Here is a 230,686-nt window from a genome sequence, read left to right on the forward strand (position 1 = left end):
GTAAAGCTGCCCTGCCAACGTTTTATTGTGGGCAATGACAAGAGTCGGTTTATTGATCTTTTGGATCACATTGGAAACGGTGAACGTTTTCCCTGTACCCGTCGCCCCCAATAGCGTCTGCATATCCTTGCCTTCCTTAATCCCTTCGACCAGCATTTCAATTGCTGCCGGCTGATCTCCTTGAGGAGAGTATTTTGAGACTAACTCAAACTTATCCTTCACCAAGCATGGCCTCCTATTGAAATATTTTTATATGAAAACGGGACATGCCTATATCCCTTCTATTTATTCCGGTTTAATAAAGCATATATACACATTCTACCACAATAGCCTTAAAACAAACCAGCAATAAGCGAACATCCATTCGATTTTTGTTTTAATGAACTTCATGATGTGTTGAGGGGAATGACAAGTTTGAGTACAAAAAAAGCACCTTTGATGTCAGGCGCTCTTGGATGTACGTTTCATCATTCTTTTTGATAACCAAAATCCCACTGTCAGGGATAAGGCATCGACGATGATCAATAAGTTTGTATGCGTATAACCTTTATATGCGGAAGCTGTAATCAAGGCAACAGTTAAAACAAGGCCTACGACATTGTTATAGGTGACTCTTGAAAATAGCATGACAAGTAGACAAGGAAGGAAAAGGGCAGAAAGAATTTTAATCATTTTTTCATCTCCTTTATAAGAGAAAAATAGAGTAGTTTCAGTTTAAATGATTATGAAGTTTTTTGCCAATCAATTTCCTGCTTGATTTTAAAAAGGCATCCTTGGAAGAGCATCCACACATCCATTAATTATGCCCATAAAAAAAAGAGGCAAACCCCTTAATAAGGAAGTTTGCTTCTTTTCAGTTCAATCAATATGGATCCGCTTCATGTCCTTTTCTAACGGCGTCCTCAGAGTTATCCGTCCCACCCAGTGGTTTTGAAGATTCCGTATGTTCAGAGGCCGCGGCCAGTCCCTCTTTCAACCTGCGGCCATACTCCTCATCGGCCTCTTCGGCAAGTGCTATCATTTTTTCCTGAATGCGCTTGTCGGCAGGAGCCAATGCCGCCACTAAATTGGAAATTAAATCGTCTTTTTCCCAATCCTCGAATTCCCGGTACGTTTCCCCGGCCTGTTTCGTATTGTTTTGGCGATCGATTGTCTCACGGACAAGTTTCCCTTCCACCATAGGTGTATACTCTTTGCCCGTTTGGTTGGCTTCCTTCAAGCCGCCGACAGTGGATGGTTCGTAGTTGATGTGGGGGCTTTGGCTGCCTCTGCCAACTTCATATTGCATCTGTCCGCCAGTCTGATTCGTGGCGGTTCGTTTCTTTGGAGCATTGATCGGCAGTTGCAAATAATTCGCGCCAACACGGTGACGCTGTGTATCGGAATAAGAGAATGTACGTCCCTGTAACATCTTATCATCAGAAAAATCCAGTCCATCCACTAGGACACCGGTACCGAATGCAGCCTGTTCGACTTCAGTGAAATAGTCTTCAGGGTTTTTATTCAATACCATCGTACCGACATGCAGCCATGGGAACTCATCTTTCGGCCAGATCTTCGTATCATCCAGCGGATCGAAATCCAACTCAGGATGATCATCATCACTCATGATCTGTACGTTGAGATCCCATTCCGGATAGTCCCCGCGTTCGATCGCTTCATATAGATCCTGTGTGGCATGATTGAAATTCGTAGCTTGAATTTCATTGGCCTCTTGCTGCGTCAGATTCTTGATCCCTTGTTTCGGTTCCCAATGATACTTGACGAGCACCGCTTTCCCTTCCTCATTCACCCATTTATAAGTATTGACCCCTGATCCTTGCATCATGCGGTAGTTAGCTGGGATGCCCCATGGGGAAAACACAAAGGTAACCATATGGAATGTTTCAGGCGAACTCGAGCAAAAATCGAAAATCCTCCTGCCGTCCTGAATATTCGTGACCGGATCCGGTTTGAATGCATGAATCAAATCCGGGAATTTCATGGCATCACGGATAAAGAAAATTTTCAAGTTATTGCCTACAAGATCCCAGTTTCCATCTTCCGTATAAAATTTAACGGCAAATCCCCTTGGGTCACGTAACGTTTCCGGGGACGTCCCTCCATGAATAACAGATGAAAATCTCACGAATACCGGGGTTTTTTTACCTTCTTCCTGAAAAACCTTCGCTCTCGTATATTTTGAAATCGGCTCGTCCCCCGCTTTACCTGTCGGAACGAAATAACCATGCGCACCTGCACCGCGGGCATGCACAACCCGTTCAGGGATGCGCTCCCTATCGAAGTGGCTGATCTTTTCCAGGAAATCATAGTTCTCAAGTGTACTAGGACCTCTGTTCCCTACAGTTCTTAGACTCTGGTTATTCGTTACCGGGTGCCCTTGCCTGTTCGTTAATGTTTCATTCGTTTCATCATTTGTTTTTTTGGATTTATCAGACAAAAAAATCCCTCCTTTGTTAATAAAGGCCACAATACTACTATACTTTCCCCCATTTCCTATATTTAACTCTTCGATCTTCAAAATTTAATTGAAATTAGGTAAATAAGTACTTTTCCCCTATATATCGATGAGCCTATATTCATGCCATTAACGATTTGAAGAGTTTAGTAGTTGGAGTGAGCATACCCATTTTTGTATAAGTCAACATCACACCACTATAATGAAATGAGGATAAAAAATTTAAAAAGCGGGGTGCCTTCATTGGACGAATCAATAATAGGAAGACTTGGCAGGGTGATGACAGGAAAAACCAGTCGTTGGGTTGTCATTGCCGCATGGATAATTGCAGCAATCTCATTAACCTTCACATTGCCTGCCGTTAATGATCGAACAGCAAATAATGCCTCAGACTTGCCTGAAGACTCGCCTTCTGTCGTGGCTGATGAACTTATTAAAGAAGAGTTTCCAAATTCCTCTGGAATACCTGCCCTGCTTACATGGCATCGCGAAGGTGGACTGACAGAGGCCGACTTGGCTGAAATCCAGTATCTTTCCAAGGAACTGACAGATAATCCATTAACACAGCAATCTTTCTTACCGCCGCTTCATGAAATTCCGTTGCCTGCTCTTAAAGGATCGGTTTCAGAAGATGGAACGACTTTCGTACAGCCGCTTTTCTTTAAAGAAAAGACCGAGACTGAAATTCTCGAAAAAAATCTTGAAAGCATTAATGAAGCAGTAACGGAGCGCATTGGAACGGACCCATTCAAGGTCCCGACCGATTCAGATGAATTATCCCTTCGAGTGACAGGCCCTGTAGGGATATCAGTCGATGCAACGGGTTTATTTTCAGGTGCTGATTTCAAATTGCTTTTAGCGACAGTAATACTTGTACTTGTCGTATTATTACTCATTTACCGCTCTCCGCTTTTAGCCATAATTCCTTTAATCGGAGTAGGCTTCGCCTATATTGTCACAAGCCCGATCCTTGGTTTCATGGCAGATCATGGTTGGATTACAGTCGATTCACAGGCCATTTCAATCATGACCGTATTATTATTCGGTGCCGGAACGGACTATTGCCTATTTTTAATTTCTCACTACAGAAGTGAATTAAGGAATCATGAAAGCAAACGGGAAGCCATGATCGCCGCATTTAAAGATTCATCAGGCGCCATTGCGATGAGCGGCCTAACGATCGTCATCTCCCTGCTAACATTGCTTGTAGCCAAATACGGAGCCTACCACCGTTTCGCTGTACCATTCAGCTTGTCGATTTTAATCATGATGCTGGCAGCTTTAACACTTGTACCTGCATTGCTTTCTGTATTCGGAAGGGCTTCCTTCTTCCCAATCGTCCCGCGTACACCTGAAATGGCAGAAGCACGGGCCAAGAAAAAGGGAAAAGCCGTCAAAAAGCATAAAGAAGGCCGCATCGGTAACTGGATTGGCCATATCGTCACAACCAAGCCATGGACCGTCATTCTTACATGCCTGATCATCTTCAGTGTTTTAGCTGGATATTCTTCACAAATAAAATATTCATATGATATTCTCTCTTCCTTCCCTGAAGATATGAACTCCCGTGAAGGCTATTCTGTCATTTCCGACTCGTATTCACCAGGCGAACTGGCACCGGCGACAGTGGTTGTCGATACGGATGGTGAAGATATTGATTTAGCACCGGCATTAAAAGGGATGGATATTGTGGAAACTGTTGCCGATCCAGTCTCAAGTAAATCGAATAAAGATCTGCAATCCTATGAGGTCACATTCAACATCAACCCATATGATATCGAGGCCATAGATTCCATTCCAAAAATTCGCACAATGGCGGAGAAAGAATTGAAAGCCGCCAATATATCTTCCGTAGAAGAAAAGGTTTGGGTTGGCGGGCAGACTGCGACTCAATTCGATAAAAGGGATACCGTCAAATCCGATGTATTCTTGATCATCCCGATCATCATCGTCCTGATTTCCCTGCTCCTTTTAGCCTACTTGCGATCTGTGACAGCCATGGTGTATTTAATGGGGACAGTCATTCTATCATTCTTTGCAGCTATGGGGGTAGGTTGGATTATCCTGCACTATTTCATGGGTGTTGATGCGATAGAGGGGACAATTCCACTTTATTCTTTCGTATTCCTGGTCGCACTTGGAGAAGATTATAATATTTTCATGGTTTCAAGCATTTGGCGTAAGAAAGAAACGATGCCAATCAAGCAGGCCATCAGAAAGGGCGTTGCCGAAACTAGCGGTGTCATCACCTCCGCCGGAATAATCCTGGCAGCCACTTTTTCCGTTCTAGCCACACTTCCGATTCAAGTATTGGTCCAATTCGGGCTCATTACCGCCCTTGGTGTGTTAATGGACACATTCATTGTGCGCCCGTTCCTTGTTCCTGCAATCACCTCCCTCCTTGGCCGCCGTGCTTTTTGGCCGGGTAAAGTGACCAATCAAGAAGAGAAAGAACAGGCCAATTAATAAAGATGTCCGCTTTACCCTTCTTCATTAAAAACCCTGTGCCCCATAAATGCACAGGGTTTGAGTTTGTAGACAAAAGGGTTCTTACCTGAAATTTCATAACAAAGTCGATTGTAACGGAGGGTGCGAGACTCCTGCGGGAAACGCGCGTCGAGGGGAGACCCCGCAGGCGCAAGGCGCCGAGGAGGCTTCCGGACCGCCCGCGGAAAGCGAGTGCCTGGAGTTGAAATCATCATTCGAGTTTTATAAACCTTCATAAAAACTGAGACAAACTTGATTTTCATCGAGTTTGTCTACAGTCTGAAAACCCTGTGCCCCATAAATGCACAGGGTTTTTCATGTTTTCAAAATTAAGGAAAACTTTCAGTTGACACTATTGCTTTCAGCTCTTATAATTACATTAAGTTAAGATATCTCAAATTAAAGATATATAAATTCAAGATTAATAATCAGGAGGAATAAATATGACAAATACAAAATGGATAGTCGACCCGACTCACAGCGCTATTGAATTTTCCGTAAAACATATGATGATCGCTAAAGTAAAAGGAAGTTTTAATAAGTTCGAGGCAAGCATTCTAGCAAACCCATCGGATCTAACGACTGCAGAGATTGACTTTACCGTTGATGTGGCCAGTATCGACACACGCAATGCAGACAGGGACAATCACTTACGTTCCGCTGACTTCTTTGATGTAGAAAAAAACCCTACATTAACATTCAAATCAACGAAAATCGTGAAAACGGATGAAGATGAATACGATGTAACTGGAAATGTGACTCTTAATGGAGTTACACAAGAAGAAACTTTCAGCATCACCTTCGAAGGCCAAGGGAAAGATCCATGGGGAAATGAAAAAGCAGGCTTCAGCGGAAAAGGGAAAGTCAAACGCAGTGATTATGGTCTAACCTATAACGCGGCATTAGAAACAGGCGGCGTACTGATCGGCGATCAAATCACGCTTACCATCGAAATCGAAGCAGCTAAAGAAGCTTAAAGAAATAAAGAAGCAGCCATCCCTAGGATGACTGCTTCTTTTTGCATTTACCGGAATTACGAATTCCTCGTTTTATATAGTAAATAAATGAAGTATGGTGCCCCGATGCTCGCTGTGAAGACACCAGCCGGTATTTCCAAAGGTGAGAATAAAGTCCGTCCAATCAAATCCGCCACCATAACCAGGATGCCGCCAAGCAAAGCCGAAGTCGGCAGTAACACTCCAAAACTAGAACCAACCAGCCTTCTGGCCATGTGCGGTGCCATTAATCCCACAAATCCTATTCCCCCAGCAAAAGCTGTGGAACCGCCAATCAAGGCCGTACTGATCATCAATAATGTAAACCGCTGTTTTTGGACATGCCCCCCAAGCCCCGTTGCCAGGTCATCGCCTAGCTCCTGTAAATTAATATTCCTGGCATACAGGAAGGCAATTAACAGGAATAGAATCGTCCATGGTGCCAGTACAGCGATATTATTCCAAGTGGAGGTGGACACTGACCCGGTGATCCAAAGGTTTGCCTGGCTCGCTTGATAGACGGGGCCAAGAATCATCATCATCGTAGTGAGCGCCTTCATTAAAGCCATCACCCCAATCCCGATCAACACAAGCCTGATCGGGGGAACCCCATTTTTCCAGGCTAATGAATAAACGAGGAAGGCCACGACTGTCGCCCCAATGAATGCAGCTAACGGCAGCCAATTGATGCTCACCGTTAATGAATGGTTCTTATCGCTAAAAATGGCCAAGAATCCAACGACCGCTACAGTCGCTCCTCCCGTAATCCCCAAGATATCAGGCGAAGCAAGTGGGTTTCGAATCATCCCTTGAAGGATACCCCCAGCTACAGCAAGGCCCATCCCTACCAACAGGGCAACAATTATTCTAGGCAGGCGGAAAGATTGGATAATAAGCCGGTCGCTCTCCGTCCCCCCTCCGATAAAGACCTGGAGAACGCTTAGCGGATTTATATTCATTTCACCCACTCCAGTACTGATCACAAACACTAGTGAAGTGACTAAAAATAATATGAAAATCACGATCATGGCTTTTTTATCCATCAAGAATGATATTTTTTCATTAAACAAACGAAAGCTCTTATATGACTTCATCGACCGCTGAACCCCTTTCTAGCTATATAAATAAAGAATGGGGTCCCGATTATGGCTGTCATGACTCCAACCGGAACTTCGCGAGGCATCAGGATATACCTGGATATGACATCGGCTGCAATCAAAAGCACCGCCCCGAAAAGTCCAGAGAAGGGAATCAACCAGCGATGATCGATGCCAACTATAGAACGGGTAAGATGCGGAACGACGATTCCTATAAAGCCAATCGGACCCGCAACCGCTACTGATCCGCCAGAGAGCAGGATGATTGCCAGCCCCAGGACCAGTTTAAGGAATGCTATATTCAGTCCAAGACCCTTTGCAACATCTTCACCCATGGATAACACATTCATTTTACCGGACATGATCAAGGCAAGGACCCAGCCTGCGGCAAGATAAGGCAGGACGGCAACTAAATTGTCCAGGCTTCTGCCGGAAACGGATCCGGCAAGCCAGAATAGGACTTGCTCCAAAAGAGCCTCATTAGAAACAAGAAGACCTTGTGTAAGTGAGGCTACCATCGCCGTCATGGCTGCACCTGCCAATGTCAGCTTCATCGGTGTCAAGCCGCCGCGTCCCATGCTTCCTATCATAAATATGCTTATCGCGGCTATGGCGGCCCCAAGGAATGAAAGCCATGTGAATACTTGAAGATTGCTTATCCCAAAAACGGTGACACCGGTGACCACCGCCAATCCCGCCCCGGCGTTGACCCCGAATATATCTGGGGAGGCGAGGGGGTTTTTAGTTAGCGTTTGCATCAAAACCCCCGAAATGGCTAAGCTTGCACCGATGGCCGAAGCGATCAGGGCACGCGGAAGTCTGACTGATTGAATGACAATGTGTTCATTCGTCCCATTGAAATCGGTAAAAGCATCGATGGCCATTTTCCATGTTGTATCCGTATAACCGTATACAATGCTTGAGCATAGTAAAAACAGCAGCAAAAGAATGGTAATGAACAACCCCATCCATTTCTGCCATGAATTTTTTAATAACATATCCAGTTACCTTTCCAGTCTCGTTTGTATATCAGTATTTAATTCAATTGTACTGGCGTTTACAGGATTATGTCAACGAATTTGAGAATCATTTTCAATTATATATTGACAGAAAAGTATATTCATTTTATGATGATGCTGTTAAGTGCGAATGATTATCATTTGCTGACAAATTGGGAGGGATACATAGATGTTTAGATTTAAGTCTTTATTAACGATTTTTACAATATTTGCAGTCTTCCTTCTAGCAGCTTGCGGTAATTCGGATGAAAAGGCCGATGAAAATAAAGCTGAAGACAAGAAAGCGGAGAAAAGCTACACAATTAAGCATGCCATGGGCACTGCCGAGTTGAAAGAAACGCCTAAAAGAGTCGTCGTTTTAACAAATGAAGGTACTGAAGCGTTGATCGCTTTAGGAATTAAACCTGTTGGTGCCGTACAATCATGGCTTGGTGACCCTTGGTACGACCATATTAAAGATGATATGGATGGGGTCGAAGTTGTTGGTGTTGAACATGAAGTTAACTTAGAGAAAATCGCATCACTGAAGCCTGACTTGATTATCGGAAGCAAGATACGCCAAGAAGCTGTTTATGATAAATTAAATGCAATCGCCCCTACGGTTTTCTCGGAAACGCTAAGAGGAGATTGGAAAGAAAACTTCAAACTATATGCAAAAGCCTTGAACCTTGAAGAAAAAGGTAACGATGTAATTGCAGAATTCGATAAAAACACTGAAGATCTTAAAGCTAAATTGGGTGATAAAGTAAATCAAGAAGTTTCCATTGTTCGTTTCATGGCTGGAACTACTCGTATTTATTACACAGATTCATTCTCTGGAGTGATTTTCGATCAATTAGGATTTAAACGTGCAGAACAACAGAAGGAACTTTTCACTGCAGATAATAAATTAGGCAACCTTGCCATTGAGGTTGGAAAAGAAGTCATCCCTAAAATGGATGGAGATATTCTTTTCTACTTCACCTACGCTCCTGAAGGCGACAAACAAGCCCTAAGCACAGCAAAAGAATGGACGAATGATCCACTTTGGAAAAACCTTGATGCAGTCAAAAACGGAAATGCCCATGAGGTCAGCGACGCAACATGGAATACAGCTGGCGGAGTAATTGCAGCTAATAAAATGCTGGAAGATATAGAAAAAATCATGCTTGAAAAGTAATAACACGTTTCCATTGAAAAATGCCTTTCTCGATATAATTCGAGAAAGGCCTTTTATTTTATATCATTAACCCACTTGTCCGCTTTCCTTCAATTGATCGTCAACGAACAAGAGGCCCAGTTCGTAATGCTCCCCGTCAAATAGAGCTCTTTGCACAAAACGAATCTGTTCATTATTATCGATGACCTCGAGCTTGCAATGTGCCCGGTTTATTTGTAGCGCCCTGTATAGCTCTTCTTCTTCCCTGACGACGACCCCATTTATTTTCGAAATGACCTCGCCTTTTTGCAACCCCATTTTATCTGCCGGAGATTGAGGGATAACGCCTAAGATCTGGACACCCAGCTTACTTTTCGAAAAATAAAAAGGAAGCTTTTGATCCATTGCCTTTTGGGAATGATGCAGGAATTCACGGCAAAGGATTGCCAAAACAACCGTTATGATTGCCAATGGAGGGTACCAGTAACCAGCTGCAGCCAATACCGTAATCACAATTCCCAATGCCCCTACCTTTTTGCCTTGCGCCTTAATTGCCAGTTCCGGGAGCGTCCCATGAACTTGTTGCTTAAAGCCGATTAAAATGGGAAGTACGATCGGCGACAGGGACATGTCCCCGATTGTAAAAACCGGATACCATTCGAAAGGCGCTGGAAGTTGTCCTCCAGGAATCATAACGAACATGGGAATTAGCCAGACCCGCTGTGAAACATACACACCTATCGGCTGCCCCCTTTTGGATACCTCCAAGTGAGGAGAGACCTTTTTACTTCCATTAGCAACAATCAAAAACCCTTCAGCAATCAGTAATAACCCCATTAAAATAACAAGTGTCGGATATACGGACCGATCTAGCTGATTAAGGGAATCCTGAAATAACGTCAGCTCGATATCTCTATCATATAGAAAGAACAGGATAAAGAAAGTGAGCCCCATTGTATAAACGGGGGAAACAAACCTCTTTTTCATGGATAGCATCGCCAAAACCGTAACCACTGCCATGATGGACATTGCCGCCAAAGGAATGGCGAGTCCGGTGGCCAGCGTGAGGAAGGAAAGGATCAATCCCCCTATCAATCCTAGAGGCAGCATGGAACGCAGCTCCATGGAAAAACTGTAGATCTTCGTATTAAAATCATGGCGTTCCCGTTTAACGCGAAGATAGCCGATGAATAAGCAATAGGCAATCGAAACATAAAGCAAAGGGTGAAGGAAAAGTTTTCCTAATCCCATTAAGCATGCAATCAGCCAATCCGTTGTCAATTTCTTTCCACCATCCTCAAAAGTAATCAAAATTTTGTCAAACTTCGTTCTGGTCAGTTACCTCCTATTCTATCAAAAATGTAGCCTCCATGCCTATTAAGATGCAGAAAAATTAGGTTTATCTCAAGTTGGCAGGCAAGGAACGATTAAATGCAAAAAAGGCACCGCTCCAAGGGGAACGATGCCATCAAGTTACTTCACTAAATAATTCAAAGCCGTGCGTAACTGGATATCATTATCTTCATCCTGGATCTTTTCCAGAATGGCGGATTCCAGATGCGCTGCGGTTTTAGCATCCAGCTTACCGGTCACTTCCAGGCCGAATTGTTTTTGGAATGCCTTTACTGCGATTTCTGTACTCCAATCATAATATCCATCCTCACGACCCGGTTCAAATCCGAGTCCTTTCAGAATGCTTTGGGCATACTGGATTTGTTCATCATTCATATCCCGCTCCAACACCTTCTCAATCGCCAGCTGATGGGCATTAAAGTACTCCGGTTGTTTGACTTTGATCGTCGGTTCGATCCCTTTTTTATGGATCCAGTTCCCTGAAGGAGTCAGCCACTTATATAACGTAAGTTTAATCTTACTGCCATCACCCATTGGTACAGCTTGCTGTACTGTGCCTTTACCGAAAGTCTTCTCGCCAACCAATGGATAGCCTCCCGCCTCTTGCATGGCGCCAGCCAGGATTTCCGAGGCAGATGCGCTCCCTTTATCCGTCAAGACAGCAATGGGATAACTTTTCGCTTTCTTAAGGCTTGTGAAAAACGATTGTGTTTCCCCCGTTCTTTCGGCAATTTGCAAATAGGGCTTGTCTTTTGTGATGAACTCGCCAAGAATCGTTTCCACACTGGAAAGAAGGCCGCCTGGATTGCCGCGTACATCTATGACCAAGCCCTTGATTCCCGTCTTTTCCAGCTTCTTAATCTGCTTTTTGAAATCACTTGCAGTATTTTCCGAGAATGTGGTCAACTCGATATAACCGATTTGTTCTCCGCCGACTTCCTTAATTGATGAAAATACGGTATCCAATGGAATTTCGGCGCGCACCATGCTGAATTCAAGTGGATTATCAATCCCTGCCCGCTTTATTTCCATTTTGACGGGTGACCCTTTTTCGCCGCGGATTTTCAGGCGTGTTTCATACAGATCCAGCCCTTCAACACTTTCACCATTCACCTTGAGGATTTGATCTTTCGGCTTTAATCCAGCTTTTTCTGCAGGCGAGTCTTTGTAAGGAGAAACAATGATGACCTTACCATCTTCCATTCCGATTTCAGTCCCGATCCCTTCAAAAGAGGAATCCAGGGTTTCATTGAATTGCTTAGCGGTCTCCTTGTCCATATATACGGAATAAGGATCTTTCAGCGCTGACAGCATGCCTTGGATGGCACCCTCAACCAGGTTGGAGCCATCCACCTGCTCTACATATTGACTTACGATCAAACCGTAAGCTTGTTCCACTTTTGCCCATTCCTTATCCTTCGATATTTCTTGGCTTTCATCCTTTGCTTCATTCTTGGCCGGAAGGCTTGTCCAATATATGCCCCCCACTGCTCCAATGGCTAGTGACATGATGATAGCTAGAGGAAGTACCCATTTTTTCACCATATTTATCCCCATTTCTGACCTGATATGTATTTCACTATATGAGGGGAATGAAAAGAATATGCTTATAGAAAATGATGACACCACATAAAAAAACAGACAAGGAATTTATCCTTGTCTGTTTTTCCATTGATATATTGGGTATTAGATATTTACATAGTTTAATGGATTAACAGCATTTGACTTGCTATAATTCCATGGGCCTTTATGTAGCTCAAAGTGTAAATGCTGACCGAAGGAATGTCCTGTGTTACCCATGATGCCAACTTGTTGACCTTTGGCAACTACAGCACCTTCGCCTACTTGTCTAGAACTTAAGTGTGCATACACAGTAGTCCATTGCTGACCGCTGATCGAGTGGGTAACGAAGACGACGTTACCGTATGTACTTGAGAAGTAAGAACGGCTTACGACCCCGTCGGCTGCCGCTACAACTGGAACCGTTCCGCTAGCAGCTATATCGATGCCGGCATGCTGTTTATTCCAGCGTTCACCCATTGTTGAAGATACATATCCTGCACTAGGTCTAGTGAAAGTACCCGATGATACGGCTGGCGCTTGACTTACATTAGACGAAGCGGGTGAAGATGATGATGAACTGTTGCTTTTTGCACTATATCCTGAAGAAGTGGATTGTTTTTTTGTTTCGGTTGCCTGTGATGCTTGTGATGCTGCTTGTGCAGCCGCTTGTGCAGCTTCTTGCTCTGCACGTTTTTTCGCTTCAGCTGCCGCTTTTTTACGAGCTGCTTCCAATTCGGCAAGACGTTGATGTTCCAAGCTGATTGCTGATTTGATGGCTTTTTCTTGAGCAGCAAGATTCGCTTTTTCTTCCTCTAGACCCATCTTCTCATGTTCATGCTTTTCAGTTTGTTGCTTTAATTTTTTAACCAATGCATCCTTTTCTTGCTTCTGCTGTTTTTGTTGCTTTTGAATTTCCAATAGTTCAGCTTTTGCCACTTCTAAACTGGCAAGCTTCGTTTCAACGGCTTTTTGCTTTTCTTCGAGATCCTTTTTATCCAGCTCATGCTGCTTTAAAATATCGCGGTCGGCTTCAGCGATTGTCGCTACAGCTCCGACACGGTCAACTAAATCCCCAAAACTGGATGATCCGAATAATACTTCAAGGTAGTTCACGTCCCCGCCAGTCTCCTGGAAAGAAAGTGCCCTTTCCTTCAATACTTCATTACGTTTCGCGATCCGCTCTTTTAATACTTTAATCTCTTCTTTCAATGCCTCGATTTCTTTTTTCGTTTGTGTAATTTCAGCATTTTTAGCATCGATTTTTTTTGCGGACTCTGCGATTTTCGCTTCAATGGCAGCGATTTGGTCTTCTGCTGTCATTTGCTTATCCTGCAGGCTATCGATTTTCTTTTCCGTGTCGGAAATATTCGATTCAACACCTGAACGTTTTTCCTGGATGGATTCTTTCTGTTTCTCTAAATCCGATATAGACTCAGCATAAACCGAAGGTGCCGCCAGAATGCTTCCCAACCCGATCATGATGGAGGCATTCATGGCAATGATATTTTTTTTCACGTTTCATTTCCCCTTTCAACCCGTTACATCCTTGCCTTGTAACGTCTCTCTATTTATGTCTGGCTACTTTTGGCTTTCGAGTAAAGATACAATTTAAACTTTCAAGAACTTCCTGACGGACATCAAGCTGCCCCATATTCCGATAACCGCACCAATTACGATGAGGATGGCCGATACTTGATAAATAAACGGATTTGCAGGCAGGAAATCTATGAATTTGAACGTAATCTGCGGTGCTGCATATTTATAAAGATTATAGTAGAGTACTGCAATCAGTCCTATCGGAATGATGGAACCGAGGACTCCCAACCAAAGTCCTTCCAAGAAGAAAGGCCAACGGATGAATGTATTCGTCGCTCCTACCAATCTCATGATCTCAATTTCTTTTCTTCTGGCTACAATGGTAATTTTAATCGTATTCGAAATCAGGAACATTGCAGTAAATAGTAAGCCTACAATAAGAACGATCCCTATGTTTCTAGCAATATTAACAAAGCTGAATAGTTTCTCGACGTAGCCTTGTCCATATTTAACACTTTGGATATATTCCATACCTTCGATTTTCTTTGCCACCTTGATGACATCTTGCGGAGATTTCGTTTTGATAACATAAACGTCCCTTAATGGGTTATCCTGTTCAAATGGTTTAAAAGCCTCACCATTATCTCCTAAATCATCTATTAAATTAGTAAGCTCTTCATCTTTTGGAGAGAAAATCACTGATTCGATACCGTTTATCTCCGTAATTTGCTTACCGATAGCTTTTATATCGTCATCATTCGCCGCATTATCAATATGTGCACGAACTTCGACATCTTTCTCCACATTTCCCGCGATATGATTTAAATTCATCATGAGCACTAAAAAGACGCCAACCAAAGTTAGAGTGACCGTTACTGCACTGACTGAAGCAAACGTCATCCATCCATTACGGCCAATATTTTTAAAACTTTCACGGAAGTGACGGAGCAATGTTCTAAATTTCATATCCGTAATCACCTCGATGTTCATCGCGAACTATTTTTCCACTTTCAATGGCAATGACACGTCGTTTAATATTGTTGACGATGTCCCTATTATGTGTGGCCATGACCAGTGTAGTTCCGCGTTTATTAATTTCTTCGAATATGTTCATGATTTCCCATGATGTTTCGGGATCAAGGTTACCTGTAGGCTCGTCGGCTATGACTACCTTGGGATCATTGACGATCGAACGGGCTATTGCAACCCTTTGCTGTTCCCCACCAGATAACTCGGAAGGAAGCATTCTCGCTTTATGTTTAATGCCAACCAGATCAAGAACTTCCATGACTCTCTTTTTGATTTCTTCTGGTTCCTTTTCAATAACTTCCATGGCAAAAGCAACATTTTCATATGCAGTGAATGTTTGAAGGAGTTTAAAATCTTGGAATACCATACCGATATTACGGCGGAATAGAGGAACTTTCGAATTGCGGATACTTGGCAGGCTTACGCCATTGACCAAAATATTACCGCTTGTAGGCTTTTCTTCCCTATACATCATTTTGATGAAGGTCGATTTTCCGGCACCGCTCGGACCCACTACATAAACGAATTCGCCTGGCTTTATTTTCACATTGATTCCATTAATGGCAATTACGCCATTTGGGTATGTCTTTTTCACATCTATCATTTCTATCATTCTAAAACCACCTAATTTGCTTGGATTATCACTATGTATATACAGCTTTTCGACAATTTTCACTGAAATCTGACAGGAATCTCCCTTACTTGAGCACAGAAACATTATAACATCATATTTTGTCAAATTAAGCATAAAAAATATTACAGTTTCATTTCAGTTAGACATATATCAACATCTATGTAATAATTCCAGGATTTGATTGCTTGATAAGTGGTTGATCGCGAGTTGTTTCGAGGGTTTAATGGAGGCTAAATGAAACGTCCCGCTAAGCAGAACGTTTCATTAATCATTATTTATGTTCAGCAAGCCATTCAGCGACCATGCTCGCTTCCTTGCCCTTGATTATACCTTTTGGCATTCCGCCGCTTTGACCATTCGCAATGACTTTTTCAATGTCTTCTTTTGATAGCTTGGAACCTACCTTCGTCAAGTTCGGTCCCACGCCGCCTTCAAGATTCACTGCATGGCAGCTTGAACATTTGTTTTCATAAATTTTTGCGGCATCACCGGCACCTGCCGTAGTCGTTTCGTTATTTTCACTTGCAGGCTCTTTATCTGCAGCATCATCGTTCCCACCGCATGCAGCCAAGGCCAAAGAAGTACCCAGAACTAAGGCTAACCACTTCATTTTCATTGAACTTACCCCCTCTGATTTATACCAGCACAAGAACATTATACCAATTTCAATCCAGTTTAAAACCCTCCCCAAGTACCTCCGATGCGTCCATTACAATTACAAACGCTTTAGGGTCAACGAGTTTCACCAATTGTTTCAATTTGGTGAATTCCGACTGGTCTATTACACACATCAAAATTGGACGAGTATCATCCGTATAGCCGCCATACCCGGATATGCCTGTTACACCCCGGTCCAGCTCATGTATGATAGCATCCCTTACTTCCATTTCTTTATTCGTGATGATCAGTGACATCTTCGAACGGTTCAATCCAATCTGGACAAGGTCGATCGTCTTGCTTGTCACATATAGTCCAATCAATGCATAAAGGCCTTTTTCAATATCAAAAACGATGGCAGCACTTAAAACGATGATTCCATCAATGACAGCCACACAGGTCCCCAATGACAGATGGGAATATTTATGGAAAATCTGTGCCGCCAAATCGGTCCCCCCAGTGGAACCCTTGCCGCGAAAGACGATCCCCAGCCCAAGCCCGACCATCATCCCCCCGCAAATCGAACCAAGCAATGCATCATTCGTCCATGCCTCCCAATCCTTTGTCAGAAATACCACTAAAGGCAGAAACAAGGTTCCAATCAGGCTTTTGGCTCCGAAATGCCTACCGAGGATAATAAGCCCCGCAATGAACAAAGGGATATTAAAACCCCAAAGAACATAAGCCGGCTCCCAACCGAGAGTTGACCTGAGAATCGTGCTAATCCCGCTGACCCCTCCGGATGCGACCTGGTTAGGCAGTAAAAACACATTAAAACCAATGGCAATTATGGACGAACCGACAATCACCAATCCATACTCCGTTAACTTTTGAATGAAAGGGTGCCTCTGCTCCCTGTATCTTCTCTTCATTTTGCATAAGTCTCCTCGAACCATCATTATTATCTAGTATTGGCCGAACGAGGTAGAGCATCCCTTTTCAATCCTGTAAATGTCAGCCAGAAGATTCATTAAAAAGGGAAATCATAAAAAAAGCCGGACCGGGGAAACCGGTCCGACTGGCTGATCTTATAATTTTGAACGCAAGTACGCATCAATGAACATATCGATATCCCCATCCATGACAGCTCCCAAGTTTCCGGTCTCCGCACTAGTACGGTGATCTTTAACCATGGAATACGGATGGAAAACATATGAACGAATTTGGCTTCCCCAGCCAATTTCCTTTTGCTCCCCGCGGATTTCATCCAATTCCGCTTGTTGCTGTTCAATTTCACGTTGATACAATTTGGCTTTCAGCATATTCATGGCCTGGGCCTTGTTTTTGATTTGAGATCTCTCGTTTTGGCACGTTACCACGGTGTTCGTAGGTAAATGGGTGATCCGGACCGCCGAGTCCGTTGTATTGATATGCTGACCACCTGCACCACTTGCCCGGTACGTATCGATTTTCAAATCTTCCGTGCGTACTTCTATATTGATCGTCTCATCGAATTCCGGCATGACTTCACATGAAACGAATGAAGTGTGGCGTCGTCCTGAGGAATCGAAAGGAGAAATACGGACAAGACGGTGTACCCCTTTTTCCGCTTTCAAATAACCATAGGCGTTATGGCCTTTGAAAATTAAAGTGACACTCTTGATCCCAGCTTCATCACCTGGAAGGTAATCAAGGGTTTCCACTTTAAAGCCTCTTTTTTCACCCCATCTTGTATACATGCGCAACAGCATGGAACCCCAATCCTGGGACTCCGTACCGCCTGCACCAGGATGCAGTTCAAGAATGGCATTTTTCGAGTCATATTCTTCACTTAATAAAAGTTGAAGTTCAAAGTCATTCATCTTTTGTGCAAGAACCGTGATTTCTTCTTCCAGCTCAGCTAAAAGTTCTTGATCATTCTCCTCTTTCACTAATTCATATGTCAAATCCAGATTTTCATATGATTCATTCAGGTCGGACAATTGATTGACCTGTTCTTTCAAAGCATTCGTTTCATTGATGACAGTTTGTGCTTTTTGCTGATCATTCCAAAAATCGGGATGTGTCATCTCATTTTCTAGCTGTGCGATTCGTGCCTCTTTTTCATCTAAGTCAAAGAGACCCCCTAAAGTCCGTTAATCGCTGCGCTGTCCGTTCAAGTTCATTTCTTATTTCTGCTAATTCCATTTCTCTTCACCTCATTAAGTATGTTAAAAAAAATCCCTGAAGAGGGATTCCCTTCATTACAATAAACCTCTTCATTATATGCAAACTAAACATGAAAAGAGGCGGCTAGCCTTGGACTTAACCGTCTCATCTTCATTATACACCTAACTTTAGCCTAAATTGCCATGGCAATTCTTATATTTTTTACCGCTGCCGCATGGGCATAATGCGTTTCTTCCAACGTCTTCCTTTTTACGGGCAGGGGCTTTTTTCACTTTTCCCCCGTCTTCTTCCTTCGGATTGACCGCTTGTCCTTTTATGACTTCCTTACGTTCCAAATTGTTGCGGATTTCAGCCTTCATGATGTATTTCGCGACTTCATCTTCCATTGAAGCAATCATCGCTTCAAACATCGCAAAACCTTCAGATTGATATTCACGAAGCGGATCGATTTGGCCATAAGCACGAAGGTGGATCCCTTGGCGCAGCTGCTCCATTGCATCAATATGGTCCATCCACTTACTATCGACTGCACGAAGAACGATTACTTTTTCAAATTCACGCATTTGTTCTTCAGATAGCTCTTCTTCTTTTTGGTCATAGCCTTCTTTCACTTTTGCTAAAATGAACTCAACCAATTCCGATTCGTTTTTCCCTTCCAAATCAGCCACAGTGATTGAACCTTCATTGAATAGGTTACCATTCAGATAGTCGACAAGGCCTTGTAAATTCCAGCCTTCCTCATCGCCCATTGGTGCAAACGCGACAACATTTCGCTGGATGGATGCCGTGATCATCGTTTCGACGATTTCACGTAAGTTTTCACTTTCCATGACATCGAAACGCTGTTTATAGATAATTTCCCGTTGTTGACGGAGAACATCATCATACTGCAGTAATTGCTTACGTGAATCGAAGTTATTGCCTTCGACCCGTTTCTGTGCGGATTCAACGGCCCTTGTCACCATTTTACTTTGAATTGGCTGGGAATCATCCATACCTAGGCGTGCCATCATGTTTTTCATGTTATCCGAACCGAAGCGGCGCATCAATTCATCTTCCATTGATAAATAGAATTGAGTGACCCCTGGATCACCCTGACGGCCGGACCGGCCACGCAGCTGGTTATCTATACGCCTGCTTTCATGACGTTCCGTGCCGATGACAGCAAGGCCCCCAAGCTCCTTGACACCTTCACCAAGCTTGATATCCGTACCGCGACCTGCCATGTTAGTAGCGATCGTAACTGAGCCTTGATTACCCGCATTCGCAATGATTTCCGCTTCACGCTCATGGTTCTTGGCATTCAAAACATCGTGAGGGATGCCTTTTTTGGATAAATAGGCAGATATGACCTCAGATGTTTCGATGGCAACCGTACCGACAAGCACAGGCTGACCCTTTGTATAACGTTCGGCGATGTCTTCCACAACAGCCTTGAATTTCCCATCAGTTGTCGCATATATAAGATCTGCCCTGTCATCCCTGATGATATTCCTGTTTGTCGGGATCGCGATGACATTCATATTATAAATATTGCGGAATTCCTCTTCTTCCGTTTTGGCTGTACCGGTCATACCTGAAAGTTTTTCATACATCCTGAAATAGTTCTGGAATGTAATCGTCGCAAGAGTCATGCTTTCATTTTGAATTTCAAGTCCTTCTTTCGCTTCGATCGCCTGGTGGAGACCTTCACTGTAACGGCGGCCTTTCATCAAACGGCCAGTGAATTGGTCAACGATGACTATCTCGCCTTCCTGGACGACATAATCCACATCCAAATGCATGGAAACATGAGCCTTTAATGCCTGATTGATATGATGATTCAAAGTAACGTGACTAATATCGAATAAATTATCGATATTAAACGCTTTTTCAGCTCGATTCATCCCATCTTCCGTCAGCTGAACACCTTTTGTCTTTTCATCATATGTGTAGTCCGTATCTTTCTTTAAGGTTCTTACAAACGCATTGGCCTGGATATAAAGCTGAGCCGATTTCTGTGCCGAACCGGAAATGATCAATGGCGTTCTCGCCTCATCAATCAAAATCGAATCGACCTCATCGATGACAGCGAAGTGCAGCGGACGCTGTACCATTTGTTCTTTATATAACACCATATTGTCACGAAGATAATCAAAACCTAACTCATTATTCGTACTGTACGTAATGTCAGCATTATACGCTGCCTGCTTTTCTTCTTTAGAATGACTGTTCAAATTCAACCCGACGGTCAAACCGAGGAAATCATACAATACACCCATTTCGGTGGCATCACGGTGTGCCAAGTATTCATTGACGGTAACGACATGTACACCTTTACCGGTAAGCGCGTTTAAATAAACTGGCATCGTGGATGTTAAGGTTTTACCTTCCCCTGTTTTCATCTCGGAGATATTTCCATCATGAAGGGATGCCCCACCCATGATTTGAACACGGTAAGGATATAAGCCCAGAGCACGCTTTGCCCCTTCACGCGCAACCGCAAAAGCCTCGACAAGCAAATCATCAACGGTTTCCCCATTTTGATAACGCTCTTTAAACTCTTCCGTTTTGGCACGCAACTGTTCATCCGATAACGCAGCAGTCTCATCAGCCAGCGCTTCGACCTGATCGGCGATTTTTTCTAAACGTTTGATTTCTCGCTTATTCGGATCAAAAACTTTATTTAATATATTAAGCATTCAATAACGCTCCTCTATTATGGTAATGATCGTTCAATGATAAAAAAATTCATATAAGTAAGAAGAAACACACCTTCTATTATTACTAATGCACGCTTAATTTTACCACTTCTATCATAGAGGTACAACTTCATGTCACTTCGCTGGTATAGACCTGAATGCAATTCTTGCGAAAAACAATGGATAAATGAGGAGTAAAACTGTTAAAATAGGAGAAAGTATAAAAAATATGTTGCAAACTCCCCACTATTCCATATGCAAATGTGAATTATCCATAACCTTCCATCACTAGATGCTGTGTCCTCTCTAGAGATAGCATGTCAAGGTAATCCAACCTTACAGGCGTCATGTTTTGAATGATAAGGTGGGCTGCCGAAACTTATTAGCGGAAAATAAATAGAACATGTTTCGAGGTGGTATTGATGATTGGTGAACGTGTAAAAAAACTGCGAGAAGAAAAGAAAATGTCGATGACTGAACTTGCCGATAAAGCAGGTGTTGCAAAGTCTTATTTAAGTTCGCTCGAGCGGAACTTACAAACGAATCCTTCTATTCAATTTCTTGAAAAAATCTCCTCCGTACTTAACATCCCTGTTGATGCCCTGCTTTACGATGCACCAAATAAGGAAACCTTGGACAATGACTGGATGAGAATCGTTGAGGAAGCCATGAATTCGGGTGTCTCAAAACAACAATTCAGGGAATTCATCGAATTTAATAAATGGAGAAAAGATAAAGAAGAGTAGAGTGGTAGTGCACTAGTTTACTTACATAATCCTGAAGAATACAGTGAATAAGCTAGACTCACAAGAATCCCAAGGAAGAATAAACCCTATAAACAGCTATGAATCGAACCACTGTTTATAGGGATGTTCTCGAATTTGTTCGGAACCTATTTTCCATCGTTCTCCTCAAAAATTGCCTCAGGGCTTTCCCGTTTAAAAAAAGCAATGATTTCCTCTTTTTTGAAACCCAAGCTTCTTGCTTCAGAAATCAATTTCACCCATTCTTGATCCATTTCCACATTAGCCACCTCTTCTACCTCCTAAAATACTCTTGTATTTCAGGCAGACCAGCCATCATAGTCACAAGGACCTTAGACCTGTGCCTTTGCGCCCTCATTTTTCAAGGAGTTTGCCTTTGTCGTGGTATTTATTACCAAATACATTACCTATAATCATATTATAACGGATACACACTCCATATATTGCTATTTTATGTCGGTAATCCACATAAATGCAAAAACTTTCATCCGACAAAATATTACAATATTAAGAAAATTTGAAGTTCAGGTGATTTTTCTTAGACTAATTCAATTTCGTTTTACTCTTCTTAAAATTTCTTTGGGTTGTATTGATTCTCTCGATTGTAAGTGCATCGTGGGCTTTTTGCGAAGATAAATCCTCACCGCAGGTCGGGCAAAGCCACTTTCCATATTCCGCACTGCTAAAAGAAGCCCTATGGCATGTATGGCAATTCTTTCGATACAAATAATCCAACCCTGGTAAAATTGTTAACCATTTATCTCAACGAAGAACAAATTTTGTTCTTTTAAGTGAATTTTGTGTTTTTTAGAGAACAAAAGAAGCAATCATTTTTACATTTCATACGGATTCTATCAACATGCAAAAAAGCACAACCCAGAGGCTGGGCTGTGCTTTTGATCTTAGAATAATAATTAACTAGGTTCAATCAATCCATAGCGTCCATCTTTTCGGCGGTACACTACGTTTGTTGTATTAGTATCCGCATTCGTGTAAACGAAGAAACTGTGACCAAGCATATTCATTTGTAAAATCGCTTCTTCACTGTCCATTGGCTTTAAATCAAAGCGTTTATTGCGGACCACTTCAATATCATTATCGTCTTCGAATTCATCCACCACTTCGTCAGCTTCCGTATTGAAGGCGAATGCATCGGGTGTAGTCGATAGATTGTTTCGGAACTTGCGATTGACCTTCGTTTTATGTTTACGAATTTGGCGTTCAAGCTTATCATTGATCAAGTCAATGGCAGCATACATATCCGCATTTTCCTCTTCAGCGCGAAGAACCAAATTCTGCATGGGAATCGTCACTTCGACCTTTGATGTATTATTGTTCACTTTTAAATTGACTAACACATTTGCATCTGGTGTATTGTTAAAATATCGTTCTAACTTGCCAATTTTCTTTTCGACGTATTCTCGAATTGCTGGAGTTACCTCAATGTTTTCACCGCGTACGTTGTAATTCATAAAGTGAGTCCTCCTTAAATTAAGACTATACAGTTAGATTCTACAATACCCCTCCGGTTCCTTTTAGAAACACATCATGAAATATGTCGAAATAATGAAACAATTATCGGAAGGTTTGGAAAGGGTTGATGTCTGCCCTAGCTTCATTATATCAAATGCTATGCTAGAAAGAAAAAATTAAGCCTATTTTATTTACAGAAAATTTAAAAATATTTAACATGGAAACCGTTTGGACTCCAAAAAGTAAGGAAATCAATTTCTTTTATCATAGAACACGCCATCCACTGATAGACTTTCATACGGATCCGTGTATTTATTGGAGGTTTTTTCTTCTTATTCATTTCCTGGATATCCCGCTGCCTCCTCCGCTCAAAAATGAAGGACGGAAACTTGCTCCGTCCACTTCATTCAAGCTTCTTTTTCATGGAAAATTCATTTCCGGTAAAAATCGATGAGACCCTTAGCCGTTGCTTGTGCATTCAATTTATAATTTCCTTTTTCAACCTGGATTTTCAGTTCATCCACTTTTGCTTGTCTTGCAGCAAGAATCGGAGATGATTGCTGCATTTCTTTTGCCGCTGAAGAAATTTCAACTTTATCCGAGGATTTGACCTTGGATTCCTTGATATTCCCCGTTTTATTGGCTTGAAGATTATAAGGGTTAACACCCGTCATACCGACGTTATTGATTTTCATATTCCAGATCCTCTCCTTCGGTCGATTTTATAAATCCCATTATGTTTCGATTCCTTAACACATGAAAATGGCTCTGGACTGTGTTATTCTCCCTATCTTTTTTATCGACAAGGAACTGATTTCTTTAATTGTTTGCTGTAATCTTTCCTTCGACACCCATTGTCGAATATTGTTCTCAATATCGAATATTCTAACAAAAACGGCATTATGTTTCCATGAATGAATTACCCTTTTTGCTAATCTTTCATGTAGTACGTATTTTTTTTATCATTTCCTTGAATTTCAGTCAGGCGCTTTTCTTCATTTTCAAATGCCTGCAAATCCTTAACGAGCGAATTGCCGCATTTGCCGCATAACCTTCCGCTCTTGATGTTGGCGCCGCACTTTTCACAAGGAATTCCGAGATTGGGAAACTGTGAAATTCTCAGCTTTCCGGTTCTCACAAATTTAATAATTAACCTTTCTTCAACGCCGGTTTCCATAACCACCTGCATCATGGACGCCGTTCTATTTGTTTTCTTGCGAATATATGCATACACTTTATCATATTGGGCTTCTTCTTCTTTATAACAGGCATCGCACACATCACGGAATTTCGTCATAACGAATAACGAATTACAGTTTGGACAGTTGAATACATCCATCGATGCCCCTCCTTCACCATCACGGCGATTATTCTTCAGTACTGTATATATCGAATAATCCCGGCGATACTTTAGGAAGTTTTATTAAAATAAGCTTTTTCACCTAGCCAGGGTGATCGAGGATACTTCTTTGGCCCCAGCCGTTATCAATGCCTTTGCTGCATGCCTGAGAGTTGTGCCAGTTGTGTAAATGTCATCGATGATCAAAATGGATTTATGCTCCAGCATATCAGATTGCATGACCTGAAAAACCTGCGGTAATGACATTCTCTCTTGACGAGATTTTTTTGATTGTTTTTCGGTATGGATTCTTGTCAAGGTCTCAACCGTATGAAGTCCAACTAGATCTGCCAAAGCCTTTCCCTGGTTGAACCCCCGCTCCTTAAGCCGTTCATCGCTAAGCGGGATGGCGGTTACCAGGTCAAACTCCACCTCCTTTAACCTTTCTTTCAGGAAAGGGACGAAAATCTCAGCTAACGCATAATCACCCCGGTACTTATATTTAGCAATCAGATCTTTTAAGTATTCATTATAATGAAATAGCGCTATGTTCTTCGACAAATAGCCTCCCCATTCCCTATTCCTTTCCCATCTTGAACAATCGGGACAGAGGTCACCGGTCATATGGTCCCCTCCCAGCTCCCTTGAGCACATTGTACATGTATCTCCGGTTATCCTATTAAGTTTCCCCTCACATCCTTCACAGATTGCCCTTGCCTCGGCCTGCTTAAGCAGGCTCCCCCATGTCAAAGCTTGCTTCATTCCTTCATCACAAACTAGACATCTATTCATCCAGCAGCCCCCTTTTCATGGCATTTTTATTCATCATCTGTATATGGCGGACCGCCTCGGCCATCGCTTCACTTTTACCGTAATGAAAAAAGGTGACCGTCCCGGAAGGGTTCGCAAAGCTTCTCCCTACCCTGCCGGCAATCTGAACGAGAGCACTTTCAGAAAACACTTCATGTTCAGCACCGATCACGGCTACTTCCAACCGCTCGATTGTCACGCCCCGTTCCAGGATGGTCGTGGTCAGTAATCCCGGAACGAGTCCATTCCTTAAGGCCATTACTTTTTCCTTTCGATCAGGGTGCCGGGAGTGGACAATTGATAATTCAGGGGACAGCCTTTGAAACAGCGGAAGGACTTGCTCCATCACTTTGATGCTTGGAAAAAACAATAGGAAGGGGATATTCTGGTTAAGGCGCTCACTTACCCATGCGTTGATTTTCGATGGAATCTTTTGTTGAAGGAATAGTTTTTGCCAATTGCCGCTCCACTTCATTTCAGGAACGGGGATTGGCTGGCGATGATAACGGGCCGGGATTATGAAGGCTTTCAATTTGCCGCTTCGGTATAGCCGCCGCATGCTCTTCGAAGGTGTGGCGGTCATGTAGATGGTTGCCGCGGATACCTTTTTCGACTTATTAACCGCATAATGCAGCGAATCATCCATTGAGTAGGGAAACGCATCGACTTCATCAACGATGATGACATCGAAAGCATCAATAAAACGGAAAAGCTGATGGGTCGTGGAAACGGTCAGTGGCGAAAAACCATGTCGATCTTCACTGCCGGCATGGAGGATAGTGACTTCAATGGCAGGAAAAGCTTTTTTTAACCTTGGGGAGAGTTCGAGAACGACATCGGTACGCGGTGTTGCCAAACAAATCCGTTTCCCGGCAAGCAAGGCTGCCTCAATCGCTGGAAATAACACCTCCGTCTTCCCTGCCCCGCATACAGCCCATACTAGGAATTCATCTTTTCCGTTTACGGCTTCAACGACACAGTCGGACGCATTCTGTTGACCTGCCGATAAAGTGCCCATCCACCTCATCACATTGTCAGGAATCGTATATTGAATGCCGGGACCGGTCCACCTATAAAGCTTTGCACATTCACTGACCCGTCCCATCATGATGCATGAGCGGCAGTAAGTGCAATCCTGATTGCAAATCTTGCAAGGGAAAGTATAAAACAAGGTTTGATCTTTGTTACCGCAGCGTACACAGCGATAACTGCCGTTCCCGGATTGCACGCCGCAAGTTTCCGAGACATACCCATTCTTGAGGTGCTCTGTGAGGATTTCTTGGGAGAAGGGGATTTCGAAGGCCAAAAGATGTTTTCCGGTGAGATGGTTCTGAAGTTCAGGGGAATAAGGCGGGGAATTGCTCGTTTTTTTCAAACTGTAACCTCCATTTCTTGATAAATTACACTCCCCCTTATCATTCGCTTTTAACTCCCGGATTCCTTTTTGTTCATAAAAAAACGCCTTTCACTTAGTAAAGGCGTCAAAGCTTAAATTTTATACCAGCCCATCCCCATCGAGCCTTCGCCCAGATGCGTTCCGATTACTGGGCCGAAGTAGCTGATGTCGAATTCGACATTCGGGAACCGGGCTTCAAGTTCCGCTTTCCAGTCTTTGGCTTCACTTTCCCGTTTTGCATGAATGATGACGGCCTTATATTTCTCGCCGCTCGCCGCCTCTTGTCCAAGTAAATCGGCAATCCGTTTCATCGCTTTTTTTCTTGTACGGATTTTTTCGGATGGGACGATGACTTTATCAACAAAATGGAGCACCGGCTTCACTTGAAGCAGACTGCCGATCAAAGCTTGGGCACTGCTTAAGCGGCCGCCGCGCTGGAGATGGGAGAGGTCATCTGCCATGAAGTATGCCTTGACCGATGGTTTCATTTCTTCAAGCCTGGCCATGATTTCTTCTGCACCTTTGCCATCAAGTGCCATCTTTGCCGCCTCGATCACGTAAAACCCCTGTACCATGCAGCTGATTTCCGAATCAAACGCATGAACCCTGATTCCCTCGACCATTTCACCTGCAGATACCGCTCCTTGATACGTGCCGCTGATGCCGCTCGATAAATGAATGGAAATAACATCATCATATTCTTTTTGCAGTTCCTCGAACTTCTCGACAAACTTCCCGATTGGAGGCTGTGAAGTGGTCGGCAATTTCTCCTGCCTCTTTACTTCCTCATAAAACTCATCCGCAGTAATATCAATTTCCTCCCGGTAAGCTTCATTGGAAAAAATGACATTAAGCGGCATCATATGTATATGTAAACGATCACGCATTTCCTTTGGTATATATGCAGTGCTATCTGTTACGACTGCGGTTTTCATATCAGTACCATCCTTATAAAAATTTAATTCGTATTATATTCAACATTCTATCTGAAAATGCCTTTATTTGCATTAAACAGATTTTTTAATTACCAAAAATTTGAATATGATCACATCAAACAAAAAAATCCAGCCCTTCAGCACGCATTGCGGAATCTGAAGAGCCGGACTTATCGAACGCTTTGATTACTTCACTTCTACCCAGCCGTTTTTAATAGCTAGGACAACCGCTTGTGTACGGTCATTCACATTCATCTTCTGAAGAATGTTACTCACATGGTTCTTGACTGTTTTTTCACTGATATATAGAGTTTCGCCGATGGCCCGGTTGCTTTTCCCGTCAGCTAAAAGCTGAAGCACTTCACATTCACGTCGAGTCAATAGGTGAAGCGGCCTCCTGATTTCTATCGTATGTACGGAATCACGATCAGCACCCTCTTCAGCTGCTAAACGGCGATATTCTTTAACTAAGTTATGGGTGACCTTCGGATGAAGGTATGAGCCGCCTTCAGCGACTACACGCACAGCATCGATCAACGCGTCTGCGTCCATCTCTTTCAACAGATAACCTTGTGCTCCTGTTTTCAATGCGTGCTGCACGTAGTTTTCATCATCATGAATGGAAAGGATGATGACTTTTGTTTCAGGGTAACGGCTCACAAGCATTTTTGTAGCTTCGACCCCATTCATGTTCGGCATGTTGATATCCATGATAACAACATCAGGTTTATGTGTTTCAACAAGATCCATAGCTTCGCTTCCGTCATCACCCTCGGCAACAACATCAAAGGATGATTCAAAATCTAATATGCGCTTTACGCCTTCACGGAAAAGCTGATGGTCATCGATTATGACGATACTAGTCTTCAACGGCTTCTTCCTCCTAGTTTCTATTTAATATGTCTATTCTCTATTATTTAAATGGTAGGGAATTTGGATAAATACCAAAGTGCCTGCTCCCGGTTGTGAATCGATAGTCATTTCACCTTCCAGCAGCTCGACTCTTTCTCTCATTCCAACCAAGCCAAATGAGCCTTCTTTTTGAATCGAAGAGTCAAACCCCTTTCCATCATCTTTGACGACGACGGTCACCATCTCCTTGGAAATGGACAGTTTAACTTGAATCTGTTTTGGGTCCGCGTGCTTCAATGAATTTTGTACAGCCTCTTGAACCAGCCTGAATAATGCGACCTCCATATCGGAAGGGAGCCTTTTGACCTGCCCAAGGTTGACGAAATTCAGATTCACGCCATTATTATAGTCTTCGGTCGTTTGCAGGTACTTTCTGAGGGTAGGAACAAGTCCTAAATCATCAAGCGCCATAGGCCGAAGGTCATAGATGATTCTTCGCACTTCATATAAAGCATTCCTTACCATGACCTTTAAACTGCGGATTTCCACTAACGCTTCATCAGGACCTCTCTCCCGCTGCACTCGTTCTATCAGGTCTGAGCGCATCATGACGTTTGCCAGCATTTGCGCCGGACCATCATGGATTTCACGTGAGAGCTTTTTACGTTCCTGCTCCTGGGCTTCGATTATTTTCAGGCCGAAGTCCTGCTTGCGTTTCGCTTCTTGAAGGGCTTCCCCCACAAATTTAAGATCTTGTGTCAAATAATTCTGCACCACCGATATTTGCGAGACGAGATGCACCGCTTTATCGATCGTCTGCTGCAAACCCCTTAACCTTAACTCAAGTTCATCCCGGCGATTACGGAGCTCTTTCTCCAATTGCCGGTTAATTTGTAAATCGACTTGCAGCTTATGTGCCCTTTCATAAGCATCGCGCACTTGTTCTTCAGAAAAATGGTTGAAGTGCATACTGACTTCTGAAAGCCTTTTTCGAGCAAACCTGGCTTTTGAATCCAGTGCATCGCTGTCGGTTATCACAATGGCAACCCTGATTTTCACATCATCAAGCTCTTTTGATAATGTCTCGAAGTCCTTTCGGCATTGTTCGCCGATATCAAAGACTTCATCCTTACTTTCACTAACAGTGCTCACCATTGTTTCTAAGATCTTGTCCAATGCTTTAGCATCAACCTTTTTTATGGACATTAAGATCCCTCCACTTAAATCAAAAGACTTAAACAATTTATTGTCTTAAAGACTATGTATATGGAAAAAAGTTCTTTCCCTTTTTCATGAATGGTTAAATTTCAGGAAACATTTGTATGAAGTAACCTTCATGAACATATTGTACCAAAAAAAGTTTAAAAATACGTTAATTCCCTTTTTGATTTCCATAAAATGTACATACTTACTATACATCTCATAATCCGGCCATTAAGTCTGCCTATTAAAGGCCGAAAGCCATATCAATTATCCTAATACAAAATATCCTTTTCAATCAAATGGGATATTCCGCTCCATTGATTATCATATGAAACAGATGCATTTATTAAATGGCAAAATCCTTGAAATGAGAGGACACGTTAAGGTAAAGCCAGGATAATGGCACAGAACTCATGTTTTTCCTATAATGTTATTCTTTTAAGCATATATGACCAGCTAATAACAATAACAGGCAATGAAATTAATTATAACACGTACATCTTTATCTTATATTAAAGTTTCTTTACACATGCAGTATGTAAATGAATCGTGATTGCCACTTTTTCCGCAAAGCCTTATAATAAATCAACTAATAGGAAGCACGAAGGTGGAATAATATGCTCACTCAATATTTAACGGTGGCAGGTCGCGGCGAACATGAAATCGTCATTGAAAAATCCCGTTTTATTTCCCACATCGCCCGGGTCGAAACCGAAGATGCCGCACAGGCCTTTATCCAGGAAATCAAGAAAAAGCACAAAGATGCTACACATAATTGTTCAGCTTATATGATCGGGGAACAAAATCAAATCCAAAAAGCCCTCGACGATGGGGAACCGAGCGGAACTGCAGGCGTCCCTATCCTAGAAGTGCTTAAGAAGAAAGAACTGAAAGACACAGCTGTTGTGGTCACTCGGTATTTTGGCGGCATCAAACTTGGTGCTGGCGGTCTCATTCGCGCTTACAGCAAAGCGACTTCAGAAGGGATAAATGCCACTGGTGTCGTCATTAGGAAACTGATGCGGGTCATTTCGACAACCGTCGACTATACCTGGCTTGGAAAATTGGAAAACGAATTGCGCTCTTCCATTTATCAAATAAAGGAAATTCAATACCTTGATCAGGTCAATATCCTTGTATATGTTGAGGAAACACAAAAAGAGACATATATCGCTTGGATTACAGAGCTGACAAATGGTCAGGGCCATATCACCGAGGAAGAAATGCTTTATTTGGAAGAGGAATTCTCCTGATATACTCCTGCATATTTTCCCTTTTTTTTGCTGTAATATAATTGAAAAGAAATATTTATTTTACGAAATTATTAAATCATTGTAAAATTAGGTGTAATATATGACGAAATATAAACTGCAGGATTCGAAAAATAGCGATATATGTCTGATGTTCGTTATTTAAAAGGAGAAGAAAAAGATGTCTACTACTAGGCGTGTTTATAAAATTAAAAAAACAAAGAAAAAAAGGCGAAAGAGGCTTTGGTTATTGCTTGTTCCCCTTCTGGTACTTGGTCTGGGGGCTTCTACGTATGCTGCAACCCTGTATATGAAAGCCCAGAATGTATTCAATGATTCCTATGACCCTGTGGAAGCTTCAGCAAAGCGGGATGCAGCGATCGACCCGCTCGAAGATAATTTCTCGATACTTTTCATAGGAATCGATGATAGCAAGGACCGTGACTTAAAAGGAAATTCCCGGTCGGATGCTTTAATGCTGGCCACATTCAATAAAGATCAAAAGTCTATAAAACTATTAAGCATTCCGCGTGATTCCTATGTGTACGTGCCAGCCAAAGGCGTAACCACGAAAATCAACGCGGCCCATGCAGCCGGCGGACCGAAAGCGACGATGGACACCGTAGAGGAGTTACTCGATGTCCCTGTCGATTATTATGTTCGCATGAACTTCAATGCTTTCATCGATGTCGTAGATTCATTGGATGGCATCGAAGTCGACGTCCCTTATGAAATAAATGAAATCGATTCACATGACAAAAAGAATGCCATCCACCTCGAAGAAGGATTACAGACCGTTGATGGTGAAGAAGCATTAGCATTTGCACGGACACGTAAAAAGGACAGTGATATCCAACGCGGCGAGCGTCAGCAGGAAGTGCTGAAAGCCATCATTGCCAAAGCAACCTCTGCTGGATCACTGACGAAATATACAGACGTAATGGAAGCTGTCGGCGACAATATGACAACGAACCTTAAATTCTCGCAAATGAGAGGTTTCATAAAATATGTGACTACCGATAAAGGCATCAATCTTGAAACCATCAAACTTGAAGGACAGGATTCTACCATTAACGGAACCTATTATTATCAACTGAACGATACATCATTAGCGAACACTAAGCTGTTGCTTCAATCCCACTTGAACTTGGGACCAGCTGAAGGCAATCAAACTGAAGCAGTTCAATCACAAATACAAGAATAAAGCGACCCCCCACTCGTCATGAGTGGGGGGTTTTTAATGCATTCCGTACCATGTCTTATTTGCAACCACATACTGCCGCAAGAATGGCCCTAATAAGATCAAGCACGCATTGCAAAAAAAGCCACCAACCGTTACTTCAAACGATTGGTGGCTTTCCAATAAAACTAGCGAATCTAGTAATCTATTCCTAAAAGATCATGGCTTGTTTTTAAAGTTGAGCATCTTGAGCAACGGCTGGTAGTTTGAATTGACCAAGCCAATTTTCTCCACGAAAATCTCTATGATCAGCAGGAGTCCCGTTACAAGGATCAAAGCCCCCCACATCGTGGCAAATGAAAAGATTATGGCCGCTAAACCAAAGCAAGCAGCTAAAGCATAAATGAGCAAGACAGTTTGCTTATGGGTGAATCCCAAGTTTATCAAACAGTGATGTAAATGTGATTTATCAGCAGCCGAGATCGGCTGTTTATTGACGACCCTGCGGATAATCGCGAAAAATGTATCCGAAATGGGAACACCCAAAATGATGATCGGTACGATCAAGGAAATCATCGTTACGTTTTTAAACCCTAGAAGGGAAAGAACGGCAATGATGTAACCTAAGAATAAGGCACCTGTATCCCCCATGAAAATCTTTGCCGGATGGAAGTTATATTTCAAGAAACCAAGGGTGCTTCCAATCACGATCAATGCGACCATGGCAACAAATAGATCCCCTTTAATAAGGGCCATAGTTGCGATTGTCACTAATGCGATCGTCGAGACACCGCCTGCAAGACCATCCAGTCCATCTATTAGGTTGATTGCATTAATGATGCTGACAATCCACAAAATGGTGATCGGTATACTGAAAACACCAAACTCAAGTGTATCGGTAAAGAACGGCAAGTTGATGAATTCCACTTCAAGACCGCCCCATAATACAATAATCAGGGCAGCCAAAACCTGGCCCAGGAATTTGGGTGCAGCTCTTAATTCAAAAATATCATCAGCCATCCCGATCAATATGATGACAAGGGCTCCCACCAGAAGGGGCAGCTGCTCCCCAAAATCATCCATGAAAAGCAAGAAGGTAATGAAAAAACTCAAAAATATAGCCAAACCGCCCATGCGCGGCATAATTTTACTATGCACTTTTCGCTCACTCGGTTTATCGGTAGCTCCTAATTTAAAGGCCAGCTTTCCGACAAAAGGAGTCAAAAAAATGGATAATAAAAAGGCTACCAACAAGGCCCCTATTAACATCAAGAACCACCTCAATTCAACTAAAAATCTAATACCCGTTACGATCTATAAGAAAACCTATATATAAATGCTTATTTTAATTTTTCATCCTCAAATAAACATTATATACGTTATTGGCTAAAATCTCTATAGAAAAGTTGTTTTTTGCAAATTTTTGTAAATCCAGCCCTATCTTTGTCAAGTCCCCGGATTTTTTTAATTCCAAAGCATTGCAAATGGCCAGTTTCAGCTGTTCGGCATTGCCGATATCCGTTATCCAGCCCTTGCTCCGATCGGGAATCAATTCCTGTACACCGCCGACATCACTAGTGATTGCCGGAAGACCGGATCTTGCTCCTTCAAGTAAAACGAGTGGAAAACTTTCGCTTAAGGAAGTCAATAATGTGATGTCCCCCAACGGGTAGATTCGATCTAAATCTTCACGATACCCTAAAAAGTACACATGATCGGATAACCCCTTTTCCGAGACCATCTCTTCCAGAGCGGATCTCCTGCTTCCGTCCCCTGCAAGTATCAGCTTCACATGGGGGAATTCCGATACCACTTCACTTAATGCCGCTAAAGCAAATTCATGACCTTTCACCGGTTCAAGCCTTGCAGGCATGATGATGATGAAGTCATCTTTCCCGAACCCGAAATCTTCTCTTTGAAACGGGAAAGGCAGTTCCTTTTCAAAGTCAATTCCGTTCAGGATCTTTGTTATTTTGGTCGAATGGATTCCTTGGTCAATCAAGTCCTGCTTAAAGCGGTCGGAAACCGCCAGTATATGATCAGCATATTGAAATGACCTTACATGAAGGCCCGTAAACAATTTCCCTTTTACACCCTGCCCTAAAAAATCATGATGAGGCGAACTGTGAACAGTAAGGAGCCATGGGCATTTAAAGAGGCGCTTTATAAAAGCACCATATATATTGGCCCGCGGACCATGTGTATGGATGATGTCTATATTATTTAGACGGATAAAGTCCCTTAAAGGTTTCAAAATTGAAAGGTCATATTTGGAATGTTGCTTGAAAAGTTCAGTTTGTATCCCAGAGGACATGGCCCGCCGGTATAGTTCACCCTTTTCAAATACACCTAGCAAACACTCCTCTTTATTCAATTGGTTCAATAAGGACATAATATGAAACATACCGCCGCCGGTTTCATTCCCAGCGTTCAAGTGCAAGATTCTCATCCAGTCCACTCCTTATGTTCAGGAACGCTGCACCGTTTTCCTTAACCGCCTAACCTTTAATACGAATCTTGGCAGCGCAAGCATCCGTTTCCACCGTGAAGGTTGCTGGATTAGTCGGTACAACCATTCAAGACGCATTTTTTGCCAGAAAACCGGGGCGCGGTTCACCTTTCCCGCAAGTACATCAAAGCTTCCCCCTACTCCCATGAATAACCCTTTATTGAATAACGCATAGTGTCTGGATACCCATTTCTCCTGCCTGGGGAACCCTAATGCAGTCAAGATGATGTCAGGTTCAAGTTCCGCTATCGACTTCGGCAGGGCATCATCCTTGATATCAATGTAACCATGGTTGTATCCCACCAACTCGAGACCCGGGTATAATTCTTTTACTTTCAGGGCCGCTGCTTCAATCACGTTTTCCTCCGCTCCAAGCAGATATACCTTCAACGCTTTTTCATCAGCGACCCGAAATAATTCATTCATCAAGTCGAATCCTGTAATCCGCTCTTGTAAAGGTTGATTTAGCCATTTAGAGGCCATAATAATACCAACGCCATCCGGAGTGATGTAATCAGCCGATATAATGATGTCTTTATAGTCCTTATGTTCATTTGCATACTCGACTATTTCGGGATTTGCCGTAACGACAAACGTTTTTTCCTGATTCATCAATCTCGGATAAATCATTCTATTCATGAACTCATCCATATTGCTATCAATGAATGGTATGGTTAGTATCTCAACAAACTTCTCTGTCATTTCACTTCAGCCTTTCATATGTACTATACATCTAAAGGGTGGGGTATTATTCAAGAAATTTTTTCATACACATCATAGAACATGATTTTTGATTCAAAGGTGGTTAATCAATTGAAGTTTATAGAAAAACAATCGTTACCCATTCTATTTCTGTGCCTGCTCATCCCATCGGCAGTGCCTCACCCTATCGCCGGTTACATGGCAACGGCGTTGATGCTCGTCTTTATCGGTATAAATAAAAAAAACCTGTTATTAATTCTATTCATTTATTTCCCTGCCCGTCCCCTATTGATGGAACTGAATAGCGGCTTAACTTATACAGGTGACCTGATCATCCTCACCTTATTCATTTCTTTGCTTATTGAAAAATTCAAAAAGAACGAATGGCCATTTTCGAAATATCATTTCACTGCGCCATTTTGGTTGTTTTGTTTAATTGGTGCCGGTGCTGCACTCATAAACGGGGTGGGAATCCTCCCCATCTTGTTTGAACTCCGTGCATTGCTTATTACATTCTTGCTTCTTTACATTATCGGTGAATTAAATCTAGAAAGAAAGGATATCTTTCGCTTTTTGAAGGTAATCCTAATATTTACTATCTTACTTTGCCTGCATGGCATAGTGGAGAAAATCTTTTCACGTACCATTCTGCTTCCCCACGCATGGGAACTATGGAATCTTTCTTCAACAAATCGGATGAGGATATATGGAGCACCAGCTAATCCTAATGTATTTGCCTTATTCTTAAGCATCCAGTTATTCCTTGGTTTCTTTCTATTTCAATCGCTGAAAAAATATAAATGGATCGTCTTCCTGGCAGCCATCCTGATTTCCGGAACGTTACTGCTTACCTATTCGCGGGGCACGATGATCGCATTCGGGTTCGCTGCGCTTGTCTTTATAATTTGGACTAGAAATAAACCATTTCTCAAATATGCTGTAGGAGCATTTTGTCTCGGCCTGCTTCTTATTTATTACCCAGTTTTATTTGCATCAAGCAAAGTGGAGGTATCCGCATCGATTCCCATGGAAAACGTGGTGATTGGCAGCACCCCCTCTTCCGAACACGAACATGCCCTCTCCAATCGATTTTCAGAAATGTTCTCTGATAAGACCCTGCACCAAAGTACGGAATGGGGCCGGTTATATGTCCTAATCAAGGGAATTGAAATTTTCAAAGATCACCCGATAATCGGCACCGGGCTAGCAACCTTCGGAGATTCTGCCACACTTTCCTTCTCCTCACCAATCTATCAGGAGTACCAAATTGGTGAAAGGATGTATACCGATAATCAATATATCCAGATTCTGGTCCAAACTGGTGTGCTGGGCTTCCTTGCGGTTCTTGCATTCATCTTTTTCACCTGCCGGCAAATCCTGAAATCGGGAAAAGGCGCATTCGCGGCGTTCAACATCTGCCTGATGTTGGCCGCATTACTAGCAGGACTTTTCTACAATATTCTCGAAGATAAAACGTTTACGCTGGTATTTTATAGTTGTTTGGGATTCTGTTTACAGAAGGACATCATTTTAAAGGATTGAAAATATGCCTACTCTTTCAAATGTCATTAAATCGGTCGGGCTCGTCACCATTATTGCAGCCATTGGAAAAGTCCTCGGATTCGGGCGGGAATCGATCATAGCCGCCTATTTCGGGGCATCATCCATGGCGGATGTTTTTTTCGTGGCAAGCCTCATACCAACCATTCTTTTTACGGCTCTCGGCAGCGGTCTTCAGGCCGGCGTTATTCCTATTTACTTGGAAAAGAAAGCGGATAACCCAAAGAAGGCGGACGAATTCATCAGTGTTTTAGGTTCTTTCTTCATGCTGGTTGCCGGAGTCCTGACCATTGCCTGCATGATTTTCATAAAGCCGCTCGTCATGATGACAGCCCCGGGTTTCTCCGATTCAGAGCTTGCCCTGACGGAGTCACTGACCCGGATCATGCTGCCCAGTTTACTATTTTTCACGCTTTCATACATGGCGACGGGGGTCCTGAATGCGAATAAGCGCTTTATTCTGCCGGCACTCACTTCAACTGCACAAAACACGGTCATTATAGCAGCCACCGTATTATTCGCTGCTCCCTTTGGGATTGAAGGACTGGCTTGGGGGTTTGTGTTCGGTGCAGCAAGCCAGTTCCTTATTCAATACCCATCATTGAAGAAATACGGAATCCGGCCCATCGTCTCTTTCCTGCCTCATAAAAGGCAGATCGCACAAACACTGTTCACCTTTTACCCAATCATTATCGCCGCCTTGGCGATCCAGTTGAATAGTGTCGTCGATCGGATCATTGCGACTTCGCTCGAAACTGGGAGCGTATCGGCCCTTAATTATGCGAATCGCCTGCTGTGGCTGCCATTGAGCATTGTCCTTACGCCGCTGATTACCGTATTGTACCCTTCAATCGTCGAGCGCGCACTCATAGGCTATCAATCTTTCCTTAATTTGACCTTAAAAGGGTTGAAATCGCTGTTATTTCTAGCGATTCCGTTCATGGTCGTCATGTTAATCAGCGGAAACAGCCTAATCACTCTGGCTTTCCAACGCGGGGCTTTCGATGCTTCAGCAACTGACATGACTTATAGGGCATTCCTCTTTTATTCAGCTTGCCTCCCGTTCTTTGCACTGAGGGATTATTTGATGAACGCCTTTTACGCCTTGAAGAAAACGAAAGTGGCCATGTATTCCTGCCTGATTGCCGTTTTGCTTAACGTGCTGCTCAGCTGGGTTCTATCACGTTATCTCGGCGTCGGTGGCATTGCTTTAGCATCGGGGATTTCCATGCTCCTGCAATCTCTCTACCTTTTCGGCTACCTATGGCTGAAGACAGGAAAAACGGACAAGGCCGCTTTCAGGGATGTTTTTCAGGAAAGCGGCAAGCTTACCATCATCGGAGCCATCCTTTACGGAATCGCTCTCTGGATCCATCCGCTTACCCTATCGTTGCCCATCATCATGGAATTGGTGATCATCACGCTGCTGGTATTCGGATTATATCTCGGATTATCCATGCTTTTTAAAGTACGCAGCCTGCAAGGGATGAAAAGGATCAGACCATCAAAGTAATCCATTAGAAGAAGGAGTGCCAATATGAACATTTTAATCACAACGATTTTCAACTACCCTCATGAAGGAGGGCTATCGAGCCATATCACTACGTTAAAAAAGGGGTTAATGTCACGGGGCCATAATGTGGACATATTATCTTTCTCTCAATTACCAGCTTTCAAGAGGAAGATGCTCGCCCAGGCTCCTGGATTTTTATTAAATAAAGTAAAACAGGGGAGCGGCCAGCTTTTCAATGATCGGCAACGCCAAAAATTATTGGCTTCATCTATTAACGCCTTGAAAAAGGACTATGATGTCATTAATGCCCAAGACATTTTCGCAACCCTCGCTTCCATCGAATCCGGGATACCAACGGTGCAAACCGTCCATGGATATTATTCATTCGAGGCAGTCAGCAGGGGCGCCCTTCTTCCGGACAGTGAAGAAGATTTGATCATTCGCGAGCTAGAAAGAAAAGCTTATCAGTCAGCTGCAAAAGTTGTGACGGTCGATCAAAGGATCAAAGACTATATAAATCATTTGGCACATATAGAGGCGGATACGATCAAGAACTTCATTGACGTGTCCGCTTTTAAACCGGAGATGGCAAAGCGGGAGCAAACTCGCCGGGACTTTCAAATACCGTTACATAAAAAGATGCTTTTCGTTCCGAGAAGAATGACGGAAAAGAACGGTGTCATCTACCCGCTCCTTGCTTTGCCGGAGGTGCTGGAAAAACATCCTGAAACCGTTTTGGTCTATGCAGGTACAGGGGAACAGCGAAGCCGACTTGAGGAAACCGCAGCCAGTCTCAATATATCCGCTTCCGTACTTTTCCTGGGTTCTGTGCCGTTCGAGAAAATGCATAACCTCTATGAAGCATCGGACATCGTACTCATCCCTAGCGTTCATTCCCACGGGGTGGAAGAAGCGACTTCCATTTCCGCTTTAGAAGCGATGAGTTGCCGCTCACCCGTCATTGCAAGCGCAATCGGAGGTTTAAAGGAGATTCTCATTGATGGCGAAGATGGCCTTTTAGTAGAGGAAAAAAATAAAGAAGCACTTGCACAAGCCATCTCCCTTCTGCTTAAAGACCCTGAATATGCAGCAAAGTTAGCTTCGAAAGCAAGGTATAAAATGGAAAGCGAATACTCCCACCTTACAGCAGCCGAGCGGTTTGAGAAAGCTTATGTTGAAGTGCTTAACTAAAAAAAGGCAGACCCGAAGCCCGGGTCTGCTTTTCACATTCATACCAGTGCGGAACTACGCCTTTTCATTTGCTCTTCACGGTATTTTTTCTGTTCTTGTTTAGACATGGCGTTATATTCTTTTAAGAATGCCTCATATTGCGGCATTACTTCCTTCATGTCACCGTATGCCTTTAACTCTCCATATTCAAGCCATAATGCCTTTTGGCAAAATTTCTTCATCTGACCGATTGAATGGCTGACAAAGAACATCGTTTTGCCCTTTGCCTTAAATTCGTTCATTTTCTCTAAACACTTCTCAGCAAAGTTTTTATCCCCGACAGATAAGGCTTCATCAATAATCAGGATATCTGGATCGATATGCACGGAAATGGAAAAACCAAGCCTGGACTTCATGCCGCTTGAGTAGGATTTCACCGGTTGGTCAATGAACTTACCAAGCTCCGAAAACTCAATGATCTCAGGCTCAAGTTCTTTGATGCGATTTTTATCGAATCCGAGCATCAGCATTTTCAGTTCGATGTTTTCCCTGCCCGTCAACTGATTATTCAGGCCCGATGAAACGGCAATCAAGGCCGTTTTCCCATTAGTTTGGACATTTCCGTCCGTAGGCGGGACAATGCCTGCAATAATATTGGACAATGTGGATTTACCTGATCCGTTGACCCCGACAAATCCTATTACATCGCCCTTTTCTGCTTCAAAACTAACATTCCTCAGAGCGAAGTACTCTTCCCCATAGCTTTTAGGCAAAAGGAGATCCAATAATTTTTCCGAGTTTTTATTATATAATTTATACTTTTTCGTTATATCTTTGACTACCACCGATTTTTCCAAATTTTCTCACTTCCAGTTTACTTAAAGTCAACAAAGCGATCTCTGAACCTGACATGCAGCGAGGAACCTATCATAAACAAGATGATAACGACTGCCCAGAAATAAAGCGTATACTCCCAATGCGCTATCAGATACCATGATTCCCCCAACAACGAAGCTCGATACCCTTCCACAATATAATATAGTGGATTCAGCTTCATGATGTTGACTATGGTAGGATGTTCCTTAGCATCCATTACCCAAAGGATTGGTGTTAAATAAAACATGACTTTCATTAAGGACACGATGATATTATGAACGTCACGAATGATGGTTGATAATGTTGAAGTGATTAAACCCAATGAAAATAACAGCAAGACCGTCGCTGCAACATAATACGGCAGTTGCAAGATGTAGAGTGTAGGGAGGTAACCTGTAAACCCTAATAGGATGATGATGACTACCAGCAGCATGAGATGCTGATACAACTTAGCAAAGATGACATACGATGGAATCACACTCATCGGAAAGCTCATCTTGGATACCATATTCATTCGGGAATAAACGGATTTGGACGTTTGGGTTATGGCCGGGTTCACAAAGAACCAGACAACGATCCCTGCCATCAGCCATGGAAGGAAATCATCCCCGCGATTCAAGATGATAAATCCAAATACAAACCAATAAATCGCAATCTGTATCATCGGATTGATGATTTCCCATAGGACTCCCAGGTAGTTACTGCTGTTGGCACTTTTCACCTCATAAACAGATAAACGCCTTACCAAATAAAAATGTTTGATTTGTTCTTTTAAAACGGTCAAAGCTGAACTCATAAATTACACAGACCTTCCTAAAAACACTTTTTCTACGACACGGCGTGAAGCCTGGCCATCCTCGAGTGCACAAAACCGCTCGTGAAAATGATTGATATCATTGGTATTTTCATATTTCATCGTCTTGATACTATCAATGACCGCATCAGATGTTTTGACTAACAAACCTGGTGCATTCTTTTCGAAATCAAAGTAAAATCCGCGAAGCTTATCCCTGTAATTTTCAATATCATATACATAGAAAAGCATCGGACGCTGTAAATTTGCGTAATCAAAGAATACGGATGAATAATCGGTTATTAATAAATCCGAAATAAGATACAAATGACTAATATCTTCGTAACTGGATAAATCATAGGCGAATCCTTCATACGCCGATAAATCCAAGTTCTCAGAAACCAAATAATGAAGACGGAGCAAAATGACATACTCCTCCCCCAATTCCCGTTTCATTCGATCCAAATCCAGTTTTATTTCGAACTTATATTTTCCCTTGCTATAAAACTCATCATCCCTCCAAGTCGGGGCATATAAAACGATCTTTTTCTCTATTGGTATACCCAACTTCTGTTTCAATGAGTCGATTGTATCACGATTATTCCCGTTGTAAAGGATATCATTACGTGGATAACCGGTTTCCAGAATTTTAGAGGCATCGACATTGAAGGCCCGGGCAAAGATTTCACTTGAATAAGCATTCGGTGAGATTAAATAATCCCATTTACTTGATTCGGCATGGAAATTTTCTTTATATTTATCCGTCGTCGTTCCAGGCATATGAACTTCATTCATATCCGCCGCAAGCTTCTTTAGTGGAGTACCATGCCACGTTTGCAAATAGATCGTGTGCTTCGGCTTCGGAATCCAAAGCGGAAGCCTGCTGTTCGTCACCCAATAACGGGCCCTTGTCATTTTGAGCAGCCAACTGAATGAAAAACGATCGAGATATGGAATGCCTGCCTCTTCGAAAAGAGCTGCATATCTTTTATCCACGCTCCAATACATTTTATATTCAGGATGGTTACTCTGCAAGTATTCATAAATCGCCCGGGGATTACAGCTATACTGCTTGCCCAAAAAGCTCTCAAAAATGACAAGCTTCTGGTCCACTGGCAACACTGTGCCCGCCAATGCAAAAGCCATTTTATATCCTCTTAAAATAATTGCTTTAGCCTTATTTTTAACTAACGATAGAAAGGAAGGTCTCTTTGGGGTTTGTACATTTTCATTTGACATATCCGATCTCCCTTTTTATTGATTAATGATCATTTCAAACTAAAAATAAGCTCACCCAATAAAAGGGAGAGCTTATTTTTGGCGTACTTCTAACAGCTACTCCAAAGACTTAATTGCCAGTCCCAAATTATTTGCCACTGTTGTATAAAACTCCACATTTTTCTTATTATACGTCATCTTATTTTTCAAGATCCTTTTAATATTCACCAGTTGATAATCATTGTAGCGAATGAACACTGTAAATAATGACATTTCCATTTTATCAATTTCTTCTAAAGAAACAGTAAACTGACCTCTATTACCTTCTATTTGAACTCCGCAATTGATTTCATTGTCCATTCTTTTTCGATCACGTATCAATACTGAATCTATGTTGTCTATATCATCACCATAAATCTCAAAACTTTGGTGGTAGACATTATCCATGATAAAGGAATCCATTGCACGGGCAAGCATCGGTATCCTGACAAAACGATATTCGTCCTCCAGAAATGGCAGTTCATAATATGGTAAACCGTCTTTAATGTGATACTTTTTATTGGAATCTCGCTTTAACCATTCAAATAACTTTACGAAATCCTCAATGCGATCCCCCATGAATAATTCAAGAGCCAATTTATAAATAGGCACCTTAAATTCATTCTTAAAATCATATGACAAGTTTTTCGCAGTTTCGACAGCTTCCCTTAATATTTCTATAAAATCTTCTTTATTCTTGGATTTCACAAAAGTTTGGCTGTCGAACGTTTTTACAATATCGTACTCATAAATCCGGTTAAGGGCCACCTTTTTCAATTCAATGGCAATGTCTTTGGATTGAATATACTTTATTATGTCGATATCCGCTTTTCTTTTTTCCAGCACATTCGTAACACGTGTTAAAGAAGAGGGATTTTCTGAAGTCCTATTGACATAATAAATAGGTTTTTTAGTAGTTGATACTGCTCTGACTTTAAAGAAAACATCATTAAAAAACCATTTATCTTCACCGAATTTCATATTCGGAAAACCAATTTCATGTTCTTTAACCATAGGCAGATTCATCATCCTGGCCGTTGGACCCATATGATAAAAAAAGTGCGGAACATCCATTGGGGTGATGCTTCTTCTTTCTTTAATGGAAGCAAACTCACCGATGACACTCTCTGCCTCAGATTCGACTTTTACCGTTTTGCCCACTACATAATCATCACCGGTTTCCTCCAGGATATTATAGAGGCTTTCCAGTCCATCATGGTCAAGCCAGTCATCCGCGTCTAAAAAAGTTATATATTTGGATGTTCCCAATTCAATTCCAATGTTTCTAGGGGTCCCAGGTGAACCATTATTTTCTTGAAGAGTAACTGAACAGATATTTTTATATTTAGCTGTATACTCCTGAATGATTTTATTGGTAGCATCAGTCGAACAATCATCAATAATGATATATTCAATCTGATCTATACCCATTGTCTGATTTATTACTGATTCAATCGTTTTTCTGATGAATTTTTCAGCATTATAAGCAGCCGTGACTACAGTGACCTTTTTTTCTTTTCCTAAAAATTTATTCCTTAAGCCTACAGGGTTATTTTTTATTGAAATTTTACCGCTCTTTAAAAGTTCCCTCGCCTTTTGACGTACCAAGAAATTCATACGATTCCCTCCTTTTATGTAGAGGTAACATAGATGTTTCTATCAGGCAGCCAGTTACCAGTTACTTAAAAGCAACAATACCCTTTATTTCAGGAATCAATCATTAAAAAATTTATCCACGATTCTTTGTGTAGCTTTACCATCCTCTATTCCACAATACTTCTCTCTAAATAAACCATATCTCTCTTTGTATTGCATGTTTATTTCATCAATATTGGTAATAGTATCGATAATCTCCTCAGTCGTTTTTAAAAATGGACCTGGTGCTTCCTTTTCAAAGTCCATATAGAATCCGCGGATGTTATCTCTGTAATCTTCCAAGTCATACGTGTAGTACAAAATCGGCCGGGCAGTATTAGCAAAATCGAACATTACGGAAGAATAATCCGTAATCAATATATCAGAAATCAGGTAAAGTTCCTGGATATCTGAATAATTGGATACATTTATCACGAAATCCTCGAATTCGCTCGGAATGCTGAGATTATTACTTATAACAACATGCATCCTTAACAACAGGATATATTCATCCCCTAGTTCTTCCTTCATTCTTTCCAAATCAAATTTCAGCTCGAAAATGAATTTATTGTTTTTCGAAGTTTGATTATCCCGGAATGTAGGAGCATATAAGATGACTTTTTTTCCTTTTGGTATCTTCAGTTTTTCCATCACTGAGTCGGCAACCATTGAAGCATCTTCCTTGTAAAACAAATCATTTCTCGGATATCCCGTTTCCAATATTTCCCCCTCATATTTAAAAGCACTTCTGAAGGCTTTGGATGCGTATGGACTTGGTGATATTAAATAATCCCACGTCCTCGTTGCACCATGCACCCGATTCAAGTACCCCTCGTCTCTTCCTTGAATATTATCGATATCAAACAGCATTTTTTTCAAAGGGGTTCCATGCCAAGTCTGAATATATGTCGTTTCCTTCCTTTTGCTTAAATAAGTAGGGAAGTTTTGATTATTTATCCAATAACCTGCTTTGGCCAAATAATAATAATATTCCGGGCTTAGGCGTTTGATCAGCTTCGTGTTCTTTCCTTTTATCGGTAAATTACCATTATACACCCAAACTTTTTTATATTTATTATCCCTTTTGACCAGTTCTTCATAAATATATTTGGGGCTATCGGAGAATTGCTTCCCTATCCCACTTTCAAAAAGAATAAGGTTCCGGTCAACCGGTATGATCCTGGACATGATTTTATAAACTTTTTTCATGACAGGGAAATACTGTTCACTTTTCCTAAATCGATTCATAATGAGTTTTGATATCGGGTGGTTATATAATTTAATAAGTGAATTCTGATCTTTTTCTGCATGTTTAATCACTTCGAATATCCTTGAATTAGAATGGACATCGCGATATTTAATAAAACGGTTGGCCTTATCGATATACTTTTTCTTCATGACAAAATCAGTGTTGGCGTATTCGGTTAATACACCCAACAATCCATCCAATTCATCAACGATTTCACCCGGAAGATCGTTATCCAAATCCAAATGTGACGGTCTTTTCCCTATGAAACGATCTCTATCAAATTGATAGTAAATAACCGGTTTATGCAGGAAACTAAAGTCGAAAGCAACACTTGAATAGTCCGTGATCATTATCGCGCTTTCCTTAATTAACCTTTGGACATCCACTTCACCCTGACTAATCACCCGAACAGGGGCATCTTTAAAATAAGACGTGAATTTCTGCATATTAGGGTGAAGGCAAAATATGATTTCAAACCCATTATTTTTAGATAACTCATGTAAAACCGGGTGATTCACCAAGTTCTGATACCTTTCGAAATACTCGCTTTCCAAAAATATTTCATCGGATGTAATCCAATCTCGCCATGTCGGAATGATGAGTAATTGCCGCTTTGTTAAAACATCATCCTTAAACAGTGAGTCGAACCTAGAAAGTCCGGTCGTGAATACTTCCTTTTCGTTGTACCCAAAATCCGTTACGATCATATCCTTTTCGAAGTCTGAACTAACTAGAAAAACATCCGTACTAAAACCGGAGGATGCATTTTTCCCGTAGTTTGCAACCATGTTCTTAGTGCCCATAACACCATGTTGAAGAAATACCTTAACTCCCTTAACACGATTTTTAAATTCAGATGTTCTTAAAGGATATAAATAATCCGGATGATGTGATGAAATGATACGTGTCGATTCCATTGTCTTTTTAATATGATCCTTTGACTTGAAATAAAGGATATTTCCAAAGGGCTCGACGTTCTTGGCTTCCACGGAATTTTCTTCTATTACATAATAGACTTCTTTTTCAGGGTGGTTTTCCCTCATATATTTAAAGAAGTGATATCCGGTATCTTGGGCTTTATAAGTTCTTTCGCCAATTAGCCAAACATCCTTTTTCTTTTTAAATAGGGCCAAAAAACGCCTCCATCCCATCATCTTTTTTAAATATCGATAACTTTCCGTAGAGAAGTTAAACACTTCCAAAGATAAATTGGATGCTTTAAAGGTATAATATGGATTGATGATGGCCACTCCATTATTCGAGCTCACATCGGTCTTTTTTGTAAATAATTTAGTTCTCGTGGTCGGTCTTCCGACGCGTACCATTTTCGGCTCTTCCTGATCATGTAAATGTAATTTCATGTAAATATCATATACATCATCTTCCAAATCCACACTGACTAATTGTTCTAAATCCAATTTCAAATCATATATATATCGATTCAGTCCAAATTTCTTAATATTCATTTCCTTATTATGAATAAAAGATAGATTGGCCTGATATTCTTTGCCACTTTGTCTTCCTCTAACTAGGCCCTCACCTTTTATGATCGCGGAATGTTTGGTGAAGATTTGACCATTAACATGCATGGTCTTCGAATTGTTTTTCATTTTTTCAATTTGAGACTTAATCTGTATTTTAGGGGTTTTATTGATGTAAAGAGATATATTTCCTTTATTCGTTATCGAGAATATACTTTGTTTATCTTCATAGGTGTAAATACTTAAATTGTTCGTGTACGTCTCCTGAAAACGCCCTAGACGAATTGGAAATTCAATATGAACCTGTTCGTTCTCTTCTACATATTCAGCTTTATGTTCGATATTAAGTACTGTTTTCTTGCTCAGCTTTTCAATCGGAACGGCTACCTTTATATAACAGTCATAAACAGTCGGTTCATCATCTGCTAATTTCCGCATTAAATCTTTCATATCTACTTTAAAATCAAATTTAGACGAGCTCACCGATTCAGCTATTTTTATTTTCTGATCTTCGTTTTCCCTAGAATATAGCCATAGTTCTTTTGCGCAATAATGTTCTATTGAAAATTCTCCTTTAATCAATAGCATATTTTCCTCTTGCGCAATGGTCAGAACTTGTTTTAGCTTAATTTTAGGCGCTTTTTTTGCTTTCCCTTTTCCAAGAAGCTTTTTAATCATTTTAGACCACCTATAACAAATTATTTATTTAAATAAAAATGAATCATTCATTGTACTTTAAAATCATAAACTTTTTTTGGTTTTTCCTCAATATCATTAATCAGACAGGTAGATTTCCCTTAATTCCCCTTCAATTCCATCTAAGAACAAAAAAGAAAATATCCAGGTGATTCATTGTCGTACCAAAACAAAAAACCGCAAAAATCAAATGCATGTCCTTCCATGTTGCCAGAATGGAAAGGGAATAGCAAAAACATGTCTTTCAATTACAAAGAAGTCTTCTTACTATCAAAGTGAACGCTTTCAAAACAGGTCAACCGTTTATATTTTCCCCTCATTAAATGGTTCCATAAAAGTTAAGCGATAGATTTATGGCCGATAGATACCCATCCTCTGTCCTTCACCTTCCACTTTTAGAAAACAGGATTTATGAAGCTCCTCTAGTTGTTCTCTCCTAAACGTGGTAAAATTGTGAATGGCTTTTCTGATTGCAGCAAGAATGATGAAATCTTTTTTCATTCATTAATGTGAGGGTAATTATTTTTAAATACCATTAAGTATAAATCCTTACATTAATTATGGACACTTTATTATGCCCTTCAGAGTCATACAAATTAGTCAACATTTAATTTTAACTTAAAAAATAATATTTACAAGAATCATCAATGTAAAAAATTGTGGTTTATTTGTAAAAAAATTGTGGTTTATTTGTAAAGCTATTAAGTTATAATTAGTTAGAGAATGTCATTGCCTAAAAAATATAGGAAAACAACAAGCAGAATTAAAGAGCTGGTTGCCTGTTTTATTGTTCCATTTCATATTCTAATAGACCAAATATATATTAATTTGATTGAATAACAGTTCAAGAGTTTTAAAGGAGGAATAAAAATGAAAAAAGTAATCACTTACGGAACCTTTGATTTGCTTCATTGGGGTCATATCAATCTATTAAAACGTGCTAAAGATTTAGGGGATTATCTGATCGTTGCCATTTCTACGGATGAATTCAATGCTTTAAAAGATAAAAAAGCTTATCACAGTTTTGAAAACAGAAAAATGATCCTAGAATCAATTCGTTATGTGGATGAAGTCATACCTGAAGACAATTGGGAACAAAAGAAGGAAGACATCGTTCGCGAAGGTGTGGATATCTTTGTAATGGGTGATGACTGGAAAGGCCAATTCGATGAATTATCCGAAGTTTGTGAAGTGGTCTACCTTCCAAGGACAATCGGCATTTCGACTTCCCAAATTAAAGATGACCTTCTACAAGTTACTAATGGCTAAAGAATTCGCGATAGGGATTTATCTTTTTTGTTTCAAAGTTTTATTCTCTATCTTTAAACTTTTCCCTTTATATGACAAAACGACCTTTGTCACATCATTCGGGGACAATTGCCAATATATCGCAGATGAAATGGACAAGCAGGACATTTCCGTTCAAAAGGTATTTTTAATGAAATCAAGCAGTTCTATACAAGTTAAGGACGATGGGGAAACCATCGTCCTTCCGTTTGAATCAAAAAATATCAGTGCCATGATCCGATCGATTTATCATCTGGCTACATCAAAATGGATTATCATCGATAATTATTTTGGCTTTCTTTCAGCCATTTCATTCAAAAAGCAAGTGACATGCGTGCAAGTGTGGCATGCGGCCGGTGCCGTAAAGCAATTCGGAGCAAAAGATCCTTCCATTAAAAACCGTTCAGCCGGTGCAAGGAAAAGATTTTTTGAGGTATATGATAAATTCGATTATGTTACGGCAGGTTCAGAGAGAATGGCCGATATTTATCAAGAAAGTTTCCAACTGCCGGCATCCCATATCCTAAGGACCGGGATCCCTCGGACCGATTTCTTTTTTAATGATGAATCAAAAAGGACTGCCCGTAATGCTTTGCTGGCCAAGTATCCAGAACTTGAGCATAAGAAAATCATGTTATATGCCCCTACATTTCGTAATGACGGCTTGAACAACGGAGAGATTGCTCTTGATTTGGAATTGCTCTACAAGGAACTTAAGGGCGAAAACTATGCGTTATTACTAAAGCTGCATCCAGCTGTAAAAGCAGAGCATGATTTACAAGATAAATTCCCGGGATTCATTTACCCTGTCAATAGTGACTTTCACGTTAATCAACTGCTGATCAGTACGGATCTTTTAATAACCGATTACTCATCGATTCCATTTGAATTCTCTTTTTTGGGAAGACCCATGATATTCTTTGCATATGACTTAGAAAAGTATGTGCAGGAACGGGGATTCTGGGAGGATTACTCTTCTTCCATGCCCGGACCCGTGGTATCCACCACAGAAGAGCTCTTGAGGAAAATCCGTACCGCCGATCATTCATTAATGAAGATCGCTTCCTTTAACCAAAAATGGAATGAATACTCCACGGGAAATTCAAGCAGGAACTTAGTTGATTTCCTTTATAAATAAAACCACCCACTTCGTAAAACGAAGTGGGTTTTCTATTTTTCCATAACCACTGAGCGGAATGCACGCCCTGCAAAAAGGTACATTTTTTTCATAAAGTGACAAAGGGAAACACCACGCTCCGAAATATGAAAAAAGACTCACAATATAGAAAATATTGTAGATTACAATACTCAAACGCCACCAATATAAACCAGTAAAATACTACTATTTTCCCCTTGTAACAAAAATGTAATATGTTTAAACCCATTTATTTTGTTAGAATAGGGAAAAAGACATATTCGAGGTGGAAAACCGTGAAAAAAAGTGTTGTCGCATTTTCGACATTAGCCATTTTATCTTCGACTTTTGTTTCTCCTGCCCTTGCCGGTACATATACAGTCAAAAGCGGTGATAACCTAAGTAAAATCGCCCAAAATCATAATACGACGGTAAAAGACTTAAAACAGCTTAATAACTTAAAATCAGACTTTTTGAGAATCAATCAAAAATTAATTACACCCAACTCCAAAACAACATCAAATGCTCCTTCAGTTTCCGTGAAAACAACAAAGAAAACCACATATACCATTGTTTCAGGTGATACCTTAACCAGGATAGCAAACAAGCATAACCTTACACTTGCTGAATTGAAGAAAATGAATAACTTAAAATCCGATAGAATTTATGCAGGCGCCAAACTTATCGTATCCAAATCAACCACCACCACTACCATTGATTTACCCGGCAGCTCCAAACCATCCAGTGGTACACAGACCCCAGCCAATTCGTCTACATACATTGTGGTAAAAGGTGATACTCTTTCCAAGATTTCCAGAAAAACAAACTTGACTGTAGCCCAGCTTAAATCAATCAACTCGTTAAAGTCCGATTTAATCAGAGTGGGGCAAAAACTGAAATTAAGTACATCGGCAAGCACTGCCCCTGCAGATAAAAACGATGGTGGAAAAGTGGAAGCCCCAAGTTCAGGAAACAAAGTGGCCAAGCTCGTTTCCGAAGCAAAGAAATTGATTGGCACACCTTATTCGTGGGCGGGTTCCTCCCCATCAGGATTCGATTGCAGCGGATTCATCTACTATACGTTCAAGAGGGCTGGGTATGATGTTCCAAGGCTTTCATCATCCACCTATTATGATATGGGCAAAAAAGTTACTTCACCGAAAAGCGGCGATCTTATCTTCTTTGCAACGGGTTCCAATAAATCAGTCATAAGCCATATGGGAATTTACTTGGGCGGCGGGGAATTCATTCATGCCTCATCAAGTAAGGGAGTAACGATCAGTACTACTTCAAACTCTTATTTCAAAAGTAAAATCATCGGTTATAGAAGTTTATAAGATTTACTTGCCAGACTTTCTCTTAAAGTCTGGCAAATTTATGAAAAGATTCATAACTTCTTTAACTCTGCTATACAATTTTGGAAAAAAATGAATGCTGTGTAAACGAAGGAATTCAGAATCCTTCGTTTTTTTGAATGAAAAAAGGTAAATATGCACTCTAACTACAAAAAGAAACTATTCTATTTTTGACAAAAAAAAGGTATAGTTAAAAATACCGACTAGGTACTTTTTCACACCTTCCATTTTGTGGGATGGTTAAGGGAGGAATATTAAATGAGATCCGAACATAAAAAAAAGAAAAAGAAACGCAAAACGTTTAAAATAATCGGCTTCACCCTTCTTATCCTTATCATTGGCGCAGGTGTTTATGGCGCTTCAGTATATCAATCATTAGCCGGTGCGATCAGCACTATGCAGGGCACAGCCCATAAAACGGATAAACGTGTAGAGGACATCAAGTTCAAAAGCCAAGATCCATTTTCATTACTAATTCTTGGTGTGGATGAAAGAAAAAATGACTCAGGTCGATCAGATACGATGATTGTCATGACCGTTAATCCTAAAAAAGAATCGATTGAATTATTGAGTTTACCGAGAGATACCCGTACAGAGATCGTCGGTAAAGGTATAAATGATAAAATGAACCATGCCTATGCATATGGCGGAGTCGCCATGTCGATAAATACAGTGGAATCCTATTTGGATATTCCGATTGACTATTACGTCAAAATGAATATGGAAGGCTTTCAGGATATTGTGAATGCCGTTGGTGGTGTCACGGTCGATAATGATATGGACCTTGCCTATAAAGGATATACCTTCAACAAAGGTACAATCGACTTAAATGGTAAAGAGGCCTTGATTTATTCCCGAATCCGTAAAGAAGATCCCCGCGGGGATTATGGACGGCAAATGCGGCAACGCCAAGTTATCCAAGCTGTCATGAAAAAAGGGGCAAGCCTATCAACACTTACCAATTATGACGATATATTCGAAGCTTTAGGTAAAAACGTGGAAACCAATTTAAGTTTCAATGAAATGTTGAGCATTCAAAATAACTACAAATCATCCCTCAAAAATATTGAACAATATACACTTGAAGGTGACAATCAACGGGTAGATGGCGTTTGGTACAACATCGTTCCAGAAGATACAAAGCTTGAAGCCCAAAATCGCGTTAAAACACATTTAGGATTATAATGGAAGGAGGATGACTTTTATCAGTCATCCTCTTTTTTTACCTCTTTCTCAATTTTTTTTAAGTAATCGGAACGTATCACCTGATCACTCAGATCAATCTCCTTTTGATCTTCTGGTGAAAATCCTTCGACCTTGCCTTCCCCATTTATTTTCATTTGAGAACCATAATCCCCTTTTAATATCAAGGCATCACCCTCTTCGCCATCCAGCATGCTCTCTCCAAAGTATGAAGAACTCTTTATATTGAACAAATCATATAGAGTGGGCAGAATATCGATTTGGCCCGCCACCTTATCAATCGTTCTCCCTTCCATATCCTCCTGATAAATGATCACGGGAATGGGCATATATTTTTCAATCCACTCTTCATCGCTAATTTTACTACCATAATACGCTTCAACCTCGTGTTTATCTTTTAAGAATAGCCCATCATGATCTCCGTAAATGACAATTACGCTGTCTTTCAATTTCCCGTCATCCTTCAACTTCTTCACGAAATCCCCGATAGCTGAATCTGTATAATGAATGGCTTCGAAATATTTAGTCAGGTAACTATTTTCTTTTCCAACTTCAGGCTTCATTGTTATCTGTTCCTTCGGCAGTGAAAAAGGTACATGGCTGGACAGAGTTACGAAAAATGCGTAATAGGGGTTTTGTTTATCTTTTAAGAAATCATAGCTTTGATTAAAGAAACTGCGGTCTCCCAAGCCCATCGAAATCATCTCGTCCTGCTTCATATCCTCTATGGAAAGATAGTCATCAAAACCTAGCGAGGGATATGCATGCTGCCTATTCCAAAAGTCTTCTTCATCTCCGTGGAAAGCAAAACTTTGATAATCCGACTTCTTTAATTCCTTGGCAAGACCAGGAAAATCATTATAAGGGAACCGAAAAAAGGTCGCACCTTGCTTTAATGGAAATAGTCCGGTATTCACGATAAGCTCTCCATCAGATGAATTTCCAAATACCGTCTGCGGATATACATGCGGGAAATACAATCCCCCTTTCGCCAGTCCATTCATGAATGGCGTGACCTCCTGCCCGGCACTGGTTTGAAAAAGCGGAAACGCCTGTAAAGATTCCACCTGGATGATAATGAGATTCTTCCCCTCTAAGGATCCTGAATGGGCATTTTCCTTTCTTTTCTTTTTATTGAAGTAATCAGAAACGGCCTTCTTTTCTTCCGAAGACATTTCATCCCTTCCCGAGTCAGTAAAATAAGCATACGCATCCAATGCGTGATGACCGATAGGACCCCAGTTTCGCAAGAAGGTATTTGCCTCATAACGACGGGTTATATCGACTTTGTCGATAAAGATATTCTTGACCGGTTTTAATCCTGCTATCATCAGGAATATTACGGCCGGCACAAGTGCCATATGCTTGAGGGGGTATTTTTTCTTCACAAAAGATTCAGCAATTGGAATGCCTGCCAGAAGAAAGATTGCATCCTTGATTTCCATCATACTGAATATACTTTCACCTAGCCCATTCAGATTGCTTTTTTGCATCCACATATAGGATGTTATAGGTGTCGAATAATAACGATAAAACCAGATGTCCCCAAGGAAAAAGACCATGATCGAAAGAAGGAAAACTGAAAAAATGATGCCCTTTATGATTCGATTCGATATCCATTCCTTCAGATAAACAACAAAACCGGCAGCACCGATGATTATCGTAATTATTCCAATAGAAAGATCGTTACCCATCCTATCATTCGTATAAATGAAAAGTATGGCCACGATTGAGAATGACAATAACTCAAATAGCCTCTCCTTCAAGCGTTGATTACGGTTATTCTTCATGATCCTGCCACTTTCCTCTTCATTATTTCCAAGCCTTGGCTAGGCTAGATTGCGGAAGATTACTTATAAATATTACTTAGCGTTACCATTTATGAGAAATTGCACACAGAAAATGGCATAAATATTTGGTGCTACTGACCTCCCTTATAAACAAAAAACCTTCATCACTAAAAGGATGAGGGCTTTGCTTTGGCGCTCCGGCAAAAAAGCTGCCGATTGCCGCTAGACTCATGCGGTTGTTTTTCTACTTTCTCTTCCATTCAAAAGCAATCTTCCAACCTTCATCAGGAATCGATTCCGCCAACATATCCCCTTCCTCGAACAAGAAACGCCATGGCATGCTTGAAAGTGCCGGTATCTCACCAAGCTCTGTGAGATCGAATGTCTTTTTCGCCAGGAATTTTCCATCTCCATCAACTAACAGTAAATCCACGATATCAAACCTGACGGCTTTATCTATTGAATTTCGCAGAAAAGCCACTATGGTGACATCATCTTCCACCCTAGTCAGCTTGATGCCGGATATTGAAATTTGGTTCGGTTTTAATGCAGGCAGCCTTTGATGGTGGAATTTATATACATATTCCTCTTGCTTGGAAATATCCCACCCCTTGTGAAACATCAGGACAGTATGAACGGTGTCATCATGATTTTCTAACTTATTTACATCTGAAGCTGCATTATCCCTTTTTCCAAATAAACTCATCGTTCCTCCCCCTCCAAAGAAGCTGCATCTTGCTGATTGCTTTTCATATATTCCATAAAACGGATGCTTATCTCCGCCTCAATTTTACTTAATAGAAGGTTGAATTGACTGAGAGCTGCTTTTTCAAACAACGCATATGGGTCCTGCTGACCATATTCGCTTAAACCAATGCCTTCCTTCAAACTGTTCATTTCATCTAAATGGTTCATCCAATTTATATTGATTTGTTGCAGCATGAAAGCGCGCAACTGGTTTCCCCATTCTGCATCGGCTTGAAAGATCACCAGTCTCGATTCCCATTCACCTAAAGCCTCCAACACCCTTCCTTCAATTTGGCCTTCTATATCCTTCAAATCACTTTCCTGCCAACCTAACGACAGCAAAACAAAGGTTAGCTCTTCAATTAAGGCAGAGGAGTCAGGCTCTGCTATATGTTCACGGTCATATTTCACTGTGAGCCGAGTAATGTATTTTACGATGTAGTCAAGTAAAATGGCCGACATCCGTTCAGGCTCCATATCAAGAATCCGATCTCTCATTGCATAGATGATTTTACTCTGCTCATTTAATGCATGTTCCAACTTCAATATGTGATATCGGCTTGATTGATGCATCTGCTCTACCGAATCCTGAACCATTTTAACGAATTTATCGGGTGCAGGGCCCAGCACCAACCCATTTTCATCCGTTTTGATTTTCTTGATATAACGTCCCAATTCTTCTTCATCATAGTAATGAAACAAATCATCTTCCAAAGAAATGATGAATTGTGTTGAACCAGGATCACCCTGCCGCCCGGAACGTCCTCTTAACTGCATATCGATCCGACGGCTTTCGTGTCGCTCCGTCCCGATAATATGAAGGCCGCCCAATTCCTTGACATCATTCCCAAGTAATATATCCGTTCCTCTCCCAGCCATGTTCGTAGCCAGCATCACTTGTTTTTTTTGCCCGGCATTCGCAATGATCTCCGCTTCATCATCTTCCGTCTTCGCATTAAGGATTTGATGTTTAATTTTCCGATTATCCAGTTGAACCGAAATTTTTTCAGATTGCTCAATGGAGGTCGTCCCGATCAGGATAGGTCTGCCTTCATCATGGATCCGTTTTACTTCCGTGACGATTTTGTTGATTTTGCTTGTTTCATCTTTATAAAGCAAATCAACCTCATCCACTCGAATAATAGGCTCATTAGTTGGAATTTCAATGACGGGGAGCTGATATATTTCCTGGAATTCAGACTTTGATGGTATGGCACTCCCTGTCATCCCAGACATTGAATGATATAATCGAAAATAATTTTGGACGGAAATCATAGCCTGTGTTTCATTCTCTTCGGAAATCTCCAATCCCTCTTTTGCCTCAATGGCTTGATGCAGCCCGTCACTGAAGCTTCGCCCTTCCATCACCCTGCCTGTGAATTTATCGATGATTGCAATCTTTCCATCGATGACAATGTAGTCCACATCCAATTTCATGATTGCCCGCGCTTTCAGCGCCTGTGTAACATTATGTAATAACTCTTGATGCTCCATTCCATACAGATTGTCGATGCCAAAGGCCTCTTCAATCTTGGAAGCACCTTGATCCGTGAAGAAGGCGGACCTTGACTCAACGGAAATCTCGTAATCATCCTTTTCTATAAATGTCTTCATGATTTGCGCCGTGATCTGGTGAAGCTCGGTTCCGTCGTTTGCCCTGCCCGCAATGATTAATGGTGTCCTCGCTTCATCAATCAAGATGCTGTCAACCTCATCGACAATGGCAAATCGGTGTCCTCTTTGAACCTTGTCTTCCCTTCGATAAACCAGATTATCACGCAAATAATCAAAACCGAACTCTGTTGCCGTCCCATACGTGATATCTGCCGCATATGCTTCACGTTTCGCGGAAGGTCCCATTTGGGAAATGTTCAAACCGACCGTCAATCCTAGAAATTCAAGAATTTGTCCCATTAACTCTTTATCACGTTTGGCCAAATATTCATTGGCCGTAATAATATGCACACCATTACCGAACAGTGCATGTAAATAGCTAGGCAATGTAGAGACAAGCGTCTTTCCCTCGCCCGTATTCATTTGGGCAATGCCCCCTTCACTCAGGACAAAACCGCCTGCAAGCTGAACATCATGGTGCCTAAGATTCAATACTCGCTTGGAAGCCTCCCTCACGACCGCAAAAGCTTCGGCTTGTATATCCAAAATATTATCACCAGCATCCAAAATGCTTTTAAATCTATCCTTCATTCCACTTAATTCCAGATCTGAATATTTTTCATATTTACCCTCTAGCCGATTCACTTCTTCTACCAACTTATAAATTCTCTTCAAGTCTTTAGAACCTTCTTTGAAGAACTTTTTCATACTGGATAGCATAGGGTTTTCTCTCCTATTAATTCAATTGACCTTTAGTGAAATTATATCAGTTATGTATTTACTGTTTATAAACTTTCGCCTTCATATTGTAATAATATAGAAATTCTTTATTTTTTTGAAAGACAAATTATACAAAAACCGACTTGATGCAGCTAACCATGCTAAAAAGATTAGCTCCATCCTCAATATCAGGGAGGGGTTTTTTTATCGATTTAAACAAATAATAGGAAGACTTTCACCCAATGGAGGATTTCAGATGAATAAGACATCCAGATATAAACTCGTACAGCCGCATCGCTTTGGATTATTCGTTCTTATAATTTTCATTATTAGCATGAGCTCCCCTATTCAAGCAGAAACAAGAAACACCCCCAAGAATGTCATATTGCTGATTGGCGACGGCATGGGGCTAGGGGCAATAGAAATTGCCCGGCAATTGGAATATGGAAAGACAGGTGTACTACATTTGGAAAAACTGGAGCATGTCGCCCTGATGCGCACCTATTCCGCCAATAATTACGTCACTGACTCTGCAGCAGGAGGGTCGGCGATTGCCACTGGTATAAAAACCAACAATGAATCAATCGGTGTCGATGCCAATGGTTCCGAGGTGGATAGTGTATTGGATGCCTTTCAGAACAATGGCAAAAAAGTCGGGATCATCTCAACCAATATGGTAGTCGATGCCACACCCGCTGCCTTTGGTGCAAGTGTGCCTAACCGCTGGACAGGTGGCGCAAATATCGCGAGGCAGCTCTTTGATAACCGGATCGATGTCATTCTTGGCGGTGGTGCCAGCTATTTCAATGCGGATAAGCAGAATGGCGAGGATTTAATCGCCAAATTTAAACAAGCTGGCTATGGGATTACGACGACTAAAGAAGAACTTAGTTCCATTAATAATCCGGCAAAACTTTTAGGATTATTTCACCCTACCTATATGAATTTCAAACTGGATAAAGAAGTATTACATTCCCAAGAGCCATCCCTCCCCGAAATGACATCCAAAGCGTTGGATATTTTATCCCAGGGTGATAAGGGATTCTTCTTGATGGCCGAAGGTGCGCGTATTGACCATATGGAGCATGCAGCCGACATCACTGGAATATGGAAAGAAACCATCGAATTTGACCAAACCGTGAAAGAGGTTTTAGATTGGGCAAAAAGTCGAAATGATACATTGATCGTTGTACTTGCAGACCACGAAACAATGGGGACCTCTGCTTCTGAAACAATGGATATCACGGCATTGAAAAAAATCAGGGTTTCATCCGAATATATGTCCAAACAGCTTACATTCGATAAAAATAATGAAATCAATCCAGAAAGTGTCGTTTCCACATTCAAGAAGTATGCACATATATCTCTTACGGATCAGGAAGTCGATCAATTCATTGATAACGTAAGAAAGAATAAAACGCTTGTCTATCCAAAGCATCAAATCGATTGGGAAATCGGTAGCACCATCGCCAGGCACCATAAGGCGGGCGTAGCTGATCGAAGCATACGGGCAGCCAGTTCCACAGGAGGACATACAGCCAATATGATTCCCGTTTTCGCCTCGGGTCCAGGCAGTGAAGCCTTTGATGGAGTCATTGAAAATACCGATATTTCAAAAATCATCACAAAAGCCGCCGGCGTTCCGTTCACACCCGGTCAGCATAAAACAAAAGAGGAATGAATGCATTCATTCCTCTTTTAAGATTCTCATTTTCATTTTGATTAAGGTCCGTTAACTCAAGTTATGGCGAAGTTTGCGGGCATTACTCACGAGTTTAATGCATTTACTCGTGAGTTTGGGGCATTTACTCGTGAGTTTGGGGCATTTACTCGTGAGTTTACGCCTTTTACTCGAGAGTTTGGGGCATTTACTCGTGAGTTTACGCCTTTTACTCGTGAATTTGGTGCGTATACTCGTGAGTATGATGAAGAGTCATGATGCCATAATAAAATAGAGCAAAAAAAGACGCCATGATTGGCGTCCTGCTCATTCATTTTTTTATATGTTTTTTTAATACATACCCAATTTGGCTTCCCTTTTTCACTTTGTACCACTCATCTTGTTGAGCCAGGATCGTTACAGATTGGTCCCTGTATAGATTTCCAACCGTTTCAGTAGATGCATTTCTATTTTCTTTAATATATAATTCGCTTGCTGTCACTATTCCCGTCGTCTTCCTAATCGAGATTTTCGTTGAAATGGTTTTCTGATTGTCACTCTTATCCTTAGCTGAGATTGTCACCGTAAATATGCCGCTGGACATATTTTTGAAATCCCATGTTGCTGATTGCCTGCCTTTACTAAACGGCCTTTCAGAAAGGATACCGACAACCTTACCTTTACTGTTCTTGATTTCCACTGTTACATTAACGTTTTCATTAATTATATATGTTATGTTCGCTTGCTCGGTACTATAGTCACCCGATGTTTTGACTTCGGTGATTTTCGGTGCCGACGTATCTTTACTGATCTTAATCGGCATTGTTGCCAAACCTTCATTCCCGTTGCGGTCCATTGCTGATATTTCTGCTTTATATGTACCGTTACTCACCGCTTTTGTGTTCCAGATTGCTGAATGGGTACCCTTTTTCATTGTTTGGTCACGGACTGGGGTAGCTATGGATTTCCCTTTACCATCTTTAATCGTAAGTGTAACCACAGTATCTTCTTTTAGGGAGTATGTGATTCCAACCTCATCATTGACATGATCCGTTTGCGCTTTCATGCTTACTGAATTCGGTTCTGACTTGACGACAAGATCCGTTTTAAATCCAGCGCCTGGTCCATATTCCCTTTCTATAGTTGTGTCAGGATAATAAAATCCCAAAATATCTAGATAGGATTGTCCTGCTTCCGCTCTGTTTTTCGCCCCAAACTGACTTAGCCCGACACCATGCCCATATCCTGATCCTTTAATAGAAATTTTGGAGTGATCGGAGGATGAATGGTCAACCAGATAGCTTTTCATCACCTCTTGCCCCACCATGCCCCTGATTTTGGAAGCTGATACATTAGTAAGCCTAACCGTTTGCGGCAGAAGCTTTCCCCGGTCATCAACGAGGTCCCTTACATAGAAATTCAATTGGATGGAGCCTTTCGTTACACGGCCTCCCGTTTTCTCATCTGAAAATGTTAACAAGGGAATCTCCGTTATTTTAATATCTTTCTGCGCATATCCATTATTCTTCAGCCAAGCCTTAAGCTTCGGCACTACCGTTTTATCTTTTTCCTCTACACTTGTCCACCATTCTTCCGGTTTAGATAAGTCCATTTTTGAAAGGTCGATTTGCTGCTTGTCCAGCGTTATCTTCCAACTGGTTTTCGGATCATAGAAATCTTCTTTTATAGATAAATATGCAAGGGGGTTGCCACTTGACCAAACATTTGAATTCGATTCGGTCATTCCTCCATTGCTTGAGGAAAAGAACGCTTCGATTATTTCGCCATCATGCTTGATTACCATGCCCTTCGTCTGCTCAATGGCTGAATTAGTTCGATAGTGACCGGCAGCCCCGCCATATACTTGGTAAGAAACCGTATCATCAATTATTGTGGATTGATGGCGAAGTGCATAGGTCCGGGCGGCAATCGCCTGTGCTTTTAAGGCTTCGGAGTGCCATAGTGCAGGCATCTCCAGCGGGACGACGCCCTTTAGGTAATCTTCCATATAAACAGTATTGATCGGACGGATGTAACCGTCCTCCGCTGTAAATGAAAATGAGCCTTGATACGGACGGCCGTTTATGGATAATGAAGAATCAGGTTTAACTGGTATTACCTTAAAAGAAGCATAAGATCCCTTTTTCTTAGATCCTTTGTATACGGCAAGTTTAGCCGACTCTACTTTCAAAGTCAGATTTTCCCCCGCCTTTATGAATATCTCTCCCCTTGATGTACGGTAGTCCCCGGTTGCCGTTATTTCGGCACTTGTTCTATTGCCCAAATAATTCTTCAGTTTCACTTCCATCGTTGAATTTTTTTCTGCTGCAGTCGCTTCATGAGAAGGAAATGCAAAAAAAGTGATAAAGAAAGCGATAAACAAATACTTTAATCTTTTCATTCCTTTTCATCCTCATTCCCATTCTATTCATCTTTCAAGGATTTTTGAATTAATCCTATTCAATCCATCGGCATGTGGTAACATAACGGCCTGGATGATGTCACTCTGTAAACATCATGATTTCAGGACGTCCCGAGTATACTAGCAAGTTATTGAACTCCCTTTTTACATTCTGTATGCACGACCCATTCTCCTTCAAATCCAGCTTCATTGCCGCCACAAATTAGAATCCACAACCAAAATAAAGCAGGACATGGAAGAAGCCAATGTCCTGCTTTTTAATGTTTAAATGCTTGCCCAGTTCAGATGGGTGACTTTTTTCTTTACTTTAAGTACTTCTTCAACACCGGTTTGATTTGGTCGACAACGACATGGCTGCCTCCTCGTCCTTTTACATCTTCCATCATCCATGCCATGAGAAGTTCCGGGTCTTCTGTGTCCATGGCAACAAACCAGCCGTTTTCTGTTCCGTCCGCGTTTTTGGATGCCTTGATTTCAGCAGTTCCCGTTTTGGCAGCGATTTTGATGCCAAGATCAGCTATTCCATGTCCGCTTCCCTTAGGATGCTCCACTACTTGTGTCAACATCTTGGTGACCTGATTCGCTTGGTCTGCTGATATCGCATTTTCTTTCCATATTTTCTTTTCTATTTTATCTCCTGTTATTAAGAAAGGTGCAGGAATGTTTCCTTCATTCAAGAAGGCTGAATAGGTCATGGCGAGGTGGAGCGTGCTCATTTGAACTTGCGCTTGACCATATCCGGCATCTGCCAATCTTCCCTCACTGTCGATCTTGCCGATGCTCGATGCTTTGATCGGATAATCATAATTCAAAGACTCATCAAATCCGAAAGCCTTGAGTCCATTCGTGAATTTTTCCTTTCCAAGCCCGAGAGCTTTTTGGGCAAAGTAAATGTTGTCTGAATAAATTAATGCCTTTTCCATATCGATTGGAACTCCAGGGTCCGAAACCCTTGTAATGGAATGATCTTTCCATGTCGATTTGGCCCACGTTTTCCCTTGGATATTGATCGACTCTTTCGGATCCACACCATTTTTCAAGGCGATCGCCGCAGTGAGGGCCTTGATGGTTGAACCAGGTGCAAACGTCGAACTGAAGCGGTTCAGAAGTGGTTTTTTCGGGTCTTCTTCAAGCGCTTTTTGTTCTGCTTTCGTTATTCCGAAAATATATTTATTAGGATCGAATGACGGACTTGAAACAAGTGCAAGCGTTTCGCCTGTCTTCGGATCAATTGCCGATGCCGATCCAGTTTCGTTCTTATATTGCTTGAAGATATCCTTTTGAAGCTCGGCGTCGATGGTCAATGTAATTGTTTCTCCCTCTTCAGCAGGCTTTTCAGCAATCACCTTTTCTTCGCCATCTTCGGTTTTAATGAAGATTTTACCGCCAGGTTTACCTTTAAGCCGCGCCTCCAACACTCCCTCAAGACCTCGCTTGCCAATAACATCACTTGCGGTATATCCTTTTCCTTTCAATTTCTCCAGGTCCTCGGCCGATGCCTCACCGACATATCCGATTAGATGGGCAGTGGCCTCTTTATACGGATATATGCGTTCTTCCGTATTATTGACAGATACCCCGGCAATGCTCAATAGCTTTTCCAAAGTTGCGCTATTATCATTTGACATTTTCTTGATGGGCACGAAATAGCTTGGCTTTACCCATGTTTGTTTTAATTTCTGATTCACTTCGTCAGTGGACATGTTGAGGATTCCAGCGACCTTTTTAACCGTTTCGGATTCGTTGGCCATTTTCTCTGGCACGATTCCCACTTCTGCCACCGTTCCATTCATGGCGAGGCCGCGTTCATTTCGATCGACAATTTCCCCGCGAATGGCTGGATACGATTCAACCGATACCTTCTCACCAGCTTCCAATTGAGGGAATATGTAGCTCTCATCCCACTCGATGTACCAATTTTCTTCCTCGCCTTCCCCTTCCTTGACAAGTGTCGCTTTATGGTCAGAGCTGACTGCGCCCGCCATAGTGGACATATCAACGGTATATGCAAGGCTTACCTTTTCTCCATCTTTATGATCTTTTTCTTCTTTTGGCTGTTTATAGTCCACCTTTAATTGGTCGGCTTCAATGCCCGTATAGATTTTTTCATAACGCTTCTCAAATTCATCCGCACTGATTTCTTTCCTTGTCTCAGGTGACAGATACTCGTACATCTTCGCAAAATCTTGTTTATTCCAAAGCTTCGTGTATGCCGCAAAGCGCTCTTCCGGACTTGGCTCATCCGAGCAACCGGCCAGGAACAATACGCTCATCAACAACAAGCTGGAAACTAAAGCTAGTTTCTTCATGATTTCCTCCTAATGAATAGTTAGAGTGATATACCTATAGTTTAGCAAAATATTAGGGGAATGGGGGATTTCGTATGCCGAATTTCTTCATTTTTCTAATTTAACCATGTTTTTTCTAAAACAAAAGTCCTGCACATCGTGTACAGGACTTTAAAGCATTCTTTTTTTTCGGCTTTTTTTCTCTTGCAGCCATTTTTTCAGGAAGAAAAAGCCCAGGATGGCTGAAATGATGAGTCCGCTTGTCGTTACAATGACAGCTACCCATTCGTATAAGGTGTAATCCATATACGCTTTCCATGGTAATTTCCCTTTCCAATCTTCAATGTATAGATTCATTCCGAATATACCGGAGACCACCGTATAAATCGTTAGTATTTGCAAAAGATAATTACTGCTTTTCCCAGACAGTTTATCCTGATTTTGATAAAGGTAGGAAAGTGTTTCCTTCACTTCTCTGTAGAGAGGGGCAATCCTGAAGGTTTCATCCGTTTTTTTGAAAAGCTCTTTACCGATTGCCGTACTATTCACTTCAGTGAATAAGTACTTTGCAGAAAACTGAGTGATCATGAAAATCAGCTGTTCTGTATCCGATTGATCTTTTTCCACATCAATCTGGGAATGTTCATGAGCCAATTTAAGCAGTACGATCTTATAATAGAAGAAAAGCAACAATGTATAAAAATGCTGGCCGTACATTTCGCTTGCCAGTTCTTGTTCCAGTTTACCTGTCGCTTTCGTGACACACGCGAAATGATACATGCTAGTTACATAATAGGTTTCCTTGCCCCACCTGTCATATACCCTTTCTTGATAATATTTTTCTATATAATCAGGGTTTAATGCGCCTATATATGGCTCACCATCATTGTCATACCCGTTCAGCTCACTGATCCGGAATAAATCATTTTTAGAAATATCACGATTCTCAGGGAATGCCGTATAACTGATCACATACATTCTTTCATCGATGAAAAAGGGCAAACTCCCAAAATAGGTCGGATCCGCTTGTTCTTCATCTATATATTCCTCAATAGGCGGCAACAGTTCATTGAAGATGAAATCCTTCACTTGTTCATACTGATTTTCCCGGCAGCCAACTTTCGTGTTTTCTTCATCATCAGCAATCGGTTCGAGGATTCTAAATGTATCGCCAAAATAGAGCACATCATTATGTGAAAGCCCTTCAGGTAAAGTAACACGAAGATTCATCATGCCAATATGAAATGGGCATATGAAGATATCTATAGAGTTAATAATAAATGGGGTATTTAGATAGGGTGATTCGAAGGTACAATCAATATCCAGTTTTTTCGTGAAACGCCGCAAGCCTTCCTTCTGTTTTGCATGACCCGGAAATAAAATCGGCTCGATGTATGGCATGAAATACTTTTCCAATTTACGGTGTGAAACTTTATGGCCGCCGTAAAATTGATTTTGTTGTTCCATATCTTTCAAGTTCAAAAAAACGAAATTGTCCTCAAGCAATTTTCCCACAAACTTTTCAATCATTTTTCCTTCAAGCGTAAATGGAAAAATGAACTGCTGGAAAGTTCGCTTCGTGGGATCATTCTTCACTTTCACATCCATAAAATATATTCCTCCGATTAAACTGCTATAACACAGGTTTAATTCATCTTGATTCTTATATATTTACCCATGTATATACAAACAAAACGAAACATAATATAGAAATAAAGTGGACAAATTATCCAAAAAGCAAAAAGATCCCCCAAGCAAGTGCTCGGGGGCCATCGAAAAGAGTTCTTCAACCCTCTTCACTTTAGGGTACTAGAAACTGATGTTTCTAATGAAAAATCCGATATTCGGACCATTTTAGCATTTTTTTAAAGTATGATAAAACTCGAAATTCTCCCATATTTAGGCTTTACCACTTATTATCATCTAATTAATCCTTATATGCAGGGATTGACAGATGAAAATATAACTCTAGGAATAATTTGTAATCTATTGGCTCATTATTCTTATCCCTTTATCAGGAAATCACGTTTTATTTTAAAAAAAATGGGTAAATAAAAAATACAAAGGAGAGACATCATGAAATCCGATAGATATAAACAACACTTTAAATTTTTTGAGAGAGCAAATAACGCTAAACCAAGTGAAAGGAAACAATTGAGCGATTTCATCAAAAAGAAAATGAATGCTCAAAACACTCATTTAAATGGTAAAAACTCATGACATATGGGATGTCATGAGTTTTTGTCGTTTAAAATGCGATTTCTTTTCCCTGAAGGTTGTGCTTCACACATTTTTTGATACCGATTACATTCAAAAAATGTTTAATTTTCTTCATTGAGGTTGCCTGATATTCATCCGCAATGGAAAACTCTTTAATATAGGCAATTTTTTCTTGTACATCTGTATCTATATGATCTTGGCTGTATTCTTTTTCATCTGATTTTTGGCATGTGTACACCACAGCTTCACCAATATTCCTTGTTGCCTTATCAAAATAAAAAGAAAACACAATGGCACATTCATCATCGTAAAAAGAGGGTTGAACTTTCATATTAATATCAATCATTAACCTTACACCTCTCTCCGTTTTGTTATTTACACTATAACAAAATCATTAAAAGGAAATAGGCGTTACAAACTACCCTCACGTTTCTTCCACGCCTACCAAATGGACCTTACTCTCCCCATTCATAGATAATTATAACTACAGGAATATGCGCAAAAGAATAATCATTCAAAAATGATAATAAAAAAACATCTTCAATTGAAGATGCTTGAATCAGTAATAGTAAGCTTCATTTATTTATTTATTTATATAAACCTGGAAGTTCTGCGTAAAGGCCTGGTAATTCGCTTGGGACAATAACAAAAGCAGCGATGATAAGAAAAGATACGACTAATGCTTTAGTACTTTTTTTCATAGGTCATTCCTCCTTTTCTTTTAAAAAAATATTGGTTAAAATAGAAATAAATTCTATAGTTATATTTAACCACATTTCTTAAAACTATATATTTCGACTAAAGAATCTATTTAAACCGTTCAGGACCTGTACATACCGCTTTCACCGATTTTTCATAACAAAATATAACTCTAGGCATATTTTAAGGAGAATCAAAATGGATTTTTTTGCAGTTGGACAAAAGATCAAAGAACTACGTAAACAAATCGGGCTTTCCCAGGAAGAGTTGGCAACCGGTATTTGTACACAAGCACAGATCAGTAAGATTGAAAAGGGCGATGTCTATCCATATGCATCCACTCTCTATTTAATTTCCCAACGTTTAGGCGTTGATGTAAACTATTTTTTCGATATTGGAATGACCCCTAGGCTGGATTACGTGGAAGAAGTGATTTATCAATTAAAAATAGCCAGAAGAACCCGAAATTATGAGGAAATGCAACAAATTGTAAAGGCTGAGGAAAACAGTCCCCTCTTTCTTCAGAATAAAAAGAATCATCAATTGATTCTTTGGCACAAGGGAATATACGAATATGAAAAAAATAAAGATTTAGATAAAGCCATCGATTTCATTAATCAGGCCATAGCCATTACTCATACGACAGACAAAATTTATTCGGAACGGGAGCTTGAAATCTTAAGCAGCCTTGGTGTAATGTATGTTGCCGAAGAACAGTACGAAAATGCATTCGCCTTGTTACGGAAAGCTTTAGATCACTTGAAAGCCCTGCCCTTTTTGACGGATAAAACGCTTAAGACACGTCTATCCTATAACTTCGGCAGAGTGTTAACACGCCTGGTCCGATACGAAGAGTCCATTGCCTGCTGCCAAGATGCCATAAAGTGGTGCCTCGAACATGATCAATTATATGCTTTAGCAGATTTACATTACCATTTAGGGTATAATTTTGAACTCGTAGGTAACTTTGAAGAGGCAAAAGAGTACTTGGAAAAGTCAGCGTTTCTATTCAATTTACAAAAAAATCATACCTTTGTTACATTCATCAACAAAAAGTTGGACAGTTGGAAGAATGAAATGAAAGTTAACTAATTTTATATTTTAGAGCCATTCCCGATGGAATGGCTCTTCCCATTAACCAAGAATATGTATAATCTCACACTCATCATTTTCAAAACCTCTATTCTACATTTTAAATTCCAAGCCAAAATGAAGTATAATAAAGAGATGCTTCAAAAAAAGCACATTAAAAAAGGGTTCCGGCCCCTCATCACTTAGTTTTGTGAAGCTAATGAGGATGAAGGATTCCAGGCATGTTCATCGTGAATGCCGGTTATTCCTGTTTATATCCGAACTGCTTATATTCAAGCGGATTTTTGACGATATTGACTTTTACAGGGTATTTATGAATATAACGGCAAGAAGCAGTGATTAAATCGAATAGAACGTAAAGAACGGTTCCGGCATTCGATCATATATACAAAAAGCCGGGATGGGAATTACGAAAAGTTAAGAACTGATGGTTCATGATCATACAAAAATATATAACTAGGGCTGGTCCCTGAAGGAGGAGAGTATGGAGCGGGAGTTGTTGTTAGTTGGGGAGCGGCTGGCGGAATTTTTGGAGGCCGGGGATCCGGAAGATTCGGATGTGGTGAATCAAGGGCTCCAGTTATACCGTCAGGGGCTCGTTGATATTAAAGAAGAAGCGGTAGATACGATTGCGGCTGAGGTACAGGAAGAGACACGATTTAAGGCCAGGCTGAATCTGCTCTCCCCACAAGATGGAAGCTGTACATGTGATTCAAGGTTCATTTGCCGGCATCAAATGGCCGTTTTCTTTTCTGCATATTCCGAACACGCTAGTGTTTCCGAATGGCTGGGCGATTGGAAAGCACCTAAAAACGCCTCAGCTGCCCAAGCACTGCAGCAGGTGAAACCGGCAAGTGAATTACTTAAACAGGCGGCGGGGAGATCCATCACCTTAGATAAAAGCTATCCATCATGGAAGCAATTCGTGAATGATGCCTTTGCGGAACATGTCGAGCCCCATATAGGCGAGGCTACTTACATGATTGAAAATCATATACAAACTTACTTTAAACGCCTTAGCTCAAAAGCTCCAATGGAAAGGGAATGGAAGTTGCTTTATCATTTCGTTACGCAATTTTGCACAATGCAGCAGACACTGAGAATGATTCAGCTGCATAAAAGTGAGACGCAAACGATCAGGGTCTTTTATGCACTTGCAGTCGACTTGGCAGAAGAGCTGCATGAAACGGTACAGCCGCTAAGCAGGCAAGCGCGGCCCTTCGCCTTTGACCCCTTCGTTTTCAGCATCAAGGAAGATGTAGCTAAACTGCTGGATGGAGGGGAAGGCCTCGAATATGAAAAGATCGACCTCTACCGGGAGATATGGAGCTACTTATTCTCCAACTCCTCATGGCGTAAAGAGGAACTTGAACGAATCAATAAAGAACTTCCCGAGAAGTATATGGGCACCACTGAGAGGACGTCCTATACCCTCGCAGCCATTCACCTATCCCTTTTGGAAAACCATGATAAACAAGCGATTGAGCTTCTACTTGAATTGAAGAAGGATGCCTGTCCATACATTTTTTATTGGCTGAATCTCCTGGCTGAATCTGAAAACCGGGCACGGGCCATTCCTTTCATTGAATTCATCAATAATAATGTTCAGGAATTCCTTGCCGGTCTATCCGATTATTATAAACGGGTAGATTTCGTCCGGACCTTTACGACTTTAATTAACAGTTGCTGTTATAAATTAAAACGAACTGATTTGCTTGAGAAATTTTACAGGGCCACCCTTCCGCACAGCTATTGGAACTATGCAAATTTCCTTTTTGAACAAGGACAATACAAAAAATGGGTGGAGATGCATATTTACTCGGAAATCAGCATTGACTTAATCAGCAGTGAATCCATCAAAGAAGTGGTATCAAAAGAACCGGAACTAATCCTTCCCCTTTATTATCATGCGGTCCAGGAAAAAGTTTCTTTGAAAAACAGGCCTGCTTATAAGCAAGCTGTCCGTTATTTGAAAAGGATGCGCACCATCTATAAAAAGAGCAAAAAGGAAGACGTATTCGAACGGTATATACTTTATGTAGCAGATTCGACCAAACGGCTTCGCGCTTTCCAAGAAGAATTAAAAAGGGGTAAGCTTATCGATGTTTAATCCAGGGAAATTAAAAATCAAAATAGCCGCTCTCGAAAACGGAACTTACGCCCTTGGTGTCGTCAATGAAGAGAATACCTTCCTCACCACGAATCATATACGCAGGCTGTTATTCAACTGGGATGACGCAAGCTTTTATGGAACTAAAATGACTACGGATATAGTGGATGGAAATCAAGTATTCATTCTTGACGCTTGGGGACTTCTCAACTTTTTTGCGAGGGAAAGCTTTAACTCCTTCATAGAATGGGAATGGTCCGAAATATCCTCCCTTTGCCTGTCAGCAGCGCCCGTTCTTCATGAATCCATAGAAGCTGGAATCCCCGTACCGGATTTCACTAATCTTCAATTGGACTCCATCGGCTGGAAACTGCCGGAAGAAGTGGAAGAGGAATTCGTCCCGTCCTTTTGGGAAGAAGAAATATCTTTGGATCTTCCTTCACCTGAACCGGAAACCAACCGTACTTTTATCGAAAAGTGGTATAACGGTGCCGCTAACATGTATTTAAAAAACTATTCACCCATGCAGCATAAATGGAGTGAAGCCGTCGGGGCGTTAAAGGATACACGACTTTCCCCCGAAGAATTACAGTCCTTTTTTGACAAAGACAGCTGGCAGGAATGGCTCGGTACCCTGCCCGACCCAAAACCATTCACCATAGGTCTCCGTTTAACTGAGCCTCCTGAGGGTAATGGGCCTTGGATACTCGATGTTACCCTTCGTTCCAAAAGGGATGAGAATATCATTGAAACATATACAGGAAAAAAACTGCCGCGCGGCTGGAACAAGTATGCAAGTGATGTGGTTCGTGCCACGAAACGCTGGCAACTCGTCGTGCCATGGCTTGGGGAGAATGGCCGTCTGAAAAGGGAGATTTCGGAAACGGACGCATGGGAGTTCTTGACCGATGCAAGCGAAAAACTCCTGTTTCTTGGCGTCGAAATTCTCCTTCCATCGTGGTGGCTTGCCTTGAAGGAATCCTCATTGAAGGTCAAAGCGAAAGTGAAGAGCCAATCGAATCGCGGCCCGTCTTATGTAGGGTTAAAAGCTTTGATGGACTTTGATTGGCGATTCTCATTAAATGGCAAAGAGCTCACTGAGGCGGAGTTCGAGGAGCTCGTCAATGAAAAAAGGCGGCTTGTCTTCATCCGCGGCCAATGGGTCAAGCTTGACCCAGCTTTCATTAAACAAATTCAGGAGCTGATGGAAACAGCCAATGAAAAAGGCATCCAACTGACTGACTTGCTGCAGCAGGAACTGTTGAATGGCGTAAATGAAGATGGCGATGATGATTCTGAAAACGATGAAATGCTTCGGATTCAATTTGAATTGAACCAGGAGCTCCGTAAAATGGTGGGAAGGCTCAGGGAAACCAAGAACATATCCGTCCTGCCCGTCCCTAATGCACTTCAAGGAGATTTACGCCCCTATCAAAAACTGGGCATGAGCTGGCTTCTTTTTTTAAGGGAGCATGGTTTTGGTGCTTGTCTAGCCGACGATATGGGACTTGGAAAAACAGTCCAGATGATTGCCTACCTGCTTCATGTGAAAGGCAAAGAAGGAGCTGGTGAAGAGCTGCCCGCTGCGCACAGGGACGAACAAAAGAGTGAACCGATCATCGTCGAAGAGGATCGCGGCACAGAGAGCAGTGATGAGGCTGAGGTCATTGCCACTGCCCCTGAATCCGTCTCTGTTCAATCGGCGCTCATCGTCTGCCCGACATCGGTCCTTGGCAACTGGCAAAAGGAATTGGAAAAATTCGCACCTTCACTTAAAGTTCACCTTCACTATGGATCGAATCGTGCTAAAGGTGAAGCATTTACTAAACTGGCAGCCGATCATGATATTGTCTTAACATCATATGGACTGACCCACCAAGATGTGGCTGAACTGACCTCGATCCACTGGAGCAGCGTTATCCTTGATGAAGCACAAAACATCAAGAATGCCCAAACGAAGCAATCCAAGGCGGTCCGAAAGCTAAACGGCAGACATCATATCGCCTTATCGGGTACGCCGATGGAAAACCGTTTAAGTGAACTATGGGCGATTTTCGACTTCATCAACAAAGGTTATCTCGGAACGCTAGGTCAGTTTCAGGAAAAATATGTGGCGACCATTGAGCGTGATGAACAAAAGGATAAAATCAAGGAATTGCAGCGTTTGATACAGCCATTTTTGCTTCGCCGTACAAAACGCGATAAGGAAGTCGCTCTTAATCTTCCGGATAAGCAAGAACAAAAGGAATTCGTACCTCTTACCACCGAGCAAGCATCGTTGTATGAACAACTGATTAAAGATACTTTCACTGATATCGAACAACTGTCTGCCTTTGAAAGAAAAGGCATCATCCTCCAGATGCTGAATAAGCTAAAGCAACTATGCAACCATCCAGCTCTTTACTTAAAAGAGACGGAAAAGGAAAACATCATGAAGGCACCTAACCGATCAGGCAAACTCGAGAAGCTGACCGAGCTTATCGATGCGGTCCGCGAACAGGATGAAAGCTGTCTCATTTTCACACAATATATCGGGATGGGCAATATGATTAAAGAATTGCTGGAAAAACGATATGGCTTTGAAGTGCCATTCCTGAACGGGAGTGCGAACAAGAAGCAGCGTGATGAAATGATCACCCGATTCCAAGATGGGGAATTCCCCATTTTCATACTCTCGTTGAAAGCAGGCGGCACGGGTCTTAATCTTACAGAAGCAAACCACGTGATTCACTATGATCGCTGGTGGAACCCAGCTGTTGAAAATCAAGCCACCGACCGTGCTTACCGAATTGGTCAACAGCGTTTCGTACACGTTCATAAGCTAATCTGCACAGGGACCCTGGAAGAAAAAATCGACCAGATGCTTGATAAAAAGCAAGCCTTGAACGACGAAATCATCAGCAGTGACAACTGGATCACTGAACTTTCCACAGAGGAAATCAAGGACTTGGTCGCTCTTCAATAACCAGATTTCACGATTATGAGATGATTGAGGGCAAAAAAAGGGAGAATGCATATATGATATGCATTCCCCTTTTTTTATACATAGACGTCCTGTTATACATGGCATCGTTTGGTTCGAAAACGTTTATCTGATTCAAAAAAGCGACTTCACCATATAGAGGGCTGTGATCCAAATGATAATTGCAGAAATTTTATTTAATATTCCAAGGAATTTTCCAGATGTATCAACCTTTTTCAGCAATCTTCCCGCAAGACATAATCCGTGGAACCAGCACCATGACACAAAGATGCACGTCATGGTGAAAATCATTTTATCTTTTCCTGAATAAACAAGTGAGCTCGAACCGATTACACCTATCGTATCCAGGATTGCATGCGGATTCAGTATTGATACGGATAGAGCAAATACAATTTGTTTTTTTGTCGACATCTGCATGGATTGGACACCTGACTGTGAGTTTGATTTGGCAAACCAAATCTGAAAGCCCATATACAATAAAAATATAACGCCGATTATGATTAATGTAAGGCGCAACCAATCGTATTGCATGACAATCAACGATACACCTAAAATAGCTAACAGAATGAGCACCGTATCACAAATTGCAGCCGTGATCGTTGCTGGCAATGCTTTTTTTATTGTAGGTTGGATTGCTCCTTGATTAAAAATGAAAACATTTTGCACTCCCAATGGAAGTATCAGCCCTAATGCCAATAATAATCCATGAAAAAATGGTCCCATATGAATACCCCCTTCCTTCATATCCAGTATAATGAATTAAACAAAGGAATTGACCATCCAATTGGTTGGTCTTCAAACCAACCAATTTATAATGAATATAGAACATGAAAGGAGTGGTTTTCGCATGTTTATCGAATGGGGACCAAACCGGTCTTCCGCGCAATCACTTCACCAACAAATAGTAGATTGGATCAAACAACAAATTACACGGGGGGAATGGCCAGTTGGCACTAAGCTTCCATCACAACGCTCATTGGCCGACTCATTTGGCGTAAACCGAAGTACCATCATCACAGCCATAGATGAGTTGATTGCAGACGGATTATTGGAAACTAAGCTTGGTTCTGGCACATTCGTTTCCAATAATACATGGAATGTGCTCGTCTCCAGCAAACAGCCCGACTGGAAAAACTATGTCCGGAATGGCCTTCATGAACCTAATTTAAAAACGATTCAGGATATTAATCAGTATGAAACGGACACTGCCATCATCAGACTAGGCACTGGGGAATTATCTCCAGCTCTATTGCCTACAAAGCAAATCGAAAAGACGTTGCGATCCACTTCCTTTGATGCGCGCTCATTAGGATATTCCGAACCAAAGGGTGACAAGAGACTTCGCCAATGTATAAGTGTTTATTTAGAAACAAAAGGGATCAACGCAAGTCCCAGCTCCCTCATGGTCGTTTCTGGCGGGCTTCAGGCACTCCAGTTGATTTCAGTTGGTTTACTTCAAAAGGGATCGATGATTTTACATGAGTCCCCTTCCTATTTAAATTCCGTCCACCCTTTTCAATCTGCGGGCATGCATTTAGTAGGTTTATCAAAACAAGGACGTGAAAGTATCCCGACACAAATCAAGCGCATCAATGGACGGAAGAAAGCGTCACTGTTTTATACTGTCCCAACGTTTAACAATCCAACGAATACTACATGGTCAAAAGAAGAAAGACTTAACCTCCTATCACTATGCAAAAAAGAACAGATCCCGATTATTGAAGATGACGTATATAGTGATTTGTGGTTTGATGAGGAACCGCCGCCGCCATTAAAATCCCTTGATGTAGATGGCCTTGTATTGCACATTGGCAGCATGTCCAAAACATTAAGCCCAGGATTGCGCATCGGCTGGATTGCTGGCCCCATAACTGTGATTGAACGTTTAGCGGACATTAAAATGCAAATGGATTACGGTTCCAGTGCACTTTCCCAACACCTTGTGGCAGAATGGTTAGCAACTGGTCAATATTCAAAGCATTTAGAATGGCTAAGGCAAGAGCTGATGGAACGCAGGGATTTTACATTAACTCTTCTCAATCAATATTTTAAGGGACTGGCCGAATGGCAAATACCTCAAGGCGGATTTTATATATGGCTTAAATTGTGTAAACCCATCGTGAATCCAAACCTTTTCAAGCAAGCGATAAAGGAAAACATACTTCTTAATCCGGGATACATATACGAACCAAATAACCATACACATATACGGCTTTCATATTCATACGCCTCGGAGGAACAATTAGCTTATGGCATCCAAACCCTTTCAAAGATCGTTCGGCGCTTGGTTTGACATCTCCAAGGATAGGAAACGCTCATCATGACGAAACATTAATGGAGCTGCCGTGGCAGCTCCATCCATATCACTTATTGGCAGCTTTCATTTTTACGTTCCGCTCTTTTTGCTGGATGATGAAAAAAGAATGGTGATAGCCATGATTGATCATGATATGATCGAGGATTGCAGTAAGCGCCTCCCCCTTATTCAGCTGATAAGTCTCTGAACTTTCCTCAATGATGATTTTTCCTTGGTGGGGGTCATAATTAATAGATGTTTTAGCACCTCTTTCAAAAAAAGAAAGGGTTACCTCCTGACATAGAGGAAAATCCTGATAGGATGAATCTGAGCGGGGATCCTTTTCAAAGGAAGAATGGACGTGCTGAAGTGCATCAAAGAAACTCGTTTTTGTAAGATATGACCTGTCGCTTCCTCTCCTTTCGAATTTCACTGTAATTGCAATACTAGTTACTTTATTGCTAGATTTCTTCTTATAATTCATAGATACCCTCCTTTTAATAAACCCTTTATACCTAATTCTTTTATCCTATTCGATATACCTGCCGGATAATGAAAAAACTTCCTCACCAAGAGATTTCCATATTAGCACGGTGAAATTACAGTTAACTACTCCATCTTCACCCAAAAATTCAAAATCCGGAAATCTTATTACGCAAAAACGACCCTCTTGGGTAAGAGGGCTTAGACTATAGAACAATTCGATAATAATTGATTTTGCCTACAGTTTTTTGAGGGTTTGTACAATTGAAACGTTGATTTCCACTCCAGGCACTCGCTTTCCGCGGGCGGTCGGGGAGCCTCCTCGGCTTGCGCCTGCGGGGTCTCCCCTAGACACGCTTTTCCCGCAGGAGTCTCGTACCTTTCGTTTCAATCAACTGATATGTTTTTTTAAAGCATACTGTAGGCTTCGTACAAAAGGAGCTTCGGAATGGATTAACCCGAACCATGAAGAAACGAAGAATTGTTTATCCTCCATTAATTTTCACCTTTTCATATGAAATGAAATTGAAGAAATCTTCGACACTCCTGCCGAATAACTGGCTAGCCGAGACCCCGCTAGATGCTTGCCGCAGGAGGCTTGGCAGACAGTCGGCGGAATGGGAGCGGATTTCTGAAATCAACTGGAACTTATTCAAAGAAAAAACTGTGGCAAACTCGCTTTCTTCGAATTTGTCCAAAAAAACAACCCTCTTGGATAAGAGGGCTGCCTTACGTTTATTTTTTTGCTTTATTGATGTTAAAGGATTTTTTCGATTCATTTCCTGCAAGATCGGTCACCTTAAATTCAATCTTGTTGTTGCCAGTCTTAAGCGGCAGTTCCAAATCCTCTATCTTTTTCTTATAGGAACGCATTTTGTATGGTTCCTTGAATTCATGATAGAATATTTCACTTCCGTTCAGGTAAAGGCGGATTTCATCGAAATTATCTTCTACCGTCACGTCCACTTTTGGATTTTTGCCTTTGAATCCCACAGTTTCCGGTACGCCTTTAACTTTTAAACCCGGCTTTGTTGCATCGACCATTATCGTCCTTTTAAAGGAAACCGTGTTATCCCATTTATCGGTTGCTTTAACGGTGAAGCTTTGGACACCATCTTCGAATTTCTTTTCATAGGAGAATTCATATTTTTTATTCGTTTTGTTATACGTTGCAGGTACCGTTTTATTGTCGATTTTAAATTCCTTTATTTCCGACGCTTCTTCAATTTCTCCTGTTATTTTGATTTTATTTTTATTGTTCACGCTCAAGGCTTCAGGACTCTTGATCTTTACAGCTGGTGCATGATTATCGATTGGAGCCGAATCACCGGCCAATTCGGTTTCAGCCGTTTTCTCATTACCTGCATAGTCGATTGCCACAACCTGAACCTTTTCCCCTTTTACATCAGGTAGGGTGAATTGTTTAGCATTCGCCGGGAGCGGCTCTTCCATGATGGATGCTCCATCGACTTGTACATCGTAATAAGCAAGCCCTGAACCATTCAAATTATCCTTACCTTGGATGGTTAAAACATTGCCTTTTTTCGAAATCTTGACCGTCGGCTTTACCGTATCGATTTTGATTGGCATTTTAACCGTCTGCCATTTTGCACCCTCGTAATCTATCATCGCTTTGATTTCAAAATAATAGACCCCATCCTTAGCGAGTGCATTATTGATTTTACCGTCCCATTTACGGGCTGGATCCAGCGTGTATGCGGTCCCTAGTCCGCCATCATAATAGTCCTTGCGTACATTATTCTCTGTGCGAAGTTTCCGGACTGATTTGTTTTCACCATTCAATATATAGTATTCTACCTTTTTCGCATTCCTTAAGAATGATAGGACAGGCACGAAGTCATCCTGTGCACCATCGCCATTTGGGGAAATCGCGATATTTTTGCCATTGAATGTTTTCCCCGCAGGGTCATAGCCAAGATACGTGAAATCTTCACCTGCTGTTGATACTCCCCCTGCCATGCCATAGAAAGATTCTTTGTCATATTTGGTGCCATCCAGGATTGGGGCTTTGTCCCATTCCCCTTTAAATCCTACATACGGTACATTCAGTTCCGGATTCGAATCGGCTGGATCCTTCAATGAGATGAACCCTTCAACAAAATAGCCGTTTGGAAACACCTTGTCAATATCTACAAGAGTCTGAAGGTCATCACCAAGTACCTTTGCGTCGGATATGTCCACTTTCACTTCGAATGTAATCGATTTTTTTGCAGGAACGGTAATCTTATTTGCATTTTTATTATTGATTTTAATCGTAGCGTTCTTAATTTCCTGTGCTTCCAGCACGTTAGCGGAATAGCCAAGTTGTCCCTGGATTGCATAGTCTGTTTGGATATTTCCTTTTACATCATACTTGACTGCTTTGTTGCTGAAGTTTTCAACCTTTAAAGTAAAGGCGAACTTATTGCCGACCTCCTTCATGGCAACCTTCGCTTCTTTCGTGAATGCCTCGGTCACGACAGCAGGTGTTGACAATGCGGATTGCAGCTGCATGACCCCGGCTCCCTGCCTGCGAGGCGAGTAAGGATTTTTCCAGTCAAGTGCCTTATTGACGACCCCCTGATCCGTTAATGGTTTTGATGTATTCATCATCAGGTTCTTCGCTAAATTAGCCCGGGCCGAGCCTTCTAATTTAAAGTCTTTATCCACTCTTTCCAGAACCAGTGCCGAGCCGCCGGAAACATGCGGCGCCGCCATCGAAGTACCACTCATCATTCCATATTCATCATTGTTCAGCGTTGAATAAATTTGTCCGCCCGGAGCGGTGATTTCCGGTTTGAAATCCAAGTTCGGTGCGACTCCCCATGAACTGAATGAGCTCATTTTCCCTGCTTCTGGATTTACAGCTTTTGTTTTATCACCATTAAATGTAATCATCACCTTTTCGCCATCCGCTAAGGCCGCTTTCAGCTTTGCACCATCCGATTTCAACATGAACAGCTGGGGAATGGTGATGCTTGGATCTGTAGCCATGGAAATATATCCGTCAGCATTATTGTAAATTATGACTCCTGTCGCTCCTGCTGCCTGGGCATTTTGCGCCTTTTCTATAAAAGAAAGCGCGCCACGCTCGATGAGGGCGAACTTGCCTTTAACATCCACTTTGGAAATCTCCTCTGGCGTCCCAAGACCAGCGGCCACCAATTCATGTGATTTATCCTTCAAGGCATTGGGATGCACGCTTGAAGCCGACATGAATGGAGCTTTTCCTGCTTGACCGTTTATTTCATAAGTCGCTGCATCCAAATCCATATAATTATTCTCTACCGATGCCACTTGTACAGAATCGTAAGCAAGTCCAGGTGAACCTGAAACGCCAATGTCCGGGTTCGAGGCTGATGGGTTGGCAAATCCATTTCCAAAGTGTGCCGAGTTTCCTGCTGAAATCGACATGAGGATCCCATTATCAACAGCTCTGGATACCGCCTGCTGCTCCGGATCGTCTGCCGATACAAAGCCTGCAGTGGAGCCAAGGCTCATATTCAGCACATCCGCCCCAAGAATGATGGCATCGTCAATCGCCTTAATATATATATCGCCCCATGTTGTCTGCATGTCGGGATCATTTCCGAAGACCTTTAATGCAAGCAGCTGGGCTTCAGGAGCAACCCCTTTAATGCCGCCATTCTCTTCATCTCCATTGGCTCCGGCCGTACCTGCCACATGCATCCCATGCATGGAAGCCTCTTCACCAAGGTCAAGGATTTCTTCATTTTCATCCATGTAATTGTATCCATAAGGAACCTTGGCCGTATAGTAATTGCCTAATAGATGGCTGGATTCCTTCATCGCGCTGATTTCACTTTCAGTCAGTTCAGCCTTATTCTCGTCGTTCAGGACCATATCACGGTGAGATGGGTCGATTCCAGTATCAATAATCCCGACGACCATCCCTTCCCCTTTATATCCATATTCCCGCCATGCTTCCTGGGCTTGGACAAGCTCTTTGCTATATAGCATGTCGGGTTTCTCTGCAGGACGTTCATATTCATTCGCTATATGTACTTCAGCAACTTCAGGCATGGCTTCCACCTTTTTGATCTCACCATACTGAAGTTCACCGCTGAATCCATTGACGACTGTCGTAAAACTCTCAAGTTCCTTGAAAGCTATTTTTTTCTCTTTCACCTTTTTTTTCAATTTCTTCTGAGTAGCTAGCTTTTCAGACTTTAATTGTTGTTTCTTATTTTTTGATAATTGTTTAAAAAGCTTTCCTTCTTTCGAAGCGGTTTCTATTGCCGGGGCTTCCTTCATCTCTACGATGACCCTGACCTTCTCATTGCTTTTGTATTTCTTCCCCATGTCATTTTTCTTCAGCTTTATAATGCTTTCCTGATTCTTCTTACCTGCACCGCCCGAGCCTGTCGGGGGATCTGGGAGCTTGGCTGCGGAAACGCTTGCAGTAAATACTAATAGAAAGATTGCTAGAATGGACAAGCTACGTTTGATCAATGAACTTTCCTCCTCTAAAATAAACAATTTTTGGAATATTCTTACTGAGTATAAAAGTATCACAACTTTTGGGGTGATTTTAAGGGGTAATAGTCACTATTTTCCTATTTAGAACTAGGATTTTTTTATTATTTTTCATATTTTGTTAGATTTACAAGATAAACGGCAAAAAGATGGTGATGTTAAACTAACATCACCCTTTTACTTCTAGTTTTTCATTCTTGGATCCAAGGCATCACGCAGCCCATCCCCCATTAGGTTAAAGCCGAGTACCGTAAGCATGATCGCAAGTCCAGGGAAGAGAACCGTCCATGGCGCTTGAATGATGAACGCCCTGGAATCGGCGAGCATTTTCCCCCACTCTGGTGCTGGCGGCTGTGCACCGAGACCGAGAAAGCCGAGTGCTGCGCACTCAATGATGGCTGTTGCAATCGCCAAGGTACCTTGAACGATAATCGGTGCAAGGCTATTCGGAAGGACGTGGTGAAGGAGAATGCGGCCGTCCCCCATTCCAATTGCCTTTGCAGCCGTTACATATTCCTCTTCTTTCACCGTTAAGACCCGTGACCGTAAAAGCCGGCCGAATATCGGGACATTGACGATGGCGATGGCAATAAGTGCGTTGCGAAGGGAGGGCCCCAAAACGGCAACGACAGCAATGGCAAGCAAGATACTAGGAAAGGCCAGAATAATATCAAAAATCCTCGATATGATCGTATCTATCCACCTGCCGTAATAACCGGCAATGATCCCCAAAAAAGACCCAACCACAACAGATCCGGCAACAGATAAGAAGCCGACCCCTATTGAAATGCGCGAGCCATAAATGACCCTGCTCAAAATATCCCGGCCAAATTCATCCGTTCCGAACCAATGCTCCGCAGACGGGGCCAAATGTTTATCACTTAGCTTTTGCCCATCAAATGAATAAGGTGCTATAACGGGCGCGAAGATGGCGATTAAGATGAAAAATGAAACAATCCCCAGACCCACGATGGCTACCTTGTTTTTCCTAAAGCTTTTCCAGCCTTCCTTCCAGGGAGAGATGACTTTTTCCTCTGCCTCTTTTGGAGGAAGGATTGGCGGAGTATTCGTTGCTATTTCAGGCATGAGTTTCCCTCCCTATTTATACTTAATCCTAGGATCGATCGCTGCGTACAACAAGTCCACAACTAGATTAATCATGACAAACAAAAAGGCGATGACTAGAATTCCGGACTGTATCACCGGATAATCCCGAGATAGGATTGCATCATAAATATATGTACCGATACCTGGCCATCCAAAAATGTTTTCCGTTAAAATGGCGCCGCCTAAAAGTAATCCTGTCTGCAGACCGATAACCGTCACCACTGGAATCAAGGCATTCTTAAAGGAATGCTTGTAAACAACCCAAAACATTTTCATTCCTTTAGCACGAGCCGTACGAATGAAATCCGATCTCATGACTTCCAACATGGACGAACGTGTCATCCTTGCAATAATCGCCATCGGAATGGTAGCAAGCGCTATCCCCGGCAAAATGAGATGCTTGATCACCTCGAAAAACTGATCAACCCTGCCAGCCATGAGTGTATCTATTAAATACAGGCCGGTTATGGCCTCAACAGGATCCCTGATATTGTCCCGCCCTGTCGTCGGAAGTAAATCCCATTGAATTGAAATGATGTATTGCTCCATTAATCCCAGCCAGAAAATAGGCATGGACAAACCAATCAACGCAATCACCATGGCGACATAATCAAACCATGAGTTTTGAAACCAAGCTGATACTATCCCTGCATTCACGCCTATGACCACGGCGATGATCATCGCGATCAAGGCCAGTTCTATCGTGGCCATCAAGTATGGTCCAATTTCTTCCGAAACCGGACTATTCGTTTTTAACGAAACACCCAGGTCCCCCTTTAACAGGCCTGATAAGTAATCCCAAAATTGAATGAACCAAGGTTTATCCAGGCCAAGTTCCTTTGTCATCGCAGCGACTGCCTCTTCCGTTGCTTGCTGCCCTAAAATCACCTGTGCTGGATTTCCAGGAATTGCCCGTATCATCATGAACACAATAAACGCCATTCCGAGTAACACCGGAATGAGAGATCCTAAACGTCGTACGGTATAGGAAAACAAAACAATCACCCGCCTTTTAAATTAGGGTCCTTCGAAGCGCCCTGGATCATTTTGAAATGCATTCCATAACAAAACCGGGAAGCATGCAAGAATCCATACTACCCGGTTCGTACGGTTAATTTTCTAGAGAAACATTAACAAGGGATTGTGAACCAGTTGGATGTGGAACAAACCCTTTGACCGTCTTAGATCCGGCTAACTGAGGTAAAGAGTGTACAAGCGGAACCCATGGAGCTTCATCATGGATGATTTCCTGGGCTTTTCCATACAACTCATTACGCTTGGCTTCATCTGCCGTGGACTGGGCTTCGATCAGCAGTTCATGGACTTCATCGTTTGCGTAACGGGCATAGTTGTTGGAGCCGATATTATCTTTATCCAATAATGTATAAAGGAAGTTATCCGCATCTCCATTATCGCCTGTCCAGCCCATCATGAAGGATTGGGCTTCACCAGCCTGCACTTTCTCTAAATATGCAGCCCATTCGTACGAAACGATATTCGCTTCGATGCCGACTTGTTTTAGGCTTGCTTGAATGGCTTCAGCCACTTTTTGACCATCCGGCATATATGGGCGCGGTACCGGCATTGCCCATAGATCCATTTTAAATCCGTCTTCAAGTCCAGCCTTTTTCAGCAGTTCTTTCGCTTTTTCTACATCGTAATCATAGTCTTCGATTTTGTCATTGTAGCCAGAAACGGATGGAGGCATAGGATTCTTGGCAGGCTCTGCTGTGCCTTCATAAAAATTATCAATGATTTCCTTTTTGTTGATCAAATGCGAGATGGCTTGACGCACTTCTTTCTTGTCGAATGGCGCTTTCTCAACATTGAAAGCAAAGTACCCGACGTTCATGGATGCACGTTCGAATATTTGCAGTTTTTCATCTCCTGTAACCTTACTGATATCACTTGGGTTCAACCCGTCCATCAGGTCTATTTCACCTTTGATTGCAGCATTTAAACGTGCAGAGTTATCTTTAATGACCTTAAACGTGACTCCATCAAGTTTAGGCAGTCCATCTTGCCAATAGTCATCGTTTTTCACCACTTCAATCGTATCGCCAGGTTTCCATGATTTGAACTTGAAAGGACCTGTACCGGATGGATTTTTAGTGAAGTCGTCACCCTCTTTTTCAATTCCATTAGGACTGGCTATAGCAAATGTAGGCATGGCAAGGTTTTTCAGGAACGGTGCCTGCGGACGGTTCAAAGTGAATTCCACTGTGCTGGCATCGATCGCTTTTACTTCTTTGATAACATGACCTTCATCGCCTTCAAATCCTCCGAACATGGAGGCATAGTACGCAAATTTCCCTTCATCCTTACTTTTTGCCCATCGTTGAAAGTTTTTTACGACCGCATCTGCATTGAAATCCGTACCATCATGGAACTTGATTCCGGTTTCCAATTTGAATGTGTATGTTTTCGCGTCATCGGACACTTCCCATGACTTTGCAAGACCCGGTTTGATTTCCGTATCATCTTCCCCATATTTCACAAGCGTTTCAAAAATCTGCTGAGTGACGATGAATGATTCCCCATCGGTTACGATAGCTGGGTCAAGACCGACAGCATCTCCGCCTTTACCATATATCAATACGCCGCCCTTCGCTTCACTCGATCCCCCTTTACCATCATCTTTCTCTTTTGATGTAGACGAGGAGCATCCCGCAAGCGCCAGCGAAAGAGCCAGGATACCAGTCAGCAACAATGCCAATGTTTTCTTCATATTCTTCCCCCTTATTATTTGCGAATTTATGTATACGTCGTGTCAATTGTATAGATGACAAGCAACGTAGTGACCAGGTTTATGTTCAGTCAGGATTGGCTTGTCCGTATTGCATTCTGCCATCGCCTTCGGACATCTCGTATGGAATGGACAGCCGCTGGGCGGGTTTGATGGGCTTGGAACATCTCCCTGCAGGATTACCCTATCCCCCTTATATTCCACATCCGGAATGGGCACGGCCGATAATAAAGCCTGTGTATATGGGTGAAGCGGATTTTCATAAAGCCCTTCACTTTCCGTCAATTCAACAATATGTCCGAGATACATGACACCGACACGGTCGGAGATATGCCTTACCACTCCAAGATCATGAGCAATGAACAAGTAGGTCAAATCAAAATCTTCCTGCAAATCCTGCAACAGATTCAAGACCTGGGCCTGAATCGACACATCCAGTGCAGATACCGGCTCATCTGCAATGATCAGTTTGGGATTGACTGCAAGTGCCCTCGCGATGCCAATACGCTGCCTCTGGCCCCCACTGAATTGATGCGGATACCTTTTAGCATGGTAACTGCTTAGGCCAACGACCTTAAGAAGTTCCTGTACACGGGCCTTTCGCGCCTTTTTATCTTTAACCCCGTGGACGATGAGCGGTTCTTCCAAAATTTTTTCAATAGTATGCCTGGGATTGAGGGAGGCGAATGGGTCCTGGAAAACCATCTGCATCTCACGGCGCATCTTTCTCATTTCACTGGAAGATAAAGCTGTCAGGTCCTTTCCTTCGAAATAAACATTGCCCTCGCTCGGCTCAAGCAATCGAAGCAATAATCTTCCCGTCGTGGATTTTCCGCAACCGCTTTCACCGACAAGCCCCAAGGTTTCCCCTTTATAAATGGAAAAAGACAAACCATCAACTGCCTTGACCTCTCCAATGGTCTTTCCCAGAACCCCTCCTTTTATCGGAAAATGCTTCTTTAGGTTTTCTACCTTAACCAATGTTTGATTCATGCAAGGAAGCTCCTTTCCCATCTTCATAAAGCCAGCAGCGAACATGCTGACCCTCATCGAATTCCAGTAGAGACGGGGTCTCATTTATACATTGCTCCATGGCATGGGAGCAGCGGGGGGCAAACTGGCACCCGAGGTTGCTTGTCCCAGGTTTTGGCACATTACCCGGTATCGAGTAAAGGCGCTCTTTCTTTATTCGCATATCGGGAATCGACTGAAGTAAACCGACCGTGTAAGGATGCTTAGGGTTTTGGAAAATCGTTTGCACATTTCCTTCCTCTATCACCTTGCCGGCATACATGACAATGACACGTTCACACATTTGCGCCACTACCCCAAGATCATGGGTAATCATCATGATTGCCGTGTCCGTTTCTTTATTTAAATTCTTCATTAATTCCAGGATTTGTGCCTGGATCGTCACATCCAAAGCCGTTGTCGGTTCATCGGCTATAAGGAGTTTAGGCTCACAAATCATGGCCATTGCTATCATGACCCTTTGTCTCATTCCGCCAGAAAGCTGATGCGGATACTCTTTGAGCAATTCCTCGGCACGGCCAAGCCCAACCAGCTTCAACATTTCCACCGCTCTATTTCGTGCCTGCCTTTTATTCCATTTTTTATGTATCCGAAGCGTCTCTATCAACTGCTCGCCAATAGTGAACACCGGATTCAAGCTTGTCATCGGTTCCTGAAATATCATCGCTATATCATTTCCGCGAATTTTTCTCATTTTCGCTTCAGAGGCATTTGCGATGTTTTCTCCTTTAAAAAGGATTTCCCCCTCCACCTTACCAGCCGGTGAAGAAACAAGACCCATGATGGACAGAGAAGTTACGCTTTTTCCGCATCCCGATTCTCCTACAATCCCTAAAACCTCACCAGGATTGACATGAAAATCGATTGAATTCACGACAGGGATCACCCCATCGTCCGTACGAAAACTGGTTCGAAGCCCATTAACCTTAATAATTGGTTCGTCCATCAAATCACTTCCTATATATAACTTATTTTCCATTATATTATTGGGTTTATTATTGCATCAAAATTAAAATATTACAATATATTTTCTAAAAATTCTAATTTAACAGAATTATTTTTTATTTTTTTCTATTTACACACATTTTGGCACAAAAAAAAGACTGCTTATTTGCAGTCATTACAAGGGGGAAATCATATAACTCAATTTTTTTGAGGGTAAATCGGGGTTTACTGCGGAGAAAAAGCTATATTAGCTTTGGGGAATGAATGGATGAAAAAAAATTCTATATGCTACTGCCGAGTTTCATAAAAAATCCCTGTAATTCTATGCATTGGTTATTCATTATGGTCATATAAATACTTATTTGTGTATCGAATTTAGATCTTACATTTTCTTAAAAACAATTCTTTGTTAAGCAAGCTAGCATGCCCAACCTTCACGTAACACTATAAACCAATATGTTCAAAATCCTTGGGCTTTCCATCATTTTGTTTAGTTCCGATGAATTGAACCCTCTCGGAGACCACTTCAGTTACATATACATATTTACCCTCCTGATTTTCGTATCTCCTTGTTTGTATTCTGCCAGTTATGCCGATTATTGCTCCTTTTTTACAATATTGAGCAGTATTTTCAGCCGACTTTTTCCATATGATACACTGTACAAAGTCTGCCTCATAGTTACCGACAGTATTACGGAAGTTCCGGTTGACTGCTAATGTGATATTGGAAACAGCCTTGCCATCAGGTGTATATCTTAATTCTGGATCCTTCGTAAGCCTGCCGACGAGGGTAACTTGGTTAATCATTGTTTCACTCCTTCCTCTTTAATTATTTTAATCATACGCTTTCTTCCATCGATTAAAAAATGGAGGAAATGATTTTATTACACCGTTTTTCTTCATAAAAAGTCGTTTGGATTGGTGCAAAAACATTTTTTAGTGATTAAAATCAGGTAAAAAACGAATAGTTAACAAAATTAAATATTTTGCAAATTTTTATTCCTTCCTTCATAATTTAGACAAATGTTGGGTTTTCATTTCATTAAGAGACTTTTTTTTAGTATGATATAATTACCTTTAAAAGGATTTATCGATATGTACCCTTTAAAATTTACGTTTAAGAGAGGTAATCGCCGCTCTTTCTTGCAAGAAACGGAGGAATTAGATGAAATCATTCAAATTGATCTCGTTGCAAATTGTTACTGAAAATTTAAACTTGATTGATATTGCATTAACAGATGGATTGATCATAAATAAAGAAAACGATGCTAGATCATGGTTACTGGAAGCCTTTGTAGAAGAAAAACATTTCAAAGAGCTTGAACCCTCACTTCCCGATATAGACGGAGAGGTGTATATCCAGGCAGTCATTACCAAAAAGGACAATGAACCGGCTTTGTTTCAAACTGTTTTACGTACAATAAGAAAAGTGGGCAATCATTATAGCCTTTTATTTGTTGGTCACATCCAAAAAACACGGAGCAAATATGCAGAACTCCTTCTTGAAGATTTGGTCCAAAAAGGTCTCGTCGGCGATGAACTTATAAAAGAGTTCAAGCAAAAAATCCGCTCAAAGCCTAAATTAGCAACTAATAAATAAAACCCTTCCCTTAATTCCCATCCCTAATCGAATGCACATAAAAAAGACTGACTTAGACGAATAAGGATACAAATCCTCTTCTTACCTAAGCCAGTCTTTGTCATTCTGCTAATTACTTATTGTTGTCGTCTTTTTTCTTAATCAAGTCATCCGCATCATTATCGTCGTTATCATTGACGTTATTATCGTCGTTATCATCGTCGTTATCAAGCACTCCATCATCATCGTTATCATTCATATCGTTATCATCGTTGTTATCATTTACACCATTTTTATTATCTTCTATGATGTTGTTATCATCTTCTGGTGCGGGATTTTTGTCATTATCATTATCATTATTTCCACATCCAGCAAGGAACATAATAGATAATAAAGATCCCCCAAGTAGTGCAAAAATTTTCTTCATCATTTTTGGCAACCTCCCTTCTTTCTTTATCATTAGGTATTTTGCCCGAATATGAAAATAACTTGCGTCCTATTTTAAATTTAAAAAGAAAATCTGCTATTTGGAATTAAACATTAAAAAATGCCGGACATAAAAATGTCCGGCATTCAAAGGGAGAATAGAAAGATCTAAAAACCGCTCTTGCTTTAAAAAAGCAATGCAGTGCTTTTTATATACACCGCTTCACGATTCCTTAAACCTCTTTTTGAAATATATAGTTAAGGAAAAAGAATCTTATTTGTCACCAAAAGCAAACATGATATCGGCTTCACATGCTGTTTCCCCATCAACCGTTGCAACTGCTTTCCCTTTACCCATTGAACCTCTCATACGCACTATTTCCACTTCCAGACGCAGCTGATCACCTGGTTTAACTTGCTTTTTAAAGCGGCAATTATCAATCCCAGCGAAAAATGCAAGCCGGCCTTTATATTCTTCTTGTTTCAAGACGGCTACAGCGCCAACCTGCGCTAAGGCCTCTACAATTAAAACTCCAGGCATAACTGGATAATCGGGGAAATGGCCATTAAAGAATTCTTCATTTGCCGAGACATTCTTCAATCCAACCGCTCTTTTCCCTTCATCAATTTCTATGATCCGGTCGACTAATAAGAATGGGTAACGATGCGGAATAATTTCCTTTATTTGTGTGATATCTAGCATACTTGTTCCTCCTATGACTTAAATATTTCAAACATAACGTAAACTCGCCCCTGTCATCTAGACAGAGGCGTAGTTGCCATGAAATATAAATCCGTTAACGACAGCAACTACTTCAAAAAAACATGGAACTACGCGCCCTTGTTCACTATATCAAAAATATGGGTCCATGTGGATTTTTGGAAAACATCCATTGCATGTCCACCGCCAATCACACTATATCCTAATAGTGCCCCGGATAATACAGCAATGAAAATCAATCCGATAACAATGAGTAAACGAAGCCAAATTGGCAAAAGACGGACCTTGATCCTACGATTCGGTTTCGCCTCAACTTCCTTTATCTCTTCTTCAATTTGTTGTCTCATTACACGATTTTGTTCCATATAGAATGTGAAAGCTCCTTTTAAGAAAACTCGCCGCCTGATTTCCCCGATACGCCAGAAATTCAGCAGCTATGCAAAATGGTCGGCACGAATGATTTCTCTTGTTATGAATTCATTATAACCGATTTGCTCTAATTCCGCAGGGAGACATTTTATTTACCAGGTACCTTAACGGATTCCATTGACTAATCCGCTCATTTGATCTGCCATCGTTACCGCCCGGGATTGAAATTGGTAAGACCGCTGAACATTGATTAGATCCGTCATTTCTTTGGAAAGATCGACATTCGAGGACTCCAGAGTACCTTGACGGACTGCTGCCTGGTTGCGGGAATCCCCTGTTAATGCAGTCATGATATCGTCTTCCGTAACACCCAAGGCATTGAAGTTTTTGGGCAGGCCAAGTAAATTCCCGCCTAGCCGGTCAAGAAATTGCGGTTTCTTGACCGAGACTATTCCGAGCCCAAAACTCTTCTCGCCATATTCTTCCGTATCCACTATCAATAAGCCATTTTCCGAAATCTTAATGCCTTTAATATTTCCCTCTATGAGGATCGGTTCACCATTTTCATCAAGCACTTTATGTCCAGCAGAGGTAACAAGCATCATTTGATCGTTAGCATTAGGGGATAAATAAAAGGCACCATCCCTTGTAAGCCTTGTATTGACCCCATTATCGTCCTGAACGCTTACGGTGAAGAATTGGTCATCCCGGGTGAATGCTGCATCAAGGTTGCGGTCCGTCGTCTTTAAGGCACCCTGTGAAAGCACCAATTGAGATTGGCTTAACATAGCACCTGTTCCCTGCCGAATGCCAGGTGCGGTCAACCTTCCTTTTTCCTTGGTCTCACTCGGTTGATTATTGAAACTCTGTGTCAATAAGTCATTGAAACTCGTTTGGGTCTTTTTGAAGGCTGTCGTGTCCACATTCGCGATATTATTACTTATTTGATCGATTTTACTTTGAAGTTGGTTCAGCGTATTCGTCGCCGTCATCATCGTCCGGTTCATGGTTTTTCCCCTTACAGTTCAAATTTCCGAATTTCACCTACTGCTCATTAAAGCCTGCCAACTTCATTGACCGCTTTATCCAAACTTTTATCATAGGCTTGAAGCACCTTCTGACTCGCTTCAAAAGAGCGGTATGCCGACATCATTTCTGTCATCGTTCTCGATTGGTCAACATTGGAGCCTTCAAGAAAGCCCTGCTTAGTAGAAAAACCGACATCCGCAGCCGCGTATGCGCTAGGTAAATCCCCATCATTCACAGCCTTATATAGACCTTCGCCATCTTTCATGAGCTGTAATGACGGATCATCCGAATAACAGATCCCCAAACGTGCGATTTGAACATTTCCTTCTAAAATAACACCGTTTTCCGCTACTGTGAATCGATCGCTATCAAGCTGGATCTTTTCATTACTTTCGTTCAATACATAATGACCGGACGGCGTAGTCAGATAACCTTGCCCATCCAGGGTGAAACTGCCGTTACGCGTATAACGGATAGCACCATCGCCATCCTGGACAGTAAAAAACACCGAGCCTTGCCGACCCGTTTCCTCATTGATCGGTAGGTTTTCATCAACAAGGGAAATATCCGTATCAAGCTGGGTTTCCTCCAATGTTCCCTGGGTAAATAAAGGATTCGCCTCCTGTACGTAAACACCCGTACTGAGCCCCCCAACCTGGGAAAAGCTGGACATGCTCAATTTGTTCTCCGTGGGAACCGTTTCACCACCCATGCTGCTTATGAGCATTTCCGGAAAAGACCTTACACTCAATTGATCCGCTTTATACCCTGTTGTATTCGAATTGGACATATTGTTTGTGAGTAATTCCGTGCGCCTTTGCTGTGCAAGCATCCCGGAAGCAGCCGTATAAAAACCTCTTAACATCTTCTTCACTCCCCAATCTACATAACTTATCCGTTCAATATCTCATATCTATCTTATCGGTCATGAACATCAGTATCTTAAGGAAAAGGAGAAGCATTAGGCAGAAGAATTTGTCATATCGTAGGTTAGGTCAAATTTAAAGGAATGGTGTTAAATTCTCGACTAAAAGAAGAGGGCCTATTGCTCATCAGTACTGGAACTGCACGCACTTTCACTATGCCTCACGTTTGTCTGAACCTTAGACCCCTATCTTATGATGCGGATTTCCACCCGCTTTTTAGTTGAATTTGTGCCGTGGCAATTTATCCATATTATCAAGCATGATACCGGTTCCGATTGCTACACAATCCATTGGCCGCTCGGCAACGAGTACTGGGACCTTTAGTTCTTCAGCAAGAAGTAAATCAATCCCGTGAAGCAAGGCTCCCCCGCCTGTTAAAATGACGCCGCGGTCGATGATATCAGCAGAAAGCTCTGGCGGCGTCCGCTCAAGTACGCTTTTTGCAGCTTGTACAATGATGGAAACCTGCTCGCGAAGTGCCTCCTCAATTTCTTCAGAATTGACCGAAATGGTTCTAGGCAATCCCGATACCATATCACGCCCACGGATATCGATGACTTCATTACGAGATCCAGGGAAGACGGTTGCAACCTGGATTTTAATGTTCTCCGCTGTACGTTCACCAATCAGGAGCTTATACTTCCGCTTGATATAATGTAATATTTCATTATCGAATTTGTCACCGGCCATTTTAATGGATGAAGATGTAACGATATCCCCCATTGAAAGAACGGCAATATCCGTTGTACCCCCGCCAATGTCTACAACCATATTGCCGCTTGGTTGAAAAATATCCATACCGGCACCGATTGCGGCCACTTTCGGCTCTTCTTCAAGGTATACTTTCTTCCCGCCGCTTTTTTCGGCAGCTTCTTTAATCGCCTTTTGTTCGACACTTGTTATGTTGGTCGGGCAGCAAATTAAAATTCTAGGCTTTGAAAGAAAGCCTTTCACATTCAATGTATTGATAAAATGCTTAAGCATCGATTCTGTTACATCGAAATCTGCAATGACACCGTCTTTTAAAGGACGGATTGCGATGATGTTTCCTGGAGTACGGCCTACCATTTTTCGAGCTTCTTCCCCGACGGCAAGAACACGGTTCGTATTCTTATCAATCGCGACTACCGAAGGCTCATTTAACACAATTCCTTTACCTTTGACATGTATAAGAACATTGGCTGTTCCAAGATCTATCCCAATATCTCTAGCAAACATTTCTTAAATCCTCCTTGAATATCCTCACATATAACCTACTTCTGTCCTAATTGTTTATTTTACCATATTGCATTGACACAAGTAAGTATGAATTATAAATAAACACTAATACAGACTATTATTTCCTATTTTTACAATATGTAAAAAAAATCAATGCCTTATGTACTACCTTACCGTATTTTCCCATTAAAAAAATCCGGCATGGAACCGCATCAAGGTTAAGAAAAAGCTGACACTCACTTTCATGTCCCCTTATTCATTCCCCGATAGCCCGATTCACTTCCAATTGCCGGAATGATTCAAGTATCATTTAACGATTTCTTCTTCTCTTTCAGAACGTTTGTATTTTAATTTTGTCGCTTCTCCACCTCTAAGGTGACGAATGGATTTATGATAATCCAATATATCCTTCACTTCGTTAGCCAAATCAGGATTAATTTCTGGCAGCCTCTCAGTTAAGTCTTTATGCACTGTGCTTTTAGAGACTCCGAACTCTTTTGCAATGACGCGGACTGTTTTTCTAGTTTCCACGATATACTTTCCTATCTTGATAGTTCTTTCTTTGATGTAATCGTGCACACCACTCGACCTCCCCAAATTGGATGTGAGAAGTGTGAAATGAGATTCGTATTTTTCGAATCGAATACCGCTGCCCTATAAACAATGAAAGATAGAATTATTCACCTATTAGATAATTTGTAATAAACGATTCCTCACCTCAAACACTCTCTTTGCATGGTTTATAACATCTTATTAGCTTGGTTAAGAATATATGCCTAATGGGACAGGAGGTTTGGATTTATTTCTGATTTTTCATCTGTTTATTTTTATTAAACGTAAATTATTTCCCGAGAAATTTGTCAGAAATTCAAAGGTTTCAGCATATTGGCCAATATTTCCCCGAAAGAAAAAAAGAAGCCGTTCAAAGTGAACGGCCTCCTTTTACCAAATTTTCAGTTGTTGTCATTCGTAACGCTCTAGGTTTTTGTTTTGATTTTATTAAAAATCTTAATCTTAATTAGATTGATTTAACGAATCTTTTAAGGAATCGCTTTCTTCAGTTGTATCTTCACCAGGGACAGAGCCTTCCTCATCAGTGCCACTCTCTAAATCAGTGCTCTCGTCAGTTTCATCAACTGCAGGTGTTTCTTCTTTGTCAGCTTCAGACCCTTCGACTGCAGGTGTTTCTTTGTCAGCTTCTGATCCTTCGACTGCAGGTGTTTCTTTGTCAGCTTCTGATCCTTCGACTGCAGGTGTTTCTTCTTTATCAGCTTCAGCTTCAGTTGCAGATTGAATCGCAGAAGCTTGTTTATCAACAAAATCAAGTGGGTTTAACGCAATGTTATCTTTTCTGATTTCGAAGTGGACATGTACGCCAGCCTCTTCATTGATTTGGCTTTTTCCGGCTGTAGCAATTGCTTGTCCTTGTTTCACTTTGTCACCGACTGCAACCTTAATGTCTTTAACAGATTGATAACGAGTAACAACACCATCTTCATGCTCTACTTCAACTAAATTTCCAAGTAACGCATCGTCTTGAACTTTCGTTACATTTCCACTTAAGGAAGCTTTTACATCGAAAGACTTTCCATCTTCCATTGCAATGTCTATACCTTTGTTTTGCTCATATCTATTGTTGTAGAAAACCAATGCTTCTTCTTGTGCCTTTTCATCCGCATTCACATCATAAAACTGTTTCTTGATAACCGATTTGTCTGCATCGGCCACAGGCATCTTGATTGTCTCAAGATTGCTATTAACCTCTACAGAAGGCTCACCATAGTTTTTTCCTGTTTCAGCCGATTCCTCTTTGCCATCTTTAGCTGAATCATTAAAACTATTTTGTAATAAGAAGGCCGCGGCTAAGATTATGGCTGCACTTGCGATATAGATTGCTGATAATGCCCAACGTTGTTTTAGTATACGTCGGATTGTGGAAGTTGGTTTCTTTTCTTCCTCTCTCATATTAATCACCTCAGCAATCATTCTGAACATTTTGTTAAAATTATATACATGCAGGAAAAAATTTTTTTTAGATTTATTTTGTGGAAATGAAACCGATTTTATTCGTAGAATGGTAAAATGTTTGGTATCTTACTGTTGAAGGATGTTTAAATCATGAAAAAAGCTTTTAAACTTGTGTTAACGTTATTGCCTTTTCTATATATGATTGCCATTTGGATAATGTCGAGCAACCCCGATGATATGATTCTTGATCTTCCCTCATCGTCATTTGACCGATTTATCAAAGAGGCACTTCATTTGGTCGAATTTGCCCTTTTGTATATATTATTTGTTTCGGCACTTGCTGCACACCAAAAACTGAGACCTGGTTTAAGCCTGTTGGCTGCCCTTGTAGCTTGCCTTTATGGAGTGATTGATGAATACCATCAATCTTTCGTCCCGTACCGCTCCTCCAGCATAATAGATGTCATTAAAGATATCATTGGGGTAGCTGCAGTTTATTTTCATGTCCAATATCATTATTTCAAGCGTAAACGGGGCTTTTTGACCTTTATAGAAAAATTAAACGAAAAGAAATGAGAGATGGGAATTCCCATCTCTCATTTTTTTGCCGTCATCGTATTCAGCCACTTACTTGAAGACTGAACTTTGACGCCTTTATAATAATATTTCACGATGTCTTCATAGGTTTTCCCTTCCCTGGCCATGCCATTAGCACCGTATTGGCTCATTCCAACTCCGTGTCCAGATCCTTTTGTCGTGATCACAATCCGGTTGCCTTGACGCTCCCAGTCAAAATCGGAAGATGTCAGCCCGAGCTTCTCACGAATCTGTTTTCCTGTCATTTTCTTTCCTCCGATATCCACTACACCTACGCGATTACCTGATGTTCTTTCAATGACAGTTCCTATGGATGTTCCCGAAGAAAGACTTACACCCAATTTTCTCTCAAAATCTGCAGTAGCGACTACTACTTTATTATAAAACTTTGGTGATTCTTCTTTATCCCATGGACTGGATACACTTTTTAAATAGGGGAATTCAGCTTGCCAATAGTCCTCGGAATTCTCCGTATAGCCATTGCTTGTCGAAAAAAAAGTGGCAGTAATCGGTTTTCCTTCATAGGTTAAGATTTGACCCGCCGTTTCTTTTATGGCCTTGTTAATTTTTTGCATTTTCCATTTATAATCAGAGCCCCACTGTTTTTTCAGCTCATCATTATTCTTATAAACTTGGTGCATGACCGTATCGCTTACATCGGCACCATCGGGCAAGCCTAATCGACTTTCGCTTATGAGCTGATTGACAATATAGGTTCTCGCCGTCAACGCTTGTGCTTTCAGCGCTTCTTCTTCAAAATCTGCTGGCATTTCAGCTGCAACCACACCACTCAAGTACGATTCAATTGGCAGTTTTTCAATCCTTTTTGCTGATGTGCGGTAAACGGCAACTTCTACGGAACTCATTTCATTTGCCGCTACCTCTTTGCCCTCACTCTTCCCTTTCTTTTCCAACTGCTCGGTTAACTGCCCACTTGTCTTATCATTTGAAAATGGAAGCACAAGCACTGCCGGAATCATGATAATTACGAATGCTACTGCTATGAATAGTACGACCATCGGTTTGATTGCTTTCAAATTCCTGAGCCTCCCTACACTTGTTCTCTGCCGTATTATCGTATCCAGCAGGTATCTTTACATAACAAATGTATGTCGAAGGACAAGCATTTATGAATAGAAAAACGACAACTATTTAACTGTCGGCCAAGAATCCGGAACATGATAAAAAAAACCATTCACGGTTCGGAGACTCGAACGTGAATGGTTTTATAAGCTACTTATGCGTTTAAATCTGCAATTTTTGTTTCAGCAGGCACATCTTCGTTAATACGTTCCACATCAGCACCTAGAGATGCCAATTTACCATGGAAATTCACGTATCCTCTGTCAAGATGCTTTAATTCTGTAACACGTGTAATGCCATCTGCAACCAATCCAGTCAGGATGAGCGCTGCAGCGGCACGTAAATCTGTTGCAGCTACTTCAGCACCTTGAATGTTAGTTGGACCATTAACGATAACGGAACGGCCTTCTATTTTAATATTGGCATTCATGCGACGGAATTCTTCAACATGCATGAAACGGTTTTCGAAAACGGTCTCCGTAATCATACTTGTTCCTTCAGCACGCAGTAATAATGCCATCATTTGCGATTGCATATCAGTCGGGAAACCAGGATGCGGCATTGTTTTGATGTCAATGGCCTTCAAGGTTTTTGGACCGATAACGCGTAATCCATCTTCTTCTTCAAGAATTTTAACGCCCATTTCCTCCATTTTAGCAATAAGGGAAGTAAGGTGTTCAGGTACAGCTCCTTGAACAAGAACATTGCCGCCAGTAAGAGCGGCCGCTGTCATGAATGTACCAGCTTCGATACGGTCAGGTATAATCGTATGTTCAGTGCCATATAATTTATCGACACCTTCGATTCTCATCGTACCAGTACCGGCACCTCTGACTTTGGCACCCATTTTATTAAGGAGATTCGCAAGATCTACAATTTCAGGCTCTTTGGCCACATTTTCAAGAATCGTAATACCTTCAGCAAGCGTAGCAGCCATCATGATGTTTTCGGTGGCACCAACACTTGGGAAGTCAAGATACACTCTTGCACCCTTAAGTCTGCCTTCTACCTCGGCATCAATGAAACCATTGCCGACCTTCACTTTTGCTCCCATCGCTTCAAAGCCCTTTAAATGCTGGTCGATAGGACGTGATCCGATGGCACAGCCACCAGGAAGAGCAACGCGGGCCCGGCCATTCCTTGCCAGTAATGAGCCCATCACTAAAACGGAAGCTCTCATTTTACGTACATATTCAAATGGTGCTTCTTCTAATAACTCTCTTGATGCATCTACAGTTACTTGATTGTCATGAAAGGCAACATCTGCATTTAAGTTGCGCAATACTTCATTGATTGTATATACATCGGAGAGCGTAGGAACATCTTTAATGATACTTTTCCCATCACTTGCTAATAATGTTGCAGCGATAACTGGCAAAACGGCGTTTTTAGCACCTTCTACTTTAACTGTCCCGCTAAGCCTTTTTCCGCCGCGGACGATGATTTTTTCCAAAAGTATTCCCCTCCGCGTCCATTTTCTCTATATTAATATTCAAACGTTATGATTGGTGTGCCAACTACAAAGTTCGTTCGGTCACCCAATCCTTCTGTCCGTAGCCCAAACTGCAAATTTAATTTTTCTTTTGTCAAAGGTTGTTTAAACAAAGTTGAATGTGCAGATATTGATGTAAAGTTTGTTTCGTGCACACTCTCAATTTCCCTTGCTTGGAACATATCTAACAGGTCTTCAGTTTTAGAGTTTAAAACCGAATCCATATTATCATTGATAGACCCTTTAATACAAGAAAAAATTGTAGGAGTTCCTATAAATAGGTCATTCACCCTGTTTTGGAACGTAGCGGTAAAAAAGGCATTATTGGCTTTCTTCCACTTTTTCCCCTTCACTTCGTAAATAACATAGGTAACTTTATCAAATTTCTCTTCCGTTGTCATTACTTTGATAGACTCGGTCAGACCTGAATCGACATTGTAAGTTAATGCCTCAGCCTTCCAGCCGGAAGCATCATCTTTCCGATGCCATTGAAATTGAGGGTATTTTCGTTTTAAAGCTGTAACTTCGCTTTCAAACTCTTGTTTAGTTGTAATCTCTTTATTTATTTCTCTAGTGAGTACAGACCAATCCCCTATGTCTAAATCTTTATCTTCCTGTAACAGTCCCACCATTTTAACTATATCTGGTTTACTTTCTGCCACAATCGTACTATTCCCAATTAAAATCACCGTCAAACCGAGAAATACTATGTATGTTAACATTTTTTTATTTAAAAAATACATGTTAAATCCCTCCCCTTTTACACATTCTTTCCATAAGGAGAGAGATCATACTTCGAGTTTTCCGACAATTGGTGACACCTTCCCCTTAAACTTGCAGGAAGCAATAGCGAATACAAGAGTAGAATCATATTTTGCTATAAGAATATTCTTACAGCTAATCAGTCATTACTAAACATATACGGAAGTTGGTTTGCAAATCCCAGGTAGTCGAGGAAGAAATTACTTACAACTGAACCGATGGCAACCGTTAATAAAATATATAATACCCTGGCCTTGATGACCGAATTGGATCTTAACATTTTATCAAAATGTAATGCCTGTAAAGCCCACCAGGTAACTGCGATGAAAAACAAGTGTGCAATTATTCCTGTTAAAGCCTGCTGTCCCATTGCTGAAAACATGTACATACCTCCTAAAAGACACCCGAGTTCTATTCTAACACAAAACCCCTTCATATTTGGAATTAAAAAGGAAGAATTGCAAAATATCTTTTTAAAACTGTAAATAGAGGCTTGATCCAATGGAACAAGCCTCTGATACAGGCATTATATCATTTACTCGAAATAAAGTCTGTAAAATCACCAAATTGATCATGAATAAAATCAAAGGCGATATTTGGCGCCACCCCGAAAAGTATGGTGCCTATTACGCATATGATCAATACGATGTGAAGACCCGGACGAATTTTAATAACCTTCTCTGAATGAATCGGTCGGAAAAAGACCTGCACCAATAATCCGAAATAATACACATAGGACACAATGGTACCTGCAATCATGATTCCCGCAAGGACGAAATGTCCAGGCTCCGTTATGAATGTCCCAAGAAAAATATTGAGTTTGCCAATGAAACCTGTCGTCCCGGGAATTCCAGCAAGCGACAGGATGAATACGGTGAATGCCATGGCAAGATACGGGGATTTCCTCCCCATTCCTGCAAGAATGCTGATATCTTCGGACCCACTTTGACTGGAGAGCAGCTGAATGACTGCAAATACACCGATATTCATTAATACATAAGCCATTAGGTAAAACCAGACAGTATCAAGCAGGAAATATCCCCCGCCCAATGTTGCCACCGCCACAAGCAGGTAACCCGCATGAGCGATGCTTGAATAGGCAAACATTCGTTTTAAATTTTGCTGCCTTAACGCAACCACATTTCCAATGATGATCGTCAGCCCCGCCAATGAAGCTATATAAATATTATTTTTATCCAAAAAATCTAGCGCCCCGAACGTATCACCGGAAGCCGTTAGGAACAACGAAAGAAAAAGGCGCAGGATGATGACGAAACCCGCCATTTTCGAAATTACACTCAAGAAGGCTGCGACCGGTGTCGGTGCCCCTTCATAGACATCCGGCGCCCACATATGAAACGGTGCGGCAGCTATCTTGAAGGATACACCGACAAATACCATGAAGAAAGCGAGCCCCATGATGTATTGCAGCTGCCCGTCGGTCATCGCAGCCATCGTCCTGCTCATTTCGCCTAGATTGACGGAACCGGTCACTCCATATAAATAGCTCATCCCGAATAAAGTGATTGCTGTGGAAATGCCTCCGTTTATCACATACTTCATGGACGCTTCGTTGGACTTCCGATCATGCTTGCGCATTCCGACTAATATATAAGATGAAAGTGAAAGAAGTTCCAGTCCAACGAACAGCGTGATCAAATCACCGCTTGAGGACATGACCATCGCTCCAAGCAAAGCGGTCAGGAACAGATAATAAAATTCCCCCCGGTGCTCCCGCAGCCCCTCTCGCGGTTCATATCCTTCAGCCAGAAGGATGATCAGGGCCGCTCCGAATAATAGAAGCAGCTTAAAAGCTTTTGCAAATGAATCTAAACGAAACGTATCGGATAAGATACTGACTGTCTCAAAGGACAGCAGGCTAATCAGTGACAAACATGCCAAAATGATTCCGGTTAGCGCGAGCCATGCCAGTTTTCTCCGATTAAAGTGCTTCGGCCAGAATAAATCCAGTATCGAAAGAATCATGGTCGTTCCAAGAATGATGAATTCCGGCATCATCGCTCCCCAATCATAAGAAAGCATCGTGTTCCAATCCATCCTTCATCGCCCCCCTAGAGCAAGCATCATGGCTTCAATCGTTCCTTGAAGAGGCCCGCCTAACAAATTTGGGTATACCCCAACAGATATTATCAAACCGAGAAGAACCAACGCCGGCAAAAACTCCCAGCCCCTTAGGTCCCAATTCTCTTTTTCTATCAAGCCATCATTTTTCCCGAAAGTCATAAGCATGACCGCCCTCAGTACATAAACAGCGGTTAATACCAGCCCGATCACCCCTATTGCCGCAAGCAACGGCTGACTCTTGAATAAGCCAAGAAATACCATGAATTCACTGATGAAACCGGACATGCCAGGCAAACCGAGTGAAGCCATCCCAGAAGCTAACATAAACCCTGAAAAAATCGGCATCGACTTGGCCAGCCCTCCAAGCCTAGGAAGCATCGTGGTTCCTGTACGCTCATACAACGCTCCAACCAAGAAAAACAACAAAGCAGCAATTAGCCCGTGTGAGATGACTTGAAAAATAGCTCCCTGAATGCCCGCTTCATTCAAAGCTCCCAGCCCCATCATGACGATACCCATATGCGAGATTGATGAGTAGGCTAAAACGAGCTTGAAATCCGTTTGTACCAATGCCAGAAAAGCACCATATAAAAAACTGAGGACCCCAAATAGGACTATGGTAAAGGCCAAGCTTTTATATTGTTCAGGAAATATCCCCATTCCAAACCGGATGATTCCGTACGCCCCAATTTTCAATAAGACACCGGCATGTATCATGACTATGGATGGAGGTGCTTCTGCATGGACCCGCACCATCCAGCTATGAAAGGGAAAGACCGGCAGCTTTATCGCAAATGCCACGAGAAATGCAAGACATAAACCATATTTCATCGAACCGGATATGGGTGCAAAAAGCGAAACGCCGCCCATTGTCATCATCTGTGTCAATGCTGTAATGTTGGTCGTACCTGTCCTGGCAAACAAAATCAAAATGGCCACCAATAAAACAGCCGAACCAATGCCATTATAGATCAGAAAACTATAAGAAGCTTTCTCCCTCTCCAGAAAGCCCCATCTGCCAATCAAAAAGAAAGCAGGAATCAAAGTCATTTCGAAAAAGATGAAAAAAAGGATCAAATTTTCTGCCGTGAAGACACCGAGCATTCCAATCTCCAGGATCAAAAATAATAAATAATACCCTTTCCATTCTTTTTTTATATAAATGGATGCGATTGCGGCCAGTGATGAAATGATTGTTGTCAGTAATATGAAGATGAGACTTAAGCCATCCAGCCCCAACTCAAAATCAACCGTGAAGAGCTTGGGATCATACATCTCCAAATTTCCAAACCTGATCCAATTCAACTTAATGTCAAATATGGATAGGGCCACACCCGAATAATATTGGCTGCAAAGAAAGAATGATAGGAAAAGGGGAGGCAGTGTTCCGAAAAAACCAAATTGTTTAATCGTCCTTTCCTCTTTTTTCGGCATGAGGGCAACCATCACGATGCCCAGCAGCGGTGAAAACACTAAAAGCGAGAGCAAATAGACATTCATCTTAGATACCCCCCAGTTACTGCAAAAATCACCAACAGTACCGCAAGTCCCAGAAAGGCTATCATGCCATATTGCTGTACCTGTCCCGTTTGCAGTTTAGACCCTATTTTCCCCAATCCTTCTATTGAACTTGTTACAGTGGAAACAAGGCCACCGACAATGAACCTTTCAATATAAGATAGGAATATACTAAAGCCTTTGATTGCATAGCCTGCAGTAAAATGATAAATCTCATCAATGTAATACTTATTTTCCAAAATCCTATATACCTCGGAGTTTTCTTTGACAAGCCATTCCCGAGATAACTTCTTTTTAACGTATATCATATAAGCAAGGTAAATCCCGGCCAGCGACACAAGCACGGCCATCAACATTATCCAAACGGGCCCCTCACTATGGCTGGCGCCTAGAAGAGCTTCATTACCCTCCACAAGCCACTCCCCAAGAAAAGTTCCAAACCACGGTGTTTGGATATACCCACCGATTACAGCAAGCAAAGCCAATGCGAGCATGGGAATTAGCATGATGAAAGGTGATTCCTTGACCTGTTCTGCCTGACTGCGTGAATCGCCTGCAAACATCATGAAAAACAGCCGGAACATATAAAACGCAGTTAAAAAGGAGGTAACCACCGCTAGACCAAACAATATATAACTACCATTCTCCCAAGCTGCCATTAGAATTTCATCTTTACTGAAAAAGCCCGAGAGCAACGGAAACCCCGATATCGCCAACGTGCCAGTCAAGAACAGCGGACCGGTCCAATTCAACTTACGCCATAAGCCGCCCATTTTTTCCATATCCTGTGTATGTATAGCGTGAATAACACTGCCTGCTGTCAAAAACAGCAAAGCTTTAAAAAAGGCATGGGTCATTAAATGAAACACCCCGGCCACATATCCCGAAGTACCCAAAGCAAGCATCATAAAACCAAGCTGAGAGATGGTCGAATAGGCCAATACACGCTTAACATCCTTTTGCACTATGGCAATGCTTGCGGCAAGTATGGCTGTAATCCCACCTGTTATGGCCACTACCTGCATCGCAGCAGAACTAGCCATGAATAACGGAAACATGGCCGCCACCAGGTATACCCCTGCAGCAACCATGGTTGCTGCGTGTATCAATGCGGAAACCGGAGTCGGGCCTTCCATTGCGTCCGGAAGCCATGTATGAAGTGGAAATTGTCCAGACTTCCCAACCGCACCGATAAAAATCAAAATAGCAATTAATGTCAGTTTTTCACTTGATATCATGCCCGACTGAACGGCTTGAAAGATCTCTCCATATTCAAAGCTGCCTGTTTCCCAGAATAGAAGAATGATGCCGATTAATAGCCCTACATCCCCAATCCTGGTCATGATGAATGCCTTCTTCGCCGCAGCCTTAGCTTCCAGTTTATAAAAGTAAAAACCAATGAGCAGGAAAGACCCCACCCCGACCAATTCCCAGAAGATATAAAGTTGTAATAAATTGGGGGCCATGACTAGTCCAAGCATGGCAAAGGTGAAGAAGCCCAGATAAGTATAAAAAATGGAGAATCGCACTTCACCCTTCATATACCCCTTCGAATATATCTGGACAAGCAGGCTGACAAGGGAAACGACCACAAGCATCAAGGCATTGAGCTGATTGATTTCGAATCCAGCTGAAAGTTGCGTCCCTCCGAAGGAAAGCCAATCTATCGATATATTATAAGTAGGTTCTTTAAATCGCTCGATCAGGACAAGCAACGATAAAACGAACGAAGCCACTGTACATATTATTCCTATAAAAGCGCCTCGCTCCCGCAACCGCCCGCCTGATAGAAGCAGAACCAGAAACGTGACGAGTGGAAAGATCGGTATGAGCCATGCGTGCTCCATCATCGTATCAAATCCCCTTCTTCAATTATATAAACCTTCAATTCTTCATCATTTCCATTTCATCGACATTGACCGTCTTACGATTGCGATAAAGGGACATTAGTATGGCCAGCCCTACAGCTGCCTCCGCTGCAGCAATCGTAATCGTGAATAAGGAAAAAACTTGACCCGTAATGGATGGCGTTACCCCGAATTTACTGAAGGCCACTAAATTAATATTTGCAGCGTTCAGCATCAGCTCGATTGAAATCAAAACAATGACCGCATTTCTTTTCGTCAAGGCACCATACAGCCCTATACAAAATAAAACGAGAGCCAATACAAGATAAGCCGACAAAGGAACTCCCGTCATGATCGATCTCCCTCCTCATCATCTTTTTTAGCCAATACGATGGCACCGACTAAAGCAACAAGCAGGAGTACCGACATCACTTCAAATGGAATTACATATTTTGAAAAAAGTTCGATTCCTATTTGCTTTGTATTTTCCTCATGCAACGCCGTTGGCTGTACAGGTATATCCAGATTATAAATCCCCAGATACACCGCTACGGCAAATCCGGCAATCGCTGCCAGCAAGGAGAAATTCCCCCAGCCCCCTTTAGCCGGTGCATCATTTTCCTGGTGTTTTGTCAGCATAATCCCGAATAGCATCACGATCGTAATTGCCCCTGAATAAATAAGGATTTGGACAATGGCGACAAACTCTGCCGAGAGCAACATATAAATGCCTGCAATGCCCAAGAAAGTAAAAACAAGTGCGATAACCATGTGCACCACTTTTGTTAAGGTAATCAGCAACACCCCGCCTACTATCGCGACAAGTGCCAAACCAATAAAGGCAATCAATTCACCCGACAAACTCATACTTTATTCACCTTCCGGATATTTTCATCATTTTCATCCAGCCACTCCAGGTTTTTAAATAGATGATCACGGCTATACTCGGCAAGCTCGAATTGATTCGTCATCACGATCGCTTCTGTAGGGCAGACCTCCGTACATAAATCACATAAAATGCAAATCTCGAAATTGATGTCATACGTCTCGATGATTTTCCCTTTTTTCGACGGGTCCGGATGTTTCTTACCAGTTAATTGAATACAATCCGTTGGACAAATCGTCACGCATTGATTGCATACGATACACTTTTCAGGATAAAATTTTTGGATTCCGCGAAATCGGTCAGGGAGCGGAAGCGGCTCATTCGGGTAGTCATAGGTCACTTTTTTCCTCGTCAAGTTCTTTAATGTATAGGTTAAACCTTTTGCTAAACCAAGCATATAAATCCCTCGCTTTCCGACCAGCTTAAGTTTCTAAAAAAGGTTAAGCAATTCTTTTATTAGTGCCGTCAAAAATATATTTGCCAATGCAACCGGAAGCAGCACTTTCCATCCGAACTCCATCAATTGATCAGCCCTTATCCGAGGAAAGGTTACACGGATCCAGACCAATATATAGAATACGGCACTGAACTTCAGACCGAACCAGATGGCCGCCGGAATAAAATCCAAAAACGGAATAGAATTCCATCCCCCTAAAAATAATACAGTGGTTAGCGTTGCCATTGCAAACATATACACATATTCGGATAACATAAAGAAGGCCCAGCGAAATCCAGAGTATTCAACATGATAGCCTGCTACAAGTTCGGATTCCGCTTCCGGAAGGTCAAAAGGAACCCTGTTCAACTCGGCAACCGATGCAATGAAAAACACGATGAACGCAACCGGCTGAAGAAAAATGAACCAAACCTTTTCCTGGGCTGCGACTATATCATTCAAGTTTAAACTGCCTGTTATGAGGACGATGCCCACTAGCGACATCACCAAAGGGATCTCATAAGATATCATTTGCGCGGCTGCCCTCATTCCGCCAATCAAAGAATACTTATTATTGGATGCCCAACCTGCAGTGACGATGCCGATGGTCGATATGCCGGAAATCGCCATATAATAAAGCAGTCCGACACCTATATCAGCAAATTGGAAGGCATCGGTGAACGGCAAGGTGGCAAGGACCATGAAAGCGGGAGCAAAAGCAATTACCGGAGCTAAAATATATAACGGCTTATCAGCTTTCTTGGGTATCGTATCTTCCTTGATCAGAAGTTTCAAAACATCAGCAACGGTCTGTAAAAGACCCCATTTCCCTCCAATTTGGTTTGGGCCGACACGCATCTGCATGAATCCCATGATTTTACGCTCTGAAAGGATTCCATAGGTTACAAACCCTAATACGACAAACAGGAGCAGGACTGCCAAACCGAAAAAAATGCCAAAATTCAGTAGGCTTGGAGCGGAATGGAGAAGATCCTTGATCATTTATCCATCCACCTCCCCTAACACGATATCGATTGCACCTAAAATCGTTATCAAGTTCGCCATATTTTCCCCCTCCAATAATTTCGGAAGAATTTGCAGATTATAAAACGAAGGTCTGCGGAATTTCAAGCGGTATGGCTCCTTTTTCCCTTCACTCGCGATATAACAGCCTATTTCCCCTCTTGGTGATTCAATTCGGACAAATGCCTCACCCTTAGGAACCTTTATTATTTTAGGGACCTTAGCAAGGACCGGCCCTTCTGGAAATTGCTCAACCGCCTGCTCGATGATTTTCAGTGACTCTTCGATTTCTTCCATTCTACAATGATAGCGTGAAAAGGCATCACCCTCTTCCCTTGTAGGAACATCGAATGTGAACCTGTCATAAATGGAATATGGTTCATTTTTTCGTAAATCCCACTTCACACCTGTACACCTTAAGTTGGCACCGCTAAGCGAATACTGCAAGGCTTCTTCCTTCGAATAGATGCCCACCCCTTTAACCCGATTAACAAAGATTTCATTCCCTGTCACAAGCTCATGGTAACCGGCAAGCTGCTCCCTCATATAAGGGACAAACTCGGCAACCTTCGCAATCCAGTCTTCAGGAGCATCCCATTTCACACCTCCGACACGCATATAATTGAATGTGAGGCGTGCCCCTGACAATTCAGTCAATAAATTAACGATCATTTCACGTTCTCGGAATGCGTAAAGGAAAGGACTCGTCGCACCTATATCCAGCAAGTATGTACCCCACCAGACGAGGTGGCTTGCAACTCTGCCCAATTCCATTGCGATGACCCGCAAATATTCTGCCCTTTCAGGGATCTCAACCCCCATCATTGTCTCAACAGCATGGCAAAGTACATAATTATTTGTCATTGCCGCCAGATAATCGAGCCGGTCAGTATATGGGATTATTTGTGTATATTGCAGATTTTCCGCTAGTTTTTCCGTACCGCGATGCAGATACCCGATGACAGGTGTAGCCTCTTTGATAATCTCACCGTCAATCTTGATGACAAGCCGAAAAACACCATGTGTACTCGGATGCTGCGGCCCGACATTGAGAAGCATTTCTTCCGTCCTTAACATAGGGCTTACACCTCCACATCATATGGCTCATAATCTTTTCTAAGGGGATACCCTTTCCAATCTTCCCCAAGTAAAATCCGCTTTAAATCAGGGTGTTCATAAAAGTTAATGCCCAATAAATCATACGCCTCACATTCTGGCCAATTTGCACCTGACCATAATGGGACCAATGATGGGATAACGGGAGTATCCCTATCAAGCTTCACCTTCAAGGCAACTGATTGGTTCATTTTGAATGAGTGTAAATGTACATAGATTTCCATATGGGATTCAAAATCCGTACCATGAAGTTCCGATAAATACGAAAAGTCAAGCTGTTCATCATACCGCAGAAATTTGGCTATTGAGAAATATGTATCCGGATTAGCCACTAAAGTGGGTACATCTTTTGATAGTCTATTAATATAGTTCTCTAATAATGCCCCTTGTCCTACATGGCTTTCAATAGCAGAAACAATTTGATCGAGTTTCGACTGATTTGGGGAAATTTCGCTAGGGGTGTCAGCTTCCTCGCTTTCCTGTGCAGCTGTCCTGTTCTTCGCAGCAGCGGCTGCTGCCTTCGCCTTGGCCGCTGCCGCAGCCTTTTGCTTCACTGCATCGATTTCGCCTTCCGGCTTTTCTCCCGCTTCTTCTTTCGCCTGTTTCCGGGCCAATGCCGCTGCCTTCGCCTTGGCCGCTGCCGCTGCCTTTTGCTTCGCTGCATCCATTTCGCCTTCCGGCTTTTCTCCCGCTTCTTCTTTCGCCTGTTTCCGGGCCAATGCCGCTGCCTTCGCCTTGGCCGCTGCCGCCGCCTTTTGCTTCGCTATATCCATTTCACCTTCCGGCTTTTCTGCCGCTTCTTTCGCCTGTTTTTTGGCCAGTGCGGCTGCCTTTGCCTTGGCCGCTGCCGCCGCCTTCTGCTTCGCTATATCCATTTCGCCTTCCGGCTTTTCTGCCGCTTCTTCTTCTTTCGCCTGTTTTTTGGCCAGCGCGGCTGCCTTTGCCTTGGCCGCTGCCGCCGCCTTTTGCTTCGCTATATCCATTTCACCTTCCGGCTTTTCTGCCGCTTCTTCTTTCGCCTGTTTCCGGGCCAATGAGGCTGCCTTCGCCTTGGCCGCTGCCGCCGCCTTCTGCTTCGCTATATCCATGTCGACTTCCGGCTTTTCTGCCGCTTCTGCTTTCTCCTGTTTTCGGGCCAAAGCTACAGCCTTCGCCCTGGCCGCGGCCTCTGCCTTTTGTTTCGCTAAGTCTTCCTTTTCACTCATCTATATCACCCGCTTTCCGGTTTTCGCCTCATAACGGATTTTTTCTTTTAATTTATTGATCCCGTAAATAAGTGCAGCTGGGTTTGGGGGACAACCCGGTATATATACATCGACAGGTACAATTTGATCTACCCCTTTGACCACTGAGTAAGAGTGAACATAAGGCCCGCCAGCAGTTGCACAGGAGCCCATTGCAATAACCCATTTCGGTTCTGGCATTTGTTCGTATAATCTACTTATTATTGGAGCCATTTTTTTCGTTACTGTTCCTGAAACAATCATGACATCCGATTGTCTGGGGGATGTCCGAAAAAAAGAACCAAATCGGTCCAAATCATAATGAGAGGAGCCGACACCCATCATTTCAATTGCACAACATGCCAAACCGAAAGTCATTGGCCAGAGTGAGTTACTTCTAGCCCAGCCTTTTATTTGTTCAAGTGTGGATAAGAAAATACTGTGGCGCATTTCTTCCATTTCTTTAGGGGTAAGTTCATCCAACTTCAATTCCACTTTAACACCTTCTTTTTCCAAGCATAGATTAGCCCTAGCATAAGGATCACGACAAAAAACAGCATTTCAATCAATGCAAACAGTCCGAGTTCATCATAGGCAACCGCCCATGGGTAAAGAAAAACCGTTTCTACATCAAATATGACGAACATCAATCCAAATAGATAATACCTGACATTGAATTGAACCCTTGAATCCTGAAAAGGTTCGATTCCGCTTTCATAAGTCGTATACTTCATATCTGTTGGTTTATAAGGCCTTAGCAGTCTACCAAGAAATAAAGCGATCACAGGTAATAAAATTCCGAGACAAAGGAAAACAAATACAATTAAATAATTATTTTGGTAAATATGCAGCTGTCCCATGTTCATCTCCCTTTATGGATATATCATGTCAAATGGCTACAATTTAAGTTTGCTTGTCTTCATTTTGGATACGTTATAAATATTATGCAGGGTAACATTCTTTTAGAAGCAACGTGAAAGGAGGGGTATGAAGCAATAAATGTAAGCGTATACATTATAACATTAGGATAAAAGCATGTCGACGAGTTAAGGTTTAAAATGGAAAATACTTTACTCTATAATTCGACATTTTACTCCTAATTCTGATATTCCATGTCAATAATCTTCAAAAACCATCTGGATAAAAAAACACCTGATCTTACCACGAATGGTTTGATCAGGTGTTTTCATCAATTAAAGTTATCGCATTTCTGCAATTTGGATTCGGTTGATTGCACGTTTAAGCGCTAAATCAGCTCTTTTGGCATCATTTGATCCATCATTGTTCTGCAATCTTTGTTCAGCACGGGCTTTTGCTGCTTGAGCACGTGCAAGATCGATAGTTTCAGCTCTTTCAGCAGATTGAGCTAAAATGGTTACCACATCAGGGCGAACTTCTAAGAAGCCACCATTTACAGCTACATAGTCTGTGTTGCTTCCATTTTTAAGACGGACAGCACCAATGGTAAGCGGGGCTACAGTTGGAACGTGTCCAGCCATGATTCCCAGCTCACCGCTTTTAGCTTTAGTGCTTACCATTTCAACTTCTGCATCATATACTGGGCCATCGGGAGTAACAACATTGACTTTAATGGTCTTCATTTCATTCCCTCCTAGGTCCCTTTAATTAAGCCATTTCTTTTGCTTTAGCAACAACTTCTTCGATGCGGCCAACTAGACGGAAAGCATCTTCTGGAAGTTCGTCATATTTTCCAGCTAGGATATCTTTGAATCCTTGGACTGTTTCTTTAACTGGTACATAAGATCCCTTTTGACCAGTGAATTGTTCAGCCACGTGGAAGTTTTGTGACAAGAAGTTTTGAATTCTACGAGCACGTTGAACGATTACTTTTTCGTCTTCGCTTAATTCGTCCATACCTAAGATGGCAATAATATCTTGAAGTTCTTTATATTTCTGTAAAGTCGATTGCACTTGACGAGCCACTTTATAGTGCTCAGCCCCAACGATTTCTGGGCTAAGGGCACGAGAAGAAGACGCCAATGGATCAACTGCAGGGTAGATACCCATTTCAGAAAGTTTACGCTCAAGGTTAGTTGTTGCATCCAAGTGAGCGAAAGTTGTAGCTGGAGCCGGATCCGTATAGTCATCGGCAGGTACATAGATCGCTTGAATGGATGTAACTGAACCTTTATTTGTTGAAGTGATACGTTCTTGCAATTGGCCCATTTCAGTAGCAAGAGTTGGTTGGTAACCAACCGCTGAAGGCATACGTCCTAGTAGGGCGGAAACCTCAGAACCTGCTTGTGTGAAACGGAAAATGTTATCGATGAAGAATAGAACGTCTTGTCCTTGTTCGTCACGGAAATATTCAGCCATTGTCAAACCGCTAAGAGCTACACGCATACGTGCACCTGGCGGCTCGTTCATTTGTCCGAATACCATTGCCGTTTTCTTGATAACACCGGAATCAGTCATCTCGTAGAAAAGGTCATTACCTTCACGAGTACGCTCACCTACACCAGCGAATACCGAGATACCGCCGTGCTCTTGTGCGATGTTATTGATAAGTTCTTGGATAAGTACGGTTTTACCAACACCGGCTCCACCGAAGAGACCGATTTTACCACCTTTGATGTAAGGAGCAAGTAAATCTACTACTTTAATACCAGTTTCAAGAATTTCAACTGTTGTTGATAAGTCCTCAAAAGTTGGTGCTTGTCTGTGAATTGGATCACGGCGCACCTCTGCTGTAAGTGGTTCGAATAGGTCAATGTTTTCCCCTAATACGTTGAAAACGCGGCCTAGTGTTACTTCACCTACAGGAACGGAAATTGGAGCTCCTGTATCAACAGTCTCTGCACCACGGGTTAAACCATCAGTGGAAGACATTGCTACAGTACGAACTGTATTATCACCTAGTTGAAGGGCTACTTCAAGAGTTAGTCCTGTACCAGACGCTGTATTTTCGATTCTTAACGCGTTATAGATCTTAGGAAGTTGTCCGTCTTCGAATTTCACGTCAACAACCGGACCCATAACTTGAGTAACGCGTCCTATATTCATCGTTTTCCCTCCTAACGTTGCTTGTAACGACAATCTAGTTTATGGAACGGCCAAGCATCGTCCGGTCCGACCGTCCCTTTAATAATTTTTATTCTAAAGCTGCTGCACCGCCGACAATTTCCGTTATTTCTTGAGTAATTGCGGCCTGACGTGCACGGTTATATTGCAATGAAAGTGAATCAATCAATTCTTTAGCATTATCGGTCGCATTTTTCATTGCAGTCATACGTGCAGAGTGCTCACTTGCTTTACCATCTAGCAAAGCACCATAAATTAAACTTTCTGCGTACTGAGGCAGTAATACCTCAAGGATTTCTTCTGCATTCGGTTCAAATTCATAAGAAGTCATTGCTGCATTGGAAGTATTAAAGTCAGCTAACGGAAGGACTTGCGTTTCCGTTACATCCTGCTGGATTGGGCTGACATAATGGTTATAGTACATGTAAAGCTCATCACACAGTTCATTTAGATACAAATTCACTGTTGATTTTGCAAGGGAGCTAATGTCAGCGAAAGAAGGCTGATCAGGAACTCCAGTTACTTCAAGCTCTACGTGCATGTTACGGCTGACAAAGAAATCACGGCCAACCCTTCCGATTGCGATAATGACGAACTCATCATTGGATTTATGGCGTTCAAGAATGGTTTTATGAACGTGGCGAAGGATACTACTATTGTATGCTCCTGCCAATCCGCGGTCCGATGTGATTACCAGGTAACCGGTTTTCTTAACTGGACGCGAGACAAGCATTGGATGAGATGCACCCGTACTTCCGTTCGCAATACTTGATACTACTTCTTGAATTTTATCCATATATGGAACATATGCTTTAGCATTAGCTTCAGCACGGTTCATTTTAGAAGCAGATACCATCTGCATCGCTTTTGTAATTTGACTCGTCTTTTTCGTTGAAGTAATCCGAGACTTAATATCGCGTAAAGAGGCCATTCATTCTCACCACCCTTTATAAATTAGTTAGACCTTATTATTCAGAAATAACGAAGTTCTTTTTGAACTCGTTAATTGCAGCAACGATAGCAGCATCTTCAGGAAGACCTTTCGTTGTGCGAATGTGATCTAATAATTCCGGATGAGAACGATCTAGGAATACATAGTATTCTTCTTCAAAACGAAGGATATCCGATACTGGAATATCATCTAAATGACCTTTAGTCAATGCATAGAAAATCATGACTTGTTTTTCAACTTTGATCGGTTTGTTTAGATCTTGTTTTAGAACTTCAACTGTACGAGCACCACGGTTAAGTTTTGCTTGAGTTGCAGCATCAAGATCAGAACCGAATTGAGAGAATGCTTCCAATTCACGATAAGAAGCCAAGTCTAGACGTAAAGTACCAGCAACTTTCTTCATCGCTTTAATTTGTGCAGATCCACCAACACGGGATACGGATAGACCAGCGTTAATCGCAGGACGTACACCCGAGAAGAACAAATCGGATTGCAAGAAGATTTGTCCATCAGTGATGGAAATTACGTTTGTTGGAATGTAAGCAGAGATGTCGCCTGCTTGTGTTTCAACAAATGGAAGCGCAGTGATTGAACCGGCACCTAAGGTGTCATTCAATTTAGCTGCACGCTCAAGTAAACGGGAGTGCAAGTAGAATACATCCCCTGGGAATGCTTCACGACCTGGAGGACGGCGAAGTAGCAAGGAAAGTTCACGGTATGCAGATGCTTGTTTAGAAAGATCATCATAAACCACAAGAACGTGCTTGCCAGCGAACATGAACTCTTCACCCATAGTCACACCAGCATATGGCGCTAGGTATAAAAGTGGTGCTGGTTGAGAAGCTGATGCAGATACAACGATTGTGTAATCCAATGCACCATTTTTACGCAGTGTTTCAACAGTTCCACGAACAGTTGATTCTTTTTGACCGATAGCCACATAGATACAGATCATATCTTGGTCAGCTTGGTTAAGGATTGTATCGATCGCAACTGATGTTTTACCAGTTTGACGGTCACCGATGATTAACTCACGTTGTCCACGTCCGATAGGTACTAGCGCATCGATTGCTTTAATTCCTGTTTGTAATGGTTCATGAACGGATTTACGGTCCATAACACCTGTAGCAGGGCTTTCGATTGGACGAGTTTTTGTTGTAGCGATTGGACCAAGACCATCTAATGGTTGTCCTAACGGATTCACGACACGCCCGATTAATTCTTCTCCAACTGGTACTTCCATGATACGGCCAGTACGGCGTACTTCACTGCCTTCTTGAATGTCTCTGAATGGTCCAAGAATAACAACACCTACGTTATTTTGCTCAAGGTTTTGTGCCAATCCCATTGAACCATTAGAAAATTCTAAGAGCTCCCCAGCCATTGCATTGTCTAAACCATGAACGCGAGCGATACCATCACCAACAGTGATTACTGTACCTACATCGCTTACTTTAATTTCCGACTGATAGTTTTCAATCTGCTTTTTAATCAGCGCACTGATTTCTTCAGCTTTGATGCTCATGAATTTCACCCCTATCTGTGAATATTAACCTAATAGTTGTTTGCTAAGGCGATCAAGCTTCCCACGTATCGTTCCGTCATAAATACGGTTACCGATTTGAAGTTTGATACCGCCAAGAATATTGCTATCCGTAACATTAGTGATACGCAAATTACGTTTGCCGATCTTTGCAGCAAAAGCTGAAGACACAGCCTCCGCTTCAGCTTCAGTTAATGGATTTACTGTATAAACAGTCGCATCCGCAACTGAATTTTCTTCATTCGCAAGTTCAATGAACTCTTGTGCCATAGGAATCACTTCATCTGTACGATGACGCTCCACCATTAACATTACAGTGTTTCGAACGGAAGACGAAAGACTTGCAAATGCATTTGCAAGCATTGTATTTTTTGCATCTCTAGTCATTTTAGGATGAGCCAAGAAGCTTAATAGATCTTTATCATTTGTGAAAACTTCATTCACTATGCGAAGCTCTTCTTCAAGTTGGTTAATGAGATTTTGCTCTTTCGCAATTTGGAAAAGAGCTACAGCATAACGTCCTGCTACAGTTATATCGCTCATTTACCTTCTCCTGCCTCTTGAATATATTCATTGATTAGTTTTTCTTGATCAGCTGATGAAAGTTCTTTCTCAATCACCTTAGAGGCGATCATGACAGATAATGAAGCTACTTGCTCGCGTAAGGCGGCAACTGCTTTTTCTCTCTCTTGAACGATTTCACGTTTTGCTGATTCTTTAACACGTTCAGCCTCTGCACGCGCTTGATTAATAATATCTTCGCGTTGTGCTTCGCCTTGCTGCTTAGCATTCTCTATAAGTTGTCCCGCTTCAGTGCGAGATTGTTTTACGATTTCACGCTGTTCTTCTAAATATTTCAGTGCTTCTTTTCGGCTAACTTCAGCTGCTTCAATTTCATTCGCAACATGCTCTTCACGTTCTTTCATGATGCCCATTAGCGGACCCCATGCAAACTTCTTAAGCAACGCTAACAAAATAATAAAGATTACAAGCTGGTATATGATATCTCCACCATTAAAGTGGACTTGACCAAGAACAAAATTGCTTGTTAACACGCTCGGTTCACTCCCTTCATGAGATTCACTATTGAAGTTCTGTATTTTCGATTGACAGTATCACTGCCATAAATGTTCACTTTAACACAGAGCAATGGCGAAGGGTCTCCTTGGATCATCTTCGCCATTATTGAACTTTTTCAAGTTATCTTATTTACCCATTACAATAAACGCGATAACTACAGCGATGATTGGAAGTGCCTCAACTAATGCAATACCAACGAACATTGTAGTTTGAAGCATACCACGAGCTTCTGGCTGACGAGCCATTCCTTCAATTGTACGCCCAACGATAAGACCGTTACCAATACCCGCACCTAGTGCACCTAATCCAACTGCGATAGCAGCAGCTATAAGACCTAAAGAACCTGTCATGATAAATTTCCTCCTTGAAATGTTGTTTTATTTTTTCATCAATATAATGTTCTAAATGAACAATATTTATAATTAATGGTCGTCACTTACTTTATGGGAAAGATAAACCATCGTTAACATAGTAAAGATAAAAGCTTGAATGGAGCCGACAAAGATACTAAACCCTTCCCAAGCTAACATCGGTAATGCAGCAGTGGCTGCACCCACAACACCACTTGTTCCTAGTCCAGCAAGTAAAGTTAATAGTAACTCACCCGCATAAATATTCCCGTAAAGCCGCAATCCTAGAGTTAACGTATTAGCGAACTCCTCAATAATCTTTAACGGAAACAAGAAACCCATTGGCTGAACATAAGTTTTGGCATAATTTTTCATGCCTCTCATCTTGATACCATAATAATGAGTTAAACCCATTACCATAACTGCCAAAGTTAAAGTTATTGCCGGATCAGATGTAGGTGATTTCCACCAAAGTTCATGTCCTATTACAATCGAGAACGGCAACCCTAACATGTTTGAAACAAATACGTACAATATTAACGTCATTCCCAACATTAGGAACTGACCACCCGTACGCCAATCCATATTGCTGTTGATGATATTTTTCACAAAATCCATAACCCATTCGATAAAGTTTTGGATACCTGTTGGCTTCATCGCAAGTTTTCGAGTTGCTGCTACAGCAATAATGAAGACAATGAGACTTGCGATGGTCATCATAAGAACATTAGCCAAGTTGAAATGTATTCCGGTATTCATAAATTCCCACATAGGAGCTTCATGATTCAACAGTATTCACCTCTCTTCTTTACTACCTACGTATGTTTTGCATAAAATAATCTATCATAATGACAAAGTAAACTGTCATTAATCCCACAACCACGCAGACAACCTGAAATTCACCAGGATATCTCAATGCAATAATTGCAGCTAAACCCGCTACAGACATTCTAGTTAAACTACCAAGGGAGCGCGTTTTCTTTCCTTCGGCAACCTCTTGGGCGAACTTCTTGTTCTTTTTGACCATTGACCAGAATATAAATAGGCTGAAGGCAGTTCCAAGCAATAATCCTTGGAAGACTGAATCATGGGAAGTGAAAACCACCCCAAGTAGATAAATACCCATTAAATACAACATGTATTTTAGCTGCCTATTGAACATCTTTTCCAATTCTAGCATTTTGTCATGTAATCTCCCTAGAAATATTGTAGTATCTTGTTTAGCTTAGGAGAATTTGCCCGTAACAAGTCCAAATAGAAGGTCAAAAACTTACTTCTATTTGACACGTTATTAACGTATGAAACCCCTCTCATTTTACATCCTTAGTTAGCATACAATAGGCTAGAATCATTGTCAATGAGTGGTTAGTGAAATTTGTCACAGGTTTGTAATTATTAACGAATTGTTCACAAATTATCTTTTTTCTTCTATTGACATCCGTTTTATTTTACTTATTAGCCTCTGTTCACTCAATAAGTAACGTCTTTTCTATCCGATCTTCCCTTCCGCCCCTTCTTGCAAAGATTATCGCTTTATAAACTCCTTCAGGAGGCAAGTCCTTTTTCAATACATCTTTTTTGATCAAACCGGAAGGAGCCGATCTGGACCAATCCAAATATCCAGCGAATTTCAAGCTATCTTCCTCATAAAGGGCAATACCGAATTCTTCAGCCCCGCGTGGAAGATACATTTCGTATCGATATGTGCCTTCCTGGTCCCCTTGACCAAAATCAAATCCCATTATCCTTGGATAATCAGGCTCTTCTTTTACATATAAATAAGGAAGGGATATTCTTTTGGTTCCTTCCATTATAATGAGGTATCCATCAAAGACTCCCTTTTTAAGCTTGGCTGGGTTGACCTGCAATCCGACTTTTATCCGTTTCTTTTCCTTCGGTTTCAAAGTAAGGGATTTCGGCAATTCCCAAGTGAGTCCCGTCTCTTTTAATGGGACCATGAATGAGTACTTCCTCATTTCCGTACCGGTATTTTCTATGACTATCGTTTCATGATGCTCTTCAATTCCTTCTTTTTTTGTATACATCCCAAAAGACAATGAGCTTGGGTTCAAGAGCGTGTCCGCTTTTAACGCTTCGTCGACCTGGATGCGCCCAGCCCCCTGTTCATATGTGTGATACAATTGATTTGCTGTTTTCCTCAATGGCTTGGAAGTGCTCATCAATGCAGATTTGACTTGATCAGGAGTCCACTCCGGGTGTTTTTGCAGGATTAAGGCGCATGCTCCTGCAACATGCGGTGCGGACATACTTGTTCCATCCAGGGACATATATCCTTTAGGAATGGTGCTTTCAATTTCCACTCCCGGTGCCAATACGTCAGGCTTTATTCCCCATGATACGGTTACCGGTCCCCTGGAGCTAAAATCCGCGAGCCTATCCTGCTCGTTCTTATAAACAAATTGAACGGTTTTGCTTTGCCCTTGCTCCATGATTTGCTTGAGCTGCAATCCATCTCTTCTATTAATAGAAGAAGCCGGGATGTTCATTTCTTTTTCCAAGCTTCCAGTAAAGGTCCCGCTCGTATTATTAAAAACAATTACCCCCTTCGCACCCGCCTTTTCTGCATTGGATACTTTCTGCTGGAAGGTAAGTGTGCCACGTTCCAACAACACAATCTTATCCCGAACATTCTTTAGGTCCTTTTTATTACCCAGTCCCCCATATATGACATCCTCGGAAAACGTCAGGTTCCATTTTTTAGAGCCTTGAAACAAGGTTAAATGCGATTGATGCTTTTTTGATCCAAGTCCGTAAATCATATACGGCACCCTTAAGGGCGGAGTCGAAGCCCCAACGGAAATCGCTTTTTCCGCTGTACCGGGTGAACCGACGGTCCATACAGCCGGACCGGAATTCCCGTTTGATGTCACGGCAACAATGCCGCTTTCCACAGCTTTATTCAACGCAAGGGAGATAGGTAAATCAGGACCATTGACGTTATTCCCTAGAGAGAGGTTCAATACATCCACCTTATCCTTCATGGCTGACTCAATGGCCGTCAACACTTGATCTGTATCTCCAGAACCGCCTGGCCCCAATGCTCGATATGCGTAAATCTCCGCTTCAGGTGCGACGCCTTTCATTTTTCCATTGGCTGCAATGATGCCCGCCACATGAGTGCCATGCAATGTATCCAGGTCGCCTTGATTTTTGGTTTCCATCGGATCTGCATCACCATCAACCAGATCCTTACCTCCTTTATAAGCTCGTTGCAAATCTGGATGTGTATAATCGATGCCAGTATCGATTATCCCTACCTTTATCCCTTTCCCGGTGATCCGGTGATTCTCCTTATCAAAGAAACCCCTGACCCTGTCTCCTCCTATGTATGGGACACTTTTATCCAACACGGCTTGATAAACGGATACTTCCGTTACTGCCTGAATTCCACCCTCCTTTTTAAGTTGTTCTATTTCATTCATTTTCCCATGAAGGGAAAATCCATCCAGGGCAACCGAATAAACATTCCGTAATTGAAGAGATGGATATTTTTCAAGCAGTTTTTCGATCTTTTTTCGATTAAACGCCTTATCCATCGTGACAACAACCGTTACTTCCTTAGATTCAGATAGTTTTGGTAAAGGCGGCAGAATGACTTTTGCAAAGCCCTTTTCATATTGATAAATAAATATAAAAAGGAAAACAAACACTATGAACGTTTTCTTTCCCAACATAATCATCCCCTTAGCAGTTATCTTTTCTCAACAACCTTGGAGTATGCAAATAAAAAAAGGAAAAGCGCATGGCTTTTCCTCTTTTATGGTTCAAATCTAGTTGGCGGCATATTCACTTGCTTAAAATAGTAAAGGATGGCTTCAGCTATGCGTACCGAAGCATTTCCGTCCCCATATGGATTTGAAGCTTTGGACATTTTTTCGTGCACCTCTTGATCGGTGAGCAATTCATGTGCCAAATCATATATGGTTTGTTCATCAGTACCAGCCAATCTTAAGGTTCCAGCCGTAATCCCCTCAGGACGTTCGGTCGTATCCCTTAAAACCAGGACGGGTACACCAAGTGACGGTGCCTCTTCCTGGATTCCTCCAGAATCAGTCAAAATCAGAAAGGCTCTAGAAGCGAAGTTATGGAAATCCAATACATCCAGCGGTTCGATCAAGTGAACCCGCGGATCGTCCCCGAGAACTTCGTTTGCCAATTCTTGAACAAGCGGATTTAAATGGACAGGATATACCACTTGAACATCATCATGCTCAACAATGATTCTCTTAACGGCCCTGAAGATATTCCTCATGGGTTCCCCTAGATTTTCCCTGCGATGGGCGGTAAGCAAAATGAGCCTGTCTTCTCCAAGTCCATTTAAAACCGGATGGGAATATGTCGACCTTACAGTCGTTTTTAAAGCATCCGTTGCCGTATTTCCCGTCACGAAGATATTATCCTTCTTGTTCTCGTTCAGCAGATTCTCCTCGGCTTTCGAAGTCGGCGCAAAATGCAAATCCGCCATCGTACCCGTAAGCTGTCGATTCATCTCTTCCGGATAGGGGGAATACTTATTCCATGTGCGCAGCCCCGCTTCTACATGCCCAATGACAATTTGATTATAAAAAGCTGCCAGACTGGCAACAAACGTTGTGGTTGTATCACCATGAACGAGAACAATATCTGGTTTAGCTTCCTTCATTACGGAATCAAGACCATTCAATGCTCTTGTTGTAATGTCAGCAAGCGTTTGCCTTTCCTTCATTATGTCCAAGTCATAATCCGGCTGTATGGAAAATAGTTCGAGAACTTGATCTAACATTTGGCGATGCTGAGCCGTGACAGCAACGATCGGCTTGAAATATTCTGGGTGTTTTTGAAATTCGAGTACTAAGGGAGCCATTTTGACAGCTTCTGGTCTCGTCCCGAAAATGGTCATGACTTTAATCGGTTTGTTCATTCGTGACACCTCAGTTTCTTTCCTTATTTTGTGCCGAATAAACGATCTCCTGCGTCTCCAAGACCCGGAACGATATAACCATGTTCATTCAGTTTTTCGTCAAGACCCGCAATATAGATATCAACATCAGGATGAGCTTCTTTTAAAGCTTCCACACCCTCTGGAGCTGCAATCAAACACATGAATTTAATATTGACTGCACCGCGTTTTTTAATGGAATGGATCGCTTCGATGGCTGATCCGCCAGTGGCTAGCATCGGGTCAACGACAATGCATTCCCTTTCTGCCAAGTCACTTGGCATCTTCGCATAATATTCAACCGGTTTCAATGTTTCAGGATCACGGTAAAGTCCAACATGTCCGACCTTTGCAGCAGGAATCAGCTTAATGATTCCGTCCACCATCCCTATTCCCGCACGTAAAATCGGGACGATTCCCACTTTTTTACCAGAAAGCATTTTCACTTTCGCTGTGCTTACAGGCGTTTGGATTTCCACTTCTTCCAGCGGCATATCCCTCGTGATTTCAAATGCCATCAATGATGCAACTTCATCCACTAGTTCACGGAATTCTTTTGTTCCTGTATTTATATCACGTATATAGGCTAATTTGTGTTGAATTAACGGGTGATCGAAAACATAAACTTTTCCCATTTGGCATCTCTCCAATTCCATTGCTTAGTTTTGCGCTTTTTTATGATTTCCCTAATCGAATAGAAAAATTTTCGTGTCTTTTAAATTTCACTTCAACCTATTTTACAGAAAAATGTTTCAATCTTCAATAAAGGTTTAGTTGTCAGACCTATTTTCACTATTCGGATTCTTCTAACACACCGACTTCCATAAATGAAAAAACCGCTCCCTTTAAAGGGAGCAGCCCGATATTACAATGAAGGATATAATTCAAATTTGTTCGCTAATGATTCAACACGCTGTTTTGCTTCTTCAAGCTTAGCTGCGTCTTCATTATTTTTCAATACAAGTCCGATGATAGCAGCTATTTCATCCATGTCTTCCAATCCGAAGCCACGTGATGTCACTGCCGCAGTCCCAATACGTATACCGCTGGTAACGAATGGTTTTTCCGGGTCATAAGGAATCGCATTTTTGTTCACGGTAATACCGATTTCATCCAAAACATGCTCTGCGATTTTTCCCGTTAACCCTGTAGAGCGTACATCAAGAAGAATCAAGTGATTGTCCGTTCCATCAGAAACAAGAGTGAACCCTTCTTTCTTCAAACCTTCACCCAAACGTTTAGCATTGTCGATGATTTGTTGAGCATATACTTTAAAATCATCTTGAAGCGCTTCGCCGAATGCAACAGCCTTAGCTGATATAACATGCATCAAAGGACCGCCTTGAATTCCAGGGAAGATGGATTTATCGATCTTCTTACCGAATTCTTCTTTACAGATGATCATCCCGCCGCGTGGTCCGCGAAGTGTTTTATGAGTAGTTGTCGTAACAAAGTCAGCATAAGGAATTGGACTTTGATGTAATCCAGCCGCAACTAAACCTGCAATATGCGCCATGTCGACCATTAAATATGCCCCGACTTCATCCGCAATTTCACGGAATCGCTTGAAGTCGATTTCCCGTGGATATGCACTTGCACCCGCTACGATCAATTTAGGTTTGTGTTGACGCGCTTTTTCCAATACATCATTGTAATCGATACGGTGATCTTTTTCGTCTACACCATATTCAACAAAATTGTAGTTAACACCACTGAAGTTTACTGGACTTCCATGTGTTAAGTGACCGCCATGCGAAAGGTTCATCCCAAGCACTGTGTCGCCAGTTTGAAGCACTGTAAAGTAAACGGCCATATTGGCTTGAGCTCCAGAGTGAGGCTGTACGTTCACATACTCGCCTCCGAAAATTTCTTTCGCACGCTCACGTGCTAGATCTTCAACGATGTCTACATACTCACATCCGCCATAGTAACGTTTTCCAGGGTATCCTTCTGCATACTTATTAGTCAAGACCGATCCTTGCGCTTCCATGACAGCTTCACTCACGAAGTTTTCAGAAGCAATAAGCTCAATTTTACTTCTTTGACGCCCTAATTCCAGTTGAATTGCGTTAAACACTTGCTCATCTTGCTTTGCTAAACGATTCATTCCGTAATTCCTCCTTAAATTGTGCGTGATTCGCTTTTTAGTATTTATGTGCAACATGCCTTCAAAAAGCATGAAAAAGCCATATCAATAGTTATTAGAAAATTCTACTCCATTTTAACATGTCTAATTTAGAAGTGATAGTCTAATTTTATCGAACATTAAATGTTTTTTCATTTAAAAATGTTCGTATTTAACATCAGAATTATGGTAAATAGCTCTTTCACCTTATATTACAAGAGCGAAATCACCATTCTATTAGCACTATAAAAGAAAGTTTTTTCTTTTGATCCTTTACTTTGAGCGTTACGATTTTGCCGCCTCAATTAAAAAACAGCATTTCCCATCCGAGAAATGCTGTCTTGCTTACCCATTAAGTACAACTTTTGTTTCCAGAGAGGTCCCGATAAACTGCACGCTCCCCGCCAATCAGTTTCGGGCGGGTTTTTGCCATGGTCACATGTGCATGTCCTATTTCTTTAATGGCAGAGCGAATCGGAACCGCAACATGCTTCAGATGCATACCAATGAATGTGTCTCCAATATCTATCCCCGCATCCGCTTTGATATGTTCAACGACGACTGCATCTTTCCATTGCTGATAGGCGTACGTCGCCATCGATCCCCCAGCTGTTCTTACAGGTACGACCGAAACTTCTTCATAACCATAACGAATCGCGGTTTCCCTTTGTAAAACCAAGGCCCTGTTTAGATGCTCACAACATTGATATGCAACCTGAACACCCGTTTTTCCTTGAAAATCCCTCACTACGGAAAAAATCATCCCAGCAACATCGAGTGTCCCTTCAGTACCGATCCTTTTCCCGATCACTTCACTTGTACTGCAGCCGATAACCAGTAGCTGTTTCTCTTTTAAAGCCGTCTGTTCTTGGAACTCGTATAAAAGTTCCCTAAACTGGTTTTCCCATATCTTAAGCTCATTTGAAAATGTAGCATCACTTGTCATGAAAACGCATCCTTTCAATAAGAAAACTTGCTATCGGAACTCTCCAAAAACCAAAAGAATTAGCTGTGCTTACCTTCGTACTCCGCAATCTTACCAATCCTGTTTTGATGGCGCCCGCCCTCAAATTCCGAAGTCAGCCACGTTTGGGCAATTTCCCTGGCTAGACCAGGGCCAATGACACGTTCCCCCATCGCTAACATATTGGTATCATTATGCTGACGGGTCAATTTCGCGCTATAGACATCATGAACCAATGCACATCGTATACCTTTGACCTTATTGGCAGCAATGCTCATTCCGATTCCAGTTCCACAGATTAAAATGCCCCGATCGAACTCACCCCGTGCCACTTTTTCAGCAACCGGCAAGGCATAATCAGGATAATCCACCGACGTACTGCATTCACAGCCAAAGTCCTCAAATGGAATCTGTAACTCATTCAATAAATTCTTTATTTCTTCACGGATATGTATACCACCATGATCCGAAGCAATCGCAACTTTCATCATAATCCTCCTCTAGCTTTTTCATTTGATTTTATTGTGTCACAAAATTATGAAAAGATAAAGGATGTCCATCCTTTTCCCCGCAAAGAAGCAGGAAACCAACTCTGGTTTCCTGCTTCTTTGCGGGGAATGGTCCTGTTCAACTTTTCCGCTTCCGCTTTAAGTTCCATTGACGATTTTTCGACATTTTCCATGACTGCCCCTCGTTCGCTTTTGACAGCCGACACTTCTTCCGCTCCAGCAGATGCTTATTCTGCAATGGCAGCCAATGCTGCCTTGATCCTATACCAAGCTTAGTAATATCTTTTACCCCAGCGGCCACATTATGTACCCCAGTTCAATTTTTAAGCCTTTTGACTAATTCATCTATCAATTCCTGCAGCTCTCTGAACGTTTCCCGATAAATGCCTTCAGAACCGCCGAACGGATCCATTATATCTCTATCATATTTATCGCCGAGAATGAATTCTTTTAAAGTAAAGGTCTTATCGATCATTTGGGGATATGAACGGGTAATGGCCGATTTATGCCCTTCCGTCATGGTGAAGATATGAGTTGCCCACTCCATTTCCTTCGCGGATAAAGGCGTTGAATGATGATTATGCACTATGTCATTTTCAACCAATACATTTTTAGCATGCATTGAAGCATCCTGACCTGTCGAAGCATACACGCCTGCGGACTTCACTTCAACACCCGCAATATTCTTGTTTTTCAATATCGCTTCTGCCATCGGGCTTCGGCATGTGTTACCTGTACATACAAATAATACTCGGATCATTTTAACGCCTCCTTTTTTATTCATTATAAGCTATCGCCCGTTTATTATAGTCAAAAAATCACTGTCATTGTGTCCGAAGAAAAATAAAAACCGCTCCGTTAATCGGAACAGTTGAGGTAGGAATGATATGAATTCAGGCGGATCAAAAAGAGAACAATAGCTTCAATCCAAACGCACACAGGATGCTTCCGCCAAGAATCTCACTATACACGCCAAGCAAACCCTGCATTTTTCTACCCAGTAAAAGCCCGGCCCACGTTAATAGAGTGGCGGCAAACCCAAAACAAAGAACCGTTAAAATCGTTTTGGCACCGTAAATCCCCAGAGTCAACCCTACCGAGAAGCTATCCAGGCTTACCCCTAAAGCAAAAATGATTAAACCTTTCCCGACAGGAGCCAGCATCTTATTTTGCATGGCACTAGCTCCATCCTTTTTACCAGGAATAAACATCTGTATACCAAGAATGATCAACAATAGACCGCCGGCGTATGTAGCGAAGATCCCGAATTTTTCTGAAATGAAACGGCCTGCCCCCATTCCAAGCAAGGGCATCCAAATATGAAAAATGCCGACTGTCAAACCTATAAACAGAATTTGCCTCAACCTTAGCTTAAACATTCCCATCCCAAGGCCCACTGAAAAGGCATCCATTCCCAAAGCGAAGGCCATTAGCAATAAGGTGATGATTTCTCCAGCAAGTGTATTCATTCCAATCCCCCTCGGACGTGCCTACTACATGTTATGCATGTCCGAAAAGAAATAGAAGGATAAATCAGTCCTTATTACACATGTTCCTTGATGATTTGATGACCTGCAGCCTTCTCAAGCCGATTCATGACCGCAGCCCCTATTCCATGGTCAGGAAACATTTCACTAAAAATGACATCGACCTCCAGCTCGTCAAACTGTCTTAAGGCATCATATAAGCCTGTCGCAACTGAATGTAAATCGGCTAATGAACCTGGGACAACCACATAATCCGCCTTATAATCCTGCTGATGTTCATAAGCCGTAATGATGCCCACCTTTAACCCGTCACTTCTTTTTTCATCCACAAGCTTTTGAAGGAAAGCTTGATTACCCTTGACTAAAAATAGAGGGGCCTTCGGAGCATAGTGGGTATATTTCATGCCCGGAGCCTTTGGCGCCGTTTCCTGATTCTTCAAAGCGACATCTTGCCTGACTTCCCCAATTACCGCTTCCAGCTGTTCCAGGGTCACCCCGCCAGGCCTTAAAATAACAGGGACTTCCACAGTGCAATCCAGTACTGTGGATTCCACGCCCACACCTGTATTCCCGCCATCGACTATACCTGCAATCCGGCCCATCAAGTCATCTTCAACATGTTTTGCTGAAGTGGGGCTTGGTTTCCCGGAAGTATTTGCACTTGGAGCCGCAATGGGCAAACCACTCGCACGAATAAGGCCAAGGGCAACCTGATGATCCGGCATCCTGACAGCCACCGTGTCCAATCCAGCTGTCACAAGATTCGATAGCTGGCCCGGTTTCCGTTTCATGATCAAAGTCAAAGGACCCGGCCAAAATTCTGCCATTAGCTTCCGGGCCTGTTCCGGAATCTCTTCTACAATACCCGACAACTGGTCATCGGAGGCTATATGAACGATTAAAGGATTATCACTTGGACGCCCCTTTGCTTCGAACACTTTTTTGACCGCCTCGTCATTTTTGGCATTCGCGCCGAGTCCATAAACGGTCTCTGTAGGAAAAGCAACCACTTGATTAGCCTTTAATAATTCAGCTGATTGTGTAATCTGGGGATAACTTTGTAAATTATCCACATTTTTATCCACTGACCAAATTTTCGTTTTCATCTTGAACACCATCGCCTTTTAACATTTCTTATTTTATATAATCGCTTTAATATGAACGGTATTTTCAACTTAACGTACGAATTCCACTTAAAAGATACTTTGAAAGTATAAAAGAAGTATACACATATTTCAAGTGTTATCCACAAATTGGGGATAACCACATCGAATCCGTGGATAACTTTGTGGATATTAATGATTAATGACAGACTTTTTTGATTTTTTGTTAATAACCCTGTGGATATGTTTTTAAAATTATCTGAATTTAAAGAAGAGGGACTCTGCCCCCTCCTTAAAATAGATCATTGAAGATTTCTGCAAACAAGGACTTCACTTCCACCTCGGGCTCCTTTTCCCCTTCATATAATTGTTGACCTTTTTCATTGGATGCCGCAAGTTCAACCTTGTTTTCTTCAGCTTTCCCTTCAATCACTTCCTCTGTCACTTGTTCCTTATCTTTCACTGCCACTTCTTCTTTTACCTCTGGCTCTACAACCTCTTCTTTTACCGTTACTTCCGGTGCTTCCTCTTTTACACTCTCCTCGATTACCTCTTCTTCAACTACTTCCTCCGGCCTTTTTTCCTTTTCAGCCAGCACTTCTTCTTCAACCACTTCCTCCGCAACAGGTTCACTCTCTTCATTCGTTGCAGCATACGCCGTTCCTTCCGAAGTCAAGGAACCTTCCTCTTCATCCTCGACAATCGGACTTTGACTTACAGCCGTCCCATTTGAAAAATCCAAGAAACACAATGGGGGAAATAACACACACCACCAATTAGCTCCGTCCCCTTCACCAAGCGTGATAATCACTGCTTCATATTCCCCTGCCGGATATAAATACTGCCCGTACAGCTTTGTCGGAAATTCAGCTTGTCCAAAATCCACTTTCACCGACTGCTCCAAACCCTGTTCCTTTATTACCGCCTCAGCCGTCGCCTGGATATCCGGTAGATGCGAGGTGATCACATCCCTCGCCTCATCCAAAGAAGTAAGCTCAGCGACCCACTTTGTGATATCTTCATTTACCTTATCCCTAATCAGCCGTTTAACCGCTTGGTCCTCTTCTTTATCACTATTGGCGAGTATCCGCAGCCGAATCGCCTCATCCGGGATTACCTTCGTATCTTCTGCACCAACCATCTCCGCTTTAGGCATATATATACTTACGATCGTTCCTATAGTTAAGATTAATAGATAAATAATGGCTAAATGTTTAGTTTTCATCGCCTTCGCCCCCTCACATGAATCAGTCTCACCATTTTTCAGCTATCTTAAACTAGTAAAAACAAAAAAGTTGATAGCTGGAAATATAGATTCCAAAGGATAATGAGGGTGCTGTCCCTAAAAAAAACCGTCTCACATAAGGGAGACGGATCATTTTAATTCAGCAAAGACCATTCGATCTTTTTCATTAATGTCATTTATGATGGATACTTCCGCGGCAGGAAAGGTTCGCTTCAATAAATCGGCAACCGCCGCCCCCTGTCCTGCACCCACTTCAAAACCGATCAGTCCAGGCACCTTCATGACCAAAGGTAACTGTTCCATAAAGCGGCGGTAAAAATCCAGCCCATCGATACCGGCAAACAACGCACGGTGTGGTTCATGACCAGTCACGACCACTGACATGGATTTATGATCATCTTCTGGTATATATGGCGGATTCGATAAAAGAATGTCCACCTTCTCGTTTATATTCATGAAAGGCGAAAGCAAATCACCTTGCATGAACTCCACTTCGGCACCAAGTGATTCGGCATTTTTCCTCGCCACCTCAAGCGATGGTTGAGCTATGTCCGTGGCCGTCACCATCAGGTTTGATTTTTCAAGTTTCATCGTTATGGCAATTGCGCCGCTGCCAGTCCCAATATCAACTAAACGGAGCCTCTGTCCCTCCATAAAAATGGCCGGGAGTTTACGTAATGTATAATAAATCAATTCTTCTGTTTCCGGTCTCGGTATGAGCACTTCTTCATTCACAAAAAAGGTCCGTCCATAAAATTCTTCACTGCCGATTATATATTGGATGGGCGTCCCCTCAGCATGCAGCTCAATAGCGTCCTTAAATTGCCCAAAATCCGCTTCACTAAGCTCATCATGAAGGTTGGCCAGCATTTGGGAGCGAGTTTGTTTTAAAAAGTGCTGTAACAGGATTTCCCCAGCATTGGCATCACGATCATTTTCCTTTAAAAAAGAAGAAGCCCATTTAAGGGCTTCAAAAACTTTCACGGCAGAATTACTCATCTGCATTTTCCAGCCTTGAAGATTGGTCTTCCATGATTAATGCATCAACGACTTCATCCAGTTTACCTTCCATGATTTGATCCAGTTTTTGAATCGTTAAACCAATGCGGTGGTCGGTAACGCGGTTTTGCGGGAAGTTATAAGTCCGAATCCTTTCAGATCGATCGCCCGTTCCAACGGCCAGCTTCCTGTTTTGATCATATTCCGCCTGTATTTCGCGATTGATTTTATCGAACACCCTGGCACGCAAAACCTTCATTGCCTTTTCTTTGTTCTTGATTTGTGATTTTTCATCTTGACAGGATACAACCGTATTAGTCGGAATATGAGTCAAGCGCACCGCTGACATTGTCGTATTGACACTTTGCCCTCCAGGACCGCTTGATGCAAAGGTATCGACACGAATATCCTTATCATGGATTTCAACTTCCACTTCCTCAGCTTCAGGTAAAACGGCAACCGTGGCTGTAGATGTATGAATCCGACCGCCTGATTCCGTTTCAGGTACTCGCTGAACGCGATGGGCTCCATTTTCGAATTTCAACTTTGAATAAGCGCCATTGCCATTAATCATGAATATGATTTCCTTGTAGCCGCCAAGCCCAGTAGGATTTGCTTCAATGACTTCAGTCCGCCAGCCCTGCACCTCGGCAAAACGGCTATACATCCGGTATAGACTGCCTGCAAATAAGGCCGCCTCATCTCCGCCAGCCGCACCGCGGATCTCCATGATTACGTTTTTATCATCGTTGGGGTCTTTCGGAATAAGCAATATTTTCAGCTTATCCTCAAGGCCTTGTATGGTCTCATCAAGTTCATTGATCTCTTCTTTTACCATTTCACGCATTTCCGCATCAAGTTTCTCCTCCAGCATTGCCTTCGCTTCCTGAAGTTGCTCACGAACCGCTTTATATTCTTTATAAGTCGACGCGGTCTCTTGAATGCTGGATTGCTCCTTGGAATATTCCCTTAGCTTCTTGGAGTCATTAATGATCTCCGGGTCACTTAATAGTTCATTCAATCTTTCATATCTATCTTCTACTGCTTGCAAACGATCAAACAAATTATTCACCTCATAAATTTTCCAAAACATCTTAAACGATTTGGAAGTAATCCATCTCTTATTACTATAAATAAGTAGCTCAGTGCCCCAGCTCAGTTCACTTCTAGGTTAATTATAGTATAGGTGAATAATCAACGTCAAAGAGATTCAAAAATGTCGTGCCGTTACTTATTTAATTTGACATCTACATTATATTGAGGCACAACCCTGTTTATCATGCCTTGTATTCGCTGCATTTCCTTTTTTCTTTCTTTTTCGGTCTTGATTTTGCCTTTATCATGGACCGTAACGTGTATGGTATTTCCATTAAACCAAACGGAACCGGCCTCATAATTAGTTTCCGATTCGATCACCCCGCGGATTTCATCAATTTGCTGACCCATGGATGGAGAATTATTGGATGTATGATGCGGTGTGTTGAGGACCTGATCTGATGGTCGTTCCGCTTCATTATCCCAATCTTTATTGGATACTTGATTTAAACCATTGCCAACCCTGCCATCCCGGGATTGATCTCCATATTCCGAATCATTATTTATTGCATTGTCATTTTGACCGCATGCCGTTAGTGCAGCAAGCAGAAAGGCCGTCATGATAAGCAGTTTTGATTTCATATTTTTTCCCTCCATTTTGACTGGTTAAGAAGAACATTTCCTCGTTAGCCTACCCAAAATGGGGCAATATTTATCTTTTATTTCCCTTCCATGTATTGGTCAGGCCACCTGAATAACTAGACAGTTTTTCCATTTTTCCGCATAAAAAAGCACCCTGTGATCTCATTGGATCATAGGGCACCATCATTCAAATATGTTCTTTAATCCCAACAGCCTGCTTACCCGGAACTTCGTGATGATGGCGGCAGCGGGGCTCGTACGATTCCGATGCACCCACAAGGATGATCGGCTCATCATAGGAGGCCGGCTCCCCATCTATCAGGCGCTGTGTCCTGCTCGCAGGTGATCCGCATACTTCACACACTGCCTGCAGCTTAGTCACCGATTCTGCAAGCGATAATAGAACAGGCATAGGGCCGAATGGTTCACCTCTGAAATCTTGATCGAGTCCAGCCATAATCACTCGATAACCGCTGTCCGCAAGATGCTGGGCAACCCCGATAATTTCATGATCAAAAAATTGCACTTCATCTATTGCAATGATATCCAAGGGCTTGTCCAAATACTTAAATATATCCGTTGAATGGGCAATCGGTTTTGCCATCACAGAAGAGCCATTGTGTGATACGACAGCCTCTTCCGCATAGCGATTATCAATAGCTGGTTTAAATACAGCTATCTGCTCTTTAGCAAATTGAGCACGGCTGACTCGTTTAATCAATTCTTCAGATTTACCTGAAAACATGCTTCCGCAAATAAGCTCGATCCAGCCTGTTTGTTTCATTACATACATGGAAACAGCTACTCCCTTCCACCTGTCGATCCATTGGCCATAATTGAAGTCGACCTGGCTTTGTATAAATTCTTACTTGTTTATGGAAAAGAAAAAACAGGCAAGAAAAATACTTGCCTGTTTTTTAAAAAGTCCGGCTTATTTAATACCGTATTTTTTGTTGAAACGATCAACACGTCCGCCAGCTTCAGCGAATTTTTGACGACCAGTATAGAATGGATGGCACTCTGAACAAGTCTCAACTTTGATCTCTTCTTTAACTGAACCAGTTTCAAAAGTGTTTCCGCAAGAGCAAATTACTTTTGAAAGCTTATAATTTGGATGAATTCCAGTTTTCATTCTTTTCATCTCCTTATGCCCTGAATCATTCGAAACAGAGTTATATACTTCAAGTTGAGGGAAAAGCACCCTCACATTTATTGTAAAAACACATGAACTCATTATAACAACTTAAGACTAGTTGTGCAACTGTTTGTTTCTTACAGGGTTTAAGAACGTTTTACGCTCGCTGGACCCTTTTTCATTTCTGACATCTCTTCATCCAGCTTACTGAAAAATTCTTCATTGCCTTTTGTCTGTTTTAGACGGCGAAGGAATTTCTCCGAGAAATCAGGCGAATCTGACATCGTTTTCCTAATGGCCCATAGTTTATCCAGGCGATCTTTCGGAATTAGCAATTCTTCTTTACGCGTGCCTGAGCGACGAATATCGATTGCCGGGAAGATCCGCCTTTCTGCAAGGGCACGATCTAGATGCAGCTCCATATTACCCGTACCTTTAAATTCTTCATAAATGACATCATCCATTCTTGAACCCGTATCTACCAATGCTGTAGCAAGGATTGTCAGGCTGCCGCCTTCCTCGATATTCCTCGCCGCACCGAAAAAGCGTTTCGGACGATGGAATGCAGCAGGGTCAATACCCCCTGACAGTGTACGTCCGCTCGGCGGAATGACAAGGTTGTAAGCACGGGCTAGGCGAGTGATGCTGTCCATTAAAATGATGACATCCCGTTTATGCTCCACAAGGCGCATGGCTCGTTCCAACACCAGCTCAGCCACCTTGATATGGTTTTCCGGCACTTCATCGAAAGTTGAACTTACCACGTCTCCTGCGACGGAACGTTCAATGTCTGTCACTTCTTCCGGGCGTTCATCGATCAACAGCACAATCAATTCCGATTCGGGATGGTTTGTGGTTATCGCATTGGCAATTTCCTTGATGAGCATCGTTTTACCGGCTTTTGGCGGTGCAACAATCAGACCACGCTGTCCAAAACCGACCGGTGCCAGGACATCCATAATCCTGGTCGATAAGTTCTTCGGTGTCGTTTCCAGTTTAATTTGCCTGTTAGGATACAGCGGTGTTAAACCTGGAAAGTGGACACGCTCTTTAGCTGATTCCGGATTATCGCCATTGACCGCTTCAACATGCAGCAATCCATAATAGCGCTCGTTTTCTTTTGGAGGCCTTACCTTACCGGACACTTTATCTCCATTTCGCAAATCGAATCTGCGGATCTGTGAAGCCGAAATATAAATATCCTCCGAGCTTGGAGAATAATTAATTGGACGCAGGAAACCGAAGCCCTCTGAAGGGATGATCTCTAAAACGCCCTCCATGAATAGGAGACCGTCCTGCTCAGCTTGCGCTTTCAGGATAGCGAAAATAAGTTCCTTTTTGGAAAGTTTGCTGTAATAGGAAACTTTATATTCACGAGCGTGCTCATAGAGATCCTTAAGTTTCATGTTTTCTAAATTAGAAATAGTTAAATTCATTATGACACCACACTTTTATTAATTAAACGTTTTCACCCATACTGAAAAAGAATTGGTTTGTTAGATGGAAGAAAAACCGCAATCCATGTACCCGACCAGAGTTTTCTTAGAAAGGATGATACATTTTTACATGTAAAGAAGAAAATTATTTGAAGGCTTCTTGAAGTTTGGAGTGAAAGGGCAGATTTTAAATTATTAATAGTAGACCAAGCTTTATTTTACTTTTTTTATTTTAATTATTCAACTTAAATTTTTTTAAAGAGAAAGCGAGCGATGAAACCGCTCGCTTTTTAAAAGTGATTTTTCTAAAAAACGCTATCAGTCAATCAAACCATTCGGTTTAATCTTAAGACTGTGACGCCCATCAATGAATCGAACGGTACCAGATTTAGCACGCATGACTACGGATTGCGTTTCGCCGTAATGCCCTTTAAATTGTACACCGCGTAAAAGTTCTCCGTCAGTCACACCTGTTGCAGCAAAAATTGCGTCATCTCCGCGAACAAGATCTTCCATTCTGAGGACTTTTCCTAATTCAAGACCCATTTTCCCACAGCGTTCCACTTCTTCATCAGTATGTGGAACGAGCTTACCTTGAATTTCCCCTCCAAGGCATTTCAAGGCAACGGCTGCAATGACTCCCTCTGGAGCTCCGCCAGATCCGAATAAGATGTCAACACCGGTAAGATCGAAGGCCGTATTTATCGCTCCTGCGACATCTCCATCATTGATCAGCTTGATACGTGCCCCTGCCTCACGAAGTTCATGAATGATCTTCGAATGACGATCGCGGTTCAATACTGTTGCAACCACGTCTTGGATATCTTTATTTTTTGCCTTGGCTACCGCTTTCAGGTTGTCCAACACGGAAGCATTGATATCAATCTGACCAACTGCCTCGGGTCCGACTGCTATTTTATCCATATACATATCTGGGGCATGAAGCAAGTTCCCCTTATCGGCTATCGCCAATACAGCCAATGCATTCCAGCCGCCAGATGCAACGATGTTCGTTCCTTCTAATGGATCAACCGCAACATCCACTAGTGGCCCAAGACCAGTTCCAAGTTTTTCGCCAATATAAAGCATTGGCGCCTCATCCATTTCCCCTTCACCGATTACAACCGTTCCTTGCATGGGAATGGTATTGAAAACATCCCGCATCGCAGTTGTTGCTGCATCATCCGCTTCGTCTTTCTTTCCTCTTCCCATCCAACGAGCTGAATTTAGTGCCGCCGCCTCTGTTACGCGGACTAGCTCCATCGATAAACTTCTTTCCATTTCCGGTTCCCCCTCATGTACACTAGCATGATTTATTTATATATTAGTATAACACATTATATCATATATAGTAACACAATGAGGTAACAAGAAAAGGGATCAGCTTTTAAGCTGCTCCACTTCTTCTTGCGTCATTTCTTCACGCCAAATCGTCGCTCCCAAACCTGAAAGTTTTTCAACAAGATGGCTATATCCGCGATCTATATGTTCAAGCCCTGTCACTTCTGTAATCCCTTCTGCCATTAAACCGGCAATTACCAGAGCTGCTCCGGCACGTAAATCGCTTGCCTTCACTTTTGCCCCATGAAGTTGGACAGGACCATCGACGATGCCCGCTCTGCCCTCGACTTTGATCTTCGCATTCATGCGTCGCAGTTCATCAATATGCTTAAATCGTGCCCCGTATATCGTATCGGTCACCATGCTAGAACCGCTTGCTTTTGTTAAAAGGGAAGTGAAAGGTTGCTGAAGATCTGTTGGGAATCCAGGGTAAACCAACGTCTTGATATCAACGGATTTATAATTTTCTCCCGGTGAGACAAATATCTGGTCATCACCCGCTTCAATATTGATCCCCATTTCCCTCAATTTGGCAGTCAATGACTCCAAATGCTGGGGAATGACATTATCGATCAGAATCCCTTCACCGACAGCAGCGGCTAAAATCATGAAAGTACCGGCTTCAATCCGATCCGGTATGATCGTATGCTTGCAACCATGCAAACTTTCCACACCATCAATACGAATGATATCCGTTCCAGCACCCTTAATTTTCGCTCCCATATTGGTCAACAATGTGGCGACATCGATGATTTCCGGTTCTTTCGCAGCATTTTCAATCACAGTGCGGCCTTTGGCCAAAACGGCGGCAAGCATGATGTTGATCGTTGCCCCTACACTAACGACATCCAAATATATGCGTGCTCCCCGGAGCTCGTCCGCCCTAAGGTAAATGGCTCCTTGTTCATTCGTCACTTGTGCGCCAAGTGCTTCGAACCCCTTAATATGCTGATCTATCGGACGGGGTCCTAAATGGCAGCCTCCTGGCAAGCCGATCACTGCCTTTTTGAATTTACCAAGCATTGCCCCCATTAAATAATACGAAGCACGTAACTTCTTGACCCTGCCATTCGGAAGAGGCATTGAAATCATCCTGCTGGGGTTGACTGTCATCTGTCCTTCGTCAAAGGACACCTCACCGCCAATTTCCTCCATTAACTCTTTCAGCATCTGTACATCCGAGATATCAGGCAGGCCTTCAATCGTTACGGGAGAGTCCGCTAAAATTGTTGCCGGAATAAGGGCAACCGCACTATTTTTTGCTCCGCTGACACGAATGCTTCCCTTTAGGGGATAGCCACCGGCAATTTTAAGTTTTTCCATAATATACTCCCTTCCACGCTAAGCACTTAGAAGCTACTTCCAAAAAGTAATATTTTACCACGAGAAATTTGCATAATCCGACAACATTTACTATCTAGTTCTTTAGTTTACACAAAAGTAGAAAATTCATGTAAAAAAAGATAAAAATTTCTAATTTATATTAATTTTATTAAAACAGTGCAATCTATAGCGACTTAGCGGCAAGGCATTATGCTTCTGTACGTGAATTCCAATCATTCAAGAAAGCTTCAATCCCTTTATCCGTTAATGGGTGGTGGAATAATTGCATTAAAACTTTATAAGGAATCGTTGCAATATGTGCTCCTTTAAGAGCCGCTTCTGTAATATGCATCGGATGGCGGATGGAAGCTGCAATGATCTCAGCATTGATATCATGAATTGCAAATATGTCAGCAATATCCGAAATTAAATCCAAACCATTTTGGCCGATATCGTCCAAGCGTCCTAAAAATGGCGATACATAAGTTGCTCCCGCCCTAGCTGCCAATAATGCTTGGTTGGCACTGAAAATAAGCGTGACATTTGTTTTGACACCTTGTTTTGTAAGTGCTGAAACAGCCTTCAAGCCGTCTGGAGTCATTGGCACTTTGATCGTGATATTAGGTGCAATCGCAACAAGCTCCTTGGCTTCTGCCATCATTCCTTCAAAATCAAGCGCAATGACTTCAGCAGAAACGGATTCCTTAACAAGGCTTGTGATTTCTTTTAGCCGGTCATGGAAAGAAACTCCCTTTTCCCTGGCAACAAGAGATGGGTTAGTCGTAACACCTGCTAGAACGCCAAGTTCGTGTGCTTGTTTGATTTCTTCCATATTTGCTGTATCTATAAAGAATTTCATAAAATATCCTCCGTATGTAATCGATTTTTTATTTCTCTATTGAATTCTAATTGTTCGAAAAATAGAGATCGGATTAAGCCCAAATCTAAAAGAAACCATTAGGGGGGAGCCCCCCCAATGGGAATATTGCCTTACATTTAAAGGGATGGAACCCTTTTGAAATTATGCTTTGCCGTTTGAACCGAATTCACGAATTTTGCCGATGACCGTTTCTTTAATAGCTTCACGGCCAGGAACCATGTATTTACGAGGATCGTACACTTCAGAATCGTTATTCAGGATTTCACGAACCGCTTTAGTGAACACAATTTGATTTTCCGTATTCACATTGATTTTTGATGTTCCAAGAGAAATCGCTTTTTGGATATCTTTCGTAGGGATGCCTGTACCGCCATGAAGAACAAGAGGTTTGTTCGTTAAATCCCGTACTTCTTCCATTTCTTTATAGCCTAGGTTAGGTTCACCTTTGTATGGTCCGTGAACGGATCCCAAAGCTGGAGCAAAACAGTCGACATTCGTTTCTTTAACCAACTGTTCACATTCTTGAGGGTCTGCATATACGACTCCATCAGCGATTATATCATCTTCTTGTCCGCCAACCGTGCCCACTTCCGCTTCAACCGAAACATTCCGTGCGTGAGCGAATTCGACAACCTTCTTGGTTGTTTCGATATTTTCTTCAATTGGATGATGTGAAGCATCGATCATTACTGAAGTGAATCCCGCTTCGATGGCTTCCTTACATTTATCATAACTTGAACCATGGTCAAGGTGAATGGCCACAGGAACAGTGATTTTCATGTCTTCCAACAAACCTTGAACCATCATGACAGTCGTTTTAAAACCACCCATATGACGGGCAGCGCCTTCGGAAACACCAAGGATAACTGGAGATTTTTCTTGTTCAGCAGCAGCTAGGATAGCTTGAGTCCATTCAAGGTTATTGATATTGAATTGACCTACTGCATATTTTTCATCAAGGGCTTTATTCAGCATATCTTTCATAGAAACTAAAGGCATTTGATTTCCTCCTACTAGTGGATGTTTATTTTTAAAGTTAATTCTTTCTAGATATTCCCTAAAACCAAAGTAGCATACGCTTTATAAATCAGAATATCTCTCCTCTTTTAGCATATCAATACATCAAAAAAACAGCAACAATTACAACTGTACCATGTCTCAAATTTTATTCCAAAAAAACACGGCCCATCTAAAAAAAAGATAGCCGCGGTAATTTCCCCGTCAATAATATTAAACTTTCAAGACCGTTAACTCGATTGAATCGGTAAGTATTCACGAACGGCTTTTCTAATATCATCAATATCAAACGGCTTTGCAAAGTGTGTCATTGCACCTAAATCCTTTGCTTCTTGAATCATATCAAGTTCACCATATGCCGTCATGATTATGACCCGGATGTCCGGATCGACGACTTTCATCCTTTTCAAGATCTCAATGCCATCCATTCCCGGAATCTTCATATCCAGCAATACAAGATCGGGTGAATGGTTATTTAGCACTTCCAAGGCTTGAATGCCATTAGCTGCTTGAAATGTTTCATACCCTTCTTTATGTAACACCTCGTTCAATAAAATACGAATCCCGAATTGATCATCAACAATCAATATTTTCCCTGGCATTTTATCACCTCTCCCCTTTCCGATTCATCCATTAAATATATTAGCCTATTCGGCCTATTACCCGAAAAAGGGTAGTTACATAGATTGCGTCAAATTACTAGAGCAACGCATTTATTCATTCATGACATCTATGTTCATATTCGATAATTGTAACAAAATTCCTGCTGTATGGCTAAAAGGAATTTTAATTTTTTTGTTTTTTCGACCGATTTAGTTAATTCTGCCCTTTGGACCAAAAACCCTGAAACCTGTCAATGCAAAGGAAAGTCCTTTATAATAAGTATATTATTTTTTAAAGGAGTCCCTGATCATGTTAAAAATTTTCTCGACACAGATAAGCGGTTTATTTAAAAAAATGATTGAAAATGAAGCCTTTGAAATGGAGGATGCCGGACGCCTGCTGGCTCAGGCTGTGGTTGGGGACGGTTCTGTGTTCATTCACGGTTTTGGTGAAATGCAGGGCGTCACTGCCGAGGCATTGCATGGGGAGGAACCCTTTCCTAAGGCAAAAAGCTATGATTTAGGTGAAACAATTTCCAAGGAAGATCGATTTCTTATCTTCAGCCGCCATTCGGAAGATTCAGAAGCATTGATGCTGGCAAAACAACTCAAGGAAAAAGATATCCCATTTGTTGCGGTTTCTACATCCGTCCCTTCCGAAGAAGATTCTCTTTTGGAGTTGGCTGACGTACATATTGATTTACGCATCCAACGGGGATTGATTCCCGATGAAACCGGAAATCGATATGGGTACCCTACCCTCCTTACCGCTCTTTTCGCTTATCATGGAATTAAATTCACTCTTGAAGAAATCATAAAAGAATATGAAGATGAAGAATGATGAATTCATCTAAAAAGGTTCGGAAAAATATATCTTTCATCAAATGATGTTCCCGAACCCACTGACCACCCTCTAAATGTTAAAACAAATTTGATTGGAGCGGTGGTGCGCGGGACTCATGCGGGAAAGCACGTCTAAGCGGTGCTTGGAGTGGCCATCAACCTCCCAAAGTACAAACCATAAAAAAAACTGTAGGCAAACTCGATTTTCTTCAAGTTTGCCTACAGTCTGAAACAGCCACAGGGGCTGTTTTTTTTGTTTATTAACGATTTTCGCCGTTCTTTAATGACATACCGACAAAGTCGCGGAATAGCGGCTGTGGACGGTTAGGACGTGACGTGAATTCCGGATGGAATTGGGAAGCCACAAACCAAGGATGATCTTTCAGTTCAATGATTTCGACTAGACGGCCATCTGGACTTGTACCGGAGAACACGAATCCTGCCTCTTCCATAGCTTGACGGTAGTGGTTATTGAATTCATAACGGTGACGGTGACGTTCATAAACAACCTCGTCATTATAAGCTTCGTATGCTTTAGTACCTTCGATAAGCTTACATGGATACAGACCAAGACGAAGTGTTCCGCCCAAATCTTCTACATCCTTCTGCTCAGGAAGAAGATCGATGATTGGATCAGGAGTATCCTCCTTAATTTCAGCTGAATGTGCTTCTGGCAATCCCAAGACGTTGCGTGCATACTCAATGGACGCTAACTGCATGCCTAAGCAAATTCCGAAGAATGGTTTTTTTGTCGTGCGGGCAAATTCAGTCGCTGCAATTTTCCCTTCGATTCCACGATCTCCAAAACCTCCAGGTACAAGGATTCCATCTGCATCTTGAAGAAGTTCTGCAACATTTTCTTTAGTTACATCTTCGGAATTCACCCAGTCGATTTCAACATCTGCATCAAATGCGTAACCAGCATGCTTAAGTGCTTCCACTACAGAAAGATAAGCATCTTGCAATTCAACATATTTTCCGACTAAGGCGATTTTCGTTTTCTTTGATAAAGAAGTAACCTTTTTGACTAGTTCCTTCCAATCTTCCATATCCGCTTCGCCACAGTCCAATTGCAAGTGATCACAAACGATTTGATCCATATTTTGGGCTTGAAGCGCTAGAGGGATGGAGTAAAGTGTATCCGCATCAAGACATTCGATAACAGAATTTTTATCGATATCGCAGAATAAAGCGATTTTATCCTTCATATCTTGTGAAATCGGGCTTTCTGTACGTGCAACGATGATATTTGGCTGAATGCCAAGGCTGCGTAATTCTTTTACACTATGCTGTGTCGGTTTTGTTTTCATTTCACCTGCAGCTTTGATGTAGGGAACCAGTGTACAGTGGATATACATAACATTATTGATGCCGATATCACTCTTGATTTGGCGAATCGCTTCAAGGAATGGAAGAGACTCGATATCCCCTACAGTACCGCCAATTTCAGTGATGACTATGTCGGCATTCGTTTCATTGCCTGAACGGAAAACCCGTTCTTTAATTTCATTCGTGATATGGGGAATGACTTGAACCGTTCCACCTAGATAATCGCCACGGCGTTCTTTTCTCAGGACGGTTGAATAAATTCTGCCTGTAGTCACATTGCTGTGTTTACCAAGGTTGATATCGATGAAACGCTCATAGTGCCCCAAATCCAAATCCGTTTCAGCACCATCATCCGTTACAAACACTTCACCATGTTGATATGGACTCATCGTACCAGGATCCAAGTTGATATAAGGGTCAAACTTCTGGATCGTAACATTCAATCCCCTATTTTTTAATAATCTTCCTAAAGAAGCGGCCGTAATCCCTTTTCCCAAGGAAGAAACTACTCCACCTGTCACAAAAATATATTTTGTCATCTTATATCCTCCTAATAGAATGTTTTCTTCCAATTCAGTTCTTCACATCATTAGATCGGAATCTGAATCAAATCTTCCGCCACATGAGCGGTTAAAAGCTAAAAACCGTAACCAGTACAAACCATTAATCACTTAAAGGTCTTTAGTGAGAGTCATGCAGGATACATGAACAAGAATAAATTTCCTTAAATGACAGTTAACATAAATATGTTCTCTATAGTTTTTACAATTCTACGAGAAATCATTTTTAAAAATAAAAAAATGATGTCATTTATTCATTCCATCATTAAAAACAAAAACGCTCCGCTTACAAAAAAGTAAGGGAGCGATATAATTTAATCATTGTGTCCTTTTTTAAGGAGCCCAAAAATGATTCTACAAATTTCGCCTTAAAAAGTCAAGGGCGATTATTTATTTCTCATCCTCTTCATTCAAGTCATCCAAGTCATCTTCGTCTTCATCTTCGTCCTCATCATCTTCCAGGACAAATGCATCATCTTCGATTATTTCTTCTTCCAGGTCGTCGTCATCATCCACGTCATCATCCAAAAGCACTTCGTCGATGACTGGAGAACCTAGAATATCATCATCGTCGTCATCTTCATCCTCGTCCAGATCATCGATATCCTCTTCAAAGTCAAGGTCTTCGTCTTCAAGTTCATCGAAATCATCGATGACGACAGCAGCCTTTTTGGCTTTCTTTTTCTTTTTAGGTTTTACAACATGTACGACTTCTTCCTCGATTTGGTCAACCGGGTACCATGTTTTCAATCCCCAGCGGTTGTCTCCAAGTGAAGTGAAACGGCCATCCACATTTAAATCCGTATAGAATTGGGCAATTTTCTTTTCCACTTCCGCTTTGGATAAATGGTGCAGCGAAGCTAATTCACTAATTAAGTCTTTAAATGGAATCGGTTCATTTCTTTCAACTAACAAATCATATGCCATCTCTATTAAGGACATTTCCAATAATTGCTCTTTTGAGTATTGTTTTAAACTCAAATTCCGCACTTCCCTTCTCTATTCAAACACTGAATTCCGTGTTTTTTCACATAAAAAAATAATCTAAAACAGTAGTTCGATAAAATAACGACAATTCCTGCTAGACATATACTCCATTATAAACAATCTAAATGGGTTTATGCTAGTTCTATATGATACTTTCACAGATTTACCTTATTGTCTATCATTCACAGGAAACCAAAAGCTAAAGATCATTCCTTTTTTTCTTTTTCGATTTCTGACGATAGGCTGCCGTAAAAAAGACAACAGTCAGGATAAAAAAAGAAATGGCTCCCAATTGATGCTCATACAGCTCAAATAAAAAAATGATGGCAAGAATGTAACCTATGATCAACCCAATCATCTTCAGGTTCATTTTCTCAACTCCAATAGGGCTGATTCTTCATTTTTGCCCCTTTTCCGAATAATTATAAGGTAAAATCTTCATTTTGTTAAAAAAGACGGGAATTATTAAAAAAAGGGCCCCTAAACGTTCGGAGCCCCCTTCTAAGTTTACATATTTCTTCGATATTGACCGCCTACATCATATAACGCCCTCGTTATCTGACCCAGACTGGCCACCCTCACGCAGTTCATGAGCTCAGCAAAGATATTTTCCCCATTCATGGCTGCCAATTTCAGTTTAGTTAACGCTTCATCCGTGAACTCCTTATTTCTTTCCTGGAATGCCCGGAGATTTATGATTTGCCCTTCCTTTTCTTCCTTGGTTGCACGGGCAATTTCCATGCTGTTCACCGCTTCTTCGGAAGGAGGATTTGGATTCAAATACGTATTTACACCGATGATCGGCAATTCTCCCGTATGCTTTTTCATTTCGTAATGCATCGATTCATCCTGGATTTTCCCGCGCTGATATTGCGTCTCCATTGCACCCAGCACACCGCCACGATCATTGATGCGATCGAACTCTTGCAGGACGGCCTCTTCGACCAGATCCGTCAATTCCTCCACGATGAAGGCACCTTGCATCGGGTTTTCATTTTTTGAGAGACCATGCTCCTTCGTAATGATCATTTGGATGGCCATTGCCCGGCGCACGGATTCTTCTGTAGGCGTCGTGATGGCTTCATCGTACGCATTAGTATGCAGGGAATTACAGTTGTCCTGCAGTGCCATTAAAGCTTGAAGTGTCGTTCTGATATCATTAAAATCAATTTCTTGGGCATGAAGCGAGCGCCCGGAAGTCTGTATATGATATTTGAGCTTCTGGCTGCGGTCGTTCGCACCATATTTATCCCGCATGACTGTCGCCCAGATCCTTCTTGCCACCCTCCCGATCACCGTATATTCCGGGTCGAGCCCATTTGAGAAGAAGAACGACAAATTCGGGGCAAAGTCATCAATATTCATTCCGCGGCTTAAATAATATTCGATGTAAGTAAAGCCATTCGCTAATGTAAAAGCCAGCTGTGAAATTGGGTTGGCACCCGCTTCTGCAATGTGATATCCAGAAATGGATACAGAGTAATAGTTCCTGACTTTCCGATCGATGAAATATGCTTGAATGTCGCCCATTAGCCTTAGAGCAAATTCCGTAGAGAAGATGCATGTATTCTGGCCTTGGTCCTCTTTCAGAATATCCGCCTGAACAGTTCCGCGTACCGTCTGAAGCGTATAAGCCTGCACTTCTTCAGCTTCGGCGTCTGTAAGGGGACGGCCTAGCTCTTCTTCTTTCCGTTGAATCTGCTGATCGACTGCCGTATTCATGTACATGGCCAAAATGATTGGTGCCGGTCCATTGATGGTCATGGATACAGAGGTTGAGGGGTGGCAAAGATCAAAACCTGCATACAGCTTTTTCATGTCATCCAACGTGCAGATGCTGACTCCGCTTTCTCCTACCTTTCCATAGATATCAGGTCGGTGATCAGGGTCCTCGCCATATAAAGTTACAGAATCGAAAGCCGTGCTTAGCCGTTTAGCCGTATCATCCTTTGATAAATAATGAAAACGCCTGTTGGTACGGTCGGGCGATCCTTCACCGGCAAATTGCCGCTTAGGGTCTTCCCCTTCACGCTTGAATGGAAAGACTCCCGCTGTGTAAGGAAAGAAGCCCGGAACGTTCTCACGGAATACCCATCCCAAAATCTCTCCATAATCCACATATTTCGGCAGTGATACTCTCGGGATCATTAAACCTGATAAACTTTTCGTTTTCAGCTTTGTCACGATTTCTTTATCCCTTACTTTCGTTACAAACTGCTCTCCTGCATACTTTTCTTTTAAATCGATCCATCCAGAAAGGATTTTTTTAGATTCAGGTGATAAATTCGAGGCGGTTTCCTTTTTCAGTTTTTCTAAAGAAGCCACCATATCGCCGTTGTTATCATTTTCCTTAACTGCATCAATGGCTCCTTCAAGCTGGAAAAGCCTCCGGGCAATACGCACTTGTTCAGCGGCACGCTTATGATACGATCTGACCGTATCACTGATTTCACGTAAATAATACCGACGGTCAGTTGGAATGATGACATTTTGCTTGTAAACATCCGCTTCTTTCGAAAAGGCCGTACTCCAAGCCGTTCCTGATTTTTCATTAAGCTTTTCAATCAGTGCAGCGAATAATGCATTGGTGCCTGGGTCATTGAATTGGGAAGCGATTGTACCGTATACTGGCATTTCAGATGGATCTTGATCAAAAAGCGTACGGCTTCTTTGGTATTGCTTTTGAACTTGGTTTTTTGCATCTTCGGAACCTTTGCGCTCGTATTTGTTAATGACTATCAAGTCTGCATAATCAATCATATCGATTTTTTCAAGTTGCGAAGGAGCACCGAATTCACTCGTCATTACATACATGGATACATCGCATATTTCGGCAATTTCTGCATCACCCTGACCGATCCCGCTCGTTTCAACGATGATTAAATCGAAGCCTGCTGCCTTCACGACGGAAATGGCATCCTTTATCGCCAAAGACAGCTCACTTTTTGAATGGCGCGTGGCTAGGCTCCGCATATAAACACGCTCTGAAAAGATCGAATTCATTCTGATCCTGTCACCAAGAAGGGCACCGCCCGTTTTCTGTTTGGTCGGGTCTACAGATAGAATGGCGACTCTCTCGTCCGGAATTTCGTTAATGAACCTTCGTATCAATTCATCAGTCAATGAACTTTTTCCAGCTCCGCCAGTCCCCGTGATTCCCAGAACAGGAACCTTCTTTTCGGAAGTCTTGATCTGCTCAAAAAGACTCTCCACCGCTGCCGCTGATTCCTGTGAAACATCGAGTCTATTTTCGGCAAAGGTAATGAATTGGGCAATGGCATTCGTTCCCCCGGCAATCAATTCATCAAAACGTTCCTGTAAAGATGGTTTGACTGTCGAGAAATCACACTCCTCCATCAAAACGTTTATCATTCCTTGAAGACCATATTCCCTCCCTTCATCAGGTGAAAAGATACGGGCAATCCCATAATCATGGAGTTCTTTAATTTCCCTAGGGATGATGACCCCGCCACCGCCGGCAAAAATCCGAATGTGCCCGGCTCCCTTTTCCATCAGCAGGTCATACATATATTTAAAATATTCCACATGTCCTCCTTGGTAAGATGACATGGCTATGCCTTGGACATCTTCCTGGATGGCCGCATTCACGATTTCTTCCACCGAACGATTATGACCTAGGTGAATTACTTCCGCCCCGCTGGACTGAAGGATTCTCCTCATTATATTGATGGATGCATCATGTCCATCAAATAAACTCGAAGCTGTAACGAATCTAATATGGTTCTTCGGTTTATACACCTCAACTGTACTCATTTAGCTCCCCCTTATTGAAACTTATTTATATCAGTGCACTTTGGAACCCGATACATTTTGAATCAATAATTGCGTCTGCAGTTCAACATACTCTTGAAGCGTGTACTGTTTATGCAAAGCCCATCTTCTAAAACTCCACATCTGTCCCTGTACGAAAATGTTATGTGAAACAAGGCTTATTTGTTTTTCCGTTAATGATAGCTCCCCATTCTCAACACATTTCGTTATCACTTTTTCGAACATGCCCACCATCCGAAGTTCTTTATTCAGAACATATGGTAAAGCATCTTTCGTCAGTGCCTTCACTTCCTGATACATGACAAGCACTTCGTCCTGCATATCATCCATCACTTTATAAAAATAGGCGATCGTCAACTTCAAGCTTTCAAGTGTCCCATCACTCTGTTCTATTTCCTTCTGAAGCTTTTCCTGGACTTCATCATAAATAAAGTCACAAACGAGATATAATATATCTTCCTTGGTCCGGATATACTCGTATAATGTGCCAATGCTAAAGCCTGCCGCTTTGGCAATTTCCCTGGTAGTCGTACGATGAAATCCCTTTTCTTTAAAAAGGGTCACCGCTCCTTTAATCATTTGAGTACGCCTTTTTTCAACCAGCCGCTCATCCTTTACAGATGCAAGAACCTCTCTTTTTTCCATTTCCAAACTCCTTTTGAAAGCCCATTATTCAACCATTGATATTCTGAAGAAATTGAAAAGGGAATTCCGGTAAAGGCAGAGCCTCATCGGAAAACCACAGTTTCAACCCTATTTAGTAACCATCCGTGAGATGACCAGCTTTTGAATTTCCTGTGTACCTTCGTAAATCTGGGTTATTTTCGCATCACGCATATACCGCTCCACTGGATAATCTTTTGTATATCCATAGCCCCCGAAAACCTGTACGGCCTCCGTCGTCACTTTCATTGCTGTATCTCCGGCAAAAAGTTTGGACATGGCCGACTCTTTCCCATAAGGAAGGCCCACTGATTCCAACCAGGCTGCCTGATAGGTTAATAGCCTTGAAGCCTCAACACCCGTTGCCATATCCGCCAATTTAAAACCGATTCCCTGCTGTGCAGAAATTGGCTTGCCGAATTGGACGCGCTCTTTTGCATAATCAACCGCAGCATCCAATGCACCTTGGGCTATCCCTACAGCCTGGGCTGCAATTCCATTACGGCCGCCATCAAGCGTCATCATCGCGATTTTAAAGCCTTCCCCTTCTTTTCCAAGGAGATTTTCTTTAGGAACACGGCACTCATCAAAGATGATTTCCGTAGTCGGTGATGAACGGATTCCAAGCTTCTTCTCTTTTTTACCAACACTGAAGCCCGGGAAGTCCTTTTCAATGATAAAAGCACTCGTTCCTTTTTGCTTCGATTCAGGATCCGTCAATGCAAAGACGACATATGTATCCGCAATCCCGCCGTTCGTAATGAAGATTTTGGAACCGCTGATAACATATTCATCACCCACAAGCTTTGCAGTCGTTCTCATCCCTCCGGCGTCTGAGCCTGAGCTGGGCTCAGTAAGGCCATATGCACCGATTTTTTCACCTTGTGCCATCGGGCGAAGGTATTTTTGTTTTTGTTCTTCAGTGCCAAACTTATATATTGGCCATCCTGCGAGCGAAGTATGGGCTGATAAAGTCACCCCAGTAGAAGCGCAAACGCGGGAAAGTTCCTCAACCGCTATGCAATACGCTAAGTAATCACTTCCAATTCCGCCGTATTCCTCAGGCCACGGAATCCCGGTCAATCCAAGTTCAGCCATTTTATCGAAGATTTCACGGTCGAATCGTTCTTCTTCATCCCTCTCGGCAGCAGTCGGAGCCACTTCATTCTGGGCAAAGTCGCGCACCATTTTCCTGATCATTTCATGTTCTTCCGTTAGTTTAAATTGCATGGCAATGCCTCCTAAATTTCTCGTAATTACAGACTTTTACTGATGACCATCCTCTGTATTTCGCTTGTACCCTCATAAATTTCAGTTACCTTTGCATCCCTGAAATATCGTTCGACCGGATAATCCGTTGTATATCCATAGCCCCCGAACACTTGGACTGCTTCTATCGCCACCTCAACGGCCGTCCTCGAAGCGAATAGCTTAGCCATTGCCGCCTCTTTACCGGACTTTAATCCCTGTGAGCGTAAAAACGCCGCGCGATAGACGAGTAACCTTGAAGCTTCTATGCTCGTTGCCATTTCGGCCAGTTTGAAACCAATCCCTTGCTGTTCTGCAATGGGTTTTCCGAATTGCTCCCTGCTTTTTGCATATCGGACAGCATGTTCCATGGCACCCTCAGCAATTCCTAGCGCTTGAGCGGCAATCCCGATCCTTCCAGCATCCAAGTTGGCCATGGCGATCTTAAAACCTTCCCCTTCCTTACCTAGGAGATTGGCTGCAGGGACTTTCATATCCTCGAACGTCACCTGCACGGTGCTCGAACCATGAAGGCCCATTTTACGTTCATCTTTACCGATGATTAAGCCCGGCGTCCCTTTTTCTACAATAAAAGCAGAGATTCCCTTGCTTCCCTTCTGTGGGTCGGTCGAGGCAAAAACAATGAACACATCCGCTTCCCCGCCATTGGTGATAAAAACCTTGGACCCATTTATTCGATATTGTCCGCCTTCCTTTACTGCCACTGCCTTCGATTTCAAACTCGCAGCATCGGAACCTGAGCTTTGCTCAGTCAAACAAAAGGCCCCTAAATTTTTACCAGCGGCTAACTTAGGCACATACTTTCGCTTCTGCTCTTCCGTTCCAAAATAAACGATTGGATTTGTGCCAACAGATGTATGAACGGACAGTATGACACCGAGAGTGGGACTTACTTTGGAAATCTCATTGATGGCAATGATATAAGACATGAAGTCCATACCCGCGCCACCGTATTCTTCTGAAATCGGAATTCCCATCAAACCAAGCTCACCCATTTTTTGCAGAATCGTTTTTGGAAACACGCCTGTTTCCATTGCCTCGATATGAGGAGTGATCTCATTCTCCGCAAAAGAGCTTACCATTTTCCGCATCATTTCATGTTCTTCGGTAAACTTGAAATTCATCCTACATCCCTCCCTGGCTGCACATCTTTCCATGATTAGTTATATTCATAAAAGCCCCGTCCTGATTTCTTGCCTAACCACCCTGCCTTTACATATTTCCTTAACAGCGGACACGGTCGGTATTTATCGTCTCCCAGTCCTTGGTGAAGGGTTTCCATTATATACAAGCATGTATCCAGGCCGATGAAGTCAGCTAGCGTAAGCGGGCCCATCGGATGGTTCATGCCCAGTTTCATTACGTCATCGATCGCTTCTTTAGTAGCGACGCCCTCATAAAGTGTATAGATGGCCTCATTGATCATCGGCATCAAAATCCGATTCGCTACAAAACCTGGAAAATCATTGACTTCCACCGGTACCTTATTCAAGGATTCAGCCATCTTTTCAACCTCTTGATAAACTTCATCCGCTGTAGCAAGGCCGCGGATGACCTCAACCAGCTTCATGACTGGAACCGGGTTCATAAAGTGCATGCCAATTACCTTTTCCGGCCTTTTCGTGGCAGCGGCTATCTCGGTAATCGGTAGCGAAGAAGTATTGGATGCAAGAATGACGTGCCGGGGCGTGATTTCATCCAACTCGGCGAATATTCTTGTTTTTATTTCCATGTTTTCCACTGCCGCTTCAATCACCAAATCTACTGCAGCTGCATTTTTCAAATTCGTTGAGGAAGTAAGCCGGGAAAGGATTGCATCCTTCTCCTCGGATTCCATTTTCCCTTTTTCAACCTGCCGCGATAGGTTTTTGGCAATAGTCCCTAAACCCTTTTCTACATACTCATCTTTTAAATCGTGTAAAAGAACTTCATAACCGCTCATTGCACAGACCTGGGCAATGCCAGATCCCATCTGTCCCGCACCAATGACCATCACTTTTTGAATGCCCATGGGAATATCCCTCCTCATTTATCTATGAAACTATTATCCTTGCTTAGGCACTTCTATTAAAATGGCATCTCCCTGACCGCCGCCACTACAGATCGCTGCGATGCCCAATCCCCCTCCGCGGCGTTTCAGTTCATGCATCAGCGTAATGATGATGCGGGCACCACTTGCCCCGATTGGGTGACCTAATGCTACGGCCCCTCCGTTTACATTCACTTTTCCTGGCTCGATGTTGGCAATTTTCCCGCTGGCCAATGCAACCGCAGCAAATGCTTCATTCACTTCAAATAAATCAATTTCCTCTATCGATTTACCTGTCTTCTTCAGAAGGTCATTTATGACCAGACCTGGCGTTTTAGGGAAGTCCTTTGCTTCCACTGCCACTTCTGCATGAGCTAAAATATAGGCAAAAGGCGTTTTCCCTTCTTTTTCAGCACGTTCCTCACTCATCAATACGAGAGCACCCGCCCCGTCATTGACACCTGGTGCATTACCAGCCGTAATGGTCCCCTCATTATTGAAAGCTGGACCTAGTTTAGCCAACTTTCCGGCAGATGTATCTTTTCTTGGGGCTTCATCATGTTCGATGGTAATTGGTTCGCCTTTTCGGACCGGCACTTGTACGGAAATGATTTCTTCTGCAAGAATTCCGCCATCGATTGCTTTTATCGCTTTTTGGTGACTCTCATAAGCCCAGTTATCTTGTTCCTCACGGGTGATTTCAAGATCCTCGGCTGTACTGTTACCGTAAGTCCCCATATGGACGCCCGTAAAACTGCAGCTAAGTCCATCCGATATCATCGTATCCTTCAGTTCCCCATCACCCATCCTTAGGCCCCACCTTGCTTTTGGAAGGATATAAGGTGCATTGCTCATCGATTCCATTCCGCCGGCAACAATGATTTCTTCTTCACCTAAGCGAATGATCTGATCAGCCAATGTGACACTGCGAAGTCCTGATGCGCATACTTTATTAATGGTTTCCGTTTTCACTTCCCAAGGCAATCCAGCATGACGGGCTGCCTGGCGGGACGGTATTTGGCCTTGGCCTGCTTGAAGCACATTCCCCATGATGACCTCGTCCACTTGGCTTCCTTCAATCCCTGCCCGAACAAGTGCCTCTTTGATTGCTATTCCACCAAGCTGTGATGCCGTCAAACTGCTAAGACCACCACCGAATTTACCAAAAGGTGTTCTCACACCGCTAATAATCACTGTTTTCGCCATCATTATTTCCCCCTATAAGTAACATTGATTGAACGCTCGCTCAATTTGGAGTTAAAAAAATAGTGTTGTAAGCGCTTAATATTATATTATATTACACATTTTTCTCAAAAATGAAAATATTTAGTTTATAAATATTGAAAATATTGCCTGCTTCCATTTGAATCTCATTTAGAGGAAGCAGGCAATTCCATTTAAAATTAAGAGGCAATCGATTTATTTTCACCAATGACCGCTTTTTCGAGTAGTTCAGCTACATCATACGTTTTAACATTTTCCTCAACTTCTTTTGCCTTCGTCCCATCAGATAGCATGGTCAGGCAATAAGGACATCCTGAGCTAATCACTGTTGGACTGACGGCCAGCGCCTGTTCGGTACGGGCGACATTAATGCGGTTTCCAGTTTCTTCTTCCATCCACATCAAACCGCCTCCAGCTCCGCAGCACATACCCTTCTCACGGTTACGCTCCATCTCAATAAGTTTCACTCCATCAATGGATTGTAAGATTTCACGCGGCGGGCTGTAAACTTCATTGTACCTTCCCAAGTAACAGGAATCGTGGAATGTAATCGTCTCATTCACCGGATACTGCGGCACCAGCCTGCCTTCACTGACAAGTTTGGCCAACAGCTCAGTATGGTGATACACTTCCGCTTCCAAGCCAAAATCCGGATACTCATTCTTAAAGATATTGTATGCATGCGGATCGATCGTCACGATTTTCGTTATTTCATTCTTTTGGAATTCTTCTATATTTTTCATGGCAAGTTCCTGAAAAACAAACTCATTACCCAATCGACGTGGAGTATCCCCTGAGTTTTTCTCCTTATTTCCGAGAATTGCAAATGTGACGCCCGCTTCATTCAATAATTTAGCAAAGGAAAGGGCAATCTTCTGGCTTCGGTTATCGTATGACCCCATTGAACCCACCCAAAATAAATACTCGAATTCTTCGTCTGCCTTTTTTAATTCCTTCACGGTTGGGACGCTGACATCTTCCCGAAGACTCCGCCAATCTTCTCTCTCTTTACGGTTCAATCCCCACGGGTTCCCTTGACGCTCGATATTCGTCATGGCACGCTGTGCATCGGGATCAAGTCTGCCCTCAGTAAGCACTAGATAACGGCGCATATCAATGATTTTGTCGACATGTTCATTCATTACCGGGCATTGATCTTCACAGTTCCGGCATGTGGTGCAAGCCCAAAGTTCTTCTTCTGTAATGACTTCGCCAATCAGGCTCGGACTGTATGCTTCAGTTGCTGCAGCTGATTCCTGCACCCCCTGCGCGGCACCAGCCAGAGCGATCTTATTTCCCTTCGTATTTCCAAAAACAAAAGATGGCACCCATGGCTGCTTCGTTGTAACGGCAGCGCCTGTATTAGTTAAATGGTCACGCATCTTGATTATGATATCCATCGGGGACAGCATTTTCCCGGTACCTGTGGCCGGGCACATATTCGTACAGCGACCGCACTCCACACAGGCATAGAGGTCCACCATTTGATATTGCGTCAAGTCCTCGATATATTTGGCACCGTAATATTGATTGCCTTCTTTGTCGAGAATCTCTTCTTCCAAATCAACCGGTTTCAATTTCCCCGGATTGTCCAGGCGATTAAGGAATACATTTATTGGACCGGCAATCAAATGAGCGTGCTTAGATTGCGGGATATAAACAAGGAAAGATAATATGATCAGTAAATGCAGCCACCAAGCTACATAAAAAACGACGGTTGCCGCTGTTGTCCCCATCCAGCCGAATAGAAATGCAATGCTCGATGCGACTGGCTCTGACCAGGTTGCATCGTGTCCATGCCAGATCATTCCCATTCCATTCCCCAGTAGTACGGTGATCATGATACCGGTAATGAAGATGACAACCAAACCTGCTTTGAAATCCCTTTTCAAGCGAACAAGCTTTTCGACATAACGGCGGTATGCCGCCCATAGGATTGCAACAAGAACGGTAAGCGTCACAATTTCCTGGAAGAAAGTAAAGGCCGGATAAACAGGGCCGAACGGTAAATGCCACCCCGGCCTTAAGCCTTTAACGAAAAAATCAAGTGCACCAAATTGCACTAATATGAAACCATAAAATAACAAGGCATGAATGATCCCGCTCTTTTTATCTTTAAAGAGCTTCTTCTGTCCAAATACATACACCCCTATTTTGACAAGACGATCTTTTACACGGTTATCGAATTCCACTTTTTTGCCAAGTTTTATATAAGCAATACGAGTCTTTATCAAATAGACAAACAAACCGGCGGCGTAAGCGGTTACAAGCAGGAATGCAACTAAGTTGATCCACAGTAAACCATTCATTTCCATGCAGTCTTTCCCCCTCTTTAGTAAATTACAAAATGCCAGGTACCATTATGGGAAATTTGGCATTTTTCTGAAATTTGATTAATTCCATTATATAATGAATGAGCATTCAGTCAACTTTTTTCTTTTAAAAACCATTTAATTTTTCTGCCCCTTAATTATATAATTCGACAAATCCATGCATTACCCTTCTGCATTCAAAAAAAATGAAGACCCTTTCCCCCTTTTTAATGGTTACTGACAGGGAATTAGAGCCAAACTAAATATAATCATTTAGGGGGGATTTTTTTTGAAGATAATCACCACGATTGCCTCTATATTTTTATTGATTTTCTCTTGGTGCTGGGTTGATCTTAAGGTAGGGCATAACCGTTATTTGAAGCACGCAACCAACATTAAATATCCGCCTCGGAATAGCGAAATAACTGTATTCACATCAGGGAAAATCCTGTTTGAAGATTATATCAAGGAAGTCAGGCAAGCTCAGGATTCCATCCATATCCTTTTTTATATAGTAAAAAACGATAAATTCAGCAAGGACTTTTTGAAGTTACTGCAGTCAAAAGCGGAAGAGGGCGTGGAAGTGCGGCTTTTAGTCGATTGGATAGGGAGTAAAAAGATGTCCCGCCAAACCATTCAGGAACTGACTGAAAGCGGCGTTCATTTTTCTTTCAGCTTTAAACCGAAACTCCCCTTCCTTTTCTATACCATACAAAAAAGAAATCACCGTAAGATCTCGGTGATAGATGGAAAAATCGGCTATCTTGGCGGCTTTAATATCGGTAAGGAGTATATAAACCAAGGGGAGAAGCTGAACCCATGGAGGGATTACCATTTAAAAATGACCGGGGAAGGTGTAAAGGACCTTCAGGAAGTCTTCCTCTCGGATTGGTTCTATGATACAAACGAGGATTACAGAGGAACGCCTGCCTATTTTCCGACATTGACTCCCGGGACGCAGGCCCATCAGTTTGTCGTCTCGAATGGCAGTGATCTTGAACAGTCACTGACACATATGATTCGTCAAGCGACTAAAAAAATCATTATCGGGACTCCATACTTCATTCCCAGTGAAACTTTATTTCAGGAATTGAGGGATGCCCTTGCACGCAATGTTTCCGTTACGGTCATCGTACCTGAAATTTCAGACCACGCCCTTGTAAAAGAAGCTTCTTTTCCCTATTTTCGGGTACTAATAAAAGACGGGGCGGAAATCATGCAATTTCAAAGAGGGTTCTACCATTCTAAAGTGATGCTGATCGATGACATAATGTGTGATATCGGTACGGCTAATTTTGATAAACGCAGTTGTTTTTTAAATAGTGAAATGAACTGCACCGTATTTGACCGGACATTTATAAAAGATGTAGAAAAGGAATTGGCAGTGGACCTGGCCGAATCCAAGCCGCTGAACGGGGACGCTCTTTCCAGCATGAATGTAGTCCGTTCAGCAAAAGAATCGCTGGCTTCCATCCTTTCTCCTTTTCTTTGACAACCCTTTGCTCAAGGAGAAAAATATAATGAAAATAAGATTTGGGTTCGTATCCAATGCCACCTGTTTATGGGAGGCTTCTCCGGCTAAGACACTTACTTTCAAGCGATATAGCACACTTGGCGCAGAAAAAGGAATGGAAAAGCTCCTGGATGTGACAAGGCAGAACATTGAAAATACCTTAAGGGTCCTTCAATATAACACGGCACACCAAATAGAAGTATACCGGATGTCCAGTTCCATTGTTCCTTTAGCCACACATCCCGAAATCGAATGGGATTTCGTCACTCCTTTTAAGAAAGAGTGGAAACAGCTTGGCGATTGGGCCACTGCACACAAGATGAGGCTCAGCTTTCATCCCAATCAGTTTACGCTGTTCACCAGCCCTAAGCCCGAGATCACACAAAATGCCGTGAAAGATATGGAGTTCCATTATAAAATGCTTGATGCAATGGGCATTGCGGACACCTCTTTCATCAATATCCATGTCGGTGGGGCCTATGGTGATAAAGAGTCCGCCCTTGTAAGGGTTCATGACAACCTTAAATCGCTGCCTATGCACATCAAGAAAAGAATGACTTTGGAGAATGATGATAAAACCTATACAGCATCTGAAACCCTTGGCGTATGTAAAAGGGAGGGAATCCCGCTTGTATTCGATTATCACCATCATCTCGCAAACCTTTCAGATGAGCCGCTTAACGAACTGCTCACCGAGGTGTTCACCACTTGGAATCAAGCAGGGGCGGTACCAAAGATTCATATTTCATCCCCAAAATCGGCAGGTGAATTTCGCTCGCATGCAGATTATATCGATTTGGACTTCATCATGCCCCTTTTTAAAGTGCTTAAGGATCTTGGACAGGACGTGGATTTCATGATCGAGGCCAAGATGAAGGATCGGGCAATGTTGCAGCTGATTGAAGATATGGCTAAGATTCGAGGTGTAAAAAGGGTGAGCGGCGGAGCCATTGAGTGCTAAATAACCTAAAAAAAGCGGCTGTTTCGCTAGAAACAGCCGCTTTTTTCCATTACATTTTATCCGGTGCCGAAACCCCGATGATAGCCAATGCATTCTTTAACGTAATTTGGACGGATTTGACCAGTCCAAGACGCGCCTTACTTCTTTCCATTTCTTCAACATCCAGAACCTTATCTGCATTGTAGAAACTGTGGAATGTAGAAGCTAGGTCGAATATATAATTCGTCATACGGTGAGGCATCCGTTTTTCGGCTGCTTCCGCTATTGCCTGCGGGAATTCTCCTAATTTCTTCAAAAGCTCCACTTCTTTTTCAGTAGATAGGGCAGAGAAATCAGAGACTCCTTCATAGCTGATCCCTTGTTCCACACCTTGGCGCAAAATGCTGGAAATACGGGCGTGGGCATACTGTGCATAATAAACCGGGTTTTCATTGGATTGTGAGACCGCAAGATCTAAATCAAAGTCCATATGAGTATCCGCACTTCTCATTGCAAAGAAATAACGTGTTGCATCCAGACCCACTTCATCAATCAGGTCACGCATCGTAACTGCTTTACCGGTACGTTTACTCATCTTCATTTTCTCGCCATCCTTGTACAGGTGAACAAGCTGGATGATTTCCACTTCAAGCTGCTCGCGGTTGTACCCTAATGCTTCGATCGCCGCTTTCATACGAGGGATATAGCCGTGGTGATCTGCACCCCAGATATTGATCAGCGTTTCAAAGCCGCGTTCCAATTTATTACGGTGATAGGCAATATCCGGTGTCAGATATGTGTAAGACCCATCCTGCTTAATAAGCACCCGGTCTTTATCATCGCCTAATTCCGTAGAGCGGAACCATGTAGCCCCATCTTCCTCGTAAACATGGCCCCTTTCCCTCAACACTTTAAGTGCTTCATCAATTTTACCGTCTTGATAAAGGGATGTCTCGGAGTACCATACATCAAATCCGACACGGAAATTACCCAAGTCCGTTTTCAGTTTTTCCATTTCATATTTCAAGCCGTACTCACGGAAAAATTCAAAACGTTCCTTCTCATCGGCATTTACATATTTATCCCCATACTCACTTGCAAGCGTCTTACCGATGCCAATGATATCTTCGCCATGATAACCGCCCTCAGGCATATCCTTTTCGAGTCCAAGTGCCTGGAAATAACGGGCTTCTATGGAAATGGCCAAATTATTGATTTGGTTACCTGCATCATTGATATAGTATTCACGTGAAACATCATAACCTGCTTTAGCTAGGATATTACATAGCGTATCGCCTACTGCTGCACCACGGGCATGACCAAGATGGAGATCACCGGTCGGGTTCGCGGAAACGAACTCCACTTGGATTTTTTCGCCTTTACCAAAGTCACTTTCCCCATATGCTTCATCCACTTTCAAAATGACAGGAACCAGTTCTGTCAAATAAGCATTATCCATGTAGAAATTGATAAAACCCGGTCCTGCAATTTCAATTTTTTCGATGGATGCTTTTGAATTGTCAAAGTTTTCGATGATTGCCTCTGCTATCATCTTTGGCGCTTTCTTTGCAATCTTCGTTAATTGCATGGCCATATTCGTGGAATAATCTCCGTGAGTCTTATCTCTTGGCAGCTCCAATACAACATTCGGAATTTGCTCTTCTGTTGCTAAACCGGCTTTAATGACTGCCGCTTTAATCTCTTCTTTCAGTTTTTCCTGTACCTCTTTTACTATATTCATGCGTTATGCTTCCTCCTTGTAGGAAATAGTCATCTCATATTGACCGGGTTCGCTTCCCTGCATATGTAACGTATATTTAAGGACAAGTTTCCCTTGTTTGGCCTGCTCATCCCATTGATGATGGATCTTCTTCGCGGTCGTCCGTAATCCTAACCTGCCATATATACTTTCGTAATGCCCATTTGTCGCTTCCTGCAGGCGGAAAAGCTGCCTCATTTTAATGGCACCATTTCTAAGCAGGATCGTTTCATCCGGTTTGTGCTTGATGGTCGTTTGTGTTTGACCGGTTTCATTTTCCTCTTTATATTGCAAATATAAATCTGCACCTTTATACATTTTTGTACCAAATGTGACCAGCTCATACGTTTCCGTTTCTGAACCGTGCTTGATTTTTGTCTGTAAAGTCACTTTAATAGCATGCTTATCTATATCATGAAGAGTCAAAGCTACACTTCCTTCATCATGTGGTTCTTAACTTTATAAGTATAAATATTCTTCAAGGAAGTTTCAACTTGGAGCGGAAAATAAAGTGTTAAACCAAAAGTGTGAGGATGAACTGTCGAAATCATGTTGTTGCAATCCATTTGATTTTAACGCAATAATGACTCATTGGGCGGAATTATTCAAAAAGAGCCCTTAATTCTATCCACGGATAAAAAAAGACCATTCCCGCTAAAAAAACAGGAACAGTCAAGTCTTCCATCATTAACCTTTTTGAACCCACCCTAGAATCATTTCGCGAATCAGCTTGCTCGCCGTATTCGCAGTTTGCTCGGATGGATCATAGATTGGTGCGACTTCTACTAAATCGCAGCCGACCACATTTATTTCAGACCGTGCTATCTCATGAATCGAAGCTAAAAGCTCTTTGGAAGTGATGCCTCCACAATCAACGGTGCCTGTTCCCGGCGCGTGCGCAGGGTCAAGAACATCGATGTCGATCGTCACATATACAGGACGGCCAGCTAACTGCGGCAGTACTTCTTTCAAAGGTTCAAGAACTTCAAATTTAGAGATGTGCATGCCATTTTCTTTTGCCCATTGGAATTCTTCCTTCAAACCGGAACGAATGCCGAAAGAGTATACATTTTTCGGGCCGATAAGTTCTGCGGATTTACGGATGATGGACGCATGGGAAAGCGGCTCTCCCTCATAATCCTCACGTAAATCTGTATGTGCATCCATATGGATGATGGCCATATCGGGATACTTTTTGAACATGGCTTTGATGACAGGCCATGTGACAAGATGTTCCCCTCCCATACCCATTGGGAACTTACCTGCATCCAACAAGCTGTCGACAAATTTTTCAATCATATCGATACTGCGCTGCGGATTGCCGAATGGTAATGGAATATCCCCGGCATCAAAGAATTTAACTTCCTCTAATTCACGATCTAAATACGGGCTGTACTCTTCCAAACCAATCGAAACTTCACGAATCCGGGTAGGGCCGAAGCGAGAACCCGGACGGAAACTTACCGTCCAGTCCATCGGCATGCCGTATAGCACAGCTTCAGATTCCTCAAAAACAGGGTGGCTTTTAATGAATACATTGCCTGAATAGGCTTCATCGAATTTCATGGTCCACGCCTCCCTTACTTCACTAAATCTTGAACGAATTTAGGCAGAACGAATGCTGCTTTATGAAGTTCTTTTGTATAATATTTAGTTTCCATTTCATGGAAACGATCTTCAGTCACTTCTAATGGATTATATTTTTTCGATCCGATCGTGAACGCCCAAAGGCCGCTTGGATACGTCGGGATATTCGCTAAATACAGGCTCGTGATTGGGAATATCTCTTTCACATCACGTTGTACATCGCGAATTAAGTCCGCTTTAAACCAAGGGTTGTCGGATTGTGCCACAAAAATCCCGTCTTCTTTCAAAGCTTTGGAAATCCCGGCATAAAAACCTTTTGTGAATAAATTGACAGCAGGTCCGACAGGTTCAGTTGAATCAACCATGATCACGTCATATTCATTTTCACTTTTGGCGATGTGCATGAAGCCATCCCCAACTTGTACGTCTACACGCGGATCTTCAAGCATGCCTGCAATTTCCGGCAGGTATTTCTTTGAGTATTCGATGACTTTCCCATCGATATCCACCAATGTAGCTTTTTTTACGCTTGGGTGTTTAAGGATTTCACGGATAACTCCTCCGTCCCCTCCACCTACAACCAAAACGTTTTCTGGATTAGGATGGGTAAATAAAGGAACATGGGCTACCATTTCATGGTAAACGAATTCATCGCGCTGTGAAGTCATTACCATGTCATCCAGCAATAGCATATTGCCCCACTCTTCCGTTTCAATCATATCAAGCTTTTGAAACTCAGTTTGCTCCGTATGTAAAGTACGATTCACTTTCATCGTAATACCAAAGTTCTCTGTTTGTTTTTCAGTAAACCAAATGCTCATTTATTAACGCTCCTTTTCCATTTCATATTGTCAGTCACCTTATAGGTTCCCCAAAATCGGTATAGTCATTAGCTAGAAAAATTATAGACGAATCTAGCAGAATTGCAAGATAAATTTCTTAAATGCAGTTCTTATGTTTAAAATTTTCTTTTTTTTCCATAATAGTAATAGATACTAGATTCTTACCCGATAAGAGAGGTGAAAGCAATGGAATTGATTCCAAGCGAACGATTTAAAAGGACAACTAAATATGTACGGGCCTTCATTATCCTTGCCGCAATCGGGCTGACAATACTCTTTGTATTGCTTCTCTCTTTACTGATTTACGCAAAAATATTAGGTCCGCCTCCTTTGGTCGTGCCGCAGTCCACTCTCTATTACAGTGATGATGGAAATGTGATCGGTGAAACAGATAATGGCCAGAAGCGTTATTGGGCCGGAATGGAGTCGATTTCACCACAGCTCATCAAAGCGACTGTCGCCGTTGAAGACCGCCAATTTTACACTCATTATGGATTTGATATAAAGCGGATCGGCGGTGCCATCCTTGCCGATATTAAGGCAATGTCCAAGGTCCAGGGTGCAAGCACCATTACCCAGCAGTATGCCCGGAACCTGTTTCTTGGGCATGACAAAACGTGGTCGCGTAAACTTAATGAGGCCTTTTATACGATACGTTTAGAAATGAACTACTCCAAAAAGGAAATTCTAGAAGGCTATTTAAATACGATTTACTATGGCCATGGCGCATATGGAGCCCAAGCTGCAAGTCAATATTACTTTGGCAAGGATGCCAAGGATCTGACTCTTCCTGAAGCGAGCATGCTGGCCGGAATACCAAAAGGGCCGTCAAATTATTCTCCATTGGATAACTTTGAAAAAGCGAAATCTAGGCAGAAAGTTGTCCTGCAATCCATGAAAAGCAAAAACTACGTTTCAGACAAGGATATCGCGGAAGCTCTGCGAACATCCCTTACATTAAAAGGGGAACACGGAACGGTCACCAAGAAGACCGCTCCCTATTTCCAGGATGCCGTCAAGCAGGCTTTAAAATCTCAGCTTCATTTAGATGACCGGACGATCGAGCTCGGCGGCCTTAAGGTGTATACGACACTGGACGAAACCCAGCAGGGAGCTGCCGAAGAGGTCCTTTCCAGTACCATACCCAAGTCTTCAGGCATTCAAGCCTCGATAGTGGCAATGGATCCGGATACCGGGGAGGTCCGTGCGCTGGTCGGCGGTAAAGATTATTCCGAGTCTCCATTCAATCGGGCCACACAGGCCGTTCGCCAGCCTGGTTCAACCATGAAGCCATTGCTATACTATTCAGCGCTGGAGAATGGTTTCACACCATCCACCACCTTGAAAAGCGAGACAACTACCTTTTCTTTCGATGATGGTCACTCATCTTACACACCGCATAATTATAACCATCAATATGCGGAAGGCGAAATCACGATGGCTCAGGCCATTGCTCTTTCCGATAATATCTTTGCCGTAAAAACGCATTTGTTCCTTGGGGAACAGTCATTGGTCGATACGGCGCGCCGATTCGGAATCACGGCAAAGATGGATGCCGTCCCTTCCCTGGCACTCGGTACGTCAGGTGTTAGGGCGATTGAAATGGTGAACGCATACAGCATTCTGGCTAATGGCGGCAAGAAGGTTGAACCCGTGTTTATCAAAAAGGTGGAAAATCAAAAAGGTGAAGTGATTTTTGATGAAAAGGAGAAACCCAAACAGATTCTGGATAAGGACAAGGCATTTGTCATGACCCAGATGCTTACAGGTGTTTTCGATGAAACGTTAAATGGCTATACGAAAGTGACCGGCAGCACCATCAGTTCCCAGCTGACCCGCCCATATGCCGGCAAATCAGGCTCGACCCCGACGGATAGCTGGATGATCGGTTACACACCAGAGCTTGTAGCAGGAGTATGGACTGGGTATGACCAAGGCAAAAAAATCGAGATCCCTGCTGAAAAAGGCTATGCAAAGAAAATCTGGGCTTCCTATATGGAAAAGGGTCTAAAAGGTGAACCGGCAAAATCATTTAAGGAAACCGAAAACGTAATCGGGGTAAACGTGAATCCCGTAAGCGGAAAATTGGCCACAAAGGATTGTCCCGTCTCAAGAATGACTTATTATGTTAAAGGAACCGAGCCTGTCGAATACTGTGCCGAGCACTTTAAGGGCGGGAATCCGAAACATGCCCCAAAAGAAGAAGAACTTAAAAAGGCCCCTTGGTACAAGAAAATCTTAAAACCTTGGGGATAACGAAAAACCCCCGAAGCCTGCAGAGGCTTCGGGGGTTTTTCTGTCCTAGTTCCACAGTGACTAAACTGCTGTCTTTAAGTTTACTGATTTTATCGCTTTCCTACAAGTGCATTTTTCACTAAACTTAACATTTCATCCATCAAACGAGATTCAAACCGTCAATGACTCCTTCAGCTGATCTGAAGAACGCTCCCACATTCCCGCATCATGGTTTTTCAGGAAGTCTGCAAGCACACGTTTTGATTTATCATCCATGTCCTCAACGATGATCTTCCGTTTTAGCGATTTATCCATCCGGTTAACATGCACCGGGAGCGATTTGTAACCGCGTCTAATTGACCTGTCGACCGTCATTTCACATGCTGTCACACCTGCATAGTGCGGACCATTTTGAGTGGCTTCAATGGTCACCCAAACAAGCCAGTAGGGTTTGGCATTCGGGACTTCCTCTTTAGTCTTTAAGAACTTGATCCCTTTTTCCACTGCACTCCTTGCGTGCATCGCACCGATATCGACCTCTGCTTCACCCGCATCCACATCGATGATGACCGGGGAAATATTATCGAGTGTTAATACCCCTGCCCCATATCCGCCATGGCCTTCTGTTGGGTCGTTTTTTATAATATTGAAGCCTACCTTTTTCTTTGGTTGTTCTTCCATGTTCATATCCCCCTTTATTGTTTGTCATTCCTTATTATTGGTTAAAAAAACAAAAGTGAAAAAAATTGACTCAAGGTGCCTCCTACAAATTTAATGCCAGTATCCAAAACCGGTCTAATTGTATATTGACTCAGCGGTGTGATGATCAGAATCAAAAAAATAAGGGAGCCATATTGTTCATACTGGGTCATTTTTGCCCGCAAGTCTGCGGAAACAAGATCCTGAACGATCCTATAACCATCGAGAGGCGGCAGCGGTAACAGATTAAATACAAATAAAAGGACATTTAAATTTATGAGTATATTTAAGAAGGGCTCGACGAAAAATGGTAACTCAGGTCCAACGCCTGCCGCCAGCAACCCGTAAAAAATCAAATACCCCAAAATTGCAACAAGCAAATTACTGAACGGACCGGCAAAAGAGACGAGCACTCCTGCCAATTTTGGATTCTTGAAATGAAAACGATTGACCGGTACGGGTCTCGCCCAACCAAATCCGGCTATCAATATCAACAGAGTTCCGATTGGATCCAAATGTGAAATCGGATTCAACGTGACTCTCCCTTCATTCTTTGCTGTCGGGTCACCGAACTTATAGGCCACATACGCATGGGAAAATTCATGAACCGTAAATGCGATCAACAGTGACACAATGACATATGGAAGCTTTTCCAAAGGATAAACCAAAAACCGTTCTATTTGCTCCAAGAATTGCATCGATAGCTTCTCCCCCAATGTTTAATACCGTTAGTATACATCAAAAGCTCAAGAAGTGAAAAAACTCTGACTTCCGTGTCTTGCAATTCTTTTTCCATTGTGAAACACTACAAGATAAGAGAGGAAGGGGGGAAAAGAGATGCCATATGTAACAGTCAAAATGCTTGAAGGCCGTACAGACGAACAAAAAAAGGCTTTAGTCGAAAAGGTGACTGCAGCCGTGACGGAAACAACTGGAGCACCAGCTGAAGCCGTGACGATTTTCATTGAAGAAATGTCAAAAAATCATTTAGCAGTAGCCGGTGTCCGTAAAAGCGATCTATAAGATCTACATAATGGGGAAAAGCTAAGCCATCAATTCGGCTTAGCTTTTGTTTTTAACTGCTCAATATATTCATATGCCTCATCAATTTCTTCAAGGGTATATTTTTGTTTGCTTTTCAGCGTAAAAATCTTCTCGGTGACTTCCTCTTTTTCAAGCGTGTCGAAGTATAATACCGTTGAAACCAGCTCCAAAAACCTGGCATTCTGTTCGTTCATATCCTGTAAGCATGCCTCAAGTGCCGGCATCTCCACTTCCTGTATGGATAGGAAATCCTGGCCGGCATCCGTTATCGAATAACAATATTGATAATAGCCTGCTTTTTTTTCCCTTACTTCATTCAAGTAGCCCATTTCGCAGAGCTCTTCAATCCGTAAGGTCAACTCCTCCGAATACGGTCCATAAAAGTGAAATTGAAACTTTTCATGAAATGGGAAGGACAGCTTCTTCGCGATATAAACGATTTTTTGTAATTTTTTTCGACCCGAGATTTCACCGGCAGTAGAAATTGCATTGATAATGTTTGCATGATCCTTAAACAAGGCCCGTCACTCCTCACCAAAAATGTACCACTTTAATCCGATAGCTCCAAAAGCTTGCGGATCTGTTTTTTAATATTTTTCTTCGTAGATTCATCACGCAATAAATCCGCTGGATAATACAACTTATGATCCGTTCTTCTTTTCCCTGAAATTGCATCGACAATTTCGGATTCACGTGATAATTCACGAATTTCGCCATTATTTTTAAGCAAGTGAATCGGAAGTCTCTCCTCTTCCTCACCTGGCCGGTAAAAATCATACGGCAGATCTGATGAGGAATCGACGACAAGATAATAATCCGGATCGATGCCTGCCTTCTTGAATAGCGTCCTTAATTCCATCAATCTGTTCATTTGACTGTTCGACGGATGGAATTCCACATATTTAAATAGTTTACGGTTAACGAAGCGAGTGCATAAATCTTTTAAAATCGCATCGTTTTCCTCTTCCCATGCTTCGAAATAATAGAGCATCACCGATTCATCCATTTTCAAATAGTCCGTTAAAGTCACTTCTCCCTTGAACAATGAATAAAAATGGTGCGGTTCTTGAGCAAACTCATAACCGGATTCATATAAATGTTTCGCCCTATGTAGGATCTTGGTAAGTATGACCTCCGCACTTCTCGTAACTGGATGGAAATAAACCTGCCAATACATTTGGTAGCGACTCATGATATAATCCTCAACCGCATGCATCCCGCTCTGCTTTATGACGGCATGTTCTTCCCTTGGCCTCATCACACGCAAAAGCCTTTCCATATCGAAATGTCCATAACTCACGCCAGTGAAATAAGCATCACGCTGTAAATAGTCCATTCTATCAGCATCGATCTGACTTGAAATCAGGCTGACTACTAATTTGCCTTTATAGGTTTTCGCGATGACTTCTGCCACTTTTTTTGGAAAATCACGCCCAACTCTAAGGAGGATCTTATTCACTTCCGTATCGCCGACGATTATCTGCTGCGTGAATTGCTCATGATCCAGATCAAACACTTTTTCAAAAGAATGAGAGAAAGGACCATGACCCAAATCATGCAGGAGGGCTGCGCACAAGGATAGTAACCGCTCCTCTGGTTTCCATTCCGGTCTGCCCTCGAAAACATCATCCACGATTCTCCGGACAATCTCGTATACTCCAAGCGAATGGCTAAGCCGACTATGTTCCGCACCATGAAAGGTTAAATAAGTCGTTCCCAGCTGTTTGATCCTACGAAGCCGCTGGAATTCCTTCGTCCCTATTAAATCCCATATAACCCGGTCACGAACATGTATATATCGGTGCACCGGATCCTTGAATACTTTTTCTTCTTGTAATTTTTCGCCGGAATATCCCATGAACTACCCTCTTTTTCATAATCTCGATGCACTCATTATAGCGTGTTTTGACAAAAAACCCTAACTTCCACCTCGCTAGTAAGAGGGGGCATTTTTTAAGAAAACGGAAGTTCCAGTCTGTTTTTGTCTCGAAAATAAGGAAATAAAAAATCACCGCAGTGTGTCGAATCTGGGTGATGATTACTGGTTCCATATATCATAAGAAACAATCCACTCTACCTATATATCATGGATCCTACTTTAGTTTTTTATTGATTTTATCTAGTAACTCGTCTTCTGTCAGTGCAGCAACCGGACGGTTATTGACAAAGGCAAAAGACTTCTTTCTGCCAGGACCGCAGTAGGATTGGCAGCCCACTTCAATTTTCGCGTCGGGATCAAGCTTTTCAAGACGCGGGATCAATGTTTTTATGTTTACCGCCAAGCAGTCATCGCACACTCTGAATTCATTGGACATCCTCCGGTCACCATCCTTTCCATGACAAACTGTATTTCATCCATTTATATGACTAAAAGGTATTTTACCGTTTCTACTTATGAATATCAAGAGGGCTGAATGATGTGAAAAATGATGTAATTAATCAAAAAACTAGTATCCTTTTAACCTTTTTGTATAAAAAATCCATATTTTGTCCAAAATGCTAGTAGAACACTCCATAAATCACTGCCACACGATATTTTATATAGTTATTTATTTTAAAAGTTACCAGAAAGGGAGTATGTAGAAATGAAGGTTCGTCAAGACGCCTGGACAGAAGAAGATGATTTGCTTTTGGCAGAAACGGTATTGCGCCATGTGCGGGAAGGCAGCACTCAGCTTAATGCTTTTGAAGAGGTAGGAGATAAGTTGAATCGTACCTCTGCAGCATGCGGATTCCGCTGGAATGCAGTTGTCCGCCATAATTATGATAAAGCGCTATCCCTTGCCAAGAAACAGCGTAAGCAGCGGCAAAGGATCCTTGGAAAAGATCAAGGAGGGAAAAAACGGCTTCTTTATACACCGCCGTCCCCAACGATTTCCGACATAATGGTTCCCCATGTACAAGAGGAGGAACTAGAGTTGAATACCGAAGTCGATACTACCAATTATGAAGCAGCAGAGGAATTCGTTGTGGCAGAAGCCCTCACTCCTAAGACACAGCACACACCAGTTACTTTGGAATCGGCCATGAGCCTTGATGCCGTCATCGCCTATTTGGAATCCATGAACGGCCGCATGCTTCAAGCCGAAGTATTAAAAACCGAAAATGAAAGATTGAAGCTTGAAATTAAAGGACTGAAAAAGCGAAACGAAGATTTGGAGAATAAAATCAGCCACCTAGAACAAAACAGCGGCTTGATGCAGGAAGATTATGAAACTTTGATGAATATCATGAATCGAGCAAGAAAGCTGGTCTTGTTAGAGGAAGAGGAACGTCCGGCAACGAAGTTTAAGATGGACCGGAATGGCAATTTGGAAAAAATGGCCGAGTAATAAATAAGATAATGTGGGGTTCTGTTATATAGATCAACCACATGCCAGAGGCCGTTTCACCCCTATTTATCCGAAAAAAGGGAGCCAACAAGGCTCTTTTTTTCATTGTTTCAAGAAAGAAGGAATACTATCTCCGCCTATCATACAGTCCTTTTACAGTTTCAGTGAATGCTAAAGTCGTATTATAAAGTCGTATTAAATGAAAGAAGCCATTCCTGACTAAATGGAACGGCTTCTTTCATATCAATCCTTTAATGCATCGAACACTTTATCATTGCGTTCGACCACTCTCGTCAAGTACGCCTCATACAGCGGCCATTCCTCAGCGGAAAGTGTGTCAGAGAATATCCTTTCGCTATGTTCCTTCAATACTTGAAGGAATCTGAGCATCACGTCTTGAACGCTCAATTGCACACCCAACAATTCGGTTAGGGACGCCATTACCGAAGGGACGATATCAGGATAAGCGAATTTGGTTTCTGCATTTCCTTTAGCTGCATCATAAAAACCCTTCACGAGACTGGCACGTTCAGCCCCGCTTCCATTGACACACAAATAGATTTGCACCGCTACACCATTGCGGATCCTGCGTTGGGATATACCGGCAAACTTTTGCCCATTTATACTTAAATCATAACTGCCAGGACAATAGGAACCGACGATTTCCCGCGCCTCCATCTTGACTGGGAAATCGGAAAACATCAATTGGACAAGCTCCCACATCGCATCATATCCACGATTGATTTCAATTTTCTGCTCGTTTTCAGGAAAAATGAGCGAAAAGTTAAGGACCCCCTCATCCAGGACGACTGCAAGCCCTCCGGAATTCCTCACGATGGCCCGGAAACCATGTTCCTCCAAATGATCCAAGCCCTTTTTAAGAAAAGGCAACTTCGTATCCTGTATACCCATGACGATGGTTCGGTGGTGTACCCACGCCCTGGCTACGGCCGCTGATTTACCTGACCCAACGGAAGCGCAAAATGTATCATCCATCGCAAAGGACTCCAGAGCAGGAAACTGAGGTCCAACGGAAGATTGATCAATAATCCTCCACTCTTGCTGCACTAATAATGAATCTGTCTCACCCATACGAATCTCCCTCTACATTTAATCCTCAAGCTGCCTATTGATACTGCGCCACAAATCCCTGTGCAGCTGTAATGACAGCCAGTTTATATACATCCTCTTCACTGCACCCCCTCGAAAGGTCGTTCACCGGACGATTCAGCCCCTGAAGGATCGGACCGACCGCTTCGAAGCCACCCAAGCGCTGTACCATCTTATAGCTAATGTTCCCTGCTTCGAGACTTGGGAAAATAAAAACATTCGCATCCCCCTGTATAAGGGAATCCGGTGCTTTCTTCCTTGCAACAGAAGGGACGAAGGCCGCGTCAAACTGAAATTCCCCATCAAGAATGACTTCAGGGTCCATTTCCTTTGCCAAATCGACGGCATCAACCACTTTTAAGGTCTCGGGGGATGTTGCCGATCCCTTTGTCGAAAAGCTCAGCATCGCCACACGCGGTTCGATATCGAACATTAATGCTGTCTTCGCACTTTCTATAGCAATTTCAGCCAGATCCTGGTAACTCGGGTTTATATTGATCGCACAATCCGCGAATACATATTTCTCTTCCTCCCGGACCATGATGAACACTCCCGAGGTTTTTTGGACGCCCGGCTTTGTTTTAATGATCTTTAAGGCTGGACGAACCGTATCGGCAGTAGAATGCGTTGCGCCACTAACCATTCCATGTGCCAGTTTCATATGGACGAGCATGGTTCCAAAATAGTTCTCATCCATTAAGATTTCACGTGCTTGTACATCAGTGTCTTTACCATCACGGACCTTCACGAACGCTTCAACCATTTCATCCATCATGATATAATTCTTCGGATCATATATTTCGATTGCATCAAGGGAGATCTTTAAGTCTTTTGCCTTCTCTTGAATCAACCCGATATCCCCGATCAATACCGGTGTCACCAGTTTAGCTTGGGCAAGCCTGCCTGCTGCTCCCAAAATCCGTTCATCCAACCCTTCCGGAAAAACGATCTTTAAATTATGGCCCATAATTTTCGATTCCAATATTTCAAATAAATCACTCATTGGCTCTTCCTCCTTTTTAGATACGTTTCCCCCATTTTTTCTATATTTAACCATCCGGTAAAATCCATTGTCGTCTTCTTTTAAGAATACTCCAGCAGCCAGGTAAATTCCAGCCCTCCGCAAATTTGAAAATTACAAAACACCGAAAACAGTGATGGTGTTTGCGGGTTGATATAAATTTCCTTATACTGAAACTATGCTATATTAAAGTTATAATAAGACTTAGGAGTGATTGTAATGAGTGAAGCAGCACAAACTCTGGACGGCTGGTATTGTTTACATGATTTCCGCCTGATCGACTGGGCTTCTTGGAAAACGTTATCAAGTGACGAACGCCAATTGGCCATCTCGGAATTCCAAGGTTTACTGGATAAATGGAATATGACACAAAGCGACAATGAAGGCAGCCATGCCCTATATTCCATCGTTGGTCAGAAAGCGGACTTCATGCTTATGTTTGCCCGCCCGACCATGGAAGAATTGAATGCAATCGAAAACGAATTCAACAAAACGAAGCTTGCCGAATATACAATTCCCGCTTATTCATACGTTTCGGTCGTGGAATTAAGCAATTACTTAGCTGGCGGAGATGGTGAGGACCCATACCAGAACCCTCATGTTCGTTCCAGACTTTATCCGATACTGCCAAAAGCGAAACATGTATGCTTCTATCCAATGGACAAGCGTCGTGATGGCGATGATAACTGGTATATGCTTTCCATGGAAGAGCGCAAAGGCTTAATGCGTTCCCACGGCTTGATTGGCCGCAGTTATGCCGGTAAAGTAAAACAAATCATTTCAGGTTCTGTCGGTTTTGACGATTATGAATGGGGCGTGACTCTATTCGCAGATGATGTCCTTCAATTCAAAAAATTAATCTATGAAATGCGTTTTGATGAAGTGAGTGCACGATACGCTGCATTTGGCTCTTTCTTTGTAGGCAATATCCTGCCTGAAGAAAATGTATCTTCATTCCTATACGTTTAAGACGAAGGGCTTCCGGTTTCCGGAAGCTTTTTTGCGTCCGCACCTTTTTATTTTTTCCCCGGCTGTGGAATAAATCCAATCCCCAACCCATACATTTTCAATAGTGATGAATTTATTTTTTCACAGTCCCATTCAGCTTCAGGAAAATTAATCAAGGCAATTCCTGACTCCAGCGAGGTGAAGGAACGTTACTTCTATTCATTAGCCGGCAAGAGGATATGGCTTATATCATGAACGGCAGCCGTTATGTATCGCTTAACATTCATTGTGGTTTTTTAAGCCACCCGGGGATTGTCCAGAAAACATATACAATACTACCGGTCGCTATAAATCGCACTGTTTCTCCCAGTCCACACTCTCGGATTATCCAAATTCCACAGCATCAACTAAACCTTGAATTCAGGAGGGAATGCAATGTCACAAAATAATCCTTATGGTAATTACCCGTACGGAGGAAGCCCTTATTACCCCTATGAAAATAATGAGCCTGAACTAAGGCAGCAGAATCCTAACCAGCAGCAGGGTTACCCGCAGCAAGGATACCAACAACCACCATACCAGCCACAACAGCCCACTATGGCAGGCACGCCACAACAAATGCCGATGCAGGTGAGTCCAGCCACTTCCGGACCGCAGATACCTGGCATGCTTCCGGTCGAACAGTCGTACATCGAGAACATCTTGCGTTTGAATAAAGGGAAATTGGCCACTGTTTATACAACGTTTGAAAACAACAAGGAATGGAATGCCAAGATCTTCAAAGGAATCATCGAAGCTGCAGGACGCGATCACTTAATCATAAGCGATCCTCAAACGGGAAAACGATACTTAATCCCGATGGTATACTTAGATTATATAACGTTTGATGAAGAAATCGAATATGAATATCCATTTGGAGGCACTGGGCTTACCACCTATTCGCCAAGGTAAAAAAATCCTATATAGAAGAGCCTCAGAATCTATTTGATTCTGAGGCTCTTCTTATATTGGAATGACTTTTTCCAAAAAGATCGATCAGCTCAGTTTGTAGAGGTTCGGAACATTCCACCTTCAACCCATCAGGTATGGTTTCTATCTAAATGTAATAACAAAGTTGATTGGAGAAAAAGGTGCGAGCCCGCCTCTGGATAAGCGAGTGCCTGCAGCGGTAATGTACGTCCAAATTGTACAATCCATAAAAAAAACTGCAGGCAAACTCGATTTCTTCGAATTTGTCTACAGCCTCAGCTGACCTTACAAGTATTTATACGCAGCAATGATCATTAAGACCCAAGCAACCAAGAAAGAAACTCCGCCAAGCGGTGTGATGGCACCAAGGACTTTGATTTGCGTAACGCTTAGAACGAATAGGCTTCCGGAAAATAGAATAATTCCTATTAGCATAAGCCAGCCGGACCAGTTGATCAGCGGACTATCAATTTTCCCAGCCAATAAACCGAGCACCAATAAACCCACCGCGTGGAACATTTGATATTGAACAGCGGTTTGCCAAGTTTCCAAATATCTATCAGGAATTTTCCCTTCCAGGCCGTGTGCACCGAATGCACCAAGTGCCACAGCAATAAACCCATTCAATGCACCTAAAATGATGAACAGTTTCAATTATTTCGCTCCCCTTCCCTAATTTAAAAATCGAACAAGGAATCCCCATTGGCCTCATCCATTTTAACCGGTTCTACATTCGGTGTAGCCGACATGACGGGCTGGGTCAATGTGATTGGCTTCTGTATGCTGATGTTCGCAGCTTTTTCATCAACCATCACTTCACAAAGGGACTTAATGGCCATTACATACCCTTGCACCTTATCCTCTGTATTTGCCTGTTTCGCTTTTAAAACAAGCTCTTCGATTTTATCTAACATTTTTCTTGATGAAATATCCAACTTTACCACCTCGTCTATATACAGGTCAAAACTATCATAACTAGCATAGCAAAAATCAGAGAAGAAAACACCTTGCATATTTCCTACCTTTTAATTGGCTTTGCTTGAAATTTCAAGCATGGCTCTCCTGAAGAACGAAAGACATCAAGAGAAGGCTGGTTTGATGTTTTGAATTGAAAAGCACGGCAGCCTTTTGGAAAACTGAGATCCCAAGTTATATAGAAATGACGGCACGCCATACAATTCACCCGTTTCGTTCTCTTGCCGATATCATCGGTTCGGGATTTTCCAATCAATTGGAGATTCCCCCATTTCCATCAGCAATTGATTTGTTTTGGAAAATGGTTTGGTGCCAAAGAAACCACGGGAAGCCGACAGTGGACTCGGATGTACAGACTTAATAATTTTATGGCGGGCTTCATCAATCAAAGGGATTTTGGTTTGAGCAGGTTTCCCCCACAGGATGAATACAACCGGTTTCGGACGGTCATTCAATAGGCGAATAATTTGATTCGTAAAGATTTCCCATCCTTTTCCGCGGTGTGAGTGCGCCTCTCCCTCACGGACAGTCAAGACGGTATTCAATAGAAGCACTCCCTGTTTTGCCCATTCAATCAGGTAACCATTATCTGGTACCTCATAGCCAAGATCGGTGTGTAACTCTTTAAAGATATTTCTTAAAGAGGGCGGGATGCGCACCTCCGGCTTGACTGAAAAACTAAGGCCATGCGCCTGACCCTGGCCATGGTAAGGGTCCTGTCCAAGGATGACAACCTTTACATCTTCAAAAGGAGTATAGTGAAGCGCATTGAAAATATCGTCCTGATCCGGATGAATGACTTGCTGACTGTACTCTTGCTTTATGAATTCCCATAGCTCCTGGTAATATTCTTTTTTGAATTCCTCTTTCAATAGAGGCCACCAATCATTTGTTAAAAACTGCTTTGCCATCTGCCACAGCCCCTCTCCGCTTATTGAAACTATATTATATCAAACTTCATCGCCTTGCCTTTTTCCATAGATTACGATTTATGTTTCTATATACCCCAAAAAGGGGAAAATAGAAAGCTAGCAAGCAATTTAACCATGTTGGAGGCTTTCCTATGAAAAAGTGGTACAAAAGAAAACGATTTTATCTGCTTGTCAGCATTTTGATCATCATTGCAATCGTCATTGCCTATAACAGCTACAAGCCACTTCCCGATGGCATTTCTTATGAAGGGAAGGTTCATCATGTCGAGGATATCGATTTCATCTATAATCTTTCCTATCACGACGAACAAGGGAATCTGCAACATGAGCAGCGAATTTTCCAAACCATAAATCAAGCCATAGAAGAGGCTGATTCTTATATCGTAATCGATATGTTTTTGTTTAATGCTTTTTATGATGAAAAGATAAACTTCCCGAAGTTAACCGAGACGCTGAAGGATAATCTGGTTGAACAGAAGAAAAAGAAACCTGACCTCCAGATTATATTCATTACTGATGAAGTGAATACTTCCTATAATGCCTACCAGTTAGAGGCATTGGAAACGATGAAGAAAAATGGAATTGATGTCATTGTTACCAACTTAGACCGCCTCCGGGATCCGAATCCTCTCTATTCAGGTGTATATCGGACCTTTTTCCAATGGTTCGGTGAAAGCGGGAAAGGCTGGATTGTCAATCCAATGGCTAAAAGCGCACCAAAGGTCACCTTGCGTTCTTATCTTAGACTGATGAATATCAAAGCCAATCACAGAAAAGTGGTCGCGACTGAAAAAACGGCCATCATCTCATCTGCCAATCCTCATGACGCAAGTGGCTTCCACTCCAATATTGCCTTCCAGATGGACGGGAATATCATCGGCGATTTCGTTAAAGCCGAAGAAGCCGCTTCGAAATTCTCGGGAGGACCAAAGTCATTTCCTGAGTTCAAGGAGAAATCAGCTGATAAAGGGCCGATATCAGTACAACTGCTAACGGAAGGAAAAATCAATAAACATGTCCTAAAGGCAATTAAGGATGCCGAAAATGGTGACAAGGTCCATCTTGCCATGTTCTACATTGCCGATCGCGAGGTTGTCGAGGCATTAACGGATGCAGCTAAACGGGGTGTGAAGATTGAAATGATATTGGATCCGAATCAAAACGCATTCGGAAGTGAAAAAATCGGGCTGCCCAATCTTCCGGTTGCCGCCGAATTCGAAAAACTTGGGGATGAAAACATCTCGATCCGCTGGTATAAAACAGATAAAGAACAGTTCCATACAAAATTGATGATGATCCAAAAGGCTGATGAAACGGTCATTCTTGGAGGATCGGCTAATTATACTTCACGAAATCTAGATGACTATAACCTTGAAGCGAACGTTGAAATCCATGCTCCAAATGATGCGGACGTTTCCAAGGATGTCGACAGCTATTTCCATAGACTCTGGACAAATCAAAACGGAACATACACGTTGGATTACAGTGAATACCAAAAGAAACTGCCTGTCTTCAAATACTTGACCTACCGCATACAGAAGGTATTCCGCTTCACCACTTACTAAATATTCTTTGAGATAAATGTTTAACAGGGCCCAAATGAGGTTATATACTACTATAGCCAATCAGCAACTGTAATAAGCAAGAATCCATTTACCTATTTTCAAGAAAATCTTAATGAAATTCAAGGAGGAGTTTATATGTATCAAGTACATGTAGTAGAAAACGGTTTACAAGCAAAGGAAAAAATCGATGAATTAGTTACATCAGGTTATACGAAAGACGATGTATATTTGTTTGCCCATGATAAAACCCGTTCTAAACACCTTACCGAGAATACAAATACAGAAGGTGTAGGCATGAAGGAACAAGGTTTCCTTGATACCGTCGGAAATCTCTTTAAATCTCGCGGAGATGAACTTCGTAATCGAATGAGCAACCTTGGCCTTAGTGATATGGAGGCAGAGCGTTACGAGGAAGTTCTTGACGAAGGAAAAGTAGTCATCGTTGCTTCCAAACAAGATAACAAAGACGGGGTCACACACTAAAACCCGTACCATTACCCTATATGGATTCATAAAAAAACGAGGCCCAAAAACTGGGGCCTCGTTTTTTTATGAGCATTATCCCAGGATGCTTTGGTACGCGGCCTTTGCATGGACCATATCCTTCGTACCGTGAATCAACGCCCTGCCATCCTTGAAAATGACGATACGTTCCCCAGCTTTTTCACAGGAGAGAAGAAACGGATTGAATTTCACCAAATAACCGCTGCCGTCCAGATCTTTGGCTAATTTTTCGAGTTGCAGTTCCAGGGGTTTTGGCGGTCTTACCTGTACAGTGTCCCTCCCGCAAAGAACAGCCGTTTTCGTTGCATTTTCCATTGTTAAAAAGGGGTATGTCTTCTGCTCTCCGCATGAGAGACAATCTTTCTTTTTCGCTTTTGTCAATTTAACGGTTTGGTATTGATTTCTCCACAGATCAAAAGAAACAAGTGCAGGCCGTACAGATTCCCAATCTTCAACAAGGATTTTCAAAGCCTCGGCAGTTTGGTGTGCCACTACCATCGTAACAGCTGGTGATATGATCCCTCCTGTGTCACAGGTCATTCCTTGAATCGGGATCGCTTTAAGCAAACAGTGCAAACATGGAGTCTGCCCGGGAAGGATCGTCAAAGTCATGCCCACGCTCCCCACACATGCCCCATAAATCCACGGTATATGAAGCTTTTGTGATAAATCATTAATAATCATCCGTGTCTCAAAGTTGTCGGTTGCATCCAATATCAAATCAACATCACCAAGCAGCTGTTCGAGATTCTGGGCAGTTGCGTCCATGATGATGGCATTCACTTCAACTTCATGGTTGATATCCAATAAATGACGCTTTGCCGCCTCTGCTTTTGGCAGTTTCTCCGCGACATCCCGTTCCGTATACATTTGTTGGCGCTGTAAATTACTGGTCTCGACATAATCCCTGTCGACAATGGTAAGCTTCCCTACTCCTGCACGAGTAAGAGCCTCGGCATTAGCAGATCCCAAAGCCCCTGCACCAAGAAGCAAGACATGCTTCTTCATAATTTTCAATTGGCCCCCTTCACCAACTGGGGCGAATAAAGTTTGCCTTGAATATCGCTCTTTCACCGTGAGCCCTCCCTTCCGGACGCTTCACCCTCCACTTACTGGCGGAATGAAAGCAACTGTATCTCCATCAGATAAAATCGTGTCATCATCAGCAAATTCCTCATTGACCGCTGTCATCACGGTTTCAAGACCTTCCAATTGAAAATCCACCTTCATCTTTCCTTTTAGCTGGGCAACACTCATTCCATTTCCTTCTATTGAAACAGTCTCTTTGCCTAGCTCATCTTTCAATTGGGCAAATAAAAGTACATTAATCATCAATATCCCCCTCTTCCGGCTTCCCTGATGGATATGGAACGGTTTCCAACTGGTTTCCTACCCAGGTTTCCCCATCTTCCCAATGTTCTTTTTTCCAAATCGGGACGATTTCTTTAATTCTTTCGATCGCATACCTATTGGCCTCATATGCATCATTTCGGTGTGGCGTACTAACGGCAATAACCACTGCGATATCCGTGATTTCAAGTTTACCTACACGATGGGTGATCGCCGTTTCTGCATCAGGCCAACGCTCCTTGATCTCAGATCCGATTTGCTCCAATTTCTTGATGGCCATCGGTACATACGCTTCGTAAATTAAGAAGAGGGTCTTTTTTCCTTTCGTCATTTCCCTCACTGTACCAATAAAAGTCGTGACGGCACCCGCATTTCGACTGACTACTTTATCAATCACTTCCTGGATGACAATCGGCTCTTTTGAAATATTATAATTCATGTCTACCATCCTTTATATAATTCAGTTTGATCAATATAATCTGCCTCTTGATAATCTTCCCTCGTATTCATATTGAAAAAAAGGTAGTGAAATTGTTCAGGATTCTCGCGATATAACGTAAAGTCGGTTTCTTTCATGATTTTCACCGAGATCTTTTCCAAGAATAGACTCATTTTTAATTCATGTTTTAATAAACACTCCGTCAGTACAGGAAGACACCTTTTATGGTAAACAGCAAAAAGCGGCTGGAGCCTGCCATTTATTTCTGGAATGACAGCATCGAATCCAGGTTCATAATGGGTAATGATATCCTTTATGGCATCTGCACTCACAAACGGCATATCGCACGCTGCAAGGAACTGAAGCTCCGTTTTCGATGAGGTCAACCCTGCATGCAATCCGCCAAGAGGTCCTTGATCTTTATGTAAATCCGGAATGAGCGGAAGTTGCAGAAAATGATATTCTTCAAATGTATTCGTAATGACCATAATGTTTTCTGACACCTTTTTCAATTCAGATGCCACTCTTGAAATGTTCACAACGCCGCCTACGGTCAAAAGTGCCTTATTCACTCCCATACGGCTTGATTTCCCGCCAGCTAAAAGCAACATGGTCCATTCCATAGAAATCAACCTCCCTTTTTGGGTTTAATCCAGCATCGAACGGAAAACCTATACTAAATATGTCTCCACTATATTTAAATATTTTAAATCAAATTTGAAAATAATGACACTTTCACAACCTTTGCTTTGTCCATCAAAAGATGGAGGCAGGGTCCAAAGCTAAAAGTGCATGCTGACATCCATCCAATTTCCTTAATTACAGGTTCGAAAAATGACTTATACGAGGCGATTGCCCTTCCTTCGCCAAGACACTCATAGTAGGCTGAAAACTAAGTTTTACATAAAAGAAATTTTGGTATATTCTAAAAATAGGATATTAACTGGTATGCTGATAATATCGATATCTAATTCTCCTGAGGAGGTCACATAATGACTATGAAAAGAGCTATGACAGTTGCCGGATCTGATTCGAGCGGCGGCGCAGGTCTTCAAGCAGATTTAAAGACATTCCAAGAATTCGGCGTTTACGGTATGTCCGCTTTAACGACAATCGTGACGATGGATCCGAAGAATGGCTGGGCCCATAATGTATTCCCTACACCGGTCGAAGTTTTGGAAGCCCAAATCGAAACGATTCTATCAATAGGCATTGATGCCATGAAGACAGGAATGCTTGGATCAGTGGAAATCATTGAACTTGTTGCCCGTAAAATAGATGAGTTGAAGCTGGACAAAGTCGTAATCGATCCAGTTATGGTATGTAAAGGTGAAGATGAAGTATTGCACCCTGAAACGGCTGTAGCACTGCGCGAACTGCTTGTTCCACGTGCAACTGTAGTCACACCTAACCTGTTCGAGGCCGCTCAGTTAGCGGGAACTGCTCCTATCAAGACGATTGATGATATGAGGGCTGCAGCTGAAAAGATTCATGCACTTGGCGCAAAATATGTCTTGATCAAAGGCGGTAATAAGCTTGATCATGATAAAGCCATCGACCTTTTATATGATGGACAAGAATTTGAAATCCTTGAATCGGAAAAAATCGAAACGACCAATACACATGGTGCCGGCTGTTCATCTTCTGCCGCCATTGCAGCTCAATTGGCTGAAGGGAAAAGCCCGCGTGAAGCTATCCTCGTTTCCAAAGACTTCATCACCGAAGCGGTTCGCCATTCTTGGAAAATGAATGACTATGTCGGACCCGTCAATCATGGCGCATACCATAAATATGGGGTTGCGGAAAAAACACAAAAATAAAACATCAAGTTTAATGGCCGCTCAAATTCATCGAGCGGCCTTTTTCGCTTTTTTTGTTTTTATCTAGTAAAATAGAAAGAAGGAAAAGCTTATCTAGCCGCCCAGTTAAGGAGGAAATTATCGAATGAAACCTATAGACCGTACAGAGGTGCAAAATGCCATTGATTCTTTCGCCGGACAAGATGTATATCTTCACCTTGAAACGACAAATGGCGCCTATGCCACTCATGTAGATGAAGCTTTCTTCTCGGCAGGTGCTTATATTCGTAACGCTTTTATTCAGTATGAACATGGCAAGATAGTTGGGGATGGACCCTATCGTGTCGGATTGAAGCTCAATATTGGCTGGGTATATGCAGAAGGCGTTAACCACTTCGAAATGGATGAACAGGGGAGATTGCTATTGGCAGGCCTTGATTTTTCCGGAAAGCTTGCTGTCTCCATGCAGCTCAGTCCCACTCCCTTTGAATGATGACAACTTGCTTGATATATATCATATGATGATTCCGATGAAAACTCCCATTCACCGATAAACATACTTACTGTAAGTAGTACGGAAGGAGAAATATACCTTGGAAAAAGAACGCCATGTATTAGTTATATTCCCACATCCCGATGATGAAGCCTTCTCGGTCTCCGGAACGCTTGCCCTTCATAGAGAAGCGGGCACTCCTGTCACCTATTTATGCTTAACTTTAGGAGAAATGGGACGTAATTTAGGAAACCCTCCATTCGCAACAAGGGAATCGCTTCCTAAAATTCGTAAAAAGGAATTAATCGATGCAGCAAATGCGATCGGCATCCAAGATTTACGCATGCTTGGATTGCGTGATAAGACGATTGAATTCGAAGATGATGAAAAGCTGACTTCATTATTCACCGATGCCATCAATGAATTGAATCCTTCATTGATCATTACGTTTTACCCAGGATACAGTGTCCATCCGGACCATGAAGCGACAGCACGGGCTGTAGTTCGGGCCGTGGAAAGAATGGAAGAGAAAGAGAGACCTAAACTTCATTGTGTCGCCTTCTCGAATAACTGCATTGACGAACTGGGACAGCCCGACATCGTCCATGATATCACTGCCGTCGAAGAAAAAAAGGTAGCCACATTCACTGCCCACCGTTCGCAAACGGAAGCAATGGTGATCGATTGGAAAGAGAAATTCGAAAATCAGGATGCAGATTTCCTAGACTGGATCCGCAAAGAAAGATTATGGACCTATAAATTTTAAGAAAACCGCCAATAAGGCGGTTTTCTTTGTTTATGGCATAAAAAAAACGCCTGTGAATTACAGGCGGAGAAAAGGGGGATACTTTGGAAAATCAATCATAATATAAGCATCCCCAAAATTATTCTTTTTATACAACCATATTAAAAAAATTAGGCAGACAAGCGTTCCTCATGCTGCATTTTCTTTCTTGCCGAGGCTTTTCTACCATGTGCCAAGTAGTAAATGCCAATAAGTACGAATGCAAAAATCGACATTCCCATGAATAACCCTTTGAACCCCGTAAAAGGAATAAGGAATCCCAATAGGAATGGGCCAACACCGATTCCAAAATCGTACATTGTATAAAACGTGGATGTGGCTAATCCCATTCGATTTGATGGGGCTTCCTTGATGGAAATCGCTTGACAGCTTGATTGGAATGTACCGTACCCCACTCCGATCAAGGCACCGGCAATCAGAAGCGTGATACCATGATGGGATTGGCTGAGAATGACCATGCCCACGGCAAATAGTAAGAGCGATGGATAGATGACTGCATTCTCTCCCTTCACATCAAACATTCGTCCTGTAAACGGACGGGACGCCAAAAGGAACACAGCAAATACGACAAAGAAAAAGCTCGCCGCATCCATTAAATCCATTTCCTTTGCAAAAGATGTTAAATAGGACAAAATGCTCGAATAGGTAAATCCGGCAAAACCGATAAAAATGGCAATGGGCAGGGCCCTTTTTTCAAAATAGTCGCTGATCTTAAATCCTTTTTGTGGCGAAGCTCCGCCCTTATCCCCTTCAGGCACATTCATGAATAATGATGCAACTAAAGAAAATGCGGCAAATAAGGAGGCTGCATAGAAAATGATGGAATAACTGAAATGCTGTGTAATCAGCAAGCCAATGAACGGACCGAATGCCATTGCCAAGTTTGTACTCATGGCAAAGTAACCCGTACCTTCCCCGCGTCTTTCATTCGGAATGATATCTGCAGCAATCGTTCCAGTTGCCGTAGTGGCAAGGCCAAAAGCAAAACCTTGAATAAACCGATCGATCAATAAGAGGGATAAACTATTCACCAGGAAATAGCCGATGGATGCGATCAGGAATAGAACCAACGAGCCAAGCAACATCTTTCTGCGGCCGATCTTGTCAATTTTTTTCCCTGCAATCGGTCTGACAAGCACAGCCCCCAGAACAAAAATACTTGAAGCAAGCCCTGCTTGTGCTTGCGACGCATTAAAATTATCCATCGTATAAATGGTCAATGTCACCATCAGGACATAAAAAGTTAAAAATAGAAAAAAGTTCACAGACGAAACAATCAGAAAGTCTTTCGTCCACAATTTCGGTTTGTGATTCATTTCAATCCTTCTTCCTTACTATTGTTTTAATTTTTCCTTCAGGAAAATCAACGTACGTAACGTTGCCTCCCGGTCTTCTTCAGCCAAACCGCTCATTAATTGAAGTTCAAATTCCTCAACTACCTTTTTGGCCTCTTGATAAGTCCTTAAACCTGACTCCGTTAACTGTATTCTCCGTTCCCGTTTATCTTTTCCTGGAACTTGTTCAATCAACTCAAGCTCTTCCAGCCGGTTTACCGTCCTGGTTACCGTCGGTTTCTCCACATCTAAATAAGTGCTTATTTCAACAAGCGTAGAACAGCCGAACTGACTTAGATAATATACAATTGACCATTGGGAATGATAAAGATCAACTTTGGCCAATTGTTCATTTAACTTTTTCGTAAATGACCTTGAAAATTGTAAGTTATGATGAAAAAAACCATTTTGAAAGGACAAAGGTATTCCTCCTGTAAAGTAGTTACCTAGGTAACTATACACCTATTCAATAAAAAAGTCTAGCCCTCAGGAAGAACGAAAACAATCGTAGGGACACAGTATCCTCAGCTTCTACACTACTTCCGAGATAAAAAAATCCCTTTTCAGGGGATTCGCGATTTTACTCGTGAATTTCATGCTTTTACTCGTGAGTTTGGGCGTTATTCGTGAATTTCACGCTTTTACTCGTGAATTTCACACTTTTACTCGTGAGTTTCACACCTTTACTCGTGAGTTTCACGCTTTTACTCGTGAGTTTCACACCTTTACTCGTGAATTTCACACTTTTACTCGTGAGTTTCACACCTTTACTCGTGAATTTCACGCTTTTACTCGTGAGTTTCACGCTTTTACTCGTGAGTTTCACACCTTTACTCGTGAATTTGGTGCCATACACAAAAAGGAAACCCCGCTATTGGCGAGGTTTCCCAAATATATGCTTCTTTTCTGCTCATTGATAACATCAAGGCATATTTAACCGAGATAGCGGCAAACGATATAGCTTATCATCCTTTTCATCAGGATTTCCTCGGCCGTCCGTATTGTTGCTTATGAAATATATGAATTCTTCATCAACGAATACATCACGTATCCTTCCTGAGCCCGTTATGATATTGGTCAGTTTTCCGCTCTTTACATCGTAACTCTTTAGCGCTTCGCCCCTTAAGGCTGCAAAATAAAGCTTTCCGTCAAAATAGGCCATGCCTGAAGGAGCCCATGTATTTTCACCGGAATGAATCAATGGTTTTACCATATCCGGTTTCTGCTCATCGCCCTGTATCTCTGGCCAGCCATAGTTCTTACCGGGGTCAATTTTATTTAATTCATCGTGGGCCGAATCTCCGTGCTCACTTTCATACAACTGTCCTGCTTCATCCCAAGCCAGACCTTGTGGATTGCGGTGACCGTATGAATAGACATATGAATTCCCGAAAGGATTATCTTTAGGAATGGTGCCATCCAGGTTCAAGCGCAGAATTTTCCCGCCTAAAGATTCTATGTCCTGTGCAATTTCAGACTTTCTTGCATCACCTGTTGTTGCATATAGCTTATCATCCGGTCCAATCTTGATCCTGCCGCCATGGTGGAAGTCCCCGCTTGGTATTCCGTCGATTAAGGTCTCCATCTCCTGCCATATATCATCATTTTTTTCTAAAATGACGATGCGATTGATGGAATTCCCGCCCTCTTCATAAGTATAATAGGCGAAAGCTTGCCCGCTCTTAGAGAAATCGGGAGCTAGCAAAAATCCAAGCAATCCAGCCTCCGATTTAGCCGACAATGTCTTTTTAAGATTGACCTTTTGCCGTGTCACCTTATCCTTGTCCCATTCGACGATTGTTCCAGTCCGCTCTGACACATACATTATGTCCCCATTCTTCTGAATCGACCACGGGGCCTGCAGGTTCGTTACCAACACATCCGGATCTTCTCCTAAAGTGCCTGTCACTTCCTTGTCAGGATTCGGCTGGTTTTTGCTTTCGTCATCATTCATGTTGCAACCAGTTAAAAACAATGTCGCCATAAGGAAAAATAAGAGCATTTTTTTCAATGTTCTTTCCCCCTTTGATTCATGAGTTTAATAGGCTGACTGTTTAAGTACCTTTAAAATGGCCTCCGCGACGCCTGATTCATCATTCTTGCCTGTTACTTCATCACACAGTTTTTTAATTTCGAGCGGGGCATTTCCCATTGCGACAGACAAACCTACCCGTTCAAACATGGATACATCATTATAATTATCCCCAATAGCCATGGTTTCCTGCATCGAGCCGGATTTTCCATTCACATATGTTTCAAGTGCCGTACCTTTTTGAGCCGTTTCACTCATGATTTCTACATTTTCACGTCCTGATGAAGTGACTGTAACTCCTTGTCCTTCCAATTTCGAAGCAATTTGATTTAATAAAGTTAAATCCTTTGAGAAGCTGAGAATTTTATAATATTCCTCATTCGAACGGCTGAATAACTCGGAATAATCAGAAATGGAAGTTACCTGTCCCAGCTGTAAACGCTGCTCTGCAAATTTTCGCATACCCTCAGGGTCAATGTCGGGATTGGCTGTAACGAATACATCAACCAAAACAGATATTGCGTTTTCATAGTCTTTGGAATAAATCCCCTGACTCGTATATATTTCGAAATAAATCCCTTGTTCTTCGAGGAATCCAGCGACCATTTTAGCAGTGGCTGCTGACATTGGATTGGAAGCGGCAATCTCCCCTTCCTCCGTGAAGAGGGCCGCACCATTTACACAGATGACAGGGCAAACGATGCCTGCTTCATCTAAAGCGAACCTTGCTTCCACATAAGATCTTCCAGTAGCAATGATCACTTCCACTCCCTCGCTTTGCGCCCTCAGGATTGCTTGCTTATTTTCCTCACTGACCTTTTGCATTTTGTTTAGCAATGTTCCGTCCATATCAATCGCAATCGTCTTTATCAATTCAATCGGCCCCTTTTTTCAATATAATCCCTATTTTAACCGAAAGGGCGTGGATAAACACGTTTAACAAACCCGTATATATTCTTGATGTGGCTTCAGGGGTTAAAAAATCCTTTTATGTATATAAATAAACTGCGCCTATTTAAGGCAGGCGCAGTTTATTTTCTTAATGTAGAATCGTTTTTCTATCGGCATCTTGTGCCCGTTCAGTAATCTGTTCATTGATGTCTTTTTGAATATCATCGATGGCTGTAAAATCCATTGCTTTTACATAAATCTTTTCGAGTTCGTCATGCAGCTCTTTTGCCTTAGCCAGATTTGCTGTCGCTTCATTCATTTTCGTCCGATACCTGGTGGAAACATCCTTTAATTGATCGGCATATATTTCATCTGTTCCTGGCAAAATGGCCGTTTTATATATATCAATGATTTCGTCCCCTCCACAACTCGGGAAATATTCATGAGGCGAGGTGCTGTCAAAGATGGCGATTCCCACCTCCCGGACGATTACCATGTCCAAGCTATGCGGATCGAAACCACAATGATATATTTCCACATCAAAGCCCCTTTGCTCCGCAGCCTTTGCAATCTTCTTCAGCATCGTTGATTTCCCTGAACCTGGACGCCCCTTTAAAAAGTACCGTTTTTGTATTCCCTCAGTAATATTGGGTATGAAATCAACTGCACCCGTTGGTGTAGCTGCACCTAAGAATCGGTGACGAACATCAGACTTCTTATTAAGGACGATATCTCTATAAAAGCTTTCAATCAATTTATTGGTCAACCCATTCAATTTTGCGAAATCAATATTTGACTTGTAAATGTCTTCCCATTCATCATGTATCTTTAATGCTTCAGCGAATAGGGTATATGCTTTTTCGAAACTCTTGCTTCTCGCATTCGTCAACTTTATGATGGCCGCTCTTTCAGAAGCCAGCTGCTGGGAATCCCAGGCAGCCCCAAGATTCACATATTCCTCAATCGCCCCTGGTGCCTTCGGCTCAATCACATGCGGCGCAGTCCCATCCACGATACCGATTTTCAAAGCCGGTATGATTACTCCATCAATGGAATCGTTATCGGACGAACAATGCAAATACTCGATGTCATAGTCTTTATCCAGCCATTCTTGGCCGATTTTTTTCATAATGGTCGATTTACCGGAACCAGGTCCGCCTTTTAATATGAATAATCTTTCCAGACCTTTTAAATTTGAATCATATAAACTATAAAAACCTTTAGCCGTATTGCCTCCAGCAAAATAATTCATCACTTTTCCTGTCACTTTCACACTCTCCCTCACAATAAAGATGTGATCTTCAAGACAGCGTATGAAAAAAGTGCCTAATAGGTGAATACCTAAAGATAAACAATTTATTTTATTAGGGCGGCAGATTCCGCTTGTGTGACTTCCAGGAATTCTGACGGTTTTAAAACGATCTGTGTACCGATTCTCCCTCCACTTACGATGATTTCAGTCAGGTTTGCTGCACTTTCATCGATAAAGGTCGGGTATTGTTTTTTCATTCCGATCGGGGAACAGCCTCCCCGAATGTACCCTGTGTATTTTTGCAGATCTTTAACCGCAAGCATTTCAATTTTTTTTGCACCTGCGGCCTTCGCTGCTTTTTTCAAGTCTAGTTCGGTGGCTACAGGAATGACAAATACGTAAAGCTGCTGGGGTCCGTTATGGGTGACAAGCGTTTTAAAAACGGTTTCTGGCGCTTTTCCAATCTTGTCCGCAACAGTGATCCCATCAATTTTTCCATCGCGGGCATCATAACTCATCATGCCATACTCTATACGTTTGTTATCAAGAATTCGCATTGCATTCGTTTTACTGGCTCCCATAAGAAATTCCCCTTATCGTTTTATTCCATCTTACCATTTTAATTACCAGGCAAAAAGAAAAGCACAGTGCTTATGCATTTGTGCTTTTAGACTATAGACAAATTCGAGGAAAAGCCTGTTTTCCTCAGTTTTTATTAAAAAAAGTTCCAGTCGTGTTCTGAAGTCCGCTCTCTTTTCGACAAATTGAAGCACAGTGCTCATTCATCCTAAGAGTCATTCTAAATGGCGTCTTTGGAAATCCGCTATCCTCTTGTAGTCGCCTTCCAATTGCCTGCTTACGGATAAATAAATTGACATCAATTCTTCATACACTTTGACGTTCTCTTCGATCGGGACAAGTTCATTCGTTTCACCAACCATACCCTCAACCTCATCAAGGCTTTCGATTTCGCCTAAAGCATATAATCCAAGAACGGCGGCACCTAAGCTCGAACTCTCAAAGCTTTCTGGAATTGTCACGTTTTGATTGAATATATCAGCCATGATTTGGCGCCAGAGCTTCGAACGGACAAATCCGCCGCTTGCATGAATCTTCTCGGGAGCACCAGTCAATTCCTTTACGGCTATAAGGACACTGTACAAGTTGTACATTACACCCTCCAGTACTGCCCGGACCATATGGTCACGAGTGTGATGAAGCGCCAGTCCAAAGAAGGAGCCCCTTGCATCGGCACTCCATAATGGTGCCCGTTCCCCTGCCATATACGGATGGAATATCAACCCATCAGAACCAGGTGCAATATTAGAAGCCATATCCGTCAGAATCTCATAGGAGTCCTGTCCCGAAGCCTTTGCTTTTTCGATTTCCACACGGCCCAATTGATCACGTGCCCATCGGAAGGTGATTCCCCCATTGTTGACCGGTCCGCCGATTACCCAATGATTCTCAGTAAGGGCATAGCAGAATGTTCGGCCTTTGGGATCGGTAAGCGGCCTGTCACTGACGGTTCTTACCGCACCGCTCGTTCCGATTGTCACTGCCAGAACGCCTGGCTTGATTGCGTTTTGACCTAAGTTGGCAAGCACGCCATCACTCGCTCCAATCACAAACGGTGTACCAGCATGAATGTTCATTTTTGAAGCTAATTCCTCACTTAAACCTGAGAGGATATGCGTTGTAGGGACAAGCATCGGCAGCTTATCAGCCCCAATTCCAGCAATGGTGAGTGCCTCTTCATCCCACTTCAGTTCATTCATGTTGAACATGCCCGTTGCAGAAGCGAGTGAATAATCCATTACATACTCATTGAAAAATTTATAGATGATGTATTCTTTAATTCCTATAAATTTGTCCGTTTCGTTAAAAATCCCGGGGTGCTCATTTTTTAACCACATTACTTTCGTGATTGGGGACATCGGGTGAACAGGCGTTCCGGTCCTGTGATACAATTGCATCCCCTGTTCCGAAGCCTTCAGTTTCCTCGCATAGGCAACACTTCGATTATCCGCCCATGTAATGCTATTCGTCAGCGGGTTGCCGTCCTTACCCATGGCGATCAAGCTATGCATCGCCGAACTGAACGATATCAATCCCAGTTCTTGCTTTTCTATTCCGCTTGCAATCATGACCTCACCTATAGCAATGATGACCGCTTTATAAATTTCTTCGGGATCTTGTTCCGCAACGGAAGGAGTTGGACTGTGCAGAGGATATCCCCTTGAACAAGATTGGACAACTTCCCCCCCTTTTGAAAAAAGAACAACTTTCGTACTCGTCGTGCCAATATCGATCCCCATCATATAACCTGAATGCTTCATATATACATCATGCTCCTTTCTCTTAAACAATTGAATTCAATAGTAAGATTAGGATAAGTGAAACGACTGATATAGTCATTTCCATAACCGTTCAAGTCTTTATCGTATGTGCGACTGCTGACCATCCAAAATCTACTCCATTCACATGTGATGGAGTAATGGACCGGCAATTTACTATAACACCAGGGCAGCAGATTTTATCATGGCTGTAACGAGCCAGCCCAACAATAAAAGGATGTCGCTAGACTGACTTACAATGGCTTCATTCACCAGCTCTTGCCATACATTTTTAAATGCACCGCCCGCTCCAATAATCTAGATGATGGAGGCAGCGGACATGAATTGGTTTTGCTCCCCTTTATTAAAACCTCTTGCGCAACCTAATTTAAAGAGTGAAACCATGAGGCGCAATGATTGGTTTTCCAATGAAATCAACCCATCATTCCATGTTGAATCTTCACCAAAGCTCCGATCAACATTACCAAGAATAATACCTACCCCTGTCTGAACAGCATCTGCAACATCCCGAATATCCATACCTGTGATGATCCCTAAAGTGACGGAAGCGAGCAGTAAGGCAATAATGGGTTTCTTTTTACTTTGGCATGATAAAACCGGGCAACAAGCCCACCTATTCAAATAAACAAAACATCTTATTCAAGCATTCACCCTAAATAGGAAAGGAATCCATCAAGGTAAGATCTCAATGAAAAAAGCATCGAACCCGTTCATTATGAACTAAACTCGATGCCTGATTCAGTCTTGGATCGATCAACCGCCAATAAAAAGAGGACCGGATCTTTGCTTGATTTCTTCCTCCAGTTGTTCAGGATAGGCAATGAGGAAGCAGGTGGATGGTCCTGATGATTTTTCAATATCGACTTTATTGCTTATATGCATAGAAACACCTTCACCACTTTGATCAAGATGTCCCCATTCATACGCTATCCCTTTTGAGCCGACTGGAAGTGCCTGAACACCTACCATTTCACATAAGCTTTTATATAAAGATAATGGTGCGACCCATTCTTGCTGTTCCATAACTTCCTCTCCAACGAGTGGCCTGCCGATCAGAGCGATTTTCCGTAAGGGCTGTTGCTTTTTAACACGTTCATTCACTCGTTTACCAATCACCATAAGACCAAGTGCCGACTGAAGAAGCGGCATGTTACTTTCTGTGCTGCCAGTGATGGGAAGATCCTCCATTCCCAATTCATCCAGCCCCTTCCTGACACCCCTGGTCAAGTCCTCCCAGGCTTCATCACCGCAGAAATTATTTAGTACGACGGATACAGGTCTTCCGCCAACGCACAGGCATTCCATGACGGCAACCCGAAAGGAATAATATCCAACGACCTCATAAGGGACATAGACAAGATCTTTTTCCTTCAGCCCGATCCCGCCGCTATTGTCACTTGAGACGATCAAGGAATCTGATTCGGAAAATGGCAAAATCAATGAATCACTCATTCTGCTAATCCATCTTTAAAAATGATTTTTTTCAAAACAGGCTCCAAGCGCGGCAATAAAAGGACTGCCAATACTACATTTACCGCCGTCGCCACCGTTAAGCCCGGAACCAATAACGTGTAAAAGCCAGGGCTGATCAGAAATGCGAAAGGCAGGGCCAAAACGAAGGCATTACTGATAAAGAAGAGGAAAAATGCGCCTACTTTTTTCCCATTTATATATAAAATGCTAAACATCCATGTCAGGACAGCCATTTCGACCATGATCAAAAAGTGGAATGGCCCAAGTGTCATGCCGCCGATGAACGCTGAAATGATATGACCAAGCCCAGCAACTATAGCCCCCGATACCGGTCCAAGTATGACAGCCGCCAAAAGGGCCGGAAAACTATCCAAAGCGATGCTTCCGATCGGTGAAGGGATTTTAATCATTGCCCCTACCGCCGATAAGGCGATGAATATAGCAATTGCACTAATTTTTCTTACATCCATGTTTACTCTTTTTCCTTTCTTTTCCCTCCTCGGAACACATTTGCGCTGCGGATATATTCCACATCTTTTACACCAAGACGGAAATTGATCACACGTGCAACAGCAAAGAAGTAATCCGACAAACGATTTAAATATTGAAGTGATAATGGTGAAACGGCCGCACCCGACTTGATCAATGAAACGACCAGCCGTTCTGCTCTTCTTGTCACGGTTCGGGCAATGTGAATCGTTGCAGCCGCTTTTGAACCGCCAGGCAGGATAAACTTTTCCAATTCCGGCGCTTCAAGTATGAAGGCATCTATCCGTTCTTCCAAATAGGTAATGGCCTCATCCGTCAGCTTTTGCGGGGCCTTATCGGAAACCGTTGCCAAATCACCGCCGCAGTCAAACAACTCATGCTGGATTTTCTCTAGATCGGCCAGTACATCCGTAAATATCGCAGGATCCAATTCTGTCACCGCAAGACCGATATAGCTATTCACTTCATCTACCGTTCCATAAGATTCAACACGAATGTCATCCTTGTCAAGCCGACCTCCGATTACGCTGGTTTGTCCCTTATCCCCTGTACGTGTATAGATTTTCATCCCAATTACCTCCTCTACTTTATTCGCTGGTTAATTCCATACCAGATGATATCAACGCGCTTTGATATGGATACTACATCTTGATAGACCCATCCGCAGGCATCACGCCATCTGCGGTCTCTTGCTTCCATCGGGACTATTCCCTTGGAAATATCAGAACCTATCACAATGCAGCGGTGTTCATCCCTTTCATTCTCCCATATTCGCCAATCAGCCATGATTTCCTTCCATCTTCTTCGAATCGAATCTGAATCCATCTTTTCTGCATCTTGTTGAATCCATGCATCCAAACCTTGCAATATAACAGTTTTGCCTTGGAAATCAATCAATTCCGGCTGTTCTTGTCGATATCCGGATAACCAAAGGACATCATTTTCCAAACCATACAATTGCTTTACCCACTTAGTTTTGCCATTATAGGCGCCTCCTGTAACAAAGTGCAGCGTTCTCCCCTCCTTAAGCTGTTCCGGTCTTCCCATATGAGCTCATATCCCCTGCCATGGGAAATTCCCCAATCAAAAAAAGACTTTTCCTGCGGGGCATAACGGACCAATAAATCACGAATTACCCCTCCATGCGTCAATAGGGCAAATCGATTCTCCTTACAGGCAATCAATTCGTTCCAGCCCTTATTAACACGCTCGGAAAATGCCGGATAACTTTCACCCCCGGGCACCAGTGCCTCCATGGGACGTTCCAGCCAATTAAGATACTCTCCATCTGTCTTCAACTCTTGATACGTCTTTCCTTCCCAATTGCCGAAGTTCATCTCACGGAACGAAGGGTTTTTGAGCGGAACTGCATCTGGAAACAGAAGTCGTGCAGTTTCCACACAGCGTGGCAAATCACTGCTGTGAATTTTTTCATACTGTGGGTAAGAACCCCTTAAGTCCAATATTTCCTTTTCTCCTTCGGTACTTAATGGAGAATCCGTCCACCCTAAATAGGCCCTTCGCTCATTCGCTACTGTCAGCCCATGGCGAAGTAGTGTAATAGCCACAATATCAGCCATAACCAAAGCTCAACCCCTTCCACGGATGCCCCCAGCACATCCCCCGTTATCCCACCGAACCAACTGAGGATTTTACGTTTCATATATACCAGGAAAAACACGGCAGCCAGACACATGATGAAAAATAAGGGGACAAGCTTAAAATCAATGATCCAGGCAAACGCCAGACTTACAAGGAGGTACAGCCAATAAATGGGCAAACTGCTTTTCATCACTGCACTTTGAAAAAAAGCACCTAGCCCCTCTTTTTTAGCGAGCGGCATCCGGATGAGTAAATAACCCATCACACATTTGCTTAAGAGCGGAAGGGCAATGATCAAGAAGTATGTCCATTCATTTACCCTTTCGACAATTTCATAGATAAATAGAAACCGTGCAGCCAATAGGACTATAACGGAGATGACACCGAAGGCACCTGTCCTGGAATCCTTCATGATTTCCAATCGCCGCTCTTTATCCTGATAGGAAAAAAAAGCATCACTTGCATCGATCCAGCCATCGAGATGCAAGCCTCCTGTTAATGCCATGGTCAAAAACCAAAGGAAAAAGGCAATCGAAAGCGATGACAATGGGGTCCATTCCACAAGTGCATACAAAACGCCGCCCAATATCAAGCCTAGCAAAAGACCTACTAATGGAAAGGTTTGAATGGCACGGTGAATATATTTCTTCTCCATCGGAAGCTGCTTCTTTATTGGAAAGACCGTAAAGAACTGCAGGTTAATTAAAAATCCAATCACTCCGCTCATTCCTGCATGCCCCCTTTCTTCCGCAATGGAATTCCCGCTTCCACTAGATAGGCTTCATTGGCCAGCCCGACGATCGTTTGATGAAGCAATCCCAGTGTTTTTCCGTATATATGAAGGAAATCATCCTGGAAAATCGGTTCCTGCACCAATTCATTGCTCACGACAATTAAACAATTGGATTGTTTTTTTATCTCATTGATTCCGGTTATTATTTTTGAAAAAACGCTATTTAAGAATTCTTCTTCAAGCGGAAGGCCAGGGCCAAATAGTTCGTTATCAAGCAGGGTTGTCAGACAATCGAGCAGAATTATGGAATCCTGATCAATATCCGCCCCTATTCTTGTAATATCCGTTGCGTATTCGGAGGTCTTCCACGCAATCGGGCTGCTTTCCCTATCTTTCCGGTGCCTAAGGATGCGTTCACCCATCTCAGCGTCACTGACTCGGCCACAGGCGAGGTAATGCAAGTTCCCATCCATCTGGAGTGCATACTCCAGGGCTTTTCTTTCCGCGAAGCTGCTTTTTCCAGAACGGACACCCCCGGTTATAAAACAGAGCCTTGCTTTCTCCACTGTCTTACCCCCTCCATCAGTGCTTCGTTATCATGTTCACTCTTCACTGCAAACCGAAGCCACCTTCCATCCAAGCCCGGAAAATTATAGGTATGGCGCGGTACGATTCCTTTTTTCAGCAAAAAGGGGAAAAGGGATAAAGATTCATCTTTCACCAAATAAAAATTAACTGTGCTATCGGAGACATCCAGCCCCTGCTCCTCATAAAACCGGAATAGTTTTTGCTTTTGCCATGCAATATAGTCTCTTGTTTTTCTCATATAGGTTTCTTCTGCATGACAGATTTTCCCTACTTCAAGTGCCACATGGTTGACGCTCCAATGCGGTTTATATTTTCTTACCCGTTTTATGATGTCAGGTGACGCAAGCAAATAGCCTAGTCTCAAACCGGGGATCGCAAAGATTTTAGTCATTGATCTTAGTATGAGTAAATGTGGAAATGCATTGATTAAAGAAGCATAACTAAAGGCATCCTCCGTGAAATCATAAAAAGCCTCATCCAGGACAACCAGGCAATCCGCTTTTTGGCATTCAATGATCAATTCCCTAACTGTATCCCGCTTAAATGAAACTCCCGTCGGATTATTAGGCGTACATAAGAAAATGGCATCATATTCGGGTAATCGCGGAATCAATCGTTCCAGGTCCAATTGCCACCCAGGAGCATCAAGCTGGTGAAAATCGACCTTACATCCTGCTGCCAAACAAGCTTCAGCATATTCCGCAAATGCCGGCTGTATGATCAGCACCCTTTGATTGGCTAATCCGTTCGCTACCAGCATGATGATTTCAGCACCACCGTTCCCCATCAAAACGGATTGCTCAGGAAGTTCTTCTTTTTTTGCAATGGATTTTGTCAGTTCAATGGCATGCGGATCTGGATATTGAAGGATCCCTTCGAAAAACCCAGACCACCGTTCCTTTATGCGTAAAGGCGGACCCAATGGGTTGATGTTAGCACTGAAGTCGAGAACCGATTCAGGCATTTCGATTTTCAGCGCTTCATAAAGATAATGAGGATTAGAGCCATGAGAAGGTAATGTCAAGAATAAGTCCCCCTAACCATAGCATCAGCAGAAATAGAAAAGATGACCGATGCATGATGGTAATCGTTTGTGGTATATGTTTTGCTTCCAATCGAACAAGCGGAACTCCCATCCTCGCACGGTCGGAAACAATTCCTTTGTACATATTACGGCCTCCAAGCTGTATTCCCAAAATCGCAGCAACGCCTGCTTCACACCACCCGCTATTCGGGCTTGGATGTTTTTTTGCATCATTGAATAATATCTTCCATCTGGCGCCGAATCCATGATAGCCGGATTTCGAGCTCAGCAACATCAGGAATCCGGTGAGGCGGCTGGGAATCCAGTTGACGATATCATCGAGCTTGGCTGAAGCCCATCCGAATTGCCCATATTTATCATTCTTGTACCCTACCATGGAATCGCAGGTATTAATCGCCCTGTACACCATCGCGAGCGGCGCACCGCCGATAGCTGCCCAAAATAATGGCGCTGTAATCCCATCACTGGTATTTTCCGCTACGGTTTCCACCGTGCCCCTGACGATTTCTGACTCATCAAGATCAGCCGTATCACGGCCGACGATATAGGAAAGCTTTACCCTCGCTTCAGGGAAATCCCGTTCATTAAGCGGAAAGCAAACATCCATCCCAGCTTGCTTCAGGCCCTTCTGAGCTATCGTTGTGGAAATGACAACAGCTTCCCAAAGGATACCTGCAAGTGGATGGATTAGATAAGCCAAATAAACGGTAAGAACTGTAATCAATAACACCGCCGATAGGACGATGATCAACATGAAGAGCCCTTTCCGTTTCTTATATGCCCCTTTATTGAATGCCAGGTCCAACTTGCTAATCATCGTTCCTATCCATTTGACTGGATGCGGCCAACTTGGCGGATCTCCAATTAATAAATCAAGGAAGAACGCCAGCGTAACCGCAAAAAGATGATGATAAATCATAATTCCTCAATCCGTTTCCGATTATTCGTCAATGCTTCCACTGTACAATCATATACACCGCGACTGATCAGCTTCCCTAACGGAGTGATGGTGCCTGCATATTGAAGCTTTGCCCCTCTTTGAGTTGCCGCAATCAACATGCTGTCTGTCGATGTTCCTGTTGCACAAGTATTTGTCACCTTATCCATGACATGCAAATCATGAAGCGCTTTTACTTTTGCCTCGGTCGCAGTCACTATACTGTGGATATATGCCTCTTCTGCCAAATGCCCATTTACGAATATCCATGTATTTATCGTTCCTGGAGCGGAACTCCAAGAATGCCGGTCAGCTAATGAAGCGTCGATAGCATTCCCTACACCGGCCGTCACAATGATAAAAACCGAGAAATCTTCAGCTCTTAATAGCTTGCTTGCGACCGTATCGAGAAAGACAGCTGTCATCATCCCTACCGTTTCCTGAGGCTCAAAACCATGAGCTGTTAAATAGTCGGCCATTTCAACATGATGATCCTCGCAATCATAACCATGATGGACGTGCCTATTCACAAAATACTTATGCCAGCCCGTCCCAGAACCAGTCACTCCAGAAGACATCGTTCTAAGCGGGATCGGAGACTTCAATTGAATCATCTCAAATCCGACTGTCAAATAAGATTCATCAATTTCCAACGGGATGGTATCCTGGCCATGCTTTTCCGGAACGATGAACATTTGCGGTTTCGGAAGGGCGGGATGCGGATGTTTTTCGATCGTCGTATGATATACACCCTGAATCCGTTCCTGTTGAAGCACTTCATTCGGCACATCAACAACCTGAATCTGCCCTTTCTCAAGCAGCATAAGCCGATCACAATATAATCCAGCCAAATTCAAATCATGAAAAATTGAAATAACGGTCAACTTCTGCTCTTTTGCCATTTTCCTCATTAGATCAAGAAGATCTTTTTGATAGGAAAGATCCAAATGGTTCGTAGGTTCATCCAAAAAAAGGATTTCCGGCTCTTGGGCAAGGGCCTGTGCCAGCAGGACCCTCTGCCTTTCCCCTCCTGATAATCGATCAAAATGAAGATCCTGAAAATCAGCTACTCCCGTTTGTTCCATCACCCGCTGGACAATCGATTCATCTTCTGCGGACCAACTATGGAACCAACCTGATTGATGGGCATATCGCCCAAGCGAGACCGTCTCTTTTACTGTATAGGAGAAAGCTAATGAGGAATGTTGAGGGAGCACGGCAATGACCTGTGCAAGTTGTTTTGACGAATAATCCTTCAAATCCCTGCCGCTTATCCGTACGCTTCCGCCTTTATAATCGAGCACCCCGCTAAGCATACTTAAAAGCGTCGTTTTCCCGCTGCCATTAGGACCAAGAATCCCGAATAATTCCCCTTTATGTACATCAAAAGAGACAGAGTCCAAAACAGCTTTGTTGTGATATCCACCTGTTAACCCTTTTACTTCAAGCATCCGTTTTTACCCTTCTCTCCGTCTCTTTAATAAAATCAGCGCAAATGCAGGTGCCCCGATAAGTGAGGTGATCACCCCGATCGGCAGTTCCGATGGGGCAATGATCGTTCGTGCTACAAAATCGGCCAATATCAAGAATCCGCCTCCTATCAACAATGACAACGGAAGCAAATGTTTATGGTCAGGTCCCCAAATCTTTCGGACAAAATGAGGAATGACCAATCCTACAAAACCAATCGCCCCTGAAACGGCAACGGCTGCCCCTGTCAATGTCGAACCGGCTATCAAGATCCACATTTTCCGCCGCTTGACGTTCACACCTAAGTGTTTTGCCCGGTCTTCCCCGAAAGTCATCGCATTCAATTCTTTTGTATTCATGATCAAGGTCAACGAGCCAATGATAAAAAACGGCAAAATGATTACGATATAATTCCAGCCGCGCATTGAGACGCTTCCCATCAGCCAGCCGATGATTTGTCTTAATTCATCACCCGTCAGCGCAATCATCAATGAAATGAAGGCACTTAAAAACGAGCTGAAAATGATTCCCGTTAAAATGATCGTTTCCACTTTCATCGACCGATCCATTCTTTTTGCAAAAGTCAGTACGCAGAGCATCGTGAGCACTGAACATAAGATGCTCAATGCCGGAAGAGTATATAAACCGATGAATGGCAGTGATATATTCAAAAATATCGTCAATACGGCTCCGACCGATGCTCCTGATGAAATACCTAATGTGTAAGGATCAGCGAGCGGATTCCGGAGCAGTCCTTGAAAAGCCGCACCCGCGATCGCAAGTGATGCCCCAACCAAACCAGCGAGCAGCACCCGCGGCAAGCGGATGTTCATCACGATATTCGTAAGCATCACATCCGGATCGGCAGAAATCGGCAAGTGGAAAATCTCCTTGCCGATTATTTGTATAAGTACGGGAATCGGAACTGGCACCGAACCAAAGGAAATGCCTACCGTCATTGCGAATAACAAAATGAACAACGCAATCAAATAAGCAAACGCCCATTTAGTTGTCAAATTGGTTCGGATAGACTGCTTTGGCAAGTTCCTCTACTCCTTCTATTAAGCGTGGACCGGAACGGGTCACCAAGTCAGAATGGACATCAAAGACTTGGCCATTCTTAACAGCATTTACGTCTTGCCATCCTTTTCGGGCCTTCACTTCACTTACTGCATCTTTCGTATAATAACCATACGTTGTAATGATGACATCAGGATTTGCAGCAATCATCGACTCTTCATCAATTTTTGCCCAACCGTCCAATTCAGCAGCCGCATTATCCGCTGAAATAATAGTAAGCATCTCATTCATGAACGTATTTTTTCCAGGTGTGTATATTTCCGGTGAAGGCGAAACTTCCACTAAAACGGTCTTCCTATCCTCTTTCTTTACGGATTTGGCTTTTTCCTGGATATCCTTGAGCTTCGTTTTCATATCCGCAACGATTTCGTTTGCCTTATCATGTTCTCCCGTTGCCTTTCCAATCATTTCAATAGATTCATAGACTTGGTCAAAGCTTTGTGCATCATTGACTACGAGCACATCTATTCCAGCATCCTTAAGCTGCTGTAAACCCTCATTTGAATTATGGGCACTTGATGCATGCGCAAGAACAAGGTCAGGCTTCATGGAGACAATCAGCTCCGTGTTCATTTCCATTCCGCCAACTTTTTCAATTTCTTTCGTCTCTTCCGGGTAATTATCATTGTCGGAAACACCAACGACCTTTTTACCCAAACCAAGTGCAAAGACCACTTCCGTATTACTTGGTATCAACGAAACGATTTTCTTCGGTTCTTTTTCTATCGTTACCTTTTCCCCACTTGCATCTTTAATCGTAATCGGGAAAGCCTCGTGTTGAGCATGGTTCGTTTGCTCTTTTTCTTTTCCTTCATCAGCAGCACCACCGCAGCCTACCATCATGCCTGCAGTAAGCAACATTAACAGTATCAGACCAAAAATCTTCTTCATTTTCATTCCCCACAATCTTTTTATTTAATTTCTTCATACCTAACAGAGAAAACCAACACTGGAAGATACCCCCAAAAACAAAAAGCATCTCCCGTTAAACGGAAGATGCTTGCATGGCAACAATATCAATACGGACTCTTTCTTAGGGTCTGCCACACACCTTCCCATCCGCGTAGGTTACAGGTGTACGAATTCTGGCAGGTCTCCTGGCTCATGGTCATCGTCAACGGCACCTTCCCATATCTCATACAGTGGTACACAGCCGTAAGCTCCCATATACAGTGGCGGGACCGCGTTGGCATTTCACCAACTTCCCTTTTAAGTCATTAAGACACCAAATCGTTCATATGTATATAATTTTCACTGCCTTCATTATACACCATGTAAGAATCGATTATTATATGATTTTTCTGAACAAGTGCAAAATGCCCCTTCCACCTTCAATGCTTTGAAGCATTTTCAATCAGCGACGCAAACCCATTGAGCGATAACCCTGGTGAAATCCGAACTCGATGCAGAGCATGCATCCCTTGGTCGCTTGAAGCTCCCCCAGGTTCGGTAGTGACTGCCATCTTGTATCCAGCTTCTTCTGACAGCCTGAGACTCTCTTCGTTATACCGGCCAACCGGATAGGAAAGCACTGTCGTGTTCTGGTCGAGGATATGGTCGAACAGCACCTTCGACTGAACCATTTCCGCTTCTTGCTGCTCTGCCGTCATGCGGTTCAGCTCCAAATGGCTGATGGTATGGCTTTCAATTGAAATCCCATCCCTGCTCATCTCCAACATTTGATTTTCAGTCAGGTGATGACCTTTATCAATGGACTTCCCGATCATGAAGACAGTTGCTTTCATATCATGTTCTTTTAATATCGGGAATGCCTCCGTGTAGTTATCTGTATAGCCATCATCAAAAGTAATCCAGACGCACTTCTCACTTGGCATCCGATTCTCGGTTAAAACGAGGAATGCTTCTTCAGGGGATAATGTATAGTAACCATTCTCCCGAAGCCAAGCCATCTGTGATCGGAATTCCTCCCTTGGAACCCGAAGGCCATTCCCTTCAGAAATACTGTGATACATCAATATCGGAAGCTGGACCGGGGACTCGGCCTTTAACCAGCCTCCCGTATCGATTTGCCCCTCCGAATCCTGCCCGGTCCCATTCTCAGCCGCTTCGGCCACTTCAATGTCATCTTCCGCAATCGGTGCAGCCGTCTTTGTGCCTATCCCCTCTAAAATCCCTTGTGTGCATCCAGGTAAAATCAAAACCCCCAGCAATGCCGCCATCCTTAAAACTCTATATTTTTTCACTATCATTCTCCTGATTTTTTTATAGTATAATAGTACCAGAAAACCAGTGGACAATAAAGTATTCCATTTAATGAAAAAAGAGGAAAAACGAAAGCTTAGCGACACGCTAAACATTTATGAGGATTTTTTTTCATAAGTATGTGCTATTAGCTTGAAAAGTTTGCCTATAAGAAATATAATAAATAAGTCGTCGACTTTAATATATGTCCCAGTAGCTCAGCAGGATAGAGCGACAGCCTCCTAAGCTGTAGGTCGTAGGTTCGATTCCTATCTGGGACGCTAAAGTTTATAAGCCCTGTTATAATGCGGTTTCTCCGTGTTGTAGCAGGGTTTTTTTCTGTTGGTATGACCGTAAAATCCGGAGATTGTATGTAGGATAAAAGCATTTCTGTACGTAGGAAACAGTGATATTCCATATCACTATTATTTTTCTATGTTTGGAGGTGCTTTTTTTCATGAAAAAACACGTTATTAAACAGCGTGGAACAGCGTTAAAGGAACGGAAATTGACCAGTAAGACTACGGAAAGTTTCACGATTGAATACACACTGCATGAAGCCTTAGATATTTTTCTACGTGCAAAAGTTGCTGAAGGTGTCCGACAGCGAACATAAGGCGAATATGTGTGAAGTGAAAAGGATATTTTCGAAAATTCTTGTTGGACTATAGTAAAAGGGGTTTATCAGTGATACAGACTGATAAACCCCTAAATTCATTTTATTGAAAATTAATCACTTCTATTTCTTTATTGTTAAAGAGCGTTTCCACGAACCATTCCATTTAAATCCAATAGGGTGTACTGCAATTATAACACCTAGCACATAAACCCCATCAACAGTTATGTTAGCAGTACCTTTTGTACTGTTCTTTTTACTGAAGGATGCCTTCCCGCCTTTATGTAACCAGTCAACTTCCAAATTAATTCCAGTTAAGTAAGAATCGTAATTAGAAACTGATACAAACTGAGGTTTTTTATTAACCAATTTATATTTGTATTTTATTCGAATATTCTTGTATGAACCTAGTACGATTTTCCCATTTTGAACTGGTGACCACCAGTTCAAAAGTTTTGAGCCACTCTTTGTAGTAGCAAAATGTTTTAACCTGTCCCATCCGGGTATACAAATACTGTAAGACATTCTCACCAAAGGAGATGATAGTGCATGATGAGTACAATCAGAAGCCAATGGAACAAAGAGAATGACGCAGCGGTGTTTAGTCCCGGTGATCAGCGTTAGAGTCAATTGAAGAGTTGGATGATAATCAAGCATGGGAATTACTAGTCTTCTCATCCAAAGGAGGAAGATACGATCATGAGTATTTACAGCCTATGGAATCCAGAGAATGATGAAGCAATTTTCAGTCCGGGTGATCAAAAGCCATTCAGTACGCTCATACGAGTAGATTCGGATAAACACACACACACTGACAAAACACTTGAATATGAATTACATGGCACCGTACTGAATGAAATTTAGTCGAAGCAGGAATATACCGAAAAAGGATGGAGCGATTGCTCCATCCTTTTTCTTTTATTTATCGAATTTCAGTTTCGCCAAGGCATCTGCCAATGCAGTATTGATCGGCTCTTCTTTATTTTGCTTTTTCATATAATTGGATACTTCATTTTTGGATACTTTTTGATTTTTATTTTGACCTCTACGTTTATTGTAAGAAGATAGTTTTTCGTGAAAACCGCATTTACAGGTGAATGTCTGTGCTTCTCCTTGACCGCGCATTTCCATCTTTTTATGACATTGCGGGCATCTGGCATTTGTTACACGTGAAACACTTTTTTTGTGGCCGCAATCACGATCTTGACAGACAAGCATTTTTCCCTTTTTACTATTCACTTCCAGCATCAGCTTGCCGCAATCAGGACATTTCGTTCCTGACACGTTATCATGCTTGAATTTTTGGTCACTATTTTTGATTTCATGGACGATATTTTTGGCGTAGGAGCGCATATCGCCGATGAAAGCCTGTTGTGGCAGCTTTCCTTTTGCTATCGCAGTTAACTTTTGCTCCCATTGAGCTGTCAAAGCTGGAGAACGCAAGTCTTCAGGTGCCAATTGAAGAAGTTGTTTTCCTTTCGAGGTGACATGAAGGCCCTTTCCTCTCTTCTCGATCAGGAAGCTATTGAACAGTTTTTCAATGACATCCGCACGTGTTGCAACAGTTCCAATCCCGCCAGTTTCACCAAGAGTCTTGATGAGCTCTTTGCTTTCCCCTGCCATGAAACGAGCGGGATTCTCCATTGCCGAAAGAAGCGACCCCTCATTGAATGGTTCCGGCGGTTTCGTTTCACCCTCTGTTTGTTTCACAGTCGAAATGGTTAAACTGTCACCTTTTTGAACGTTCGGAAGCAGTTGCTCCGCAAGGCCATCTTTAGCTTCTTCCTCATCGAATTGGTGATCATAAACTTCCTTCCAACCTGACTTCAGGATGACCTTCCCTTTTGCCATGAACATCTCCTGCCCCATTTTTGCGGTGATGGTCGTTTGTTCATATTCAAAAGGCGGCATCAATACAGCAAGGAACCTTTTAACGACCAAATCATAGATTTTCGATTCTTTGTCGCTCAGTTTTCCCGGCAGCGGCGTTTGCTCAGTGGGGATGATTGCATGGTGATCAGAAACCTTGCTATCGTCCACGAACGATTTATTTGTTTTAATCGGGCTGCGCAGGATCCTCGATGCATACTGGGCATATGGTTTAATGCTTACAGCCTGTAATCTTTCTTTTAGCGTATCAACCAAATCCGTTGATAAAAAGCGTGAATCCGTCCTTGGATAAGTCAAGACCTTATGGCTTTCATATAAGCGCTGCATGATCGATAACGTCTCCTTCGCCGAATAGCCGAATTTCTTATTGGCGTCCCGTTGAAGTTCTGTTAAATCATATAAAGAAGGGGAAAAACTTTTCTTATGTGCCTTGTTCACTTCAACCACTTCTGCACTTTTCCCCTTAACGGCTGCAAGAACCTTTTCTGCCTTGTTTTTATCAAAAGTGCGGATATCTTTTGATTGGGCATCTTGCCAGACGAGGCGCAAATTGGGTTCCGCAATTGCCGAAACGCCATAATATTTCTTAGGCTGGAACTGTTTTATTTCCTCTTCTTTTTTTGCAATCATCGCAAGTGTCGGCGTTTGAACCCTCCCGCAGGATAATTGGGCATTATGCTTGGTCGTTAGGGCACGCGTCGCGTTCATCCCAACGATCCAGTCTGCTTCCGCCCTTGCTACAGCAGAGGCAAATAGGTTTTCATACTCCTTGCCATCTCTCAGATTTTTAAATCCATCTTTGATCGCTTTATCCGTTACAGAGGAAATCCAAAGCCGCTTGACCGGCTTCTTCACATTCGCTTTTTCGAGAATCCAGCGTGCAACAAGTTCCCCTTCACGGCCTGCATCCGTTGCAATGATGACATCCTTGACATCATTGCGATTCAATTGTGTTTTAACCGATTGAAACTGTTTGCCTGATTGCTTGATCACGACCAATTTCAAAGCAGGCGGCAACATGGGCAGGTCCTCAAGGCGCCACGTTTTATATTTTTCATCATAAGATTCCGGATCTGCATGGGTAACCAAATGACCCAGTGCCCAAGTGACGATATACTGATCGCCTTCAAAAAAGCCATTCCCCTTTTTCCCGCAATTCAACACTTTCGCTATATCTCTGCCGACCGAAGGTTTCTCGGCCAGTACGACTGTTTTACTCATATTAACATCCTTTCGCTTTTAAACTGGTTCCTCTATTATCTCATATAATTTATGCCAGGGCGATAATGCACCATGGCATTGGATCGGTTGGTTCACTTTAAGGATTCCCCGTACCCACATATATGTAAATTAATAGATTAGATAGCATTCCCGTGCAGATTTTAGTATGATGAAACGTAGGGATTTTTTCAAATTAATTGGGAGGTTCAATATAAAATGAGCTTACTTTCTATAGATAAATTAGCACACAGCTTTGGCGACCGTACTTTATTCAAGGATGTATCATTCCGCCTGATGGCCGGCGAACATGTTGGTCTGGTCGGGGCAAATGGTGTCGGGAAATCAACGATGATGAATATCATTACAGGGCAACTCATCCATGATGATGGCCGGGTCGAATGGACACCTGGTGTCGAATATGGCTATCTTGATCAACATACGATACTTTCAAAAGGTAAATCGATTCGCGACGTCTTACGGGATGCATACTTACCTTTATTCGAGCAGGAAAAAGCACTGAATGAAGTTACAGAGAAAATGGGTACGGCCACTCCGGAGGAACTTGAAGAACTCTTGGAACAAATGGGTGAAATCCAGGACAAGCTGGAAGCCGGCGGTTTTTACAATCTGGATATTAAAATTGAAGAAGCGGCACGCGGTTTAGGGTTGGATGCAATCGGTTTGGACCGTGATGTCTCTGCCCTGAGCGGCGGACAGCGGACAAAGGTTTTACTAGCCAAGCTACTTTTGGAACAGCCTGAAGTACTGCTCCTAGATGAACCGACGAACTACTTGGATGTGGAGCATATCCGCTGGCTGAGCAGCTACTTAAAGGAATATCCTAATGCATTCTTATTAATTTCGCATGATACCGAGTTCATGAACGGCGTCGTCGACGTCATCTTCCATCTTGAATTTTCTAAACTGACCCGTTACACGGCAACTTATGAAAAATTCCTTGAGCTGGCTGAATTGAATAAAAACCAACATATTAACGCCTATGAAAAACAGCGCGAATTCATTAAAAAGCAGGAAGATTTCATTGCAAAGAATAAAGCACGCTATTCAACGACCGGACGGGCAAAGAGCCGTCAAAAGCAATTGAATCGCATGGAACGCATCGATCGTCCGGAAACTGCAATGAAACCTACCTTTGACTTTAAAGAGTCACGTGCGAGCAGCCGTTATGTCTTTGAAGGTGAAGATCTGGAAATCGGATATGACCGCCCATTGCTTCCGAAGTTGTCCATGACCATCGAGCGGGGAGAAAAAATTGCCGTGGTCGGCTGTAACGGAGTTGGTAAATCCACTCTATTAAAAACGATTTTGGGTAAAATCGATCCTCTAGGCGGTAAAAGATCACTTGGCGATTTCCTTTTTTCTTCTTATTTTGAACAAGAAGTGAAAGCAGGCGATACGACACCGATCGATGAAGTATGGAATGCATTTCCGCATCTGGACCAACCGCAGGTACGTGCGATTCTTGCCCGTGTCGGTTTGAAAAACGAGCACATTACACGTCCGATGAGCCATTTAAGCGGTGGGGAACAAGCAAAAGTGCGCCTTTGTAAACTCATGCTTACCGAAAGCAATTGGCTGTTATTCGATGAACCTACAAACCATTTGGATGTCGTTGCAAAAGAAGAACTGAAACGTGCATTGAAAGAGTATAAAGGAACGATTGTCCTTGTATGCCATGAACCTGATTTCTATGAAGATTGGGTAACCAAAGTATGGGATGTAGAGGAATGGTCGGCTCAAAATTAATTATTTCGGGGATGCTGCAGAAGCGGCATCCCCTTTATTGTGGAATAAACAAAAAGCTGACTGAAAACGCTCCTTCAGTCAGCTTTCATTCCCTCATCATGCAGCTTAAACTCGTTCCGCCACCAAGGTATATGTTTTCGGAAGCCCAATATCATGGATTTTATGATTCGGTTCTTCCTCGAGCACTTTAATAACGAGCCCTGATTGACCAATTGACGTTATTAGTTCCCCGATTGTCCATTTACGCTGTACAACTCTTGAAAGGCTTCCTTTTTCCTCATCCGGCATATGCTTCGAAAAAGCGACCTCATTGTTTTCGATTGCCGGAGCGAAATAGTTGCCTGTTATTTTATGTTTTTTACCATTTGAAGTAATGAGCTTTGTTGAAATCGGATGAAATTCATGAAGTACGAATCGGCCTCCAGGTTTCAGCATCTTTTTAATTTTTTCAAATAACGGCTGCAGGTCTATTAAGTAATGAAGTACACCGAGCTCCATTAAAACCAAATCCTGATTCCCTGATTCATGCCCGGATGATAGCGAAAGGACATCCGAAACGATATACTCGATGGAGACATTGGCGCCACTTGCCAGCTCATTTGCAAACATTGCGTTTTCCTGGGAAAAATCAACGACTTTCACTTCTGCTCCCAATATGGCCAGTGCAACTGCCTTCACACCGTTCGAACCCATCAAATGTGTGATTTTTTTGCCGGATACTTCCCCCATATATTTATAAAAAGGGTGCAGTCTCCATTTTGGGTTTTGTTTGATTTTTGATGCCAATTCAACGGGATTTCCATAACGATTGACAAGCGCTAAATAATTATTCTGGTTCCAGGCTTGTTCATTTTCCGCTGTGAACCCCTTCTGCTCGGCTGATAGGTAAGCATGAATTTCGGCACTGAACTTTCTCATTTCTTCTTCGTATAAATAGCTGTATAACGACCTGCACCAAACCTCCATATCCCCCATCTTTATGGATAAACGATAAGGGTCCGTTTTAATGGTCGTGTTAAACCTGCAGCGAACAGTGACAGAAATCCCCTCGACTTCCATTAGAAAGAATGCAGTCTCAGGACTTCTTTCAGGCTTTGTTGGCGCGTATTCGGAAAAAAGATCCAAAGCCTCATTAAAGACATCCCATTGTACATCCATGTCGATTTTCTTATATTCATCGATATCCACTCCTTGTACAAAAAGCCCAGATCGACCTGTAAATTGGTAGGCAATATTAGCTTGATCCAATATGCTCGCCATTAATGTGATTGTATGATAATAACTTGACTTCATATGTACCTCCTAAACATCAAAAGAGCATGACAATTATTCTTCTATAGCAAATTTCAAACCGGTACTCGTAATGGCAATCAGCTCTTCATCGTGGCGATCTATGCCATAAACGAGTAATGTAACAAGCATAAATATGGCTCTGAACCGGGCTAGGCTCTCTGTTTCCTTTTCAATTTCACCATAGATTTCGAAAAAAGCCCTGCGCACCTCTTTTGGGAAATAACTGTATAAAAAGGAGAAATCAATGGCTGGATTCCCGATATGGACATCTCCCCAATCAATGACACCTGCGAGAACGCCTTCGTCATCAAGTAAAACATTCCGGATATGGATGTCTCCGTGAACGAGCGAAATCGGATGCTGAACATCCAATTCACCTTCACCTAAGGTTTCAACAAAATCCTTAACTGCATGCGCCAGTTCAAAGTATCCTAGCTTTATTAGATTCGAGACATTTTCCATAAGTGATTTCTTTCGATAGGGTACATCAAGCCTCATCATCCCATCAGGCTGCACACCTAAACGCTTAGCCTTTTCGACAGGGAAACTGTGAAGAACCTTCAAAAAGCGGGCAAATCTTTTTGCCGATTCGACCTTTTTTGCTTTTGTTCCTTCTACAGGCAAGTGTCCTTTCACCATTTTATAACCAGTAAAAGGATAAGGATACAAAGTGCTTGGTTTCCCAAAAAAGATTGGTTCAGGGATAGCAAGCGGAAAAGTGCCTGCAATGGAAGGCAAAAGCTGATTTTCCACTTGAATCAACGTAACTGCAATAGGACGGCGGGGAAAACGGAATACAAATTGCCCATTGATTTGCATGACCGTGTTATCGAAACCCTCCCCAAGTTGCTTGATCTCTTTCAACTCAATTTCCGGAAACTGCAGCATGATCAATTTCCCTGCCAGCTCCAGAGAAACTGGATATTCTGCCAACCAAGGCTTGTTCACTCCCGTCTCCCCCTTTTACCGGTTTCTCCCTCTATTGGGGCTGCTGCCAGATCCACCTCTGCGATTACTCGCGCCTTGTGTACTAGTTGATCTGCGGCTGTCCCTTTGACCTCCTCGTGGACTGTCACGCTTTTGTCCACGGCCGTCTTCCGAGCGGCCACCCCGCGGATTCTCTCTCCTTGGTCCGCGGCTGTTTTCCGAACGAACTCCACGTGAATCCTCACGTATAGGCCCGCGGCTGTTTTCCATCCGGCCTCCACGTGGTTTCTCCCTCTCGACTTCACGATTGTCCGCTTGATTTACAGAACGGTGACTGCCCCGATTCGGTCCTTTCGTATCAATCCGTTCCCGATGTTTCCTTCCCCCTCCCGAACGCGGGCGGCGAGTACCCTCATCGGAAGGGTCTTCATGACGCTTCCTTTTTTGCCTCACCTCATCGGGTTGGAACATTTTCACTCCTTCAATCGTCCTTCTTTCGATTTTCATGGAGATCCCTTTTTCAATATCGCTTAATAGCTGAAGATCCTTCGTTGCTATGAAGGTGACAGCCAAGCCATTCTCACCCGCACGGCCCGTCCGCCCGATTCGGTGGATGTAACTTTCTGCATCCTCGGGAACATCGTAATTAAACACATGGGTCACGCCTTCTACATCAAGCCCTCGTGCAGCAACATCCGTCGCCACTAAATATTGAAGCTTTGCGTCTCTGAAGTTTTTCATGACACGTTCCCGCTTTGCCTGTGAAAGGTCACCATGAAGCTCTTCAGAATTGAATCCAGCTGCCTTCAGGGCATCATTCAATACCGAAACGCGACGTTTTGTACGGCAAAATATGATTGCAAGGTATGGCTGTTCTTCTTTTATCATGTTGATTAATGAAGATTGTTTGGCACGATCGGTCGTCTCGATGACAAGCTGCCTGATTTTCTCGACCGTTACTTGCTCAGCCTTCACAACGGCAGTTAATGGTTTAGTCATATAGCGTTTAGCCAATTGATGAACCTGTTCTGGCATCGTCGCTGAAAAGAGCAGCGTTTGGCGCTCCTCTGGAAGCTGTTCCATGATCTCTTCCACTTCTGGTAAAAACCCAATATGAAGCATTTGATCAGCTTCATCCAGCACAAGCGTTCCAGTTTGTGAGAGATCGATGGTGCCTCTTCGTAAATGATCTAATAACCTGCCGGGCGTGGCGACCACCACGGAGATGTTTCTTGTCAGCTTTTTCATTTGCTGCTCGACATCCTGTCCGCCATAAACTGCAAGCACTTGAAGTCCTTCGATTTCATCAGCGAATTTTTTCAATTCAGCAGTGATTTGCAAAGCCAATTCCCTTGTTGGCGTGACGATCAGTGATTGTATGTGGGATGCGGCGGGATCGACTTTTTCCAGGATTGGCAGCAAAAAGGCCAAAGTCTTCCCCGTCCCTGTCTGCGCCTTCGCGATGACATCCCTACCAGCAAGGATATCGGGTATCGATTTCTCCTGAATCGGGGTAGGGGCGGATATTCCGATTTGCTTTAATATGTTGTTAATCGCCGGGCTGACGCCAAGGTCGATGAATTCTGTCATGTATGGGCCTACTTTCTGAATTTCTTCATTTAATTTACTGATAAATCCACTTAAATGGTAACAGCTTCCTTCATTTCAAGTCATTATCCTTAGTCTAAGCTATTTGTTAGTATATCATTATCTATTTTCGAGAAAACCTGTACCTTAAAATTTTTCATCCTATTGTACTTTAGTTATTTTTCTAATATAATTTATAAGATTTATTACCATCTATCGAGCTACTTACTTGAAAAAGGGTAAGCATCTCCTCCTTGTAGATTTTTGCAAGGATTTTTTGTATATAAAAAAGGAGTGACCGCATGTTTAAATTAAAAGAACGGAATTCAAATATTAAAACGGAAGTACTTGCGGGGCTTACAACCTTTTTAACACTGGCTTATATTATCGTTGTAAACCCCATGATCCTTTCTGATGCTGGTGTTCCCTTCGACCAAGCATTCACAGCAACCATACTCGCAATAATAGTCGGTACACTATGCATGGCCCTTTTAGCCAATTACCCAATTGTCATAGCCCCGGCAATGGGATTGAATGCTTATTTTGCATACTCGGTATTGGGAACCCATGATATCTCATACACAGTTGCCTTCTCTGCAGTCTTTGTTACCGGTATCATCTTTATCCTTTTATCCCTAACCTCTTTCCGCTCAAAATTGATAGAGGCCATCCCTAATAACTTAAAGCATGCAATCAGTGCCGGAATCGGGCTCTTCATTACCTTCATCGGACTTCGTTTGTCAGGTGTCGTCACACAGCATGAATCCAACCTGGTTACCCTTGGAAGCTTCAGGGATCCCAGTGTGGCACTTACATTGGTTGGTTTGCTCATAACGATCGTGCTGATCGTTCGCAATGTGCAGGGAGCGATATTCATCGGAATGATCGTGACTGCCATAATCGCTTTCTTTACAGGCCAATTGGAAATTAACGGTCTGGTTTCCACCCCTTCGTTACCTGAAGGGATAATAGTCGCCAATCCAATCACATCTATCGCCGATGTGATTAACTATGGGCTTTATGGCGTCGTCTTCTCCATTTTGCTTGTCATGCTTTTCGATACGACCGGTGCTTTATTGGGCATTGTCCGTCAAGCTGGATTGCTGAAGGAGAACAAGCTTGAAAAATCAGGCAGTGCCTTCTTTGCAGATTCGATCGGCACTACTGTCGGCGCCATGTTCGGCACAAGCCCGACCGCTGCCTCGGTTGAATCATCAGCTGGTGTAGGAGCGGGCGGCAAGACAGGTTTAACCGCGTTGGTGGTGGCCATCCTATTCTTAATAACCGCCTTTTTCAGTCCGCTGATAGGAGCTGTCTCAAATGTAGCGGCAATCACGGCACCTAGCTTGATCATCGTCGGAAGCATGATGATTAAAAGCATTAATGAAATTGACTGGACACACTTTGATGAATCATTTCCAGCCTTTTTGGTCATTGTCGCCATGCCTTTAACATCAAGCATCGCCAACGGGATAGCACTCGGATTCATCGCCTACCCCATTTTAAAAATGGCAAGAGGCAAATTCCGTGAAGTGCATCCGTTCGTGTACATGTTTGCCGTTTTATTCCTTTACCAACTGATTTTCCTGGCTTGATCATCTTAAGAGGAATCCTTGGGGTTCCTCTTTTTTTGGCCCCTGCAAAGAAAAAGGAGGATATCCAACTTGTCGTCAGATATCCTCCTATATATTCACTGGTTCATTTGATCAAGAAAATCACCCAGGAGATCGTCAAGATTTTCCTCTTCAGGTTCTGTTTCTTCCTCTTGTTGTGAGGGTTCATTCAAATTCCAATCAAAGTCATCCAAATCTTTCTTAGGCAGGTCCTCCTGGACCTCCACGGGTTCCTTTTCCTCGGGCTCGGCCTGCACATACAATTCCTCACTCAATACATTATTATTCAAAGAGGCAAGCAAGGCCGTAGCGCGTAAAGGATCGGATAAAAGGTGGTACATAATCGTTCCAAGCATAGCTTCTGAGTGGGAATGCTTGAGCCAATCACGCTGAGATTTGCTTAACTTGTTCGGCATGGGCAGGGCAATCATTTCCCGATCCTGATGGGTGGATTGCCCGACTCCATCGAGAACATACTCAGCAATTTTACTGGAAAAATTCCTTCTTTCCGTTTCCTTCAATTTCTGCAGCTGTCTTAACGTATAGTCTGAGACATCCGAAGGGATACGAAAAGTGATGGCTTGTCCTCTTTTAATTTCAGAAGAAGCTGTTTTTTTCATTCTCTCACCTATTTAATGGAACCCGTTCTTTGTTCTTTCTTCTTTTGCTGGGACTGATTCTGTTCCTTTGCATTCCGGCGGCGATTAAAATCCGAAATCAATTTATAATAGGCGTTTGCCATCATCCAAACGCTTTCCCGCTCATCTTCGAAAAAGTCTATATTGTAGCCATCGAAATTTTGATTCAAGGTTTTCAAGTAATCTTTCAAGACAATCGATCCCCCGCCTACAAAATAGCAGATTTCCGTTTGTGAATTTTTTTGCCATACGTTGCGCAGGTGGCGATATTGCTTTTTGGCCAGTTCTCCCAAAATACGGTCAACGATATCATGAACGCTTGTCCGGCTTCCGCGAACCATAATATGATTGCGATCATTTTTCTTCGTGATGATTTCAACGACGTCACGCCTGCTATCCAACTCGACACCATGTTTCTTCCTGATTTCTTCACGAATCGATTCAAGGGCTTCAGCTACTCCCAAATTGAATCCTTGCGCTTTGTCATCGTCAACTTTACGATTTTTAATGACAGCGATATCCGTCGATAATCCACCGATATCCTGAATCAGTATTCTTCTATCTATTAATTCACGATTAATGATATTCAAATCTTTATCCATGACCAAATTTATGTATGCTGCAAAACCCTCTGGATAGACTTTCACTTCATCAAATTTGATATTAACCTTCATGCCTTGGTATTTAGGAGTAATTAAAAATTCCACCTGGTGGACTGAACCAAGTAATTTCGAGCGGTACCCGACGTCTTTCCCTTCTTTAACCTCCCGAAGTGGCAACCCTGTTCCAAGAGTATAGTTGGCTTCCACAACGTTATTCACTTTTTTGAATGTATCGTTGTCCCCCAACTTGGCAGCGTCTAATGCAAGAGCCGCAAAAAGCATGACTAATGTTTGATCTTCTTCCGATTTACTGCTTCCTAAATCCAATTCGGTAGGATTATCACTTTTTGTCGCCAAGTTCCCAACGCGATAAATCGCATTATTGTCTTGCAGAGCCGGTGAATGGACCCTGATATGAATCCCTTCCAATGGGTTTTTTTCATCAAGTTCCTCAATCCCAATGACCGGACGGTCCTCTATGTCTTTTGCAATGACATTCGGTATATATAGTTCAGACTCTAGCTTTCCAAAAATAGCCTTGATAGCATCATTTCCTACGTCTACTGCTGCGATTCTAGAACTCATCTAAAAACATCCCCTTTTTCATGGAAAAAATTTAAGTGAAGCATTCCCTTTAAGAATAGGAAAAGTTTTCACGTTAGTCAATCCTTCATTAGTTGTAGCTATATTTGTCGAATTGTTTTCAAATTGTTTACAATAGGAACAAATATGTACACACCTTATAAATAGCTATGTGTACTTGATTGTAAACATGTATACTTTTTTGTTTGCAATGTATCTATTTTTGTTTACATGTATACTCATTTGTAAACAAACCAAATAATGTATTTTTTAAAATATTTCTTCTTACAAAAATCAGCGGATAAATAGCAGATTTTAGATATGGTAATAATTGGACGATTCACTAATGAACTGTATATAGGTATTCAAATGGCTGGAAAATACAGAAACTTCCCAAATTTGGGAACACATTTGTCGCAGTGCGTTAAATCCCCCTTCATTTTCTAAATACAGATATAACCACTGACGTCTTCGAGCGGGCATGGCGTTCCGTAATTTGCATTTGAAGAAAGTGCATCCTGAACCTCCTGGGGCAGCTTAAGCAGCCGAAGCTTATTCGCCACGGTAGATTGACCTATTCCCAGTCTTTGTGCCAGAGCTTCTTGCGTTAAACTATGCAGCTCCAATAGTTTTCATAAGCCAAAGCTTCTTCAATCGGTGTCAGTCAGTCCTTCGGCGGAATTACGGGGAACAAGGTATTAAAGTTACACTGATAGATGCTGGTGAAATCCTTAACGGAACAACGGGACACACCACAGCATGACTGGTTTACGACTTTTTTGTTCACTAAAACATGGTGAAGAGAAAGCCAAACTATATTATGTAGCAAAATGCAGAAAGAATGGGCTTATGTAGACAAACATTGCATTGAACGTAATTTGACTGCAATGGATACCTATATTCACGCAAATACTGATAGATATAAATGTAAAATCCCAAAAGAACCAAAAGCCTATCGAAACTAGCCATTCGCGGGGATTATCCAGAAAAAATCCCTTTCTCCTTTCCTTGTAATTCTTCCATATTCAAGCACAGTTTCACTCCTTTAAAGTATTTAACGGCCCTCCTCTCCACGATTCTGGAAGTTGAAAAAGTTTCCACTATAGTCATTCCTTCATAAGTTGTAGCTATATTTGTCGTATTGTTTTCAAATTGTTTACAATAGGAACAAATATGTATACACCTTATATATAGCCACGTGTACGCATTTGTAAACATGTATACATATTTGTGTACAAAGTATCTATTTTTGTTTACATGTATACATAATTGTAAACGAACCAAATAATGTATTTTTTTAGTCTTTCTTCTTACAAAAATAAGCGTATAAATAGCGAATTTGGGTATGGTAATAAATGGACGATTTACTAATGAACTGTATGGAGGTATTCAAATGACTGAAAAAAATACAGACCTTCCCCGATTTCCGGAACCTTATTGGCGCAGTGCGTTAACATTCCCTTCTTTTTCTAAACTAGATACAGATCTAACCACTGACGTCTTAATAGTAGGCGGCGGAATTACCGGAATCACATCTGCTTACCTACTTGCTAAACAAGGTGTAAAAGTCACACTGATTGAAGCAGGCCAAATCCTTACCGGAACGACAGGACACACTACAGCAAAAATCACGGCCCAGCATGGCCTGATTTACGACCAGTTGATCACTGACCATGGCGAAGAGAATGCCAAGCTTTATTATGAAGCCAATACAGATGGAATGAAGCTGATTAAAGACTTGGTAGAAGAACATTCCATTGAATGTAATTTGACTGCACAGGATGCCTATGTGTACGCAAATACGGACGAATATATAAGCAAAATCCAAAAAGAACTGAGAGCTTATCAAAAACTTGGCATTCGGGGGGATTATGCGGAGAATATCCCTTTCTCCATTCCTTGTAAAGCTGCTGTGATAATGAAAGATCAAGCACAGTTTCACCCATTAAAATATTTAACGGCCCTCATTTCGACAATTCTCGATGCAGGAGGCACCATTTATGAACGGACAACGGCAATGAAAATTGAAGACGGCGATCCACCAACCGTTCTGACTGATACGGGACATTCCATCAAAAGCAATCAGGTTATCGTGGCCTCCCACTTCCCTTTCAATGATGAAAAGGGCTTATACTTTGCCCGTGTTCATGTAAGTAGGTCCTATGTGCTTGGCATCAGGACTGAACAGGAGTATCCAGGCGGGATGTATTACAGTGCAGACAGCCCTAGCCGCTCCCTTCGCTATACGGAATTGGACAATGGGGAAAAACTTATACTTGTTGGCGGAGATGGCCATAAAACAGGCCAGGGAATCTCGACGATCGAGCATTATGAAGCACTGAAGGAATTCAGTGCCCAGTATTTCGATGTGAAAGACATTCCCTACCGCTGGTCGGCACAGGATATCGTGACACCGGATAATATCCCCTTCGTCGGTCCCGTGACAGCCAACCAACAAAACGTCCTGATAGCTACCGGCTATGCGAAATGGGGAATGACGAATGGATCGATTGCCGCCAGGATCTTAAGTGACCGGATTTTACAAAAAGATAACCGGTATGCGGAATTGTATGATCCTTCCCGTTTAAAAGGCGTGAAGAATATTCTTCAAGATAATGCTGATGTGGCGAAGCATCTGATCAAAGGCAAATTGGCTGTCAATCATAAAACTCCGGAAGACATAGGAATTGATGAAGGAGCAATCGTGAAGGTGGATGGAGACAAAGCTGGGTGTTACCGTGACCATGATGGCCAGCTTCATATTGTTGATTCCACATGTACACACATGGGGTGTGAAGTTGCCTGGAATAGCGGCGACCGTACTTGGGATTGCCCATGCCATGGCTCCCGCTACTCCATCGCTGGTGAAGTGTTAAATGGCCCTGCTGTCGAACCATTGAAGAAAATTCGCTGACTGCCAATTTGTGATTTTATCTAATAGTCGACTGTGCCCGCCGTTTTCCTTATACTGAAGTTACTGCATGGTTGAATGGCTGCAAATAACTCTGAAAAGGAATGAATCGAACATGAACGGTAAAAACCGGAAAGATATTACCCCAGGTGCCTCTGTGGACATTGTACTTAAAGCAGATCAACGCACCGGAAAGCTGACAAGCGGCACTGTAAAGGATATTTTAACCAACTCCAGCACCCATCCTCATGGAATTAAAGTAAGATTGACTGATGGCCAGGTAGGCAGGGTTCAAGTCATTCATAAGTAATGTGCACTCGGTCCAGGCCGAGTGTTTTTTTGTGTGATTGTTCGATGGATTAATGACAAAGGGGGATATTTCAATCATGTTTCCCATTCATAATTCGTACAATAGGGGTGAGATTATCTCTATAAAAAGGCTGGTGTCAAAATGAATCAAGAATACAATGCCCCCTTTAGGGATCATTACCGCACCGATGAACATATATTGAAAGTTTCCGGCTCAGAGACGCTATCTGCTGCTCCGGATCAAGCCACGATCACCCTTGGAGTCATAACGGAGGATGAGGACCCGCAAAAGGCCCAGCAAGCCAATTCCCAAGCAATCGCAAATGTCATCGCATCACTTAAATCCGCAGGCATTCCCGAAGAGCAATTGAAAACGAGTGATTACAGAATCGATCCACAATATGATTATATTGACGGAAAGGAATTGTTCAAGAACTACAAAGTCCAGCACATCATACAAGCCCAAACGACCGACATCGAGAAAATAGGCAGCATAATCGACACGGCCGTCAGAAGCGGTGCCAATTCAATCACCAGCATCCGCTTCTCTTTATCCAATCCAGATGCATACTATAACCAGGCACTTTCTCTCGCTTTAAAAAATGCATACGAAAAGGCTCTTTCCATGGCTCGAACGCTAGGAATCTCATTGAACCCAGTCCCTAATAGGGTTGAAGAACTATCTGAAACGGCAACTCCAATGCTTTTTCAAACAAGTACTCTTTCAAAAATGGCGACTACCCCGATTCAGCCTGGTGAATTGAACATAACTGCCTCAGTAAGGGTGGAATACTCGTACTAGCACTCACTTAATTCCATCATAAAAAACCCCCCTTAACCTAAAGGGGGATTCAGACTGCAGACAAATTAGAGAAGAACTAATTTACTTTCAATTCGGTTAAAAAGGTGCCAGGTGATTTCAGAAATCCGCTCCCTTTCCGTCGACTGTCTGCCAAGACTCCTCGCCGGCAAGCGTTCCCGGGGTCTCAGCTAGCCAGTTATTCGGCAGGAGTGTTACAAATTTCTTCAATCTAGTAAGGGTTTCATTCCTATAATCAAGTTAAAAACATGCAGGATAATTCAGTATTCCACTAAAATCATGGTTCTAGGATGGGCGCAACGGAACCCCCCCTTGGCAACCCAAAGGGGGGTTTTTCATTTTAAAAGACTACCGTTTTATTTTCATGAACAATGACGCGGTCCTCCAAATGCCATTTAACGGCACGTGCCAGCACCCGGCGTTCAGCAGAACGACCGATTTTCTTCATATCCCCGGCAGAATCACGATGGTCCACACGTTCGATATCCTGCTCGATGATTGGACCTTCATCCAAATCATTCGTCACATAATGGGAAGTCGCCCCAATCAGCTTAACACCTCTGTCATAAGCTCGTTCATAAGGCCGTGCTCCAATGAAGGCAGGTAAAAATGAATGATGGATATTGATGATCCTGTTCGGATGGGCCGCTACGAAGTCCGGCGTCAATATCTGCATATACCTGGCCAATACAATAAGGTCCACTTTGAATTCTTCCAAAAGTCCAAGCTGTTTAGTCTCCACTTCCTTACGTATATCCTTATTTGCAGGAATGTAATAAAACGGGATGCCCATCGATTCGACAATTTCCCTCGTATCTTCATGATTGCTGATGACCAGTGCAATGTCAGCCAATAAATCCCCGCTTTGCCACTCCCATAGCAATTCCAGAAGGCAATGGGGTTCCTTCGAAACGAAGATTGCCGTCCTCTTCAGATCACTCACATGATTAAATGTCCATTGCATCGAGAATGCTGTCGAAACTTCCTGGAATGCCAGTTGCATATCCGCTGCCTTGTCATTCAATCCTGGACAATCAAACTCGATCCTGGTGAAAAAGGTACCGCCCTCAGGATTCATCGAATACTGACTCAATTCAACAATATTTGCATCATATTCTTTAAGAAAAGCCGTAACTGTCGAAACAATTCCCGGCTGGTCCGGACATTTTATAATTAAACGGCCTCTATCTTGATTTCTTTCGCGATATTCCTGTAACTGCTCTTGCACAAAGTTGCTAACCATTTTCCCAACTGCCCTTCGTCTATTTTGCTATATTATACTTCAATTCATGTCTGAAATTAAAGTCAGTCAATCAAATCGGGACTTTGTTGGTAGACAAAATCAACATTGCCTAAATTACTCCACAGTTTTATCCCATCCCATTCATTAGATACGGTTATCATCAGTTTTTCGCTTTCGATAGATACATCATCAGCCTGAATTGTTTCAAAATTTCTTCTCCTATTAAGTAATTTTTGTCACTTTTTCAGGAAATTACATGTAATTTGGAAGGAAATGAAGGCAAAGGCCGAGAACCTTTATGAAATGCATAGTGAAGGGGGATTCTTGGATGAAATGTCGGTATGTGCTGGACAGCCTTTTTGGTTTCAGTTTTATTTTCCATAGTTAATAAGGTTATTCATTGCCTCATAAGGGTATAGACCATTCTATTAGTTTTTTTCAAAGGGGGAAATGAAATTATCATGAAATCATCCGTTACATTCATTGTATCCATTCTGGCTGTCCTTGGTCTTCTTTCCGGCTGTGCCGAAAAGGACCAGCTGGAGGACGGGAGTAAGCTGATCAATGAGGACCAGTTTGTTTTTGCTGCCTCAGGTGAATTCAAGCCATTCAGTTATGTCAATGATGACATGACCGTAACCGGATTCGATATTGAAGTTGGCGATGCAATTGCAAAGGAACTCGACCTAGAACCTGTGCCTAAACGGATAAAGTTCAAAGGTATTGTGGAAGGTGTTAAAACCGGTCGGGCAGATGCCGCGGTTGCCAGCCATACAATCAATGAAGAACGAAGTAAACATGTTGCCTTCTCGACCCCTTATTACTACTCAGGTCCTCAAATTTTCGTCCGCCCGGATAGTGATATTAAAACGGTTGAAGATTTAAAGGGTAAGGAAGTTGCGGCTTCTAAAGGCTCCACGTACGCAACGACAGCAGAAAAATATACAACCAATGTAAAAACCTATGACAGTGATATCACCGCCCTGAAGGCATTGAGCGGAGGACGTCATGATGCCGTCATCACCGACTTCGTAACCGGCAAGGAAGCGACCAAGGAAGGTTTCGACATCGAAGGAAGGCAATTGATCGAACGAAGCGAACAGGCCATCGTACTGCCTGACAATAACCCTCAGCTGCTTGCACGCATCAACGAAGCTCTTGAAAACCTCCGTGAAGATGGAACGCTTGCTGAAATCAGCAAAAAGTATTTTGGTGAAGACATCACAACTAAGCCTGAATAAAGATTGATAGAAAGGGAGTCATTACATTGCCAAGTTTTTCACATTTTTTTGATACATTATTTAGCTCCTCGGACGTATTCATCCGGGCCATGCTCCTCACATTGGAACTGACGGTAGTCTCCATATTGGTGGGTATCTTCATCGGTTTGCTATTTGCCCTATTAAAAATATCAAATATAAAAATTCTTGCATGGATTTCAGATACATATGTATTCCTGGTACGGGGAACGCCTTTAATCGTACAGATATTCATACTCTATTTCGGTATCAGCAATCTCTTCTTACTGCCGGACTTCTGGGCGGCGTCACTTGCCCTGGCTTTCCATAATGGAGCTTATATCTCAGAGATTTTACGTGGTACGATTCAATCCATCGACAAAGGCCAAATGGAGGCCGGACGCTCCCTTGGCATGAGCAATTCGCTCACCTTAAGGAGAATCATCTTGCCTCAAGCCTTCCGCCGCGCATTGCCGCCGCTTGGCAACCAATTCATCATCGGACTGAAGGATTCATCACTGGCAGCTTTCATATCCATGAATGAGCTGTTTAATGTAGCCACTACGTTGGGCTCGAATAATTTCGATGAAATGACTTATTTATTGATTGTAGCGGTCTACTACTTGATTCTAGTAGCTTTCCTGACCATTATCGTCAATTTATTCGAAAAGAAACTGTCCATCAGTGATCGATAGGGGGAATTGAAATGGAACAAAAAGAAATGATTCGCATTAGGAATTTAAATAAATCGTATGGAAACCTGCATGTACTTAAAGATATCGATATGAAGGTACTCGACAGCGATGTTGTCTGTCTGATCGGACCAAGCGGTTCCGGAAAAAGCACCCTGCTCCGCTGTTTGAATTATTTAGAGAAGAAAGACAGCGGCCAAATCCTCATTGAAGGAACGGAAATCAATCCTGGTACCCATGATATTAATAAAATCCGCGAGAAAGTCGGAATGGTATTTCAGCATTTCTACCTCTTCCCGCATATGACCGTACTGGAAAATGTCATCGAAGCACCGACACACGTCAAAAAAGTCCCTAAGGCCCAAGCGATTGAAGAAGCAAAGACATTGCTTGCCAAAGTCGGTTTATCAGATAAAGCGGATGTCTATCCAAGCAAGCTCTCAGGCGGGCAGAAACAGCGTGTTGCCATCGCCCGCGCCCTTGCCATGAAACCTGATATCCTGCTCTTTGATGAGCCTACCTCGGCTCTGGATCCCGAACTTGTGGGTGAAGTTCTTGCCACGATGAAGGAACTTGCCTTGGAAGGGATGACAATGGTAGTCGTTACACATGAAATGAGCTTTGCACGTGAGGTCGGGGATTGGATTGTCTTCATGCATAATGGGAGGGTTGTCGAAAGCGGACCGCCAAAAGAATTCTTCACCAATCCAAAAGAAGAACGTACAAAAGAATTTTTACAAACGACAGTCTTTTGATTTAATTCTAAAATCTGACTGCTAGCGAGTTTATAAGCAATACAGGCATGAATTCCTGTATTGCTTTTTTAGATGAAAAGGGTCTAATTTGTTTCTTTAATGTCCGGTTAGGTCGTTCCCTAAATTACATGATCAAAGTTTCAGGGATATTTCCGCTCGGATTGTACAAACTAAATACTTGATGAATTGTTACAGATAAACCGTGATTCCGGCTCGAACATGGAAAAATATCTGTATTTATGGTATATATACAGGTAAAATTAAAAGAAGTATATAAATGAAAGAGGTCGAATTCAGTTGGAAAATAACTCTTCGAATTTTATTAAAAATATTATAAAAGATGACCTAGAGTCCGGAAAACATGATCATGTCATAACCCGCTTCCCTCCTGAGCCGAACGGATATTTACATATCGGGCATGCCAAATCAATCATTTTGAATTTTGGGGTGGCTGATGATTTCAATGGGAAAACCAACCTTCGTTTCGATGATACGAATCCATTGAAAGAGGATATTGAGTTTGTAAACTCCATTAAGGAAGATGTAAAATGGCTCGGTTACGACTGGGATAACCTTTTCTTCGCTTCCGACTATTTTGATGAAATGTATAAAAGAGCTGTGCTGCTCATCAATAAAGGGCTGGCATATGTGGACGACCTTAATGCCGACCAAATCCGTGAATATCGCGGAACGCTGACAGAGCCGGGAAAAGACAGCCCCTACCGCAATAGAACCGTCGAGGAAAACCTTGAACTATTTGAAAAGATGCGCAGCGGCGAATTCGAAAACGGCACAAAAGTATTGCGTGCAAAAATCGATATGAGCTCACCTAACATTAATTTGCGTGATCCCGTCATATACCGTATCTCCCATACTGAACACCATAATACCGGCAACAAATGGTGCATCTACCCAATGTATGCCTTTGCCCACCCGATTGAAGATGCCATCGAGGGAGTCACACACTCCATTTGTACGCTTGAGTTCGAAGATCAACGCCCTCTTTATGACTGGATCGTTGAGAATTGTGAAATGGAAAGCAAACCAAAGCAATATGAATTTGGCCGTCTTAACCTGACCAACACAGTAATGAGCAAGCGAAAACTGAAGCAGCTTGTCGATGAGGGCTTCGTGGACGGTTGGGACGATCCGCGGATGCCTACTGTTTCAGGCTTGCGGAGACGCGGGTATACACCCGAAGCGATTCGTGCATTCTGCCAAGAGATAGGTGTCGCCAAAACAAGCGGTATCGTAGATTCTCAAATGCTTGATCATTTCGTGCGGGAAGACTTAAAGCTGAAGGCTCCACGGACTATGGCCATCCTGAACCCGCTTAAAGTGGTCATCACCAACTATCCGGAAGGCGAGATAGAGTGGCTGGATGCTGAGATCAATCCGGAAGTACCGGAAATGGGTACACGCCAAATCCCGTTTTCACGTGAAATATATATCGAACAGGACGATTTCATGGAAAACCCGCCGAAAAAGTATTTCCGACTTTTCCCGGGCAATGAAGTCCGTTTGAAGCATGCTTATTTCATTAAATGTGAAGAAGTGATTAAGGACGAAGCCGGTAACGTCATTGAACTTCGCTGCACATACGATATTGAAACGAAAAGCGGATCGGGCTTCACTGGCCGTAAAGTGAAAGGTACATTGCACTGGGTCGAAGCTTCACAAGCGGTTTCAGCAGAATTCCGCAACTTTCAGCCTTTAATCTTGGATAAGGAAAATGATGAAGAGGAAGAAAAATCATTCCTGGACCGGGTAAACCCTGATTCTATCGAAATTTTACAAGGATTTGTCGAGCCTAACATGAAAGATGCTAAGCCTCAGGATAAATTCCAATTCTTCAGGCATGGCTATTATAATGTTGATTCAAAACTCACTGCGGCCGATCACTTGGTCTTCAACCAAATCGTCGGATTGAAAAGTTCATTCAAGTTATAGAATCACGAAAAAGAACCAGATTCCTAGAGGATCTGGTTCTTTTCATTTATCATTTTTTCTCGTATAGCTTGATCCCTTGTTTGGAAAGGGCTTGTTTAAGAGTACTATGTGTCGAAACCTGACTAAAATCAAGGCCTAACTGAATCGATGTCTGGGCCACTTCAGGTCGAATCCCGGAAATGGTCGATTGAATGCCTAACAGGTTCAGGGTACTTATCAATTGATAGATTTGTTGGGCAACCATCGTATCCAAAAGGGAGACTCCTGATAAATCGATGAATAAGTGGGTGATATTTTTGCTAATGCATTTGCTTGGAGCCCCATTCAAAATTTCCTTTGCCCGATAGGTATCGATTTCACCGATTAACGGCAATACCGCAATGGCATCAACAATGGGAATGACAGGTGCGCCCAGTTCATTAATCAGCTCCTGTTGAGCTGACAATCGTTCTTTTGTCAAAAGGTAATACTGCTCGGTGAACTCACGGTTCAATTGATCGAAGGCACGATTAATAAGCCGGCTCCACCGGATGATTATTTCTTTCGTTATCTTCGTATCCATGAGCATATAATCAGTGATGAATGCCCAATATATTTCACGCACCTTATTAAGCGCTTCCAACACTTCGTGAATGGGGGTGTCCGATTCAACCCTGCTCTTCGCGACAAGTGTGGCCCACTGCTCCATCGTTTCCATAAAAGCAGTTTCATCTTCAAGTAAAGCACTTGTCACTGTCTTGATGGTCCATGTATTCTGTTCCCTAAGCAGCTTTTCGATTTCCTCATTAGAATCTATTGAATAGATCGACCCAGACTGCTTTTCCCTTAAAGCCAGCCAGTTTTCCGTAATCTTAGACGAGTTATCAAGGATATATCGATATAAATTTTCATCTATTTTATCCATTTGTGTTCCCCTATCTCCCTAGTTATTTCATTTTGAATAGTATTAATAAATCTCCATATCCCGCTTTCTCCATTTCATTTCTGGGGATGAATCGAAGGGCCGCAGAGTTTATGCAATATCTCGTGCCTTTAGGACTTGGACCATCGGGAAAAACATGTCCAAGGTGTGAATCGGCATCCCTGCTGCGCACCTCGGTCCGGGTCATTCGGTGGCTGAGATCCATTTTTTCATTGACACTTGCCGACATGATGGGCTTCGTGAAGCTTGGCCACCCACAACCGCTATCATATTTATCCCGCGAACTGAATAGGGGCTCCCCAGAAACGACATCCACATAAATGCCTTCTTCAAAGTGATCCCAATAAGCATTATCGAAAGGCGGCTCCGTGCCATTTTCCTGGGTGACATGAAACTGACTCTCCGTTAAGGTCTTTCTAAGGTGTGCATTATCCTTAGGCCAATTTTCTTTAATGAAAGCATCCCGTCCTGAGCCTTTACGGTACAATGCATAGCGAAATTGATTTTTCCGATAGAATTCTTGATGATATTCCTCAGCGGCGTAAAATTCCCCCGAGGGTAGAATACCCGTAACAATAGGTTTCTTAAACCGCCCGCTCATCATTAAATCTTCCCTCGATTGTTCTGCCTCCCGTTTCTGACGTTCATTAAGATAGAAAATGGCTGCCTTGTATTGCTTTCCCCTATCCGAGAACTGTCCATTATCATCTGTTGGATCGATTTGCTGCCAGAATATCTCTAATAACGTTTTATAGGAAATGATTGATGGATCGAATACCACTTGAACCGCTTCAACATGATCAGTCGCACCGGTAATCACTTGTTTATAACTTGGAGCGGCAAAATCACCGCCTGTATAACCTGATGTCACTGAAATGATACCGTCCATTTCATCAAAGGGAGCAACCATGCACCAAAAGCAGCCTCCTGCAAAGATAGCTGTTTCTTTTCCATCCATCGTCATCCTAAAACTCCCCTTTCACTCCTGTCATTTTATGTATTATATATCAGCAAGCCAAGCACCTTCAAATTCAAAAACTCTACCTTGCGTAACAAATATAAAAGAGGCACTTAGGAGTAAACCCAAGTGCCCTTTTGTGTTAAATCCGTTATTTAAAGTATCACACTTACAATGATCGCTGATAGGATGCTGACAAGAGTCGCACCATATAACAGCTTCAAGCCGAAACGGGCTACAACATTTCCCTGTTTTTCATGAAGTCCTTTGACTGCACCGGCAATGATACCAATTGATGAGAAATTGGCGAATGAAACCAAGAAAACCGAAACGATCCCTATCGTCCTTTCGCTCAAGGCAGCTGATGCTTCCCCTAAGCTCAGCATGGCAACGAATTCATTGGTTACCAGTTTCGTCGCCATGATTCCGCCAGCAGTCACGGTTTCTGAAATCGGTATACCCATGATAAAGGCAAACGGCGCAAAGATATACCCCATGATGTCTTGGAAGCTGATGCCGAAAATCATGTCGAATATGCTGTTGATCCCGGCGATTAAAGCAACGAAACCAATTAACATCGCCGCTACAGTGATGGCAACCTTGAACCCATCCATGATATATTCCCCAAGCATTTCGAAGAAAGACTGCTTCTCTGCCCCTTCTTCAACAGGGAGAATATCCTCTGCATCCGTTACGGTATAAGGATTGATAATGGATGCGATGATAAATCCACCAAACATGTTAATAACAATGGCCGTCACAACGTACTTTGGTTCAATCATCGTCATATAAGCACCGACAATCGACATCGATACAGTTGACATGGCTGATGCACAAAGCGTATACATGCGAGATGGCGGAATGGCACCGAGTTGTTTTTTCAAGGTTATGAAAACCTCGGATTGGCCTACTATTGCTGATGCAACCGCATTGTAAGATTCCAATTTACCCATCCCATTCACCTTACTTAGAACGAATCCAATCCACTTCATGATGAACGGAAGGATTTTGAAGTGCTGTAAAATCCCGATTAATGCGGAGATGAATACGATAGGAAGAAGGACATTTAAAAAGAAGGGCGATGCTCCTTCATTTACGATCCCGCCAAATACAAAGGTGATCCCTTCATTTGCCCATTCCAAAAGTTTTCCGAAACCATCGGCAATTGAATTGATGATCACTAAGCCAAACTTCGTGTTTAATAATAAATAAGTTAAAACAAGCTGAATGACCAACATGAGGATGATCGGTTTTATTTTAACTTTCTTCCGGTCACTGCTGACTAAGATAGCTAGTCCAAAAACAATAAGCAGTCCTAAAATTGCAATCAGAAATTTCATATATTCTGCCTCCACTAAGGGTGAATTTAATGTTCGTGCATTAATAGTAGGATACCCTCAAATAATTTATGCAAACGTTTTCTCTTTCATCCAAAATACATGTACGTACCTCTCCAGAAGTCTATATTAAACTAATATTTTTTTTAGTGCAATTATTATTTCCCTTTTTAAAATAACAATTAGTGACAATAATGGGTTTCGTGAATTAAAAAAGAAGGCTCCACTTCGAAAGGAACCTTCTCTTGCCTAAATAATATCGACTATTCAGGCAGCTGTTTTTCTGGATATCACCGTTGTCGCTAATCCAGTGACTCCAATTACAAAGATGATGATGGATGCGGCCAAGCCACCTGCCCCTTGATAAAAGTCGATGAATTTCCCAGCAAAAGAGTCTCTGCCTTGGAAACCGCCGCCGCTTGGCATTTCTCCTGGAGTTCCGGAACCATTAGGCACCCCCCTTGTGGAGTGCCCTGCGTATCATTAGTTGCCGTTTCCGTCGATGAATCATCTGTCTCCGTTCTGCTACTAACCGATTCCTCCGTATCCGATTCTGTTGTATTGCGGTAGGCATGCTGCCCCATCACCGCCTGTCGATTCATGGGCTCATTGCCGCTGCCATCCACATACATCATGATCCCGATGACTGCTTGGGCCATTAAGAGGACCGGAACCCATATTCCAACCAAAAAGTGTAACCCACCAAGTCTTTTCATCAATGATTCTCCTCCGAAAATAAATGTATTTATAAGATGATTATCTAAAAAGACCCTTAATTTTTCCTTAAGCAGCAAGGAAGAAAGTAAGGGTCTTTTTCGTATTGGATGGCAGCTAATTTTTCCTTTGATTTCTCGGAAAAGTGATTTCAAAACGGGTCCGTTCATTCTGCTCACTTGTAACCTTGATGTTCCCTTGATGTGTGTTTACAATCCATTTGGCTATGGATAGACCTAAGCCAGAGCCTTCGTTTTCCGAACGGGATTGCTCCACTTGGTAAAAACGGTTAAAAATCAAGGGGAGTTCTTCCTGTGGAATGCCTATTCCATTATCTTCTACAGTAAGAATGATGGATGAAGCATTCTTGATGCAGGATAGGGAAATTTCCCCGCCTTCCTCGGTGAATTTCATGGCATTATCCACCAAGATCACCAATAGCTGATGAATTCTCTCTTTATCCCCATGAAACACTACCTGTTCGGGAGCATGGCTAATGATTGATTTCTCTTGAAAAGAAGCTATATCCGTATACTGTTCCACGATATCCATAAGTAGATCATCAAGGAAAAAGTTCGATTTCTTAACCTCCATTTGATTCGAATCCGTTCTGGTCAAGGTCAAAAGTCCGCTAACAAGCTTATTCAATCGGCGGACTTCTTTCGAAATGATGGATATATCAACGGCTTTTTCCTCGATTGTCGCGTTAGGTGATTGAAATAGCAAATCAGCCCGCGATTGAATGACAGCAAGCGGCGTTCGAATTTCATGCGAAGCATCCGAGACAAACTGCTGCTGCTGATCCCAGGATTTCTTGACCGGGATCAAGGCCCGTCCTGCCAGAAGATAACCAGCGCCCACCGCCACTAGACTTCCAATTCCTCCACCAACGAACAATATGAGCAGCAAGCGATCGAGCATATCCTTTTCTGTATCCACATTCCTGATGAATTGTACGGCCATCTGTCCATACCCCGTATCGACCTGGGTGGAAAGGGCCCGATACGTGTATCCATTCACTGAAATTTCTTCAATGTCATCAAAAGTTTTAGGGAAAAATTTTTGTTCATTGACCTTAAAAAAATTATCTACACTCAGTCTTGGCTCAATGATCGTATCATCCGGCCCCCAAACGATGACGCTTGGCCCCGGTCCTAAGAGAAACTCACCTTGCGGACGTCCGCCTGGCATGCCGCCATTATTGAAATCCCGGTAATCCTTTATAAGTGAATCATTGACATCCTTATAGATCTGGTCTTCCGTATAGAAATAAATCGTTCTGCTTAATATGGCTATTAAGACAATAAAGACGATAGAATTCAATATTGTTAGTTGAAGCCTTGTTTTTTGGAACATAATGATCCCCTTATGGTTGTTTTAGCATATAACCAATACCCCGAACGGTTTGAATATCTTTATGATAATTGAAAGGTTCCAATTTTTTTCTAAGTTGATGGATGAACACTTCCACAATGGCAATCGTCGTATCTGAATCAAACCCCCAAATGCGGTCGAAAATCTGCTCACGGGTCAATATTTTCCCATTATTTTGAATCAGGTATTCCAGTAATTCAAACTGTTTCAAGGTCATTTTAATGACCTTTCCATCAACCAAAATATCCTTTTCTTTTTCCAACAGTTCAATATTGCGGTATTTCACATGCTGTTCTAGCGAAATAATGCCACTCCTTCGAAGCAGGGCACGAATCCTGGCCTTAAGTTCCGGTGCCTGAAACGGCTTGACTAAATAATCATCGCCACCCATTTCCAACCCTCTGACACGATCCTCAAGTGCATCTTTTGCCGTCAAAAACAAGACACTTGTATCTATTTTTGCTTCCCTGATTTTCCGTACGATTTCAAATCCATCGATTCCCGGAAGCATTACATCCAAAATGATGATATCGTAAATACTTTGTTGAGCCATGAATAGCCCATCTTCCCCATTATCCGCTGTATCGACTTCATATTCATCCGTCAAAATCTGTCGGATCGACTCTAATAATGAAACATTATCTTCTACCACCAAAACCTTCATGCAGGGTACCTCCCAACCGCCTCAATTGTGATATATGTTGATTTTATCCTTTTTCATATGCAAAAGAAAGCGGGCTTTTAATGCCTGCTTCCTTTCAAAATGGTATGTTCATTCGTGACGCAGTGCCTGGATTGGATTTAATTTGGATGCCTTATTGGCGGGAAATACACCAAACATTATCCCGATTAAAATGGAAAATAAAAAGGCAAACAATGTCACCGTCCATGAATAACTAATCGTTAAACTTGAAAAAGTTGAAATCAATTTTGCGATTCCCAAGCCAATTCCAACTCCCAACAGTCCCCCGAAGCAGCTCAGGACCATCGCTTCAATTAAGAACTGAAGAAGAATCGACTTCCGATTTGCTCCAATTGCTTTCCTAATCCCGATTTCCTTTGTCCTCTCCGAGACGGAAACCAACATGATATTCATGATCCCGATTCCGCCTACCAGTAACGAAATACTGGCAATACCGCCAAGCATGAGTGTGAATGTGTCCGATACAGAGCTCATTGTATCCATCAGATCTTCTTGATTGGACACCGAGTAGTTATCACTCTGTTCTGGGAATGATGTAGTCATCGCACCTTGTACCTGGTACATTGCCCTATCCATGATATTCTCGTTCTCCGCTTTTAAATAGACGGTTCCGATTGTCGTGCTGCCTATAGCCCTTTCGGCAGTGGTGATAGGTGCAATGATGACATCATCCCCGCTCGATCCCATTGAGGTGCCTACCGATTTCAGGACACCGATCACGCGATAGGAAACACCGCCGATAAGCACGTTCTGGTCCACGGCTTTTTGATTTTCAAAAAGCGTGGTGGCTGTATCCGACCCCAGGACAACGACCTTGGAGCGTAATTCCGTTTCCATATCCGTCAAAAACCGGCCTTGACTGAGCTCTAGATCCCTGACTGATAAGTAGGAAGAAGTTGCACCGGTCATTGAAACCTGCGCCGTAGCTTCTCCGTTCTTGGCATAAACGCGTCCAGTGACCACAGGCGCCACTTCCGATATCCCGCTCAGCTCTTTAAACTGTTCAATTGTATCATCGGTCAGCTCCACGGAGTCGGTATCCGTGACACTTACCGTTATCAGGTTCGTTCCCAGACTATTGATTTCATCCTGAACGGACTGTGAAGAACCCTGCCCAATCGAAACCAGAACGATTACGGAGGCAACTCCAATTATGATCCCAAGCATGGTTAAAAATGCTCTGACTTTATTGGTTTTGATACTGCGTATAGCCATCTTCATTGATTCGCTCAGATTCAATCCAATCACCCCCGTTTTCAAATAGCTGACCATCCTGTATCCGGACGATACGAGTCGCTTCTTTAGCCACTTCCAAGTCATGGGTTATAAGTATGATTGTTTGTCCCTTCCCGTTCAATTCTTTCAGCATCTGCAGAACTTCTTTACTCGTTTTACTATCAAGCGCCCCCGTCGGCTCATCCGCCAATAAAACGGGAGGATTACCGGCAAGTGCCCTTGCAATCGCAACTCTTTGCTGCTGTCCACCCGACAGTTGGGTCGGCAGATGATTCTTCCGGTCACCAAGGCCCACCATATCAAGGCACGCATTGGCCACTTCTCTTCTTTCCTTCACGCTTGCCCCTCTATAAACCAGGGGAAGTTCGACATTCTCCAACGCTGTCAGTTTTGCCAACAGGTTGAAATTTTGAAAGATGAACCCTATTTTAATATTACGAATGCCAGCTAACTCATTATCCTTCATCTTTTCCACTTCTTTACCATCAAGAAGATATTCACCTATGTCAGGCTTATCAAGGCAGCCAATCATATTCATGAACGTCGATTTCCCTGACCCAGAAGGACCGATGATCGAAATGAAATCGCCTTTATCGATTGTAAGACAGACATCCTGAAGTGCCTTGACCGTTTCACCGCCTAATTCAAATGATTTAGACATGTTCTTAATTTTTATGATGGGTTTCGCCATTTTACTGACCTCCCTTTCCACTCGGCATTCCGCCACCGTTTGGCATCCCGCCGCTTGGCATTCCGCTGCCGCTCTGCATTCTTATCTCGCCTCCTTGGCCTCCCCTCATTCCTTCGCCGCCGCTGCCAGTGGAGCTTTCATTGATGGTGATAGGCAAGGAAACAAACTGTCCCTCTTCAAGCCCTGAAGTTATTTCAATATATCTATCGTTGCTGATTCCAGTCTCAACCACTTTCTTTGTACTGGCAGCTCCTTCAGTTGTACCGGATTGTTGTATATTCACATATTTCTCTTCCCCGTCGATTTGGACTGCTTCAATCGGAACATATAAGGCATCTTTTACACTATTCGTCAAAATGCTTACTTCAGTCGACATCCCAATTTTTATATCGCCGGGTTTGTCAATTTTGATAGTGACATCGAATGAAGAAACTCCATTCTCATATGTACCTTCCTTTGCTACACTGGTTACTTCCCCTGTAAACTTTTCATCTTCAAAGGCACTGGCTTTAATATCAGCCGTTTGTCCTTTTTTAACACTTGGAACATCCAATTCATCAACACTGATCGTGGTTTTCAATTTTTTATAATCCGTGACATGTGCCAACACCTCACTGCTCGATACACGATCCCCTTCTTCAACTTCCATTGTTGTAACGGTACCATCGAATGGGGCCGTTATCGGGTCACTTCCATCCGTGAAGGTAATAAGTTCATCACCTTTCTCAACCAATTCATTCTTCTCTACAAGGACTTCGTCCACTTCACCCGTTACGGAAGATGTAATGTCCTCACTATTGATTGCGGCGACCGATCCGGAACCGCTTATTTGCACTTCAAGATCTCCCTTTTCAACTGT

General features: G+C 42.4%; 214 protein-coding genes, 1 tRNA gene, 2 pseudogenes and 2 riboswitches (2 of these 219 only partly in view). Of the genes and pseudogenes, 47 read left to right on the forward strand and 170 right to left on the reverse strand.

Going from position 1 to position 230,686, the window contains the following annotated elements; all coding sequences use genetic code 11:
* The 3 genes from uvrB to AC1DVB_RS00555 form a co-directional block, all read right to left on the reverse strand.
* Positions 1–222, reverse strand: partial view of an excinuclease ABC subunit UvrB gene (gene uvrB / locus AC1DVB_RS00545; RefSeq protein ID WP_057278303.1) — the 5' end (the start) only. The gene continues 1,764 nt to the left of window position 1, outside the view; the window shows 222 of its 1,986 coding nt (coding positions 1–222); the start codon lies at positions 220–222; its stop codon lies off the left edge, out of view.
* 219 nt (positions 223–441) lie between these two features.
* Positions 442–672, reverse strand: coding sequence for a CsbA family protein (locus AC1DVB_RS00550; RefSeq protein WP_034309928.1), 231 nt, complete (start codon positions 670–672; stop codon positions 442–444).
* Between the two features lie 190 nt (positions 673–862).
* Positions 863–2,446 (reverse strand): catalase, encoded by a 1,584-nt coding sequence (locus tag AC1DVB_RS00555; protein WP_430755841.1) that lies wholly within the window; start codon positions 2,444–2,446, stop codon positions 863–865.
* A 255-nt stretch (positions 2,447–2,701) separates the two neighbouring features.
* Here AC1DVB_RS00555 and AC1DVB_RS00560 point away from each other — a divergent pair, with 255 nt between their 5' ends.
* Positions 2,702–4,924 carry an MMPL family transporter gene (locus AC1DVB_RS00560; RefSeq protein WP_477587778.1) on the forward strand — a complete coding sequence of 741 codons (2,223 nt, stop codon included), beginning with the start codon at positions 2,702–2,704 and terminating at the stop codon, positions 4,922–4,924.
* Positions 4,925–5,388: 464 nt separating this feature from the next.
* Positions 5,389–5,922: a YceI family protein gene (locus AC1DVB_RS00565; RefSeq protein WP_053536834.1), complete on the forward strand. Its 534-nt coding sequence runs from the start codon at positions 5,389–5,391 to the stop codon at positions 5,920–5,922.
* 56 nt (positions 5,923–5,978) lie between these two features.
* Here the strand turns inward: AC1DVB_RS00565 and AC1DVB_RS00570 are convergent, their stop codons facing one another.
* Together AC1DVB_RS00570 and AC1DVB_RS00575 are read right to left on the reverse strand one after the other, a co-directional pair.
* On the reverse strand, positions 5,979–7,034 hold the full coding sequence (locus AC1DVB_RS00570) for a FecCD family ABC transporter permease (protein ID WP_377330566.1): 1,056 nt from the start codon (positions 7,032–7,034) through the stop codon (positions 5,979–5,981).
* Positions 7,031–8,035: a FecCD family ABC transporter permease gene (locus AC1DVB_RS00575; protein ID WP_095678718.1), complete on the reverse strand. Its 1,005-nt coding sequence runs from the start codon at positions 8,033–8,035 to the stop codon at positions 7,031–7,033. Before AC1DVB_RS00575 ends, AC1DVB_RS00570 begins: the two co-directional genes overlap by 4 nt.
* A 190-nt stretch (positions 8,036–8,225) precedes the next feature.
* Here AC1DVB_RS00575 and AC1DVB_RS00580 point away from each other — a divergent pair, with 190 nt between their 5' ends.
* Positions 8,226–9,215 carry an ABC transporter substrate-binding protein gene (locus AC1DVB_RS00580; RefSeq protein ID WP_095678719.1) on the forward strand — a complete coding sequence of 330 codons (990 nt, stop codon included), beginning with the start codon at positions 8,226–8,228 and terminating at the stop codon, positions 9,213–9,215.
* Between the two features lie 66 nt (positions 9,216–9,281).
* Here AC1DVB_RS00580 and AC1DVB_RS00585 read toward each other — a convergent pair whose 3' ends face one another.
* The 9 genes from AC1DVB_RS00585 to secA (AC1DVB_RS00625) form a co-directional block, all read right to left on the reverse strand.
* On the reverse strand, positions 9,282–10,475 hold the full coding sequence (locus tag AC1DVB_RS00585) for a PDZ domain-containing protein (protein ID WP_230135289.1): 1,194 nt from the start codon (positions 10,473–10,475) through the stop codon (positions 9,282–9,284).
* 192 nt (positions 10,476–10,667) lie between these two features.
* Positions 10,668–12,092 carry a S41 family peptidase gene (locus tag AC1DVB_RS00590; RefSeq protein ID WP_098185485.1) on the reverse strand — a complete coding sequence of 475 codons (1,425 nt, stop codon included), beginning with the start codon at positions 12,090–12,092 and terminating at the stop codon, positions 10,668–10,670.
* Between the two features lie 141 nt (positions 12,093–12,233).
* Positions 12,234–13,625 (reverse strand): murein hydrolase activator EnvC family protein, encoded by a 1,392-nt coding sequence (locus AC1DVB_RS00595; RefSeq protein WP_057278128.1) that lies wholly within the window; start codon positions 13,623–13,625, stop codon positions 12,234–12,236.
* 93 nt (positions 13,626–13,718) lie between these two features.
* Positions 13,719–14,612 (reverse strand): permease-like cell division protein FtsX, encoded by an 894-nt coding sequence (gene ftsX, locus AC1DVB_RS00600; RefSeq protein ID WP_034309901.1) that lies wholly within the window; start codon positions 14,610–14,612, stop codon positions 13,719–13,721.
* On the reverse strand, positions 14,602–15,288 hold the full coding sequence (ftsE, locus tag AC1DVB_RS00605) for a cell division ATP-binding protein FtsE (protein WP_034309898.1): 687 nt from the start codon (positions 15,286–15,288) through the stop codon (positions 14,602–14,604). Before ftsE ends, ftsX begins: the two co-directional genes overlap by 11 nt.
* Positions 15,289–15,580: 292 nt before the next feature.
* Complete coding sequence (gene cccB / locus AC1DVB_RS00610; protein WP_057278129.1) at positions 15,581–15,925, reverse strand: cytochrome c551; 345 nt, start codon at positions 15,923–15,925, stop codon at positions 15,581–15,583.
* 49 nt (positions 15,926–15,974) lie between these two features.
* Complete coding sequence (locus tag AC1DVB_RS00615) at positions 15,975–16,838, reverse strand: YitT family protein (protein ID WP_098937341.1); 864 nt, start codon at positions 16,836–16,838, stop codon at positions 15,975–15,977.
* A gap of 156 nt (positions 16,839–16,994) precedes the next feature.
* Positions 16,995–18,093, reverse strand: a protein-coding gene (gene prfB, locus AC1DVB_RS00620) for a peptide chain release factor 2 (RefSeq protein WP_223255851.1) whose coding sequence is annotated in 2 segments (ribosomal slippage) — positions 16,995–18,029 and positions 18,031–18,093 — 1,098 coding nt in all. Because the reading frame shifts where the segments join, the coding sequence is not laid out codon by codon here.
* Positions 18,094–18,242: 149 nt separating this feature from the next.
* Positions 18,243–20,756 carry a preprotein translocase subunit SecA gene (gene secA, locus AC1DVB_RS00625; protein ID WP_034309885.1) on the reverse strand — a complete coding sequence of 838 codons (2,514 nt, stop codon included), beginning with the start codon at positions 20,754–20,756 and terminating at the stop codon, positions 18,243–18,245.
* A 422-nt stretch (positions 20,757–21,178) separates the two neighbouring features.
* On the opposite strand from secA (AC1DVB_RS00625), the gene AC1DVB_RS00630 reads away from it, so the two are divergent.
* Positions 21,179–21,502, forward strand: coding sequence for a helix-turn-helix domain-containing protein (locus tag AC1DVB_RS00630; RefSeq protein WP_057278132.1), 324 nt, complete (start codon positions 21,179–21,181; stop codon positions 21,500–21,502).
* A 146-nt stretch (positions 21,503–21,648) separates the two neighbouring features.
* Here the strand turns inward: AC1DVB_RS00630 and sinI are convergent, their stop codons facing one another.
* From sinI to AC1DVB_RS00675, 9 genes are all read right to left on the reverse strand, one after another.
* The gene (gene sinI / locus AC1DVB_RS00635; RefSeq protein WP_230134811.1) at positions 21,649–21,789 is read right to left on the reverse strand and encodes a DNA-binding anti-repressor SinI; all 141 of its coding nucleotides are present in this window, start codon (positions 21,787–21,789) and stop codon (positions 21,649–21,651) included.
* Positions 21,790–21,819: 30 nt separating this feature from the next.
* Positions 21,820–21,905: riboswitch (cyclic di-GMP riboswitch) on the reverse strand.
* Positions 21,906–22,434: 529 nt separating this feature from the next.
* The gene (gene hpf, locus AC1DVB_RS00640) at positions 22,435–22,992 is read right to left on the reverse strand and encodes a ribosome hibernation-promoting factor, HPF/YfiA family (RefSeq protein WP_048684017.1); all 558 of its coding nucleotides are present in this window, start codon (positions 22,990–22,992) and stop codon (positions 22,435–22,437) included.
* 432 nt (positions 22,993–23,424) lie between these two features.
* Positions 23,425–23,688: a flagellar biosynthesis anti-sigma factor FlgM gene (gene flgM, locus AC1DVB_RS00645; RefSeq protein WP_063595755.1), complete on the reverse strand. Its 264-nt coding sequence runs from the start codon at positions 23,686–23,688 to the stop codon at positions 23,425–23,427.
* A gap of 236 nt (positions 23,689–23,924) precedes the next feature.
* On the reverse strand, positions 23,925–24,332 hold the full coding sequence (locus tag AC1DVB_RS00650) for a TIGR03826 family flagellar region protein (RefSeq protein ID WP_095678722.1): 408 nt from the start codon (positions 24,330–24,332) through the stop codon (positions 23,925–23,927).
* Between the two features lie 99 nt (positions 24,333–24,431).
* Positions 24,432–25,124 carry a ComF family protein gene (locus AC1DVB_RS00655; protein ID WP_095678723.1) on the reverse strand — a complete coding sequence of 231 codons (693 nt, stop codon included), beginning with the start codon at positions 25,122–25,124 and terminating at the stop codon, positions 24,432–24,434.
* Positions 25,117–26,517 (reverse strand): ATP-dependent helicase ComFA, encoded by a 1,401-nt coding sequence (locus tag AC1DVB_RS00660; RefSeq protein WP_477587785.1) that lies wholly within the window; start codon positions 26,515–26,517, stop codon positions 25,117–25,119. Before AC1DVB_RS00660 ends, AC1DVB_RS00655 begins: the two co-directional genes overlap by 8 nt.
* 113 nt (positions 26,518–26,630) lie before the next feature.
* Positions 26,631–27,473 carry a DegV family protein gene (locus AC1DVB_RS00665; protein ID WP_477587787.1) on the reverse strand — a complete coding sequence of 281 codons (843 nt, stop codon included), beginning with the start codon at positions 27,471–27,473 and terminating at the stop codon, positions 26,631–26,633.
* Positions 27,474–27,659: 186 nt separating this feature from the next.
* Complete coding sequence (locus AC1DVB_RS00670) at positions 27,660–28,343, reverse strand: response regulator (protein WP_048687855.1); 684 nt, start codon at positions 28,341–28,343, stop codon at positions 27,660–27,662.
* A gap of 33 nt (positions 28,344–28,376) precedes the next feature.
* Positions 28,377–29,531, reverse strand: a complete 1,155-nt coding sequence (locus AC1DVB_RS00675) for a sensor histidine kinase (RefSeq protein WP_034315684.1) — start codon at positions 29,529–29,531, stop codon at positions 28,377–28,379.
* A 614-nt stretch (positions 29,532–30,145) separates the two neighbouring features.
* Between AC1DVB_RS00675 and AC1DVB_RS00680 the strand changes: the two genes are divergently transcribed.
* Both AC1DVB_RS00680 and AC1DVB_RS00685 read left to right on the forward strand, forming a co-directional pair.
* Entirely contained in the window at positions 30,146–30,781 is a 636-nt protein-coding gene (locus tag AC1DVB_RS00680; RefSeq protein WP_057278137.1) for a YigZ family protein, read from the forward strand.
* Between the two features lie 178 nt (positions 30,782–30,959).
* Complete coding sequence (locus AC1DVB_RS00685) at positions 30,960–31,982, forward strand: LCP family protein (protein WP_268564581.1); 1,023 nt, start codon at positions 30,960–30,962, stop codon at positions 31,980–31,982.
* 195 nt (positions 31,983–32,177) lie between these two features.
* Here the strand turns inward: AC1DVB_RS00685 and AC1DVB_RS00690 are convergent, their stop codons facing one another.
* From AC1DVB_RS00690 to AC1DVB_RS00700, 3 genes are all read right to left on the reverse strand, one after another.
* On the reverse strand, positions 32,178–33,227 hold the full coding sequence (locus tag AC1DVB_RS00690) for a glycosyltransferase family 4 protein (RefSeq protein WP_057278139.1): 1,050 nt from the start codon (positions 33,225–33,227) through the stop codon (positions 32,178–32,180).
* A gap of 76 nt (positions 33,228–33,303) precedes the next feature.
* A complete protein-coding gene (locus AC1DVB_RS00695) occupies positions 33,304–34,407 on the reverse strand; it encodes a glycosyltransferase family 4 protein (protein ID WP_454861951.1) in 1,104 nt (367 codons plus the stop codon).
* Positions 34,408–34,425: 18 nt separating this feature from the next.
* A complete protein-coding gene (locus AC1DVB_RS00700; RefSeq protein WP_057278141.1) occupies positions 34,426–35,169 on the reverse strand; it encodes a WecB/TagA/CpsF family glycosyltransferase in 744 nt (247 codons plus the stop codon).
* Positions 35,170–35,280: 111 nt separating this feature from the next.
* Here AC1DVB_RS00700 and AC1DVB_RS00705 point away from each other — a divergent pair, with 111 nt between their 5' ends.
* The 3 genes from AC1DVB_RS00705 to AC1DVB_RS00715 are packed head-to-tail and all read left to right on the forward strand — an operon-like array spanning position 35,281 to position 39,433.
* On the forward strand, positions 35,281–36,711 hold the full coding sequence (locus tag AC1DVB_RS00705) for an O-antigen ligase family protein (protein ID WP_477587791.1): 1,431 nt from the start codon (positions 35,281–35,283) through the stop codon (positions 36,709–36,711).
* A gap of 4 nt (positions 36,712–36,715) precedes the next feature.
* The gene (gene murJ, locus AC1DVB_RS00710; RefSeq protein WP_057278143.1) at positions 36,716–38,242 is read left to right on the forward strand and encodes a murein biosynthesis integral membrane protein MurJ; all 1,527 of its coding nucleotides are present in this window, start codon (positions 36,716–36,718) and stop codon (positions 38,240–38,242) included.
* Positions 38,243–38,266: 24 nt separating this feature from the next.
* On the forward strand, positions 38,267–39,433 hold the full coding sequence (locus AC1DVB_RS00715; protein WP_057278144.1) for a glycosyltransferase family 4 protein: 1,167 nt from the start codon (positions 38,267–38,269) through the stop codon (positions 39,431–39,433).
* A 38-nt stretch (positions 39,434–39,471) separates the two neighbouring features.
* Here the strand turns inward: AC1DVB_RS00715 and tagH are convergent, their stop codons facing one another.
* The 5 genes and pseudogenes from tagH to AC1DVB_RS00740 form a co-directional block, all read right to left on the reverse strand.
* Positions 39,472–40,269 carry a teichoic acids export ABC transporter ATP-binding subunit TagH gene (tagH, locus tag AC1DVB_RS00720; protein ID WP_057278145.1) on the reverse strand — a complete coding sequence of 266 codons (798 nt, stop codon included), beginning with the start codon at positions 40,267–40,269 and terminating at the stop codon, positions 39,472–39,474.
* A gap of 17 nt (positions 40,270–40,286) precedes the next feature.
* Positions 40,287–41,084, reverse strand: a complete 798-nt coding sequence (locus tag AC1DVB_RS00725; protein WP_239859787.1) for an ABC transporter permease — start codon at positions 41,082–41,084, stop codon at positions 40,287–40,289.
* A gap of 3 nt (positions 41,085–41,087) precedes the next feature.
* Positions 41,088–42,293, reverse strand: a pseudogene (locus tag AC1DVB_RS00730) (CDP-glycerol glycerophosphotransferase family protein); the annotation flags it as partial.
* 123 nt (positions 42,294–42,416) lie between these two features.
* The gene (locus AC1DVB_RS00735) at positions 42,417–43,955 is read right to left on the reverse strand and encodes a glycosyltransferase family 2 protein (protein ID WP_477587794.1); all 1,539 of its coding nucleotides are present in this window, start codon (positions 43,953–43,955) and stop codon (positions 42,417–42,419) included.
* A gap of 96 nt (positions 43,956–44,051) precedes the next feature.
* Positions 44,052–47,381, reverse strand: a complete 3,330-nt coding sequence (locus AC1DVB_RS00740) for a CDP-glycerol glycerophosphotransferase family protein (RefSeq protein WP_477587796.1) — start codon at positions 47,379–47,381, stop codon at positions 44,052–44,054.
* Between the two features lie 888 nt (positions 47,382–48,269).
* Here AC1DVB_RS00740 and tagD point away from each other — a divergent pair.
* The 4 genes from tagD to AC1DVB_RS00760 all read left to right on the forward strand — a co-directional run bounded on the left by tagD (position 48,270) and on the right by AC1DVB_RS00760 (position 52,361).
* Entirely contained in the window at positions 48,270–48,668 is a 399-nt protein-coding gene (tagD, locus tag AC1DVB_RS00745) for a glycerol-3-phosphate cytidylyltransferase (protein WP_034315711.1), read from the forward strand.
* Positions 48,661–49,824 (forward strand): CDP-glycerol glycerophosphotransferase family protein, encoded by a 1,164-nt coding sequence (locus AC1DVB_RS00750; protein ID WP_477587798.1) that lies wholly within the window; start codon positions 48,661–48,663, stop codon positions 49,822–49,824. Before tagD ends, AC1DVB_RS00750 begins: the two co-directional genes overlap by 8 nt.
* A 293-nt stretch (positions 49,825–50,117) precedes the next feature.
* Positions 50,118–51,158 (forward strand): C40 family peptidase, encoded by a 1,041-nt coding sequence (locus AC1DVB_RS00755; protein WP_477587800.1) that lies wholly within the window; start codon positions 50,118–50,120, stop codon positions 51,156–51,158.
* A gap of 276 nt (positions 51,159–51,434) precedes the next feature.
* Positions 51,435–52,361, forward strand: coding sequence for an LCP family glycopolymer transferase (locus tag AC1DVB_RS00760; protein WP_034315716.1), 927 nt, complete (start codon positions 51,435–51,437; stop codon positions 52,359–52,361).
* Between the two features lie 20 nt (positions 52,362–52,381).
* Here the strand turns inward: AC1DVB_RS00760 and AC1DVB_RS00765 are convergent, their stop codons facing one another.
* The 3 genes from AC1DVB_RS00765 to secA (AC1DVB_RS00775) all read right to left on the reverse strand — a co-directional run bounded on the left by AC1DVB_RS00765 (position 52,382) and on the right by secA (AC1DVB_RS00775) (position 57,250).
* Positions 52,382–54,169, reverse strand: a complete 1,788-nt coding sequence (locus AC1DVB_RS00765; RefSeq protein WP_477587802.1) for an LTA synthase family protein — start codon at positions 54,167–54,169, stop codon at positions 52,382–52,384.
* A 244-nt stretch (positions 54,170–54,413) separates the two neighbouring features.
* Positions 54,414–54,875, reverse strand: coding sequence for an SLAP domain-containing protein (locus AC1DVB_RS00770; protein WP_477587804.1), 462 nt, complete (start codon positions 54,873–54,875; stop codon positions 54,414–54,416).
* On the reverse strand, positions 54,872–57,250 hold the full coding sequence (gene secA / locus AC1DVB_RS00775) for a preprotein translocase subunit SecA (RefSeq protein WP_477587806.1): 2,379 nt from the start codon (positions 57,248–57,250) through the stop codon (positions 54,872–54,874). The genes AC1DVB_RS00770 and secA (AC1DVB_RS00775) overlap by 4 nt, the downstream gene beginning before the upstream one ends.
* Before the next feature lie 256 nt (positions 57,251–57,506).
* Between secA (AC1DVB_RS00775) and AC1DVB_RS00780 the strand changes: the two genes are divergently transcribed.
* Together AC1DVB_RS00780 and AC1DVB_RS00785 are read left to right on the forward strand one after the other, a co-directional pair.
* Positions 57,507–58,931 (forward strand): alkaline phosphatase, encoded by a 1,425-nt coding sequence (locus AC1DVB_RS00780; protein ID WP_477587808.1) that lies wholly within the window; start codon positions 57,507–57,509, stop codon positions 58,929–58,931.
* Between the two features lie 63 nt (positions 58,932–58,994).
* Positions 58,995–59,189, forward strand: a complete 195-nt coding sequence (locus AC1DVB_RS00785) for a hypothetical protein (RefSeq protein WP_477587810.1) — start codon at positions 58,995–58,997, stop codon at positions 59,187–59,189.
* A 52-nt stretch (positions 59,190–59,241) separates the two neighbouring features.
* Here the strand turns inward: AC1DVB_RS00785 and AC1DVB_RS00790 are convergent, their stop codons facing one another.
* The 3 genes from AC1DVB_RS00790 to AC1DVB_RS00800 all read right to left on the reverse strand — a co-directional run bounded on the left by AC1DVB_RS00790 (position 59,242) and on the right by AC1DVB_RS00800 (position 65,228).
* Complete coding sequence (locus tag AC1DVB_RS00790; protein ID WP_477587812.1) at positions 59,242–61,311, reverse strand: SpoIID/LytB domain-containing protein; 2,070 nt, start codon at positions 61,309–61,311, stop codon at positions 59,242–59,244.
* Positions 61,312–61,634: 323 nt separating this feature from the next.
* The gene (locus tag AC1DVB_RS00795; RefSeq protein ID WP_477587814.1) at positions 61,635–63,641 is read right to left on the reverse strand and encodes a penicillin-binding transpeptidase domain-containing protein; all 2,007 of its coding nucleotides are present in this window, start codon (positions 63,639–63,641) and stop codon (positions 61,635–61,637) included.
* Between the two features lie 150 nt (positions 63,642–63,791).
* Positions 63,792–65,228: a hypothetical protein gene (locus AC1DVB_RS00800; protein ID WP_477587816.1), complete on the reverse strand. Its 1,437-nt coding sequence runs from the start codon at positions 65,226–65,228 to the stop codon at positions 63,792–63,794.
* A 468-nt stretch (positions 65,229–65,696) separates the two neighbouring features.
* On the opposite strand from AC1DVB_RS00800, the gene AC1DVB_RS00805 reads away from it, so the two are divergent.
* Positions 65,697–65,840 (forward strand): hypothetical protein, encoded by a 144-nt coding sequence (locus AC1DVB_RS00805; protein WP_156404388.1) that lies wholly within the window; start codon positions 65,697–65,699, stop codon positions 65,838–65,840.
* 28 nt (positions 65,841–65,868) lie between these two features.
* On the opposite strand, the gene AC1DVB_RS00810 is transcribed toward AC1DVB_RS00805, so the two are convergent.
* Positions 65,869–66,186, reverse strand: a complete 318-nt coding sequence (locus tag AC1DVB_RS00810) for a hypothetical protein (RefSeq protein WP_063574667.1) — start codon at positions 66,184–66,186, stop codon at positions 65,869–65,871.
* A gap of 551 nt (positions 66,187–66,737) precedes the next feature.
* On the opposite strand from AC1DVB_RS00810, the gene AC1DVB_RS00815 reads away from it, so the two are divergent.
* The 3 genes from AC1DVB_RS00815 (at position 66,738) to AC1DVB_RS00825 (ending at position 72,706) form a co-directional block, all read left to right on the forward strand.
* Positions 66,738–67,631 (forward strand): helix-turn-helix domain-containing protein, encoded by an 894-nt coding sequence (locus AC1DVB_RS00815; protein WP_057278160.1) that lies wholly within the window; start codon positions 66,738–66,740, stop codon positions 67,629–67,631.
* Between the two features lie 484 nt (positions 67,632–68,115).
* Positions 68,116–69,741 carry a hypothetical protein gene (locus tag AC1DVB_RS00820; protein ID WP_057278161.1) on the forward strand — a complete coding sequence of 542 codons (1,626 nt, stop codon included), beginning with the start codon at positions 68,116–68,118 and terminating at the stop codon, positions 69,739–69,741.
* Entirely contained in the window at positions 69,734–72,706 is a 2,973-nt protein-coding gene (locus AC1DVB_RS00825) for a DEAD/DEAH box helicase (protein WP_239859807.1), read from the forward strand. The genes AC1DVB_RS00820 and AC1DVB_RS00825 overlap by 8 nt, the downstream gene beginning before the upstream one ends.
* Before the next feature lie 132 nt (positions 72,707–72,838).
* Here the strand turns inward: AC1DVB_RS00825 and AC1DVB_RS00830 are convergent, their stop codons facing one another.
* Entirely contained in the window at positions 72,839–73,447 is a 609-nt protein-coding gene (locus AC1DVB_RS00830; protein WP_057278163.1) for a LysE/ArgO family amino acid transporter, read from the reverse strand.
* A gap of 124 nt (positions 73,448–73,571) precedes the next feature.
* Between AC1DVB_RS00830 and AC1DVB_RS00835 the strand changes: the two genes are divergently transcribed.
* A complete protein-coding gene (locus AC1DVB_RS00835; protein WP_230135276.1) occupies positions 73,572–75,017 on the forward strand; it encodes an aminotransferase-like domain-containing protein in 1,446 nt (481 codons plus the stop codon).
* Between the two features lie 70 nt (positions 75,018–75,087).
* Here AC1DVB_RS00835 and AC1DVB_RS00840 read toward each other — a convergent pair whose 3' ends face one another.
* The 9 genes from AC1DVB_RS00840 to ssb form a co-directional block, all read right to left on the reverse strand.
* Positions 75,088–75,504 (reverse strand): hypothetical protein, encoded by a 417-nt coding sequence (locus AC1DVB_RS00840; protein WP_057278165.1) that lies wholly within the window; start codon positions 75,502–75,504, stop codon positions 75,088–75,090.
* Positions 75,505–75,988: 484 nt separating this feature from the next.
* Positions 75,989–76,201 carry a hypothetical protein gene (locus tag AC1DVB_RS00845; protein WP_156404389.1) on the reverse strand — a complete coding sequence of 71 codons (213 nt, stop codon included), beginning with the start codon at positions 76,199–76,201 and terminating at the stop codon, positions 75,989–75,991.
* A 37-nt stretch (positions 76,202–76,238) separates the two neighbouring features.
* Positions 76,239–79,976 (reverse strand): S8 family serine peptidase, encoded by a 3,738-nt coding sequence (locus AC1DVB_RS00850; RefSeq protein ID WP_235568371.1) that lies wholly within the window; start codon positions 79,974–79,976, stop codon positions 76,239–76,241.
* Between the two features lie 207 nt (positions 79,977–80,183).
* Positions 80,184–81,086 carry an ABC transporter permease gene (locus tag AC1DVB_RS00855; RefSeq protein ID WP_048685793.1) on the reverse strand — a complete coding sequence of 301 codons (903 nt, stop codon included), beginning with the start codon at positions 81,084–81,086 and terminating at the stop codon, positions 80,184–80,186.
* 12 nt (positions 81,087–81,098) lie between these two features.
* Complete coding sequence (locus AC1DVB_RS00860) at positions 81,099–82,103, reverse strand: ABC transporter permease (RefSeq protein ID WP_034316217.1); 1,005 nt, start codon at positions 82,101–82,103, stop codon at positions 81,099–81,101.
* A 115-nt stretch (positions 82,104–82,218) separates the two neighbouring features.
* Positions 82,219–83,835 (reverse strand): ABC transporter substrate-binding protein, encoded by a 1,617-nt coding sequence (locus AC1DVB_RS00865; RefSeq protein ID WP_477587822.1) that lies wholly within the window; start codon positions 83,833–83,835, stop codon positions 82,219–82,221.
* A gap of 42 nt (positions 83,836–83,877) precedes the next feature.
* Positions 83,878–84,846, reverse strand: a complete 969-nt coding sequence (locus AC1DVB_RS00870) for an ABC transporter ATP-binding protein (RefSeq protein WP_057278171.1) — start codon at positions 84,844–84,846, stop codon at positions 83,878–83,880.
* Positions 84,827–85,831, reverse strand: a complete 1,005-nt coding sequence (locus AC1DVB_RS00875) for an ABC transporter ATP-binding protein (RefSeq protein ID WP_170946896.1) — start codon at positions 85,829–85,831, stop codon at positions 84,827–84,829. The genes AC1DVB_RS00870 and AC1DVB_RS00875 overlap by 20 nt, the downstream gene beginning before the upstream one ends.
* A 443-nt stretch (positions 85,832–86,274) precedes the next feature.
* Positions 86,275–86,637, reverse strand: a complete 363-nt coding sequence (ssb, locus tag AC1DVB_RS00880) for a single-stranded DNA-binding protein (protein WP_053536875.1) — start codon at positions 86,635–86,637, stop codon at positions 86,275–86,277.
* A gap of 358 nt (positions 86,638–86,995) precedes the next feature.
* Here ssb and AC1DVB_RS00885 point away from each other — a divergent pair, with 358 nt between their 5' ends.
* Entirely contained in the window at positions 86,996–87,430 is a 435-nt protein-coding gene (locus AC1DVB_RS00885; protein WP_034315749.1) for a YwpF family protein, read from the forward strand.
* 112 nt (positions 87,431–87,542) lie between these two features.
* Here AC1DVB_RS00885 and AC1DVB_RS00890 read toward each other — a convergent pair whose 3' ends face one another.
* The 8 genes from AC1DVB_RS00890 to AC1DVB_RS00925 form a co-directional block, all read right to left on the reverse strand.
* Complete coding sequence (locus AC1DVB_RS00890) at positions 87,543–87,839, reverse strand: hypothetical protein (protein ID WP_477587824.1); 297 nt, start codon at positions 87,837–87,839, stop codon at positions 87,543–87,545.
* A 270-nt stretch (positions 87,840–88,109) separates the two neighbouring features.
* Complete coding sequence (gene fabZ / locus AC1DVB_RS00895; RefSeq protein WP_034315755.1) at positions 88,110–88,538, reverse strand: 3-hydroxyacyl-ACP dehydratase FabZ; 429 nt, start codon at positions 88,536–88,538, stop codon at positions 88,110–88,112.
* A gap of 128 nt (positions 88,539–88,666) precedes the next feature.
* On the reverse strand, positions 88,667–88,921 hold the full coding sequence (locus tag AC1DVB_RS00900; RefSeq protein ID WP_053087418.1) for a DNA-directed RNA polymerase subunit beta: 255 nt from the start codon (positions 88,919–88,921) through the stop codon (positions 88,667–88,669).
* Between the two features lie 168 nt (positions 88,922–89,089).
* Positions 89,090–89,932, reverse strand: coding sequence for a flagellar hook-basal body protein (locus tag AC1DVB_RS00905; protein WP_063574660.1), 843 nt, complete (start codon positions 89,930–89,932; stop codon positions 89,090–89,092).
* A gap of 47 nt (positions 89,933–89,979) precedes the next feature.
* Entirely contained in the window at positions 89,980–90,819 is an 840-nt protein-coding gene (locus tag AC1DVB_RS00910) for a flagellar hook-basal body protein (RefSeq protein WP_477587827.1), read from the reverse strand.
* Positions 90,820–91,096: 277 nt separating this feature from the next.
* On the reverse strand, positions 91,097–92,098 hold the full coding sequence (gene mreB, locus AC1DVB_RS00915; RefSeq protein ID WP_057278176.1) for a rod shape-determining protein: 1,002 nt from the start codon (positions 92,096–92,098) through the stop codon (positions 91,097–91,099).
* A gap of 306 nt (positions 92,099–92,404) precedes the next feature.
* Positions 92,405–92,677, reverse strand: coding sequence for a sporulation transcriptional regulator SpoIIID (gene spoIIID / locus AC1DVB_RS00920; RefSeq protein ID WP_034315767.1), 273 nt, complete (start codon positions 92,675–92,677; stop codon positions 92,405–92,407).
* A 435-nt stretch (positions 92,678–93,112) separates the two neighbouring features.
* Positions 93,113–94,063 carry a stage II sporulation protein SpoIIQ gene (locus AC1DVB_RS00925; protein ID WP_454861969.1) on the reverse strand — a complete coding sequence of 317 codons (951 nt, stop codon included), beginning with the start codon at positions 94,061–94,063 and terminating at the stop codon, positions 93,113–93,115.
* 153 nt (positions 94,064–94,216) lie between these two features.
* Between AC1DVB_RS00925 and AC1DVB_RS00930 the strand changes: the two genes are divergently transcribed.
* Entirely contained in the window at positions 94,217–94,642 is a 426-nt protein-coding gene (locus AC1DVB_RS00930; RefSeq protein ID WP_057278178.1) for a VanZ family protein, read from the forward strand.
* A 20-nt stretch (positions 94,643–94,662) separates the two neighbouring features.
* Here AC1DVB_RS00930 and spoIID read toward each other — a convergent pair whose 3' ends face one another.
* The 46 genes from spoIID to AC1DVB_RS01160 all read right to left on the reverse strand — a co-directional run bounded on the left by spoIID (position 94,663) and on the right by AC1DVB_RS01160 (position 137,884).
* Complete coding sequence (gene spoIID / locus AC1DVB_RS00935; protein ID WP_223255874.1) at positions 94,663–95,700, reverse strand: stage II sporulation protein D; 1,038 nt, start codon at positions 95,698–95,700, stop codon at positions 94,663–94,665.
* Positions 95,701–95,900: 200 nt separating this feature from the next.
* On the reverse strand, positions 95,901–97,199 hold the full coding sequence (gene murA / locus AC1DVB_RS00940; protein WP_095678745.1) for a UDP-N-acetylglucosamine 1-carboxyvinyltransferase: 1,299 nt from the start codon (positions 97,197–97,199) through the stop codon (positions 95,901–95,903).
* Between the two features lie 32 nt (positions 97,200–97,231).
* On the reverse strand, positions 97,232–97,981 hold the full coding sequence (locus AC1DVB_RS00945) for a YwmB family TATA-box binding protein (protein ID WP_057278179.1): 750 nt from the start codon (positions 97,979–97,981) through the stop codon (positions 97,232–97,234).
* A 158-nt stretch (positions 97,982–98,139) separates the two neighbouring features.
* Complete coding sequence (locus AC1DVB_RS00950) at positions 98,140–98,382, reverse strand: DUF1146 family protein (RefSeq protein ID WP_034315776.1); 243 nt, start codon at positions 98,380–98,382, stop codon at positions 98,140–98,142.
* A 149-nt stretch (positions 98,383–98,531) separates the two neighbouring features.
* Positions 98,532–100,058: an NADH-quinone oxidoreductase subunit NuoN gene (nuoN, locus tag AC1DVB_RS00955; RefSeq protein WP_057278181.1), complete on the reverse strand. Its 1,527-nt coding sequence runs from the start codon at positions 100,056–100,058 to the stop codon at positions 98,532–98,534.
* A 3-nt stretch (positions 100,059–100,061) separates the two neighbouring features.
* Positions 100,062–101,585 carry an NADH-quinone oxidoreductase subunit M gene (locus tag AC1DVB_RS00960; RefSeq protein ID WP_057278182.1) on the reverse strand — a complete coding sequence of 508 codons (1,524 nt, stop codon included), beginning with the start codon at positions 101,583–101,585 and terminating at the stop codon, positions 100,062–100,064.
* Complete coding sequence (gene nuoL, locus AC1DVB_RS00965; RefSeq protein ID WP_477587831.1) at positions 101,582–103,453, reverse strand: NADH-quinone oxidoreductase subunit L; 1,872 nt, start codon at positions 103,451–103,453, stop codon at positions 101,582–101,584. Before nuoL ends, AC1DVB_RS00960 begins: the two co-directional genes overlap by 4 nt.
* Positions 103,454–103,487: 34 nt before the next feature.
* The gene (nuoK, locus tag AC1DVB_RS00970; protein ID WP_034315785.1) at positions 103,488–103,802 is read right to left on the reverse strand and encodes an NADH-quinone oxidoreductase subunit NuoK; all 315 of its coding nucleotides are present in this window, start codon (positions 103,800–103,802) and stop codon (positions 103,488–103,490) included.
* Positions 103,799–104,317 carry an NADH-quinone oxidoreductase subunit J gene (locus AC1DVB_RS00975; protein ID WP_048685826.1) on the reverse strand — a complete coding sequence of 173 codons (519 nt, stop codon included), beginning with the start codon at positions 104,315–104,317 and terminating at the stop codon, positions 103,799–103,801. Before AC1DVB_RS00975 ends, nuoK begins: the two co-directional genes overlap by 4 nt.
* Positions 104,314–104,733, reverse strand: a complete 420-nt coding sequence (gene nuoI / locus AC1DVB_RS00980; protein WP_034315789.1) for an NADH-quinone oxidoreductase subunit NuoI — start codon at positions 104,731–104,733, stop codon at positions 104,314–104,316. The genes AC1DVB_RS00975 and nuoI overlap by 4 nt, the downstream gene beginning before the upstream one ends.
* Positions 104,734–104,766: 33 nt before the next feature.
* On the reverse strand, positions 104,767–105,774 hold the full coding sequence (gene nuoH, locus AC1DVB_RS00985; RefSeq protein ID WP_048685830.1) for an NADH-quinone oxidoreductase subunit NuoH: 1,008 nt from the start codon (positions 105,772–105,774) through the stop codon (positions 104,767–104,769).
* On the reverse strand, positions 105,775–106,872 hold the full coding sequence (locus tag AC1DVB_RS00990) for an NADH-quinone oxidoreductase subunit D (protein ID WP_034315793.1): 1,098 nt from the start codon (positions 106,870–106,872) through the stop codon (positions 105,775–105,777).
* A 5-nt stretch (positions 106,873–106,877) separates the two neighbouring features.
* Complete coding sequence (locus tag AC1DVB_RS00995; RefSeq protein WP_477587834.1) at positions 106,878–108,116, reverse strand: NADH-quinone oxidoreductase subunit C; 1,239 nt, start codon at positions 108,114–108,116, stop codon at positions 106,878–106,880.
* The gene (locus tag AC1DVB_RS01000; protein ID WP_170946902.1) at positions 108,117–108,593 is read right to left on the reverse strand and encodes a NuoB/complex I 20 kDa subunit family protein; all 477 of its coding nucleotides are present in this window, start codon (positions 108,591–108,593) and stop codon (positions 108,117–108,119) included.
* A 26-nt stretch (positions 108,594–108,619) separates the two neighbouring features.
* Complete coding sequence (locus AC1DVB_RS01005) at positions 108,620–108,994, reverse strand: NADH-quinone oxidoreductase subunit A (protein ID WP_057278185.1); 375 nt, start codon at positions 108,992–108,994, stop codon at positions 108,620–108,622.
* 339 nt (positions 108,995–109,333) lie between these two features.
* Positions 109,334–109,735 (reverse strand): F0F1 ATP synthase subunit epsilon, encoded by a 402-nt coding sequence (locus AC1DVB_RS01010; protein WP_034315803.1) that lies wholly within the window; start codon positions 109,733–109,735, stop codon positions 109,334–109,336.
* A 25-nt stretch (positions 109,736–109,760) separates the two neighbouring features.
* Positions 109,761–111,158, reverse strand: a complete 1,398-nt coding sequence (atpD, locus tag AC1DVB_RS01015; RefSeq protein WP_034315806.1) for a F0F1 ATP synthase subunit beta — start codon at positions 111,156–111,158, stop codon at positions 109,761–109,763.
* 88 nt (positions 111,159–111,246) lie between these two features.
* Positions 111,247–112,107: a F0F1 ATP synthase subunit gamma gene (locus tag AC1DVB_RS01020; protein ID WP_034315808.1), complete on the reverse strand. Its 861-nt coding sequence runs from the start codon at positions 112,105–112,107 to the stop codon at positions 111,247–111,249.
* Between the two features lie 37 nt (positions 112,108–112,144).
* Positions 112,145–113,653, reverse strand: a complete 1,509-nt coding sequence (atpA, locus tag AC1DVB_RS01025; protein WP_034315812.1) for a F0F1 ATP synthase subunit alpha — start codon at positions 113,651–113,653, stop codon at positions 112,145–112,147.
* Positions 113,654–113,677: 24 nt separating this feature from the next.
* The gene (locus AC1DVB_RS01030; RefSeq protein WP_034315814.1) at positions 113,678–114,214 is read right to left on the reverse strand and encodes a F0F1 ATP synthase subunit delta; all 537 of its coding nucleotides are present in this window, start codon (positions 114,212–114,214) and stop codon (positions 113,678–113,680) included.
* On the reverse strand, positions 114,211–114,726 hold the full coding sequence (gene atpF, locus AC1DVB_RS01035; protein ID WP_034315815.1) for a F0F1 ATP synthase subunit B: 516 nt from the start codon (positions 114,724–114,726) through the stop codon (positions 114,211–114,213). Before atpF ends, AC1DVB_RS01030 begins: the two co-directional genes overlap by 4 nt.
* A 150-nt stretch (positions 114,727–114,876) precedes the next feature.
* Complete coding sequence (gene atpE / locus AC1DVB_RS01040; RefSeq protein ID WP_034315818.1) at positions 114,877–115,101, reverse strand: F0F1 ATP synthase subunit C; 225 nt, start codon at positions 115,099–115,101, stop codon at positions 114,877–114,879.
* A gap of 72 nt (positions 115,102–115,173) precedes the next feature.
* On the reverse strand, positions 115,174–115,890 hold the full coding sequence (gene atpB, locus AC1DVB_RS01045; protein ID WP_034315819.1) for a F0F1 ATP synthase subunit A: 717 nt from the start codon (positions 115,888–115,890) through the stop codon (positions 115,174–115,176).
* 22 nt (positions 115,891–115,912) lie between these two features.
* Positions 115,913–116,281 carry an ATP synthase subunit I gene (locus AC1DVB_RS01050; protein WP_034315821.1) on the reverse strand — a complete coding sequence of 123 codons (369 nt, stop codon included), beginning with the start codon at positions 116,279–116,281 and terminating at the stop codon, positions 115,913–115,915.
* Between the two features lie 286 nt (positions 116,282–116,567).
* A complete protein-coding gene (locus AC1DVB_RS01055; RefSeq protein WP_304362953.1) occupies positions 116,568–118,793 on the reverse strand; it encodes a S8 family serine peptidase in 2,226 nt (741 codons plus the stop codon).
* Positions 118,794–118,879: 86 nt separating this feature from the next.
* Positions 118,880–120,022, reverse strand: a complete 1,143-nt coding sequence (gene wecB, locus AC1DVB_RS01060; RefSeq protein ID WP_057278187.1) for a non-hydrolyzing UDP-N-acetylglucosamine 2-epimerase — start codon at positions 120,020–120,022, stop codon at positions 118,880–118,882.
* Between the two features lie 23 nt (positions 120,023–120,045).
* Positions 120,046–120,675: a uracil phosphoribosyltransferase gene (upp, locus tag AC1DVB_RS01065; protein WP_034315825.1), complete on the reverse strand. Its 630-nt coding sequence runs from the start codon at positions 120,673–120,675 to the stop codon at positions 120,046–120,048.
* A gap of 230 nt (positions 120,676–120,905) precedes the next feature.
* Complete coding sequence (locus tag AC1DVB_RS01070) at positions 120,906–122,147, reverse strand: serine hydroxymethyltransferase (protein ID WP_053536892.1); 1,242 nt, start codon at positions 122,145–122,147, stop codon at positions 120,906–120,908.
* Between the two features lie 370 nt (positions 122,148–122,517).
* The gene (locus AC1DVB_RS01075) at positions 122,518–123,111 is read right to left on the reverse strand and encodes a TIGR01440 family protein (protein ID WP_057278189.1); all 594 of its coding nucleotides are present in this window, start codon (positions 123,109–123,111) and stop codon (positions 122,518–122,520) included.
* A 59-nt stretch (positions 123,112–123,170) separates the two neighbouring features.
* Positions 123,171–123,617, reverse strand: coding sequence for a ribose 5-phosphate isomerase B (gene rpiB, locus AC1DVB_RS01080; RefSeq protein ID WP_034315832.1), 447 nt, complete (start codon positions 123,615–123,617; stop codon positions 123,171–123,173).
* 47 nt (positions 123,618–123,664) lie between these two features.
* Complete coding sequence (locus AC1DVB_RS01085; protein ID WP_239859819.1) at positions 123,665–123,844, reverse strand: hypothetical protein; 180 nt, start codon at positions 123,842–123,844, stop codon at positions 123,665–123,667.
* Positions 123,845–123,954: 110 nt separating this feature from the next.
* A complete protein-coding gene (locus AC1DVB_RS01090) occupies positions 123,955–124,398 on the reverse strand; it encodes a low molecular weight protein arginine phosphatase (RefSeq protein ID WP_048685867.1) in 444 nt (147 codons plus the stop codon).
* 142 nt (positions 124,399–124,540) lie between these two features.
* On the reverse strand, positions 124,541–125,107 hold the full coding sequence (locus tag AC1DVB_RS01095) for a manganese efflux pump MntP (protein WP_230134278.1): 567 nt from the start codon (positions 125,105–125,107) through the stop codon (positions 124,541–124,543).
* A 74-nt stretch (positions 125,108–125,181) separates the two neighbouring features.
* Positions 125,182–126,231, reverse strand: a complete 1,050-nt coding sequence (locus tag AC1DVB_RS01100; protein ID WP_057278191.1) for an L-threonylcarbamoyladenylate synthase — start codon at positions 126,229–126,231, stop codon at positions 125,182–125,184.
* Positions 126,232–126,520: 289 nt separating this feature from the next.
* The gene (gene spoIIR, locus AC1DVB_RS01105) at positions 126,521–127,453 is read right to left on the reverse strand and encodes a stage II sporulation protein R (protein WP_063574647.1); all 933 of its coding nucleotides are present in this window, start codon (positions 127,451–127,453) and stop codon (positions 126,521–126,523) included.
* A 150-nt stretch (positions 127,454–127,603) separates the two neighbouring features.
* Positions 127,604–128,458, reverse strand: a complete 855-nt coding sequence (prmC, locus tag AC1DVB_RS01110; protein ID WP_057278310.1) for a peptide chain release factor N(5)-glutamine methyltransferase — start codon at positions 128,456–128,458, stop codon at positions 127,604–127,606.
* 7 nt (positions 128,459–128,465) lie between these two features.
* A complete protein-coding gene (gene prfA, locus AC1DVB_RS01115) occupies positions 128,466–129,536 on the reverse strand; it encodes a peptide chain release factor 1 (protein ID WP_048683507.1) in 1,071 nt (356 codons plus the stop codon).
* 164 nt (positions 129,537–129,700) lie between these two features.
* Positions 129,701–130,150: a hypothetical protein gene (locus tag AC1DVB_RS01120; protein WP_057278192.1), complete on the reverse strand. Its 450-nt coding sequence runs from the start codon at positions 130,148–130,150 to the stop codon at positions 129,701–129,703.
* Between the two features lie 187 nt (positions 130,151–130,337).
* Positions 130,338–130,943, reverse strand: coding sequence for a thymidine kinase (locus tag AC1DVB_RS01125; RefSeq protein ID WP_034315845.1), 606 nt, complete (start codon positions 130,941–130,943; stop codon positions 130,338–130,340).
* Positions 130,944–131,081: 138 nt separating this feature from the next.
* Complete coding sequence (rpmE, locus tag AC1DVB_RS01130) at positions 131,082–131,282, reverse strand: 50S ribosomal protein L31 (RefSeq protein WP_034315847.1); 201 nt, start codon at positions 131,280–131,282, stop codon at positions 131,082–131,084.
* Between the two features lie 149 nt (positions 131,283–131,431).
* Complete coding sequence (gene rho / locus AC1DVB_RS01135; protein ID WP_034315849.1) at positions 131,432–132,721, reverse strand: transcription termination factor Rho; 1,290 nt, start codon at positions 132,719–132,721, stop codon at positions 131,432–131,434.
* A 318-nt stretch (positions 132,722–133,039) separates the two neighbouring features.
* Complete coding sequence (glpX, locus tag AC1DVB_RS01140) at positions 133,040–134,002, reverse strand: class II fructose-bisphosphatase (protein ID WP_034315852.1); 963 nt, start codon at positions 134,000–134,002, stop codon at positions 133,040–133,042.
* Positions 134,003–134,101: 99 nt separating this feature from the next.
* A complete protein-coding gene (locus AC1DVB_RS01145; RefSeq protein WP_034315853.1) occupies positions 134,102–135,385 on the reverse strand; it encodes a UDP-N-acetylglucosamine 1-carboxyvinyltransferase in 1,284 nt (427 codons plus the stop codon).
* A gap of 208 nt (positions 135,386–135,593) precedes the next feature.
* Positions 135,594–136,244, reverse strand: coding sequence for a fructose-6-phosphate aldolase (gene fsa, locus AC1DVB_RS01150; protein WP_034315855.1), 651 nt, complete (start codon positions 136,242–136,244; stop codon positions 135,594–135,596).
* A 162-nt stretch (positions 136,245–136,406) separates the two neighbouring features.
* Positions 136,407–137,264 (reverse strand): class II fructose-bisphosphate aldolase, encoded by an 858-nt coding sequence (locus AC1DVB_RS01155; RefSeq protein ID WP_048683519.1) that lies wholly within the window; start codon positions 137,262–137,264, stop codon positions 136,407–136,409.
* Positions 137,265–137,512: 248 nt separating this feature from the next.
* On the reverse strand, positions 137,513–137,884 hold the full coding sequence (locus tag AC1DVB_RS01160) for a response regulator (RefSeq protein WP_034315860.1): 372 nt from the start codon (positions 137,882–137,884) through the stop codon (positions 137,513–137,515).
* A gap of 310 nt (positions 137,885–138,194) precedes the next feature.
* Here AC1DVB_RS01160 and AC1DVB_RS01165 point away from each other — a divergent pair, with 310 nt between their 5' ends.
* On the forward strand, positions 138,195–138,725 hold the full coding sequence (locus AC1DVB_RS01165) for a DUF2529 domain-containing protein (RefSeq protein WP_057278193.1): 531 nt from the start codon (positions 138,195–138,197) through the stop codon (positions 138,723–138,725).
* Positions 138,726–138,987: 262 nt separating this feature from the next.
* On the opposite strand, the gene AC1DVB_RS01170 is transcribed toward AC1DVB_RS01165, so the two are convergent.
* From AC1DVB_RS01170 to AC1DVB_RS01215, 10 genes are all read right to left on the reverse strand, one after another.
* Positions 138,988–140,595 carry a CTP synthase gene (locus tag AC1DVB_RS01170; RefSeq protein WP_048683527.1) on the reverse strand — a complete coding sequence of 536 codons (1,608 nt, stop codon included), beginning with the start codon at positions 140,593–140,595 and terminating at the stop codon, positions 138,988–138,990.
* Between the two features lie 411 nt (positions 140,596–141,006).
* Entirely contained in the window at positions 141,007–141,597 is a 591-nt protein-coding gene (gene rpoE, locus AC1DVB_RS01175; protein WP_057278194.1) for a DNA-directed RNA polymerase subunit delta, read from the reverse strand.
* Positions 141,598–141,802: 205 nt separating this feature from the next.
* Positions 141,803–141,973 (reverse strand): hypothetical protein, encoded by a 171-nt coding sequence (locus AC1DVB_RS01180; protein ID WP_156319604.1) that lies wholly within the window; start codon positions 141,971–141,973, stop codon positions 141,803–141,805.
* 137 nt (positions 141,974–142,110) lie between these two features.
* Positions 142,111–145,377 (reverse strand): fused isobutyryl-CoA mutase/GTPase IcmF, encoded by a 3,267-nt coding sequence (icmF, locus tag AC1DVB_RS01185; RefSeq protein WP_057278195.1) that lies wholly within the window; start codon positions 145,375–145,377, stop codon positions 142,111–142,113.
* A 30-nt stretch (positions 145,378–145,407) separates the two neighbouring features.
* A complete protein-coding gene (locus tag AC1DVB_RS01190) occupies positions 145,408–146,040 on the reverse strand; it encodes a TetR/AcrR family transcriptional regulator (RefSeq protein WP_034315867.1) in 633 nt (210 codons plus the stop codon).
* 108 nt (positions 146,041–146,148) lie between these two features.
* A complete protein-coding gene (locus tag AC1DVB_RS01195) occupies positions 146,149–147,288 on the reverse strand; it encodes an acyl-CoA dehydrogenase (RefSeq protein ID WP_034315870.1) in 1,140 nt (379 codons plus the stop codon).
* Between the two features lie 26 nt (positions 147,289–147,314).
* Positions 147,315–148,451 (reverse strand): acyl-CoA dehydrogenase, encoded by a 1,137-nt coding sequence (locus tag AC1DVB_RS01200; protein ID WP_057278196.1) that lies wholly within the window; start codon positions 148,449–148,451, stop codon positions 147,315–147,317.
* A gap of 35 nt (positions 148,452–148,486) precedes the next feature.
* Positions 148,487–149,338, reverse strand: coding sequence for a 3-hydroxybutyryl-CoA dehydrogenase (locus tag AC1DVB_RS01205; protein WP_048683542.1), 852 nt, complete (start codon positions 149,336–149,338; stop codon positions 148,487–148,489).
* 33 nt (positions 149,339–149,371) lie between these two features.
* The gene (locus AC1DVB_RS01210) at positions 149,372–150,562 is read right to left on the reverse strand and encodes an acetyl-CoA C-acetyltransferase (RefSeq protein ID WP_057278197.1); all 1,191 of its coding nucleotides are present in this window, start codon (positions 150,560–150,562) and stop codon (positions 149,372–149,374) included.
* Between the two features lie 197 nt (positions 150,563–150,759).
* Positions 150,760–152,889 carry a (Fe-S)-binding protein gene (locus tag AC1DVB_RS01215; protein WP_057278311.1) on the reverse strand — a complete coding sequence of 710 codons (2,130 nt, stop codon included), beginning with the start codon at positions 152,887–152,889 and terminating at the stop codon, positions 150,760–150,762.
* Positions 152,890–153,181: 292 nt separating this feature from the next.
* On the opposite strand from AC1DVB_RS01215, the gene cls reads away from it, so the two are divergent.
* Together cls and uvsE are read left to right on the forward strand one after the other, a co-directional pair.
* Positions 153,182–154,384 carry a cardiolipin synthase gene (cls, locus tag AC1DVB_RS01220; RefSeq protein ID WP_239859824.1) on the forward strand — a complete coding sequence of 401 codons (1,203 nt, stop codon included), beginning with the start codon at positions 153,182–153,184 and terminating at the stop codon, positions 154,382–154,384.
* 28 nt (positions 154,385–154,412) lie between these two features.
* Positions 154,413–155,366: a UV DNA damage repair endonuclease UvsE gene (uvsE, locus tag AC1DVB_RS01225; protein WP_095678755.1), complete on the forward strand. Its 954-nt coding sequence runs from the start codon at positions 154,413–154,415 to the stop codon at positions 155,364–155,366.
* Between the two features lie 49 nt (positions 155,367–155,415).
* On the opposite strand, the gene argS is transcribed toward uvsE, so the two are convergent.
* From argS to speE, 4 genes are all read right to left on the reverse strand, one after another.
* The gene (argS, locus tag AC1DVB_RS01230; RefSeq protein ID WP_377331892.1) at positions 155,416–157,086 is read right to left on the reverse strand and encodes an arginine--tRNA ligase; all 1,671 of its coding nucleotides are present in this window, start codon (positions 157,084–157,086) and stop codon (positions 155,416–155,418) included.
* Between the two features lie 3 nt (positions 157,087–157,089).
* Positions 157,090–157,530 (reverse strand): YwiB family protein, encoded by a 441-nt coding sequence (locus tag AC1DVB_RS01235; RefSeq protein WP_048683553.1) that lies wholly within the window; start codon positions 157,528–157,530, stop codon positions 157,090–157,092.
* 261 nt (positions 157,531–157,791) lie between these two features.
* Positions 157,792–158,670 carry an agmatinase gene (gene speB, locus AC1DVB_RS01240; RefSeq protein WP_034315888.1) on the reverse strand — a complete coding sequence of 293 codons (879 nt, stop codon included), beginning with the start codon at positions 158,668–158,670 and terminating at the stop codon, positions 157,792–157,794.
* A gap of 14 nt (positions 158,671–158,684) precedes the next feature.
* Positions 158,685–159,512, reverse strand: coding sequence for a spermidine synthase (gene speE, locus AC1DVB_RS01245; RefSeq protein WP_034315891.1), 828 nt, complete (start codon positions 159,510–159,512; stop codon positions 158,685–158,687).
* Positions 159,513–159,719: 207 nt separating this feature from the next.
* Between speE and AC1DVB_RS01250 the strand changes: the two genes are divergently transcribed.
* Positions 159,720–161,789 (forward strand): transglycosylase domain-containing protein, encoded by a 2,070-nt coding sequence (locus AC1DVB_RS01250; RefSeq protein WP_477587846.1) that lies wholly within the window; start codon positions 159,720–159,722, stop codon positions 161,787–161,789.
* 150 nt (positions 161,790–161,939) lie between these two features.
* Here AC1DVB_RS01250 and AC1DVB_RS01255 read toward each other — a convergent pair whose 3' ends face one another.
* Together AC1DVB_RS01255 and AC1DVB_RS01260 are read right to left on the reverse strand one after the other, a co-directional pair.
* Positions 161,940–162,449 (reverse strand): YwhD family protein, encoded by a 510-nt coding sequence (locus tag AC1DVB_RS01255; protein WP_057278203.1) that lies wholly within the window; start codon positions 162,447–162,449, stop codon positions 161,940–161,942.
* A 41-nt stretch (positions 162,450–162,490) separates the two neighbouring features.
* Positions 162,491–163,165 carry a site-2 protease family protein gene (locus AC1DVB_RS01260; protein WP_223255872.1) on the reverse strand — a complete coding sequence of 225 codons (675 nt, stop codon included), beginning with the start codon at positions 163,163–163,165 and terminating at the stop codon, positions 162,491–162,493.
* Positions 163,166–163,304: 139 nt separating this feature from the next.
* Between AC1DVB_RS01260 and AC1DVB_RS01265 the strand changes: the two genes are divergently transcribed.
* A complete protein-coding gene (locus tag AC1DVB_RS01265; protein ID WP_034315897.1) occupies positions 163,305–163,490 on the forward strand; it encodes a 2-hydroxymuconate tautomerase in 186 nt (61 codons plus the stop codon).
* Between the two features lie 29 nt (positions 163,491–163,519).
* Here the strand turns inward: AC1DVB_RS01265 and AC1DVB_RS01270 are convergent, their stop codons facing one another.
* The 3 genes from AC1DVB_RS01270 to AC1DVB_RS01280 form a co-directional block, all read right to left on the reverse strand.
* Positions 163,520–164,029: a YwgA family protein gene (locus AC1DVB_RS01270; RefSeq protein ID WP_034315899.1), complete on the reverse strand. Its 510-nt coding sequence runs from the start codon at positions 164,027–164,029 to the stop codon at positions 163,520–163,522.
* A 32-nt stretch (positions 164,030–164,061) separates the two neighbouring features.
* Entirely contained in the window at positions 164,062–165,369 is a 1,308-nt protein-coding gene (locus AC1DVB_RS01275; RefSeq protein WP_034315900.1) for an HD domain-containing protein, read from the reverse strand.
* Positions 165,370–165,604: 235 nt separating this feature from the next.
* On the reverse strand, positions 165,605–165,826 hold the full coding sequence (locus tag AC1DVB_RS01280) for a YuzB family protein (protein ID WP_034315903.1): 222 nt from the start codon (positions 165,824–165,826) through the stop codon (positions 165,605–165,607).
* A gap of 270 nt (positions 165,827–166,096) precedes the next feature.
* On the opposite strand from AC1DVB_RS01280, the gene AC1DVB_RS01285 reads away from it, so the two are divergent.
* Positions 166,097–166,843 (forward strand): RsfA family transcriptional regulator, encoded by a 747-nt coding sequence (locus AC1DVB_RS01285; protein WP_057278204.1) that lies wholly within the window; start codon positions 166,097–166,099, stop codon positions 166,841–166,843.
* Between the two features lie 243 nt (positions 166,844–167,086).
* Here the strand turns inward: AC1DVB_RS01285 and lipL are convergent, their stop codons facing one another.
* Both lipL and pta read right to left on the reverse strand, forming a co-directional pair.
* The gene (gene lipL, locus AC1DVB_RS01290; protein WP_477587849.1) at positions 167,087–167,935 is read right to left on the reverse strand and encodes an octanoyl-[GcvH]:protein N-octanoyltransferase; all 849 of its coding nucleotides are present in this window, start codon (positions 167,933–167,935) and stop codon (positions 167,087–167,089) included.
* A 34-nt stretch (positions 167,936–167,969) separates the two neighbouring features.
* A complete protein-coding gene (pta, locus tag AC1DVB_RS01295) occupies positions 167,970–168,956 on the reverse strand; it encodes a phosphate acetyltransferase (protein ID WP_477587851.1) in 987 nt (328 codons plus the stop codon).
* Positions 168,957–169,193: 237 nt separating this feature from the next.
* Between pta and hemQ the strand changes: the two genes are divergently transcribed.
* Positions 169,194–169,943 (forward strand): hydrogen peroxide-dependent heme synthase, encoded by a 750-nt coding sequence (hemQ, locus tag AC1DVB_RS01300; RefSeq protein WP_053536913.1) that lies wholly within the window; start codon positions 169,194–169,196, stop codon positions 169,941–169,943.
* Between the two features lie 414 nt (positions 169,944–170,357).
* Entirely contained in the window at positions 170,358–170,873 is a 516-nt protein-coding gene (gene gerQ / locus AC1DVB_RS01305) for a spore coat protein GerQ (RefSeq protein WP_054398574.1), read from the forward strand.
* A 303-nt stretch (positions 170,874–171,176) separates the two neighbouring features.
* Here gerQ and AC1DVB_RS01310 read toward each other — a convergent pair whose 3' ends face one another.
* The 3 genes from AC1DVB_RS01310 to AC1DVB_RS01320 form a co-directional block, all read right to left on the reverse strand.
* Entirely contained in the window at positions 171,177–171,545 is a 369-nt protein-coding gene (locus tag AC1DVB_RS01310) for a DUF423 domain-containing protein (RefSeq protein WP_230134616.1), read from the reverse strand.
* A 23-nt stretch (positions 171,546–171,568) separates the two neighbouring features.
* On the reverse strand, positions 171,569–171,826 hold the full coding sequence (locus AC1DVB_RS01315; RefSeq protein ID WP_230134615.1) for a YwdI family protein: 258 nt from the start codon (positions 171,824–171,826) through the stop codon (positions 171,569–171,571).
* A gap of 270 nt (positions 171,827–172,096) precedes the next feature.
* Positions 172,097–172,777, reverse strand: coding sequence for a uracil-DNA glycosylase (locus AC1DVB_RS01320; RefSeq protein ID WP_268563619.1), 681 nt, complete (start codon positions 172,775–172,777; stop codon positions 172,097–172,099).
* A 152-nt stretch (positions 172,778–172,929) separates the two neighbouring features.
* On the opposite strand from AC1DVB_RS01320, the gene AC1DVB_RS01325 reads away from it, so the two are divergent.
* Together AC1DVB_RS01325 and AC1DVB_RS01330 are read left to right on the forward strand one after the other, a co-directional pair.
* Positions 172,930–174,363, forward strand: a complete 1,434-nt coding sequence (locus tag AC1DVB_RS01325; protein WP_057278208.1) for a phospholipase D family protein — start codon at positions 172,930–172,932, stop codon at positions 174,361–174,363.
* A gap of 135 nt (positions 174,364–174,498) precedes the next feature.
* On the forward strand, positions 174,499–174,846 hold the full coding sequence (locus AC1DVB_RS01330; RefSeq protein WP_053536921.1) for a YflT domain-containing protein: 348 nt from the start codon (positions 174,499–174,501) through the stop codon (positions 174,844–174,846).
* 75 nt (positions 174,847–174,921) lie between these two features.
* Here AC1DVB_RS01330 and AC1DVB_RS01335 read toward each other — a convergent pair whose 3' ends face one another.
* From AC1DVB_RS01335 to mobA, 4 genes are read right to left on the reverse strand one after another with little or no spacing between them, the layout of a single operon-like run.
* Positions 174,922–175,941: a MoeB/ThiF family adenylyltransferase gene (locus tag AC1DVB_RS01335; protein WP_230134614.1), complete on the reverse strand. Its 1,020-nt coding sequence runs from the start codon at positions 175,939–175,941 to the stop codon at positions 174,922–174,924.
* Positions 175,942–175,965: 24 nt separating this feature from the next.
* Complete coding sequence (gene moaD / locus AC1DVB_RS01340; protein ID WP_034315925.1) at positions 175,966–176,199, reverse strand: molybdopterin converting factor subunit 1; 234 nt, start codon at positions 176,197–176,199, stop codon at positions 175,966–175,968.
* The gene (locus tag AC1DVB_RS01345) at positions 176,192–176,656 is read right to left on the reverse strand and encodes a molybdenum cofactor biosynthesis protein MoaE (protein ID WP_053536924.1); all 465 of its coding nucleotides are present in this window, start codon (positions 176,654–176,656) and stop codon (positions 176,192–176,194) included. Before AC1DVB_RS01345 ends, moaD begins: the two co-directional genes overlap by 8 nt.
* A gap of 2 nt (positions 176,657–176,658) precedes the next feature.
* A complete protein-coding gene (gene mobA / locus AC1DVB_RS01350) occupies positions 176,659–177,279 on the reverse strand; it encodes a molybdenum cofactor guanylyltransferase (protein WP_057278210.1) in 621 nt (206 codons plus the stop codon).
* A gap of 369 nt (positions 177,280–177,648) precedes the next feature.
* Here mobA and pdxK point away from each other — a divergent pair, with 369 nt between their 5' ends.
* From pdxK to bshB2, 3 genes are all read left to right on the forward strand, one after another.
* On the forward strand, positions 177,649–178,476 hold the full coding sequence (pdxK, locus tag AC1DVB_RS01355; protein WP_170946897.1) for a pyridoxine/pyridoxal/pyridoxamine kinase: 828 nt from the start codon (positions 177,649–177,651) through the stop codon (positions 178,474–178,476).
* Positions 178,477–178,600: 124 nt separating this feature from the next.
* The gene (locus AC1DVB_RS01360) at positions 178,601–178,948 is read left to right on the forward strand and encodes a YojF family protein (RefSeq protein ID WP_048683611.1); all 348 of its coding nucleotides are present in this window, start codon (positions 178,601–178,603) and stop codon (positions 178,946–178,948) included.
* A gap of 100 nt (positions 178,949–179,048) precedes the next feature.
* A complete protein-coding gene (bshB2, locus tag AC1DVB_RS01365; protein ID WP_034315960.1) occupies positions 179,049–179,714 on the forward strand; it encodes a bacillithiol biosynthesis deacetylase BshB2 in 666 nt (221 codons plus the stop codon).
* Between the two features lie 149 nt (positions 179,715–179,863).
* On the opposite strand, the gene AC1DVB_RS01370 is transcribed toward bshB2, so the two are convergent.
* The 22 genes from AC1DVB_RS01370 to AC1DVB_RS01475 all read right to left on the reverse strand — a co-directional run bounded on the left by AC1DVB_RS01370 (position 179,864) and on the right by AC1DVB_RS01475 (position 199,216).
* Positions 179,864–181,069, reverse strand: a complete 1,206-nt coding sequence (locus AC1DVB_RS01370; RefSeq protein WP_230134613.1) for an MFS transporter — start codon at positions 181,067–181,069, stop codon at positions 179,864–179,866.
* A gap of 18 nt (positions 181,070–181,087) precedes the next feature.
* Positions 181,088–181,507 carry a MarR family winged helix-turn-helix transcriptional regulator gene (locus tag AC1DVB_RS01375; RefSeq protein WP_053536927.1) on the reverse strand — a complete coding sequence of 140 codons (420 nt, stop codon included), beginning with the start codon at positions 181,505–181,507 and terminating at the stop codon, positions 181,088–181,090.
* Positions 181,508–181,688: 181 nt separating this feature from the next.
* Positions 181,689–181,943, reverse strand: coding sequence for a hypothetical protein (locus AC1DVB_RS01380; protein ID WP_477587857.1), 255 nt, complete (start codon positions 181,941–181,943; stop codon positions 181,689–181,691).
* A gap of 66 nt (positions 181,944–182,009) precedes the next feature.
* The gene (locus AC1DVB_RS01385) at positions 182,010–183,098 is read right to left on the reverse strand and encodes a PQQ-dependent sugar dehydrogenase (protein WP_477587859.1); all 1,089 of its coding nucleotides are present in this window, start codon (positions 183,096–183,098) and stop codon (positions 182,010–182,012) included.
* Between the two features lie 27 nt (positions 183,099–183,125).
* Complete coding sequence (locus AC1DVB_RS01390) at positions 183,126–183,992, reverse strand: Cof-type HAD-IIB family hydrolase (RefSeq protein WP_098185033.1); 867 nt, start codon at positions 183,990–183,992, stop codon at positions 183,126–183,128.
* Positions 183,993–184,158: 166 nt separating this feature from the next.
* On the reverse strand, positions 184,159–185,277 hold the full coding sequence (locus AC1DVB_RS01395; protein ID WP_057278215.1) for a PRK06851 family protein: 1,119 nt from the start codon (positions 185,275–185,277) through the stop codon (positions 184,159–184,161).
* 89 nt (positions 185,278–185,366) lie between these two features.
* Complete coding sequence (ybaK, locus tag AC1DVB_RS01400; protein WP_095678764.1) at positions 185,367–185,843, reverse strand: Cys-tRNA(Pro) deacylase; 477 nt, start codon at positions 185,841–185,843, stop codon at positions 185,367–185,369.
* A gap of 213 nt (positions 185,844–186,056) precedes the next feature.
* Entirely contained in the window at positions 186,057–187,601 is a 1,545-nt protein-coding gene (gene gntK, locus AC1DVB_RS01405; protein ID WP_239859837.1) for a gluconokinase, read from the reverse strand.
* A 315-nt stretch (positions 187,602–187,916) separates the two neighbouring features.
* Entirely contained in the window at positions 187,917–188,240 is a 324-nt protein-coding gene (locus tag AC1DVB_RS01410; protein ID WP_477587862.1) for a GntT/GntP/DsdX family permease, read from the reverse strand.
* A 132-nt stretch (positions 188,241–188,372) separates the two neighbouring features.
* Positions 188,373–189,071 (reverse strand): ATP-binding protein, encoded by a 699-nt coding sequence (locus AC1DVB_RS01415; protein WP_239859841.1) that lies wholly within the window; start codon positions 189,069–189,071, stop codon positions 188,373–188,375.
* Positions 189,068–189,562 (reverse strand): ECF transporter S component, encoded by a 495-nt coding sequence (locus AC1DVB_RS01420; protein ID WP_048688544.1) that lies wholly within the window; start codon positions 189,560–189,562, stop codon positions 189,068–189,070. Before AC1DVB_RS01420 ends, AC1DVB_RS01415 begins: the two co-directional genes overlap by 4 nt.
* Before the next feature lie 2 nt (positions 189,563–189,564).
* Positions 189,565–190,149, reverse strand: coding sequence for a cob(I)yrinic acid a,c-diamide adenosyltransferase (locus tag AC1DVB_RS01425; protein ID WP_057278220.1), 585 nt, complete (start codon positions 190,147–190,149; stop codon positions 189,565–189,567).
* Between the two features lie 14 nt (positions 190,150–190,163).
* Entirely contained in the window at positions 190,164–190,628 is a 465-nt protein-coding gene (locus AC1DVB_RS01430; RefSeq protein ID WP_095678766.1) for a bifunctional adenosylcobinamide kinase/adenosylcobinamide-phosphate guanylyltransferase, read from the reverse strand.
* Positions 190,544–191,161: a histidine phosphatase family protein gene (locus tag AC1DVB_RS01435; protein ID WP_239859847.1), complete on the reverse strand. Its 618-nt coding sequence runs from the start codon at positions 191,159–191,161 to the stop codon at positions 190,544–190,546. Before AC1DVB_RS01435 ends, AC1DVB_RS01430 begins: the two co-directional genes overlap by 85 nt.
* Entirely contained in the window at positions 191,119–191,910 is a 792-nt protein-coding gene (cobS, locus tag AC1DVB_RS01440; protein ID WP_048688558.1) for an adenosylcobinamide-GDP ribazoletransferase, read from the reverse strand. The genes AC1DVB_RS01435 and cobS overlap by 43 nt, the downstream gene beginning before the upstream one ends.
* Positions 191,907–192,482, reverse strand: coding sequence for a bifunctional adenosylcobinamide kinase/adenosylcobinamide-phosphate guanylyltransferase (locus tag AC1DVB_RS01445; RefSeq protein WP_239859851.1), 576 nt, complete (start codon positions 192,480–192,482; stop codon positions 191,907–191,909). Before AC1DVB_RS01445 ends, cobS begins: the two co-directional genes overlap by 4 nt.
* Positions 192,455–193,528, reverse strand: a complete 1,074-nt coding sequence (gene cobD, locus AC1DVB_RS01450; protein ID WP_230134606.1) for a threonine-phosphate decarboxylase CobD — start codon at positions 193,526–193,528, stop codon at positions 192,455–192,457. Before cobD ends, AC1DVB_RS01445 begins: the two co-directional genes overlap by 28 nt.
* Positions 193,503–194,468, reverse strand: coding sequence for an adenosylcobinamide-phosphate synthase CbiB (cbiB, locus tag AC1DVB_RS01455; RefSeq protein WP_239859855.1), 966 nt, complete (start codon positions 194,466–194,468; stop codon positions 193,503–193,505). Before cbiB ends, cobD begins: the two co-directional genes overlap by 26 nt.
* Positions 194,465–195,937, reverse strand: coding sequence for a heme ABC transporter ATP-binding protein (locus AC1DVB_RS01460; protein ID WP_057278225.1), 1,473 nt, complete (start codon positions 195,935–195,937; stop codon positions 194,465–194,467). Before AC1DVB_RS01460 ends, cbiB begins: the two co-directional genes overlap by 4 nt.
* A 6-nt stretch (positions 195,938–195,943) precedes the next feature.
* Positions 195,944–196,999, reverse strand: a complete 1,056-nt coding sequence (locus AC1DVB_RS01465; RefSeq protein WP_057278226.1) for a FecCD family ABC transporter permease — start codon at positions 196,997–196,999, stop codon at positions 195,944–195,946.
* Positions 196,962–197,927 (reverse strand): ABC transporter substrate-binding protein, encoded by a 966-nt coding sequence (locus AC1DVB_RS01470; RefSeq protein ID WP_057278227.1) that lies wholly within the window; start codon positions 197,925–197,927, stop codon positions 196,962–196,964. The genes AC1DVB_RS01465 and AC1DVB_RS01470 overlap by 38 nt, the downstream gene beginning before the upstream one ends.
* A gap of 179 nt (positions 197,928–198,106) precedes the next feature.
* A riboswitch (cobalamin riboswitch) is annotated at positions 198,107–198,281 on the reverse strand.
* An 86-nt stretch (positions 198,282–198,367) separates the two neighbouring features.
* A complete protein-coding gene (locus tag AC1DVB_RS01475) occupies positions 198,368–199,216 on the reverse strand; it encodes a polysaccharide deacetylase family protein (protein ID WP_082609409.1) in 849 nt (282 codons plus the stop codon).
* A gap of 229 nt (positions 199,217–199,445) precedes the next feature.
* Here AC1DVB_RS01475 and AC1DVB_RS01480 point away from each other — a divergent pair.
* Positions 199,446–199,519: transfer RNA gene (locus tag AC1DVB_RS01480), tRNA-Arg, on the forward strand.
* Between the two features lie 176 nt (positions 199,520–199,695).
* On the forward strand, positions 199,696–199,854 hold the full coding sequence (locus tag AC1DVB_RS01485) for a hypothetical protein (protein ID WP_156404391.1): 159 nt from the start codon (positions 199,696–199,698) through the stop codon (positions 199,852–199,854).
* A 123-nt stretch (positions 199,855–199,977) separates the two neighbouring features.
* Here the strand turns inward: AC1DVB_RS01485 and AC1DVB_RS01490 are convergent, their stop codons facing one another.
* Complete coding sequence (locus AC1DVB_RS01490; protein ID WP_477587869.1) at positions 199,978–200,511, reverse strand: hypothetical protein; 534 nt, start codon at positions 200,509–200,511, stop codon at positions 199,978–199,980.
* Between the two features lie 42 nt (positions 200,512–200,553).
* Between AC1DVB_RS01490 and AC1DVB_RS01495 the strand changes: the two genes are divergently transcribed.
* A complete protein-coding gene (locus tag AC1DVB_RS01495; protein WP_156404392.1) occupies positions 200,554–200,718 on the forward strand; it encodes a hypothetical protein in 165 nt (54 codons plus the stop codon).
* A 54-nt stretch (positions 200,719–200,772) separates the two neighbouring features.
* On the opposite strand, the gene AC1DVB_RS01500 is transcribed toward AC1DVB_RS01495, so the two are convergent.
* On the reverse strand, positions 200,773–202,965 hold the full coding sequence (locus AC1DVB_RS01500) for a DNA topoisomerase III (protein ID WP_239859862.1): 2,193 nt from the start codon (positions 202,963–202,965) through the stop codon (positions 200,773–200,775).
* A gap of 216 nt (positions 202,966–203,181) precedes the next feature.
* On the opposite strand from AC1DVB_RS01500, the gene AC1DVB_RS01505 reads away from it, so the two are divergent.
* The gene (locus AC1DVB_RS01505; RefSeq protein WP_034316019.1) at positions 203,182–204,732 is read left to right on the forward strand and encodes an ABC-F family ATP-binding cassette domain-containing protein; all 1,551 of its coding nucleotides are present in this window, start codon (positions 203,182–203,184) and stop codon (positions 204,730–204,732) included.
* Between the two features lie 105 nt (positions 204,733–204,837).
* Here AC1DVB_RS01505 and AC1DVB_RS01510 read toward each other — a convergent pair whose 3' ends face one another.
* The 3 genes from AC1DVB_RS01510 to AC1DVB_RS01520 are packed head-to-tail and all read right to left on the reverse strand — an operon-like array spanning position 204,838 to position 208,542.
* Positions 204,838–206,025: a class I SAM-dependent methyltransferase gene (locus AC1DVB_RS01510; RefSeq protein WP_477587872.1), complete on the reverse strand. Its 1,188-nt coding sequence runs from the start codon at positions 206,023–206,025 to the stop codon at positions 204,838–204,840.
* Positions 206,026–206,058: 33 nt separating this feature from the next.
* Complete coding sequence (locus tag AC1DVB_RS01515; protein WP_239859865.1) at positions 206,059–206,973, reverse strand: phosphotransferase; 915 nt, start codon at positions 206,971–206,973, stop codon at positions 206,059–206,061.
* Between the two features lie 15 nt (positions 206,974–206,988).
* On the reverse strand, positions 206,989–208,542 hold the full coding sequence (locus AC1DVB_RS01520; RefSeq protein WP_477587874.1) for a DEAD/DEAH box helicase: 1,554 nt from the start codon (positions 208,540–208,542) through the stop codon (positions 206,989–206,991).
* Between the two features lie 299 nt (positions 208,543–208,841).
* On the opposite strand from AC1DVB_RS01520, the gene AC1DVB_RS01525 reads away from it, so the two are divergent.
* The gene (locus AC1DVB_RS01525) at positions 208,842–210,134 is read left to right on the forward strand and encodes an NCS2 family permease (protein ID WP_230134504.1); all 1,293 of its coding nucleotides are present in this window, start codon (positions 208,842–208,844) and stop codon (positions 210,132–210,134) included.
* Positions 210,135–210,229: 95 nt separating this feature from the next.
* On the opposite strand, the gene AC1DVB_RS01530 is transcribed toward AC1DVB_RS01525, so the two are convergent.
* The 3 genes and pseudogenes from AC1DVB_RS01530 to AC1DVB_RS01540 form a co-directional block, all read right to left on the reverse strand.
* A complete protein-coding gene (locus AC1DVB_RS01530) occupies positions 210,230–210,772 on the reverse strand; it encodes a hypothetical protein (protein WP_057278234.1) in 543 nt (180 codons plus the stop codon).
* 8 nt (positions 210,773–210,780) lie between these two features.
* Positions 210,781–211,977 carry a ParM/StbA family protein gene (locus AC1DVB_RS01535; RefSeq protein WP_057278235.1) on the reverse strand — a complete coding sequence of 399 codons (1,197 nt, stop codon included), beginning with the start codon at positions 211,975–211,977 and terminating at the stop codon, positions 210,781–210,783.
* 469 nt (positions 211,978–212,446) lie between these two features.
* A pseudogene (locus tag AC1DVB_RS01540) lies at positions 212,447–212,638 on the reverse strand (ParB/RepB/Spo0J family partition protein); the annotation flags it as partial.
* A 729-nt stretch (positions 212,639–213,367) separates the two neighbouring features.
* Between AC1DVB_RS01540 and AC1DVB_RS01545 the strand changes: the two are divergent.
* The 3 genes from AC1DVB_RS01545 to AC1DVB_RS01555 all read left to right on the forward strand — a co-directional run bounded on the left by AC1DVB_RS01545 (position 213,368) and on the right by AC1DVB_RS01555 (position 215,996).
* Complete coding sequence (locus tag AC1DVB_RS01545) at positions 213,368–214,888, forward strand: FAD-dependent oxidoreductase (protein ID WP_477587877.1); 1,521 nt, start codon at positions 213,368–213,370, stop codon at positions 214,886–214,888.
* A gap of 112 nt (positions 214,889–215,000) precedes the next feature.
* The gene (locus AC1DVB_RS01550; RefSeq protein WP_034316239.1) at positions 215,001–215,195 is read left to right on the forward strand and encodes a YwbE family protein; all 195 of its coding nucleotides are present in this window, start codon (positions 215,001–215,003) and stop codon (positions 215,193–215,195) included.
* 141 nt (positions 215,196–215,336) lie between these two features.
* Positions 215,337–215,996, forward strand: a complete 660-nt coding sequence (locus AC1DVB_RS01555) for an SIMPL domain-containing protein (protein ID WP_098185048.1) — start codon at positions 215,337–215,339, stop codon at positions 215,994–215,996.
* Between the two features lie 358 nt (positions 215,997–216,354).
* On the opposite strand, the gene purU is transcribed toward AC1DVB_RS01555, so the two are convergent.
* Positions 216,355–217,257 (reverse strand): formyltetrahydrofolate deformylase, encoded by a 903-nt coding sequence (gene purU / locus AC1DVB_RS01560; protein ID WP_034316032.1) that lies wholly within the window; start codon positions 217,255–217,257, stop codon positions 216,355–216,357.
* A 461-nt stretch (positions 217,258–217,718) separates the two neighbouring features.
* On the opposite strand from purU, the gene AC1DVB_RS01565 reads away from it, so the two are divergent.
* The 4 genes from AC1DVB_RS01565 to AC1DVB_RS01580 all read left to right on the forward strand — a co-directional run bounded on the left by AC1DVB_RS01565 (position 217,719) and on the right by AC1DVB_RS01580 (position 221,892).
* On the forward strand, positions 217,719–218,498 hold the full coding sequence (locus AC1DVB_RS01565) for a transporter substrate-binding domain-containing protein (protein WP_057278239.1): 780 nt from the start codon (positions 217,719–217,721) through the stop codon (positions 218,496–218,498).
* Positions 218,499–218,524: 26 nt separating this feature from the next.
* On the forward strand, positions 218,525–219,190 hold the full coding sequence (locus AC1DVB_RS01570; protein ID WP_034316037.1) for an amino acid ABC transporter permease: 666 nt from the start codon (positions 218,525–218,527) through the stop codon (positions 219,188–219,190).
* Positions 219,191–219,201: 11 nt separating this feature from the next.
* Positions 219,202–219,942: an amino acid ABC transporter ATP-binding protein gene (locus tag AC1DVB_RS01575; RefSeq protein WP_034316039.1), complete on the forward strand. Its 741-nt coding sequence runs from the start codon at positions 219,202–219,204 to the stop codon at positions 219,940–219,942.
* Positions 219,943–220,239: 297 nt separating this feature from the next.
* Complete coding sequence (locus AC1DVB_RS01580; protein WP_057278240.1) at positions 220,240–221,892, forward strand: glutamine--tRNA ligase/YqeY domain fusion protein; 1,653 nt, start codon at positions 220,240–220,242, stop codon at positions 221,890–221,892.
* Positions 221,893–221,941: 49 nt separating this feature from the next.
* Here the strand turns inward: AC1DVB_RS01580 and AC1DVB_RS01585 are convergent, their stop codons facing one another.
* From AC1DVB_RS01585 to AC1DVB_RS01625, 9 genes are all read right to left on the reverse strand, one after another.
* Positions 221,942–222,796: an STAS domain-containing protein gene (locus AC1DVB_RS01585; protein ID WP_095678780.1), complete on the reverse strand. Its 855-nt coding sequence runs from the start codon at positions 222,794–222,796 to the stop codon at positions 221,942–221,944.
* Between the two features lie 22 nt (positions 222,797–222,818).
* Positions 222,819–223,778, reverse strand: coding sequence for a peptide-methionine (R)-S-oxide reductase MsrB (gene msrB, locus AC1DVB_RS01590; RefSeq protein WP_057278242.1), 960 nt, complete (start codon positions 223,776–223,778; stop codon positions 222,819–222,821).
* Between the two features lie 149 nt (positions 223,779–223,927).
* Entirely contained in the window at positions 223,928–225,112 is a 1,185-nt protein-coding gene (locus AC1DVB_RS01595; RefSeq protein WP_095678782.1) for a NupC/NupG family nucleoside CNT transporter, read from the reverse strand.
* A gap of 317 nt (positions 225,113–225,429) precedes the next feature.
* A complete protein-coding gene (locus AC1DVB_RS01600) occupies positions 225,430–225,825 on the reverse strand; it encodes a hypothetical protein (RefSeq protein WP_239859873.1) in 396 nt (131 codons plus the stop codon).
* Between the two features lie 115 nt (positions 225,826–225,940).
* Positions 225,941–227,179, reverse strand: a complete 1,239-nt coding sequence (locus AC1DVB_RS01605; protein WP_057278245.1) for a sensor histidine kinase — start codon at positions 227,177–227,179, stop codon at positions 225,941–225,943.
* A 10-nt stretch (positions 227,180–227,189) separates the two neighbouring features.
* Complete coding sequence (locus AC1DVB_RS01610; RefSeq protein WP_057278246.1) at positions 227,190–227,861, reverse strand: response regulator transcription factor; 672 nt, start codon at positions 227,859–227,861, stop codon at positions 227,190–227,192.
* A gap of 108 nt (positions 227,862–227,969) precedes the next feature.
* Positions 227,970–229,139, reverse strand: a complete 1,170-nt coding sequence (locus AC1DVB_RS01615; protein ID WP_230134512.1) for an ABC transporter permease — start codon at positions 229,137–229,139, stop codon at positions 227,970–227,972.
* Positions 229,087–229,827, reverse strand: coding sequence for an ABC transporter ATP-binding protein (locus AC1DVB_RS01620; protein ID WP_477587883.1), 741 nt, complete (start codon positions 229,825–229,827; stop codon positions 229,087–229,089). Before AC1DVB_RS01620 ends, AC1DVB_RS01615 begins: the two co-directional genes overlap by 53 nt.
* Before the next feature lies 1 nt (position 229,828).
* Positions 229,829–230,686, reverse strand: partial view of an efflux RND transporter periplasmic adaptor subunit gene (locus tag AC1DVB_RS01625; RefSeq protein WP_477587885.1) — the 3' portion only. It continues 111 nt past the right edge of the window; the window shows 858 of its 969 coding nt (coding positions 112–969); the start codon falls outside the window, past its right edge; it ends in the stop codon at positions 229,829–229,831.

Source organism: Peribacillus sp. P4_D6 (assembly GCF_056401795.1).

Coding starts and splice junctions, on each gene's coding strand:
- AC1DVB_RS00550 (WP_034309928.1), bottom strand. CDS start 672: ATGATTAAAATTCTTTCTGCCCTTTTCCTTCCTTGTCTACTTGTCATG.
- AC1DVB_RS00565 (WP_053536834.1), top strand. CDS start 5,389: ATGACAAATACAAAATGGATAGTCGACCCGACTCACAGCGCTATTGAA.
- AC1DVB_RS00570 (WP_377330566.1), bottom strand. CDS start 7,034: ATGAAGTCATATAAGAGCTTTCGTTTGTTTAATGAAAAAATATCATTC.
- AC1DVB_RS00575 (WP_095678718.1), bottom strand. CDS start 8,035: ATGTTATTAAAAAATTCATGGCAGAAATGGATGGGGTTGTTCATTACC.
- AC1DVB_RS00580 (WP_095678719.1), top strand. CDS start 8,226: ATGTTTAGATTTAAGTCTTTATTAACGATTTTTACAATATTTGCAGTC.
- AC1DVB_RS00590 (WP_098185485.1), bottom strand. CDS start 12,092: ATGGTGAAAAAATGGGTACTTCCTCTAGCTATCATCATGTCACTAGCC.
- ftsX (WP_034309901.1), bottom strand. CDS start 14,612: ATGAAATTTAGAACATTGCTCCGTCACTTCCGTGAAAGTTTTAAAAAT.
- ftsE (WP_034309898.1), bottom strand. CDS start 15,288: ATGATAGAAATGATAGATGTGAAAAAGACATACCCAAATGGCGTAATT.
- cccB (WP_057278129.1), bottom strand. CDS start 15,925: ATGAAAATGAAGTGGTTAGCCTTAGTTCTGGGTACTTCTTTGGCCTTG.
- AC1DVB_RS00615 (WP_098937341.1), bottom strand. CDS start 16,838: ATGAAGAGAAGATACAGGGAGCAGAGGCACCCTTTCATTCAAAAGTTA.
- secA (WP_034309885.1), bottom strand. CDS start 20,756: ATGCTTAATATATTAAATAAAGTTTTTGATCCGAATAAGCGAGAAATC.
- AC1DVB_RS00630 (WP_057278132.1), top strand. CDS start 21,179: ATGATTGGTGAACGTGTAAAAAAACTGCGAGAAGAAAAGAAAATGTCG.
- hpf (WP_048684017.1), bottom strand. CDS start 22,992: ATGAATTACAACGTACGCGGTGAAAACATTGAGGTAACTCCAGCAATT.
- flgM (WP_063595755.1), bottom strand. CDS start 23,688: ATGAAAATCAATAACGTCGGTATGACGGGTGTTAACCCTTATAATCTT.
- AC1DVB_RS00650 (WP_095678722.1), bottom strand. CDS start 24,332: ATGGATGTATTCAACTGTCCAAACTGTAATTCGTTATTCGTTATGACG.
- AC1DVB_RS00655 (WP_095678723.1), bottom strand. CDS start 25,124: ATGAATAGATGTCTAGTTTGTGATGAAGGAATGAAGCAAGCTTTGACA.
- AC1DVB_RS00665 (WP_477587787.1), bottom strand. CDS start 27,473: ATGAAAACCGCAGTCGTAACAGATAGCACTGCATATATACCAAAGGAA.
- AC1DVB_RS00675 (WP_034315684.1), bottom strand. CDS start 29,531: ATGTCCATAAAAAAGGTTGATGCTAAAGCATTGGACAAGATCTTAGAA.
- AC1DVB_RS00680 (WP_057278137.1), top strand. CDS start 30,146: ATGCTCACTCAATATTTAACGGTGGCAGGTCGCGGCGAACATGAAATC.
- AC1DVB_RS00685 (WP_268564581.1), top strand. CDS start 30,960: ATGTCTACTACTAGGCGTGTTTATAAAATTAAAAAAACAAAGAAAAAA.
- AC1DVB_RS00690 (WP_057278139.1), bottom strand. CDS start 33,227: ATGTTAATAGGGGCCTTGTTGGTAGCCTTTTTATTATCCATTTTTTTG.
- AC1DVB_RS00695 (WP_454861951.1), bottom strand. CDS start 34,407: ATGAGAATCTTGCACTTGAACGCTGGGAATGAAACCGGCGGCGGTATG.
- AC1DVB_RS00700 (WP_057278141.1), bottom strand. CDS start 35,169: ATGACAGAGAAGTTTGTTGAGATACTAACCATACCATTCATTGATAGC.
- murJ (WP_057278143.1), top strand. CDS start 36,716: ATGCCTACTCTTTCAAATGTCATTAAATCGGTCGGGCTCGTCACCATT.
- AC1DVB_RS00715 (WP_057278144.1), top strand. CDS start 38,267: ATGAACATTTTAATCACAACGATTTTCAACTACCCTCATGAAGGAGGG.
- AC1DVB_RS00725 (WP_239859787.1), bottom strand. CDS start 41,084: ATGAGTTCAGCTTTGACCGTTTTAAAAGAACAAATCAAACATTTTTAT.
- AC1DVB_RS00735 (WP_477587794.1), bottom strand. CDS start 43,955: ATGAATTTCTTGGTACGTCAAAAGGCGAGGGAACTTTTAAAGAGCGGT.
- AC1DVB_RS00740 (WP_477587796.1), bottom strand. CDS start 47,381: ATGATTAAAAAGCTTCTTGGAAAAGGGAAAGCAAAAAAAGCGCCTAAA.
- tagD (WP_034315711.1), top strand. CDS start 48,270: ATGAAAAAAGTAATCACTTACGGAACCTTTGATTTGCTTCATTGGGGT.
- AC1DVB_RS00750 (WP_477587798.1), top strand. CDS start 48,661: ATGGCTAAAGAATTCGCGATAGGGATTTATCTTTTTTGTTTCAAAGTT.
- AC1DVB_RS00760 (WP_034315716.1), top strand. CDS start 51,435: ATGAGATCCGAACATAAAAAAAAGAAAAAGAAACGCAAAACGTTTAAA.
- AC1DVB_RS00765 (WP_477587802.1), bottom strand. CDS start 54,169: ATGAAGAATAACCGTAATCAACGCTTGAAGGAGAGGCTATTTGAGTTA.
- AC1DVB_RS00770 (WP_477587804.1), bottom strand. CDS start 54,875: ATGAGTTTATTTGGAAAAAGGGATAATGCAGCTTCAGATGTAAATAAG.
- secA (WP_477587806.1), bottom strand. CDS start 57,250: ATGCTATCCAGTATGAAAAAGTTCTTCAAAGAAGGTTCTAAAGACTTG.
- AC1DVB_RS00780 (WP_477587808.1), top strand. CDS start 57,507: ATGAATAAGACATCCAGATATAAACTCGTACAGCCGCATCGCTTTGGA.
- AC1DVB_RS00785 (WP_477587810.1), top strand. CDS start 58,995: ATGGCGAAGTTTGCGGGCATTACTCACGAGTTTAATGCATTTACTCGT.
- AC1DVB_RS00790 (WP_477587812.1), bottom strand. CDS start 61,311: ATGAAAAGATTAAAGTATTTGTTTATCGCTTTCTTTATCACTTTTTTT.
- AC1DVB_RS00795 (WP_477587814.1), bottom strand. CDS start 63,641: ATGAAGAAACTAGCTTTAGTTTCCAGCTTGTTGTTGATGAGCGTATTG.
- AC1DVB_RS00800 (WP_477587816.1), bottom strand. CDS start 65,228: ATGGATGTGAAAGTGAAGAATGATCCCACGAAGCGAACTTTCCAGCAG.
- AC1DVB_RS00805 (WP_156404388.1), top strand. CDS start 65,697: ATGAAATCCGATAGATATAAACAACACTTTAAATTTTTTGAGAGAGCA.
- AC1DVB_RS00810 (WP_063574667.1), bottom strand. CDS start 66,186: ATGATTGATATTAATATGAAAGTTCAACCCTCTTTTTACGATGATGAA.
- AC1DVB_RS00815 (WP_057278160.1), top strand. CDS start 66,738: ATGGATTTTTTTGCAGTTGGACAAAAGATCAAAGAACTACGTAAACAA.
- AC1DVB_RS00820 (WP_057278161.1), top strand. CDS start 68,116: ATGGAGCGGGAGTTGTTGTTAGTTGGGGAGCGGCTGGCGGAATTTTTG.
- AC1DVB_RS00825 (WP_239859807.1), top strand. CDS start 69,734: ATGTTTAATCCAGGGAAATTAAAAATCAAAATAGCCGCTCTCGAAAAC.
- AC1DVB_RS00830 (WP_057278163.1), bottom strand. CDS start 73,447: ATGGGACCATTTTTTCATGGATTATTATTGGCATTAGGGCTGATACTT.
- AC1DVB_RS00835 (WP_230135276.1), top strand. CDS start 73,572: ATGTTTATCGAATGGGGACCAAACCGGTCTTCCGCGCAATCACTTCAC.
- AC1DVB_RS00840 (WP_057278165.1), bottom strand. CDS start 75,504: ATGAATTATAAGAAGAAATCTAGCAATAAAGTAACTAGTATTGCAATT.
- AC1DVB_RS00855 (WP_048685793.1), bottom strand. CDS start 81,086: ATGCCTGAAATAGCAACGAATACTCCGCCAATCCTTCCTCCAAAAGAG.
- AC1DVB_RS00865 (WP_477587822.1), bottom strand. CDS start 83,835: ATGAAGAAAACATTGGCATTGTTGCTGACTGGTATCCTGGCTCTTTCG.
- AC1DVB_RS00870 (WP_057278171.1), bottom strand. CDS start 84,846: ATGAATCAAACATTGGTTAAGGTAGAAAACCTAAAGAAGCATTTTCCG.
- AC1DVB_RS00875 (WP_170946896.1), bottom strand. CDS start 85,831: ATGGACGAACCAATTATTAAGGTTAATGGGCTTCGAACCAGTTTTCGT.
- ssb (WP_053536875.1), bottom strand. CDS start 86,637: ATGATTAACCAAGTTACCCTCGTCGGCAGGCTTACGAAGGATCCAGAA.
- AC1DVB_RS00885 (WP_034315749.1), top strand. CDS start 86,996: ATGAAATCATTCAAATTGATCTCGTTGCAAATTGTTACTGAAAATTTA.
- AC1DVB_RS00890 (WP_477587824.1), bottom strand. CDS start 87,839: ATGATGAAGAAAATTTTTGCACTACTTGGGGGATCTTTATTATCTATT.
- fabZ (WP_034315755.1), bottom strand. CDS start 88,538: ATGCTAGATATCACACAAATAAAGGAAATTATTCCGCATCGTTACCCA.
- AC1DVB_RS00900 (WP_053087418.1), bottom strand. CDS start 88,921: ATGGAACAAAATCGTGTAATGAGACAACAAATTGAAGAAGAGATAAAG.
- AC1DVB_RS00905 (WP_063574660.1), bottom strand. CDS start 89,932: ATGAACCGGACGATGATGACGGCGACGAATACGCTGAACCAACTTCAA.
- AC1DVB_RS00910 (WP_477587827.1), bottom strand. CDS start 90,819: ATGTTAAGAGGTTTTTATACGGCTGCTTCCGGGATGCTTGCACAGCAA.
- mreB (WP_057278176.1), bottom strand. CDS start 92,098: ATGTTTGCTAGAGATATTGGGATAGATCTTGGAACAGCCAATGTTCTT.
- AC1DVB_RS00925 (WP_454861969.1), bottom strand. CDS start 94,063: ATGAGAGAGGAAGAAAAGAAACCAACTTCCACAATCCGACGTATACTA.
- AC1DVB_RS00930 (WP_057278178.1), top strand. CDS start 94,217: ATGAAAAAAGCTTTTAAACTTGTGTTAACGTTATTGCCTTTTCTATAT.
- AC1DVB_RS00945 (WP_057278179.1), bottom strand. CDS start 97,981: ATGTATTTTTTAAATAAAAAAATGTTAACATACATAGTATTTCTCGGT.
- AC1DVB_RS00950 (WP_034315776.1), bottom strand. CDS start 98,382: ATGTTTTCAGCAATGGGACAGCAGGCTTTAACAGGAATAATTGCACAC.
- nuoN (WP_057278181.1), bottom strand. CDS start 100,058: ATGGATTGGAACACGATGCTTTCTTATGATTGGGGAGCGATGATGCCG.
- AC1DVB_RS00960 (WP_057278182.1), bottom strand. CDS start 101,585: ATGAATGTCTATTTGCTCTCGCTTTTAGTGTTTTCACCGCTGCTGGGC.
- nuoL (WP_477587831.1), bottom strand. CDS start 103,453: ATGATGGAGCACGCATGGCTCATACCGATCTTTCCACTCGTCACGTTT.
- nuoK (WP_034315785.1), bottom strand. CDS start 103,802: ATGACGGGAGTTCCTTTGTCGGCTTATCTTGTATTGGCTCTCGTTTTA.
- AC1DVB_RS00975 (WP_048685826.1), bottom strand. CDS start 104,317: ATGAGTTTGTCGGGTGAATTGATTGCCTTTATTGGTTTGGCACTTGTC.
- nuoI (WP_034315789.1), bottom strand. CDS start 104,733: ATGCTTGGTTTAGCAAAAGGTTTAACCTATACATTAAAGAACTTGACG.
- nuoH (WP_048685830.1), bottom strand. CDS start 105,774: ATGATCAAGGATCTTCTCCATTCCGCTCCAAGCCTACTGAATTTTGGC.
- AC1DVB_RS00990 (WP_034315793.1), bottom strand. CDS start 106,872: ATGTTAAGGACGGAAGAAATGCTTCTCAATGTCGGGCCGCAGCATCCG.
- AC1DVB_RS00995 (WP_477587834.1), bottom strand. CDS start 108,116: ATGAGTGAAAAGGAAGACTTAGCGAAACAAAAGGCAGAGGCCGCGGCC.
- AC1DVB_RS01000 (WP_170946902.1), bottom strand. CDS start 108,593: ATGGAAGAAATGCGCCACAGTATTTTCTTATCCACACTTGAACAAATA.
- AC1DVB_RS01005 (WP_057278185.1), bottom strand. CDS start 108,994: ATGGGACAGCTGCATATTTACCAAAATAATTATTTAATTGTATTTGTT.
- AC1DVB_RS01010 (WP_034315803.1), bottom strand. CDS start 109,735: ATGAAGACCATTAAAGTCAATGTTGTTACTCCCGATGGCCCAGTATAT.
- atpD (WP_034315806.1), bottom strand. CDS start 111,158: ATGAATATAGGACGCGTTACTCAAGTTATGGGTCCGGTTGTTGACGTG.
- AC1DVB_RS01020 (WP_034315808.1), bottom strand. CDS start 112,107: ATGGCCTCTTTACGCGATATTAAGTCTCGGATTACTTCAACGAAAAAG.
- atpA (WP_034315812.1), bottom strand. CDS start 113,653: ATGAGCATCAAAGCTGAAGAAATCAGTGCGCTGATTAAAAAGCAGATT.
- AC1DVB_RS01030 (WP_034315814.1), bottom strand. CDS start 114,214: ATGAGCGATATAACTGTAGCAGGACGTTATGCTGTAGCTCTTTTCCAA.
- atpE (WP_034315818.1), bottom strand. CDS start 115,101: ATGACAGGTTCTTTAGGTCTTATAGCTGCTGCTATCGCAGTTGGATTA.
- AC1DVB_RS01050 (WP_034315821.1), bottom strand. CDS start 116,281: ATGCTAGAATTGGAAAAGATGTTCAATAGGCAGCTAAAATACATGTTG.
- wecB (WP_057278187.1), bottom strand. CDS start 120,022: ATGAACAAACCGATTAAAGTCATGACCATTTTCGGGACGAGACCAGAA.
- upp (WP_034315825.1), bottom strand. CDS start 120,675: ATGGGAAAAGTTTATGTTTTCGATCACCCGTTAATTCAACACAAATTA.
- AC1DVB_RS01070 (WP_053536892.1), bottom strand. CDS start 122,147: ATGAATCGTTTAGCAAAGCAAGATGAGCAAGTGTTTAACGCAATTCAA.
- AC1DVB_RS01075 (WP_057278189.1), bottom strand. CDS start 123,111: ATGACAAGTGATGCTACATTTTCAAATGAGCTTAAGATATGGGAAAAC.
- rpiB (WP_034315832.1), bottom strand. CDS start 123,617: ATGAAAGTTGCGATTGCTTCGGATCATGGTGGTATACATATCCGTGAA.
- AC1DVB_RS01090 (WP_048685867.1), bottom strand. CDS start 124,398: ATGATCCGAGTATTATTTGTATGTACAGGTAACACATGCCGAAGCCCG.
- AC1DVB_RS01095 (WP_230134278.1), bottom strand. CDS start 125,107: ATGAATACACTTGCTGGAGAAATCATCACCTTATTGCTAATGGCCTTC.
- AC1DVB_RS01100 (WP_057278191.1), bottom strand. CDS start 126,231: ATGAAAACGAAAATTTGGTCAGTGGATAAAAATGTGGATAATTTACAA.
- spoIIR (WP_063574647.1), bottom strand. CDS start 127,453: ATGAAAACTAAACATTTAGCCATTATTTATCTATTAATCTTAACTATA.
- AC1DVB_RS01120 (WP_057278192.1), bottom strand. CDS start 130,150: ATGAAATCAAAACTGCTTATCATGACGGCCTTTCTGCTTGCTGCACTA.
- AC1DVB_RS01125 (WP_034315845.1), bottom strand. CDS start 130,943: ATGTATGTAATGAAACAAACAGGCTGGATCGAGCTTATTTGCGGAAGC.
- rpmE (WP_034315847.1), bottom strand. CDS start 131,282: ATGAAAACTGGAATTCATCCAAATTATAAGCTTTCAAAAGTAATTTGC.
- rho (WP_034315849.1), bottom strand. CDS start 132,721: ATGAATTTAACTATTTCTAATTTAGAAAACATGAAACTTAAGGATCTC.
- glpX (WP_034315852.1), bottom strand. CDS start 134,002: ATGGAAAGAAGTTTATCGATGGAGCTAGTCCGCGTAACAGAGGCGGCG.
- AC1DVB_RS01145 (WP_034315853.1), bottom strand. CDS start 135,385: ATGGAAAAACTTAAAATTGCCGGTGGCTATCCCCTAAAGGGAAGCATT.
- fsa (WP_034315855.1), bottom strand. CDS start 136,244: ATGAAATTCTTTATAGATACAGCAAATATGGAAGAAATCAAACAAGCA.
- AC1DVB_RS01155 (WP_048683519.1), bottom strand. CDS start 137,264: ATGCCTTTAGTTTCTATGAAAGATATGCTGAATAAAGCCCTTGATGAA.
- AC1DVB_RS01160 (WP_034315860.1), bottom strand. CDS start 137,884: ATGCCAGGGAAAATATTGATTGTTGATGATCAATTCGGGATTCGTATT.
- AC1DVB_RS01165 (WP_057278193.1), top strand. CDS start 138,195: ATGTTAAAAATTTTCTCGACACAGATAAGCGGTTTATTTAAAAAAATG.
- AC1DVB_RS01170 (WP_048683527.1), bottom strand. CDS start 140,595: ATGACAAAATATATTTTTGTGACAGGTGGAGTAGTTTCTTCCTTGGGA.
- AC1DVB_RS01180 (WP_156319604.1), bottom strand. CDS start 141,973: ATGAACCTGAAGATGATTGGGTTGATCATAGGTTACATTCTTGCCATC.
- icmF (WP_057278195.1), bottom strand. CDS start 145,377: ATGAGTACAGTTGAGGTGTATAAACCGAAGAACCATATTAGATTCGTT.
- AC1DVB_RS01190 (WP_034315867.1), bottom strand. CDS start 146,040: ATGGAAAAAAGAGAGGTTCTTGCATCTGTAAAGGATGAGCGGCTGGTT.
- AC1DVB_RS01195 (WP_034315870.1), bottom strand. CDS start 147,288: ATGCAATTTAAACTAACGGAAGAACATGAAATGATCAGGAAAATGGTG.
- AC1DVB_RS01200 (WP_057278196.1), bottom strand. CDS start 148,451: ATGAATTTCAAGTTTACCGAAGAACATGAAATGATGCGGAAAATGGTA.
- AC1DVB_RS01205 (WP_048683542.1), bottom strand. CDS start 149,338: ATGGGCATTCAAAAAGTGATGGTCATTGGTGCGGGACAGATGGGATCT.
- AC1DVB_RS01210 (WP_057278197.1), bottom strand. CDS start 150,562: ATGGCGAAAACAGTGATTATTAGCGGTGTGAGAACACCTTTTGGTAAA.
- AC1DVB_RS01215 (WP_057278311.1), bottom strand. CDS start 152,889: ATGAATGGTTTACTGTGGATCAACTTAGTTGCATTCCTGCTTGTAACC.
- uvsE (WP_095678755.1), top strand. CDS start 154,413: ATGAAAATAAGATTTGGGTTCGTATCCAATGCCACCTGTTTATGGGAG.
- argS (WP_377331892.1), bottom strand. CDS start 157,086: ATGAATATAGTAAAAGAGGTACAGGAAAAACTGAAAGAAGAGATTAAA.
- speB (WP_034315888.1), bottom strand. CDS start 158,670: ATGAAATTCGATGAAGCCTATTCAGGCAATGTATTCATTAAAAGCCAC.
- speE (WP_034315891.1), bottom strand. CDS start 159,512: ATGAGCATTTGGTTTACTGAAAAACAAACAGAGAACTTTGGTATTACG.
- AC1DVB_RS01250 (WP_477587846.1), top strand. CDS start 159,720: ATGGAATTGATTCCAAGCGAACGATTTAAAAGGACAACTAAATATGTA.
- AC1DVB_RS01255 (WP_057278203.1), bottom strand. CDS start 162,449: ATGGAAGAACAACCAAAGAAAAAGGTAGGCTTCAATATTATAAAAAAC.
- AC1DVB_RS01260 (WP_223255872.1), bottom strand. CDS start 163,165: ATGCAATTCTTGGAGCAAATAGAACGGTTTTTGGTTTATCCTTTGGAA.
- AC1DVB_RS01265 (WP_034315897.1), top strand. CDS start 163,305: ATGCCATATGTAACAGTCAAAATGCTTGAAGGCCGTACAGACGAACAA.
- AC1DVB_RS01275 (WP_034315900.1), bottom strand. CDS start 165,369: ATGGGATATTCCGGCGAAAAATTACAAGAAGAAAAAGTATTCAAGGAT.
- AC1DVB_RS01280 (WP_034315903.1), bottom strand. CDS start 165,826: ATGTCCAATGAATTCAGAGTGTGCGATGACTGCTTGGCGGTAAACATA.
- AC1DVB_RS01285 (WP_057278204.1), top strand. CDS start 166,097: ATGAAGGTTCGTCAAGACGCCTGGACAGAAGAAGATGATTTGCTTTTG.
- lipL (WP_477587849.1), bottom strand. CDS start 167,935: ATGGGTGAGACAGATTCATTATTAGTGCAGCAAGAGTGGAGGATTATT.
- pta (WP_477587851.1), bottom strand. CDS start 168,956: ATGAGTGATTTATTTGAAATATTGGAATCGAAAATTATGGGCCATAAT.
- hemQ (WP_053536913.1), top strand. CDS start 169,194: ATGAGTGAAGCAGCACAAACTCTGGACGGCTGGTATTGTTTACATGAT.
- gerQ (WP_054398574.1), top strand. CDS start 170,358: ATGTCACAAAATAATCCTTATGGTAATTACCCGTACGGAGGAAGCCCT.
- AC1DVB_RS01320 (WP_268563619.1), bottom strand. CDS start 172,777: ATGGCAAAGCAGTTTTTAACAAATGATTGGTGGCCTCTATTGAAAGAG.
- AC1DVB_RS01325 (WP_057278208.1), top strand. CDS start 172,930: ATGAAAAAGTGGTACAAAAGAAAACGATTTTATCTGCTTGTCAGCATT.
- AC1DVB_RS01330 (WP_053536921.1), top strand. CDS start 174,499: ATGTATCAAGTACATGTAGTAGAAAACGGTTTACAAGCAAAGGAAAAA.
- moaD (WP_034315925.1), bottom strand. CDS start 176,199: ATGATTAATGTACTTTTATTTGCCCAATTGAAAGATGAGCTAGGCAAA.
- AC1DVB_RS01345 (WP_053536924.1), bottom strand. CDS start 176,656: ATGAATTATAATATTTCAAAAGAGCCGATTGTCATCCAGGAAGTGATT.
- mobA (WP_057278210.1), bottom strand. CDS start 177,279: ATGGAATGGACCATGTTGCTTTTAGCTGGCGGGAAATCAAGCCGTATG.
- pdxK (WP_170946897.1), top strand. CDS start 177,649: ATGACTATGAAAAGAGCTATGACAGTTGCCGGATCTGATTCGAGCGGC.
- AC1DVB_RS01360 (WP_048683611.1), top strand. CDS start 178,601: ATGAAACCTATAGACCGTACAGAGGTGCAAAATGCCATTGATTCTTTC.
- AC1DVB_RS01370 (WP_230134613.1), bottom strand. CDS start 181,069: ATGAATCACAAACCGAAATTGTGGACGAAAGACTTTCTGATTGTTTCG.
- ybaK (WP_095678764.1), bottom strand. CDS start 185,843: ATGGGAGCCAGTAAAACGAATGCAATGCGAATTCTTGATAACAAACGT.
- gntK (WP_239859837.1), bottom strand. CDS start 187,601: ATGAAGCATTCAGGTTATATGATGGGGATCGATATTGGCACGACGAGT.
- AC1DVB_RS01415 (WP_239859841.1), bottom strand. CDS start 189,071: ATGAGTGATTCATTGATTTTGCCATTTTCCGAATCAGATTCCTTGATC.
- AC1DVB_RS01420 (WP_048688544.1), bottom strand. CDS start 189,562: ATGGATGTAAGAAAAATTAGTGCAATTGCTATATTCATCGCCTTATCG.
- AC1DVB_RS01425 (WP_057278220.1), bottom strand. CDS start 190,149: ATGAAAATCTATACACGTACAGGGGATAAGGGACAAACCAGCGTAATC.
- AC1DVB_RS01430 (WP_095678766.1), bottom strand. CDS start 190,628: ATGGGAAGACCGGAACAGCTTAAGGAGGGGAGAACGCTGCACTTTGTT.
- AC1DVB_RS01435 (WP_239859847.1), bottom strand. CDS start 191,161: ATGGCTGATATTGTGGCTATTACACTACTTCGCCATGGGCTGACAGTA.
- cobS (WP_048688558.1), bottom strand. CDS start 191,910: ATGAGCGGAGTGATTGGATTTTTAATTAACCTGCAGTTCTTTACGGTC.
- cbiB (WP_239859855.1), bottom strand. CDS start 194,468: ATGATTTATCATCATCTTTTTGCGGTTACGCTGGCGTTCTTCCTTGAT.
- AC1DVB_RS01460 (WP_057278225.1), bottom strand. CDS start 195,937: ATGCTTGAAGTAAAAGGGTTAACAGGTGGATATCACAACAAAGCTGTT.
- AC1DVB_RS01470 (WP_057278227.1), bottom strand. CDS start 197,927: ATGAAGAAGATTTTTGGTCTGATACTGTTAATGTTGCTTACTGCAGGC.
- AC1DVB_RS01475 (WP_082609409.1), bottom strand. CDS start 199,216: ATGGCGGCATTGCTGGGGGTTTTGATTTTACCTGGATGCACACAAGGG.
- AC1DVB_RS01485 (WP_156404391.1), top strand. CDS start 199,696: ATGAAAAAACACGTTATTAAACAGCGTGGAACAGCGTTAAAGGAACGG.
- AC1DVB_RS01490 (WP_477587869.1), bottom strand. CDS start 200,511: ATGCTTGATTATCATCCAACTCTTCAATTGACTCTAACGCTGATCACC.
- AC1DVB_RS01495 (WP_156404392.1), top strand. CDS start 200,554: ATGAGTATTTACAGCCTATGGAATCCAGAGAATGATGAAGCAATTTTC.
- AC1DVB_RS01500 (WP_239859862.1), bottom strand. CDS start 202,965: ATGAGTAAAACAGTCGTACTGGCCGAGAAACCTTCGGTCGGCAGAGAT.
- AC1DVB_RS01505 (WP_034316019.1), top strand. CDS start 203,182: ATGAGCTTACTTTCTATAGATAAATTAGCACACAGCTTTGGCGACCGT.
- AC1DVB_RS01510 (WP_477587872.1), bottom strand. CDS start 206,025: ATGAAGTCAAGTTATTATCATACAATCACATTAATGGCGAGCATATTG.
- AC1DVB_RS01520 (WP_477587874.1), bottom strand. CDS start 208,542: ATGACAGAATTCATCGACCTTGGCGTCAGCCCGGCGATTAACAACATA.
- AC1DVB_RS01525 (WP_230134504.1), top strand. CDS start 208,842: ATGTTTAAATTAAAAGAACGGAATTCAAATATTAAAACGGAAGTACTT.
- AC1DVB_RS01530 (WP_057278234.1), bottom strand. CDS start 210,772: ATGAAAAAAACAGCTTCTTCTGAAATTAAAAGAGGACAAGCCATCACT.
- AC1DVB_RS01535 (WP_057278235.1), bottom strand. CDS start 211,977: ATGAGTTCTAGAATCGCAGCAGTAGACGTAGGAAATGATGCTATCAAG.
- AC1DVB_RS01545 (WP_477587877.1), top strand. CDS start 213,368: ATGACTGAAAAAAATACAGACCTTCCCCGATTTCCGGAACCTTATTGG.
- AC1DVB_RS01550 (WP_034316239.1), top strand. CDS start 215,001: ATGAACGGTAAAAACCGGAAAGATATTACCCCAGGTGCCTCTGTGGAC.
- AC1DVB_RS01555 (WP_098185048.1), top strand. CDS start 215,337: ATGAATCAAGAATACAATGCCCCCTTTAGGGATCATTACCGCACCGAT.
- purU (WP_034316032.1), bottom strand. CDS start 217,257: ATGGTTAGCAACTTTGTGCAAGAGCAGTTACAGGAATATCGCGAAAGA.
- AC1DVB_RS01565 (WP_057278239.1), top strand. CDS start 217,719: ATGAAATCATCCGTTACATTCATTGTATCCATTCTGGCTGTCCTTGGT.
- AC1DVB_RS01575 (WP_034316039.1), top strand. CDS start 219,202: ATGGAACAAAAAGAAATGATTCGCATTAGGAATTTAAATAAATCGTAT.
- AC1DVB_RS01585 (WP_095678780.1), bottom strand. CDS start 222,796: ATGGATAAAATAGATGAAAATTTATATCGATATATCCTTGATAACTCG.
- msrB (WP_057278242.1), bottom strand. CDS start 223,778: ATGACGATGGATGGAAAAGAAACAGCTATCTTTGCAGGAGGCTGCTTT.
- AC1DVB_RS01595 (WP_095678782.1), bottom strand. CDS start 225,112: ATGAAATTTCTGATTGCAATTTTAGGACTGCTTATTGTTTTTGGACTA.
- AC1DVB_RS01600 (WP_239859873.1), bottom strand. CDS start 225,825: ATGAAAAGACTTGGTGGGTTACACTTTTTGGTTGGAATATGGGTTCCG.
- AC1DVB_RS01605 (WP_057278245.1), bottom strand. CDS start 227,179: ATGTTCCAAAAAACAAGGCTTCAACTAACAATATTGAATTCTATCGTC.
- AC1DVB_RS01610 (WP_057278246.1), bottom strand. CDS start 227,861: ATGAAGGTTTTGGTGGTAGAAGATAATGTTTCATTATTAGAGTCGATC.
- AC1DVB_RS01620 (WP_477587883.1), bottom strand. CDS start 229,827: ATGGCGAAACCCATCATAAAAATTAAGAACATGTCTAAATCATTTGAA.